This window comes from Gehongia tenuis, from assembly GCF_014384795.1.
GTDB classification, from domain to species: domain Bacteria; phylum Bacillota; class Clostridia; order Christensenellales; family NSJ-53; genus Gehongia; species Gehongia tenuis.
In genome coordinates this window covers 1-227345 of record NZ_JACRSR010000002.1, presented here as the reverse complement: position 1 = coordinate 227345, position 227345 = coordinate 1, and the positions used below count along the sequence as shown (strand labels likewise).

Genomic DNA, 227345 nt, shown 5'->3' with positions numbered 1-227345 from the left:
TGTTCGGACAATTCGGTGCCCGCATCAAAGGCCATGATAACAAACTTCATCTTGTCGTTATGCACGACATCCATGTTGACGATCTTGCCGTCCTGATAGGGGACAATTTCTGCCAGTCTGAAAACTTCACCCGCCTTGATTGCCTCGTTCATGATATCTCTCCTCCTGATCAAAACTTCTGTATAAACAGCACCTTCCGCTGTTCGTATTCCCATCGGTGTATCCGTTAGGGTTATAATGCTGTCGCTGGTATGGAGGTTCCGCCTAAAGCCGTCTGCCCCGTAAATCTCTATGACGCCTTCCGCCATAATAATCAGTTTGTGATACGGATAAATCTCTGCGCTGATATCCGTATTCCTGGACAAGGAAAAGCAAATGATGTCGTTTGCTCCGTCATGCACGGCTTTGGAGATCGTGCAGCCGGGAATCGCCGGATTGTCCATTGCGATGAAGAATACTTCTCCGACCTTCTCCTTCATCATCATGTTCTTTTGATCGTAAAGCGGGCATCGTCCCGACTGTCAAGCGCAAAAGGAGTGCCCTCCAACATGCCGCGCATCACGCAGTCTCGGAGCTCGTAGTAGATATTCGTCTCTCCGTTCCAGTACTGTGCGTGAATATCCTGCGTCATTTGCCAAGAGACTTCATCATCGGATTCAGTTACGACAGCATTCACTCTGTCACACGGCATACCGTTGACGAAGAAATCTTCAAAGATGCGGAAAACGTCCGTAGCTTTTTCTGCGTCCCTTCCGTTCCTCCGGCCATAGCGAAACGCGACTTTGCTGATTTCCTCCAATCTTTCGGGATGCGTGGTAAGGACAGTCTGGATCAAATCCGCATACCGCGTTTCCGCATCATGAATCTGATCTTGAAGCCAGCCGTGGATATTGCTTTCATCAATGACGTCTTCCAATGCGGGCAGGTCTCTGATGTAAGCAGTACGATCTGAAATCCAGCCGTTCCCGGTAGCCATGGAGGCAATCGCTTTGGTGAGTTCCTCCTGCTTGCCAATCTTGTTATACAGCCAGAAGTGGATTGGTCCTAAAAATGCACTCATGATCCGCTTACTTTCCGCTATCGGCGATTTTATCGTTGATGGCCTTTATGACGCTTTCAGGATCGACGCCATGAACGGCGCAGGCATCCTCAAGACTCTCCGCCTGGGAAGCCGGACAGCCGAGGCAGTGCATACCGATTCCGAGCAGCACCTCCGCCGTTTCCGGGTACTGGTTTACGATTTCACCGATCAAGGTTTTCCTGTTTACAACTGTGGTTTCCATAAGTTTTTCCTCCCTGTTCTTGATTTTCTGCTATGATTATACTATAATCATAGCAACGAGTATGTTGTTGCAACAACGAAAGGACGATTTTTATGAATACTTTTTTTCTGACGAACACGCCGCTGTTTCATGGCATCAGCGAGAACGAAATTTCGGAACTGCTTAGCTGCCTGGGCGCGAAAGAACGCAAATTTAAAAAAGATGAGATAGTTTTCCGAGCGGGATCCTCTATCAGCGAGATTGGGCTTGTGGAATCCGGCAGCGTGAATATCGTCGTCAATTTTTACTGGGGGAACAGCCATATTTTCGGTCATATAGGAAAAGGACAGATTTTTGCAGAAAACTATGCGGCAATTCCCGGCAAGGAGCTGCTCTGTGACGTTGTTGCCTGTGAGGAAACCGAAGTGCTCTTTTTGAGTATGCGGAACATGCTGACTACCTGCCCGAGAGGATGCGCGTTCCATACCCGCATCATCCAGAATATGCTTCGGATCTCCGCACAGAAGAACTTAAATCTCTCTTCCCGTATGATGCATACCGCGTCAAAATCGCTTCGGGAACGCCTGCTTTCTTATCTTTCGGAGCAGGCGCTGGAACACGGAAGCTCGCACTTCACCATCCCCTTTGACCGCCAGCAGCTTGCCGACTATCTAGCCGTAGACCGCAGCGCCATGTCCAATGAGCTGTCCAAGATGCAGAAGGACGGATTGATTACTTACCACAAGAACGAGTTCACGCTAAATGGATCAACATGATTATTAAGCAAAAAGTCTTCTCGCCGACTTAGACGGGAAGACTTTTGTTTTACCCGGCACTACTTGTTTTCGCCAAGAAAAAATGTTTTTGCAAATTCCATATTCTGCACAAGCTCCACCGTACCAAGATACGCTCCGGACTTGTCACGTACTGCCATGTATTTCACCAGCATCGTGCTGCCGCCCTTCTCCATCCAGACAGGCACCTCGTCACGGCGATTGTTCCTGAAATCATCGATGATCTGGCGCACCATCGGCTCGATCTTCGGCGGATGACAGGAGAACACTTCCCGGTCAATGGCCATGCCGGGGCGCTTGAAGACCTTCGGCCCTTCATTGAAGAAGCGGTTGATGTTATCCGCATCCACAAAGGTAATTTCCATTGGGATCGTATTCAAAAGCGCGGTCAGCTGTTCCACGGTCATGTGACCGCCGGGCATGACGATCTCGCCCACCGCATCGAAGACTGCGGAAACCTTTCTGCCCTCCGCAGTCTCCCAGCGTTCCTGTTCCACGCCGAAGCACAGGTCGTAATCCTTCTCGTCGTGGTAGATGCCGTACCATTCCTCCTCTGTGAAGTTCACCGCGCAAATTGGGAACAGGATGTTCTGCTCCTTGTAGATCATTTCCTCGGCCCGGGTCAGCACGGCGTCCAGCCTGGCGCTCCATTCTGCGCTGTGATCGCTTTCTTTTGCAAGCGCCCCAAGCTCATCGCGAATCTCGTCGTCCACCGTCCACATCACATCGGAGGGACCGGAGACGCCGTATCTCACCTTCAGCAGGGGATAGAGCAGATCGCCCTTTTTGGCATAATGGATCGAAAGCTCACGAATCGTCGGGATAAGAGCTTCATCTCTGCCCTCCTTAAATTTTGCGAGCAGATCGGCAAGCGCCGCGTTTTCTTTTGTCAGCGTGTACAGAGGATGTCCGGTGACCCGCTCCATCTCGGCGGCTCGTGCATTCTTATCCGTGTAGTCCTTTTTGGGGAAGGTGTCCCTTTTCGCCAGCTCCTCTTGCGCCTTTTTCCGCAGGAGGGAAGCCTCTACTTCCTTTTCCGCATTGGCGATTTTTTCCTCGGTGGTAGCGCCGTGGAACAGAGCGGAGTGGACGTCACAGAGCTTCTGCACTTCAGACAGCGGTGTTCCCTCTTTCATGAGTTCCTGCTCCGCCTGCATGATCTCCGATGCCTCGACGTCGCTAAACTCACGGACGAAGTCCGCCCGTACAGTCTCCAGTTTTTCGCCTTCGCCCAGCCTTTTCAGATAGGTCTTGAGCTGTTCGGTGCGGCTTGCGGTGGGATTGTTCACATTTATTTTCTCCACACCAGCCTGCGGCGCAGAAGACATATCCGGCATCTCACCGACAAGCTCGAAGCCTTTGCCCATCAAGGTTGTCACGACATCCATCATAGAGATATTCTTCATCTTCGCGCCTTTGGGAATCGTCATGATCTTGCCGACGGAGTGCAGCATGGGCTTTTTAATGATCTCGGTAAAACCGAGCCCTGCCATGATCTCGATCAGCTCAGGGTATTCCTGTGTCAATTCATAGACAGTTTTATTCAAATCAAGCTTCTTTGCCATAGTGATAGACCTCCTTTGTATTTTTCTGTATTTATTATAAACATACTTAGAAGGATTGTATGTTGTTCAAACAACAAAGCAACACATTTTTTCTGGCCACACTCCAAAGCAAAGCTGATTGCAAATTTGGGCGGAGAATATACTCCTACCTATATCTACTTCTGAATAAGCCGTACAATTATTTGTCAAAAGAGATAAGAGTGGCGGGGATTGCTCCCCGCCGCCCGATACCTTTACCTTATATGTAGATCAGATCATGATTAACGATCTCTGTTGCCCTGTCACGGATGTTATTCATCCGCTGTACCCACTGCATTTGATCCTGCGCTTTGAGCTGTTCGGTGACCCCCTCACGTTCGGCCATTTGCTCTGTCAGCAGGAGCATTTGTTCCGTTGCCTGTTCGTTGATGTCGGCAAGGTATGTATTCAGCCTGCCGCTGGTCAGCAGTTCCGTGTAAAGAGCTTTTCGCTCCTGCTTTATGTACCGCAGATGCCGCTGCCCCCAAATGCCAATAGGTTTTTCTTCTTCGGCTGGTACTGTCAAGCATGGAATGTAGTAATCGCCTTGCAGTTCGTACCATAAACCGTTGCTTTCGTTATAAATGGTCTTTTCCATTGTGAAATCCTCCTGTATAATAGTTCCGTTGATGTATTCGCACATATGTCACAGGCTCCCGATTGCCACACCTTGTTATATCCTGTTATGGGTTTTTCTTGCCCTTGCTTTTGCCCTTATGAGCGGCGCGGGCGTTGTAGAAACGGTGTAACATTTAATAAAGGGATTCGGTGAGCAGATTGCGAAAAATCCTTTGTTTGGGGCGGTTTCAGAGGACTTCATTAACGCCCTATAATCAGCGGCAAACGCCTATGATTTCGGGGATTTCAAATTACGATTTATCCCCTTACTTTCTCCCCCGCTGCGGTTTTGGGTTTTTCAGCAAGTCCGACTTCTGCGCAATCCTTTTCAGCCACTTTCTTTCTTCCTCCGACAGCTTCCCATAGTTCAGCTTGAGCCGTTTACAGATAAACGCCATCGCAGCCTGTTCCGGGTCGCTGCCCGGAGTGGACGCTGCTTCTGCGGCTTGCAAAAAATCTTCCAGAGGATTGTCCTCCGGGACGCTGAAAAAATCGTCCTTATGGGCTTCCCGCAGGTCAAGGGCTATGCCGTTTATGTCCTGCTGTATTACATAGCGGCAAAAGCTGTCATCGTCAATATGGGCGGCGATAAGCTGCCTTAGCTGCGGGTCGGACAAGCCGGGATTGTGCTGCTTCATAATGGTTTCGCTCATAATATCCACAATGGCATTTGCGCTCTGTACCTGCTTGACTGCCGTTCCGTTCACATAGATTTCAAGGTCAGCCATGAGCCGGGGGAAATCCGGGTGTACCGCCAGTTCACACAAGAGGGAATTATCCACCAGCCCGCTTTTCAACAGTTCAATCATATCATCACTCACACGCAGGTCTGCAAGATCGGCGTTTGGGTGATTTTTTGTTTCGGACAGCCCCAGCAGGTAATCGGCGGTCACGCTGTAAAACTTCGCCAGCTTGATAAGGGCATAGTGGCTGATGTCCTTAAAATCCTCCGCTTCATAACTGCCCAGCGCAGACTTGGAGAGGTGGGTCTGCTCCGCAAGCTGTTCTAGCGTCAGCCCACGCTCTACACGCAGGTCTTTTAGGCGCTCTTGAATGGTTAAAGCCATATTTTGTTCCTCATTATATTGCCGTTATCATATTTTCTAACTTAAATCTTTCGAGCTGCGGAATGTTCTTGGCAGAAATATTTAGGCCATATTCTGGTTTCGACTTTTTACCCTCGTATGAATGGTAAACAAAAGTATTACTACTGTCGTTATCCCATGTGGTCGCAGGAATTAAATATTCTATGGGGTATTCGCCATCATTTAGCAAAAGCAAGAACAAGTAAAGTGATTGGTCTGAAATATCAAAATATTCCTCCCGCATAAAAACATAGCCTGTTCCTTTGCGAATGGCTTTAACTTGAAACTTCAAAAATCCTCTCTTGCTTTCTGCAATAAAATCTATTCCATGGTCATCAACCTCGGAAGTATAAATGCTCACTCCATAAGAGGCTAATGACATTTTTGCGTAGTATTCACAGAACGTCCCCAGCTTTTGCCGGGTGAGGTCACTTCTTGACCAATTTAGGTTATACATTTCATTTCCACCTCCTGCTACATTTCTCTTTTTCATTCTACCACAATTCCGAGAGCGTGGAAATAGGCAGTTTTTTTGGCGGATTTCCTACCTCTTGGATATACGGGACGAACGGTCATTTAGGTGTAGACTTAGGGTAGTTCATCGATGGACAGCACCTTGAAAACCGAATGACCGTCCGAAAAGAAATACCCCGGCCGGGGAAGCACCGCAAGGAGACGGACTTCTGGACACTTTGTCCAGAGGTCACTTCGGGACAAGTGTCCAGAAGCTGCGGGGAGCGTGCCAACGCCGGAACACGCCGCAGGAATGGGGCAGGAAGCCTTTTCGGGGCGAACGGCAAAAGCGAAAAATGGAGGGAACGCATGAGAGATAACCCCTATAAAGACTTGCCACCGCTGGAACGCAGGCCGGACGGTTCCCTTTACCGCATGACCCCAGCGCAGCGGAAACAGGCAAACGCCCTGATCCGCCGGGAGTGCTGCTGTTATGAGGACGGGAACTGTATGTTCCTTGACGATGGGGACACCTGCACCTGTCCGCAGACGGTTTCTTTCTCGGTCTGCTGTAAGTGGTTCCGCTGGGCGGTTTTGCCGCTGGACAAGACGCTGGAAGCGGAGATTTTCCGGGATAAGGACTTGAAACGCTGTGCGGTCTGCGGCGGTGTGTTCGTCCCTAAATCCAACCGGGCAAAATACTGCCCCGACTGCGCCGCCAGAGTTCACAGGCGGCAGAAAACAGAAAGTGAACGGAAAAGGAGGTCTACTGTGGACAGTTAAGGGCTGAAAAGTCCTTGATTTTCAAGGCTTTGCAAGCACAGAACAGGGGCAGGCAATAGAAACTACCGTCTGCCCCCGGAAACAGGCTTCTAACCGTCCACAAAACACGATATGGCAAACACCATTTATATCCATCAGCCGGAAAAGGCGGTCAGCTTTACCCGGCTTCCCAATTTCCTTTTTGAAGCCCCCACATTCACACCCCTGTCCAACGAAGCAAAGGTTCTGTACGCCTTTATCCTGCGCCGGACAGACCTATCCCGAAAAAACGGCTGGGCAGATGAATACGGGCGGATTTACCTCAACTATCCCATTAACGAGGTAGTGGAGCTGCTCCACTGCGGGCGGCAGAAAGCGGTCAATACCCTGCGGGAGCTACAATATGCCGGACTGGTGGAAATCCAGAAGCAGGGCTGTGGAAAACCCAACCGCATTTATCCAAAATCCTATGAAGCGGTTTCAAACACCGACTTCAAGAAATCCGGTTATGGAACGCCGGAGGACTGAAAACCGCACTCATAGAGTATGATAATCAATCCTCTTGAAGTACGAAAACCGGACGGTATATAGAAATACAGAGATTAAAACGATTTTATTTATATCTATTCCATTCCAATCCTATCAGAGATAGTTTCGGCGGGATTTTCCCTGTGGAAAACCCGCTGAAAAAGAATGGAACGAGGAAAGGAGCAGAATGGCACAACACGCAATCTTGCGGTTTGAGAAACACAAGGGCAACCCGGCAAGGCCGCTGGAAGCCCATCACGAACGGCAAAAGGAACAGTACGCCAGCAATCCCGACATTGACACCAGCCGGAGCAAATACAACTTCCACATTGTTAAGCCGGAGAGCAGGTACTACCACTTTATACAGAACCGTATTGAACAAGCTGGCTGCCGCACCCGTAAGGATAGTACCCGGTTTGTGGATACGCTGATTACCGCCAGCCCGGAGTTTTTCAAGAAGAAGCCCCCAAAGGAGATACAGGAATTTTTCCAGAGGGCGGCTGATTTCTTAATCGGGCGGGTAGGGAAAGAAAATATCGTGTCGGCGGTGGTACACATGGACGAGAAAACGCCCCACCTCCACTTAACTTTTGTTCCGCTGACAAAAGACAACCGCCTGTGTGCAAAGGAGATTATAGGGAACAGAGCCAACCTCACAAAATGGCAGGACGATTTTCACGCTTATATGGTGGAGAAATATCCCGACTTGGAGCGTGGGGAAAGCGCCAGCAAGACAGGCAGGAAGCATATCCCCACCCGTCTGTTCAAGCAGGCGGTCAATCTCTCCAAACAGGCAAGAGCCATTGAAGCCACGCTGGGCGATATTACCCCGTTCAACGCCGGAAAGAAAAAAGAGGAAGCCCTCTCCATGCTGAAAAAGTGGTTCCCACAGATGGGGAATTTCTCCGGGCAACTGAAAAAATACAAGGTCACAATCAATGACCTGTTAGCGGAAAATGAAAAGCTGGAAGCAAGGGCAAAAGCCAGTGAAAAAGGCAAGATGAAAGATACGATGGAACGGGCAAAGCTGGAAAGCGAGCTGCACGACATTCAGCGGCTGGTAGACCGTATCCCGCCGGATATACTGGCGGAACTGAAACGGCAGCAGCGGCAGCATGGAAAGGAAAGGTGATTTTATAAGCAATATCAGATACAAAAAGGAAACAGAAATCGTGACTTTTCAGGGAAAGGAAATCACGCTGGAAAATCTCTCCCCGGTATTCACGCCGGAGCAGGAAGCGGCAAAACGCCGGGAGCTGGAACAGCAGCTTTATGAGGTATTCCGCAAGTATGCCGACAAACGGCAGAGTGAGGAAGCCGGAGCATAAGGTTTTCCAAAGCCATCGTTGATTTGCAGGGCTGCTGGCGGTATAATAAAGCTGTCAGCAGCTCCGTTTCTTTTTGAAGAAAAGGAGCGACAATATGAACAACAGAATAGACGCAATCTATGCAAGACAATCGGTGGACAAAAAGGACAGCATTTCCATTGAAAGCCAGATTGAGTTTTGCAAATACGAGTTGAAAGGCGGTAACTGCAAAGAATACACAGACAAGGGGTACAGCGGCAAGAACACAGACCGTCCGAAGTTTCAAGAACTGGTGCGGGACATCAAGCGGGGCTTGATTGCAAAAGTCGTGGTTTACAAACTTGACCGTATCAGCCGTTCCATTCTGGATTTTGCCAATATGATGGAACTGTTCCAGCGGTACAATGTGGAGTTTGTGTCCTCTACGGAAAAGTTTGACACCTCTACTCCGATGGGGCGGGCTATGCTGAATATCTGTATCGTGTTCGCCCAGCTTGAACGGGAAACGATACAGAAGCGGGTGACGGACGCTTACTACTCCCGCAGTCAGCGGGGCTTCAAGATGGGCGGGAAAGCCCCTTACGGCTTCCATACAGAGCCAATCAAGATGGACGGTATCAACACAAAGAAGCTGGTGGTAAACCCGGACGAAGCGGCAAATATCCGGCTGATGTTTGAAATGTACGCCCAGCCCACAACCTCCTACGGGGACATTACCCGGCACTTTGCCGAACAGGGGATTTTGTTCCATGGCAAAGAGCTGATACGCCCCACGCTGGCGCAGATGTTACGCAACCCTGTCTATGTGCAGGCAGACCTTGATGTGTACGAGTTTTTCAAAAGTCAAGGGACAGTCATTGTCAATGACGCTGCCGATTTTACCGGCATGAATGGCTGCTATCTGTATCAAGGTCGGGATGTGAAGCCCAGCAAAAAGAACGACTTGAAAGACCAAATGCTGGTGCTGGCTCCCCATGAGGGCATTGTCCCCTCCGATATCTGGCTGACCTGCCGCAAGAAGCTGATGAACAACATGAAAATCCAGTCTGCCCGGAAAGCCACCCATACATGGCTGGCGGGAAAAATCAAGTGCGGAAACTGCGGGTATGCCCTTATGAGCATTAACAATCCTGTGGGAAAGCAATATCTCCGCTGCACAAAGCGGCTGGACAATAAAAGCTGTGCCGGGTGCGGGAAAATCATCACTTCGGAGCTGGAAGCGGTTGTTTATCAGCAGATGGTGAAGAAGCTGGCAAGCTACAAAACGCTGACGGGCAGGAAGAAAGCGGCAAAGGCAAACCCGAAAATCGCCGCCCTGCAAGTGGAGCTTGCCCATGTGGACAGCGAGATTGAAAAGCTGGTGGACAGTCTGACGGGTGCAAACAATGTCCTGCTCTCCTATGTGAATGTGAAGATAGCAGAACTGGACGGGCGCAAGCAGGAACTTCTGGCGAGGATAGCGGAACTAACGGTGGAAGCCATTAGCCCGGAACAGGTCAGCCAGATTTCCGGCTACCTCGACACTTGGGAGAATGTATCTTTTGACGACAAGCGGCGTGTGGTGGATTTGATGATTACCACCGTAGCCGCCACAAGCGACAGCTTGAATATCACATGGAAAATCTGACGGGCGGAACCCCTCCCGTCAGATACCTACCCTGTGTAGTCCCTTGTAAACTGTACTTTAGGCATCGCTTAACTTTGCAGATTAAAAAAGGAGGTGAGAAAACATGATTGTGGTTTTTGGACGAGCTGTGGTGACCATCTGCGGAACGGTGGTGGGGCCGCTGATCGTGGCTCTGGTCTATGACATTCTGCAGCGTTTTTTTGGGATCACCCCTTCCGAGGCTCTGACGCCCGCCGGGAGCATTGCGATCTATATTCTCAGTGGAATCTTAACCGGAATTATATTTTATTTTTTATCCAAAAGGATCGTGAACTTCCTGGTGCAGGCAACGGAAAGCAGCGAGCGCCATTTGAGCCAGCTGCCTTTGTCTGTGATCGTCTATGGCGCAATGGGGCTTATCGTGGGTCTGGTTATCGCATTTTTGATCTCCATGCTGATCAATATGATCCCGGCAAAACTGATTTCCATGCCTTTGTCGCTGGCGGTCTACGCCATCCTTGGCTATCTGGGCGCGGCCATCGCGATCAAGCGCCGGGACGAGCTTTCCAGTCTTCGGGGAAGACGCTGGCGGGATCGGGATCGAGGCGAAGGAAGCCCGAACCGGATGTGCCCGAAGATTCTGGATACCAGCGTCATCATCGATGGGCGCATCTACGATATCTTCAAGACGGGATTCGTGGAGGGCCCGGTGGTGGTCCCAGGCTTTGTGCTCCAGGAACTGCGCCATATCGCTGATTCCGCCGATCCCCTGCGGCGGAACCGGGGGCGGCGGGGGCTGGATGTGCTCAACCGCATTCAGAAGGAGCTCATTATCGACGTGGAGGTGCCCGAGGAGGATTACGAGGACCTTGCGGAAGTGGATATGAAGCTGCTGCGTATGGCGCAAAAGCGCCGGGGCAAGGTGATCACCAACGACTACAACCTGAACAAGGTGGCGGAGGTCCAGGGAGTGGAGGTCCTGAACATCAATGAGCTGGCCAACGCCATGAAACCGGTCGCACTGCCCGGCGAGGAGATGACCGTGGAGATCGTCAAGGAGGGCAAGGAACCGGGACAGGGGGTCGCTTATCTGAACGACGGCACAATGATCGTGGTGGACGGCGGCCGAAGGCACATGGGCGAGCGGGTGGACGTGTTGGTCACCAGCGTTCTGCAGACGGCGGCGGGCCGAATGATCTTTGCAAAACTGAAAAATTTGGATTTCTAAGAAGGAGCGCTGGGCGCTCCTTTTTTTATGGATGCGGTGCATGATGGGGCTTTTTCCAGGCAATAATGGGTTTGAGAATCAATGGGAGGAATGAACATGAAAGCATTGAAATCCATCGTTGCCTTGGCGCTATGTGCGGTACTGCTGACGGCCTGTTCCAACGGAGCGTCAAAGAATACGCCGGGGTCCAGCCCTGACAAGGCGAGTCCCAGCCCTGCGGCCACCGAACCCCTTGAGACACCGGAGGTCACGGCAACTCCAAACTACGGCGATGCGGTTCCCGAACCCATTCAGCAGGAAGGGGAGAAGGAGCCGGTGCTGAAGGTGTACGACACCGCGCAGAACCAGGTGGTGGAGCAGGAGCTCGAAGACTATGTGGCCCACGTCCTGGCGGGAGAGATGAAAAGCGACTGGCCCAAGGAGGCCCTCAAGGCCCAGGCGATCCTGGCCCGGACCTTTGTGCTGTACTTTGTGACGGAAAAGGAAAGCATGTATGAAGGTGCGAATATTTCCACCGACATCAAGGAGGCTCAGGCCTACAACACTGAGGGAATCGATGAAAACATCCTGGCTGCGGTGGAGGAGACCCGGGGCGAAGTGGTGCTCTACAACGGCAAGCCCATCAACGCCTGGTTCCATGCCCACGCCGGCGGAAAGACCGCCATGTCCAAGGAAGGACTCAACTATGAGGGGGATGAGCCGCCCTACATTCAGTCGGTGGATTCCCCCGATTCGGACAAAGCGCCCGAAGAGGACGCCAGCTGGACGGCTTCCTTTACCAAGGAGGAAGTACTGGCGGCGCTTCAAAGCTCCGGTGTGTCCGTTCAAAGTGTGGATGCCATTGAGGTTGGTGAAACGGGAGCCTCCGGCAGGGCCATCACCCTGAAAATTGGGGAAGCGGCCATCAACGCGGCGGATTTCCGCATCAAGCTGGGCAGCCAGAAGCTGAAATCCACGCTGCTGGAGGATATCACTGTGGAGGCAGGCAAGGTGATCTTCACCGGCAGAGGCTACGGCCACGGGGTAGGCATGTCCCAATGGGGCGCCTATGGGATGGCGGAGGAAGGCAAAACGGGCGAAGAGATCGTGCAGTACTATTTTAAAGATGTAGCGATTCAAAAACTCTGGGAATAAAGATCTTTCTAAAAAACCCGGCTGTGCCGGGCTTTTTTTATTTGTATTTTGCGATTGACAAGGGTGTCCAAGACGTGGTATCATTCTTTATTGCATTGATAGGATGGGGATTGTGTCTGATTTTACATGATCGCATGCGAACTGGAAAAGTATAGTTTTCTTCGAAAAAGTTCATACTTTTGTAGTTTGTTTGACAAAATGTTCCATCCCTTCCGTGGACATTCAACTTGTAATAGGAGTGATCGCTGGTATGGTTCATGCGGTGCAAATGGGCAAACGTACCCGGCACAGTTTTTCTAGGATCCAGGAAGTTCTGGATATGCCCGATCTCATCGAGGTACAGAAGAACTCCTACCGAAAGTTCTTGGAAGAGGACCTTTGGGAAGTTTTGAACGATGTATCCCCCATCACCGATTATGCGGAAAATTTGGTGCTCGAATTCAAGGGCTACACCTTGGAGGACACGCCCAAGTATTCCGTGGAGGAATGCAAGGAGCGGGACACCAACTATTCCTCCCGGCTCAAGGTATCGGTGCGCCTCACCAATCGTGAGACGGGTGAGTCCATCGATCAGGAGGTCTTCATGGGCGATTTTCCGCTCATGACCGAGCAGGGCACCTTCATTATTAATGGCGCGGAGCGGGTTATCGTTTCCCAGCTCGTGCGCTCGCCCGGCGTCTATTTTGATGAGACCATCGACAAAACGGGCAACCATCTCTATTCGGCCACGGTCATCCCCAATCGGGGCGCCTGGCTGGAATACGAGACCGATTCCAATGAGATCATGTGGGTGAAGATGGACCGCACGAGAAAGCTGCCCATCACCGTCCTTCTGCGCGCTTTGGGCTACGGCACCGATGCTGAGATCATCTCCCTTCTTGGGGAGGACGACCGCATCAAGCTGACCCTGGAGCGGGACACGGCTAAGACCCGGGAAGAGGGACTTCTCGAGGTCTATAAGCGCCTGCGCCCCGGCGAGCCGCCCACGGCGGAGTCCGCCCAGTCCTTACTACATTCTTTATTCTTTGATAATAAGCGTTATGACCTTGCCCGGGTGGGCCGCTATAAATTTAATAAGAAACTGGCCCTGGCCGCCCGTATTGCGGGCCAGACCCTGGCTGAGCCGGTGGTGGACCCCAGGACCGGTGAAATCCTGGCCGAGGCCGAGGAGAAGATTTCCCGGGAAAAGGCTTGGGAGCTCCAAAATGCCGGCGTCAACGTGGCGGTGATCCACGCTGACGGCAGAAAGCTTCGGGTCGTGGGCAACCACTTTGTGGATGCTTCCGGTTACCTTCCCTTTGAACCCAGGGAGGCGGGCGTTCGGGAGAAGGTTCACTATCCCACGCTCATGGAGCTCATGGAGAAGGCGGAGGCTGAAGGCGACCTCAAGGAGATCATTCGGGCCAATTTGGACCGGTTGGAGCCCAAGACCATCTGCATCGACGATATCGTAGCGTCCATCAGCTATGCGGTGGGCCTCAATTATGGCGTGGGCAATACCGATGACATCGACCATCTGGGCAACCGCCGGGTGCGTTCGGTGGGCGAGCTGCTGCAAAATCAGATCCGCATCGGCCTGTTCCGTTTGGAGCGGGTGGTGAAGGAGCGCATGTCCATTCAGGACCTGGATACCACCACGCCTCAGGCCCTCATCAATATCCGGCCGGTGGCGGCTGCCATCAAGGAGTTCTTTGGCTCCTCGCAGCTGTCCCAGTTCATGGATCAGACCAACCCGCTGGCCGAGCTCACCCATAAGCGCCGTCTTTCCGCACTGGGACCCGGCGGCCTTAACCGCGAGCGGGCGAGCTTTGAGGTCCGGGACGTGCATCACTCCCACTATGGACGGATGTGCCCCATCGAGACTCCTGAAGGCCCGAACATCGGTCTTATCGGATCGCTGGCCACCTTTGCCAGGATCAATGAATACGGCTTTATCGAATCTCCCTACCGCAAGGTGGACAAGGAAAAGAAGATCGTGACCGACGAGATCTACTACCTGACCGCCGACGAGGAGGATCTGTACACCATTGCGCAGGCCAACGAGCAGCTGGACGAGAACGGCTGGTTCGTGGATGAGCGCGTTACTTCCCGCCGCAGGGATGAGATCGTGGAAGTGCCGAGGGAAGAGATTGACTTCATGGACGTGTCGCCCAAGCAGCTGGTCTCCGTGGCGGCAGCCATGCTTCCCTTCCTGGAGAACGACGATGCGAACCGTGCGCTCATGGGTTCGAATATGCAGCGCCAGGCGGTTCCGCTTCTGGTTCCCGAGGCGCCCATCGTGGGCACTGGTATGGAATACAAAGCTGCCCGGGATTCGGGCGTCATGTTCCTTGCGAAACACGCCGGTGTGGTGGAGCGGGTCTCCGCCAAGGAAATCGTGGTAAAAAGCGACGAAGGCGACAAGGATATCTATCGCCTCACCAAATTTTCCCGGTCCAATCAGGGCACCTGCATCAACCAGCGGCCCATTGTGAAGGTGGGCGAACGGGTGGAAAAAGGGCAGGTCATCGCCGATGGACCTTCCACCGACGAGGGCGAGATCGCTCTTGGCCGGAACATCCTGATGGGTTTCATGACCTGGGAAGGCTACAATTATGAAGACGCTATCCTGATCAGCGAGAAGCTGGTCAAGGAGGACGTGTTCACTTCCATCCATATTGAGGAATACGAATCCGAAGCCCGGGACACCAAGCTTGGGCCGGAGGAGATCACCCGGGATATCCCCAACGTGGGCGAGGACGCCCTCCGCGACCTTGACGAGCGCGGTATCATCCGCATCGGCGCCGAGGTGCGTTCCGGAGATATTCTGGTGGGCAAGGTTACCCCGAAGGGTGAGACCGAGCTGACGGCAGAGGAACGGCTGCTCCGCGCCATCTTCGGTGAGAAGGCGCGGGAGGTCCGGGACACTTCCCTCCGTGTTCCCCATGGCGAGGGCGGCATCATCGTGGACGTTAAGGTGTTCACCCGCGAAAACCGGGATGAGCTGCCGGCCGGTGTCAATGAATTGGTTACCGTGTACATTGCCCAGAAACGTAAGATTTCCGTGGGTGACAAGATGGCGGGCCGCCACGGCAACAAGGGTGTTATCTCCCGGATTCTGCCCGAAGAGGATATGCCTTTCCTGCCCGATGGCACGCCCCTTGAGATCGTGCTCAATCCCCTTGGCGTTCCTTCCCGTATGAACATCGGTCAGGTGCTGGAGGTTCATTTGGGTATGGCGGCCAAGGCCCTTGGATGGCACATTGCAACGCCCGTTTTCGACGGCGCAAACGAGGAGGAGATCATGGACTGCCTGGAGCAGGCCGGTCTTCCCCGCCACGGCAAGATGACCCTCTACGATGGCCGGAGCGGCGAACCCTTCGAGAATCCGGTCACCGTGGGTTATATGTATATCTTGAAATTGGCCCACTTGGTGGATGACAAGATCCATGCCCGGTCCACCGGTCCCTACTCGCTGGTGACGCAGCAGCCTTTGGGCGGCAAGGCCCAGTTCGGCGGCCAGCGCTTCGGTGAGATGGAGGTGTGGGCGCTGGAGGCCTATGGCGCGGCCCATACCCTCCAGGAAATCTTGACGGTGAAGTCCGACGATATCGTGGGCCGTGTGAAGACCTACGAATCCATCGTTCGGGGACAGAACATTCCCGAACCGGGTGTGCCCGAGTCCTTTAAGGTTCTCATCAAGGAACTGCAGAGCCTGGCCCTTGATGTGAAGGTGCTCACCGAGGATAATGAGGAGATCTCCATCCGTGAGTCGGTGGACGATGAAGTGGATCTTTTGGAGAATGTGGTGGAGCCCAAGGAAGAGACGGATACGCTGCTCATGTACGATTCCGTTATTCCCGAAGCCGATGAACCCATCACCGATCTGGAGCTGGATGATCTGGCCAATATCCCCGGCCTTGATGAATTGGACGACGGACTGTTGGGCGATCTGAGCCAAGAGGACGAAGACGAGGATTTCTAAGAAGGGGGCTTACCTTTTGTTTGAATTAAACAACTTTGATTCCATGCAGATCGCCTTGGCTTCTCCCGAGAAGATTCGGGAATGGTCCAGGGGCGAGGTCAAAAAGCCCGAAACGATCAACTACCGCACGCTGAAGCCGGAGAAGGACGGCCTGTTCTGCGAGCGGATCTTTGGACCCACCAAGGACTGGGAGTGCCACTGCGGCAAGTATAAGCGTATCCGCTACAAGGGGATCATCTGCGACAAGTGCGGCGTGGAGGTCACCCGTTCCAAGGTGCGCCGGGAGCGCATGGGCCACATCGAGCTTGCGGCTCCCGTGTCCCACATCTGGTACTTCAAGGGGACCCCGTCCCGGATGGGTCTGCTCCTTGATATCTCGCCCCGAATTCTGGAGAAGGTGCTGTACTTTGCCGCCTTCATTGTGCTGGATCCGGGCGATACCCCGCTGGCTTACAAGCAGCTGCTCACGGAAAAGGAGTACAGGGAGTATCAGGACAAATATCCTGGCCAGTTTGTGGCAAAGATGGGCGCTGAGGCGGTCAAAAAACTGCTGCAGGACATCGATCTTGAGGCTCAGGCCGAGCAGCTCAAAAAGGAGACCAAGGAGGCCACCGGCCAGAAGAAGATCCGCGCCATCAAGCGCCTGGAAGTGGTGGAAGCCTTTCATAAGAGCGGCAATAAGCCCGAGTGGATGATTTTGGACGTGGTGCCGGTCATCCCACCGGAAATCCGGCCTATGGTGCAGCTGGACGGCGGCCGGTTCGCCACCTCCGATCTCAACGATCTCTATCGCCGGGTGATCAACCGGAACAACCGCTTGAAGAAGCTGCTTGAGCTGGGCGCACCCGACATCATTGTACGCAACGAGAAGCGTATGCTCCAGGAGGCTGTGGACGCCCTCATCGATAATGGCCGTCGGGGCCGTCCCGTAACCGGCCCCGGAAACCGTCCCCTCAAATCGCTGTCCGATATGCTCAGGGGTAAGCAGGGCCGTTTCCGTCAGAACCTTTTGGGTAAGCGGGTGGACTACTCCGGCCGTTCGGTTATCGTCGTCGGTCCGGAGCTCAAGATGTACCAGTGCGGACTGCCGAAGGAGATGGCCATCGAGCTGTTCAAGCCCTTTGTCATGAAGCGGCTGGTCAAGGACAAGATCGCGCCCAACATCAAGAGTGCTAAGCGCCGCGTGGAGCGGGGCTCCCCCGAGGTTTGGGATATTCTGGAGGAAGTTATCAAGGAGCATCCGGTTCTGCTGAACCGTGCGCCCACGCTTCATCGCCTGGGCATCCAGGCCTTTGAGCCAGTGCTGGTGGAAGGCCGTGCCCTGAAGCTCCATCCTCTGGCCTGTACCGCGTACAACGCCGACTTTGACGGCGACCAGATGGCCGTGCACGTACCTCTTTCGGTGGAAGCTCAGGCGGAAGCCCGCTTCCTCATGCTGGCGGCCAACAATATTTTGAAGCCTCAGGATGGCAAACCCGTGGTTTCGCCCACCCAGGACATGGTTATCGGCATCTACTATCTCACCATTGAACGGGACGGCGCCAAAGGCGAAGGAAGCGTCTATGGCGATGTGAATGAGGCCATTATGGCCTATGAGACCGGCGAAGCCGAGCTTCAGGCCAAGGTGAAGGTGCGCCTCACCCGTGAACAGGACGGCCGGAAGGTCCAAAAGCTGGTGGATACCACTGTGGGCCGTGTGATCTTCAACGAGATCATTCCCCAGGACCTGGGCTTTGTGGATCGCTCCAATCCCGACAACCTGTTCGAACTGGAGATCAATTTTCTGGTGGACAAGAAAAAGTTGGGTCAGATCGTGGACCGCTGCTACAGGGTCCATGGTCCCACGAAGACCTCAGAAGTACTGGACAACATCAAGAGCCTGGGCTTCAAGGTTTCCACCCGGGCTGCGATCACGGTCAGTGTGGCCGATATCCTGATTCCTGATGAAAAGAAGGATTTGCTTCAAAAAGCTCAGGATCAGGTCATTGAGACGGAGAAGCTGTTCCGCCGCGGTCTGCTCGATGAGAATGGCCGTTTTGAACGGGTGGTGGATATCTGGACCAAGTGTTCCGATCAGGTCACCAAGGCCATGATGAACAACCTGGATCCCTTCAATCCCATTTATATGATGGCTCAGTCCGGTGCTCGTGGTTCCATCAACCAGATCCGTCAGCTGGCCGCCATGCGCGGACTGATGGCCGATCCCTCGGGTCGAATCATCGAGCTGCCCATCCGGGCAAACTTCCGTGAGGGCCTCACGGTGCTGGAGTTTTTCATCTCCTCTCATGGCGCCCGCAAAGGTTTGGCTGATACTGCCCTTCGGACGGCGGACTCCGGATATCTTACGCGACGCCTGGTGGACGTTTCCCAGGATGTTATCGTCCGGGATACCGACTGCTTTGAGACCGCCGGCGAATCCATCAAGGGTATCTGGGTGAGCGCGATCAAGAACGGCAACGAGCTCATCGAGTCTCTGGCGGACCGCATCGTGGGCCGTTACTCGGTGGACGAAGTGGTGGATCCTTCCACCGGTGAGGTGCTGGTGGGTTCCAATGAGATGATCACCGCGGATATCGCCCACAAAATTGAGGCGTCGGGCGTTGAGGTGGTGCACATTCGTTCCATCCTCTCCTGCCGCAGCCGCCACGGCGTCTGCGCCAAGTGCTACGGTTCCGATCTGTCCACGGGCCGGCCTGTCTCCATCGGTGAAGCGGTGGGTACGGTCGCTGCTCAGTCCATTGGCGAACCTGGTACTCAGCTGACCATGCGTACGTTCCATACCGGCGGTGTTGCCGGTGACGATATCACCCAGGGTCTTCCCCGCGTGGAAGAGCTCTTCGAGGCCAGAAAGCCCAAGGGTCAGGCCATTATCTCGGATATCTATGGTACTGTGGAGATCAATGAGACCAAGAAGCGCCGCGAGGTGGTGGTGACCGGCGAGGATGGAGAGACCAAGTCCTATCTGATTCCTTACGGTGCGCACCTGCGGGTGGGTAACGGGGACCGGGTGGAGGCGGGCGACGCGCTGACCGACGGTTCCATCAATCCCCATGATATTCTTAAGATTAAGGGCGTCAAAGGGGTGCACGATTATCTTCTTAAAGAAGTGTGCACGGTGTACCATATGCAGGGCGTGGATATCTCCGATAAACACATCGAGGTTATCATTCGTCAGATGCTGCGGAAGGTCAAAATTGAGGATGCTGGCGACACCGACATGCTTCCTGGAAGCCTGATGGATATCTTCAAGTTCGAGGAGGAGAATGAACGGGTGGTGCAGGCGGGCGGTCAACCTGCCATCGCCAAGCGTGTGCTGCTGGGCATTACGAAAGCGGCGCTCGCCACCGACTCCTTCCTGTCCGCGGCTTCTTTCCAGGAAACTGCCCGCGTTTTGACCGATGCCGCCATCAAGGGCAAGGTCGATCCGCTGGTGGGCCTCAAGGAGAACGTGATCATCGGCAAACTCATTCCCGCAGGCACCGGTATGAAGCGCTACAAGGATATTGAGGTCGAGGTCAAGGAGGATGCGGAGGAACCCGAGGAAATCCTGTCGTAAAGGGCTTTTTGTTGACAGACCTCGGATGCAGTGCTAAAATAGCTAGTGCTTAGGCCGGAAAAAGGAGGTTTTGAGGCTCCATGCTGGAGACTCTTCAAGAAAAACCACTGAAAGTTGGCATGAAGCAGGTGCAGCGGGCCGTGGAAAACGGCGAAACCTCGGAGGTATATCTGGCAGAGGATGCCGACGACTTCATCCTCCATAGACTGCTGGAACTGTGTAAGCAAAGGAACATTGCGGCTATCAAGGTTCCCACCATGAAGGAATTAGGCCAAGCCTGCGGCATTGACGTGGGCGCGGCGGTGGCTTGCGTTGTTCGTGAAAACTGATCGGGATTCCCTAAAGGGTTGCAGGGAATTTTGGATATATCCATCATAAAAAGGAGGTGCAAGGATGCCCACGATTAACCAATTGGTGAAACAAGGAAGAAAGAAAGTCACCTACAAGTCCAACTCCCCAATTCTGGAGAATTGCCCCCAGAAGCGCGGTGTATGCTTGAACGTTCGTACCCAGACCCCCAAGAAGCCGAATTCGGCTCTGCGGAAAATTGCCAGGGTTCGTCTGGTGAACGGACTGGAAGGTTATGCCTACATTCCCGGAATTGGTCACAACTTGCAGGAGCACTCCGTCGTGCTGATTCGCGGCGGCCGTGTGAAGGACCTGCCCGGTGTGCGTTATCACATCGTGCGCGGTGCTTTGGATGCAGCCGGTGTGGATAAGCGTCGTCAGGCGCGTAGCCGTTACGGCACCAAGCGCCCTAAATAAGTTGAGACTTGCAATATAGATGGGCTCCTTTGTCTATTTGGGTGGGGACGTACCCAAAATGCGAGAGCGACCCCTTTAGTTGCATATATCCGAAAGAACATTTGCAAAGGAGGGAATCAGATGCCACGTCGTGGAACAATCCCCAAGAGGGAGGTTTTGCCCGATCCCGTTTATGGCAAAACCGTGATCACCAAGCTCATCAATCAGGTGATGCAAGATGGCAAAAGAGGCGTAGCGCAGATCGTGTGCTACGATGCCTTTGATACGATTAAGGACAAGACCGGCCGGGATCCCATGGAGGTTTTCGAGGAGTGCATGAACAACATCATGCCTCTGCTCGAGGTGAAAGCCCGCCGTGTGGGTGGTGCCACCTACCAGGTTCCCATTGAGATTCGCCCCGAGCGCCGTCAGACACTGGCTTTGCGGTGGCTGGTGGACTTCTCCCGCAAGCGCGGTGAGAGGACCATGAAGGATCGGCTGGCTGCCGAGATCATGGACGCTGCGAACAGCGCGGGCAACACCTTCAAAAAGAAGGAGGACACCCACCGCATGGCCGAAGCCAACAGAGCTTTCGCCCATTACCGCTGGTAAAATTGCGGCGGCCGTCTTTAATGGAATGGTGAGGGCGGGTATAGCAATACCCGCCTTTTTATTGGAACGGAGAAGTATGTTTGCGGGCCTTTGGGCCTGCTTCAGGGTTTGAATCAAGAAAGGAGGTTGAACCGTGCCAAGAGAGTTCTCTTTGGAAGATACCCGAAATATCGGGATTATGGCTCATATCGACGCGGGCAAAACCACCACAACAGAAAGAATTTTGTTCTACAGCGGACGCATCCATAAAATTGGCGAGACCCATGAGGGTGCCGCCACCATGGACTGGATGGAACAGGAGCAGGAGCGTGGTATCACCATCACCTCCGCTGCCACCACTGCCAAATGGAAGCATTGCCGCATCAACATCATCGACACCCCTGGACACGTGGACTTTACCGTTGAGGTGGAGCGTTCTCTGCGTGTTTTGGATGGCTCGGTGGCGGTGTTCTGTGCCAAGGGCGGTGTGGAGCCCCAGTCCGAAACGGTGTGGCGCCAGGCCGACAAATACGGTGTGCCCCGTCTCGCCTATGTGAACAAAATGGACATCATGGGCGCCGATTTCTTCCGTGTGGTCAAGATGATGCATGACCGGCTGAACGCCAATGCTGTGCCCATCCAGCTGCCCATCGGCGTGGAGGATACCTTCCAGGGCATTGTTGATCTGGTAAAGATGGAAGCGATTATCTATACCGATGACAAAGGCACCCAGATGGAAGAGACCGCTATTCCTGATGATCTGAAGGATTTGGCGGAGGAATATCGCGAGAAGCTGCTCGAAGCGGTTGCGGAAACCGACGAGGAACTGATGGAAAAGTATCTCGAGGGCGAAGAACTCACCGAAGAAGAGATTCGCAGGGGTATTCGCAAGGCCACTATCGCCAACAAGATGGTTCCTGTAACCTGCGGAACTTCCTACCGGAACAAGGGCGTGCAGCCCCTGCTGGACGCCATCGTCGATTACATGCCCTCCCCCCTGGATGTGCCCCATATCAAGGGTACGATCCCCGGCACCGATGAAGAGGTGGAGCGGGTTGCTTCCGACGATGCGCCCTTTGCTGCGCTGGCTTTTAAGATTATGACTGATCCCTTTGTGGGTAAGCTGGCCTTCGTCCGCGTGTATTCTGGCACCCTGGAGAGCGGCTCCTATGTGTACAACTCCACCAAGGGTAAGCGGGAACGCATCGGTCGTCTGCTTATGATGCATGCGAACCACCGCGAAGAGGTGCAGAAACTCTACGCTGGTGATATTGCCGCCATTGTCGGCCTTAAGGATACCACCACCGGCAACACGCTGTGTGACGAGAAGGAGCCCGTGGTTCTGGAATCCATGGTCTTCCCTGACCCCGTGATCCGGGTGGCCATTGAGCCCAAGACCAAGGCTGGCCAGGATAAGATGACCATTACGCTGCAGAAGCTGGCGGAGGAGGATCCCACCTTCAAGGCCTACACCGATCAGGAAACGGGCCAAACCATCATTGCCGGTATGGGCGAGCTCCATTTGGAGATTATCGTGGACCGCATGATGCGTGAATTCAAGGTGGAAGCCATTGTGGGTAAGCCCCAGGTGGCTTACCGCGAGGCCTTCAAGAAGCCTGTCAAGGCGGAGGGACGTTTCGTTCGCCAGTCCGGCGGACGCGGTCAATACGGCCATTGCTGGATCGAGATCACGCCTCTGGAGCCTGGTTCGGGTTATCAGTTTGAAAATAAGATTGTGGGCGGCGTGGTGCCGAGAGAGTATGTGCCTGCCATCGATGCCGGTATCCAGGAAGCGGCCAAGTCCGGTATCCTGGGCGGCTACGAAGTGGTGGACTTCAAGGCAACTGTGTACGACGGTTCCTACCACGATGTGGACTCCTCGGAAATGGCCTTCAAAATTGCCGGTTCCATGGCCTTTAAGAATGCTATGGCCAAGGGTAGCCCGGTGTTGCTGGAGCCCATGATGAAGGTGGAAGTCAATGTGCCCGAGGAATACATGGGCGATGTGATGGGCGATCTCAATTCCCGCCGCGGCCGTATCGAGGGCATGGAGGCGGTCAACGGTGCGCAGAACATTGCCGCTGTAGTGCCGCTGTCCGAGATGTTCGGCTATGCCACGGACCTGCGTTCAAACACCCAGGGCCGGGCGAATTATACCATGCAGTTCTCCCACTATGAGGAAGTGCCCAAGAACATTGCTGAGAAGCTTCTTGGCAAATAATTGGGTTTAAGGTTTGAAGTTTCAAACACTGGATCACACTTAAGATTATGAAAACCAATGAGGAGGTTTTTGCAAAATGGCAAAAGCGAAGTACGAGCGTACGAAACCCCATGTAAACATTGGAACGATCGGCCATGTGGACCATGGCAAGACGACGTTGACTGCGGCGATCACGATGGTGCTGGCGAAGAAGGGTCAGGCGGAAGCGATGGCGTATGACGCGATCGATAAGGCGCCGGAAGAGAAGGAACGGGGCATCACGATCAACACGGCGCACGTGGAATATGAGACGGAAACGCGGCACTATGCGCACGTGGATTGCCCGGGGCATGCTGACTACGTGAAGAACATGATCACGGGTGCGGCGCAGATGGACGGCGCGATCCTGGTGGTGTCGGCCGCGGATGGTCCGATGCCGCAGACGCGTGAGCACATCCTATTGGCCCGACAGGTGGGCGTGCCCTATATCATCGTGTTCATGAACAAGACGGATATGGTGGACGACGAGGAGCTGTTGGAGCTGGTGGAGATGGAAGTGCGGGATCTGTTGAGCTCGTACGATTTCCCCGGCGATGATATTCCGATCATCAAGGGATCGGCGCTGAAGGCACTGGAAGCGGTGCAGAGCGGAGCGGACGTGGAGACGGATGAATGGTGCAAGCCGATCTTCGAGCTGATGGAAGCGGTGGACAGCTACATTCCGACGCCGGAGAGAGCGACGGATCAATCGTTCCTGATGCCCGTGGAAGATGTGTTTTCGATCACGGGCCGCGGCACGGTAGCGACGGGTCGTGTGGAGCGTGGCACGGTGAAGGTGCAGGATACGGTGGAGCTTGTGGGCATGACGACGGAGCTGCGGCAGATCGTGGTAACGGGCGTGGAGATGTTCCGGAAACTGTTGGATCAGGCGGTGGCAGGAGACAACATCGGCGTGCTTTTGCGGGGCGTGCAGAGGAACGAGATCGAGCGCGGGCAGGTATTGGCAAAGCCCGGAACGATCAAGCCGCACACGAAGTTTGCGGGGCAGGTGTACGTGCTGACGAAGGAAGAGGGCGGACGTCACACGCCGTTCTTCAATGGATACCGTCCGCAGTTCTTTTTCCGGACGACGGATGTGACGGGAGTGATCGAGCTTCCTGAGGGCGTGGAGATGGTGATGCCCGGGGACAACATCACGATGGAGATTGAGCTGATCACGCCGGTAGCGATCGAGGAAGGATTGCGTTTTGCGATTCGGGAAGGCGGCCGGACCGTGGGTGCGGGCGTTGTTTCCTCCATCGATGGCTGAGGTAGAGATTTATGGGGCGGAGCCGGACTCTTCGGGGTCCGGCCGGCCTTGTAATTTGTACTTGCATTATTGGCAAAGTTACGGTATACTTTAAAAGTTGCTAATTGGGATGAAGCGGAAGGTTACCGTGTCGGACACGGATAGTTTTCGCGGACAAGTCCGAAAAATCGGGCGACGGGCCGGTGCGCCTGTCGTGCAAAAATTATTATAGTAAACGCACGGCAAAGTGTTATTGGCCTGAACACAAGGAGGGAATTGATTCAATGCCTGCCCAAAAGATTCGTATCAAGTTGAAAGCGTACGACCACAGTCTGATCGATCAATCCGCGGAGCGCATCGTTGAGACTGCCAAGAGGTCCGGAGCCACCATTTCGGGTCCGATTCCTCTGCCCACGCGTAAGGAGATCGTGACCATCCTTCGGGCACCGCACAAGTATAAGGACAGCCGGGAACAGTTTGAGATGCGCACCCACAAGCGTCTCATCGATATCCTCTCTCCCAGCTCCAAGACGGTGGATGCGCTGATGCGCCTCGACCTGCCCGCTGGTGTGGATATCGAAATCAAGCTGTAAGGGCCCCAAGGATAATGGAGGTGTAACATGAAAAAGGCGATTCTCGGTAAGAAGCTGGGCATGACCCAGATCTTTACGGAAGACGGCCGAGTGGTGCCTGTGACAGTTGTCAAAGCAGGCCCCTGCACGGTCGTGCAGAAGAAGGTTCCCCAGACCGACGGTTATCTGGCCGTTCAGGTTGGTTTCGATGAGGTCCGGGAGAAGCTCCTCAACAAACCCCAGAAGGGGCACTTGAAGAAGGCCGGAGCCAAGCTGCTCAGAAGCCTTCGTGAACTGAAGCTGGAAGACGCCGACAAATACGAAGTCGGTCAGGAAATTAAAGCCGATGTCTTTGCCGAGGGAGATAAGGTGGATGTGTCCGGTGTCTCCAAGGGCAAAGGATTTTCCGGTGTAATGCAGCGCTGGAATCAGCACAGAGGTCCTATGACCCACGGATCCCACTATCATCGGGGCCCTGGTTCCATGGGCGCTTGCTCCAGCCCTTCCAAAGTCTTTAAGAACAAGCACCTGCCGGGCCGCTGGGGCCGTGAAAAGGTGACGGTGCAGAACCTTGAAGTGGTCCGTGTGGACGGCGAGAAGAACTTGCTGCTGGTGAAGGGTGCTGTGCCCGGCTCCAAGGGCAGCTTGCTGGTCATTCGCGAGACCGTCAAGAATTCCCGATAGGAAGGAGAAGAACAATGCCTAAAGTTGCATTACTCAATATCAACGGCGATGCGGTGGGCGAGATCGAGCTCAGCGATGAAATTTTCGCCGTAGAGGTCAATGAGCACGTACTGCACCAGGTGGTGAAGGCTCAGCTGGCTAACCGCCGGCAGGGTACTCAGTCCGCCTTGACCCGCTCGGAAGTGAGCGGCGGCGGCATCAAGCCGTGGCGGCAGAAGGGTTCCGGCCGGGCCCGTCAGGGTTCCACCCGTTCCCCCCAGTGGCGCCATGGCGGCATCGTGTTCGCCCCCAAGCCCAGAAGCTATCGGATGGAAGTGCCGAAGAAGGTGCGCCGTCTTGCCATGAAGAGCGCCCTGAGCTCCAAGGTGAATGACAGTGAGCTCGTGGTGCTGGATCAGTTGAACCTCGACGCTCCCAAGACCAAGGAAATGGTCAAGGTGCTGAACAACCTGAAGGCCGAGCGCAAGGTCCTGCTGGTTCTGCCTGAGAAGGATGAAGTGGTGGAGCGCGCCGCACGCAATCTTCCCAATGTGAAGATGCTCTATGTCAACACGCTCAATGTGTATGACATCCTCAACTATGACAAGTTCATCGCGACCAAAGCCGCGGTGGAGAAGATTCAGGAGGTGTATGCGTGATGAAGCTTGCTCATGACATTATCATCCGCCCCGTCCTGTCGGAGAACAGCTATGACATGATGGCGGGCAAGCGCTACGTCTTCATTGTCGATAAGAACGCCAACAAGATCGAGATCAAGAAGGCTGTGGAAGAGATCTTCGGCGTCAAAGTGGAAAAGGTCAATACCGCCAACTACGAAGGAAAGATCAAGCGTCAGGGAGCTCACATGGGCCGCCGCGCCAGCTTCAAGAAAGCGACCGTGCAGCTCACCGAGGATTCCAAGGCGATTGAGTTCTTCGAAGGCATGGCTCAATAAGGGAGGGACGAGAAGATGCCTACCAGAAAGTACAATCCAACTTCTCCGGCCCGGCGCTTTATGACGGTGTCCACCTTCGAGGAGATTACCACCACAACGCCGGAAAAATCGCTGCTGACGGACCTTCGCAAGTCCGGCGGCCGCAACGCCCACGGACGCATCACGGTGCGCCACCGCGGCGGCGGAGAGAAGCGTAAATACCGTATCATCGATTTCAAGCGCAACAAGGACGGCATTCCCGCCAAGGTTGCCACCATCGAATATGATCCGAACCGCAGCGCAAACATCGCCCTTCTCATTTATGCCGACGGCGAGAAGCGCTACATCCTGGCTCCCCTCGGCCTCAAGGTTGGGGATAAGATCATGAGCGGCCCCGATGCCGACATCAAGATCGGAAATGCACTGCCCATCCGCAACATACCGCTGGGCACCATGATCCACAACATTGAGCTCAGCCCTGGCAAGGGTGGACAGCTGGTCCGCTCCGCCGGCAACGCTGCGCAGCTGATGGCCAAGGAAGGGGATTACGCCCAGGTTCGGCTGCCTTCCAGTGAAACCCGTATGATCTCCATGAACTCCAAGGCCACCATCGGCCAAGTGGGCAACGTGGACCATGAGAATATCTCCATCGGTAAGGCTGGACGCAAACGGCACATGGGCATCCGCCCCACGGTCCGCGGCGTGGTTATGAACCCTGTGGATCACCCCCATGGCGGCGGCGAGGGCAAGGCGCCCATTGGTATGCCCGGTCCCGTGACTCCTTGGGGTAAACCCACCCTGGGCTACAAGACCCGCGACCACAAGAAGCCCAGCAACCGGTTTATCGTCAAACGCAGAGGCCAAAAGTAAGGAAGGAGGCACCTGGCTAAATGAGCAGATCCATAAAGAAGGGGCCTTATGTCGAAGAAAGGCTGCTTAAAAGAGTTGTTGAAATGAATGAATCCGGCCAGAAGAAGGTGCTCAAGACCTGGTCTCGGGCGTCCACCATCTTCCCGGATATGGTGGGTCACACCATCGGCGTCCATGACGGACGCAAGCATGTGCCGGTATATGTCACGGAGGATATGGTGGGCCACAAGCTGGGCGAATTTGCTCCCACCCGTACTTTCCGGGGACATGCCGGTGAAAAATCTTCAGGTCGATAGGAAGGAGGCGTGAGACATGGCTAGAAATCAAAGAGAACGCAAGGCGGCCCGCGTTGCGAACAAGGATAAGCGGCCCAAGGCCGTGGCCCGGTACATCCGCCTCTCCTCCCGTAAGGTGAAGATCGTGATCGATCTGATTCGTGGCAAGAGTGTGGAAGAAGCGCTGGCGATTTTGGCCTACACCCCCAAGGCCGCGGCGCCTGTTGTGGAAAAATTGTTGCTTTCCGCCATCGCGAATGCGGAAAACAACTTGGAGATGGACCGCAGTAACCTGTATGTGGCGGAGTGCTTCGCCGATCAGGGACCGACCTTGAAGCGGTATCGCGCCCAGTCCATGGGCCGGGCTACCCCCATCCGCAAGAGGACCAGTCACATCACCATCATTCTCGACCAGCAGGCCAAGGTTTAAGGAGGTATACGATGGGTCAGAAAGTTCATCCCCATGGACAACGGGTGGGCGTCATCAAGAATTGGGACTCCCGCTGGTTCGCTGGGAAAAAAGATTTTAGTGACAACCTGGTGGAGGATCACAAGATCCGCACCGCGCTGAAAAAGAAGCTGTATGTGGCCGGCATCTCCCGCATCGAGATCGAGCGTGCCGCCAATCGCGTGATCGTAAACATCTTTACCGCCAAGCCTGGTATCGTGATCGGCCGCGGCGGCGCTGGTGTGGAAGCGACCAAGAAGGAGCTGGAGGCCCTGACGGGCAAGACCGTTTCGGTGAACATCATGGAAGTGAGAAACCCCGATACGGACGCACAGCTCGTCGCTGAGAACATTGCAGCTCAGTTGGAGAAGCGTATTTCCTTCCGCCGTGCCATGAAGCAGGCCCTGGGCCGGGCTACCAAGGCGGGTGTGAAGGGTATTAAAACCCATGTTTCCGGCCGTTTGGGCGGTGCGGAAATTGCGCGCAGCGAGGGCTACCATGAGGGTTCCATCCCGCTGCAGACCCTGCGCGCTGATATCGATTATGGCTTCGCTGAAGCCCACACCACTTACGGCCGCATCGGCGTGAAGGTGTGGATCTACAAAGGTGAAGTGCTTTCCAAGACGCTGCCTCAGGCCGCGGCTCCCCAGCCCCGGGCTCGGCAGAATCGTCCGCCCAGAAAGGCTACCTCGGAAGGAGGCGTTCGCTAATGTTGATGCCTAAGCGCGTCAAGCGCCGTCGTGTCATGCGCGGCCGCATGAAGGGCAAGGCTACCCGCGGCAACACCGTGTCCTACGGTGATTTTGGCCTGGTGGCACTGGAGCCCTCCTGGATCACCTCGAACCAGATTGAGGCCGCTCGTATTGCCATGACCCGCTACATCCGTCGTGGCGGTCAAGTTTGGATTAAGATTTTCCCTCACAAGCCCGTGACGCAGAAGCCCGCTGAGACTCGAATGGGTTCCGGCAAGGGTTCGCCCGAATACTGGGTGGCCGTGGTCAAGCCCGGCCGCGTGATGTTCGAGATCGCCGGTGTGAGCGAGGAAATTGCGCGTGAAGCCCTTCGTCTGGCTTCCCACAAGCTGCCCATCAAGTGCAAGATTGTGGCTCGCGAACAAAATAACGAGTTGGGTGGTGAAGGAAATGAAAAGGGCTAAACAACTTGAAGAGTTCAGGGATCTTTCGGATCAGGAGCTCCAGGATAAATTGAAGGAATTGAAGGGCGAGCTGTTTAACCTTCGTTTCCAGATGGCTACCGGACAGGTTTCCAATACCATGGTCGTGCGGGAAGTTAAGAAAAACATTGCCCGAGTCCAGACCATTCTGCGGGAACGTGAACTTCGGCAAGCGCAGTAAGGCTTTGGATGAAAGGAGGAAACTTCCGTGGCCAATGAAAGAGGCAACCGCAAGACCCGTACCGGTACGGTGGTAAGCGATAAGATGGATAAGACCGTGGTGGTGGCCGTGAAGACTCGCGTGCAGCACCCGTTGTACAAGAAGATTGTCAATCGCACCAAGAAACTGAAGGTCCATGACGAGAACAACGAATGCCGTGTTGGCGATTTCGTCCGTGTGATGGAAACCCGGCCCCTGAGCCGCGACAAGCGGTGGCGGCTGATGGAAATCATCGAGAAAGCCAAATAGCTCGACAAGTAAGGAGGATAAACAATGATCCAACCACAGACACGTTTGAAGGTTGCGGATAATACCGGCGCCAAGGAGATCATGTGCATCCGGGTTATGGGTGGCTCCTTTCGCAAGAGCGGCAATATCGGTGATACCATCGTCGCTTCGGTGAAGTCGGCAGCGCCCGGCGGAGTCGTGAAAAAGGGCGACGTGGTCAAGGCCGTGATTGTGCGCTCCCACAAGGGTGTGCGCCGTCCGGATGGCACCTACATCCGTTTTGATGATAACGCTGCGGTGATTATCAACGACCAAAAACAGCCCCGGGGCACCCGTATTTTCGGGCCCGTGGCTCGGGAACTTCGGGAAAGGGATTACATGAAGATTGTTTCCCTGGCTCCCGAGGTCCTGTAAGGAGGCGGAACAATGACAAGAGCGATCAAGAAGCTCCACGTGAAAAAGGGCGACGTCGTTATGGTCGTCTCCGGTAAGGACGCCGGTACCAAGGGTAAGGTCATGACGGTTTTCCCGAAGACCGGCAAAATCATCGTGGAAGGCGTTTCGGTGGCAACCCACCACATCAAGCCCCGCGGCATGGGCCAGGCGGGAGGACGCATTGAGAAGGAGACCCCGATCTACGCGTCCAAAGTTATGTTGTATTGCGATCACTGCAAGAAACCGACCCGTATCGGCCACCGGTTCTTGGATGACGGTAAAAAGGTCCGCGTGTGCAAGAAGTGCGGCGAGACCTTGGACAATTGAGCCGAAGGGAGGTAGCTACGTGGAACAACCAAGATTGAAGGAAAAATACTTGAACGAGGTCGTCCCCGCCCTGCAGCAGAAATTCGGCTACAAGAATGTCAATGAGATTCCGAAGCTTGATAAAGTGGTGCTGAATATGGGCCTGGGCGATGTGAAAGACAACCCCAAGAGTCTGGAAGCGGCGGTGGCGGACCTGACCCAGATCGCGGGCCAAAAGCCGCTGATCACCAAGGCGAAGAAGTCCGTGGCAAACTTCAAAGTTCGTACGGGCATGAACGTTGGCGCTAAGGTAACCCTTAGATCCAGCCGGATGTATGAATTTGTGGATAAGCTATTTTCCATTGCCCTGCCCCGCGTGCGCGACTTCCGCGGCGTGTCGGCAAACTCCTTCGACGGCCGGGGCAACTACGCCATGGGTATCAAGGAACAACTTATTTTCCCCGAGATCGACTACGATAAGGTCGACAAGGTGCGCGGTTTGGATGTCATCTTTGTGACCACGGCGAAGACGGATGAGGAAGCCAGGGAGCTGTTGAGGCTTCTGGGCATGCCCTTTGCTCAGTAAGGAGGAACAACATGGCAAAGAAGAGCATGATTCTTAAACAACAGAAGGAACCCAAATTCTCCACTCGGGCCTATACCCGCTGCCGTATCTGCGGCCGCCCCCATTCGGTGCTGCGCAAGTATGGTATTTGCCGGATTTGCTTCCGGGTGATGGCCTACAAAGGCGAGATCCCCGGAGTGAAGAAGGCCAGCTGGTAATTTGGACGAGGGAAGGAGGTTAAACGATGGTTGTTACAGACCCTATCGCGGATATGTTGACGCGTATTCGTAATGCGTTGGTGTCCCGTCATGAGTTCGTCGAAGTGCCCGCTTCCAATATGAAGAAGGCCATCGCTGACATCATGGTCCGGGAAGGCTATATCAAGAGCGTGGAAACCGTCACCGATGGCTCCCATAAGACGCTCAAAGTGAAACTCAAGTATGGTCCCGACAGGGAACAGGTGATCACGGGTCTTAAGCGCATCTCCCGCCCCAGCTTGCGGGTTTATGCCCGTAAGGACCAGATCCCGAAGGTCCTCGGAGGCCTCGGAATCGCCATTATTTCCACGTCCAAAGGTATCATGACGGACAAGGAAGCAAGAGCGAACGCCGTGGGCGGCGAAGTACTGGCTTACATTTGGTAAGCGGAAATACGGAGGTGTGAAATGTCGCGAATTGGAAGACTTCCGGTAAGCATCCCGTCGGGCGTAACCGTCAATGTGGACCCCAGCAATGTGGTAAAGGTTAAAGGACCCAAGGGAGAGCTTTCCCAGCAGATCCATTCGGATATGGAAGTGACGCTGGAGGATGGCCAGATTTTGGTCAAGCGGCCCAGCGACGACAAGGAACATCGTTCCTTGCATGGACTTTCCAGAGCGCTGGTGGCCAACATGGTCCAGGGCGTAACGGAGGGTTATCAGAAGAATTTGGAGCTTGTGGGCGTGGGCTACCGCGCACAGAAGCAGGGCCAGAAATTGGTGCTGAACGTCGGATATTCCCATCCTGTGGAGATCGAGGCCCCCAAGGGCATCGAGTTTGACGTGCCCGCCCCCAACAAGATCACGGTCAAGGGCATCGATAAGCAGGCTGTGGGCGAAATCGCTGCGAAGATCCGCGGCGTGCGCGCTCCCGAACCTTATCTGGGCAAGGGCATCAAGTATGAGAACGAGTACATCCGCCGCAAGGAAGGCAAGACCGGCAAGTAAGAGGGGAGTGACAAAGGTTGATTAAGAAGCTGGATAAAAACGCGTCCCGCAGAGCAATTCACGCCCGGGTTCGCAAGAAGATCAGCGGCACCGCGGAACGTCCCCGTCTGTGTGTGTACCGGAGCCTCAGCAACATGTACGCTCAGATCATCGATGATGTGAAGGGTCACACGCTGGTTGCCGCGTCTACTTTGGATCCTGATGTCAAAAAGGAACTGGAAGGCAAGGATAAGAAGGAAGCCGCCAAGCTGGTCGGTCAGACCATCGCCAAGCGCGCTTCAGCTGCCGGCATCACCCAGGTTGTTTTTGACCGCGGAGGCTATCTGTATACCGGACGGGTTGCCGAAGTGGCGGCCGGTGCCCGGGAAGCGGGACTGGATTTTTAAGGAGGGACTAGGATGCAGCAGCAGAATTTCGACGCTACAATTCCTGAATTTAAAGAAAAGCTGGTCGCCGTCAACCGCGTAGCCAAGGTTGTTAAGGGTGGCCGGAACTTTAGGTTCAGTGCATTGGTCGTTGTGGGCAATGAAAATGGTCAGGTGGGAGTCGGCATGGGCAAGGCCACCGAAATTCCCGAGGCCATTCGCAAGGGCGTGGAAGATGCCAAGAAGCATATGATCCACGTTCCCATGGTGGGAACCACCATTCCCCACGAAATCGTGGGTCAGTTCGGCACCGGCAAGGTGCTGCTCCTGCCCGCTGGCGAAGGTACTGGCGTTATTGCCGGCGGCCCCGCCCGTGCGGTGCTGGAAATGGCCGGAGTGCGGGATATCAATACGAAATCCTACGGCTCCAACAATCCCATTAACATCGCCAAGGCGACCATCGAGGGCCTCCGGTCTTTGAAGACCGTGGAGCAGGTCGCCCGCCTGCGCGGCAAATCCGTCGCAGAGCTGATGGGTTAGGAGGAGACGGCAATGGCTAAAGTGAAAATTGAACTCGTCAAGAGCACCATTGGATGCAAGAAGGACCAGATCGCCACGGTAGAGGCGCTGGGCCTCAAAAAGCTCCACAGCCAGGTGGTTCATGAGGTCAATCCCGCGATTGAGGGGATGATTTTCAAGGTCAAGCATCTGGTGAAGGTGGAAGCCCAGGAAGATTAAGGAGGTGGGACCCATGAAACTCCATGAATTGAAACCTGCCGCGGGCGCAACCGCCGCTGAAAAGCGCGTGGGCCGTGGTACCGGTTCCGGTTTGGGCAAGACGTCCGGCAGAGGCCACAAGGGTTTGAAAGCCCGCAGCGGCGGCAGCTCCCGGCCCGGCTTTGAGGGCGGTCAGATGCCCCTCGTGCGACGTATTCCCAAGCGCGGATTCACCAACATCTTTGCTACGGAATATGCGACCATCAACGTTTCCGATCTCAATGTCTTTGAGGATGGCCAGGAAATCACCTTCGAGGTGCTGAAGGCCCAGGGCATGCTGAAGAAGAAATATGATGGCTTGAAAATTCTGGGGAACGGCGAGCTGACCAAGAAGCTCACGGTGAAGGCTGCCAAGTTCACCAAGTCGGCCCAGGAAAAGATCGAGGCGGCTGGCGGAAAAGCCGAGGTGATCTAAATGATTGAAACGCTCAAAAATGCTTGGAGAATCCCGGAGCTGCGCAAGAAGATTCTTTACACGCTGCTGATGTTGTTGGTTTTCCGGCTGGGCAGTTATGTTCCCGTCCCCGGTGTGGATACCGCGGCTTTGGGAGCCATGGTCAATCAATACGGCGTTCTGGGCATGATGGATATCATCGCTGGTGGTTCCTTCAGTAACTTCACCCTGTTTGCGATGGGCATCACGCCCTACATCAATGCGTCCATTATCATCAACCTTCTGACGGTGGCCATTCCCAAGCTGGAGCGGCTTTCCAAGGAGGGTGAGGAAGGCCGCAAGAAGATTGCTCAGTACACCCGGTATTTCACCATTGTGCTGGCCTTCATTCAGTCCATCGGTATTATCATTGGTCTGGGCAACAGCGTGCTTTTGAGCACTGCTCTTCCCACCTGGCTCAACTATGTGACCATTGCGATCACGTTGACCGCCGGTACGGCTCTCACCATGTGGATTGGTGAGCGCATCACCGAGAAGGGCATCGGCAACGGTATCTCCCTTCTGATCTTCGCCGGTATCGTGGCCAAGTTCGCCACCTGGGTTCCCAAGCTGTTCAATCAGCTGGCCGCCGGCACGGTGAACTTCTGGGTCGTTCCCGCCGTGATCGTGGGTGCTCTCGTGATCATTGTGGCCATCGTTTTCGTGGACATGGGCCAGCGCCGCATTCCCGTGCAGTATGCCAAGCGGGTTGTGGGCCGCAAGATGTATGGCGGACAGAGCACGCATATTCCCGTAAAGGTGAATTCCACAGGTGTTATGCCCCTCATCTTTGCCATGGCTTTGGTGAACTTCCCCATGATGATCGCCCAGTTCTGGCCGCAAAGCGGATTCTATCTATGGTACTCTAAATGGTTTGGCTCCGGTTCTGTGGTATACTTCCTGATTTATGCGCTGCTCATCATCTTCTTCACGTATTTCTATACGCAGATCTCCTTTAATCCGATTGAGATCTCGAAGAACATGCAGCAGCAGGGCGGTTTCATTCCAGGTATCCGTCCCGGCAAGCCTACCAGTGATTATCTCAAGCGCATCAACAATCGCGTAACCATGTTTGGCGCGCTGTTCCTGGCGGTACTGGCTGTGGTACCGACGCTCTTCACCAGTTCCACGGGTATGAGCGCTGCCTTTAGTGCAACCGGTCTTTTGATTGTTGTAAACGTGGCCCTGGAAACCTCCAAGCAGCTTGAATCCCAGATGCTCATGCGTCACTATAAGGGCTTCTTGAAATAAGATTGGGCCAAAAGCTTGACAAGCAAGGGGTTTTAAGGGTACATTTATTGAGTTAAGCCAAAAGGAGGCGTCTATGAAGGTTGTGTTTTTGGGACCGCCCGGGGCCGGCAAGGGTACGCAGGCGGTTCGGATCAGCGAACATTTCAACGTCCCCCATATCTCCACGGGAGATATTTTCCGCAAGAACATCAAGGGAAAGACGCCGCTGGGCCTGAAGGTGCAGTCCTATCTGGACCAGGGCCTTTTGGTGCCCGATGATGTGACCATCGAAATTTTGCTTTCCCGTCTGACCGAGGCTGACTGTCAGGAGCGGGGCTATCTCTTGGATGGCTTTCCGCGCACGCTGGCACAGGCTGAGGCTGTGGACGGAAAAATTGAATTGGATGCCGTGATCAATGTGGATGTGCCGGAGGAGAAGCTTCTTCCCCGTTTAACGGGCCGGCGGGTCTGCAAGGACTGCGGTGCGACCTATCATGTATCCACGCTTCAGGGCGAAGCCTGCGAAAAGTGCGGCGGGCCGCTGATTCAGCGGGACGACGACAAGGAGGCTACGGTACTCAACCGTTTGAAGGTTTACCGGGAGCTGACCCAGCCGCTGGAGGATTTCTATGCTGAGAAAGGACTGCTACACACGGTGGATGGCGCACTTGCCATCGATGAAGTGCAGCAGGCAATCGTGGATATTTTGAAAGGATTTCAATGATCACCCTGAAAACGGATCAGGAGATTGCATGGATGCGTGAGGCCGGCCGGGTCGTGGCCGGTGCCCTGGAAGCCGTACGCCAGGCGATTCGCCCCGGCGTGACCACGGCGGAGCTGGACCGTATCGGCGAGACGTATATTCTCTCGCACGGCGCCCGGCCTTCCTTCAAGGGGTATCAAGGATTTCCGGCGGCCTTATGCGTATCTGTCAATGATGAAATTGTTCATGGTATCCCCGGCGACCGCATGCTGGAGGAAGGGGATATGGTGAGCCTGGACGTGGGCGCCGAGCTGCACGGCTACCACGGCGATGCCGCCCGCACCTATGGGGTGGGCGAGGTGGATGCAGCAACGCAACAGTTGATGAGAGTCACAGAGGAATGTTTCTGGAAAGGGATTGAACAGGCCCGCGTGGGCAGCCGGCTTTCGGATGTCTCCCACGCGATTCAAGTTCATGCCGAATCTTTTGGTTATTCCGTTCCTCGTGAGATTACGGGCCATGGCATTGGCAGGAACCTCCATGAGGATCCAACCGTTCCCAACTACGGGCGGGCGGGCCACGGCGAGCGGCTTAAAGCGGGAATGACCCTGGCGGTCGAACCCATGATTGCCGCCGGCAGGAGGCATATTGAAGTGCTGGACAATGACTGGACCATCGTCACCGTCGATCAAAGCCGTTCCGCTCATTATGAGAATACGATTTTGATTACGGAGGGCGACCCCGTGATCTTGACGGCGCCATAGGAGGTAAAGGATGGCGAACAATGTTTATCCTGAAGCCGGCCGTGTGGTGCAGTCTCGGGCGGGCAGGGACCGCGGCCGGTATTTCATCGTGCTGAGGCCCTGTGACGATGAGCACGTATATGTCGTGGACGGCCAGCTCAGAAAGCTGGAGCGCCCCAAGAAGAAGAAGCTGAAACACCTGATGGTGCGGCCCGAACTGGCCGTCTCCATCCAGGAGAAGATTGGGAGCGGCAAGAAGATCTTCGATTCCGAGATCAGAGGGTATTTGGACTCTCTGGGCTATGGATTCAGGAACCCCAAAAGGGAGGAATGAGAATTTGTCCAAACAGGATGTCATCGAAGTGGAAGGTACCGTGGTGGAATCCTTTCCCAACGCAATGTTTCAGGTTGAGCTGGAGAATGGGCACCGGGTATTGGCCCATATTTCCGGGAAACTCCGAATGAATTTCATTCGGATACTGCCGGGTGATAAAGTGACCATTGAGCTTAGTCCTTATGATTTGACCCGCGGACGGATTGTCTGGCGGGGCAAGTCCTAATGATAAACGCAAACAAACGAGGAGGAGGGACCATTTCATGAAGGTTCGGCCGTCGGTAAAACCCATTTGTGAGAAGTGCAAGATCATCCGCCGTAAGGGCCGGGTGATGGTAATCTGTGAAAATCCCAAGCACAAGCAGAAGCAAGGCTGAGGATTGAATAGAATGCTGCACGGATGCGGCTGCCCGAAAAGGTTACTGCATCGGCCTGGGACGGGATTCGTGCGGTTTTATTCGATGCAGAGACGCATAACAAAAATGCTATGCTGGAGGTGTAGACAAATATGGCACGTATTGCTGGCGTTGATCTGCCCAATGAAAAGCGGGTGGAGATCGGCTTAACCTATATTCTGGGTATTGGCCGTAAGCGTGCAAACGAGATTCTTGAGGCCACCGGCGTCAATCCGGATACCCGTGTTCGCGATCTTTCCGAGAGCGATGTGGGTAAGCTTCGGGAATACATTGACAAAGAACTGAAGGTGGAAGGCGAACTTCGCCGTGAAACCGCTTTGAACATCAAACGTCTTATGGAGATCGGCTGCTATCGCGGCATCCGTCATCGCCGGGGTCTTCCTGTGCGCGGACAGAGCACCAAGCAGAACGCCCGTACCCGCAAGGGTCCCAAGAAGACGGTGGGCGGTAAGAAGAAGAAGTAATCGAGGAGGGTCGTTAATCTATGGCAAAGCCCAAGATGAAAAAAACCGTCAGAAAGCGCCGCGACCGCAAACGCGTTGAGCGTGGTGCTGCCCATATTCGTTCTTCCTTTAACAACACCATTGTGACCATCACCGACACGCAGGGCAACGCTCTTTCCTGGGCGAGTGCGGGCGGTATGGGTTTCCGTGGTTCCAGGAAGAGCACGCCCTTCGCCGCCCAGGTGGCTGCGGAGACCGCTGCGAAAGCGGCTATGGAGTATGGCCTTCGCAGCGTGGAAGTGTATGTGAAGGGACCGGGATCCGGCCGTGAAGCCGCCATTCGTTCCCTGCAGGCCGCGGGCCTAGAAGTTAACATGATCAAGGACGTGACGCCTATCCCCCACAACGGATGCCGTCCGCCCAAGCGTAGAAGAGTCTAACCGATAGGAGGGTTCCGAACATATGGCTAGATATACAGGTTCCGTTTGCCGGCTGTGCCGCAGGGAGGGGGCCAAACTCTTTTTGAAGGGCGATCGCTGCTATTCGCAGAAGTGCGCCTTTAATAAGCGTCCTGTACCGCCTGGAATGCACGCGCAGTCCAGAAGGAAACAGTCGGAATACGGTATTCAGCTGCGGGAAAAGCAGAAGACCCGCCGCATCTATGGGGTTTTAGAATCCCAATTTCGGAAATACTTTGAGATGGCTGAGCGCATGAAGGGCGTTACCGGCGAGAACATGCTCTCCTTGTTGGAGCGCCGTCTGGATAACGTGGTTTATCGCCTTGGCTTTGCCGATTCGAGGGCGCAGGCCCGTCAGTGGGTCATGCACGGCCATTTCACCATCAATGGCAAAAAGGCCGACATTCCTTCCCAGTTGGTGGAAGTGGATGATGTGATTTCGATCAAGGACGCCTCCAAGGATATGGAGAACTTCAAGGCTCTCCGCGAGAATGGCTCCACTTCCGTGCCCAAGTGGCTGGATCTGGACAATGCCAATCTTGCCGGTAAGGTTTTGAGCCTGCCGCAGCGTGAGGATATCGATATCACCATTGCAGAGCATTTGATCGTGGAGTTTTACTCCAGGTAATATGACTGCCCTCGATGGAATGAATGTGAAGGAGGGTTTGCCAGCATGATAGAAATTGAGAAGCCCAAAATCGAATGCGTGCAGATGGAAGATGATGGCAGCCACGGCGTATTTGTGGTTGAACCGCTGGAACGGGGTTTTGGCATTACGCTGGGAAATTCCCTGCGCCGGGTGCTCTTGAGTTCGTTGCCGGGCGTGGCCCCCACCAGGGTGCGTATCGAAGGCGTGTTGCATGAGTTTTCCACGGTTCCGGGAGTGACGGAAGATGTATCGGAGATCATTTTGAATCTCAAGCAGCTCTCCGCCAAGCTTTACAGCGATGAGCCCAAGACGGTCACCCTGAAGGCTGACGGACCGTGTGAAGTGACTGCGGAGAACATCACCGTGGATTCGGAGGTTGAGATCATCAACCCCTCGCTGCACATTGCAACGCTCAACGAAGAAGCCCATTTGGATATGCAGATCACCTTGGAGAAGGGCCGGGGCTATGTGGGTGTCGATAAGAACAAGTCTCCGGATAATCCCATTGGCGAGCTGCCCATGGATTCCATTTTTACGCCTATCCGCAAGGTGAACTTCAATGTTGAGAACACCCGGGTGGGACAGATTACCGATTACGACAAGCTGACTTTGGAAGTCTGGACCAATGGCTCCATCAAGGCCGATGAGGCAGTGGGCCTTGGCGCCAAGATTTTGAGCGAACATCTTTCGCTTTTCATCAATCTCACCGATCAGGTCAACAACGTGGAGATCATGGTCGAGAAGGAGGAGGACAAGAAGGAGAAGATCCTGGAGATGGCCATTGAGGAACTGGATCTGTCCGTTCGGTCCTACAACTGCCTCAAGCGGGCGGGCATCAACACCGTCGAGGAGCTGGTGCAGCGCAACGAGGAGGAAATGATGAAGGTTCGCAACCTAGGGAGAAAGTCTTTGGAGGAAGTGGAGCAAAAGCTTGCCGCTCTGGGACTGTCTCTGAAAAGCAGCAACGAGTAGGCTAGGAGGAGAATTGTATGCCAGGTTATCGTAAATTGGGCAGGCCTGCGGATCAACGTAAGGCCATGCTGCGCGGGCTTGTCACTTCCTTGGTTTGGAACGGCCGCATTGAGACGACGGAAGCGCGGGCGAAGGAAGTGCAGAGCATCGCTGAAAAACTCATCACCTTGGCCATCAAGGAGTGTGACAACTTCGAGAAGGCCGTGGTGCAGAAGAACAATGACAAGCAACAGACCGTGGACATCGAGACCCGTAAGGACCTCCCGTCCCGCTTGAATGCCCGGCGCAAGATGATGGCGTATCTCTATGATGTGCCGGAAGCCAAGCAGGCGAAGGAAACCAAGCTCGAGTACCGCGAACGCACCCGCACCATCAATCATCCCGTGGTGGAGAAGCTGATGGGCGAGATCGGCCCGAAATACAAGAAGCGTATGGAGGAAGTCGGTCAGGGAGGCGGCTACACCCGCATGATCAAGAAGGGCCCCCGGCGTGGTGACGCCGCGGAAGTGGTCATCCTTGAGCTGGTGTAGGTAGACCAAATGGAATGGGGGACTGGTGGCGAATGCAACCGGCCCCCCTTTTGTCGTTTGAAAGGAGGTTGCCCTATGGACCCCATTTTGCAGGTTCAACAGGTATCCTTCGGTTACCGTAAGGAGCAGCCGTTGCCGGTGGTGGAGGATGTCTCCTTTGAGGTGGAAGAAGGGGAGTATCTGGCAGTCATTGGACACAACGGTTCCGGAAAGTCCACCCTTGCCAAGCTGATGAACGCCCTTGTTGTGCCCACATCGGGCACGGTACTGGTGGGCGGCATGGATACAGCAAAGGAGGACAAGGTTCTCCAGATCCGTCAGATGGCAGGCATGGTTTTTCAAAATCCGGACAATCAGCTGGTTGCCGCCGTGGTGGAGGAGGACGTAGCCTTTGGCCCGGAAAACCTGGGGGTGGAGCCAGGCGAGATCCGCAGGCGGGTGGATGAGGCGCTGACCTGGGTCAATATGGAGGATTATGCGGCTTCGGCGCCGCACAATCTTTCCGGCGGCCAGAAGCAGCGCATCGCCATTGCGGGAGTGATTGCCATGCGTCCCCGGATATTGATTTTGGATGAACCCACGGCCATGCTGGATCCTTCCGGACGTCAGGAGGTCATGGACACGGTGATGCGCCTAAACCGCGAGGAGGGCATTACGGTGATTCTGATCACCCATTTCATGGAGGAGGTGGCCAGAGCGGACCGTGTTCTGGTCATGGACCAGGGCAGAGTAAAGCTCACGGGGACACCCCGGGAGATCTTTCGCCATGAGACCGAGCTTCGGGAGATGGGACTCACCCTGCCGGCAATGACCCAGGTGGCTCGGGGCCTTGCGGGAAGGGGAATGCCCCTTTCCCCCGATATTATTGATTTGGAAGAGATGGTGGATGCCCTATGCCCATCCGATTAGATCATGTCAGCCACGTCTATATGGCGGGCACGCCCATGGCCTCCATCGCCCTGGAGCAGGTGGACCTTTTGCTGGAGGAAGGCCAATTCATCGGAATTATCGGCCACACCGGTTCCGGAAAGTCCACGCTTATTCAGCATTTGAACGGCCTTCTGCGCCCCTCCTCCGGCGTGGTCCGGGTGGGGGAATACACCATCGGTCCCAAGAAGGAAGGCTCCCTGAAGGAGCTCCGGCGCAAGGTGGGCCTGGTCTTTCAATATCCGGAATACCAGCTTTTCGAGGAGACCATTGCTCTTGACATAGCCTTTGGGCCCAAAAATCTGGGCCTGTCCAGGGAGGAGACTCAGGAACGGGTTCAAGAAGCGCTGACTGCGGTGGGCATGGACTATGAAAAATACAAGGACGTGTCGCCCTTCGAACTGTCCGGCGGGCAGAAACGGCGGGTGGCCATTGCCGGCGTGCTGGCCATGCGGCCCGACGTATTGATCTTGGACGAGCCCACAGCGGGTCTGGATCCCCGGGGCCACGATGAAATACTCTCCATGGTGCAGAGCCTTCACCGCAAGGGGGAGAACACGGTGGTGATGGTTTCCCACAGCATGGAGGACGTGGCAAGACTGTCCGATACTGTGGTGGTGATGAGCGGCGCAAAGGTGGCCATGGTGGGCACGCCGGCGGAGATCTTTTCCCGGGACGAAGAATTGATCCGGCTGGGTCTTGATGTGCCCCAGACGGTGAAGTTGCTGGGCCGCCTGCGGAAGGCGGGCTGGAATCTGCCTCAGGGCATCTTTGACCTGGAGGAGACGGTGGCGGCCATCGCCCGGGAGTGGGAGGCGCGCCATGCTTAAAGACATCACCATGGGCCAATATCTGCCGGGCGATTCGGTGATTCACCGTCTGGATGCACGGGTGAAGCTGGTGCTGGCCATTGCCTTCATCGTATTTTTATTCTTCGTAAATAGTTTTGCGGGCTACGCCGTGGTGACGGTATACCTGGCTGTCGTGATTGCCTTGGGGCATATTCCGCTGCGGTTTTTGCTGAGGGGCATCAAACCGCTGATCTTCCTCATTGCTCTTACCTTTGTCATCAATGTGCTCTTTGGCGGCGAGGGGACGACCCTTTTTCGCTGGGCGTTTATTCATGTGACGGTGGAGGGGCTGCTCCAAGCGGTATTTCTGGCCCTCAGGCTGATCTACTTGATCATGGGCACCTCGGTGCTCACCCTCACCACCTCACCCATCAATCTCACCGATGGGCTGGAGCGGCTGATGTCGCCGCTGGCGAGGATCGGATTTCCTGCCCATGAGCTTGCCATGATGATGAGCATCACGCTTCGCTTCATCCCTACGTTGCTGGAGGAGACGGACAAGATCATGAAGGCGCAGATGGCCCGGGGTGCGGACTTTGAAAGCGGCAATGTGCTTCAGCGGGCGAAAGCCCTGGTGCCTTTGCTGGTGCCGCTGTTCGTGAGCGCCTTTCGCAGGGCCGACGAGCTGGCTATGGCCATGGAGGCCCGGTGCTATCATGGGGGTGAGGGACGCACCCGCATGAAGGTGTATAAGGTTGAAAAGGCGGACTGCATCGCCATGGGAGTCACCGCTTTGTTCGTGGCGGCTATCCTGTTCCTTCGGTATGGGGTGTAGTCATGCGCATATTGCTTAACCTGGAATACGACGGCACAGATTACTGCGGCTGGCAGCGCCAGAAAAACGGCTACGCCGTACAGCAGGCGGTGGAGGAGGCTTTAGAGAAGCTTCCAGGGCATTTTTCAGGGCTGACCGGTGCGGGACGGACCGACGCGGGCGTTCATGCCCTGGGACAGTGCGCCCATGTTGACTATGCAGGCCCCATTCCGCCGGAGAAACTGTTTTTGGCGCTCAATGGGACATTGCCCGGGGATGTGCGGGCAACGGCATCCAGACGGGTTTTGGACGGCTTTCACGCACGCTATGATGCCTTGGGCAAGACCTATCAGTACAGGGCCTGGAATGGGACCGTGCCTTCGGCGGTATTTCGCAGCACGGCCGGGTTTGTGCAGGGAAAGCTGGATGTGCAGTGCATGGACAGGGCCGGTCAAAAGCTGGTGGGCACCCATGATTTCTCCGCTTTTCAGTCCACGGGCCGGCCGGTGCGAAGCGCGGTGCGCACGGTCACGGAACTCAGGGTACTACGGGAGGACGGCTTCGTGGTCGTGCGGATCAGTGCGGACGGTTTTTTATACAATATGGTCCGCATCATTGCAGGTACGCTCTTTGAGATTGGAAAGGGCAGACTGAAGCCGGAGGTTCTGGAGGATGCGCTCGTGCGGGGGGACCGGGACCTTTTGGGCCCCACCGCAGCGCCGGAAGGGCTGATTTTGCTCCATGTTTGCTATTCCGAGGCTAAAATGGGACAAAACATCTTGACAGGCCGTGAGGGGTAAGATACAATAATATGGCGTTATTCCGGGATTCAGCCCCGTTTCCCGGACAATACTGGAACGAATGTAGACCAGCGTTCGTGTCCGACTGACATCATCCTTAGGAGGGAAGGCATTTGAAAACGTATATGGCTAACGCTCAGAACGTAACGCGCAAGTGGTACGTGGTGGACGCCGAGGGCAAAGTCCTGGGACGTCTGGCAAGCCAGGTTGCGGCGGTTCTGCGCGGTAAGAATAAACCTGAATATACTCCCCATGTGGATTGCGGGGATCACGTGATCATTCTCAACGCGGATAAGGTTGTGCTGACGGGCAAAAAGCTGGATCAGAAGGTTTTCCGCCGTCACAGCGGCTATCCCGGCGGTCTGAAGGAGACGGTGTACCGCCAGATGATGGAGAAGAAGGCGGACGTTGCCGTTTACGAAGCGATCCGCGGCATGCTTCCCAAGAACAGCTTGGGACGGGATATGATTAAGAAGCTTCGGGTATACAAAGGCAGTGAGCATGATCATCAGGCTCAGCAGCCCGAAGTGCTGGACATCGTGTAAGGAGGACGGCAGATGGCTCAGGTGCAGTATTACGGAACCGGTAGAAGAAAGACCTCCATTGCCCGGGTGCGTTTGGTTCCCGGCGATGGCAAGATTGTGATCAACAAACGGGATATTGACGATTATTTCAATCTGGAGACCTTGAAGATGGTCGTTCGTCAGCCTCTTGCGCTGACCCAGCTTGAAGGCCGTTTTGATGTTCTGGTGAACGTCAGCGGCGGCGGTCTCAGCGGTCAGGCTGGTGCGATCCGTCATGGTATCGCCCGCGCTTTGCTGAAGGCCGATGATAAACTGAGGACTCCCTTGAAGCGGGCGGGCTTCCTGACCCGTGATCCGCGCATGAAGGAACGTAAGAAATACGGCCTCAAGGCCGCCCGTCGTGCGCCTCAGTTCTCCAAACGTTAAAGATTCCCAAAAAAACGCGCACTCAGCGCGTTTTTTTTATGGGATGGTGGCTAGAAGCTCCGACGGTGTTGTATAATAATAGAAACCCCGTTTTCCGGGGAATACGAATGAATCGGGAGATCAGCAGCATGTATGATATTTTGATCGTGGGCGGCGGACCCGCAGGTCTTACCGCCGCTTTGTACGGCGCCCGTGCGGGATTTTCCACCGCTATTCTGGAGCAGATGTTTGCCGGGGGGCAGATCACCAACGTGGATATGATTGAGAACTATCCTGGCTTCCCGCAAGGCGTCAAGGGTATCGATTTAGCCATGGCCATGGAGGAACAGGCCCGCCGTTTTGGTGCGGAAACCATCTATGATACGGCCATCCGTCTCTCCCAGGAGGGAGAAATTCGGAAGGTGGAAGGCAATGGCGGAACCTATGAGGCAAGAACCGTGATCCTGGCCCTTGGAGCCACGCCCAAGACGCTGGGGCTGGAGCGTGAGGAGGAACTTCGGGGCAAGGGCGTTTCTTACTGCGCAACCTGCGACGGCGCCTTCTTCCGGGATAAGAAGGTGGCTGTGGTGGGCGGCGGCAACACGGCGCTCACAGATGCCGAGTATCTGGCGAGGTTTTGCAAGGAGATCTATGTGGTACACCGCCGGGATGAGTTCCGGGCCAGCGCTGTGCTGGTGGAGCGTGTGAAGAAACTTCCCAATGTAAAGTTCTGCACACCTTATACGCCCAAGGAGATTCTGGGCGGAGAGAAAGTGGAGGGCCTCCGGATTGAGCGGGTGGATGACCAGACGGCGGAGGATCTGCCGGTGGAGGGCATCTTCATCGCCGTGGGCACCAAGCCGCAGACGGCATGGCTGCAGGGTACCATTGAGCTGAGAGAGAATGGAAGCATTCCCTTCCATAAGGATTTCAGGACCAATATTCCCGGTGTTTTTGCTGCCGGGGATGCGCTGGACAGTGAGTTCCGTCAAATCGTGGTGGCGGCCGCCCAGGGGGCTCAAGCCATTCGGCAGGCCGAGGAGTATTTGCAGAACGCAGGATTCTGATCGTTAAAAAGCTGTGAGGTGGATCGTATATGGCAAGAATGTTTGGAACCGACGGGGTTCGGGGAGTGGCCAATGAAGAGCTGACCTGTGAGCTCGCCTATCGGATTGGACGGGCCGGCGCCAACGTTTTAACGGACGGGGCTCATAAGCCCACGATTTTGGTGGGACGGGATCCCCGTATTTCAGGAAATATGCTGGAAGCGGCGGTGGTGGCGGGGATCTGCTCCACAGGTGCTACGGCGGCGCTGGTAGGGGTGCTCCCGACGCCGGCAGTGGCCCATTTGACCCGCCTTTATGAGATGGACGCCGGTGTGATGATCAGCGCCTCCCATAACTCGGTCGAATACAATGGCATCAAATTTTTCGATGGCAACGGCTTCAAGCTGCCCGACGCCTTGGAGGACCGGATTGAAGCGCTGGTGAAGGCAGAGGACGATCTGCCGCGGCCGGTAGGCGTTCATGTGGGGCGGAGCATCATCATGCGCAATGCCACGGACAACTACATGGAATTTGTCAAGGCCACCACCCAGGCGGACCTGGCGGGCATGACCATCGTGGTGGATGCGGCCAATGGCGCGGCCTCCTACGTGGCCCCGCGGACGCTGGCCGATATGGGCGCCACGGTCCATGCTTTCTATAACGAGCCTGACGGCACGAATATCAATGACCTGTGCGGTTCCACCCATCCTGAACGGCTGCAGCAGCTGGTGCAGGAGCTGGGTGCTGATATTGGCCTGGCTTTTGACGGCGACGCGGACCGCCTCATAGCGGTGGATGACCGGGGCCGGCTGGTGGACGGCGACCATGTGATGGCCATCTGTGCCCTGGACCTGAAGGAACGGGGCGCTCTTAAGGGCAACACGCTGGTGGGTACGGTCATGAGCAACATGGGCCTTGAGATTGCGATGAGGGAAGCGGGCATCCAGTTTATCCGCACCCAGGTGGGCGATCGCTACGTTTTGGAGCGGATGTGTCAGGACCACTACTGTTTGGGCGGCGAGGCCTCGGGCCATGTGATTTTCCTCGATCATAACTCGACAGGCGATGGCCTTTTGACGGCGGTACAACTGATTTCCGTCATGGTCAGAAAGCAGAAACGGCTTTCCGTGCTGGCGGATCAGTGCATGGAAGAGCTGCCCCAGGTTTTGGTCAACATCAGGATCAATACGGACCGCAGAGAGTTTTTGCAGACCGATGTGGATATCCGGCGGGAGATTGATAGGCTGGAGAAGAGCTTGGAAGGCAAGGGCCGGGTGCTCATTCGCCTATCCGGCACCGAACCGCTGGTTCGGGTGATGGTGGAAGGCGAGGACCGCAGGGAAATTCAGCACAAGGCCAATGAGCTTGCTGAACTGATACAAAAAAAGATGTCCTGAACTATTGTTAAATTTTAGACAAAATCCTTGACGGGCCTTCGCCTGGGTCTTATAATCGAAGAAGAGGTTCGATAGAACCCAAGGGCAGTCTAAAAACAGTGAGGAGGATCTCTAAGATGAAAAAGTATGTGTGTCAGGTCTGTGGTTATGTGCATGTGGGCGACAGCGCTCCCGACAAGTGTCCCCAGTGTGGTGCGCCCAGGGATAAGTTTATGGAGAAGGCCGAAGGCGAGATGCAGTGGGCCGATGAGCACCGTGTGGGTGTGGCCCAGGGTGTGGATCCCGAGGTGGTTGAAGGTCTTCGGGCAAATTTCACTGGCGAGTGCACCGAGGTGGGTATGTATCTGGCTATGAGCCGTCAGGCGGACCGCGAAGGCTATCCTGAGGTGGCCGAGGCTTACAAGCGTATCGCATTTGAAGAGGCGGAACATGCGGCTAAATTTGCTGAGCTTCTGGGCGAAGTGGTTCATGCCGACACGAAGAAGAACCTGCAGCTGCGGGTGGAAGCCGAGTACGGCGCAACGCAGGGCAAGAAGGATCTGGCAACGCTGGCCAAGAAGCTGGGCTACGATGCTATCCATGACACCGTACACGAGATGTGCAAGGATGAAGCCCGCCACGGCCGTGCATTTAAGGGCCTGCTGGAGCGCTATTTCCAATAATGGATGGATGAAAAGGAGCGGAGACGCTCCTTTTTTTATTGTAAGAATGACTTGAAAACGATTTCCCTCTGGGTTACAATGAAGACGAAATGGAAAAGGAGGCTGTTGTGATGGGTCAGTGCGATATTGCTTTGATTGGACTTGGAGTCATGGGTCAGAATCTGGCTTTGAATATGGAATCAAAGGGCTTCCGGGTAGCGGTGTATAATCTTTCCGCCAAGGTGGTGGAGGCGTTTATGGAAGGGCGTGCCCAGGGCAAAAACATCGAGGGCTATGTTGAACTGATGGATCTTGTGGGCGCGCTGAAACGTCCGCGCAGGATCATGCTCATGGTGAAGGCGGGTGCGCCGGTGGATTCAGTGATCGATTCGCTGGTTTCGCTGCTGGAGCCTGGGGATTTGATCATCGATGGCGGCAACTCCCACTTCAAGGACACCATCCGGCGGGCCCAGCGGCTGCGGGAACAGGGTGTGCTGTATCTGGGCACGGGCGTATCCGGCGGAGAGGAAGGCGCCCTCAAAGGACCGAGCATCATGCCCGGCGGCTCCAAACGGGCCTACCGGCTGGCCGCCGATATCCTGGAGGGGATTGCCGCCCATGTGGATGGAGAACCCTGCTGCGGCTACATTGGGCCGGAAGGGGCGGGCCACTTTGTGAAGACCGTCCATAACGGCATCGAATACGGCGATATGCAGCTCATCTGTGAGGCCTACGATCTGATGAGGCGAGTGCTGGGCATGGATGCCAAGGCTATGTCCGAGGCATTCTCAGCCTGGAATGAAGGGGAACTCAATTCCTATCTCATCGAGATTACGGCGGATATCCTGCGCCGCAAGGACCCGGAGACGGACAAACCCATCGTGGACGTGATCTTGGATAGGGCGGGTCAGAAGGGCACTGGGAAATGGACCGCTCAGGAGGCGCTGGATCTTGGCGTTCCGGCGTCCATGCTGGCCGAGGCGGTATTTGCCCGCTGTATGTCCGCGAGGAAGGATGTGCGGCTCAAAATGGCCGGCATCTTTGGAAGACCGGACAAGGCTCAAAATGTGGAACGTGAGGAGCTGCTCGATGGACTGGGGAAGGCCATGTATGCAGCCAAGATATGCTCCTATGCTCAGGGCTTTGATGTGATGCAGGAGGCCTCGGACTTCTACGAATGGGATCTTAATTTGGGCAATATCGCGCTGCTCTGGCGGGGCGGATGTATCATCCGGGCCCAGTTTTTGGACCGCATCAAGGAGGCCTATCGGCTCAATCCTAAACTGGAGAATCTCATGATGGACCCCTACTTTGAAAATATCATGAAGCAAAATGAGGCCGCCCTGCGCCAAGTGGTTGTTCTGGCAGCGGAGGCGGGGGTCAGTGTTCCCAGCTTTTCAGCGGCGCTGACTTACTTTGACGGCATCCGCTGTGAACGCTGGCCCCACAATCTCTTGCAGGCCCAGCGGGATTATTTCGGCGCCCACACCTATGAGCGTGTGGACAGGGAAGGCCATTTCCACACCGATTGGGAGGCGTAGTATGGACCAGATTGCGGTGATCACCGGCGGCAGCGGCGTACTGTGCAGCGCTATCGCAAAAGGGATGGCACGGGAAGGCTGGAAGATTGCGATCCTGAACCGAACCCCGGAGAAAGGACAAAGGATTGCGGAAGCGATCGAGGCTTTTGGCGGTATGGCTCGGGTCTATCCCTGCGATGTCCAGCAAAAAGAAAGCATCGAGGCTGTGCGAGCAGAGGTTTTAGCCGATTTTGGCCGGGTGGATGTTTTGATCAACGGGGCGGGCGGCAACCGGCCGGGCGCCACCGCGGGTCCGAATCACTCCTTTTTTGATCTGCCCGAAGACGATTTGCGGAGCGTGATCGATCTCAACCTCATGGGGACGGTGCTGCCCAGCCAGGTTTTTGGCAGCGTCATGGAAAGCATGGGCGCTGGCAGCATTATCAATATTGCGTCCATGGCAGGGATCCGGCCTTTGACCAATGTGGTGGGCTATGGGGCGGCCAAGGCCGCTGTAGTGAATTTTACCCAGTGGCTGGCCGTGTACATGAGCCAGAATGTCCATCCCGGTATTCGGGTCAATGCCATTGCACCTGGATTTTTTATCACCGATCAAAACCGCTATCTGCTCACGGAAAAAGGCGGCGGATACACCAAACGAGGAGAAGCTGTTCTTGCCCATACGCCCATGGGGCGGTTCGGTAAACCGGAAGATTTGGTGGGCGCGGCACTTTTTCTCGCTGACAGTGAAAAATCCGGATTCATTACCGGCGTGGTACTGCCGGTGGACGGCGGCTTCGCCGTGACCAGCATATAGTGGGGGTGAAGCATTGAAGGTCTTGGCATTGGAAGCGAGCACATCCTCGGCAAAAGCGGCGGTCTATAAAGAGGGGCGGGGCATTGTAGCCCAGCGGGTGACAGCCTACCCCGGCACAGTGTGCGATGTGGTCTCTCAAAATGGCGAAGGCGTTTATGGAACCTTGGCGGAAAGCGCCCGGGCGGCTCTGGACGAAGGGGGCCGGGACATCGATGTTGTTTCCCTGTGCGGGATTTGGCCCAGCCTGGCACTGCTGGACGGCGGCGGCCGGTGCATCGCACCCATTCTGACCTGGGCGGACACCCATGCATCCTCCACGGCCCAGCGATATAAGAGGGACGAAAAAAGGGCCTGGGAAATCTATTACCGTACGGGCTGCCCGGTTCACAGCACCTTCGGGCTCTGGAAATATCTCCATTTGAAGGAGCAAGGGCCGGAGCTTTTGGACAGGGCGCAAATGGTCACCACTCAGACAGGATTTTTGTCCCAGCGGTTCACCGGCCTGCCGGTGGCGTCCCGCTGCGCTGTTTCCGCTTCCGGCATGTTAAATATCCATACGCTGGACTGGGATGAGCAGGCGCTGGCACTGATGGGCATTGGGACGAACCGTCTGCCGGAGCTCACCGAACCCCACGCCGCCTTCCCCATGGCAAAGGAGGCGGCAAAGGATCTGGGACTTCCTGCCGGTACACCGGTAGCGGTGGGCGGCGCCGACGGCGCCTTGAATCAGATTGGTCAGGGGGGTATGGCTCCGGGAGTGATGAGCTTTTCCGTGGGCACCAGCGGGGCCATCCGCTTGGCGGTGCAAAAGCCTATTCTGCCGCGCTCCGCCAACCTTTGGTGCCATGCAATGGCGGAGGATGTGCGCCTGTCAGGGGTCGCTACCTCTGGCGCAGGTAACTGTGTCCAGTGGTTCACAAAAACACTGCTGGGCGGCAGATACGATTACGCCGCACTGGAGCGGGCACTTGTCCGCGTGGACAGGGCCGAAGCGCCGGTGTTTCTGCCCTTTCTCTATGGGGAACGGGGTCCGGGCTGGCGGGACGATCAAAGAGGCGGTTTCGTGGACGTAGAGGGCCGCCATGGGGTGGCGGAACACTACTATGCTCTGCTCGAGGGCATTTTGATGAATATTTACCACTGCTACACCCTGTTAACCGAGAGCGGAAAGCCGGAGCGGATTGTGGCCAGCGGCGGAATCGAGGCTTCGCCCTTCTGGCTGCAGATGGCGGCGGATATTCTGCAGATGCCTCTGGAGCTTGGGGAAAATCCCCACAGCTCCATCATGGGTGCGGCGGCCATTGGCCTTCGTGCGGTGGAAGCGATTCCCGCTTATGCATGCTTTAAGGCCAAAACGGTGCGGACGGTGAACCCCAATCCGGAGATGAAGGATTTCTATGCACGGCGGTTTCGGCGTTATCTTGGAGCTTATCAAAAACTGTAAGGGGTGATTTAGGTGGAGAGCATCTACATGGAACGGGAAGCGGGCGCGATTCAGCTTCAGGAACTGGAGCGGGTCTTTGAAAAGAAGCTCTATCCCAAACTGAAGGGCATGCGGCGCATCCTCTTGATACCCCCGGACATCACCCGGCTGCACAGCGGGGCGGGCCGGATCGCCGCGATGATCTACAGCCGTTTGAAGGATGAAATGACGGTGGATTTCATCATCGCTCTTGGGACCCACCTTGAGATGACGCGGGCGGAGCTCCGGCAGCTGTTTGGTATGGACATTCCGTTGGAGCGGATCCATTTTCACCGCTGGCGGGTGGATGTAGCCAAGATCGGCGAGGTACCCGCCGCCTATGTGGCGGAGCTCTCCGGCGGACGGATGAATGAGACCATTCCCGTTGAAGTAAACCGTGCGGTGATCAATGGGGATTACGACTTCATCCTCTCCCTGGGTCAGGTGGTGCCCCATGAGGTTGTCGGCATGGCCAACTATTCCAAGAATATTTTTGTGGGCCTTGGCGGCCGGGCCATGATCGACGCCACCCACTATCTTGGCGCGGTGTGCGGCATTGAAAACATTTTGGGCCGCATCGACACGCCGGTTCGGAAGGTTCTGGATTATGCAGGGGAGCATTTTTTGAAGGATATGCCTCTCTATTACGCCATGACGGTGGTCGGTGAGGCCGAAGGCAAACCGGCTGTCAAGGGCTTCTATCTCGACAACCGCCGCAGCGCTTTTGAGGCCGCGGCCAGGCTCTCCCAGCGGATCAATTTTGAATTTGTGGACCGGCCCATGAAAAAGGTGGTGGCCTATATGGACCCCGGGGAATTCCGCACCACCTGGGTGGGCAACAAGGCCATCTACCGAACAAGAATGATGATGGCCGACGGCGGGGAACTCATCGTACTGGCGCCGGGCATCGAGGCCTTTGGCGAGGACCGGGAGGTGGACGATCTGCTTACCCGCTATGGATATCGGGATACGGAAGGCGCCTTGGCGCTGGTCGCCGCTGGGCCGTTGGCGCAGAACCGGGGCGTCGCGGCGCACATGATGCACTCCTCGCCCGACGGCCGCTTTAGGGTCACCTATGGTCTTGATAGGATGTCCAGGGATAAAGCGGTTAAGGGCCGTATCCGTTTTGAAGACTATGGAATGCTGGCAAAAAAGTACGATCCCGGCAGGCTGAAGCCCGGCATCAACTGGGTGGATGGGGAGGAGGTCTATTTTATCCCCAACCCGGCTCTGGGGCTTTGGGCACTGCGGGATCGGCTCGAGAACTAAAAAAAGCCATGCAGAGGCATGGCTTTTTCTTTTACGCTTTAAGGTAATGATTGAACCACTCGGTCATCTCCTGAAGGCGGCGAACCCGGTGCTGGGGCTTGCCGGAGCGGGAAAGCTCGTGGTTTTCCCCCTTGAAGAGGCATAACCGGGCGGGCACGCCGTGGAGCTTCAAGGCGGTGAACATCTGAAGCCCTTCCGCCATCCAGCAGCGGTAATCCTCGTTCGAATGAATGAAGAGAGTGGGTGTCTTGACCCGGTCGGCGTATTTGAGGGGAGAGAAATCCCACATCCGATCGGCGCCGTTCCAGGGTGTTGCCGCCATTTGGTCCATATTATGATAATAACCAATATCAGTGGTCAGCGTCTTGCTCATCCAGTTGGCGATGGAACGCTGGCTGGCCGCTGCGGCAAAACGCTCGGTGTGGCCTATGATCCAATTCACCATGAACCCGCCGTAGGAGCCGCCGGCCACGCCCAGCCGGGCGGGATCAATGGCGGGATAACGCTGCAGCGCCTGATCCGTGAATTCCAGGATGTCCCGGTAATCGATACTGCCGTATTTCCCCCGAAGATCGGCAAACGCATTGCCTCGTCCGTCACTTCCCCGGGGATTGCAGAAGAGCACAAAGTAGCCCTCCGACGCCCAGTGCTGCATCTCATGGACGAAAACCTCGCCATAGACGGTCTTGGGGCCGCCGTGAATGTCCAAAATGGCGGGATAGGTTTGGCTGGGATCGTAACCCTTGGGACGAATGACCCAGCCGTCGATGGACAGGCCGTCGCTGTTGGTAAAGGAGAGTTTCTCGGGCTCGCCCACGTACCGGCCGCGCAGGGCGTCGTTGATATCGGTAAGGCGTTTTTCCTCACCGGTCCGGGCGTCCAGTGCGTAGATTTCCTCAAGTCCCATCCCCCGCATGCCCACGAAGAGGATGCGGTCTCCCTCAACATCAAAACTGTCCACCGCGCCCTTGGACGCGGTAAGAGGAAGCAGGGCACCGCCACGAAAAACGTATAGACGAGAAGCGTTTTGCTCGGTAACGATGGTGTACAGGGCATCGCAGGAGGCCTTGGCCGAGATTCCGCCCCAAAGGCGGCTGTCCGTGCCCACGGAATTGCCAAAGCTCATGTCCGGATCCAATATGAGCGCACAGCCGCCGTTCTCGGGCTGAAGCCGGTAGAGGGCGGTGTTCTCACTGGTGCCGTATCGTTTTTGATCGGTGGCCAAAAGGGTGATGGCACCGCCAAGATAGAAGGCGCCGTCCACGTGGAGCCTGCCGGAGGGAAGAAGAACCCGGTCAGAGAGATTTTCAAGATTCAGCTCATGCACCGCCGCGGTCTGGTCGCACACCGAGTCGAATTCGCAGCCGAAATAGAGGGCCCGGGTTAAATCCTCGGCAACCGTGATTCCCTCCACATTCATAAGGGGCGGGCTGATGGCGGAAAGCTTATCCATAGTCTCATCATAGAGGTAAAGGCGGCTGCGCCGTTTGTTGGTGAACCCTTTGCCGTTGCCCCAGAAGGGAAGCTCGTCCAAAACCTCATAATCCTCTTCGGCTTCCATGGCCTTGTAAACGGCGTTTCGCTCTTCGCCTTCAAAATCCAGGGGATCGGGAAGGTTTTGCCGGAAAGGGGCGGTGATGAGATACCGCCCCTTTCCGATTCCCTGGAAGGCGGAAACCTTCACCGGCAGGCGGAAGGCCTCCGTTGCCTCACCGCCGCCGATACGCTGGCGGAAAAAGACGGTTCCGTGGGGTTCATCCTTTCGGCCGGAAGGGAACAGCAGGGTCTCCCGGTCCTCCCAAATAAAGGATTTCTCCTTGCCGGAGGCGGTAAACTGAAAGGCTCGCTCCTCCTTCAAGGAAAGCAGCCATAGATTGCTGTCATAACCATTTTGATCGTTGCTCTGCGAGACGGCAAAGGCGGCGTGGGCACCGCCGGGGGCGAGGGCGAGGGCGGAGATGAAGCGATAGTTTAAAAACTCATTGAGACGGATGGGCTCCATGATATCGGCCTCCTTTTTGATATTGGGAAGAGATTCGATCGTATGGGAACATTCTCCTGCATAACAAAAAAACCCCGGTAAAAACCGGGGCATTTTCGGTTAAAGGGCGTATGCTTTTAAAATTTCACCGAAGTAGAGGATGTGATCGTCGCCGTCAGCATAGAATCGATCCTTGATATCAGCGGGCAGAGGGGACATGTCGGTGGGCTGGCGCAGCAGCACCTTGCACTCATAGTGGAAGGAGCAGTCGGCGAGAATGGGAATATCGTTCACCTGCCCGGGCTGGGTGGCCAGATGAAGGGCTTTAAATTTATCGCCGTCCCGCCCCGAATGACTGCCGCAATAGGCGAGTTCCTTGGTCATCACGCCGTCCTGAGGCACGCTTAGATTGAAACGGCCGGTGCGGTCCACGATCTCACGGGAATACCGGGAGGGACGAATGGGTGCGATGAACACGGGCTTGCCCCAGAAGATGGTAAACCCGCCCCATCCAATGGTCATGGTGTTGGGCCTGCCGTTCTCGGCCACGGTGAAAAAAATGCCGCCATGGCGCAGCTGCTCCAGCACGGCTTCCGATTTTTGAATATCGATTAAATCCCTCATGGAAGATTCCTCCTTTTTGTTTTATTATACCATAGCGGCTATAAAAAAAGACAACAATCGTTTCTCAACGCTTGTTGTCTTGGGGAAAAAAGGTTACTGAATCCGATCGGGCTCACGGTCCTCTTCGCGCTCGTGCTTGCGAAACAGCAAAGAGATGCTCCAAAGACCGGCCGCACCGATGATGGTGTAGATGATCCGGCTGACCAGTGCCGTTTGACCGCCGAACAGGAAGGACACGAGGTCAAACTGAAAAAGCCCCACGAGGCCCCAGTTGATGGCACCGATGATAACCAAAATCAGGGATAGCGTCGTCACATTTATCAACTCCTTTTTCGTTTGCCCCTAGTATTGCCCGAAAAAGGAGAAGATATTAAGAATGCTTTTTCCTTTTTTTATCGTCCTCCAAAATCTCCAGCAGCATGTAGTCAAACTTGATGCTGTCAATAAAATCATCGGCCCGGAATCGAGTCTGCGAAAAATTTTGAAGTTCATTGAAATGTTTGTCCATGATCATGGGCTTTTCCGTATCCAGTTCGTAGCACAGCTTGGCAATCACGCTGTCCATGGTATCCTCCCGAAGGGGAAAATCCATGGGCACACAAGCTTCCGCCACTCTTTTATGATTTTTATAAAGTGTGCAAAATATACGGTTCATAATCCGCTCCTTTCGGCGGTCTAAAATATTATTCGCTTTGCATAGCCTCCCAGCGCTCCATCAATTCATTCAGCGATTCCTCCATGGCCGCATATCGCTGCGCTGCCGCCAGGGATTCCTGGGCGGAAAGGGCGCCGCTGGACAAAGTCCCGGCCAAGCCTTCCATGTCCTTTTCCAGAACGGCGATGTCGTTTTCCACCTGTTCCAGCGCTTTTTTCTGCTGACGGAGCTGTTCCCGCTCCACTCTCAGCGCCTTTTGTGCCTTCACACGGGCGGTCTTGGTGGGGCCGACGCTTTCCGACGCTTCCTCCTCCTGGAGACGCTGCTGATAGGCCGCGTAATCGTCGTAATTGCCCAGAACCTCCAGAAGCTGACCGTCCTTAATTTCAAAGATGCGGTTGGCGATCCGGTTGATAAAGTAGCGGTCGTGGGAGATGGTGATCAGCGTACCTTCGTACCCGATGAGCGCGTTTTCCAACGCTTGACAGGCATCCATGTCCAGATGGTTGGTAGGCTCGTCCAGCAGCAGCAGGTTGGCGGGCTTCAGCAGCAGCTCCACCAGCGCCACCCGGCTTTGTTCGCCGCCGCTGAGCATGGAAATGGTTTTGAAAACCTCATCTTTGACGAAGCCAAAGGCCGCCAGCGCACTTCGGATGCGGGTCTGCGTAAGAGCCGGATGGGCATCCCAAATCTGATCCATCAGCGTCTTGTTTTCATCGAGCAGGGCCAGCTGCTGATCATAGTAGGCTGGCTTTACGCCCGCGCCCCAAAAGAGTTCGCCCTGGGTGGGCCGCAGCTTTTTTGCCAGAATTTTGATCAGCGTGGATTTTCCTGAGCCGTTGGGACCGATCACACCGATGCGGTCTCCCGCCTGAATGCGGAAACCCAGCCCTTCAAAGACGGTCTTGCCGTCAAAGGCCATGGCGAGATCCTGCGCCGTGAGCACGTCCTGGCCGGAAGGGGGACAGGGAGGAAACTCAAAGGCAATCTTGAAATCCTGGGGCGGGCGTTCCACCACGGTCATGCGGGCGAGAGCCTTTTCCCGGCTTTCGGCCGCCTTGATGCTCTTCTCCCGGTTGAAGGAGCGGTACGTTTCGATGATCTCTTTTTGCCGCTCCACTTCCCGGCAGTAGAGTTCGTACTCTTTTTGCTGCTGTTCCAGCTGAGCCTGCTTTTTCACGCGGAACTGGGAATAGTTCCCCTGATAGGTGTGAATACGACCAAAATGCACGTCGGCGATGCTGTCGCAGAGGGTGTCCAGAAAATAACGGTCGTGGGAAATGATGACCAGGGCGCCCTCAAAGCGCTGCAGATAGGTCTCCAGCCATCGGGTGGTTCGGATATCGAGATGATTGGTGGGTTCGTCCATCATGAGCACGTCCGGTTTTCCCACCAGCAGCTTGGCCAGGGAGAGCCGCGCCTTCTGCCCGCCGCTCAGGGTATGGGCGGGCTGATCGTACTGGCTTTTCTGGAAACCAAGACCCGCCAGCACGCCCTGGATGCTGGAGTTGTACCCGTACCCGTCCATATCTTCAAAGCGTTTGCGCATCCGGTCGTAGGCGTCGGTGAGCTGGGCGTAGGCCTTGGGATCGCTGTCATGAAGCTGGCCCATCTCCGCCTCCATCTGGGCCAGCCGCCGTTCCATCTCAAAAACCGGCTCGTATACGGAAAGCATCTCCTCATAGACGGTGCTGGTGGATTCCATGTCGCTGTGCTGGGGCAGATAGCCGACCCGGAGGCCTTTTTGCTGATGAATCGTGCCTTTGTCCACGCCCTCAAGGCCCAGCATGATGCGCATGAGCGTGGTCTTTCCCGCGCCGTTGGCGCCCACGATTCCCAGACGCTGTTTTTCTTGGATCATCAAATCGGCACCCTGTAAAACAGGCTGCACGCCGAAGTATTTTTCTATGCCCGACAGTTGAATGATCAAAGGGAGCGCCTTCCTTTCCCGGCAAACATCGTATGGGCCCATTGTACCCAAAAAGCCGGAACGGGTCAAATTTCAGATCGTTTTTATTTTAACGATTTTTGCGTTTTCTGTTGTCCGAATCGTCTTTTCCCAGTATAATAGTATTTGTGAATAGGACTTAAGGAGGGAACCATCGTGAGATCACGGGTATCCGATGCGGTCATCCGCCGCATGCCGCGCTATTACCGCTACCTCGTGGACTTGGAGAAGAACGGGGTGGAGCGCATATCCTCCGAGAAGCTGGGAAGGTATACCGGGCTTACGGCATCCCAGATCCGTCAGGATTTTAATTGTTTTGGGGGCTTCGGTCAGCAGGGTTACGGTTACAATGTGACCGACCTTAAGAATACCATCGCCGGCATCCTGGGCCTCCATAAGCACTACCAGGTGATTATCGTGGGCGCGGGCAATGTGGGCCAGGCACTGGCCAACTACACAAACTTCAAGGATGAAGGCTTTACGGTGGCCGCTCTTTTTGATACCCAGTCCCCGCCGGTGGGGACCTTCGTCAACGGGGTTTTGGTATGGCCGGTGGAAAAGATGGAGGCTTTTGTTCGGGAGCATCAGGTGGACATCGGCATCATTACCACGCCCCAGTCGGTGGCCCGTAAGATCGCCGAGAGGATGGCGGAGGCGGGCATCAAGGGTATTTGGAACTTTGCGCCGGTGGATGTATCCCTTCCGGAACAGGACGTTTGCGTGGAGAACCTCCATCTCAGCGACAGCCTGCTTACCCTGACTTACCATCTCAATGAGGATCCCGCAAAGAAGGAATGAACAAGAGCCTTCACCTTTCAACAGGTGGAGGCTTTTTTTATGCAATTACCTGCTTCGCGCATATTGTATTTGGGTCGGGGTCTATGGTATAATACCTTGTGTTTCCTTGGTTATTTCATATTTATAATGAGAAGGTGAAGCGATGTTGAAGCCGCGTTCCTTTAAGGGCGGCGTATTTCCGTTGCATCATGAAAAGCACGGAAAGTACACGGCGGAACTGCCGATTGAGACCGTCAAAGCTCCGCCGGTTGTCTATATCCCTTTGGTCCAGCACATTGGTGCTCCTGCCAAAGCGCTGGTCAAAGCCGGCGACCATGTGCGGGTGGGCGAAAAAATAGGTGAGGCACAAGGTTTTGTGAGTGCCAATGTCCATTCGTCCGTATCGGGCAAGGTAAAAAGCGTGATGCTGTGGGATCATCCCTCCGGTCACAAGGCCGAGACGGTGATCATTGAAAATGATGGGCTGGACGAAGTTTTCCCCAGCCTTACGCCCCATTCCGACTGGGAGAGCCTTTCCAAAGAGAAGCTTGTGGAAATCGTGAAGGAAGCGGGCATCGTGGGTATGGGAGGCGCCACTTTCCCCACCCACGTGAAGCTGTCGCCGCCGCCGGACAAAAAGGTGGATGTTCTTTTGGTGAACGCGGCGGAGTGCGAACCCTATCTCACCGCGGATGACCGGGCGATGATCGAGTACAAGGACCTGATTGTCGAGGGCGTCAATATCACCATGAAGATTCTGGGCGTGGACCGGGCTATCGTGGGAATTGAGGACAACAAACCGGAGGCCATCCGCATCATTGACGAAGCGTTCAGCAAGATCGACGGCGTGGAGATTGCGCCTCTTAAAGTGAAATACCCCCAGGGCGGTGAAAAGCAGCTGGCCTATGCGCTGACCGGACGGAAGGTGCCTGCGGGAGGTCTGCCGGCGGATGTGGGCATCGTGGTGCAGAACGTTTCCACCATGTACGCTATCGCCCAGGCGGTGGTGGAGGGCAAACCTCTGACCCATCGGGTGTTGTCCGTATCCGGGGATGCGGTGAAAAAGCCAAGCAATCTATGGGTGCCCATCGGCACTCCCTTTCAGCATTTGCTGGATCTTTGCGGCGGATTGAGCCAGGAGCTCTACAAGGTGATCTCCGGCGGCCCCATGATGGGCCAGGCGCAAAGCACGCTGCAAACGCCGGTGACCAAGGGCTGCAGCGGACTGCTGTTCTTTTCGGAGAGCATGCGCAAGCTGGACGAGCGGGTGACCTGCATCCACTGCGGACGGTGTGTGGCGGTGTGCCCCATGGGGCTTATGCCCCTTTATATCGCCTCCCATTCCGATATTCAGGACTACGAGAAGGCATGGACCTATGGTGCGGCCAACTGTATCGAATGCGGATGCTGCGCGTATGCCTGCCCGGCTAAACTCAATCTGGTCCAGTCCGTCAAGATGGCCAAGGCGGCGCTGGCGAGGGAGAGACAAAAACAAAAAGAAAATGGGAGGAAGTCATGAACGAGTTGCTCGTCGTTTCCAGCTCGCCTCATATCCGTGGGTCTTTGACGGTCCGCAAGATCATGATGGACGTGACCATCGCACTCCTGCCCGCTGGAATCATGGGAGTGTATTTCTATGGCTGGCATGCACTGCTGATCATGGTGCTGTCGGTGGCTTCGGCGGTTTTGACCGAGGCCGTGATTCAAAAGCTGATGAAAAAACCCGTGACCGTGAACGATTTCAGCGCCGTGGTGACGGGACTTCTTCTTGCCTATAACGTTCCGCCTACGGCGCCCTGGTGGCTGCCGGTGGTGGGCAGCGCCTTTGCCATCGCTATTGTGAAGCAGTGCTTCGGCGGGCTTGGACATAATTTCGTGAATCCGGCTTTGGCGGGCCGGGCCTTTTTGTTGGTATCCTGGCCGGTGCTCATGACCAATTTCGTGGCGCCGGGCCTGGACGCCGTGGCCAGCGCCACACCGCTTGCCCTGATGAAAAGCGGCGCGGTGGAACAGCTGCCTTCCCTCTGGAACCTTTTTATCGGCAACATAGGCGGATGCATCGGTGAGACTTCCGCACTGGCCATCCTGATCGGTGCGGCCTATCTGGTGGCTGCGCGGCTTATCGATATCCGCATTCCACTGTCCTTTATCGGGACCACCGCCCTTCTAACCTGGATTTTCGGCGGCCAGGCCGGCATGTTCACCGGTATGCCTCTCCATCATATCCTAATGGGCGGCCTGATGCTGGGCGCGTTCTTTATGGCAACCGACTACACCACCTCTCCGGTGTCCCCCAAGGCCCGCATCGTCTTTGGCATCGGATGCGGCGTGATCACCTCGGTGATCCGGATCTGGGGCGGCTATCCCGAGGGTGTTTCCTACAGCATCCTCATCATGAACATTGCGGCGCCGCTTTTGGACCGTTTCATGAAACCCAAAGTCTTTGGGGAGGTGAAAAGCCGTGGGTGAGTCCTTTCGCATGGTGAGCCGGCTGGCCCTCATCGCTCTGGTGGCGGGCCTCTTTCTCGGCGGCACCTATTACATCACCAAGGAACCCATCGCCGAGCAGGAGCGTATGCAGGCTCAGCAGGCCCGGCAGGAGGTGCTGCCGGCGGCAGAGGATTTTGAGAAGCTGGACATGCAAAATGACGCTGGAATTGAAGAGATCTATGCCGGCAAGGCCAATGGGGGGATCGTGGGTTACACGGTCAAACTGACCAGCAAGGGCTATGGCGGCGATATCGTGATGACGGTGGGCGTAAACGAAGAAGGCGTCACCGGCGTCAAGATCAACTCCCACAGCGAGACGCCGGGCCTTGGCGCCAAGGCGGACGCGCCGATCTTCATGAACCAGTACGTGGGCAAGGCCCCCGAGGCTTTTAATGTGGCCAAGGGTGCAGCTTCTGGAGACGACGATATTCTGGCGATCTCCGGCGCCACCATCACCAGCCGGGCAGTGACCGACGGCGTGAATACGGTGCTGGAACTGTATCGCTCCGAGCTTGAGGGAGGGCAGTGACATGAAAAGACTGAAAAATGTGTTCATGAACGGCTTCCTCAAGGAAAATCCCACCTTTGTGCTGGTGCTGGGCATGTGCCCTACGCTGGCTGTGACCACATCGGCCATCAACGGTTTGGCCATGGGTCTTGCGGCCACCTTCGTGCTCATGTGCTCCAACTTGGTGGTTTCGCTCCTCAAGAACTTCATTCCCGCGAAGGTGCGAATTCCTTGCTTTGTCGTGGTCATCGCTGCCTTTGTGACGGTGGTTCAGATGGTGATGCAGGCCTTTGTGCCCAGCCTTTATCAAGCGCTTGGCATCTTCATTCCGCTCATCGTGGTGAACTGCATCATTTTGGGCAGGGCGGAAGCCTTCGCCTCCAAGAACAATCCGCTGGATTCCCTGATTGACGGCTTGGGAAGCGGCCTTGGTTTCACGGCGGCGCTCATTGCCATCGGTATCATCCGGGAGTTCCTCGGCAATGGCACGTTCTTTGGCATGACGGTTCTGGGCGAGGGATTCTCGCCGGTGCTCATGATGATCATGGCGCCCGGCGGCTTCATTACCCTGGGACTATTGATGGGTCTGTACAATAAATTGACCGGCAAGGCATCGTAGGGAGGTAAGCATGGATAAATTTGTATCGCTGCTGTTGATTCTGCTGGGCTCGGTGCTGGTCAACAACTTTGTGCTGTCCCGGTTCCTGGGCATCTGCCCCTTCCTGGGCGTGTCCAAGAAACTGGATACGGCCCTTGGCATGGGGCTTGCAGTGACGTTTGTCATGGCCATGGCCTCGGTGATCACCTATGGGGTTCAGTACCTCATTCTGGTGCCCGCCCACATGGAGTATCTGCAGACCATCGCCTTCATTCTGGTGATTGCGGCCCTGGTTCAGTTCGTGGAAATGGTGCTGCAAAAGATGAGTCCCACCCTCTATCAGGCGTTGGGCGTGTACCTGCCCCTCATCACCACCAACTGCGCGGTGCTGGGCGTGGCCATCCTCAACATCACGGAAGGCTACGATCTTTTGGAGACGCTGGTCAACGGCGTGGGCGGCGCTCTGGGATTCACACTGGCTATCGTACTGTTTGCGGGGGTCCGGGAGCGGCTGGAAACGGCCAACATTCCCAAGGCGCTCCGCGGATTCCCCATCGCCCTCATCAGCGCGGGGCTGATGTCCTTGGCATTTCTTGGATTCCAAGGCTTGATCAAATAGGAGGCTGAGACATTGTTATACGATATTTTGGTGCCAGTGGCGATTCTGGCCGGCTTGGGACTCATCTTCGGCGGTATTCTGGCCTTTGCATCCAAGAAGTTTGCGGTTAAAAAGGATGAAAAGGTGGAGGCGGTCCGGGAGCTTTTGCCCGGCGCCAACTGCGGCGGCTGTGGTTTTGCGGGCTGCGACGGTTTTGCGGAGGCGGTGGCTCAGGGAAAGGCGCCGGTGGGCGGATGCCCGGTGGGCGGCAATGAACTGGGCAAGAAGCTGGGCGCGTTGCTGGGCGTATCCTATGAAAGCGTGGGGCGAAGGGTTGCCCGTGTCCACTGCCAAGGCGGCGTGAACTGCAGGAATCGTTTTGAGCCCCAGGATGTGGATACCTGCCGGGAAGCCCATATGGTGGGCGGCGGCAAGAAGGCCTGCATCTATGGATGCCTTGGCGAGGGGGACTGCACCCGCGTGTGCAAGTTCGGCGCCATCGCCATTGGTGAAAACGGTGTGGCCCGGGTGGACGAGGCCAAGTGTACGGCCTGCGGCATGTGCGTGAAGGAATGCCCGGTGAACATCATCTGGCTGGTGGAGGCCAAGGAAAATGTGGCGGATGTTTTGTGCCATACGCAAGAAAAGGGCAAAGCTGTTCGTGAAGTATGCTCCAATGGCTGCATTGGCTGCGGGCTTTGTGTTCGGGCCTGTGAATACGATGCACTGAAAATGGATAACAATTTACCAAAGATCGATCACAGCAAGTGCACGGCCTGCGGTAAATGTGTGGAGAAGTGCCCGACGGGAACGATGCAAATTCCCTTCAAGGGCTGACAGACAGAAGCACTGAGAGGAAGTGATTAAATGAAACGGATCGGCATCATTGATCTTGGTTCCAATACCGCGAGGCTGCTTGTTGCAAACATTTATGATAACGGCGGCTATCGGGTTATCGATCAGATCAAGGAATCTGTACGTCTAAGCGAAGAGATGACCGATGATAATATATTGCGTCCCAAGCGGGTGCGACAGACGATACAGACGCTGCAGATGTTCAAGCGCCTTTGTGAATGCAATGGCGTGGAGCAGATCGTGGCGGTGGCCACGGCAGCGGTGCGCCGAGCCCGTAACCAGCGCAGTTTCATCGATGAGGTGAAGCATGCCACCGGAATCGAATTGCAGGTTCTGTCCGGCGAGGAAGAGTCCTATTACGTCTATCTTGGTGCCATCAACAGTCTGGATTTCAATGAAGGAGTCATCATGGATCTGGGCGGCGGCAGCTTTGAGATCATCTATGTGGAGAAACGGCGGCTCATGCATTCGGTAACCATTCCTTATGGCGCTGTCACGCTGACGGAAAAGTTTGCCCTGCAGGATAAAGTCACTCCGGAGCAGCTGGCCAACATTGAGAACTTTGTGCGGGAGCAGCTGGATGAGCAGGCGCCCTGGCTGAAAAAGGCGCTGGAGAAAAATCTGCCCATCATCGGCATTGGCGGTTCCATGCGCAATCTTGGCAAGATCAGCCGCAAGAAAGAGCATTATCCACTGGATATGAACCATAATTATCCCATCAAGGTGGAGACGGCAAGGTCCATCTATGAGCATGTCAAGGGGCTGGACCTCGACCGGAGGATGCGCATTCCGGGTCTGTCCAACGAACGGGCGGATATCTTCACCGGTGCACTGGCCACCATTGTGACCGTGGCCGAATACATCAATGCGCCGGAGATTGTGGTGGGTACGGCGGGCCTTCGGGAGGGCATCCTCTATGCCTATGCCATGCCCAACGTCAAGACCAAGCCCTTGGAGGACATGCTGGAGACGTCGCTGCTGAACGAGTTGTCCTACTTTAATATGAACATTCCTCATGCCAAACAGGTGTACAAGCTGGCCTTGTCCATGTTTGATCAGCTTCGTTCCCTGCATAAACTGCCCGCTTCCTATCGGAGGATTCTCAAGACAGCGGCATACATGCATGATGTGGGATCGGCCATACGTTACTACGATCATCACCGTCACGCCTATTATCTGATCATGCACACCAATATCTATGGGCTCACCCATCGGGAACAGGTGATGGCCGCCTTCATTGCTGCGGCCCACCGCAAGCAGGACAGGCCCAGGGATTGGGCGCGGTTTAAAGGCGTTTTGGAGGAGGGGGATCCCGAGATCATCGCCAAACTGGGTGTACTGGTGCGCATTGCGGAGAGCTTCGACCGCACCATGTCCGGCGCTGTGGAGGATGTTGCCTGCGATGTGCTTGGGGATTCGGTGATCATGAAAACCCAGGCCAAGGCCGATGTTTCCCTGGAGATCAAGGATGCCCTCACTTCCAGCTTCTATTTCAAGCGGGCTTACGGCAAAAATCTGGTCATTCTGTAAGAAAAGAAAGAAAGCTCCGGTGGACCCGGGAAATGGGTCTGGCCGGAGCTTTTTGGATATCATTTGCATCCTGTATCCGATTAAGTTATAATCACCTTATATATTGGATTTTTGAGGAAAAGAAATTGGAGAAAGTTGTATTGGCGTCGGCTTCGCCGAGAAGGCGGGAACTGCTGAAACGGGTGATTTCCTCCTTCGTATGCATGGCGCCTGTGGTGGACGAGACGCCGAAGGCGGGTCTCGGCCCAGAGGAGCAGGTGGTCTGTCTTGCATCCCGAAAGGGTGAATGGGCGGCTGAGAGGCAGAAAAACAGCTGGATTATCGCGGCGGATACGCTGGTGGTGCTGGGGGACAAGCTGCTTGGCAAGCCGAAAGACCCCGAGGATGCGGCAAGGATGCTTTCAGCGCTGAACGGCCGGTGGCACGAGGTGATGACCGGGCTTTGGGTGTCCGATGGGCAGAGGGTCCGGACGTTTTGCGAGATTACCCGGGTGCACATGGCCTTCGATGAGTGGGAAATGCAGGGCTACATTGCCACGGGGGAGCCTTTGGACAAGGCGGGCGGATATGGCATTCAGCAGCAGGGCGGCCTGCTGGTGGACCGCATTGACGGCGACTATTACAACGTGGTGGGACTACCTTTGTACAGGCTGAGGCATATTCTCAAGGATATGGGTATGAAAGTTTTTCCTGAGTCCGGGTTTGAAACATGTCCATAGTGGTTATCATTCTATACAATCCCGGATGCTATACGGATGGAGTGTGAATAGTGATGGTTTGGAGTCCTTTTTCGAAGGATATGGGTATTGATCTTGGAACGGCCAATGTGCTGGTCTATGTGCGCGGCAAGGGCATTGTGATTCGGGAACCCTCGGTGGTTGCAATTCAAACGGGGAATCATCGGCAGGTTCTGGCGGTGGGCGATGAGGCCCGCAGCATGATCGGCCGCACGCCGGGCAATATTGTGGCTGTGCGCCCCTTGCGGGATGGTGTAATTGCAGACTTTGACGTGACGGAGACCATGATCCGTTATCTGATCCGCAAGGTAATCGGTAGCGGAACCATGAGCTTTTTCAGCCACCCCCGGGTGGTGATCTGCGTGCCCTGCGGCGTGACCGAAGTGGAGCGCCGGGCCGTGGAGGACGCGGTGCGCTCGGCGGGCGCCCGCACGGCGATTCTGGTGGAGGAGCCCATGGCAGCGGCCATCGGCGCCGGCCTTCCCGTCAACGATCCCTCGGGCAGTATGGTGGTGGACATCGGCGGCGGCACCACGGAGGTGGCGGTCATGTCCCTTGGTGGCATCGTGACCAGTCAGTCCATCCGCATTGGCGGCAATAAGATGGACGAGTGCATCATAAACTACGCCCGCAAGGAGTTCAACCTGCTCATCGGCGAACGCACCGCTGAGGAGGTTAAAATGAGCATTGGCACCGCCTATCCGGTCAAAACGGAGACGGTGATTGATATGCGCGGCCGGGATCAGAATACCGGCCTTCCCAGGACCCAAAGCATCAGCAACAATCAGGTACGGGAGGCTCTGCTGGAACCCGTGGATGAGATCGTAGGCGCCATTCGCTCCACGCTGGAAAAGACGCCTCCGGAGCTGGCCTCGGATATTCTGAATCGCGGCATCATGCTCACCGGCGGCGGCGCCCTTTTGACGGGCCTTACCCGGGTCATCTCCCAGGAGGTGGGCATGCCGGTGCAGGTGGCCGATGCGCCGCTGGACTGTGTCGCCATCGGTACGGGCCAAATTGTGGAGGGCATGGACACCCTCAAAAAGCACTACAGTAAAGCGTAATACGAGGGGGAAGACATGAAGCCCTTGATGAGAAAATGGCCGATTTTGGCGGTCATCATATTGGTGGTCATCTTCATTTTGCTGATCGTCATCACTGCGCTGGATACCAATAATGTGACCGGCCTTGAAAGCGTATTTGGCGGTATTGCCGGCCCCATCCAGGGCTTTTTTGGCCGTGTGACCGGGTCGATCGGGGACTTCTTTGGCAGTATCGGCAGGAACCGGGATCTGCAAAAGGATTACGATGAACTGGCTCTCGAGGCGTCCACGCTGGCAACGGAGAATCAGCAGCTTCAGGATATGAAGCAGGAGAATGAACGGCTGAAGGCGTTGCTCAATTATTCGGAGGAGCATCCCGAACTTACCGTGGGCTATGCCAAGGTGACGGCAAAAAATCCGGGCACTTGGTTCAGCACTTTCGTAATCGATCAGGGCACGAATCAGGGCGTTGAAGTGGATATGGCCGTCATCAACGAGGACGGTCTGGTGGGCCGCGTGATGGAAACGGGGGGCAACTGGTCCAAGGTGGTATCCATCATCGATGGCAGAAGCTCGGTTTCCGGCCTCATTGAACGGACCCGGGACAACGGCGTTCTTCGGGGTACGCTGGATACGGGAGTCAACGAGGGCCTTTGCCACATGTATTATCTTCCCTTTGAATCCGAACTTCTGCCCGGGGATGTGGTGAGCACCTCCGGTCTTGGCGGCGTGTATCCCAAGGGCATTCCTATCGGCGAGATCACCGAGGTCAGCCGTTCCGGAGCTGACGGCCAGAAGTATGCCGTGGTGCGGCCCTATGTGGACTTCTATCATCTGGAAGGGGTGCTGGTGGTTCGTTCCAGCACGGAACAAATCGAGGTGGATTGATGCGTAAGCTTATCATGGCCGGCATTGCGGTGCTGACTTGGATATTGCATATTGCCGTGTTTTCCCATCTGACGATCCTGCGGATTTCGCCGGATCTTTTTCTCGTTGTTGCCGTATGCTTCTGCTTTTTTGCGGGGCCCGCGGCGGGTCTTGGCATGGCTTTTTTCGGTGGATTCATGCTGGATCTGTTCTTTTCGACCTATCTTGGCCCCTACACGCTGGGCTATCTTCTGGTGGTGGGTGCCGCGGCTTTTCTTGCCGCCCGGCTGTACCACGCCGCATGGCTCCCCTTTGCCATCGTATGGGTGGGCGTGATTGTGCGGGAACTGGTATTTTCTGCCTTCGTCTATTTTGCCGGCGTGCATTTTAATCTTTGGAATATGTTCATATCCCGAATACTGCCGGAAGCCGTATACACGGTTATTCTGGCACTTCCCATCTACTTCGGGCTCAAAAGACTCTTCAAGGCCCGGTGCATGCGCACCATCGTTCGCAGTGATTTTTTCTAAATATTGGTGGCGTCTTACAAGGATCGCCCATACTTGTTTGGATTCGAGCGTATTTGCGTGCCCGGATTCCTTTCTTATTTTTTAAACCAATGGTACAATAGCCTATATAGAAAGATAGATTTCCTTTTAGGTGAGGGGAACTGAATATGTTAAAAAAGCTTAGGGACCGCTATGTGATCATCGGTCTTGTGATTCTGATTGCAGCGGGCATCATGATTTATCAGCTGCAGTATTTGCAGCTGTGGGAAGGGACAGTGCTGGCGTCCCAATCGGAAAACAAGACGACCCGGACGCTGACCCTCAAGGGTTATCGGGGCACCATTTATGACTCCAGCTATATTCCGCTGGCCTATGACCAAAGAAGCTACGATGTGGTCTTTTATAAGGATGTCTCCAAGCGAAGCGAGACATACCGAAGGGATTACACCGGCGCCATCATCAACACGCTCAGCATCGTGGAGAAGAACGGCGGCAAACTGCAGCCGTCCTTTGCCATCGTGAAGAACGAGAACGGCGAATACGCCTTCAGCTGGGGTAATATCACCGAGGAACAGGCGGCGGCCAGGGAAAAGCTTTGGCGCAGCAATCTGGGCGTGTCCGCGGAAAAATATCCCACGGCCGGGGATGTGGTGGCCCGGCTGAGAACCTACTACTGCATTCCGGAGGAGGCCAGCGATGAACTTGCCATGAAGATTCTGGCGGTCTGGCAGGAGGTTCAGATGAACGCCTTCCGTTCCTATTATCCGGTCACCATCGCCAAGGATGTGGACGAACGGACCATTGCAGAGATCGAGACCCGCAGCAATGACCTCACGGGCATGAGCATTGAAGAAAGTTCCATCCGGGTCTATCCCCGGGGTACGCTGGCTTCGCACATTCTGGGTTATACAGGAAAGATGCAGTCGGAGGAGACCATCGAAAAATATGAGGCGCTGGGCTACGGCAGCGAGGATCAGATCGGTCTGACCGGCGTCGAATATTCCATGGAGGAGCACCTGACGGGCAACAGCGTGAAACGGCAGGGCAAACGGGTGGTGGAGGTGAACAGCCTCAACAAGGTCACCCGGGAACTTGAATATACCGCGCCCACAGCGGGCGATAACGTGGTTTTGACCATCGATACCAATCTGCAAAAAACGCTGGAAACGGCGCTGGAGGAGAACGTGCAGCAGGTGCGCCAAAACCAGCTGACCGAGTATTCCCTGAACCCCAGCAAGTACCAGCCCACGCTCGATCAGCGGGGCAGCGAGCTGAAGCTTGCGGAAACGGCGTCGGCGGTGGTCATGGACGTCCATACCGGCAATATTTTGGCCATGGCCAGCTATCCCGACTATGATCCTTCCCTCTTCGTGGGCGGCATCTCGCAAAGCGATTACAAGGTGCTGAGCGAGGATAAGCGATATCCTCTTTTCAATAAGGCAATCTCGTCCAAGACGGCGCCCGGCTCCGTTTTTAAAATGACGACTGGCCTTGCCGGACTGATGGAGGGTTCCATTACGCTGAACACCACCATCTCCGACCAGGGTCCTTACAATGCCCACGTGCTGGTGGGCAGCGGTCCTCAGTGCTGGGTGGCGCCCAATTTTGACGCCCATTCCAATCAGACCATCACCACCGGCCTCAAGAATTCCTGCAACTACTTTTTCTACGAGGTGGCGGACAGACTGGGCATTGACAAGCTCTATCAGTGGGCGGACAATCTCGGGCTGGTGGGCCGCACCAATATCCAGCTTCCGGGCGAGGCGGCCAGCACCATGGCCTGTCAGAATATTCTTTTTGACAAGAGCCAGCCCATTGAGAATCAGAGCACCAGCTATGGCGTTTTGGTCTACGGGAAAATTTACGATATGGTAAAGGAAACCTGTGAGAGTGCCGGCGTGGCCTTCGATGAGGAGAAGGCGGATACCATTATCCGCGACTGGCTGGCGGAAGCGGTGGACGTTGTGGAGATGGGCGGCGACATCAAGTCGGGCCTCAAGGAGCTGGGCGTGCCCTCCCGAAACATCAACACCGATCTCATCATCGGAATCAACAGCTACCTGAGCGAGATCCGCTGGAACCCCAATATGACGCTGGTGGCAGGCATTGGACAGAGCGTCACTGCCATCACCCCCATTTCTCTCGCCCGGTATATCGCCACGCTGGTCAATGGCGGCACGGTGTATGATGCCAACCTGGTAAAGGAGATCGTCTCCCATGACGGCCAGGTGGTGGAAAGTATTGAACCCAAGGTCAAACAGCAGCTGGATATTCCCAGTTCCTATATTTCAGCCATCAAGGAGGGCATGCGCGAAGTGGTCTCTGATGAGGATGGCACGGCGGGCAACTTCTTCAAAGATTTTGAGTACAAGGATATGGTGGGCGGCAAGACCGGTACCGCGGAGACCTTCGCCACCAACACAACGCTGGAGAATGACGCCTGGTTCGTGGCTTTTGCTCCCTACGATGATCCTGAAATTGCTATCGTGGTGAGCATTCCCTGCGGCTGGAAGGGCGGACAGGCCTCCTATACGGCCCGTGAGGTGATCGCCTACTATGTGGAAAACATGATGAATACCAAGGAAGCGGACAAATTGCCGGAAACGGGGGCGGTCACACCGTAACCCGTCCGTACGAAACGAGGTTTTGCATCGAAGATGGAAGCGGTGGCGTTTAAGGGCACAAAGAAAGGACTGCTGGTTCAGGTGCGGGAGAACGCGCCTTTCGAGGAGGTCAAAAATGCACTTGTCCGCAAGATGGAAGCGGGCAGAAACTTTTTTGTGGGCAGCCGCCCGGTGGTTATCATCGAAGGACGGCTGGACCGCCAGCACCGGGACGAACTCACAGCGTTGATTACGGAACGGCTGGACGTGGAACGGGTGGAATTTTCCTCGGGAAAACTGCCGCCTTCCCGGCCGGGCATGCCTTATAAAGAGGTGCAGGCTCTGGACTGGCCAGACTTTGTGCTAAAACAGGAAATAGAGATGAGAGCCAATGATCCGCAGCCCGTCAGGGAGACGGGCGAATGCCTTTTCGTGCGGCGCACGGTGAGGGACGGAGAAAAATTGAGCTCCGATGGACATATTGTGGTGATTGGGAACGTGGAAGAGGACGGAGAAGTGAATGCACGGGGCAGCATCGTGGTGCTGGGCACCCTGCGGGGCCGGGCGCATGCCGGGCTTCAGGGGGACGAGCGAGCGGTGATTGCCGCCGGCAGTCTGATGGCCAGCGAACTATCCATTGCTTCTTCGGTGGGCCGCTTTTTCGCGGACGATCTGCAGCCGGTCAGCCCCCAGTGGGTGAAGGTCCAGGATGGCCAGCTGGTTGTGGAATCGGCAATATGAACATCAAAGGAGCATCAGCATGGGAGAAGCGATCGTCGTAACATCGGGGAAGGGCGGCGTTGGCAAAACCACGACCACGGCCAACATCGCCACGGGACTGGCCCTTCGGGGCAAAAAGGTGGTCATGGTGGATGCGGATATTGGCCTTCGGAATCTGGACGTCATCATGGGCCTGGAAAACCGCATCGTCTACGATATCATTGATGTGGTGGATGGCGTGTGCCGGATCAAGCAGGCTTTGATCCGAGACAAACGATTTGAGGGACTCTACCTGCTGCCTGCGGCCCAGACCAAGGATAAGGACGCCATCACGCCCGCTCAGGTGGAAAAGCTGATGGGCGATCTCAAGGAAACCTTCGATTATGTGATCATTGACTGCCCGGCGGGAATAGAACAGGGTTTTATCAATGCGGTGAGTGCGGCGGACCAGGCGGTGGTGGTGACGGTTCCCGAGGTTTCCGCCGTTCGGGATGCTGACCGGGTGATTGGCCTATTATCCACTTTTGATTTGACCGCGCCCAAGCTTTTGGTGAACCGGATCCGTTCCGATATGGTTCGCCGGGGGGATATGATGAATATTCATGATATTCTGGAGGTACTGCGGGTGGAACTCGTCGGCGTGGTGCCCGACGATGAGAACATCGTGCCTGCCAGCAATATGGGCATTCCCATTGTGAGCAATCCGGAGCACCCTGCGGGCCGGGCCTATCAGAATGTGGCCGACAGGCTGATGGGCAGACCCGTGCCCTTCATGGACCTTGAGCCTCCGCGGCTCACGCTGATGTCAAGGTTCAGACGGCTTTTTGAATCTTCGAGGGCGGGAGGTGCGCTGCGATGAATCTGATGCGTTTTGTGCGGCGGGAGGAGGAACCGGTTTCCAAGGAGGTGGCGAAGGAGCGCCTTCAGATGGTGCTGATGCACGATCGGATCAACGTCTCGCCGAGGCTTCTGGAGCTGGTGAAAAGCGATATTGCCCGGGTCATATCCAGTTATATGGAGATTGATGCCGAGGGCTTCGAGGTCAAACTGAACCGGGGCGAGGGCGAGAACGCCGGGTCTTCGGCGCTGGAGGTCCACATTCCCATTCAAAAAATTAAGGATATTGGCAAGAACAGCTATTGATTGGAAGGCCTGCCCAGGGGGGCGGGCTTTTTTCATGGATAGGATTGGTTGAGGCGGTACGGGAGCTGTGATATAATACAACCCATGGACAAGCACTGTGAACTTGAGGCTGGGAGGCCGGAATGAAGATCAATAAAAAGGATTTAAAGCAGGTGGACTTCCTGCTCATCGGCATCGTCTTTGCCATCACCCTGTTTGGGCTGGTGGCTATAGCCAATGCCACCGCCGATGCTCTGGCCGACGATCAGCGCACTTTCTGGAACATGCTCGCGAACATGAACTGTTATTATGTGCGGCTGCAGCTCATGTGGTTTGCTTCCGGCCTGCTGCTGCTGAGCATTGCTGCGGTCTTTGATTATGGCGGCTATGCGGCCTATTCGAAGTACATCTACTGGGCCAATGTGGGACTTTTGGTGCTGCTGCTGGTGCTGGGCGAAGTGACCCGCGGCGCACAGGGATGGTTCACGTTCTTCAACGGCGAACGGGGTTTTCAGCCCTCGGAATTTTGCAAGATATCCCTCATCCTGATGCTGGCCCGGGTGTTTGCCAATAAGCCGGCGCCCATCGGACGGATTCGGGATCTGGTCTCTCCCCTCGCTTACACCCTTATCCCCTTCGCCATTGTGGTTTACCAAAACGATTTTGGTACGGCCATGGTGTACGTGATCATCTTCTTTGGTATGCAGTTTGCCGCTCAGGTGAAGGGCTGGATCATTGCTGGTGAAGTGCTGGCCTGCGGCGGCATGGTTCCGCTTATTTGGAACTTCGTGCTGCAGGACTATCAGAAGAATCGAATTCAGGATCTCATTGACCCCGCTAGGGACCCCACCGGCAGCGGGCTTCAGGTGACCTGGGCAAAAACTGCGGTGGGCTCGGGGCAGATCACGGGCAAGGGGCTTTTCCGCTCCGGCGCCTTGAGTGAACTCAACTATGTGCCCGATGCCCACACGGATTTCATCTTTTCCGTAACTGCGGAGGCGGTGGGTTTTCTGGGCTGTCTCATTTTGGTGGCACTGTTTGTATTTTTAATGTGGCGGATGATTCACATCGCACGCTACTCCAGGGACCGGGTGGGTTCCCTGATCGTGGCTGGTGTGGTATCCATGATGGGCTTTCACATCTTTGAAAACATTGGTATGAATATTGGGATCATGCCCGTGACGGGCATCCCGCTGCCCTTCTTCAGCTATGGAGGGAGCAGCATGTGGACCAACCTCATTGCGGTGGGTCTGGTGCTCAACGTGGCCTTCCGAAGACAGAAAAAGAAAGCAATGATTGGAGGTGGCGAGCAATGAACATTGCGCTCATAGCTCATGATAAAAAGAAGAGCGACATGGTCAATTTCTGCGTGGCGTACAAGGATATCCTGAAGAAACATAAGCTGTGTGCCACGGGCACCACGGGCAAGCTGGTATCCGAACGGGCCAAGCTGGATGTGCATAGATTTCTGTCCGGGCCTATGGGCGGCGATCAGCAGATCGGCGCACGGGTGGCCTTCAACCGAATCGATCTTGTGATTTTCTTCCGGGACCCTCTTTCGCCTCAGCCCCATGAACCTGATATCAACGCTCTGCTGCGCCTTTGTGACGTTCACGATATTCCGTGTGCTACCAACATGGCCACAGCGGAGGCGCTCATCAAGGCGCTGGACCGGGGAGACTTGGATTGGCGGCTGGTGATCAACCCCATGGCGGAGGGATCTCCCTTCTAAACGAATAGGGTCAAGCTTCCCGCTCATACAATACGGTGTATGGGAGGAGGGAGCCGGTATGGATTCGGGCTATTCGAAGCTGCCGCGGATGAATGTGGTCCCCGTAAGTCAGGGGCCCGCCAAGGGGGAGCTTCCAAGTTTTAAAAAGCGGACGGAGGAGAAAAAGAGCTCGGCAGAGCGGACCGGAAGGTTTCCGCGGACGAGTCGAAAGCGCTCTGGCAGAAGGATGGTGCGGGCCGTTCCGGTGCGCGCCCGAAGCGGTGCGCAGCGGGCGGGCACGGTTCAAATGATCTATCCCGGCTCCAGCATTCTGCTGAAAATGGGGATCTGTGCGGTGGTTCTGGCTTCAGTGCTCATCTTCAAGAGCATCGAAACGCCGGCCACCCAGTCCATTGTGGACGGCCTTCGTTCGGCGCTCACCTACGATGTGGCCATTGACCGCAAACTGGGTCAATTGGAGTTTGTGCAAAACTATCTGCCCGGCGTAGCGGCTGTGTTTAATGGCGGCTCGTCCTGGGTTCTGCCCGCTGAAGGCACGGCCACCAAGGTCATGGAAAACGGCGAAGCCAATGCCATGGCGATTGCCACCACGCCGGGCGCCATGGTCCGCTCCGCAGCCAAGGGAACGGTGAAGGCCATTGGCAATGGCAGGATCGTGGTGGATCATGACGGCGTGGAGCTCGCTTACGAGGGCATGGCTACGGCGGCAGTCCATGTGGGGGACAGCGTGGATCTGGGACAGCGGCTGGGCGGTTTGGGTGAAGAGCAGAGCATCCTCACTCTCCGGGCGACAAAGGACGGCGAAGCTATGGACACGCTGAGTCTGTTCCAGCAAGAGGTAACCTCGTGAAACTGGGGAATCTATTGGGTGTGGACATCTATGTCCGACCCCTTTTTTTTATCGTATTGGTGCTGCTCAGCATCCTTGGATTTTTTCATGATCTGGTGGTGGTTTTTCTCATCATTCTTGCCCATGAGGCCTGTCATGCCTTGGCGGCCCGGGCCCTGGGCCTCACGGTGCTGTCCATCGAAATCTTGCCCTTTGGCGGCGTGGCCCGCATCGAAGGGGTTTTTGAGGCGGGTCCGGTGAAGGAGATGCTGGTGGCCATAGCGGGCCCGTTGTGCAACCTGGTGCTGGCCGGCATTGCGGTGCTTATCCATCTATACTTTCCCATGAATCCTGAGACCCTGTCCAGCTGGGTGAACAAAAATCTGGTGCTGGCCGGCATCAATCTGCTGCCCGCCCTGCCTCTGGATGGAGGCCGCATCTTAAGAAGCGTGCTTTCCTTCTTCATGGGACCGCAGACGGCCACCCGGATCGCTATCGTCATGGGTTACGTCTTTGGGGGGCTGCTGCTCGCTTTATGCGGTTATCTCGCGGCGGCAGGCCAGTACAACGTCACCCTCATTCTCTTCGCCTTTTTTCTGTTCCTGGCGGCCCATGGCGAACACCGAAAGGCGCCCTATCTCCTCGCCCAGAATTTCATGGGCAAGCGGGATCTGCTCCGAAGGTCCAAGGTGCTCCCTGCCCGCCAACTGACCGCATTGGAGGATCAATCCTTGGGCGGATTGACCCGAAGCTTCCTTCCGGGACGCTACACCACCATTCAGGTGCTGGATGACAGGATGCGCATCCGGGGCAGCGTTACCGAGGGCGATGTGCTTCAGGGCATCTCTCAGTATGGCGCGGAGGCACCGGTGGGGAGGCTGCTCCATTGACCGTAGCCCAAAACCGTGATACATTTGACAATAAGATTATTTACGAAAGAGGGAGATCTTTGTTGGATCAGCGGGCCTGGATGAACCGGGTGGAAAAACCGGCGCGGTACATCGGGCGTGAATATAACAGCGTGCTAAAGGACCCGGCGGGCAAGATCCGCTATGCCTTTTGTTTCCCGGACGTTTATGAGGTGGGCATGAGCCACCTGGGCACCAAGATTTTGTACCACACGATGAACGAGCGGGAGGATACCTACTGCGAACGGGTCTTTGCACCGTGGGTGGACATGGAGAAGTATCTGCGGGAGACGAAGACGCCCCTGTGGACGCTGGAGACGGGCACGCCTCTTGCCGGAATGGATCTTATCGGCTTTACCCTTCAATATGAAATGACCTACACCAACCTCCTCAATATGCTGGAGCTGGGCGGTGTTCCTTTGCTGGCCCGGGACCGGAAGAGCGGCCCCTTTGTGATGGCCGGCGGCCCTGTGGCTATGAACGCCGAGCCCCTTTCGGACTTCGTGGATTTCTTTGTGCTGGGCGACGGCGAGGAGATGAACCATGAGGTGCTGGATGCGTACCGGGACTGGAAGGCATCCGGCGCGCCCAGAGAGGCTTTTCTTGAGGCGGTGGCAGCAATTCGGGGCGTCTATGTGCCCTCCTTCTATGATGTGGACTATGACGGGGACGGCGTGATCCGTTCCATAAAGCCGAACCATCCGGCGGCTCCGGAGCGGATCAAGAAACGGGTGGTATGGGATCTGGATTCGGCCTATTTTCCTACCAAAGTGATCGTACCCTATACCGAGCCCATCCACGATCGAATCATGCTGGAGATCTTCCGAGGCTGCAGCCGGGGCTGCAGATTCTGTCAGGCGGGTATGATCTACCGCCCGGTTCGGGAGCGTTCCTTGGACCGGCTGATGGAACTTGCCGGGGAACTGGTGAAAAACACCGGTTATGAGGAGATCTCCCTCACCTCCCTCAGCTCCGGAGACTACTCCCGGCTGCTGGATCTGGCCCGGGGACTCATGGACCGGTTCTCGGACAAGCAGGTGGCCCTGTCTTTGCCCTCTTTGCGGCTGGATTCGGTGGTGAAGGAAGCCATCAACGAGACGCAGCGGGTCAGAAAGTCCTCCCTCACCTTTGCGCCGGAGGCGGGGACCCAGCGGATGCGGGACATCATCAATAAGAACGTGACGGAAGAGGATCTGATCAAGAGCGCCACGGATGCTTTTGAGGAAGGCTACACTTCGCTGAAGCTATATTTCATGATTGGTCTGCCGGGAGAGACGATGGAGGATGTGGCGGGGATCGCCGATCTCGCCCGGAAGGTGGTTGCCGCCTACCAGCCTTATCGAAGCAGGAATGGAAAGCCGCTGCGCATTTCCATCAGCACGGCGTCCTTCGTCCCCAAACCCCACACGCCCTTTCAGTGGTTTGGACAAAATACCCGGGCGGAGCTTGTGGAAAAACAGCAGTACCTGGCTAAGCTGCTGAAGATCCGGGGTGTGGAATTCAGCTGGCACGATCCCTCCACCAGTTTTCTTGAAGCGGTTTTTGCACGGGGCGACCGGCGGCTGGGGAAGACTCTGCTTCAGGCCTTCAAAAAGGGCTGCCGTTTTGACGGCTGGATGGATCAGTTCCGCCTGGATCTCTGGGAGGAAGCTTTCAAGGAGACGGGCATTGATCCCGCTTTTTATGCCAATCGCACATTCGGCTTTGAGGAAACACTTGCCTGGGACCATCTCGATATGGGCGTGGACAAGGCGTTCTTCAAGCGGGAATGGGATAAGGCCATGCGGGGAGAGACTACGCCGGACTGCCGCGGAGGCTGTCTTGGATGTGGCTTTACCAAGTGGGAGGAGGGCTGTCCATGCGCATGATTGCGAAGTTTGAAAAGGGAAAACCCATCGCAGCCGTGGCTCATCTGGATCTCATGCGCACCTTTCAGCGTGCGTTTCGGCGGGCGGATGTGCCCATGGCCTTCTCCAAGGGGTTTCACCCCCATCCACTGCTCTCCTTTGCCCAGGCCCTGTCGGTGGGACTTGCTTCGAAGGGTGAATATCTGGATGTGGGGCTTGAAGCCCCCATGGATCCCGAAGATTTCAAAGGGAGGGTCAACGCTGTTTTGCCGCAGGACCTTCGTATCCTTTGCGCCGCGGCGGTTGAGGAGGGCTATCCTGCCCTCATGTCCCGTGTGGACCGGGCCCGCTATCGGGTGGAGGATGTACCAAAGACCTGGGCCGATGTCCTCGGGAGCTTTCTGGACCAAAAAACCATCGAAATTACGGTGGAGAAGCGGGATAAGCGTGGAGTGAAGATGAAGGACGTATCCCTCCGGGACGGCATTCATGAAATGACGATGGAGGGAAATACGCTTTATATGCTGCTCTCCTGCGGAAGCCGGAAAAATGTGGCGCCCCTGTGGGTGCTGAAGGCACTGGAAGCGCATTCGGGAGTGCCCATGGGGGATCCTTTTATCATCCGCGAGGACCTGATGGCCCTTCGGGGGGATGCTATGATATCGCTATTTGATTTGGAGGCCAAGGCATGAAAAGCCTTTTGATGGAACAAAACCCCTTTTTCTTCCGCATGGCGCTGGTGGAGAACGGGGAGCTGACGGCATACCGCCAGCGGCTGGCCAACGAGGGCATCCGCCAGGGCTCGGTGTATCGTGGCCGGGTGCGGGATGTAGTGCCCGGCCTTGCGGCGGCCTTCGTGGATATCGGATGGCCGCAGATGGTCTATCTGCCCCAGGATGAGGCCGATCCCAGCGGTAAGACGGAGGTGCCCATTCAAAAGCTGCTTCGGCCGGGCGACTATGTCACCGTGCAGATCAAGCGGGAAGGTCACGCCCAAAAGGCACCTTTGGTGAGCCGGAGACTGCGCCTTGAGGGTAAGGCGGTGGTGCTGATGCCTACCGAGGATAGGATCGGCGTATCCCGCAAGATTGAGGATCCTGCCATTCGCCGGGAACTCTACGCTTTCTTGGAGACGGTGAAGCCGGAAGGCATGGGTTTGATGGCCCGTACGGCCGCCGCCGATGCGGCAAGGACGGATATTTCCCAGGAGATTGACCGGCTCATGGAGGAATGGCTGGAACTGGACGGCCGGCTGAAGGGCGCGCCGGTGGGTGCGGTGGGCCGAAATGAACGAAACTTTGCCTGGGTGGTGGACGCCTGGGAAAAGGGGAAATATGAGAAGGTCATTCTGCAGACCAAAGAGGGTTATCAAAACTTTTTGCAGTTCCAGGACCGGTATGATTTAAAGATCCCCATGGAACTTTATGAGGGAAGGGGTTCACTGTTTGGTCAATACGCCGTGGAGGAGCAGCTGCTGAGGGCGATGAGGCCGAAAATCTGGCTGGATGCCGGCGCCTATCTGGTGGTGGACTACACCGAGGCGATGACAGTGGTGGATGTGAATACCGGCAAATTCGTGGGCAAGCGGGTACAGTCGGACACCACGCTGCAAACCAACCTTCAGGCCGCCCGAAAGATCATCCGGCTCATGTCCCTGCTCAACTGGGGCGGTATGATTCTGGTGGATTTCATCGATATGCCGGAGGAAGCCCATCGGAAAAAGGTGATGGATGTGATGGAGAATGCGGCCAGGGAGGAGAATCTGGGTCTTCATGTGCTGGGCTTCACCCAACTGGGCCTTTTGGAAATGACGAGAAAGCGACGGGGGGATCATCTGGTGCGGGCCTTGGCGGAGCCCTGTCCCCGATGCGGCAAAGGCAGAATCACAGATTGGATCTGGCAGGCGGCGGAGGCTTGGCGGCAGCTCGGAGAATATTTTAAAACAACAAGGGCAAAGAAGGCCGTACTACATCTGCCCCAGAAACTGAAGGACCTCGAACGCTTCGAACCGCTCATTAAGGCTATTGAGGCCACTTGGCCGGAATGCGGGGTCTCTATCATGGTGGACCGTGAGCCGGGTACAAGCCTTGTCCGGGTGGGCGAAAGTTGACAAGCGGCCTGCAATATGCTATCATCAATCGGTAAACGCTCGGAAAAGGTCTAAATCCGTCCATAGGGCGGTACCTTTGTTTCGGCGAATAAGACAGAAGGAGGTGCTTTTCGCGAATGTATGCCATTATTGAAGCGGGCGGAAAGCAGTATCGTGTCCAGGAAGGCGACGTGGTTTACGTCGACAAGCTTAAAGCTGCTGCCGGAGACAACATCGATTTCAAAGTTCTCATGCTGGGCAAGGATGACGGCGCCGTGGTCGGTTCGCCCTACGTTGAGGACGCCAAGGTTACCGGCAACGTGGTCGGCGATGTGAAGGGCAAGAAGATCATTGTTTTCAAGTACAAGCCCAAGAAGGATTATCGCCGCAAGAAGGGTCATCGTCAGCCCTACACGAAAGTGGAGATCAAGAGCATCGTTGGCTGATGGTCACCGTTGAAGTTTTAAAAGGCCGCAGGGGTTTTGAGGGTTATCGGGCCTATGGCCACGCCGATTATGCCGATGAAGGCATGGATATCGTGTGCGCCGGGGTGTCGGCCCTGACCCAGAGCACGGCCATGGGACTTGCAGAAATCCTTGAAATTTCCGTGGACTGTTCCATTGAGGATGGATTTCTCAGTTTAAGGCTTCCTGCGGGATTGAAGCAGGAACAGCGCCGGGATGCCCAGCTGCTCATGGAGACCATGATGCTCGGGCTTCGGCGGATGGAAGAACAGTATTCTGAATATGTGCGTGTCGTGGAAAGGACGGTGGAATAGATGATCCGTATGAATTTGCAGCTTTTTGCGCATAAGAAAGGTGTGGGTAGCTCCCGTAACGGTCGCGACAGCGCGGCGCAGCGGCTGGGCACCAAGCGCGCCGATGGCCAGTTTGTGCTGGCGGGCAACATTTTGGTGCGGCAGCGTGGCACCAAGATCTATCCCGGCAACAACGTGGGCATTGGTTCCGATGACACCTTGTTCGCTTTGAAGGACGGCGTGGTGCGTTTTGAGCGCAAGGGCCGTGACAAGAAGCAGGTCAGCATCTATCCGAAAGAAGCTGCCCAATAAGGGATTCATAAAAAAACCACGGTGTTCTGCCGTGGTTTTTTTCGTATGAGGTGAAGGATGAAAACAGTGGTGTGGGGGCCCGGCGTCAAGGTGACCGGGGTTCAACATTTTGATCTGGAAAAGACCCTGTTTTGCGGGCAGGCCTTTCGCTGGACAGCGGAGCGGACCCGCTTTTTCGGTGTGGCCCGGGGGAGAGCGCTGGAGGCCTGGCAGGAAGAGGATAGCATTTTCCTCAGTCCCTGCACTCTGAAAGAATTCGACGAAATCTGGCAGGAATACTTCGATCTCAAACGGGACTACGGGCGCCTCCAGTCGGAGGCCCGGGCCTTTGTGGGGGACGAGATCCTGCCTGATATTCATATTCTGCGCCAGCCCCTTTTTGAAACGCTGATCACCTTCATTCTGTCGGCGAACAATCATATTCCCAGGATTCGGGGGCTGGTGGAGCGGCTGGCTGAGCGGGCCGGAAAGCCGATTCCCGACTGGCCGGGGGCTTACGATTTCCCCGGACCGGAGGATCTGGCCGGCCTGTCCGAGGCGGAGCTGAGGAGTCTGGGTTGCGGATACCGGGCGCCCTTCCTGGCGGAGACGGCTCAAAGGGTGATGGAGGGCTGCCTTGAGGGCGTGGGGGAACTGCCCTATGACGAGGCCAAAAAGCGGCTGATGGCGCTGCCTGGGGTGGGAGATAAGGTGGCCGACTGCACACTGCTCTATGGCGCCGGCTGCATGGAGGCCTTTCCCGTGGATGTATGGGTCCACCGGGCTCTCAAAGAACGCTGGGGCGTGGAGGGAAGCCGGCCCAAACTGGCGCTGGAAGCGCGGAAACGCTTTGGCGTCCATGGTGGGTACCTGCAGCAGGTCCTATTCTATGAGAGCCGACAGGCGGGCGGGAAAGGAGCTTGACATGGTAGCGGTAGTGGATGGTCAGGGCGGCGGACTGGGCGCCCTTCTGGTGGAAACGATCAAAAGAAGATATCCTGAGCTGGAGGTTGTGGCGGTGGGCACCAATGCCCTGGCCACATCAAGGATGCTGAAAGCAGGCGCCGACAGCGGAGCTACGGGGGAGAACAGTGTTGTGGTGGCGGCTGGACGGGCGGACGCCATTCTGGGTCCCATGGCCATCGTGCTGGCCGATGCTATGATGGGGGAAATCACGGCAAAAATGGCGGCGGCGGTGGCCCGGGCCCGGGGAGAGAAGATTCTGGTGCCCGCCTCCCGTAGCTGCGGCGTGCTTCTTGCGGGCATGCCGGACATGCCTCTGCCGAAAGCCGCGGAAGCGGCGGTGGATGAGCTTGCCCGGGCCCTTGAACTTTAAGGAGGCGGGAAAATGGCTATGCATGTGGTCCTGGTGGAACCGGAGATTCCCCAGAATACTGGCAATATTGCAAGGAGCTGTGCTGCCACGGGGACGGTCCTTCATTTGGTCCATCCGCTCGGCTTTGAGATCAGCGATAAACAGGTGAAGCGGGCTGGGCTCGACTACTGGCATCTGGTGGAGATTCATGAACACCAAAGTTTTGCCGAGGTGTACGAGGCCAACAGCGGGCATCCTTTCTTTTTTTGCTCCACTAAAGCGTCCAAAAGCTATGCGGAGGCCACTTTTCCGGACGGGAGCTTTCTGGTCTTTGGCAAGGAGACGAAAGGTCTTCCCGAGGAGCTTTTGCGGGAACATCTTTCGGAATGTATCCGCATTCCCATGCGGGAGGGTGCAAGATCCCTTAATCTCGGTAATTCGGTGGCCATCGTTCTTTATGAGGCGCTGCGCCAGCACGACTTTGCCCATCTTATGAAAGCGGGGAAATTGGCGGCTGAATTCAAGTGACATAATATTTTTATTGAAGAAGAATGATTGACGGCTTGTCCCTTTGTTTTTTATAATCTAAAATGAGGTTGAATAGCTTAAAGGGAGGGCAGCAATGAGCATTTTTGATGTTTTTGCGCTATGCGGCGGCCTGGGACTGTTCCTATACGGCATGAAACTCATGTCGGAAGGATTGGAGCAGGTGGCGGGCGACCGTATGCGGCGTTTACTGGAGGTGCTGACCAACAATCGCCTGATGGCGGTTGGAGTGGGCGCTCTGGTGACAGCGATCATCCAATCGTCCAGTGCGACCACCGTTATGGTCGTAGGTTTTGTCAATGCCGGGCTGATGAACTTGATGCAGGCTGTGGGCGTGATCATGGGTGCCAATATTGGTACAACGATTACGGCTCAGCTCGTGGCATTCAAGCTCACCAAGATTGCCCCGGTTTTTTTATTGGCCGGCGTCCTTATCATTCTGTTTAGTAAGAAAAAGACGGCTCAGCGAGTGGGCCAGATCATTGCCGGATTCGGTATCCTGTTTGTGGGCATGGAATTTATGGGTACGTCTATGGAACCGCTACAGGACAGCGAAGCCTTCCGAAGCTTCATGGTTAACTTTCAAAATCCCTTGATGGGCATTCTGGCTGGCGCGGTTTTTACGGCGGTCATCCAAAGCTCCAGCGCTTCGGTGGGCATCCTGCAGGCCCTGGCCATGCAGGGGCTGATCGGAATTGATTCGGCTATCTTTGTAATCCTGGGCCAGAACATCGGTACCTGCATCACGGCCATCATCTCCTGCATTGGCACCAACAACACCGCTAAACGAGCGGCCATCATCCATTTGCTGTTTAACCTGGTGGGTACGATTATCTTCCTGCTCATCCTGACCTTTGTCCCCTTTACCGACTGGATAGCCTCCATGTCCCCGGGGGATACGGTGCGGCAGATTGCAAACGCCCATACCATCTTCAATATCGTGGTTACCGTGCTCCTCTTTCCCTGTGCCAATCTGCTGGTTTGGCTGTCCAAAAAGATCATTCCTGGCGAAGATCCGCAGACCGAGCAGCTTCGGCTGAAGTATTTGGACGAACGTATCCTGGAAACCCCCGCCATCGCGCTCGCCCAGGTGTATAAGGAGACCGAGCGCATGGGCCGGATCGCCAAGGAAAATGTCAACGTGGCTATGGAGGCCTTCTTCACGAAAAATGAGGCCCTCTTTGACGACGTGGAAAAGCGGGAGAAGGTACTCAACTATCTCAATCATGAGATTACGTCCTACCTGGTGAAGTTCAACACCCTCCATGCCGGTACGCCGGAAGGTGAAGTGATCGGCGCTTTGTACCATGTGGTCAGCGACATGGAAAGGGTGGGCGACCACGCGGAAAATATTGTTGAATATGCGGAAAGCCGGGCTCAGGGGGTGTCCATATCCGACGCGGCTATCGTGGAGCTGAAGGAGATGGCGGAGCTGGTGGACCGCATTTTGGAGGAAGCGCTGCTCATCTTCCACACCCGTTCCAAGGAGAGCACCAATGTGATCAACCCCATTGAGGAACGGATTGATGAGATGAAGGATTCTCTGCGGAACCGCCATATCGAGCGGCTGAACCGCGGCGAATGCACGCCACGAAGCGGTATGATTTTCCTGGATCTCGTGACCAATCTGGAACGTATCGCTGACCATGCCACCAATATTGCCTATTCGGTGCGCGAGATGTAGCAGAAAACAAAGCCGGTCCCCAGTGGACCGGCTTTTTTACGATGTAGTATAATGAATGGAAAAGGGGGAAACTGAAATGAAACAGGAAGCCTTGAAGAACCTAAAGGATGGTGCGCGGTTCACGGGGTTTGTGCTGGTGCGCCAATGGCAGAAAAAAACGGCCAAGAACGGTTCCTCCTATGTGGATATGGTTGTCGGGGACCGCACGGCCAATCTGCCCGCCAAGATTTGGGATGCCAAGCCCGCCGATGAAGTGGCGGCGGGGGAGGTGATCAAGGTGCGGGGAGCGGTGCAGGCTTACAAGGGCCAGCCGCAGATTATTGTGGAGCTTTGGCGAAAGCCCTCGGAGCAGGATCAAAAGGAATATGATCTTGAGGAGCTGGTGCCCACGGCGCCGGTGGAGGCGGGCAAGATGTTCGCGGAGATGAAAGCATATTGCGCCAGAATTGGTGATGAGGATCTTCGGGCGCTTGCCGGAGAGCTCATTGAAGAGCACAAGGACAAACTCATGTATTTCCCGGCGGCCATGAAGGGCCATCATGCCCTGCGGGGCGGTCTTTTGTATCACACCACCACCATGCTCCACGCGGCTGAGGCCATGCTTGGCATCTACAGCTTCCTCAATGCCGACCTGCTTTACGCCGGGGTTTTGGTCCATGACCTGGCCAAGATGGAGGAGATGGACGCGGATGAGACGGGCAGCGTGGGCGCCTACACCGTGCGGGGGACGCTTCTTGGACACATCAACGACATGGTCGCCCAGATTGCCCTTGCAGCGGAACGGGTGCATGCAAGGCAGGAGGCGGTTACCATGCTTCAGCACATGGTCCTCGCTCATCACTACGAACCGGAGTACGGCAGCCCCAAGCGGCCCCTCTTTCCCGAGGCGGAACTGCTCCACCATCTCGATATGATTGACGCCCGCATGTATGATATGCACAGGGCCCTTGAAGGCGCCGAACCCGGCGGTTTTTCCGAGCGGCTTTGGTCCATGCAGAACCGTCAGCTTTACCGCAGCCCGGATTTTTACCGCGAGGAAGAGGAAAATCGTTAATTTTGTGTCATTCTGTCCAAATTCCCTTGCCAGAAACCTGGAAACCCCGTTATAATAGAACTACAATCTGAAGAAGGCAGCGTCGCTGGAAGGAGAGTGTATTCAATGAACAAGAAGACCATTGATGACATCGATGTCAAAGGCAAAAAGGTACTGGTTCGCGTTGATTTTAATGTACCGCTGGATGCGGACCGCAATATCACCGATGAGACCCGCATCAAGGCGGCTCTTCCCACCATCAAGACTTTGCTGGACCGGGGCGCGGCCGTCATTCTGTGCTCCCATCTTGGCCGGCCCAAGGGCGAATTCAACATGAAGTATTCGCTGGAGCCGGTGGCAAAGCGGTTGAAGGAGCTGGGGCTTCCCATTACCTTCGCCAAGGATGTGATCGGCGAAAGCGCCAAGGCCGCTGTAGCCGCGGTGAAGCCGGGTGAGGCTGTACTGCTGGAGAACCTCCGCTTCCATAAGGAGGAGGAAAAGAACGATCCCGAATTTGCCAAGACGCTGGCGAGCTTCGCGGATGTCTTCGTCAACGACGCTTTTGGCACGGCTCACCGTGCCCATGCTTCCACCGAGGGCGTGACCCACTATCTGCCTGCCGTTGCTGGATACCTCATCGGCAAAGAGCTGGATGTGATGGGTAAGGCGCTGGAGAATCCCGCCCGTCCCTTCGTGGCCGTGCTGGGCGGCGTGAAAGTTTCCGACAAAATCGGTGTGATCAATAATCTTCTGGAGATGGTGGACACGCTTATCATTGGCGGTGCCATGTCCTACACCTTCCAGCGGGCCAAGGGCGGCAAGGTTGGCAACTCCGTTGTGGAGGAGGACAAGATCGAGCTGGCCAAGGAGCTCATGCAGAAGGCCAAGGATAAAGGCGTAAATCTGGTTCTGCCCGTGGACAACGAGGCGGCCCAGGAGTTCAAGAACGACACCATGCGCATCACCGTGCACAGCATGGATATTCCCGAGGGCTGGGAGGGCATGGATATCGGACCGGAAACCCGCAAGATCTTTGCGAGGGAGATCGCCAAGGCCAAGACGGTGGTTTGGAATGGACCCATGGGTGTGTTTGAATTCCCGAATTTCGCAGAAGGCACCCGTGCGGTGGCCCGGGCCATGGCGGAGGCCGATGCGGTTACCATCATCGGCGGCGGCGATTCGGCGGCGGCCGTAGAGCAGCTCGGGTTCGCCGATCGGATCAGTCATATCTCCACCGGCGGCGGAGCTTCCCTGGAATTCCTCGAGGGCAAGGTGCTCCCCGGTGTTGCGGCTTTGAACGACAAATAAATGAAGCACGATCGCGCCGCCCCTCGGGGCGGCGTTTCAACCGTTAAAAGGAGGTCATCATGAGAAAACCCATTATTGCTGGCAACTGGAAAATGAATAAGACCGTGGAGGAGGCCAAAGCCCTGGTGGCGGAGCTTATCCCCCTGGTCAAGGATGCAAAATGCGACGTGGTCGTCTGTCCCCCCTATGTGTGCCTGCCTGCCGTGGTGGAAGCGGTGAAGGGCACCAACATCGGCGTGGGCGCACAGAACGTTCACTTCGAGGAGAAGGGCGCCTACACCGGTGAGGTGGCTCCCGATATGCTGAAGTCCCTCGGGGTGCAGTACGTGATCATTGGTCACTCGGAGCGCCGCCAGTATTTTGCGGAAACCGATGAAACCGTCAATAAGAAGATTAAGGCTGCGCTGGCCCATGGGCTGACGCCCATCGTATGCGTGGGCGAAAGTTTGGAGCAGCGTGAAATGGGCATCACGAATGAGTTCGTAGCCTTGCAGACCAAGGCTGCGCTCTATGGCCTTGACGCCGCCGATGTGGGCAAGGTGGTCATTGCCTATGAACCCATTTGGGCCATCGGCACCGGCCGCACTGCGACTGCTGAGGATGCAAACGAGACCATCGGCGCCATCCGCCGGGCTGTGCGGGATGTATTTGGCGCCATGGTGGGTGATTCCGTTCGTATTCAGTACGGCGGCAGCATGAATCCGAAAAACGCCAAGGAACTGATGGCCCAGCCGGAGATCGACGGCGGCCTCATTGGCGGCGCCAGCCTCAAGGCCGAGGATTTTGACAAAGTCGTCAACTACGACAAATAGGAGACCAACTATGAAAAAAATGACTGCGCTTTTAATCCTGGACGGCTTTGGCATCAGCAAGAATGAGGAAGGCAATGCCATCGCCCAGGAGGGCATTCCCCATATTAAAAAATATATCGAGGAGTATCCCACCACCTCCATCCATCCCAGCGGTCTGGATGTGGGGCTGCCCCAGGGCCAGATGGGCAACTCCGAAGTGGGTCATCTCAACATCGGTGCGGGCCGCATCGTGTATCAGGAGTTCACCCGCATCAGCAAGGCTATCGACGATGGTGATTTTTTCACCAATCAGGCTTTCCTGGATGCGGTTGCCAGCGCTAAGAAAAGCGGGGGAAAGCTCCACTTGATGGGCCTGGTGTCTGACGGCGGCGTTCATAGTCACATGGATCACCTGGTGGCCCTGATCAAGTTCGCTAAGGACCAGGGCTTGGAGAATGTGTACGTTCACTGCTTCATGGACGGCCGGGATGTTCCTCCCTCCAGCGGCAAGGACTACATCGTTCAGCTGGAGGAGCGGATGCGTCAGCTGAACTTCGGCAAAATTGCCACCGTTATGGGCCGCTATTATTCGATGGACCGCGATAAACGCTGGGATCGGGTGCAGAAGGCCTACGATGCCATGGCTTTTGGCCGCGGCGTAACCGTGACCTCCGCTGTCGCCGCGATGGAGACCTCTTATGAGGCGGGGGACACCGATGAGTTTGTGCTTCCCAGCGTGGTTACCGAGGAAGGCAGGCCGGTGGCCACCATAACGGAGGGTGACTCGGTGATCTTCTTCAATTTCCGGCCGGACCGAGCCAGGGAGATCACCCGCGCCTTCATCGATCCGGATTTTGATGGATTTCCCCGGGATAAGGGCTATTTTCCCGTATTCTTTGTGTCCATGACCCAGTACGACGCCACCTTCACCAACCTGGAGGTTGCCTTTAAGCCTCAATCCCTAGCCAACACCTTTGGCGCCTATATCGCGGAGAAGGGCCTCGCTCAGCTCAGGATTGCGGAGACGGAAAAGTATGCCCATGTGACCTTCTTCTTCAACGGCGGCGTGGAGGAGCCCAATCCGGGAGAGGACCGAGTGCTCATTCCCTCGCCCAAGGTGGCGACCTACGATCTCAAGCCGGAGATGAGTGCCTATGAAGTGGCGGACGCCGCGGTGGAGCGGATTGAATCGGGTAAGTACGATGTGATGATCCTGAACTTTGCCAATCCGGATATGGTGGGCCACACCGGCGTGATGGAGGCCGCCATGAAAGCGGTGGAGACGGTGGACAACTGCACCTTCAAGGTGGTTGAAGCCATCCGGAAGATGGGCGGGACGGCGCTTATCACCGCGGATCACGGCAATTGTGAACAGATGGTCGATCCGGTGAGCGGCGGTCCCTTCACGGCCCATACCACCAATGAGGTTCCTCTCATTTTGGTGGATGACAGCCGTAAGGACGCCAAGCTCCGCAAGGACGGCCGGCTGGCCGATCTGGCGCCCACGCTGCTGGATCAGTTGGGGCTGCCAAAACCTGCCGAGATGACCGGTGAGAGCTTGATCGAGAAATAAAGGACCTATGGTGCAAAAGGGTATGTAACGCAAGTTACATACCCTTTTTTTGTGAGGAAACAGATACATGTAATTGACGAGTGCACCCCTAATAGCTATAATAAAATAGGCCTGAATTCTAGGGTATTTTTGGAATTTTAACAGTTTTATGTTGAATTTTGTTTGGAAACGGTAGGTCTAAATCGGCAGTTCAACTAGAGATAATTTAAATATAAGGAAAAAGGAGGAAGCAGAAAAATGTTTTGCCCAAACTGTGGAAAGCAACTTCCAGATGATGCCGTATTTTGTGACCAATGCGGCGAAAAGATCAGCCCCGCAGAGGGGCCACAGCCCATTCCGGCGCCTCCCCCGACGGAACCTCGAAAAGGGGAGGAGAAAAAGGTGTCTCAGTTTATAAAGAAGAAAGGGAAGATCCTTGGAATAATATGCGCCGCAGTGGTGATTGTCGCCGCGGCGGTGATATTTTTGGCAACGCGGCCGCTGACGGTGGAATTGAACGATTATATCACGGCAGAGTTTTCCGGATACGATACCATGGGGGATGCTTTTTATCAGTTTGATGAGGAAGCGTTCTGCCAGGATTATGCCGGTAAGATCAAATATCGGGCGGGCGGCGATGTATCCTCCCTCCTCGATGATGAAACCATTTGCCAGATGCTGGTTCAGGAATGCATTGCGGGTGATCTGAGCGAAGATACGGATCTTTCCAATGGGGATGAGATCAGCTACCTGTGGGAATGTGATGACGATATAGCAAAAGAGCATTTTGGCGTCCAATTGGTGTACGAGAATTTGACCTTCACGGTGGAAGGATTGGAAGCGGCCGCAGAGGTGGATCCTTTTGAGGATGTAGAGCTTGTTTTCAGCGGGATCGCACCAAACGGGGAGGTAAGCTTTGTCAACAATTCCGAGGAGTCCTTCGCATATGACCTGCAGTATGAGGTGGAACCCTCCAATGGCCTGAGCAATGGTGATACCGTTACCGTGTCGCTGCTGCAGGCGGAAAGCCAGGAGGATCGGGCGTATTACCTTCGCAGCTATGGTGTGATGTTTACGCAGACGGAAAATACATACACCGTGGAGGGCCTTGGTGCCTTTGTGAGTGAGCTGTCCGAGATAGATGAGGCCGCCCTGGAAGAAATGCAGGCGCGGGGAGAGGATGCCCTGCGGGCCGAAGCGGCTAAGGATTGGGATGAGTTTGTGTCCTTGGACAATATGAGCTATCTGGGCAGTTATCTTTTGACGGCAAAGGATGCGGATGAAGAGCCGAACAATGTGCTTTATCTGGTCTATCAGGTCCAAAGCACCATCAACGTCCCGGAGGAGGAACTGCAGGAAAGCTTTACCTATTATTACACCGTGAGTTTTGAAAACCTGGTTGCTGAAGCGGATGGAACCATGACAGTCGATCTTGGGAATTACAGAACTTCGAGTGATCAGTTCTGGAAGGAGCTGGGCACTCAAAGATACTACTACCATGGCTATGCCGACCTGGATACATTGCTTCGGGAATGCGTTTCCGTGAATGTGGACCGCTATTCCTATGAGACCAACATAATGCCAGAATAAAACAAATACAATACCGGAAAGTGAGGGATAAAGGATGGCATTTTGTAGATATTGTGGGAGGAAGCTGGAAGAGGGGGAGGCCTGTACTTGTCAGAATCAGGCCGAAGCAACGAGTTCGTCGGTGAAAGCGGAGGTCGTTTTGGGCCAAGGCAAACAGGCCGCAGGCGCTGCATGGGGGGAATTTGTCCGTTTGTTGAAGGCGCCTGTAAGCTACGGAGAATCGTATGTGCGCAAAGGAAATTGGGTCACGTCCTTGATTTTCCTGGTGCTGCAGGGAATCTGCTCAGGATTATTTGCCGTCTTCTTTGTTGGAAAGATCAACGGCCTGATCGGCCTAGGCGGATCCATGACCGGAGGGCTGAAGTTCTCGGGTGCGGGCGCCTTTTTCCTGACGCTATTGTATTCTCTCATCCTGTCCGCAGTTTTAGCCGGGCTCTATCTGGCCGGCGCGAAGCTGCTGAAGGGGCAGGTTCGCTTTCAAGAAGCGCTCAGCATTGTGTCCATGCGTTCGGTTATTTTGGTACCAGTGACCCTGGTGAGCTGCCTGGTATTCTTGATCAGCATCTCAGCGGGAATCGTATGTTACTACTGTATGGGGTCGCTTGCTGCGGTGGTCTTTTTGATGGTTGGAAGCCGGGGCATTGCTGAAGTGAACTCCGACCGCAGGATTTACCTTACGGTGGGCGTTCTGATTGCCTTTGTGGTGGTGTTTTTTCTGTTTGCCTCCTGGGTACTGCCCAGCTACGTTCCGTCTTCGGTAAGGGAGCTCTCCTCTTTAGGAGGAATCATGAACTCTTTCATGCCATAAAAAGAAGGATAAAAAACGTCGGACTGGAAACAGTCCGACGTTTTTTAGTCGCGCTTTATATCATGCGAGAGAATAGGCCTTTGCGATGAGGTCTGTCGCCTCGTACTCGTCGGTCTCGTCAATGATGACGGAGATCTTGGTTTCGGCGGTGGTGACCAGTTTGGTCTGGATATTGTGCTGAGCGAGGAGCGCAAACATATTGGCGGCCACACCGCTCTGACGCTCCATGCCCATGCCTTCCACGGTGAGCTTGACGGCGCTGCCCATGATGTCCAGCCGCATGCCCGGATTCCGGGCGTTGAAGGGCCGGAGCACTTCAAAAGCCTGGGCCAGATCCTGATCGCTCATGCTGAAGGAGAGGCTGATGGTTCCGGCCACCGGAGCCGTCTGACTGATCATATCGATGGAGATGCCCTGCTCCGCCAGAGCGCCGAAGATGTCCGCCAAGATTTTGGGATCATGGGGAAGCTTGTTCAGCGTCACAATAGCCTGATGCTGGTCGGTGTAGAGATGGGTGACCGTGCGTTCGCCGGAGATCATATCCTGCATGTCATAGAGCTTGGGAGGCCGGCCCTTAATATAGAGGGCGGCCCGGAGCGCTCCCTCGGCAAATACCCTGCGGGAGAGTGCGTTGTGACTGAGGGCTATGATTTCCGTATCACTGATGAAGGAAATTTCATGATCTCCCACGATGGACCCGCCCCGCACAGCATGAATGCCAAGTTCGCTCTTTTGCCGTTTCTCCGTTTGGCTGTGCCGGCCATAGACGTACTCTTTCTTATGGGAGAGCACATCGTTGATGGAGTCGGCCAAGGCCAAAGCGGTGCCGCTGGGCGAATCCAGCTTTTGATTGTGATGACGCTCCACAATTTCGATATCGAAAGTATCCCCCAGAAATTGAACCGCCTGCTGGGCAAGATTCTGTAAAAGATTGATGCCAAGGGACATGTTGGCCGAACGAAAAACGGGGATATCCGATGTGAAGGAGCGGATGTATTCCAGCTGTTCCGGGGTGAATCCGGTGGTCGCGATAACAGCCCCCATCTTTTTGGCTTTGGCGTAGGGCAGCACCTCGGTGATGGAGCCGGGCCGTGTGAAATCGATGATGGCATCGGCGGGCTCGGAAGCCTCCTCAAGCTTGGTATAGACCGGGAAGGGCCAATCGAGGAGATCCTTATTCAAATCCACACCGGCGGCCACCTGAAAACGCTTGCTGCGAAGAGCAAACTCTGCCACTGCCTGGCCCATGCGGCCGTTGACGCCGTTGATGATAATTCTGGTCATATCAATACCTCCTTTAAATGAGACCTGCGCGCTTTAATGCACCCTCCACCTTGGGCACGGCGCCTTGGGAAAGAGGGGTAAGAGGCAGGCGGACCGGTCCCACCTCAAAGCCCATCATGGCCATGGCGGCCTTGACGGGGATGGGATTGACTTCGCAGAAAAGGGCATCACTGAGGTCGGCGGCGGCGTACTGCAGTTCCATGGCCTTCTTCGTGTCTCCCTCAAGGAAAGCCATAACCATGTCATGGGTGAGTTTCGGCGCCACATTGGAGACCACGGAGATGACGCCCTTGCCGCCCACCGACAGGATGGGCACCACTTGGTCATCGTTGCCGCTGTAAAGATCCATATTGCGGCAGGAACGGGCCACGTTTACGATCTGGGCGATGTTGCCGCTGGCCTCCTTGATGCCGCGGATATTTTTGTGCTCCCCGAGCCGGGCCATGGTGGCGGGCGCAATGTTGAGGCCGGTGCGGGAAGGCACATTGTAGACGATCACGGGGATGTCGATGGCCTCAGCAATGGCCGTGTAGTGGGCGATGAGCCCTTCCTGAGTGGCCTTGTTGTAGTAAGGAGTCACGATGAGTACTCCATCCGCTCCCATTTTTTGCGCTTCCAGCGAATTCTCAATGGATTGGGCGGTGTTGTTGTTGCCCGTGCCGGCGATGACAGGAATTTTTCCCTTCACCCGGTCGATGGCACAGCCAAGGGTGTCCAGCTTTTCCTTTGACGTCATGGTGGAAGCTTCGCCGGTGGTGCCCGTGATGATCAGGGCGTCGGTGCATCCGTTCAGCTGGAAGTCAATTATTTTTTCCAGGGCATCAAAGTTTACACCCTTGCCGTCCGCTGTAAAGGGGGTGACCAGTGCGGTTCCGCTGCCAGTGAAGATACTCATCTACTCCAAATCCTTTCTTTTGGGTATTAAAAAAACAGTGCTGTGCACACTGTTCACGAGATTTCAACAAAATATATACTCGATCACAGATAGCACTCCATCTTAAAGATGACAGTCATACCGCTATTTACGGCATGCCCAGTTCGGAGCCCAGCGCCTGCTCTTCCCTTCGGCGGTTTTGCCTTTCCATCGGCGTCCTCCGGCGGCTGCACCGTCGGCCGTGTACTTTTCAAACCCGCGCCTCAATCTGTTGACCACATCATAGCATCCTTCATCCGCCATGTCAACCGTCCACCGGTGGCATTCCCATTAAAGTTGTGATAAGATAGAACTAAAAATTGGGAGGATTTTATTCATGGATTATTGGCTTCAGGAAGCGACTCGCATTCGCCGAGAACTCCATCAAATCCCCGAACTCGGTTTTGAAGAGCGGGAGACCCAGGCTTATATCCTGAAGGATCTGAAGGCCCTGGGCTGTTTCGAGATCTCCGTTATCGCGGATACGGGCGTAAAGGCGGTTTGGCGGCATCCCGGCGGCGGGCGGCGTACCATTGGATTTCGAAGTGACATTGACGCGCTACCGCTGACCGAGGAGACGGGGCTCCCCTTCGCATCCCGCCATCCTGGCCGGATGCATGCCTGCGGCCACGACGGCAACATGACGTCTTTGCTGCTTTTTGCCCGGTGGATCCAAAAGAATGAGGAGAAAATCAACTGCAACATTGTGCTGCTGTTTCAGCCTGCGGAGGAATCGGTGGGCGGCGCAGTACGGATGATCCGCGAGGGCGCGCTGGAAAACCCCCGGCCGGACGAGATATATGCCATGCACCTGGTACCGGTCATCGATGAGGGAAAGCTGGGCGTCAGGGCCGGCGCCACCCAGGCCTCCGTATCTGATTTTGATATCACAGTAACGGGCGTGGGCGCCCATGCGGGGATGCCCTACAAGGGCGTGGACGCCATGCTCGCCGCGGCTACGCTGGTGACCCAGCTGCCTTCGGTGATCACCAAGAGCGTGGACCCCGTGGAAGCGGCGGTCCTGGCGGTGGGCACCCTTCATGCGGGGACCAAGCGAAATGTGATTGCGGACAAGGCTGTTCTTGAATGCACCCTTCGGACCTACAGCGAGACGGTGTACAAAACCGTGCATCAGCGGATTCGCGGCCTGCTGCAGGGGCTTGAGGCGGCCTATGGCGTGAAAACCGATCTTACGGAGCACTTCTACTGCCCGGAGGTCTATAATGACCCCGGCGTGGTGGAACGGCTGCTGCCCTTGCTCGAGGAAGGCGTGCGCATCGAGCAGGAGCCCTCCATGGGCGGGGATGATATGGCGGAAATGTTCCGTGTGGTGCCCGGCGCGCTCATCCGGGTGGGCTGCCGCAGCGAGGCAAAAGGCTATACCAAGGTGCTTCACACCACGGAATTCAATTTTGATGAGGCTATGCTCCTCCCTGTGGTGAAGATCTATGCCAAGCTGGCTATGCGGGGGTAGGGGTATAGACCTCCCTTCTTTCTTCAATACTAGCCTAAGAGGAGGCTGGATGATGAAGGAAGATTTGCAGCAGAAGAGGCTGAAATATGAGATCGCTGAGGAACTGGGGCTTTTGCCCAAGCTGCTTGAAAAGGGCTGGGCCGGTCTGACCGCGAAGGAAAGCGGCATGGTGGGCGGCCTGATGAGCAAGCGAAGCGGTAAAAAATAAAGGAGCGATGGGACTTGTACGAAGGATGGGCGGCGGTATACGATGCCTGGATGGCGGACCTGGACTACGAAGGCTGGGTAAGGATGGCCCGTGCGGCCATGGAGCGTCTCTGCCCTGGGGGGAGGACCGTCGTGGATCTGGCCTGCGGCACCGGCAACGTGAGCCTGCCTTTGGCGGAGCTGGGTTACCAGGTGTGCGGGCTGGACGGTTCGGCGGACATGCTGGACCTTGCCACGAGAAAGGCCCGGCGGCGGGGCCTTGCCATTCCTTTCGTCCGGCAGGACCTGCGGACCTTTCAGCTGCACAGGCCGGTGGATTTGGCGGTGTGCGCCATCGACGGGGTCAATTATTTGACCGATCTGGAGGACGTGGAGAAATTCTTTCGCCGGGTTCACGAGAACCTCAGGCCCGGCGGAGTGTTCGTGTTCGATATTAGCTCCGCTTATAAACTGGAACATATATTGGCGAACCAGTTCTACGGCTGGGATGAAGACGAGGGCGCATGCCTTTGGTTCAATGAATATGACTGTGAAAGCCGTATTCTGACCTTGGAGTTGCTCTTCTTTATCAAGGAGGGAGAGCTTTACCGAAAGGTGCCGGAGACCCAGCGCCAGCGGGCCCATAAGGTGGAGGAGCTGGTGCCAAGGCTCCGAAAGGCGGGTTTTGCCTCCGTGGAGGTCTGCGGCGATGGTCAGAAGGCACCGGAGGCGGACGAAGAGAGAATCTATTTTATTGCGCAGAGAATGTGAGGATCAAGTATGGACAAGATTATCAGTGCATCTTTGGCCGGCGGTGACGCCGTGGTAATGCTGGCCCATGGGCCGGAACTTTGCGAAAGAGCGCGGCAGATTCATGGGCTTTCCCCGGTGGCCACGGCGGCCCTGGGTCGGACGCTCATCATGTCGGTGATGATGGCCAGAAGCCTCAAGAATGAAAGCGGCAGTCTGTCGGCGACCATCAAGGGGAACGGTCCTCTGGGCGGATTGGTGACGGTAGCCTATCCTGACGGCACGGCCAAGGGGTATGTGAACAACCCCGATGTGGAGCTGCCGCTGAACGGCCGGGGCAAGCTGGACGTGGGCGGAGCTATTGGTGAAGGTACCCTGACCGTGATCAAGGATATCGGCATGAAGAAGCCCTATGTGGGCAAGGTGGAGCTGAAAAGCGGCGAGATTGCCGAGGATTTTGCCTGGTATCTCGCCCTTTCCGAACAGAAGCCGGGGATTGTCTCCTTGGGTGTGCGGGTCGATACCGATGGCAGCGTGCTGGACGCCGGCGGCGTATGGGTGCAGCCGCTGCCGGGCTGCAAGGAGACCACCCTGGATTCCCTTGAAGCCATAGCGCCCCTTCTGAGCAACGTAAGCAACCTTTTTGAAGGGCATACGGTGGAGGAGGTGCTGGACAATGAGTTCGGATTTTTGGACGCCCAGGTGTTGGAGACCTTCGTACCGGCGTTTCGCTGTGATTGTTCCCGGGAGCGGATCGAACAGGTACTGATCAGCATGGGTGAAGCGGAGATCAGAGATATCCTCGAAAAGCAGGGCGAGGCGGAAGTGACGTGTCATTTTTGCCGGGAGGCTTACAAGTTCAGCGGCCCGGAACTGGAAGCGCTTCTCGCTTCGGCCAAGAGCTGACCATGGAATTGATCGGCGATTTCCATACACACACGGTGTATAGCCATGGCAAGAGCACCCTCGCTCAAAATGTTGCCCGGGCCAAGGAACTGGGGCTCAGGCATATCGGCGTAGCGGATCACGGCCCGGCCCATCTCATGTACGCCAGAAACCGCAAGTCCGAGCCGGAACTTCGGCGGGAAGTGGACGAGCTGAACGATCGGTACGGCGGCAACCCCCGGGTGTGGATGGGGGTGGAGGCCAATCTTATCGGCCTGGACGGCGCCATCGATATTGACGAGGCCATGATCCCCTATTACGACCTATTGCTGGTGGGTTATCATAAGGGGGCGGCCAGCCGCACCTGGCGGGATATCCGGGGACTCAACCTGCCCGCCGCCGTGGCGTCCCTGACAAAATGGCAGCGCATCAAAGCCCGTATGAGCGAGCGGATTACAGCGGGGCTTGTGGCCGCTCTGGACCGCTATCCCGTGGCCATAATTACGCATCCCGGGGAGTACATTCCCATCGATATGGCGGTGGTAGCGGTGAAGGCGGCCGAGGTGGGCACCGCCCTTGAAATCAATACGAAGCATCCCTATGTGTCGGTGGAGGCGGGGCGGATCGCCTGGCAGGCGGGAGCGGATCTCATTGTGGGCAGCGATGCCCATACCCTGGAGCGGGTGGGGGATTTGAGGGACGGCGTACTTCGGGCGGAAGCGATGGGAGTGCCAGCCGAACGATTGCTCAATGCCAGTGATGCGGGTGTTGCCCGGCTGAAGCGGGCGAGATAGGAGGATGGAAATGGAGATTTGTCTCAAGGGATCGGACGGCGCTTCCATCGCGGGCCTGCGCTGGAAGGCGGAGCAGCCCAAGGCGCGGCTGTGCGTGATCCATGGGCTTGGCGAGCACGGCGGACGGCATGGGAAGATGACGGCATTCATGAATGAGAAGGGCGTGGATGTATGGGGCATCGACAACCGCGGCCATGGCCGGAACGGAGGAAAGCGGGGCTGTATCCCTTCCTATGAGCAGCTGCTTTTGGATGTCAAAACCCTGGTCGATGCCGCAGCGGCTGCGGAGCCGGCCTGCCCAGTGTTCCTTTTTGGGCACAGCCTCGGTGGAAACATCGTTCTGAATTATATTCTGAGACAGGATATAAGCTGGCTCAGCGGCGCCATCGTGACCAGTCCCTGGCTCATCCTCAAGAACGGCCCCGGCAAAGCCAAGGTCGCCATGATGGAGAAAATGGCGGGAATCTTTCCCAATCTGACAGTGGACAACGGCCTGAAGCCCGAAAGCCTTACCCATGATGAGGAAATTGTGAAAAATTACAGCGATGATCCGCTGAACCATTCCCGCATATCCCTTCGTTTGGCCAAGGAGGCGTACGGCGCGGCGGACTATGCCTTGCGTCATGGGCAGGATCTCAAAGTGCCGCTTTTTCTTGCCCATGGAGAGGAGGACCCCATCTGCGCCTTCGAAGGCAGTCAGACCTTCTGGCGGGAGTGTTCTGGTTACTGTGAATTCCATGGTTTTCCCGGCTGCTATCACGAACTGCATAACGAGCCCATTGGCAAGGAGCTTTTTGCCGAGGAATGGGCTTTTATCGAAAAACATAGGGGCGGCAGTTGCTAAACTTTGGCGCCCTCGGTATAATAGAAAAAGCGCATGTACACATGAAATGGAGGGCTATTTGTGTCAGGTCATTCGAAGTGGGCAAATATCAAACGCAAGAAGGAAAAAACCGATTCCCAGAAGGGCAAAATTTTTACCAAGCTGGGCCGCGAGATCGCCGTTGCTGTCCGGGAGGGCGGAGGCAGCGATCCAAACAACAATTCCCGGCTGAAGGATATTATCGCCAAGGCCAAGGCGGCCAACATGCCCAACGACAACATCCAGCGCAGCATCAAGAAGGCGGCTGGCGAGATGGGCAACGTGACCTATGAGGAAGTGATCTACGAAGGCTATGCCGCAGGCGGCGTGGCCGTGATCGTGGAGGTTCTCACCGATAACCGCAACCGCTCGGCCTCGGATATTCGCCATCTATTTGACAAGTTTGGCAACGGCATGGGAGCCACTGGCTGTGTGGGTTGGATGTTCGACCGCAAGGGTGTTCTGGTGGTGGACCGCAAGGACGGCATGGACGCCGACGAGGTGCTCATGACGGCATTGGATGCCGGCGCGGAGGATATGGAGGAGATGGAAGAGGCCTTTGAGATCACCACCGATCCCGCCGATTTTGCGGCGGTCCGGGAGGCCCTCGAAAAGGCGGGATATGAGTTCAGCTCCGCGGAGCTCGCCCGCATCCCCCAAAACACCGTGGAGGTTGCCGGGGATGTGCAGGAAAAGGTGGAGCGGCTGATTGACGAACTCGAGGATAATGACGATGTTCAAGAGGTCTATCACAACGCCGATTTTGCCGATTGACAGAGGTTAAAAAGAGCGGCCGGAAGGCCGCTCTTTTTTCATGCGCTTATTTGGCGAGATACTTGAAGAAAAAGCTTTTCTCAGGCTCCATGCACACAAAATTTGCCGCATGGGCATTCTCGAGATTGGCCTGATAATCGGAGAAGGTCTTCCATTCATCGGCCACCGTGTAACCCTGAGATGTGTAGACCACCGAACGGGCAATCTCCGTAAAGGGCGTTACAGCGCCTACGAGAAGAAGGAGAACGAGCCCCGCGGCGACCCAGCGCCTTCTCCTGCGGAAGGCGGCCTGGAGGCGGACAGCGGTCAAAGAGACCAGAATGAATATAGCGGGGATGCTGGCTCGCATCATGAGATCGCTGCTTATACCCACCACAAAAAAAGGCAGAATGCAAAGCATTGCGACTATGATATAAAATTCTTTATTCCTGCGATTCTGGGGCCACAGAATAAGCGCGTAGAGGCCGAACTCCAGCAGAAGAAAGACCGCATAGTTCAGCATATATTCCCAGCGGAAATAATCCATGGAGAATAGAATGCCGCTACGGCTGCCCAGGGAATTGTTGATGGTGAAAAAGCTTCCGAATACGATGAGTATGGGCAGAGCCGCCAGCACGCTTTGAAGGGACAGGGCCTCCTTCAGATGGAGAAGCCATGTCTTCAGCGTCCTTCCGTCCTTGAACACGCACCGATAAATGATAAAGGGCAGAAGTCCCACGGCGGGGAAGGGTGCCGCTGGGATGGCCAGCGCCAGGATGAGCCCCAAGTTGCCGCGATTCTCCGTATTCAGCATGAGAGCGGTGGCCAGCCATGCGGGAACGCTTTGATTGAACACCCAAAACAGCTGGGTAGTCATGGAGGAGTATTGGAAGATCCCGCTGCCCGCCCACCATTCCATGTGAGTGGTGACGGACGGCGGTGCACCCCAGAACAGGAGGTAGCCCACAATATCAAGGCCGCTCCATAGGGCGAGCAGCACGGTAAGAAGCAGGGGATTGCATTTCGTATGGCGCACCAAAAGCAGCAGAATCGCAGCAAGGCATAGAGCGATGTAGAAGCAAAGGGCCCAGCCTGCCGCCGGGAATCCCAGCACCTTGCCCACCAGCGCCGCGGGAAGAAAGAAGGCGAAATAGTAGACCAACGCTCCATCCGCCGGTGCGCCCTGGGAGAGCATGTCGTAGCGCACGGGCCAGCTAAAGTCAATGAGATCATGCATCACCGCGTTGCGTCCATGGAAGTCCCAGTTTTGATAGGCCGTGCCCGATATGCCGGAGAGGAGGAGCCAGGCCAAAAGAATGAAGGCGGACAGCGCGATAAAGGTCCACCTGCCCTTTGGAAAAAGGCGGGCCTTGAACTCTTTGTCGGATATGAAAGAGGTTCTCTTGAGGGCAAGGATCAGGCTTGTGACGAGCGCCGCCGAAGCGGGCAGCGCGATGTACCATTTCAGCCAGCCCCAAAAGAAGAGCACCGCCGGCAGCCCCAGCAGCGTATAGGTCAAAATGTGCAGCGTCCTATCCAATCGATTCATGAAATACTCCCATTCAAACAAGATGAAACAAGGTTAAGTATAGCACAAATCGGGGGTTGTGACCCGTTCCTTGGATACTTTTGTATGAAATGACGGGGCCTTGGGAAACATGGTAAAAAAACATGGAGGCATACGAAAGATGCAAGTGATTCATTGGTTGCAGGATAATAAACGGCCCGTCATTATGGCTGTGTCCCTTGTATTGGCACTGGCTGTGGGGTTGGTCCTCGGCTTTTTCCTCAACGCCTGGGCGGCGGGGGAGGAGATGAGCGTGAGTCAAAGCAGCGTGACCCTGTCCCCCTACGCAAAAGTGGTGTACCGCTACACCTATGCCCCCTGCGGGCACATACTGAAGCAGGAGGTGCCCATCCCGCGGGAATGGGCGGGGCTTACCGAAGAAGGGCTCCGGGAGACGGCAGGCCGGGCCGCCGCCTATTTCAGTGCGGATCAGGTCATCGTGGATGAACGGCTGGATCTTTATTGTCCCGAACATTTCGTGCTGAAGGAGGAAAACGGTCAGCTCCAGATCTATCAAAATGCCGATGGCAAGGACGTTCAGATCATCCACACCCTGAACACGCCGGTGGATGCTTTGCCGGAGAACGTGCGGGCGTCCCTTCGCCAGGGTATTGCTTTCGATTCCCTGGAGGAGCTGGAAAGCTACATTGAAAGTCTGGAAAGCTAACGGTTGACAATGGAAACCTCCACAGGATAGGATAATAAAAACAGCTTTGAGGAGGTTCCCCAATGGCACTACGTGAACAGGCAATTGCGGCAAAGAGAGCTTCAGTGGAAACGGCGGCGTTATCCATCCCGGAGAAAAATCGGGTTCTGGAGGCCATGGGCCGGGCGCTGCTTGTCCGCCAAGATGAAATTCTTGAGGCCAATGCCCTGGATGTGGCGGCGGGCCGGGAGCATCTCAGCCCCGCCCTAATTGACCGGCTGACCCTCACAAAAGCGCGAATCGAGGCCATGGCTCAGGGCTTCATGGACGTGGCCGGACTGCCCGATCCCATCGGTCAGGTTATCTCCATGGAGAAGCGGCCGAATGGTCTTGTCATTGGTCAAAGACGGGTGCCCCTGGGTCTTGTGGGCGTTATTTATGAGGCGCGGCCCAATGTGACAGCCGATGTGGCGTCCCTTTGTGTCAAGACGGGAAACGCTTGTCTGCTGAAGGGGGGCAAGGAGGCCTTTCGCTCCAATCTGGCGATTGTAAAGATTCTGCAGGATGCCGGAAAGGAAACAGGATATCCCGGGGATGCGGTGCAGCTTGTGATGGACACCAGCCGGGAAACCACTCGGGAGATGATGGGTCTTACGGGCATACTGGACGTGCTCATCCCAAGAGGCGGAGCGGGACTCATCCGTGCGGTGGTGGAAAACGCCAGCGTACCGGTGATTGAGACGGGTGTGGGCATCTGTCATACCTACGTGGATGAAGGCGCCGACCTTGCCATGGCCCAGCGAATCGCCGTCAATGCCAAGGTGAGCCGGCCCGGCGTGTGCAATGCCATGGAGACCCTCTTGGTCCATCGTGCGGTGGCGAGTATCTTTTTACCAAGCTGTCTTGAGGCCTTGAAGGCGAAAGGGGTGGAAATCCGGGGCTGTGCCGAAACCCAACGGATTGTGCCCTGGGTGAAGCCGGCGGCGGAAGAGGACTGGGACACGGAGTATCTCGACCTCATCCTGTCCGTCAAGGTGGTAAACGGCATGGACGAGGCTGTCGAGCACATCAGGGATCATGGCACCGGCCACAGTGAAGCCATCATCACCGAGAATTACACCCGCGCTCAAAACTTTTTGGAGCGGGTGGATGCGGCGGCGGTGTACGTGAACGCGTCCACCCGCTTCACTGACGGCTTTGAATTTGGCTACGGCGCGGAGATCGGCATCAGTACCCAAAAGCTCCATGCCCGGGGTCCGATGGGACTTTTGGCGCTCACCTCCACCAAATACATTATCTATGGCTCGGGACAGGTGCGTGAATGAACATCGAAGCCTTTCGCGGGGCGCTTTTAACCTGGTTTGACGGAAACAAGCGGGATATGCCCTGGCGCAGGACCAAGGATCCTTACGGCATCTGGGTTTCGGAGGTGATGCTTCAGCAGACCCGGGTGGACACGGTGATCCCCTATTATGAGCGATTCATGACCCATTATCCCACAGTGGAGGCTTTGGCCGAAGCGCCGGAGGAAGCCGTGCTGAAGGACTGGGAAGGACTTGGCTACTATCGGAGAGCCAGAAATCTTCAGAGAGGTGCCCGTTACGTGCTGGAGAACCACAGCGGCAGGATGCCCAGGGATTACGAAGCCATCCGAAAGGTGCCGGGTATCGGCGACTACACTGCGGGCGCCATCCTCAGTATTGCTTATAATCTGCCCGTTCCGGCGGTGGACGGTAATGTGGTGCGGGTGATGGCGCGGCTCACTGGAACCTATTGGACAGCAGCGGATAAAGCGCCGGTCCGGACGGCGCTGGAGCCTCTCATGGACCGGCAGCGGCCCGGAAGCTTCACAGAGAGCATGATGGAGCTGGGCGCTGTAATCTGCACGCCAAAGAATCCCCGCTGTCTTGCCTGTCCCGTGCAGCGGGAATGCCAAGCTTTTCAACTGGGCATTGCGGATGAACTTCCGGTGAAGGTGCAAAAGGGAGAGATACCGGTGGAGGCCTACACGGTGCTGGTGCTGACCTGCGAGGAGCGCATTTACCTTCAAAAGCGGTCGGAAGGGCTTCTGGGAGGACTTTGGGAATACTTTGTGGTGCCGGGCTTTCTGGAGCCGAGAGGCGCTGAGGAATTGGCCGAGGGTTGGGGATGCCAGGTTTTTTCCCTGGAGGACTGGGGCAAGGCACACCATGTCTTCACCCATAAACGGTGGTCCATGCTGGGCTATCGAATGCGCCTTGACGGTCGACCGGATCTCCCCGGGGAATGGCTAACTTTGCCGGAATACGGTGAGCGGGCGATTCCTTCCGCCTATCAGCACTATACTGAAAAGTTGAAGAAGGAGATCTCGGAGCGGTGAACCCGCTCCTTTCCTATCTGTGGACAAGTCTTAAAACCTCGGCTATAATGGTTTAACGATCATTTTGGAAGGAAGGGACGTCCATGCCCGTACGGGTTGCCGACCATCTGCCGGCGGTAAAAACGCTGAACGAAGAGAATATATTTGTGATTCCAGAAAGCCGAGCTTCCCATCAGGATATTCGGCCTCTCCGCATCGCTATCTTGAACCTCATGCCGTTGAAAATTGTAACGGAGACCCAGCTGCTCCGTTTGATCGGCAATACGCCCCTTCAGGTGGAGATCACTTTACTCCATCCTGCCAGCCATGTTTCCAAGAATACGCCTATGGAGCATCTTTTGACCTTCTATCAGACCTTCGATCAGGTGAATCATGAAAAGTTTGACGGGCTCATTATCACCGGCGCGCCGGTGGAAAATCTGGCCTTTGAGGAGGTTCACTACTGGGAGGAACTGACAAGGATCATGGACTGGTCCAAGAAAAATGTCTATTCCACGCTCTATATCTGTTGGGCGGCTCAAGCCGGTCTGTACCACCATTTTGGCATCCCCAAGGCGATTCTTCCCCAGAAGCTGTCCGGCGTATTTGAGCACAGGGTCCGGGAGGAGGAGCGAAAGGCGCCGCTGGTGCGCGGCTTCGACGATGTGTTCTATGCACCCCATTCACGGCACACCACGGTGGATCCCAAAGATGTGGAAAGAACGCCGGGACTTCGCATCCTTGCCGATTCCAAGGAGGCGGGCGTATATCTGATGGCTACGGCGGACAAAAGAATGGCTTTTGTGACCGGACACTCGGAGTATGATCCGCTGACCCTGAAGGAGGAATATGAACGGGATTTGGGCAAGGGGCTGCCCGCCGAAATTCCGCTGCACTATTTTGAGGGCGACGATCCTGCAAGGCCGCCGGTGGTAACCTGGCGGGGGCATGCAAATCTGCTGTTCAGCAATTGGCTGAACTATTACGTCTACCAGGAGACCCCGTACGATTTGAGCCGAATTGGCTGAGGAGGTATTTTGCCGTGATTTGTATCTGTCCCGACTGTCAGGTGGACCGTGTTCACGTGGACAAGGGCATCTTCAGCTATTGCCAATGCCCCGTGTGTCTCTCCAGATGCGATATCTGCATGGGGCAGAACCGGATGCTGAGCCGGGAGGAGATCCGTGCCGGTCATAAGGCCGAGGAGCTCTACCATCAGCGCCTTGAAGAGGACGGCGAGGGACCGGATTTTTAAATTAAGCCAATTAATATGTTTTTTCACAAATTTTTCACGCTCCACCATCTTGACGCGGGGCCTTCCCCAAGGTAGAATGGAAATAGCTTGCTGTAAGCGGTTACAAATGACGGGGCGGGGAGGCATCCATGAACATTTACGAAGTGGCGGAAAGGGCCGGAGTTTCCATAGCAACGGTTTCGCGGGTCATCAACCGCAGTGCCAAGGTGTCTTCAGCAACCCGGGCCAAGGTGGAAAAGGTGCTGGAGGAGATGGAGTACACGCCGAGCGCCGTGGCCAGAAGCCTTGCCACCAACGCGACGCGGCTGGTGGGTATCCTATGTGCCGATAATCGGGATCCGGCTTTTGCCGAATCCATCTTTTATGCCGAACAGACCCTGGCTGCCGAAGGCTATGACTGTTTGATGGGCAACGCTACCGGCGACCTCAAGCAAAAGGATTATTACATCAAAGGGCTCCTGGAAAGGAAAGCCGACGGTGTTCTCATGTTCGGCGCATCCTTTGAGGATGAGGGGGAACAGAACCTGCTCAGACTGGCCGCCAAACGGATGCCGGTGGTCATGGTGGCCTCCTCCACCAAGGCCAAGGAGGTCTATCAGGTCACCAGCAAGGAGGATATGGCGGTCGCCTCCATCGTGAAGGGACTGGCCCTCAGCGGGCACAAACATTTTGCCTATCTTTATGATGCCACCAGCCCCAGCGCCAGGATCAAGCTGAACGGCTTTGAGCGTGGCCTCGAGGAATCGGGCCTTGGCGGCGCCAACGGCGCGGCGGTGCGGGTTGCCAAGGGGTTTCACGGCGGCTTCACCGGTGCAAGATGGCTGATCGATCATGGACTGTTTTTTACGGCGCTGCTCACCAGCGAGGATGCTTTGGCGGCGGGTGCCTTGAAGGCTTTGATTCAATCGGGCCGGCGGGTGCCGGATGATGTGTGCGTTTTTGGGCACAACAACTCGGAGCTGTGCCTTTGTACCGAGCCCTCCCTGTCCAGCGTGGACAACCGTATGGAGGAGCTGGCGCGGCTGGGCGTAAGAACCCTGCAGAGCGCCATGAATTCCTCCAAAAAACCCCTGCAGGTGGCGCAGATTCCCGCCAAGATCGTACAGCGGGACAGCAGCGTACCCTTTGATGTGGAATAACCTTGGATGGAAAGGAAGATAAGCTTATGAAACGCTGGCTGGCAGCGGGATTATCCATACTGATGCTTGCACTTTTTGGCGCCGGATGTGGCGGCAAGGATACGAAAAATCCCATCGCGACCCTGGAGCTCAAGAACGGTAAGACCATCAAGATGGAACTCTTTAAGGACGCCGCGCCGGAGACAGTGGCCAATTTTATTGAACTGGCTGAATGCGGATTCTACGACGATTTGACCTTCCACAGGGTGGTGCCTGGGTTTGTGGTTCAAGCGGGCGATCCCAAGGGGGACAGTTCCGGAGGCCCGGGATACACGATCAAAGGGGAATTCAGTGCCAATGGCGTGGACAATCCCACCGAACATGTGCGGGGCGTGGTATCCATGGCCCGCCGGGAGGACGATTACGATTCGGCGGGTTCCCAGTTCTTTATCTGCCTTGCTGATTCTCCCCAGCTCAATGGGCTTTACGCGGCCTTTGGCAGGGTGATGGATGACGAAAGCATGGCGGTGGTGGACGACATGGCCACCCTTACCGTGGACGCCAACGGTAAACCGGCTTCTCCGCCGGTGATCAAAACCATCAAGATTGAGAAATAAAAAAAGACGGACATTTGTCCGTCTTTTTTTTCGGGATTATTGTCCCATCTGGGTCTGCATCTGGGAGAACTGCTGGCGGGCCTGATCGATATCCTGAGCAGGCGCGGCCTTAACCTGGTAGTAGCCCTTCTGACGCATATGATCAAAGATCTGATACTGGTCGTTGAACAGCTGATTCAGATTGTCGTTCATCACGTTGCGCAGTTCGGGATAGGTCGTCTCGGTGATTCCGGTCTCATACAGGCCGATGATCTGCTTTTCCGAAGTGAGCAGATCGTTGAGCAGTTCCTTTTCGCTCATGGCGCCGGTGCTGCCGTTGTTCATGGGATTTTGCTGTGGAATGTTCATATCGCACGACTCCTTTACTTATTGATGGGTGTTCAGATAGGTGAACAGCTTGTTGAAATGCTCCTTGTGGTGCTGGGCCACGGTTTGAATGCAGTTCTTCACCGCAGGATCGGTGAAATACTGAGCAAACTGGGTGCATTTCTTGTAAGCAAGGGACTCATGCTCGAGCTGATCCGAAAGATAGGCCAAGCTCTTGGTCTCGATCGGCGGGCACATCTGGGGTTGATTCTGATTCATGGGAATGGTACCTCCTTTGATCGTTTTACGATCTTATTTTGGGAAGATACCCTTCTTTTTATACCAGGAAAGCTAGAGCAAACCCAGAATCTGAGATTTTTTATGACGGATTCTAATAATTTTTTTGAGGGTACGCCGGTCCCTCCAGCCCACATAGGGGAAGGCGTAGCTGGCCACCAGGGCAAATTCATTGCGCCTGAAGATGCCCTTCCGGCAGAGCCTGCGGAATTCGGCCAGCAGAGCGTCCGCTTTATGCCGCTCCTCAAGCTGCAGGCGGACGGCAGCTTCGTCCAAAGCTTCCATCTGTTTTGCTGTGTAGTTCATTTCGTGCACCTCCAAGGCATGTCCTTTCCATAGACTATGCACCTTGGCGGGAGACTAGACCATTTTACGATGGGCCGTTATAATGTAGATGGAGGTGGGAAGCGTGGGCAGAATTACGGATATCAAACCTCAGCAGCGGGATAAGAGCCGCCGTTCCATCTTCGTGGACGGGGAATACTGCTGCGGCGTGGGGGATATTGTGATCGCCCAAAAGCGTATCAAGATCGGACAGGAGATCTCGGTGGCGGAGCTGAAGGAGCTGGTTCGGGAGGAGGAGGAGCGTTCCGCCTTTGACCGGGCGCTCACCTATCTCACTTATAGACCCCGCACCCGCAAGGAGCTCACCAAGTATCTCACGGATAAGGGCTTTGAGGAGGGTGTCATCACTGTCACGCTGGATAAGCTGGAGCGCTACCGGTATGTGGATGATGCTGCCTTTGGGCGGCAATGGGTGGATGAACGGAGCCGCCAGGTGAACCGGGGCGCTCGGATGATTCGCCAGGAACTGAAGCAAAAGGGTTTGTCCGAAGAAGAAGTTGCGGCGGCCATGGACCGGGTGGACCCGGAGCTGGAGCTGGAAAAGGCGGTCAAGCTGGCTGAAAAGTATGCACGGCGATGCGAGGGGGAGCCCGTCTTTAAGCGCCGGGGCAGGATAGGCCAGGCCCTTGCCCGCAGGGGCTATGAATGGGATGTGATCGAGCAGGCGGTGAATCGGGTGCTTGCGGACGATTAAAAAACGCTTAACGCGAAAAAGCGCTAAGCGTTTTTTTATTTGATCTAGGCCAAAGCCTTATCGGCCTTACGCAGCAGTTCGATGATACTAAGATGCTGGGGGCAGGCGGCTTCACAGGCACCGCATGCCACACAGGCGCTGGCGTCCTGTCCGTCGCCCACAAGGCTTTGATAGAAGCCCCTGGGTCCCGTGTAATCCCCGAAGATGGAGCCGCGGTTGTACTGCTCGAAAATTTTCGGGATAAATACGTTATGAGGGCAGGGCAGGCAGTACTGGCAGTCGGTGCAGGGCACCTTGATGCGGGAGTTGAGATAGGTGCGCACCTTCTCCAGCGTCTGCGCCTGAAGAGCCGTTAGATTCTGAGCGGGAAGATGCTCAAAGATCCGGAGATTCTCCTCCAATTGTTCCATAGAGCTCATACCGCTTAAAATGACCTTGATTTCAGGGTGATGGGCCACCCACTTGAAAGCCCAGGCGGCGGCGGACAGATTTTCATGGGAAGCGTCCAAAATTTCCAGAGCCTTTTGGGGAAGCTTATGGGTGAGCTGACCTCCCTTCAGCGGCTCCATCACCACCACATCGGTGCCCCTCTCGGCGGCGTAGCGCATGCCCTCAAGACCGGCCTGCAGATCCTGGTCCAGATAGTTGAGCTGGATCTGGGCCATGTCGAAGGGATAGGCGTCCACGATTGTTTTAAAGGTGGCCAGCTTGTCGTGGAAGGAGAAACCGGCGAAGCGGATCCGTCCGTCCCTCTTGGCCCGCTCCAGGAAATGGAGAACATCCACCTTCATCAGGTTGTTCCACCGGCCCTGATCAAGGGCGTGGAGCAGGTAGAAGTCGATGTGGTCGGTGCCGCACCGTCTGAGCTGTTCGTTGAGATAGAAGTCCAAATCCTCCGGCTTTGTCACCAGCCAGCAGGGCAGCTTTGTGGCCAGGTAGGTCTTCTGCCGGTATCCGCCGGCCAGCGCCTTCGCCACCAGGGGCTGACTCATTTCTTCGTGATAACCCCAGGCCGTGTCCACGTAATTGATGCCCCGGTCAATGCCGTAGCGAATCATGCGGACGGCCTCCCTTTCATCGATATCGGCAGGGCCGGTAAGAGTGGGCAGCCGCATGCAGCCAAAGCCAAGCAACGAGGTCTTAACGCCCAAGCGTTTGAATTCACGATATTCCATTTTGCACCTCCTCGAATGCGATTAACTCCATTATAGCACATGGGGGAAGGCGACTTGAAAAATGTTCCGCCGGGATGTATTCTAGAAAGCATAAGGAGGTTAACATGAAGGACAAGATTTTGGAACTTTTGCTGTCCACCGACGGCTACCTGAGCGGGGAAGCGATCAGTAAACGCTTTGGTGTCACCCGGGCCGCCGTATGGAAGTGGATGGATCAGCTCAGGCGGGAAGATGGTGTGGAGCTGGAATCCCATCCCCGCCAGGGCTATAAACTGAAAGAAAGGCCAGATCTGCTGCTGCCGGCGCTGATTCGAGAGAAGGGCTCGGGCCGGTTTTTCGAGGCCATCGATCACCTTTCCATTGTGGATTCCACCAACAACTATTTGAAGCAGCTGGCCCGGGAAGGTGCCGGCGAGGTGCGGGTGGCCGTAGCCGAGGAACAAAACGGCGGCAAGGGGCGGCTGGGCCGGGGGTGGGTCTCCGTCCGGAGCAAAGGGGTTTTCGTATCCATCCTTCTAAGACCCCAGCTGCCGCCGGCACTTGCGGGGAACATTACCATGATGGCGGCCCTGGCCGGTGCGAAAGCGGTGGGGCGCCTGGGGTTTGATGCTAAAATCAAATGGCCCAATGATATCGTGGTGGAGGGCAAGAAGATCTGCGGTATCTTGACCGAAATGAGCGCCAACATGGACGCTATGGAGTGGGCGGTCCTGGGGATGGGTTTTAATGTAAACCAGATGAAGGAGGATTGGCCGGAGGATCTGCTGGACAAGGCGTCCTCCCTTCGGATGCTGGGCGGCGGAAGGAAGGTGGAGCGCACCGCCCTTCTTGCTGCGCTGCTCACGGAAATGGACGGGCTTTATACCAAGCTGGAAGCCGGCGCTTTCGGGGAGATTCTTGAGGAGTACCGGAAGCATTCGGCGACGCTGGGAAAGCGTGTGCGGGTGATCGACAGCAAGGGCGAATACACGGCGGACGCTGTGGATTTGGACGAGGAAGGAGCGCTGGTGGTGAGAACCTTGGAGGGCGAAGTTCACAAGGTGCTGGCTGCCGATGTCTCGGTTAGGGGGCTGATGGGCTATGTATGAGGGTAAACTAACGGATGTGAAAGGGCTCACGGTGGGTCATGTGGAAGATGAAAAGGCACGGACGGGCTGCACCGTGGTGCTCTGTGGGGATGGCGCCATGGGCGGTGTGGATGTGCGTGGAGCAGCGCCGGGCACCCGGGAAACGGATCTTCTGCGTCCGGGCAACACGGTGGAAACGGTCCATGCCGTTGTACTTTGCGGCGGAAGCGCTTTTGGACTGGACGCCGCCTCCGGCGTGATGCGCTTTCTGGAGGAACGGGGTATCGGCTTTGATACGGGCTACGCCAAGGTGCCCATTGTACCTGCGGCGGTGCTTTACGATTTGGGTGTGGGTCGTTTTGATGTGCGCCCGGATGGGAAGATGGGCTACGAGGCCTGTCAAAATGCGGGGGAAGACGTGCCCCAAGGCCGGGTGGGAGCCGGCTGCGGCGCCACCGTGGGTAAGATTCTTGGCATGGAGGGCGCCATGGACAGCGGTATCGGCACGGCCAGCATCCACCTGCCCGGCGGCGCCGTGGTGTCAGCGCTCATTGCCGTGAACGCCCTTGGCGATGTGGTGGACCACAATACCGGTGAGATTCTAGCCGGTGCACGGTTGGCCGGACAGTTTATAGGTACGGCTGAAGCGATGCTGACAGCGCCGCCCCAGGGCGGACAGGGCGCGAACACCACCATTGGCGTGGTGGCCACCAATGTTGCTTTGGACAAGGCCCATGCGAACCGGCTGGCCTCGGTGGCCCACGACGGCCTCGCGCTGTCCATTCGTCCGGTGCATACCCCCCATGATGGCGATACCCTCTTTGCCCTGTCCAAAGGCGAGGCTGAAGCGGACTTCACTGTTCTTTGTGCGGCGGCGGCGGAAGTGTGTGCGAGAGCCATTGAAAACGCGGTGCTGGCGGGAAGGAATCCGTCATGATCCGGGGTATCGGCATCGACGTGCTGTCGGTGGACCGCATCGCTCGATCCATGGAAAATCCAAGATTCCTCAGCAGAATGTTTACCGAGGGGGAACAGACGAAGATTATGAGGGGCGGCCCCTCCACAGCGGCGGGCATATTTGCCGCCAAAGAAGCGGTGGTTAAAGCCCTGGGCACCGGATTTGACGGTATCGCTTTTCACGATGTGGAGGTTGTCTGGAGCGTTAAGGGTCAGCCGGAAGCCAGGCTCACCGGCGGCGCTGCGGCAAGGCTTTCGGCCGTGGAAGCGGACCGGGTGCATCTTAGCATATCCCACGATGGCGGCAGGGCTGTCGCCATTGCGGTGCTGGAAGGAGAATGATCATGCGCTATGTGGTGATGCCGGAAACGATGAAGGAGCTGGACGGTCGGGCAGTGCGCGAGGCGGGCATGCCTTCCATGGTTTTGATGGAAAATGCAGCCGCCGCTGCGGAAGGGGTGCTGGAGGAGCTTCACCCGATGGGCAGGGGCTGGTTCGTGTGCGGTACGGGCAACAACGGCGGGGACGGCCTGGCGCTGGCCCGGCGGCTTCACACCCGGGGGCGGCAGGTTTTTGTGGCCGTGGCAGGCCGGGAGGAACGCATGTCCCCCGACTGCCGGCAGAATATGAATATTCTCATGCACGCGGGCATCAGTCCCGTATGGATTGGCGATATGGAGGAGTGGAAACGCTTCTTTAATCCGCAGGCCGGCGACTTTTTGGTGGACGGCCTGTTTGGGACCGGCCTGGACCGGCCCCTGGAGGGGATCTATGGGGAAATTGTATCCGCTATGAACGCCAGCGAACTTCCCATCCTTGCCCTGGATATTCCCTCCGGTGTTTTTGGCGCCAGCGGCCAAGTGGAGGGCGATGCAGTCCAGGCCGAGGCAACGGTGACCTTTGAGCACATGAAGCCCGGTCTTCTGCTCTATCCCGGCCGGGCCTATGCGGGACAGCTTTTCGTGCGGCCTATCGGCCTTTTTGTTCAGCCGGAAGAGGGCTTCGACGGCCGTATGTGGGAAGCGGAGGATGTGGCTTCCGCTATCCCGCCAAGAACGAACAATTCTCATAAAAACAGCTATGGCAGCGTGGGCGTGATTGCGGGGAGTCTCGGCATGATGGGTGCGGGACGGCTTGCCGCGCTTTCAGCGCTTCGTGCGGGCGCGGGTCTTGTGACGCTGGCGTGTCCAAGGAGCCTTCAACCGGAGGCCGCCTTTGACCGGGAGATCATGACCTGGCCCTGTGCCGAGGAGAACGGCAGCTTTGGCATGACCAGCCTTGAGGATGTGCTGGCCATGGCGGAGGGAAAGGATGCCCTGGTGATCGGCCCGGGTCTTGGGAAAAATCCGTCGATTCGGATGCTGATTAGGAATATTCTGGACAATATCCAAATACCTATCATATTGGATGCGGACGGTCTCAACCAAATGACCGGCGATCTGAAGAATCTGGGGGACCGGGGCGCTCCGGTGGTGCTTACGCCCCATCCCGGCGAGATGGCGCGGCTTCTTTCATGGAAAGCAGCTGAAGTGGTGATGGACCCGATAGCTGCGGTGGAAGCACTTCACCAGCAGACGGGTGCTACGGCGCTCATCAAGGGAAGCACCACGGTGATTAAGGGCCGGGGTATTATTAATTATCATATGGGCGGCAATCCAGGCATGGCTACGGCGGGCAGCGGCGACGTGCTTTCCGGCATTATAGGAGCGCTTTTGGCCCGGGGCCTCGACGGCGTGAAGGCGGCTTGCTGCGGTGCTTTTCTGCATGGACTTGCGGGAGACATGGCGGCCGCGGAGCTTGGCATGGACGCTATGATCGCTTCGGATATCATTGCCCATCTTGCGGGCGCGTATCAAAAATTGGCCGAAGCCTATAGTTAGGGAGGATGGACGATGGCGCAGCTGAAGAAAATTCTGGTGAGCCTTGAGGAGGACCTTCTTGAGGAAGTGGATGAGCAGGTGCGCAAAAGTTCGATGAACCGAAGCGAATTTATTCGCGAGGCCATGAAACTTTATTTGGATGAGCGGCATAAGATGGAAATTAGGGAGAAGATGAAAACCGGATATGAGCAGATGGCCGCTATCAACAAGGACTGGGCGGAACTCTGCTTGGACTCCGACAACAAGGTTTTAGACGCGTATGAAACTGTATTGGCGGAGAGTGAATAATCATGATAAGACGCGGAGATATATTTTATGCCGACCTCAATCCCACGATTGGTTCCGAGCAAAGCGGCGTTAGGCCCGTTTTGGTCGTTCAGAACGATATTGGAAACAAGTATAGTCCCACGGTCATCGTGGCGGCCATCACTTCCAGGATCAACAAGGCAAAACTGCCCACACATATTGAGGTCAGCGCCAAGGAATACGGACTGACCAAGGATTCCATCGTGTTGGCCGAGCAGGTCAGGACCATCGATAAGAAACGCTTGCAGGAGCGAATCGGCTCGCTGGGTCCGGAGACCATGGTGAAGGTCAACGAAGCCTTGAGTATCAGTCTCGGGTTTGTGGATCTCTAAAGAAAATACCTAGAAAGAGTCTGCCCATGGGTAGGCTCTTTCTTTTATGCACGAAATTGGATATACTGTCCATAGGACAAAGGAGGGATCCTATGAAAAGCGAAGCCAACCGCATGAGCCTCAAGAATATGCTTCTCATCATTGTAGGTGTTTTTATCATGTCCTTGGGCTATCATTTCTTTATCGTGCCCAACGATTTGGCACCCGGCGGAGTGACCGGCCTTGCCATCGTGCTCAACAGCCTCATATCGGCGCCTATCGGTCTTGTTACAGCCTTGGTGAACATTCCCCTGTTTCTCATAGGATACCGCATCCTGGGCCGGAATACGGCTATTAAATCGGTGATCGCGGCGCTGCTGCTGTCGGCGGCGCTTGATTATCTGCCTTTGCCCGCCATGACGGAGAATCCTATTTTAGCGGCGGTTTTCGGCGGTGTTTTTGTCGGCGCGGGACTGGGTCTGGTGGTCAAGGCCAACGCCAGCACCGGCGGCAGCGATCTAATTGCTCTCATCTTCCATAAGAAGCATCCCAGCTTCAGCGTGGGCAATTTCGTGTTTGTCTGTGATATGGTGGTGATTCTGACGGCGGGCATCGTTTTTGGCGCTGAACAGGCCCTTTACGCTTTCATTTCCCTTTTTATCACCATGAAGGTGATGGACATGGTCCAGGAAGGCTTTACGGCCAATAAAGCCTTTTTCATCATCACCCATCATGGTGAGAAGATTGCAGATCAGGTCATGCGGGAGCTGAACCGGGGTGTCACCTTCCTGGATGCCCGGGGCGGCTACAGCCAAAAGGACGTGGAGATGCTCTTTTGCGTGGTGGGCCGGATGCAGGTGGAACGGCTCAAGGGTCTGGTTAAGGAGATCGATCCCAAGGCCTTTGTGGTCACCAGCAGCGTAAATGAGGTGGCGGGCGAGGGCTTCTCCTATCCTTCGGAATCTCCAAAATTAACGTCAAATTAACAGGGCCGTAAGTTCGGCTTAACGGTGGCGCTCTATGCTCTTGTTAAAGAGAAACAAGAAGGAGTGCCACCCATGGAAAAAAAGAAACGAATCGGGGGTAAACTCGCCAAAGGCGTGCTGTTCTTCTGTGCCAGTCTGTCGGTCATTTTGGTTATCCTGATGACCGTGATGATCTTTAAAGAGGGGCTTCCCATCTTCAAAATTGCCGGCGTGAAGGACTTTTTGCTGGGCAGCGACTGGTACCCCACCGCTGCGGAACCCTCCTATGGCATCTTTCCAATGATTGTGGGTTCCCTGTATGTCACCTTTTTAGCCCTTTTAATCGGGCTTCCCATCGGGCTTTTGACAGCCATTTTTATCTCAGAAATCGCATCCCCCAAAATTTCAAGACTCCTTCAGCAGGCCGTTGAAATTCTCTCGGGCATTCCGTCCGTGGTATACGGCTTTTTTGGGCTTACCGTGATCGTGCCCTTCGTGCGGACCGTGTTCGGGGGTACGGGCCTTTCGGTGCTTTCCGCAGCCTTCATCCTGGCCGTTATGATTCTGCCCACCCTCATCAGCGTATCGGCGGTATCCATGCGGGCGGTGGATAACAGTCTTCGGGCGGGCTCGCTGGCCCTTGGTTCCACCAAATGGCAGTCCATCTACAAAGTGGTGCTGCCAGCCGCCGTCAAGGGCATTGCCGCGGGTGTGGTGCTGTCCATTGGCCGGGCTATCGGCGAGACCATGGCGGTGATTCTGGTCGCAGGCAATACGCCGGCCATCCCCGGCGGCATACTCGATCCCGTCCGAACCATGACGGTGAACATCGTGCTTGAAATGGCCTATGTGCGGCCGGGTACCGAACATTATACGGCTTTGTTTGGAACCGCATTGGTGCTGTTCCTGTTTATCATGCTGCTCAATCTTGTGGTCAATCGAATCCTGCATAAGGCGGTGAGTATTAATGGAAAATAGCGGAAGGGTATCGCTGCCGGTTGCGGGCAGAGGCGTAAAATCCCAGAGCATGGGCCCGGCCAACAAACGGGATCAGGAATTGGCAAGAGTGCGGCGCATGCGGCAGCACCAAAAGGTGGCCATGGGCTTCCTGTGGGGAGCGGCCGTTTTGACAGTGGCCATGCTGCTTTTGATCATTGGCTACATTTTGGCCAAGGGCGTGCCCCACATCACCTGGGAATTCCTGACCGGCGCGGTAAAGGGAATGGGCGATGAGGGCGGTATCTTCCCCGTTTTGGTCAACACGCTGTACTTTATTGGACTTACGATGGTGATTGCGGCGCCTCTCGGCGTGATGGCCGCCATCTATCTTGTGGAATATGCGAAGGAAACGCGGATGGTCAGGCTGATCCGTTTTTGTACGGAAAACCTTGCCGGCATGCCTTCTATCATCTTTGGACTTTTTGGGTTCATCTTCTTTGGCAAGATGTTTGGCCTCAGTTACTCCCTCCTCAATGGCGCGCTGACGGCCACCGTGCTCATTCTGCCCACCATTATCCGAACCTCGGAGGAAGCCCTGCGGGCGGTGCCCATGTCCTACCGTGAGGGGAGCCTGGCCCTCGGCGCAACCCAGCTCAGGACCATACGAAGCGTAGTACTTCCGGCGGCTTCCGGCGGCATCATTTCGGGACTGCTGCTCAGCATCGGCAGAATCGTGGGAGAGACGGCCGCCCTGTTCCTCACCCTTGGCAGCGGCACCTATATCGCGACCAGCCTCACCAAATCGGCCAGATCCCTGGCTCTGCATCTCTATACGCTGGCCCGGGAGGGAATCTCCGAGGATATGGCCTTTGCCACGGCCACGGTTCTGGTGGTTGTGGTGGTGGGCATCAACATTGGCGCCAACGCCTGGGTGCGTCATCTGGAAAAAAAGAGAACGACCTAAAGAAGGAGTGAACATTCATGCAGGATACAGCCATTACCGCAAAGGATTTAAATCTTTACTACGGGGACTTCCATGCGCTTAAATCGGTCAATATGAACATCAAATACAACGAGGTGACGGCGCTGATCGGCCCCTCGGGCTGCGGGAAATCCACCTATTTAAAAACCTTGAACCGCATGAACGATCTCATAGCCGGCGTGCGCATTGAAGGGCAGATCGCCTTTGAAGGGCAGGATATCTACCGGGAGTATGATCCCATTCTTCTTCGCAAAAGGGTGGGTATGGTCTTCCAAAACCCCAATCCCTTTCCCATGTCGGTTTTCGACAACATAGCCTATGGACCCAGGGTCCATGGCATTAAAAATAAAAAAAGGCTTTCGGAGATCGTGGAAAAAAGCCTGAGGCAGGCGGCGCTTTGGGACGAAGTCAAGGACCGCCTCCATAAATCAGCCCTTGGCCTTTCCGGGGGCCAGCAGCAGCGGCTTTGCATTGCCCGGGTGCTGGCGGTGGAGCCGGAAGTCATCCTGATGGATGAGCCGACCTCGGCGCTGGACCCCATCGCTACAAAACGTATTGAGGACCTGGTGGAGGAACTCAAAAAGGATTACACCATCGTTATTGTGACCCACAACATGCAGCAAGCGGCGCGTATATCCGACCGCACGGCCTTCTTCCTTCATGGCGAGGTGGTGGAGATGGCGGACACGAAATCCATCTTCCACAATCCGTCCGATAAGCGCACGGAGGAATACATCGCCGGTCGGTTCGGTTGAATATACACTCTACGGCACTCCTTCTTTTCATACGCGAAGGGATCTCCTTCGCGTTTTTTTCATGGAAAAACTTGGACCGCATACCTTTTTTGCCGGCGGGTAATCTAGACTTGAAATACAAAAAGAAGGTGTGATTTTATGCCCATAGGACTTTGGATCTTATTGGTCGTCGGTATCCTCATCGCCTTTGGCGTGGGGCAGCGGGTGCTGGACCGCATGCGCCTGACGGACCGGCAGGCTTTGGTTTATGTGGTGTTCATCTTTGTCGGTGGAATCATTCCCGATATACAGTTGACCACCTACTGGTCCGTCAATATCGGCGGCGCCATCATTCCCCTTATCCTGTGTATACATCTATTTATCAAGGCGGGCACCACCAAGGAGAGGGTGCGGGCCGTGGCTGCAGCCATCCTGTCCGGTGCGGCGGTGTACCTTATTGGACGGTTCTTCCCGGCGGAGCCGGAAGGTATGTACTTTGAGCCCACCTACCTCTATGGCATTGCGGCGGGTATCATCGCCTATCTGATGGGCCGCTCGAGAAGAAGCGCCTTCATTGGCGGCGTGATGGGCGTGCTCCTTGCGGATATCACCCAAGGCATCATCAACGGCGTGAGCGGCGTGCCGGCCGCCGTACGTCTGGGCGGCGCAGGGGCCTTTGACGCGGTGGTGGTTTCCGGTATTGTGGCTGTGCTGGCGGCGGAGCTCATCGGCGAGGCCCGTGAGCGGCTGCAGGGCGGCACCAGCAAAAAGGACATGGTGATTGAGGACGGGGAATTCGTTAAAAAGGAGGAAGCGAAGCATGAAAAGCACTAGATGGATTGCGGGTCTGGCCGCGGCAAGCCTCCTGTTTTTGAGCGCTCCCATCAAGGCTGATACGCTGGAAAACGGCGGCGGCCCCTACACGGTGTACAATGAGGACGGTTCCGTACTTTTCACCTACAGCGGCCAGGTGTATGCAGAGGACCAATACATCAGCGGAGATAATAAGCTCTATCAGGTGAGCGAAGTGGATGACACGGCCCGTCAGGGCAAGGCCGCTTATGTGGAGGATGTGGAACTTCCGGATATCTTTGAGGAGGTGGACAGCACCGCCTTCGCTCCGGAGGACACCAAACGGATCGCCATCTATTTCACTCACACCGATGAATCCTACATCCCAGGGGATGGAGCTGAATCGGTGGAGGGCCAGGGAGGTATCGTGGATGTGGGTGAAGAGTTTGCCGCTGCGCTGGAGGAAAAGGGCGTGGAGGTGGAGGTGGATACCACCAATCATCTGCCTCACGACGCCGGCGCCTACCGCAGATCCAAAAGCACAGTGACCAACCTTCTCGAATCCAATCCTGATGCCATCTTCGATATTCACCGGGACGGCGTATCCGCTGACGAATACGTGCAGGAGATCGACGGTGAAGCGGTGTCCAAGATTCGAATGGTGGTGGGCAAAAAGAATCAGAATCAGCAGGCCAATCTGGAGTTCGCCAAGAGCATCAAGGCGGTGGCCGACAAAGAATATCCCGGCCTGGTGAAGGATATCTACATTGGCAAGGGCAGCTACAATCAGGAGATTGGACCAAGGTGCATCCTCTTTGAGCTCGGTACCCATGAGATTGAAAAGGAACGGGTCCTTGCATCCTCAGGCCTTCTTGCCGATGTGGTGTATACCACCCTTTATGGCGGCACTGTGGAGGATAAGTCGGAAGTCTCCGGCGGCGGTGAAGAAGCGCCGCATCAAACGCCTGAAGCATCGGCCGGCGGCGCGGGCGGCGCCGGATCGGCTGGAGCCACACCCCAGGCCCAGCAGGCCAAGACCTACAACGTAAAACCGGCCAGGGAGGAAAGCAAGGGCATGGGCAGCGGTCTCATCTGGCTGCTCGTGGTGGTCGTGGGCGGCGGCGCCATTTTCCTGTTTGTCTCCACCGGCAAGAATGAGCGCAAGACCAAGCTTGTGGACAATGTTCGGGAAATGTTTCCCTTTAAAAAGCGGGACGATGACGATCCATCCTAAAACCATAGAATGAACGGCGTGCACGGATCGTGCACGCCCTTTGCTTTCCTTGACTTAAAGCGGGTTTCGCGATAATCTTAGACTATTGAAGTTTAAGGAGGAAACCCATGCACCGCATCGTGGGAGTGAAAGGGAGATTAGCCCGCCGCCTTGGTGTTGAGCCGGGGGATGAGCTCATTTCCATCGATGGTCAGGATGTGGTGGATGTGATCGACTACGAGGCTCTGTGCAGTCAAAGCCGGCTGACCCTTGGGCTTAGGCGCAAGGATCAGGATTTGGAGCTTGCCGTCGTAAAAGATGAGGACGAGCCGCTGGGGCTTATTTTCGAGGACAACCTGATGGGTGAGGTGCGCAGGTGCCAGAATCACTGCGTGTTCTGTTTTGTGGATCAACACCCCCGCTCAAAGATCCGCGACACCCTGCGCGTAAAGGATGATGACTGGCGGCTGTCTCTCATCATGGGCAACTATGTGACCCTCACCAATGTGAACAATCTGGAGTTTGAGCGGATACTCCGCCGAAAGGTTTCTCCCCTCTATATCTCCGTTCATGCCACCGATCCCGAGGTCAGGACCTTCATGCTGGGCAGAAAGAAGGAAGCGCCCATTCTGCCGCGGCTTAACCGTTTGGCGAAGGCGAATCTGCACTTCTATGCCCAGGTGGTGCTCTGTCCTGGGCTCAACGATGGCAAAGTGCTGGATCAAACCATCGAGGAACTGTCCGGCCTTCATCCGGCATCGGTATCCATGGCCGTGGTGCCGGTGGGAATGACGCGCTTCCGGGAGGGGCTTTATCCCCTTCAGGCGGTGGACGAGGCAAAGGCCTCCGAACTTTTGGATCAGATTGGCGTATGGCAGGAAAGACTTCTGAAACGTCTGGGCACACGCTTTGTATTTCCCGCGGACGAGCTCTATTGGAAGGCGGGGCGCACCCTGCCGCCGCCGGAAGCTTATGAGGATTATCCCCAGCTGGAAAATGGGGTGGGCCTGGTAGCCAAAATGCGCAGCGAAGTATTGGAAGCGTTGAAAACGGAAAGCCGCACGGTTCCCGGACGGCGCACCATCGCCACGGGTGTGGCGGCGGAAGGCTGGATTCGGGAACTGATTTCCGCCATTCCCGGCGGGGAGCGGATCAAGGTGAAAAGCATTCAAAACCGCTACTATGGGGAGAGCATCACGGTGACCGGCCTTCTGACCGGCGGCGATTTGATCGAGCAGCTGAAGGACGAGGACCTCGGCGAAGCGCTTTTTATCTCGGACAGCATGCTTCGCAGCGATGAGGATATATTTTTGGATGATGTGACGCTGGAGGACGTGGAGAACGCGCTCCAGATTCCGGTGTTTCCGGTACCCCAGCTGGGGGAAGATTTTCTTCGGGTAATAACCCGGGAGGTGAACGGATGAACAAGCCATTGGTGGCTGTGGTGGGACGGCCTAATGTGGGCAAATCCACCTTTTTTAATCGAATTGTTGGGCAGCGTCTGTCCATTGTGGAGGATACGCCGGGCGTGACCCGTGACCGCATCTATGCCGATGGGGAATGGCAGCGTTACGCCTTTACGCTGGTGGATACCGGCGGCATCGAGATCAAAAGCGATGAGGAACTCTTTCAGGACATGCGCATGCAGGCCGAAATCGCCATTGACAATGCACAAGTCATCCTCTTCTTTGTGGACGGCAGGCAGGGCGTGACATCATCGGACCACGATGTGGCGGATATGCTACGCCGGGCGGGCAAGCCGGTGATCCTGGTGGTCAACAAGATCGATGGGCCCAGCAACGACGCCATCTACGATTTTTACGATCTGGGCATGGGCGACCCCATGCCCATCTCCGCGGCCCAGGGCCTTGGGATCGGTGATCTTCTGGACGCCATGGTGGCCTATTTTCCGGATCCTGACGAGTTGGAGGAGGAGGACGAGGCCATCCATATCGCCGTGGTGGGACGGCCCAATGTGGGCAAGTCCTCCTTGGTCAACATGATTTTGAACGAGAAGCGTTCCATCGTCAGCGACATCGCGGGCACCACCCGGGATGCCATCGATACACCCTTTGAGCGAAATGGGAAAAAGTATGTGATCATCGATACCGCGGGCATTCGGCGCAAGGCCAAAATTGAGGACGCCTCCATTGAGCGCTATTCGGTGATCCGCTCTCTCATGGCCATTCGCCGCTGTGATGTGGCGCTCATTTTAATCGACGGCAGAGAATATGCTACGGAACAGGATGTGAAGATTGCCGGGCTGGTCCACGAGGAGGGCAAACCTTCCGTGGTTCTGGTCAACAAATGGGATCTGGTGGATAAGGAAACGGGCACCTTGGAGCAGCACCGCAAAAGGGTCATGAATAACCTATCTTTCATGAACTATGTACCCACCCTCTACATCTCCGCTAAGACCGGCCAGCGGGTGAACAGGGTGCTGGAGGAGGCGGACCGGGTGGTGGAAAACACCCGTCAGCGCATTCCAACCGGTGTTTTGAACGATGTGATCAACGATGCCATCAGCGTGGTGGAACCGCCCAGCGATAAGGGCCGGCGGCTGAAAATCTATTACGCCACCCAGGTGAGCACCCGGCCTCCCACCTTTGTACTTTTTGTAAACGATCCCGAATTGATGCATTTTTCCTATGAACGGTATCTGGAGAATCATTTGCGTAAGGCTTTTGATTTTTCCGGGACACCTATTCGCATTCTGAAGCGGCAACGAAATAACAAGGAGGATGGTGGCAGATGACCTATGTTGGGTATGGGCTGATCTTTATCGGCGCATATTTGCTGGGATGTTTTTCGTCAAGCTATTTCCTTGGGCGCTGGTTTTTGAAGGACGATGTACGCAATTACGGCAGCGGAAACGCCGGTGCCACCAATATGACCCGGGTGTTTGGCATCAGCTACGGCCTTTTGGCCCTGGTGATGGACGCGCTGAAGGGCGTCATAGCGGCTCTGGTGGGAACTTGGTTGCTGGGCCCGGTTGGGGGCTATGTGGGCGCCCTGGGCGCCATTGTGGGCCACAACTGGCCGGTGTTTATGAAGTTCAAGGGCGGCAAGGGCATCGCCACTTCCATTGGTGCGCTGTTGGTGCTCATGCCCATTCCCATGCTCATCATTATTGCTTCGCTGGTTATCCTGCTTTTCATTACCGGCTATGTATCCCTTTCCTCCATTCTGGGGGCGGCGTCGGTGCCCATTTACGCAGCTATTTCCGGCTACGGAGGAACGCCCTTTTTGGTGTTCGCTATTCTGGTGGCGGCTATGGCACTGTTTTCTCACCGCCAGAACATTGTGCGGCTGATCAAGGGTGAGGAGAAGCGCTTCACCTGGGAGAGTCTAAAAAAGAAGGCGGGCAAATCTAAACAAGGCTGAATTATCCGAAGGACCCCCAAATGGCGGGGGTTCTTTTTTTGTCCCCAGAAGTACGTCATGTTTTGGCATAGCCCTTCATATACTTGTACTGGTCCAATGTGGGGATGCAATGGTAAGGAGGGAGAAGATGGAAACCTATGATCTTTATAAAGACATAGCCGAGCGTACGGACGGCGACATCTACATGGGCGTGGTGGGCCCGGTGCGCACGGGCAAGTCAACATTTATCAAGCGCTTTATGGATTTGATGGTGCTGCCCAACATCGAAAATTCCTATCGCAAGGAGCGCACCATCGATGAGCTGCCCCAAAGCGGCTCCGGCAAGACAATCATGACCACTCAGCCCAAATTTGTGCCCAATGAGGCAGTGGAAATCTCCCTTTCGGATAGTGCGCACATGAAGATGCGCATGGTGGATTGTGTGGGCTATTTGGTGCCGGGAGCCATGGGACACGAAGAGGACGACGCACCCCGCATGGTGCGCACGCCCTGGTTCGATCATGATATACCTTTCGAGGAAGCGGCGGAGCTGGGCACTCGAAAGGTGATCACCGATCACTCCACCATCGGAATCGTGGTGACCTGCGACGGCAGCATTTCGGAGATCCCGAGATCCAACTATATTGAGGCTGAAGAACGGGTGGTGGGCGAACTCAAGGAGATGAATAAGCCCTTCGTGGTGGTGCTCAACTCCACCGATCCGCGGAACCCCGACATTGAAACCCTGCGGGAAGGCCTGGAAGAAAAATATGACGTTCCCGTGCTGGCGGTGAATGTTATGGAGATGGAGCAGGGGGATGTGGACGACATTCTCAGCAAGGTACTCTTTGAGTTTCCGCTGCGTCAGGTCCACCTCGAGATTCCCGAATGGATGCAGGCCCTCAAAGAGGATCACTGGCTGATTGAAGAGGTTATGGAAGCCCTCAGGGATGCGGCTGCCAACATGACCAAGATGCGGGATTACACCACATTCTCCGGCGCGTTTCAGGACATTGACAGCCTCACCGAACCCAAGGTCGATTCCCTGGAGCTGGGTGAAGGCCGAATCGAGTTCGCCATGGACGCTCAGCCCGGCCTTTTCTACAAGGTGCTGGAGGAAGAATGCGGCGTACCCATTCAAAACGACTATCAACTCATGTCCATGATGAAGGAGCTAACCCATGCCAAACGGGAATACGATCGAGTGAAGGATGCTCTGAACAGCGTCCGGGAGACCGGTTACGGATTGGTCGCGCCCACCATGGATGAGCTGGTGCTGGATGAACCGGAGCTGGTAAAGCAGGGCAATCGTTTTGGGGTCCGGCTGAAAGCCAGCGCACCCTCCCTGCATCTCATCCGCGTGGATATCGAAACGGAAGTCTCGCCCATCGTGGGTACGGAGAAGCAGAGCGAAGAGCTGGTCAAATATCTTTTGTCCGAGTTCGAGAATGATCCGGCTAAGATTTGGTCCACCGATATGTTCGGCAAGTCTCTCCACGAGCTGGTGAAGGAAGGGCTGTCCGGTAAACTGATGCGCATGCCCGACGACGCGCAGCAGAAAATTCAGGAAACCCTATCCCGCATCATCAATGACGGAAGCGGCGGATTGATCTGCATTTTGCTGTAAACCAAAGGTCCACATCCCGTGGACCTTTTCGGTTTCATGGCAAATTGTGAAAACAGCTTGCAATTACTCTGTTCTTTTGCTATAATAACAACGTTCGTTATCTGGGTGTAGCGCAGTTTGGTAGCGTGCTTGAATGGGGTTCAAGAGGCCGGAGGTTCGATTCCTCTCACCCAGACCAACAAAAAAACCCGCTTAGCTTCAGCTAAGCGGGTTTTTTGATTGTTTTATTCGTTCAGGTTCATCTTCATGATGTTTCTGTACTTGGAGCCCACGGTGCGCTCCAGCTCAAAGGGTTCGCCCTCCAGCATATTGTGTTTTGCCAGATGGTTCCGGATCATTTCCATCTCTTTCGCATCCAGATCAAAATCAAAAATGCGGGTGTTGGAATCCACATGCTTGCTGTTACGGATGCCAATGATGGCGGCACCCACGCCACTCTGGCTGAGGATGTATTTGGAGGCCACATGGGCGATGCTTGCATCGTGATGCTTGGCGATCCTCTGCAGGATCAGCAAAAGCTCCTGGTAGCCCTCCCAACCCATGGAATCCTCCAGCACTTGGAGGTATTTCACCTGGGAACGGGTTTCCGGATTGGCCGAGGCCGCACCGATCCAACGTTCGGCCAGAAGACCACCGGACAGGGTGCCATAGCACAGAAGGGGAATGTGCTTTTCCTTGCAGTAAGGCAAAAGGGCTTTTTCCGGACGGCGGTCAAAGACGGAGTACTGGGTCTGAATGGACACCACGGGAATGCCTGCATCCACCAGTTCCGCCAGATGCTTCGTATCAAAGTTGGTCACGCCGATATTGCGGATCTTGCCTTTTTCCTGCAGCCGGCACAGATGTCCCGCCGTTTCCACACAGCCGGGAACATCGTAATCCCACCAATGGAACTGCACCAGATCCAGCGTATCCCGATTGAGGCGGCGAAGGCTTCGATCAATAATCTTTTCCGTGTAATTAAAATCAACATCCTGGAGAATATCGAGGTCGGGCACATATTTGGTATGAATCTGGATATCGTCGGGTGATATGCTGCTTCCATTTTTAAGCTGCTTGACGAATTCGCCGATGAATTCCTCCGCACCGGTATAGATGTCCGCGCAGTCAAAGGTGGTGAAGCCCCGCTCAACCAGTCCATGGAAGGCGCGCATCACGTCGTCGAAATCCAGCTTGCAAGTGAGGCTGTGCCCCTCAGACAGCTGCCAGCAGCCGTTGATGATGCGGTTGATTGTGTAGCCTGGAGTAAGTTCAAATTTCTGGTTCATGATGATTCTCCTTTACCAATAGCCTCTACCGTACAGGCGGCATGGCTGAATTTACGAGTGCCGATGCGGGTGATCTTAAATCGAGCTCCGCAGTTTGGATCGGGGCAGGCGATGATGCTGTCCGAGAGCATCCAGTCGTTTTCGTGAAGCATTCGCTGCTTTGCAGGCAAAAGAGGGAGCAGCGCGCCGAGCGCATACATGGAGAAGGAATGATTCTCCGGGAAAACCAGATTCTCGCCAATGACTAGAAAGTAATCGCCCACTTTGTGGCTGCACACCATGGGCTTATCGGAAGCGATGACCTCCACCTTGAGATCATATAGGGTAAATGAATCGTCCATGTACACCCCGCCTTTCTTCATAGAAAAACAAAAAACACCTATCCTTGAATCGCTCAAGGACAGGCGTTAAACCTGCGGTACCACCTTGTTTGGCAAAGTCTACCCACTTTGCAGGGTGCCATCACACCCCTGGCCCGATAACGCCGGCCGTGCGTCTAAGCTACTCGCTGCCTTTCGCTTCGCCCTCGGAGGCCCACTTGCTGAAACGCCATCTTTCCGACTCACACCATCTCGGATTCGCTTTAGATCGTTTGACAGCCTAACTTCCTCGTCCACGGTTTTTATCAATATATCACCATTCTAAAGCGATGTCAATTGAACAAAATGATCCAAACGGTTTTTTTCCTTTGACGGGCTGATATAATAAAAGGTATCAAAGAATGGGTGATGAATTTGGAACGGATACTGATCATTGGCGGCAACGGCTGCGGGAAGACCACACTGGCCCGGGAGCTGTCTGAAAGGCTGGGGTTGCCTTTGGTTCACTTGGATGCGCTCTACTGGCGGGATAACTGGAAAAGTGTATCGGAACCTGAGTTTGATGCACTGCTCCTGGAGGAACTGAGAAAACCCCGCTGGGTCATTGACGGCAATATTATACGCACCCTTCCACTGAGGCTGGAGTATTGTGACACCGTGATCTATATGGACTTTTCCCGAGTGCAATGCGTCTGCGGCGCCGTCAAGCGGCTGATCAGGTACTATGGAAAAAGCCGCCCGGATATGGGGGGCTATTGCCCGGAACGGCTCACCAAGGAGAAGTTTGATTTCTTTAGGTCCATTTGGAGGATGGATCAAAGGAACCGGGAGCAGTTCTATGACATGCTGGCCAATCGTGGGGATACCCAAATGGTTGTGTTGAAAAATAGAGGACAGGTCAAAAACTTTTTAGAGAGCCTTTGAAAAACCATGAAGCCGCACTCGGCCTGAGCGGCTTTGTGGCCATGGAATCAATAAAAAAGGCCGCTGCCTGATCAGCGGCCTTTTTCAAGCGCCGTATCATGCTAGACCCCTCATCATACGCCGCTTTCGAGCTGGTTGGCTCAGCTCGCACCTTGGGGCAATATATATTGTAAAGGATTACAGTAATATATTACAGCGTTTTGGGAGATTGTCAACAGAATTTAAGAAAAAAGTTTCATGATTTGATTTTTTTTCTTAAGTACTTTACAATAGTCGTATGATTTAAAGGAGATATGGAATGAAAACTTACACAATTCAGGATGTTGCCCGGCGGGCGGGGGTCTCGGTGGCCACCGTTTCCAGGGTTATCAATCGTTCGGGACCTGTGAAGCAGCAGACTCGAACAAAAGTTGAACGGATTATTGAGGAGATGGAGTATCAGCCCAATATGCTGGGGCGCAATCTTCGACAGAACCGTAGCGGGCGAATTTTGGTCCTTCTTCCCATGTTTGGCGCTTTTTACAGTATGGTCAACTGGGGAATTCAGGATTTTGCCCATGAACAGGGTTATCAGGTCCTGGTCGCGCAGACCTATACGGAACAGGGCGTGGTAACGGGCTATATGGACATGCTGAGCCAACACTTTGTGGACGGACTTATCTGTTTTGATCAGCGGGTGCCTTTTGAGGAACTGGAGAAGCTGTCGGCCCGTTATCCCGTGGCTGTCAACCGGGTTACGCCGGAGGGCTCCAATGTGCCCTTTGCCAGTATTGATGAATACAATTCCGCCTGTGTTGCGGTGCGCCATCTCATCTCCATCGGCCGTAAAAAGATCGCCATCATCAACCGTTCCGTTCAGTTCCATTTCGCGCATATTCGGCTGGACGCCTATTTGGACACCCTTGAGGCGGAAGGACTGGAGATTCGCCCGGAATGGCAGCGCACCGTGGTGACGGCGGACAACGACGGCATGCCGTGCTGCCGGGAGCTGCTCAGGATTGAAAACAGGCCGGACGCCATCTTTGCCACCTCCGATAAACTGGCGGCGGATGCCATTCGTGCGGCCAGGGAACTCAACATCCGGGTACCGGAGGATTTGGCCGTGATCGGATTCGACGGCGATCCCCTGGCGCAGATCTATACGCCCTCCATCTCCACCATTGTTCAGCCGCAGTATCAGATGGGCAAGCAGGTCTGCAATATTCTCATTGACAGAATCCGGGGGGAAATCACCACGTCCCATCGGGCGATGCTGGATACGGAGCTCATCGTGCGGAATTCCACCCTTTCCACTTAAACCTAAAAAAGCCTCCGCTCAGGCGGAGGCTTTTTTTATGTCTGAATTTAGAGATCGTCCACATCCGCATGGCGGATGGGTCTTTTCTGGAAGATGTCATAGAGGGCAGGCACAATGAACAGGGTGAGGGCCGTGGCGTAGGTCAGGCCGCCGATGATCACCACCGCCATGGGCTGGAGCATATCCGAACCGGTACCCATGCCAAAGGCTAGGGTAATAAGGCCAAGGATGGTGGTCAGCGCGGTCATGAGGATGGGCCGCATACGCATACGGCCGGTAGCGATGAGCGCTTCACGCCGTTCCATGCCGCCGGCGCGGAGCTGGTTGGCACAATCCACGAACACAATACCATTGTTGACCACCACACCGGCGAGAACCAATAGGCCCAGCATGGCAATGGCGCTGACTTCAAAACCGCAGATCCATAGAAGCAGGAAACCGCCGGTGAAGGCAAGAGGAATGGTGAACAGCACGATGAAGGGGGAGAGAAAGGACTGGAACTGGGCCACCATAATGAGGTAGATCAGGACCACCGCCAGCAACACCATCTGAATGAGGTCGCTGAGGGTGCTGCTGATGGTTTCACTCTCGCCGGCAATTTCCACGCTGTAGCCCTCGGGCACGGTGTAGGAGGCCAGTTTTTTCTCGATATCCCGGCTTACCAGACCGATGTTGTGGTCTGCGTCCACGGCGGCCGTAACCGACATATACCGGGAAAAATCCTCATGGGCGATGGAGGAGAGCCCTTCGGCCTCGGTGATTTTAGCAATCTCATTGAGGGAGATCTCCATCTCTTCGCCGTCCTTGGTGACGGTGAGCTTGTATTCGCCCAGGGTATCCCGGGTGAGAGCGCCGGCGGGATCGTCGGCCACGATCACCGGATATTCATCGGCATCCAGCGTCAAGGTTGCCGCAGTGGTCTCGCTGGAGAGCGCTTTAGCTACCTCCTGATAGACCTGGGCCACGGTGAGTCCATATTCAAGAGCCTTGTTCTTATCCACGATGACGCGGGTTTCGGTGGCCGTATCCTCAAGGCCGTCGCTCACGTTTTCCGTGCCGGGGACCTCGGCCACGAGCGCCGCTATCTCCTTTGCGATGCGCTGCAGTTCATCCAGATCCGTGCCTCGAATGTCAATCTCGATGCCCGAACCGGCCAGGGCGGAAATATCCATGGCCGAGCCCGAAGCTGTGATCTCACAGGGCATATCGGCGGTGACCTCATTGATCTTCCGGGCAATCTCATTGCTGGTCATATCCCGTTTGTCGTCGAGCAGCACGTACATGCTGACCGCATTATCATTGCCGCTTTGCATAGCGCCCACCGTTTCGACCCCGGGAATCTGCCGGATGCGTTCAGCGGCCTCATCGCTGAGGGCCCAGGTATCGGCCTTGGTGGTTTCCTTGGAGGTTTCAAGACTCACAGAGATCTCCGAATTGTCGGTCTCGGGCATGAAAGCCGTTCCCATGGTGAGCGCGCCGTACACACTGGCGCCCAGCAGCAAAGCCGCAGCGATAAGGGCGATGGCCTTGTGGCGCAGGGTATGGCCCAGAAGCCTCCCGTAGAAGGCGGTAAACCGGTCAAAAAGCCCATGTCTTACGGTATCCGGCTTTTTCATCATCAATGTGGATAGGGAGGGAACGAGGGTCAGTGCAATGAAAAGGCTGGCGAGCAGGGAGTAGGCGATGGTAAGGCCCATATCGGCGAACAATTCCTTGGAAATGCCCTCGGTGAACACGATGGGCAGGAACACGCAGATGGTGGTCAGCGTGGAGGAAGCAATGGCGCCGGCCACCTGGCTGGCTCCCTTCACGGCGGCCTTGGCCACGGGAACGCCCTCCGCACGCATGCGGTAGATATTCTCGATCACCACGATACTGTTGTCCACCAGCATGCCCACGCCCAGCGCCAGACCGGCCAGGGAGATGACGTTCATGGTCACACCGGTGAAATACATGAGCACCACGGCCAGCATGAGGCTGATGGGAATGCTGAAGGCCACAATTAAGGTGGGCTTCAGATTCCGCAGGAAGAGGAACAAAATCACGATGGCCAGTGCTCCGCCCAGCATGAGATTGTTCAAAACGGAATCGATCACGATATCAATATAGATGCCTTGATCGTTAAGGGCAGTGAGGTGCATGCCGGGGTGCTCCGCCTCCAGATCGGCCATGGCGGCGCGGATGAGGTCCGAAACCTCACTGGTGGAGGCGGTGCTCTGTTTTTGCAGGGTGAGCAGGATGCCGTCATTGCCGTTGATCTTGCCGTACATCTCCCCGGTGTTGTCGGCAAAAGCCACATCGGCTACATCACTCAGCTTCACTGCGCCGATATCATCCGCATCGATATGGAACAGTTCCAGGTTTTCGATCTCTTCCACACTGCCGAAGGGATCACCCACTTTGACGGTGTACTGTTCCCCGTTCTCCTTGAGATAGCCGGCGGGCATGGAGAAATTCTCGCCGGTCAAAATGCCGCTCAGGGTGGCCTTGGTGATCATCCCATCCAGATTGGCCTGTTTATAGGCGGCATCTCGTGCGGCCTCAAATTCTGCCGTCTTCTCGTCCAACTCCTTTTCCGCCAGGGCAAGCTGCACGGAAGCGTCGGTTAACATCTGGTTCATGGTGGATTTGCCCGTCTCAAGCTGCTGCTGTTTATCACCCAGATCACTGAGGGTGCCGTTCAGGGACTCCTCCTGGCCGGGAAGGGCAGCCAAAGCTTCCTCACAGCTGGCGATCCCCTGATCAATCTGGGAAAGGGAAGCCTGCAGGGTCTCCAAAGAAGGATCTCCCTGGGACGCCAACAGCGACTCGATCTGGGACTTTTTTTCTTTGAGGGAGGTCACGGTGGTTTCGTACTGAGCCTTCTGGGCCTTGCCATCGTCCACGGCTTTTTGCAGCGTGGCAATGGTGCCGTCAAGACCCTCGATCTCACCCTGAAGCTGAGCGCGCTGGGCAGCGTTCTCCGGCGTATCCGGCAGGGCGTTTAGAGCGCTCTCCAGGCTGTCTCTCTGTGTTTTTAAGGCGGGAATCTGATTCTCAGCGTTTTTAATCTCAAGGTCAATTTGCTGGATGGCCATTTCGGCGCCCGTGATTCCTTGCTCCAGTTCGGGCAGAGCGTTTTTGGCGGTGATGGCACTTTCCACCAAGGCCCGCTGGGTTTGCAGCTCCTTTAGCTGGGCCTCCAGCTGAACCTTGGCAAGGGCGATCTGATTGAGCCCATTGTTGAGCTGATCCTTTCCGCCGGAAAGCTGCGCCTCCGCTTCGGCCAGCTTTTGGGCCTGGCTGGAACCCTCCGAGGCCAGTTTCTCCTTTTGGCTCTCCAGTTCCGCCCGAGCATCCTCCAGCTGCTGCTGGGTTTCCAGCAGGCTCTCGTCCAGCGAACCCAGAATCCGGTCGTTTAATGCGTCAATTTTATCTTGGCTGAGGGTGATCTCCACCCTTTCTTCAATAAGTCCCATACCGGTCACGGAGGCCACGCCGTTTAGCCGCTCCAAAGTGGGGATGACGTCCTCTTCCACCAACTTGGAGGTTTCAAGAACGGTCTTGCCGTCCATGTCCACACTGGCCACCATGATGGGCAATAGATCCGGATTCATCTTGACCAGGATGGGGGAACCCACCCCATCGTCAAACTGGGATTTAACCATGTCCAGCTTGTTATTCATGTCGATGATCACCGTATCCATGTTTACTCCGTAGTTGAACTGGAAGATGACCATGCTGGAGTTTTCACTGGATATGCTGCTGATTTTATCCAGCCCTCCCACCGTGGAAAGGGTGCTTTCAATGGGTTTGGTTACCGTCAGTTCCACTTTTTCCGGATTGGCGCCAGGATAGGTGGTCATGACCACCACGTAGGGAAGATCCATGCTGGGCAAAAGATCGGTGGGCATCTTGGTGAACGCCACCACCCCCAACAGAATAATGGCGAGAACCGCTACAATTATGGTAAGCGGTTTTTTAACGCTGAATTTTGAAAGCAAGGGAGGGACCTCCTCAAAAAAAGAATCTAAACATCTGTTTGAACGTGTTAATCATACATGAACCTGTAAAAGGGAGCAACTCATTTTTTATTTGTAATTCCGGGGGCAATAAAAAAATACCGTCCAAGGACGGTATTTTTTAAGGGATCAAAATGCTTAAGCACTACCTTTTTTTGCGCGTAGCCACCACCAGCCAGACGCTCAAAACCAGCGCGGCGATGAACCCAAAGATCCCCAGCGCGGGAATGCCCAAAATCTTGGGCTGCATGTTGGTGGTGCAGATGAGGCTGGAACCGATCAGAAGGGCGGCGGTGATGATGCAAACCACGATCTTATTGATCATCCTGTCGATGGCGGCAAGCGGTTCCTCCGACCCCGTCAGCTCCAAATTGAGTTTGCTCTGGCCCTTGATGGCCATCTTGAGGATATCGGAGATTTGGCCGGGAATCCCAAGCGCCTTTTTGCTAGAATAGGCAAGAATCTTTGCATTGGCTTTGAGTTCATCCATGGGATCGAAATCCTGCAAAAATTCGCTGGACATGCGGTTGGCCATGATCTCCACCATATTGATGTTGGGGTCCAGCTGGCAAAGCACGCCCTCCACGGTGATGATGCCGCGGCACAGCATGGTCACGCCTTTGGGCATGGCGATTTGATTGCTTCGGGCGAGAAGTACCAATTCCTCCATCAAAACACCCACATCCATGCTGCCCACCTCCATGGTGCCATACCGGGTGAGCATATCGTCGATATCGGTGTAAAGCTTGGCATGATTGATCTTTCCAGTGTGCACGCCAAGCGCCAAAAGAACATTTTTAAGTTCGCTCACATCCCCTTCCGCCACGGCCTTTACCGCCTTTTTGAAGAGGGCCTGGTCCCGGGCGGTGAGTCTTCCCATCATCCCAAGGTCCAGCCACACGATCTTGCCGTCCCGGATTCGAATGTTGCCCGGATGGGGGTCGGCATGGAAGAAGGCGTCATCAATGATCTGCTTGACATAGTTGTCGGCCAGCTTGACGGCGATCTCCTTGAGATCGTAGCCGAGTTCGGCAAGCCGTTCCTGTTCGTCCAGCTCAATGCCCTCCACATATTCCATCACCAACACCTTGGAGGTGGTGAACTCGTGAAGGATGCGGGGGCAGGTGATGTAGACCACATCCTTATTAAGCTCGTAAAACTCATCAGCATTTTGGGCCTCAATCATAAAGTCCATCTCCTGCTGAGCCACGAACCACATCTCATCCAGAATGGCACGGAAGTCGAGGACGTTTCCCGTGCCGCTGGCCAGCTTCAAAACGCCTGAAGCCCGTTTCAGCAAGGCAATGTCCATCGCCATGGTGTCATGGATACCCGGACGCTGGACTTTGACCACAACTTCCGTGCCATTTTTGAGCATAGCGCTATGAGCCTGCGCGATGGAGGCCGAACCGAGGGGTACGGGGTCAAAATGCTTGAATACGCTGGCGAGCGTTCGGCCGTACTGCTGCTCGATGACATCCTGAACTTCTTCGTAGCTCATGGGCGCCACATCGGCACGCAGTTTGGTCAGCTCCCTGCAGTACTCCGCAGGCAGCACATCCTGACGCATGGACATGATCTGGCCCAGCTTGACGAAGGTGGGACCCAGGTCCTCGATGATCAGCCGCAGTTTTTCCGGCGTGATGCCCTTAACAATTTCCCGTTTGCTAAGTACGGAGATGATCTCCTTGAGCCGGGTTCGGCTGTCAAAGTTATTCCGCGGCGTTTTCCGCTTCTCCATGCTGTTCCTCTGCTTTTTCCATCTCGGCCAGCTTCGCCTTGATGGCCTCGATGTCCTCCTTGCTCATTTTATCGAGGTTCTCCACCACAGCATCGGCAGTGGGCTCGGCCTTCACCACATTGACGGTGACATTGTCCTTGATCTTGTCCTTGATGTTGCGTTTCAGTTCCTCATTGAGGACCTTGCCCTGTTCCACGGTGAGCTCGCCCTTTTTGACCAGTTCATCCACCACTTCCTTGGATTTCTCCGCGGTAACCGCCACGGCACCAATGCCCATGAGCAGAAATTTCCTCAAATCTTCACCAAAACTCGTCATAATGGATCAGCTCCTTCATTTAAAATAGGGTACAAACCTATTATAGACCATTCGGAGGGCAAATCCTAGTGAAACCAAAAATTTAACAGATTCGGGGAAGACCCTCGCCATAGAGAACACCAAGAACGCGGCTGCCGCCAAGGGCCGTCTGGAGCACCACGGGCGCTTCGTTTCGCACTGTAACCCGGCCAATCTGCACCGCCCTCTCCCCATAGGGTGATGTACGAAGAAGGTCAAGCGCCTTATCGGCATCCCGGCCGTCCACGATGGCCACCATCTTTCCTTCATTGGCCATATAGAGGGGATCGAGGCCAAGCAGACCGGAGAGGCCGCAAACTTCCGGGGATACGGGCAGGGCGGCGTCCTCAATCCTCAGGGTGTGTGTGCCGGCAAGCTCATTTAGAATGGTAGCAAGCCCGCCCCGGGTAACATCCCGCAGAGCCTTGACGCGAATGCCGCCCTCCACCAGCCGCTGGACCATGACATGAAGGGGAGCGCAATCGCTTTCAATGGCATTTTGGACATTCAGCCTGGAGCTGAGAATGGCGGCATGATGATCCCCCAGGGTGCCGGACAGAAGAATGGCGTCACCTGGTGCCATTGGGCAAAAGTCGGCCAAAATTTCGCCCACGCCGGCGGTGTTGATATAAAGTCCGCCTCGGCCTTCCACCACCTTGGTGTCCCCGGCCACCACCACGACCCCCGCCTTCCGGGCGGTTTTTGCCATGGAGGCGGCCACCCGCTCCAAAGCGTCCAGCTCCAGTCCTTCCTCCAGAATGAAACCGCAGGTGAGGTATCTGGGCGCGGCCAGCCCCATAGCCAGATCGTTCACCGTGCCGCATACCGAGAGCTTTCCGATATCGCCTCCCGGGAAAAAGAGGGGAGTGACCACGAAGCTGTCGGTGGTGACGGCTAAGCGCTTGAAGCCTTGGACCCGAGCGCAGTCGCCCAGGGAGTCGAGGGCGGGGTTGGTGAACTGACGGACAAAAAGCTGATCGATGAGGGCCCGGGTGGTCTCGCCGCCGCTGCCGTGGGCCAGAGTGATTTTCATGAAGGAAGCCTCCTTAGGTGCGGTGATGGGTGAACCAGTTGAAACAACAGCCCTCGGCCGATACCATGCAGGCGCCCTCGGGATGTTCGGGGGTGCAGACTTGGCCGTAGAGAGGACAGTCGACGGGACGGAGGGTGCCTGTGAGAATCTCGGCGCATCGGCAGCCGGGGTTCTCACTGTCCTCCAGCAGCTCCGCACTTCCGACGTCGAAGGGGGCATATTCATCCCGAAGGCGCAGTGCCGAACCGGGGAGAATACCCATGCCCCGCCATGCGCCATCGCAGGGCTCAAAATAGTGCTGGAGGAGGGCCTGGGCTTTTGGGTTGCCGGTCTGCGTTACCACCGAAGGATAGAGATTCTGCACGGTGCCCCTGCCGAGGTTTTGCATAAGGCTGTAGAGGGAGGCAAGAATGGCCTCGCCGGAAAATCCGGTTACGGCAAAGGGCAGGCCATATTTATGCGCGAGAGGGCGGAAAATCTCGCTTCCCGTAATGACGCTGACATGGCCGGGCGCGATAAAGCCGTCCACACCGCCTCGCCGGCAGACCCAGTCGATAACCGGCGGCATCACTTTGAGGGATGTGAGCAGCCGGACATTGTCGATGCCCCGGTTCACACATTCCTCGAGGAGAAGTGCATAGAGAGGAGCCGTGGTTTCAAAGCCCACAGCGGCAAAAACAAACCTCATTTGGGGCTGGGCTTCAGCCTTTTCCAGTACATCGAAGGGGGAATAGACCATCTCCGCCCGGACGCCGCCGTCCCGGAGGCTGGTGACGCTCCCCTTCACCCGGAGCATGTCGCCAAAGCTGAGTACCGTATGATCCGGTTTTTTGGACAGCTCCACCAGCCGGTCCACGTAGGAGGCCACCGTTACGCATACGGGACAGCCCGGACCGGATACCAGGCGGATCTTTGGGGAGAGCAGGCTTGCGATGCCCCAGCGGGAAATCTCGTGGGTGTGGGTGCCGCACACCTCCATGAGGGCTGCGGGCGGCCCATCATAGTGCAGAAGGAACGCCTTGACGGCTTCAAGGGTCATGACAGCTCCTCCAGTTCCCGGAAGAGAGCGGTGAGCTCATCACTTTCCTTTTGGGAAATGACTTGAAGAATGCATCCGCCATGGACGAGGACCGCATCCCCTGGCTTCACATCCACAAGACCTGTCCGGGCGGTAACCACGTTTCCGGAAAAATCCACCTGGGCGGTGCCGCCGTGAAGCTCGATCACTTTGCCCGGTACTGCAACGCACATAGAATTACGCCTCCATCCCTTTAAGTAAACCAAGATACGCCTGCCCAAGAGCTATGCCGCCGTCATGGATGGGCATCTGCCGGGGCAGATAGATTTCAAAACCGTTCTCCTGGATTAGGGCACTGCACCGCTCCATCAAAATACGGTTGGCAAAGACGCCGCCGCCAAGGGCAGCCCGCCGGATCCCGTATTTTTCTCGAAGGTGGATCAGTGTTTCGACAATGGCTTTTGCCAATGCCTCGTGAAACCCCCGGGCCAGTGCACCCGGAGATACGCCCCTATCCAAAGCACAGCGGGCATCCCGGATCAAAGGCCGGGAATCCAAGATCACAGCATCCCCTTTTTTCAGAGGGATTTGCAGGGGATAACCATCCTGCGGTGCCGTTTTTGCAGCCAAGTTTTCCAGGGCAATGGCGCATTCTCCCTCGTAGCTGTTGTAGTCCCGAACCCCGAGAAGAGCGCTCATAGCGTCGAACAGCCGTCCGGCGCTGGAGGAAAGAACGGTCTTGATTCCGCCTTCCAGCGCCCGCTGGACCAATTCTTCACGGGGATTTTCAGGAGCAAGGCCGGCAGCATGCTTAAAGCTCGCAAGAGCCAATCCGGCGTTTTTGGCCGCCTCGTCGCCGCCGCATATGGGGATGGTCTGAAGATGTCCCTCCCGCTCAAAATGGGACCCCCGGCAGAGCAGAAATTCTCCGCCCCAGATGGTGCCGTCGGTGCCATAGCCTGTGCCGTCAAAAGCTACGCCCAGAACCTCGTCCAAGTCATATTCCGCCATGATGGAAGCGATGTGGGCGTGGTGGTGCTGAACCTCAAGAACCCGTCCAAACATCTGATGGGCCAGACGGCGGGTTTCATAGCCGGGATGGAGATCGCACACGGCGGTCTCCGGCCGGATCTGAAAAATGCGCTCCATTCTGGAAAGTGCCCCGCGGTAGTTCTTCAGGACATTCAGACTCTTCATGTCGCCGAGATATTGACTTGGGTAGACCCGGTTCCCGACGGCCAGGGCAAAGCCCGCCTTGAGATCGCCGCCCATGGCCAGAAGGGGGCGCGGAAAGGTTTTTTGCAGGAAGATGGGCCGGGGAACGTATCCCCGGCTGCGCCGCACCATGCGGGGCGCCCCCGCCGCCACCTGAACCACCGAGTCGTCCAGCGGCGTCAGGATGACCCGATCGTGATAGGCCACGCCGTCCAGCATGGACAGATAAACCAGCGCTTCCCCGTCCTCGGTCCAGATGGGTTCCCCGGCAGGATTGGCGCTGGTGACCACCAGAGGACCGAGCTTATCCGTTAGGATGAGATGAAGCGCCGTATAGGGCAGAAAGACGCCGAGATAGCGGCTGCCGCCAGCAACCTCAGGAGAAAAGGGGTCCTCCCTTTTCTCGAGAAGTACGATGGGGCGGGCGGGGGATTCGATGAGACGAATCTCCGCCTCGCTCATGGAACAAAGCGCCGCGACGCTGGGAAGATCGGGAAACATGACGGCAAAAGGCTTCTGCTCACGGCCCTTGATGGCCCTGAGGCGTTTTACGGCCCGCTCATTCAAGGGTGAGCATACCAGCTGAAAGCCGCCGATGCCCTTGATCGCTACAACGCCGCCGGAATGAAGAGATTTTAAGAGCGCATCCAGCGCCGCTTCCCCCTTGAGACGACCGTCCAGCGTTTCAAAGATCAGCTGGGGACCGCATTGATGGCAGGACAGCGTCTGGGCATGGCGGCGCCGCCCCCCGCCCGCATATTCCTTTTGGCATTCGGGGCACTGGGCGTAAACGCTCATGGCGGTGCGCGCCCGGTCGTAGGGAAGTTCCTCTAAAATACTGTAGCGCGGCCCGCAGGCCACGCAACTGATAAAAGGATAGCGGTAGCGGCGGTCTCCCGGATCCATAACCTCCCGCCGGCAGTCCGCGCAAAGAGCCAGGTCAGGAGGAAACAGGGGGATGCCGTCGCTGCGGCGGCTGTCTGCAATTGTGAAACTGGGCAGCGCTTTGGGCGAAGCGCACTGCACCGCCACCTCGTCGATGGCGGCTCCAAAGGGGGGATGATTCCGGAGCTCAAAGAGCAGCTTCTCCAAAGCGGGCTTTGGTCCCTCCGCAAAAATCTGGACGATGCCGCCTTCATTCCGCACCCATCCCGTAAGCTCCAGTTTTTCCGCAAGGCGCGCCACATAGGGGCGGTAACCCACCCCCTGAACGACACCCAATACCGTGATATGCCAGGCCGAATGGGTCATTCAGCCTCAATGCTTTCGATGGACATTTCCTTTCCCACCTCGCTGGGGACGCCTTCCGTGCCGCAATGAGGACATTCGAAATGGAAGGGCTTGCGCACGAACAGCTCGTGGCAGTTGGGACAGCGCAGCATGGTCTTTACCGGCCGCACATGAATCTCGGCGCCCTCGCAGATGGTTCCCTTTGCGGCGTCCTCAAAGTGCATGGCGATGCTGTCGCCGGAATAGCCGGAGCTCTCGCCGATGACCAGATTGATGCGGGTCACCTTGTTTTTGCCCTGGGCCTTGGCTTCGTCGACGGCATGTTCGATGATGTGAATGGCTTCATGATATTCGTGCATAGTTCTCTCCTATTCTTCCGGCTTATTCTGAGTGTAGGTCACCAAAAGCTTGTGAGCGCCGGGTTCAGTGTAGTTATTCTCCATTCGGAGGCATTTCTTGGGACAGGTCTCCACACAGCAGTTGCACTGGATACAGCTGAAGGGCTCGATGGACCAGCTCTTTCCGTTCCGATCCACCCGTATGGCGCCAGTAGGGCACTTTCTCGAACAAAGGCCGCAGAAGATGCATGCATCAATATCGATGGATACATGCCCTCGGGTGCGGGCCGGGTACTGGCGCTTTACATCGGGGTATCCATAGGTGGCGGGTTTGGAGAACAGATTTTTCATGACGGTTTTCGCCATGCGCATGATCGCCATAACTTGGAACCTCCCTTAACGTTCGGTGCAGCTGATGCAAGGATCGATGGTCAAAATGAGAATGGGTACGTCCGCCAGCTGACAGCCCTTCAGGGTTTCCAGCATGGCCGGGAGGTTGGCAAAGGTGGGCGTGCGCACCCGCACCCTGTCCAGGAACTTGGTGCCGTTGGCCTTGACATAGTAGATGGCCTCGCCCCTTGGCTGTTCCACCCGCATAAAATATTCGCCGTTGGGCAGTCCCTTGACAGGAACGGCGAATTCGCCGTCCGGAATCTTGCTTGCTGCCTGGCGGATGAGATCGATGGACTGGAAGATCTCATGAATCCGCACATCGGTGCGGGCGTAGCAGTCGCCCACAGTGCTGGTGATGGGCTCGAAATCCAGCTCATCATAGGCGCCGTAGCCAAGCTTACGGGTGTCAAGGGGAATGCTGCTGGCCCGGGCCATGGGGCCCACCGCGCCCAGGTCGTAAGCGTCTTTTCGGGTCAGGAAGCCAACATCCTTGAGTCGGGAGAGCACCATCCTATCCTTCAGAAAGGCGCCGGTAATCTCCCGGAGCTGGACCTCGATATCGTCCAGCATCTTGACAAAGGCGTCCAGCATGCCACGGTCCATATCCTTGCGGAGGCCGCCGATCTTGTTGACGGAAAAGATTACCCGGCCGCCCGTGGAGTACTCGAACATATCCAGCACCTTTTCCCGAATGCGCCAGGACTGCATGAACAGGCTCTCAAAACCGAAAGCGTCGGCCAAAAGGCCCAGCCACAGCATATGGCTGTGGATTCGGGACATTTCGCACCAGATGGTGCGAAGATACTTCGCCCGGGGCGGGATTTCCACATTCATAATGTTTTCCAGCGCCTCACAGTAGCCCATGCCATGCATGAAACTGCAGATGCCGCAGATGCGCTCGGCCACATAGACGTATTCCTGAAAGTCCTTCTTTTCCACCAACTTTTCGAGTCCCCGGTGTACGAAACCGATGGAGGGGATAGCCTCCACCACCGTTTCGTCCTCCAGCAGCAGATCGAGATGAATGGGTTCGGGCAGCACCGGGTGCTGGGGACCGAAGGGAACAAGACTCCGCTGAGCCATGATATGCCTCCTTTACTTGAACGGGGTCTTTTCGGCGGTGCGGTAGAGGTTCCCCTGGTAATCCAGGGAAATGAGATTGATCTTTACGCCGAAAAGATCGTGGATTTCATTTTCATAGAGAAAAGCTGGTTCGAAAATATCGCTGATGCTGATGATTTCCGTGTTTTCATCGATGACCAGCCGCAGATTGACCAGCTCATAATCCTTGGCGAAGGAATAGGTGATCTCGTAGTCCTTCGGCAAACGGGTGCAGCTGATCTGCACGAGGCGATAGCCCTCATGCTTGAACTGGAGAACCTTGGGGACCAAACTGTGGGAATCAAGCCGTAGGATCGTTTGCGTCATGTTGCACCTCGCTTTTCTTTGCGTCTTTGTAGGCCTTTCGTTTTTCGTCCAGCAAGGCCACCGCCTGGACGACACCGTCGATGATCGCCTCCGGACGTGCGGCGCAGCCGGGAACATAGATGTCCACTGGGATAACCGTATCCACGCCGCCCAGGATGTTGTAGCAGTCCTTGAAGATGCCGCCGTTGCAGGCGCAGATGCCGATGGCCACCACCACCTTGGGGCTTGGCATCTGATCGTAGATCTGCTGGACCACCGGTTTGTTCTGGGCGTTGATGCCACCGGTGATCACGAAAATGTCGGCGTGCTTAGGATTGCCCGTATTGATCACGCCAAACCGTTCCACGTCGTAGACCGGAGTGAGACATGCCAAAACCTCAATATCGCAGCCGTTGCAGCTGGACCCGTCATAATGGATCAGCCACGGGGACTTGGACATTTTCGCCATGAGACCGCCTCCTTACTTGACCAGCATGAGGATCATAAGATTGATGACCCCCACGATCAGCGTCACAATCCAGGTGGATCCCAGCATGAGCTGCCATTTGACCCGGGGGAAGGTGTTGTCAAAGAAGATTTCCAGGAAGTAGCACAAAAGACACACGGCCACGGCCACAATCCAGCTCCACCAGGCGCCGGTGAGCACGAACAGCGCCACCACACCCAGCAAAAACACCGTCTCATACCAGTGGGCCAGCTCCACCAGGCCCAGCATGTTGCCGGAAATCTCCGTGGTCAGACCCTTGACCATCTCCTGATGGGCATGATGGGATGTGCTGAGATCAAAGGGAGATTTGCGAAACTTGATGGTCAAAAGATAAATGAAGCCAATGAAGATGCCCGGCATGTAAGCGATGGGCGGAATGGGATAGCTGACGATATCTCCAACCGCAAAACTGTCGGTCACCACGTAAAAGCCGATAGCGGAAAGAAGCACCATGGGCTCGTAGGCCATCATCTGCATGAGCTCCCGCTGAGAGCCCATCTGACTGTAGGGCGAGTTGGCGGAAAAAGCCGACATCACCAGGAAGATTTCCGCCAGGGTGAGGGCGAAGAAAGACAGCAGAATATCCCCGCCGGAGAAGAACAGGCTTCCGGTAAAGACTGTGAAGATGAGGTATCCCCAGACAAGGAAGTTTTGGACCTCGTTGACCACCACCGCTTCCTTGGAAAACAGCTTTAAAATGTCATAGAAGGGCTGAAGAAGGGGCGGTCCCTTCCGGCCCTGAAGCCTGGCGGTAAGCTTGCGGTCCAGCCCGTCCAAGAACCCGCCAATGAAGGGGGCCAGCAGGATATAGCCTGCGATCCATAAAACCTTGTTCATCCGAGCACACCTCCCATCGCCACGCACATAAAGACGATCAAGGCGCCGGTGGACAAAATGATGGATGGCGTGAGCAGTTTTTGCTCGCCAAAGTAGTCGGTCATGTACCAGTTGGCCAGATAAATGGGTTTCTCCTCGCCGTAGGAGTCCACAAATTTTCGATCGTCTCCGGTGTTGACACCGGCCATGTAGGAGGGCACGATTTTATTTTTTCCAAAGGTGAGCAGCCGAATGGCAATGGGCAGGATGACGATCGCACCCAGCATGATGGTCATGATGTGCACGTTGCCCTCGCTGATGATGGTGGGCAGCGGCTGATTAAACATGTTGAACAGCAGCGGATTGATCCAGGCTTCGGAAATCAGCGGGAAGGTGAAGCACAGAATGATCATGATGATGGCAAGGGTGATCAGCGAAAACCACTCGCTGCGGTTGACGGTGTTGGGCAGGCGCTCGCTGTTATGGATCACCGAGACCAGCTTGCCCAGCCACTTCGTCCAGTAGAACAGGGTTGCCGCACTGCCGAAGACCAGAAATACGATAAGGAGAATGCTGGCCGAGTCCACGAAGGCCTTGAGAGCCGCCCATTTGGAGATGAGCATGCCAAAGGGGGCGAGAAACATGCCGGCGATACCAATGATCATGGTAAAGGCCAGCCGGGGAAGCTTGACGATAAGTCCGTGCATATCCTCGATGTTCCGGCTGCCCATATTGCTCTCCACAGCGCCCACGGACAGGAACATGAGGGATTTGGACACGGCATGGAAGATCATAAGCAGGGTGCCGGCCCACACGCCCTCGTGCATGCCGACGCCGGCACAGGCTGCCACCAGACCAAGATTGGCCACCGTGGAATAGGCCAAAACCTTTTTGCCATCGCTTTGGGAGATGGCAAGCAGGGATGCGGCAAGAAATGTGAAGCCGCCGATGGTGGCCACCATGGAACCGGCCAGATTGCCTGTCATAGCCGGGGAAAGGCGGAGCAATAGATAGACGCCGGCCTTCACCATGGTTGCGGAATGCAGTAGTGCGGAGGTGGGCGTGGGCGCCACCATGGCGCCAAGCAGCCATTTGGTGAAGGGAAACTGAGCCGATTTGGTCAGCGCCGCAAAAGCCAGCAAAACCACCGGAATGATGAGGGCCGGCGTATGCATGGCCTCATGAATGAGGGGCTGCAGGTCGGTGATACCAAAGGCCAGGGTGGTATAGATGATGGCGGCGGCAAAAGCGAGGCCGCCCAGAAGATTCATCCAAAGGGCGCGGAAAGCATTGGTGACGGCCTCCTTTGTACGGGTGTAACCGATCAAAAGGAAGGAACAGATGCTGGTGATCTCCCAGAAGAAATAGATCCAGGACAGGCTGCTGGAAAAGACCAGCCCAAACATAGCTCCCAGGAATACGAATAGTATGGAGAAGAAGTAAGGGGAGCGATCCTTGTACTCGGGGTGATGCTTATGATAATCCCGCATATAGCTCGTGGCGTACACGCACACCAGCGTGCCCACCACGCCAATGATAAGGCACATGATGGAGGTGAGATGGTCGGTGTACAGTTCGCTGGCCACATGAGCGGGATGAGCAAGATCCAGCCACACCATCGCCGCCGTCTGCACTAGGGAAAGCAGTGCCACATAGTATTTTTTATGCTTGAAGCTGAGATAGACGATCACGGCCATCAAAATGATTTCTATGGCCACCATCGCCATATTGATCGTGTGAAAATCGAAGATCGTGGGGATGTAGTTGCCAAACTTTTCATTTTCCACCACAAAGAAAATGCTGGCGGCGACAATGATTCCAGCGCAGGAAAATACGATATATTTCCGGGCGGTATCACTGCGGATGAACCGCAATAAAAGCGCCGCGGCAAAGGGGAATAGAATTAGAAATGCAATGACGTACATGGCCCACCCCGTTCATAACTGATAGCTTTATGTCAAAAACACTGGTTATACTACTTTATTATAATGTAAATGTCAATGTAAATTCAAGGTCAGCCCGTGACCTGAACCAGATAATAGTATCCAAAGGCCTTGATTTCGCAGGGGATACCATCAAAAATTGAAGAATCGTATTCATCGGACCGAAGAATGTAGGCCGCTCTCTCGGTAGGATCAATCCGTTCAGGAATACCGGTCCTATAGCGGTCAAAGGAACGGACGAATTCAAAGGGATCCCCCGGGTTATAGAACTCCACCGTGTCCAAATAAAGACGGGGATCCGTCTTGTCTTGGTAAAGTGCAAAAATATAGGGCTGCTGCACCTTGCTGGACAGATAAACCCTGTCCGTTTGTTCGGAGATCTGCGCCAACGCCTCGTCGAACCCGCCAAAAAAGAGATTTTGGGCCCGTGCATTGTAATCGGAGAAATATTGACCGCAAAACAGCGTGAAAGAGATGAGAAGACCGGCCAAAAGAAAAGAAACGCTGCCGCGGATCCGCTCCATGAAATAGATAAAACCCATTGCGGCCAATGCGATAAGGGCGGGAAAGAGGATATTGCAGCGATTGATGTTGACCACAATGGTAAGGGTATGGAGCACGGCGGCTCCTGCCCAGAGCGCGGGAATCCAGGCGGCACTGTTCCGGGAGCGAAGCGCCTTGATAAGGGGTAGGGTGCCAAGGAAAATGAAGGGCACAGCCATAAGATAGATGGCGCCGATGCCCGGAATGGCGTTGGAGATGAGGCCGTCGTCCATGGTGAAAAGAAGCCTCAGTAGCGATATCAGATTCCCCCAGAGGTTTGCAAAAAAGTTTCCGGAAAAGAGATTGACGGTGGCACCGCTTCGCATGGCGGTGAGTCTTGGTATGGACAGTCCGAGGAAGGTGAAGGGTTCAAGGCCCAGCATATTGACCGCAAGAAAAAGAATGAGGGGAAGGGCGACGACAAGGAATGCCCCGCAGCCCATGAAGATGTACCGGCGCTTCCAACCCTTTTGCAGCAGGGCCCACAGGGTGACGGCCGGTAAAAAGAGGGCCATGAAGATCATGGTGGCTGAGTAGGCATAAAGACAGAGCCCGGCCAGAGCCATGCCCAGGATAAAAAAGGCGTTCCTCCGGCGGGCCAAAGCAAAGGCGTAGGCTGCACCCACCATCAGCGGCACGGCCAGGTTGGATTCCAGCGCCCAGCGGCTCATCATGATGTGCCATGGACAGATGGCTATGAGAAAAAATCCCATGAGCGCCGTTTTTCTGCCAAAGCACTCCTTCAAAAATCCATGGAAGAGCACCAGCGTGGGAAGGGACAAAAGCAGCATGGGCAGGCGTACCGCTACGATATTGAGGCCAAAAAGGGCGATAAACGGACGTACCAGATAATTGTAGCCCATGTTTTGCCCGCTGCCCCAGGCCACCGCGTAAACCGGATTGTGATCCCCGTTTCGATCCATGCCGTAGGTCATATCCGCATAGGCATCGTAGGCCATGGAGGCCTCATCCTGATTGATGCCATAGGGAAGCTGGCCAAATTCAAAGACGCGAACAGCGACGGCCAGAAATAAAATGAGGATGAATACGAGACCATATCGGTGATTTTGAATCCAGTTTTGAAGGCCCATGAAGACTCCTTAAAATTAAACTTTGATATTCACCCATTTGCCCCGGCGGAAACGCACCAGTCCGAAAGCGAACCGAAAGAGCTGATCGAAAACGAGAGCCACCCAGGCGCCGGTAAGGCCCCAGCTCAGCACGTTCACATTGAAGGCGGCAAGACCGGGCCGGATGAGCATGATGCCGATACCGGTGATGACGGCGACGGACCGCGTATCGCCTGCGCCCCGCAAGGCCCCGGCGTAGACCATATAGGAATTTTGGAAGGGCTGCAGAGCGGCCACCATCATGAGAATAGGTACGGACATGGCGATGACCGTTTGGTCCTCGGTAAATAGCCCTGCAAGCTGGGCGCCAAAGAGGATGAAACAGGAGGCGAGCACGATGGAAAGAACCATGCAAAGCCGCTGTGTCTGACGGGCATAGGCCTTGGCAAGATCCGGACGGCCCTTGCCCAGGCTCTGGCCAACCAGCGTGGTTGCAGCGATGCCGAAGGCCTGACCGTTGGTGAAGGTAAGCTGCAGGATGTTGAGACTGATTTGGTGGGCGGCGAACACAGCCGTGCCCAGGCTGGATACGGTGCGCACAAAAGTGGTCATGCCCACGCGCATGACCAGCTGTTCGATCATGGAGGGAATGCCGATGCGCACGATGCGCCGGATCATGGGAAAATCCGGCTTCCAGGAGCCGGGATCCCGCAAAGAAACGTATTGATGGCGGCCCAGCACCATGCAAAAGGCCAGCACGCAGCCAATCACCTGTCCAATCACCGTGGCCAGAGAGGCTCCGGCGACACCCAGTGCGGGCATGCCGAAATTGCCGTAGATGAGACCATAATTGAAGAATACGTTGCAGACGTTGGCGGTCAGATTGACGAACATGGAGGCACGGGTATTGCCCGCACCGCGAAGAGCGGCCGTAATAGCGAGCGCCAGCGTGTTGCTGATCAGTCCCAAAAGCTGGATTTTCATATAGGATGTGGCGTAGGGCAGGGTGTCCGGTCCGGCGCCCACCCAGGCCAAAAAGGGTTCAATGATGAAATAACCTGCGGTGGATACAATAATGGATAGCAGAAGGGTGAGCAGCAGATTCTGCCGGAGCACCTTGTTGGCATCCTCCTTGTTATCCGCGCCCTTGAAGCGGGCGATAAGAGCGGTGGCGCCCACGTTCATCGCCACAAAGGTGGCCAGAAAAAGGAGCCTGGGCTGATTGGTGAGCCCCACTGCCGTGATGGCGTAGGTTCCAAGCCTTCCCACCATGATATTGTCCACAAGGCCCATCAGGGATATGAGCACAAGCTCGGTTACCGATGGCCAGGCCAGCTGTATAACATCTTTGCGCATCTCCTTTTTGGAGGGCATGTACGTTTCAGCGGCTGAAGAAGTGTTACCGTCCTGCGGCAAGGCTTCTTCGGCTGCTGAAACCTTGGGACTGTTCTCGTCAGGCGGTTTGTGCAGATCCATTGCGATCCCTTCTTTCAAAAATACTCACTCATTTTAAGTATAGCGGAAAATTATGCTTTTTCAAGCCAAGGTTTTGATAGCCAAATGAATAAACCATGTTTAAAATAGTGAAGGGATACAGGTAAAACATGCGTCTAAACCCATATACCGCATAAAGATAGGATAAAGGAGAGCGGCATGGAACAGGGGAAAAAACTCAGACTTTTTACGAAAAACTTCTTCTTATTATGGCAGGGCCAGTTGGTATCCAGTATCGGAGATGTGATGTACAGCCTGGCTCTCGGATTCTGGGTGCTGCAAAAAACGGGCTCCACCGCTATCATGGGACTGCTTATGGCTGTCAGCGCTCTGCCTCAGCTCATTCTTGGCCCCATTGCCGGCGTGATCGTGGACCGGGCGGACCGCAAATGGATCATTGTGACCATGGACATCGTACGGGGCGTATTCGTGGTCGCCGTAGCGGTACTGGCCATAACTGGCAATCTAGAGGTGTGGATGGTCTTTTTGACCGGCGTGGTAAAGGGAATCTGCGCATCGGTTTTCAATCCCACGGTGAGCGCGTCCCTGCCGGACATGGTGCCCAGCGCCAACCTGCAGCGGGCCAATGCGGCGCTGATGGTGAGCACCAACGGTGTGAACATTTTCTCCAACTCCATCTCCGGCGTGCTCTTTTCCATCGTGGGCGCACCGGTGCTGTTTCTCATCAACGGCATCGCCTATCTGTTCTCTTCCGTGACGGAGATGTTTCTCAAGATTCCCCGGGTACGAAGCGAAAAGGTACAGCAATCCGAGGAGAAGGGTCATTTTCTGGAGGATTTTAAGGACGGGCTCCGTTTCGTGTTTGGCATCAAGCCCCTGATGGGCCTGGCCGGTATCGTGGTGCTGCTCAACTTCTTTTTGAACATTGCGGCGGTGCTGGTCCTGCCCTACTTTGAGCGGGCACCGGACATGGGTGCGGGAAACTACGGCATTTTCATGGGCGCCATGGCCTTGGGCGGCATGCTGGGCTATGGACTCTTGTCCATCTGGAAGGTGCCGCGAAGCATCTTTTCCAAATATTTTGGATGGATCGGTGTTTTAAGCTGTCTGCCGTTTTCCCTGATGGTCTTTCTGCCCTTTGGCGCCATGCTGCCGGTAGCGGTTCTGGGCATGTTTCTCAATGCCGCCATCAACACCATGGCCAACAGCACGCTGCAGGCCGCCGTACCCAGCCATATGCGGGGCAAGTTCTTTGCACTGGCCCTGGCTATGACCTCCGGACTGACACCGGTCGCCATGGCGGTGGGCGGGGTCCTGGGCGATCTTTTTCCCATCAAATGGGTGATCTGCTGCTGCATGGGGCTTGCGGCACTCATGTTCTTTGTGGGAGGATTCATGCCCGGCATCAAAAAGCTGTTTCTGCTGGATCCCGAGACGCAGACGGTGGAAGATCTTTGAGAGAGTATGAAAAAAGGACCGCGAACTGCGCGGTCCTTTTTTTATCAGGATCAGGTGAAATAGACGAGCCCTCCGCCGAGAAGCGCGGTGCTGAACCAAAGCTTGAGGTCGAGCTCAAGCTTTTTGCAGTTGTCGAGGGCCCAAAACCGGCTGTCTTGACTGTGGGCGACAAGCGTGATCCAGTGCCAGCTGTCCAGTTCATCCACCTTGCCGTTGGACAGATTCAAAAAAGCCACGGGCGCGTCCGCGGCCAAACCCTCCAAAAGAAAATCCCGAAAGGGTTCCCATCCTTTGGGCCGGTCGCATAGGGCGGGCACATCGTAGCTGTGGGCGGTGAGCTCCACGCCGAGGTCGCGGGCGTAACGCAACACCCCATTGGAGAAATGGGGCAGTGTATTCACTCCCCGGCGGCCGGGGGTGACATAATTCCATATTTCGCACATATATTGAGCAAAGCGAATGCGCGTCAGCGGACGGGTCAGGCCGGACGCAAGGCGGGGCTCCTTTTGGGCCATGTAGCTCATGATGAGAGAAGCCGAGGTGGGCCCGCAGCCGCTTTGGCGCATCCATCTTGTGGGGAACCAATCTTGACATGCACAGGGATATATTTCGCCCGTACGGTCGTCCGTGATCTCAAAGGCCGCCGGGCTGTGAAGAGCAATTTTTTTGTCCAAACCGTTCACCTTCCAAGGATATCATAGCACAATGGAGGAAGGCCGCGCAATAAAATAATGAAGAAATGGCCTCCCGCCCTTGCTGAATGACCACGTTTTATAGTAAAATAATTAAGTATACCCATAACTTTCCGTTTTTATACGGCAGGCGGGGAAGGAGGCATAGATCATGAATCCATGGGAAGAGGGCCCTGCGGGCAGGGCGCTTGCATTTTTTTACGACATCTGCCGGATCCCCAGAGGATCGGGCAATGAGAAGGCCGTGGCGGATTATGTCCTGGCTGTGGCTGAAAGGCTGGGCCTTTGGGCGCATCGGGACGAAGCGGGCAACGTTTATGTGAAAAAGCCGGGTTCTCCCGGCAAGAAGGATCATCCCGCCATTTTGTTTCAGTCCCATCTTGATATGGTGTGCGAAAAAGATGACAATGTGGACCACGATTTTTTGAAGGATCCCATCGACTTCTATGTGGATGGTGAATGGCTGAAGGCCAGGGGAACCAGCCTGGGCGCCGATGATGGCACCGGCGTGGCGTTCATGCTGGCGATTTTGGAGAATAACGAGGTTGCCATGCCGCCGGTTGAATGCCTGTTTACGGTGGAGGAGGAGACCGGCCTCATCGGCGCGGGCAGGATTGAGACAAAGCACATCGACGCACGGCGAATGGTCAATCTGGACTGCGGCCCGGAAGGCGTCTTTCTCGCCAGCTGTGCAGGCGGCATGACAGGTACGCTGCAAAAGCCCGTGCGCATGGAGCCCGTGCAGGGCAGAACGGTTAAAATCAAGGTGGATGGGCTTATGGGAGGCCATTCCGGCTCCCGCATCCACTGGGGCCTTGGCAACGCCATCAAGATTCTCACCCGGGCGCTGAGAGCGCTGGACGCACAAATTGGGATTCGTCTTTGCGGGCTGGAAGGCGGAGGCAAGGACAACGCTATTCCGAGGATCTGCGGCGCCACGGTGGCTCTTGCGGACGATGGTTCCCGATTGGACGCCTTGCTGAAAGAGCTTTCGGATGGACTCAGAGCTGAGCTCATCCCTGAGGATCAGGCGGGCTTCACGCTGACCTATGAAGAAGCTAAAGCGGAGAGCATGTTTTCCGCCGAGGACAGCGATGCCATCCTTGATCTCCTGCAGCTTTTTCCGAACGGGGTCATGGCCCAGCAGAAGGACAATCCGGTGCCGGTGGTCACCTCCATCAATCTGGCCAATGTGAGTGTGAAGGGTGGCGCCTTTGTGGCGCAGTATTCCATCCGCAGCAACATTGAAAGCCTGAAGGAGGAAGTGGCAGCTGCGGTGCGCACTTTGGCAGGGCGGATGGATGCTGATATTGAGGAGGCCAATGGCTATCCCGGATGGAGCTTTGCGCCGCATTCGGAGATTCGGAAGCTTTGTGTGGAGGTTTACGAGAGGTTCACTGGCCTGAAGGCCGCGGTGGAGGGGGTCCATGCAGGCCTTGAATGCGGCCTCATTCAGCAGAAGATTCCCGATATGGATATCGTGGGCACCGGCTCAACGGCCACAGGAGCCCACTCCACCAAGGAGAGCATGAACCTGCCCTCCTTTGAGAGAACCTATGGCTTTTTGCTGGAACTGCTCAAAACACTTTAAGACTTACCAAGGATAAAAGGAGGAGATTTCCCCATGGAGATTAAATCGGTCAAGGAACAATACAGAATTTTTGACGAGCTTTTAAAAAAGCGTATCGATACCCTGATGCCAAAACTGATGAAGGAGACGGGCATCGATCTTTGGCTCGTTCTTGATCGGGAATATAACGAGGATCCCGTGTTCTGCACGCTGGTGCCCAAGCTGGTGAAGAACGTTTCCCGGCAGGGTCTGCTGGCTTTTTCGCTGATGCCGGACGGCACCTTTGAGGCGCTCAGTCTCTCCCGGCCCAATCCCCGGCTTTGGGACCATTATGTTCAGGCTTACAATCCCAAGGAGGAGACCCAGTGCGAGGCTCTCCGGAATCTGCTGGAGCGAAAGAATCCCAGCACCATCGGAATCAATATTTCCGGAGAATGCCCCATGTGCGACGGCCTTTCCAAAACGATGTATGATGAGCTCATGGACTGCCTGGGCGAGACCTATGCGCCCCGCACCATCAGCGCGGAGAAGCTATGCACCCGCTGGCTGGAGACCCGTATTCCTGAGGAGATTGAGTACTACAAAACGGACATCTATCCCATCGCCGTTCAGGTGATGGACGAGGCCTTTTCCTCAAAGTGCATTGTGCCGGGCAAGACCACCACGGCGGATCTTGAATGGTACATGATGCAGCGCTTCGAAGAGTTTGGCCTTGGCGCTTGGTTCGCCCCGGATGTGGATTCCCAGCGCAAGGGTGAATCGGACGAGCGTATGGTGGGCCAGGTGATCCAGCCCGGCGATCTCATCCACTGCGATATGGGCACCACCTATCTGGGTCTTCGGACGGACAGCCAGCGCATGGCCTATATCTCGGTGAACGGCGAGGACGCGCCCGAGGGAATCCGGGAGGCCTTCAAGACCTGCAACCGGTTCCAGGATATCGTTCGCGCCAGCTTTAAAACTGGCCTCACCGGCAACGAGATTTTTGAAAAAGCCATAGCGGGAGCCAAGGCGGAGGGAATCGAGGCCATGCTTTACAGTCATCCCATTGGTTTTTATGGCCACGGCGCCGGCCCCATCATTGGTTTGTACGACCATCAGGGATTTGTGGAGGGCCGCGGCGAGGCGGCGCTTCATGATGACACCTGCTATGCCCTTGAACTCAACATCCGCCAGTATGTGCCCGAGTGGGATCAGAAGGTGTGCATCATGCTGGAAGAAACGGTGGCCTACACCGGCGGCGAGGTTCAGTTCCTCGATCCTGTGGGCCGCACGAAGCTCATGGTGGTGAAATAATGGCCTTTGATCCAAGGGAACACATGAATGCCGGTTTCTGCGATTTGCAGGGAGGGCTGTTCGGTGAGGTCTCCAAAGCTGATGTGGGCGACGTGGTGGAGCGGCTTACCCGGGAAGGGGTGGCTATGCTTAGTTGGGCCGATCCCTTTAAACCCGACCGCGTCGTACCCGAACATGTGAAAAGGGCGGCAATAGCCGCCATCGAGGGGGGCGCCGAACACTACACGGCGCCCATCGGCAGCAGTGTTCTGAAGGAAAAAATCGCAGAAAAGCTGAGAGCCTACAACAAATTGGATGTGGATGCCCAGCGCAATATTCTGATCACGCCGGGCTCCGATGCGGGCCTTATCTTTGCCATGATGCCCTTTATTGAGCCGGGGGACGAGGTGCTTGTGCCCGATCCCAGCTATCCCAGCAATTTTCTCAATCCAAGACTGCTTGGCGGCAAAACCGTACCGGTGCCCCTGGGCAGCGAGGATGAACTGGACATAGGGGCCATGGAGGCACGGGTGACAGCCCGCACAAAAATGGTTGTGCTCACCCATCCCAACAACCCCACCACCGTTGTCTACAGCCGGGAGGAGCTTTCGGCACTGGCCGATTTTATCATCCGCCACGACCTTATCCTGGTGTGTGACCAGGCCTTCGAAGATATGGTCTATGACGGACGGGAATTTGTGACGCCAGCCTCCCTTCCCGGAATGTTTGAACGGACGCTGACCGTGTGTTCCATCTCCAAGGGCATGGCTTTAAGCGGCTACCGGGTGGGCTACGTGGTGGCCTCGGACAAGATTATGGATGTTCTTTATGGTTCGGCGGTCAACGTTATCGGCGCCACCAGCACCGCGTCCCAGGCCGCGGCCATTGCCGCTTTCGAAGACCCGGGCTTCATGGAAGAATACAAGGCGATCTTTGACCGGCGGCGAAAGGCGGTCTACGATATGTTTAACAGTGTGCCCGGTGTGAAGATGCGCATGCCGCAAAGCGCCTTTCTTTCCTGGGTGGACGTATCGGCGCTGGGAACTTCCGAGGAGATCGTGGATTACCTGATCAAGGATGCAAAGGTATCGGTGAACGATGGAAACGCCTACGGCTCCCGGGGCAGGGGTCACCTTCGGGTCATCCACGGCTGTTATTGGGACGATCGGACGCTGTACGCCGCTTTGGAGCGCATGCAAAAATCGTTGCAAAAACTTGCATAGACCCGTATAATGTGAAAAAACATTTATTTGTACAATCTGTGAATTTTTTGTGGATATTTGAAATGAGAATTCTATAATGCTTTTGATAAGAGCCACAAAATGTTATTTAGGGGGAGGGCAAGGCCTTGAAAGATCCTAGAGTCCAAAAATTGGCGGAAAGCATCGTCAATTATGCCTGCGCCGTGAAAAAGGGAGAAAAAGTGTTGATTGAAACCCACGGATTGGATCCCTTTTTTATCGGTGAATTTGTTAAAGCTGTCTATGACGCCGGCGGCGAACCCCATGTGAACGTGCTGGTGCCCTATTTGGAGCGGCTGTTGATTGAACGCTGCACCGAGGGACAGATGGACCTCATGTTTGGTGTGGATGCCAAAAGGATGCGGGAGATGGATGCGTTTATCGGCATCCGGTTCCCGGAAAATTCTTTCGAGTTTAACGGCATTCCCTACGATAAAATGGAGCTGTATGAGACCCATTATGCGGCCAAGCTCCATAACGATATCCGATGCACCCGCACCCGCTGGTGCACCCTCCGCTATCCCACGCCGGCCATGGCCCAGGCGGCGGGAATGAATCTGGACGAGTTTGAGGATTTCTTCTTCAACGTATGCAACCTGGACTATGCCAAGATGTCGCGAGCCATGGATCCGCTGAAGAAGCTGATGGACAGAACGGACAAGGTGCGCATCACCGGCAGGGGCACCGATCTTGAATTTTCCATCAAGAACATCGGCGCGGTCAAGTGCGACGGTCACTGCAACATTCCCGACGGCGAGGTTTATTCATCGCCGGTACGGGATTCGGTGAACGGCGTAATCACCTACAACACTCCGTCTTTGGAAGGCGGATTCTGCTTTGAAAATATCCGCTTTGAATTTGAGAACGGCAGGATTGTCAAGGCTACTGCCAATGACACGGAGCGGCTGAACAAGGTGCTGGATGTGGATGAGGGCGCACGCTACGTGGGTGAATTTGCCATTGGTATGAATCCCTACATCACCCGGGTGATGAATGAGACCCTCTTTGATGAGAAGATCATGGGATCCATCCATTTCACGCCGGGCAATGCCATCCATGACGCGGACAACGGCAATCGTTCCTCCGTGCACTGGGATCTGGTGTTCATTCAAACGCCGGAGTTCGGCGGCGGAGAGATTATTTTCGACGGCGAAGTGATTCGTAAGGACGGCATGTTTGTCCGGGAAGATCTTCTGGCGCTCAATCCGGAAAATTTAAAGTAGGTGGGGAGTAGCATGGTAAAATATTTCATCAAGCGGTTGTTCATGGCGCTGCTCACGCTGTGGGTGATCGTCACCATGACCTTCTTTTTAATGCATGCCGTGCCCGGCAATCCCTTTGAGGATAAAAAGAAGATACCAGCGGATGTTCTGGCCAACATGGAGGCCAAGTATGGTCTGGACAAGCCGGTGACGGAACAATATCTCATTTATATGAAGAATCTGCTTCAGGGAGATTTGGGCATTTCCCTCAAATATAAGAACCGTTCGGTCAACAGCATGATCGCGCAGGGCTTCCCCGTATCGGCCACGCTGGGCTTGGCGGCGGGCGTGCTGGGCATCTCGCTGGGCGTGCTGTTTGGCATTCTGGCCGGTGTGAAGCGCGGCAAGCCCATCGATTATCTGGTGATCGTGATCGCCATCCTGGGTGTATCCGTACCGGCTTTCGTGTTTGCAAGCTTATTCCAATACTTCTTTGCGGGCAAGCTGCACTGGTTCCCGGTGGCGGGCTGGGGCGGATTGAAATACATGATCCTGCCGGCTCTGGCTTTGGGCCTTCGCATGATTGCCTACATTGCCCGCATGATGCGTACCAGCATGCTGGACGTGCTGGGTCAGGATTACATCAAGACGGCGAAGGCGAAGGGCCTTTCCAATATGGAGGTCATTACCCGACACACCATAAGAAACGCCATCACGCCCATTATCACTGTGGTGGGTGTGCAGCTGGCCAGCATTCTGGTGGGCTCCTTCGTTATTGAGAACATTTTCAGTATCCCCGGCGTGGGCAAATTTCTGGTGGATGCGGTTCAGGGCAATGACTATACCGTGATTATGGGCATGACGGTCTTCTATGCCGCCATACTGGTCACGATGATGTTTATCATCGACATTGTCTATACCCTGGTGGATCCCCGGGTTAAGTTGGATTAAGGAGGGTGTGAACGTGGAAAAAATGGAATTTTCACCGGAATTATTTACACCGTCGGATAAATCCAACCTGGATATGAACAAGATTGTCCGACCGGCGACCACCTATTGGAAGGACGCCTGGCGCAGGCTCAAGGCCAACAAGATTGCCATGGCCTCCATCGTATTGCTGTTGCTCATTTTGGTGCTGGCCATCGTAGGCCCCATGATTCAGCCCTACGGCTACAGCGAACAGAATTCCGCCATGGTCAACCAGGGCCCCTCGGCGGAGCATTGGTTTGGCACGGACAGCCTGGGCCGTGATCTTTTTGTGCGCTGCTGGGTGGGCGCGAGAGTGTCCCTTCTGGTGGCCTTTGTGGCGGCCTTCTTCAACATGACCATCGGCATCATCTATGGCGGCATCTCCGGCTATCTTGGCGGGAAAGTCGACCTTGTGATGATGCGTTTCGTGGAGATCATCTACTCCGTACCGGACCTTCTGTGGGTAATTCTGCTCATGGTTATCCTGGGACCCGGTCTTAACACCATCATAATTTCCATCGCCATCACGGGCTGGGGCAACATGGCCAGGCTGGTCCGCGGCCAGATGCTGCAGCTTAAGCAAAGCGATTATGTGATGGCATCAAAGACTTTGGGCGCATCCTCCAGCCGGATCCTGGTGAAGCATCTTCTGCCCAACACCATGGGTCCCATCATCATTGATCTTACCTTCTCCATTCCCAGCGCCATCTTTACCGAGGCCATGCTGAGTTATTTGGGACTTGGCGTACCGGTGCCGCTGGCCAGCTGGGGCACCCTGGCCAACGAAGGCGCCAGAATGCTGATGCTTGAACCTTATCAGCTGTTCTTCCCGGCACTGCTCATCTCCTTGACCATGCTGGGCTTTAACTTGGTCGGCGATGGACTCAGGGACGCGCTGGATCCCAAGATGAGGAGGTAAATGATGAGCGAAATGAATCAGGCGAATACGCCGCTGCTTGAGATCAAGGATCTCAAAGTGAATTTCAATACCTATGCCGGTGTGGTCCAGGCGGTTAGGGGCGTGAGCTTCACCATGGACCGGGGTGAGATCGTGGCCATTGTGGGTGAGTCGGGCTGCGGCAAGTCAGTGACGGCCCAGACCATCTTGAAACTCAACCCCAGTCCCCCGGCGGAGATTTCGGGGGGCAGCATCCATTTTAACGGCCAGTGCATCAGCGATTACAGCGAAAAGCAGATGCGGAAGATTGCAGGCAATCAGATCAGTATGATTTTCCAGGATCCCATGACCTCCCTCAATCCCACCAAGCGGGTGGGTGCACAGGTGATGGAGGGCATCCTGAAGCATCAAAATGTTTCGAAGGACGAGGCCCGCAAGAGAGCGGTGGAAATGCTTCGGCTGGTGGGTATCTCCAACCCGGAGAACCGGATGCGTCAGTATCCGCATGAATTCTCCGGCGGCATGCGCCAGCGGGTGATGATCGCCATGGCTCTCGTGTGCGATCCCAAGATTCTCATCGCCGACGAGCCCACCACGGCGCTGGATGTGACCATTCAGGCCCAGATTCTGGACCTGATGATGGATCTTCGGGATAAGCTGGGCACCGCCATTTTAATCATCACCCACGACATGGGTGTGGTTGCCGATATTGCCGACAAGGTGGCCATCATGTATGCCGGTGTGATTGTGGAGCAGGGCTCCGTCCAGGAGATTTTCTACAATCCTCAGCACCCCTACACCTGGGGCCTGCTCAACTCCATTCCCGAGCTTTACGCCGATTCGGGACGGCTGGTTCCCATCGTGGGCACGCCGCCCGATCTGCTGGCGCCGCCGGAGGGCTGTCCCTTCTGGGATCGCTGCCAGTACTCCATGAAGGTCTGTGAGAAGCATTTTCCGCCGGCCTTTGAGGCGGGGGAGGGCCACGATGTCCACTGCTGGCTGATGAGCGAAATGGCGCCCAAGGTGGAGAAATCCTTTAAAGGAGTTCAAAAGCATGTTGCTGGAAGTAAATAACCTAAAAAAATATTTTGATCTGCCGGGACACCGGGTTTTGAAGGCCGTGGATGACGTCAGTTTCGCTATCGAGAAGGGGGAGACCCTGGGTTTGGTGGGCGAATCGGGCTGCGGTAAATCCACCCTGGGCCGTACGGTGATCGGTCTTTACGAGCCCACCGCGGGGGAGATCATGTTCGCAGGACAGCGCATCGATAATCTAAAGGGCAGGGAGCGCCGCGAATTGACCCGAAACGTACAGATGATCTTTCAGGATCCCTACGCCAGCCTGAACCCCCGCATGACGGTGCAGGAGATCATTGGCGAGGGGATCGATATTCATCAGCTCTACAAGGGAAAGCGGCGTCAGGATCGTATCATGGAGCTTTTAAGCTTGGTGGGTCTTAACGAGGAGCACGCCAACCGCTTCCCCCATGAGTTCTCCGGTGGCCAGCGCCAGCGCATCGGCATCGCCAGGGCGCTCGCCATTGAGCCCAAGCTGATCATCTGTGATGAGCCCATCTCGGCACTGGATGTGTCCATTCAAGCCCAGGTGGTCAATCTTTTGGATGACCTCCAGCAGCAGCTGGGACTTACCTATTTGTTCATCGCTCATGACATCAGCATGGTGAAGCATATTTCAAACCGCATTGCGGTGATGTACCTTGGCAGCATTGTGGAGTTGGCTACGAGTGAGGAACTCATCGGCCATCCGCTCCATCCCTACACCAAGGCGCTGCTTTCATCGGTGCCCTTTGCGGATCCCGTGGAAAGCCGCAGGCGGGGGAGGATTAAACTGGAAGGAGACGTTCCTAATCCCATCAACACGCCGCCCGGATGCAAATTTCAGGGACGCTGTCCCATCTGTCAGGATGCGTGCAGGCAGGAAGCGCCGCCCATGCGGGAGGTATCTCCCGGTCACTTTGTGAGTTGTTACTTTGTGGAGGAGGGCTAGCTATGTCAAATGAAGTATTTATCCGCCGCCGCGCCATGATTGCCGAGAAGTTGAAGGATGATTCGGTGCTTTTCATGTTCGCGGGGCAGCCGGTGCAGCGCACCGAGGATCAGGATTATCATTTTGCGCCCAACCGAAACTTCTACTATATGACCGGCCTTGAGGAGGCCACCATCGTGCTGATGATCAGCAAGGTGGGGGGCAAGGTGACCAATACCCTGTTTGTGCCCCGGCCCGACCCCTACCAGGAGAAGTATTTCGGCAAAATGAAGGATGCCGATGCCTACCAGTCTTTGGCGGGCGTTGACGAAGCCTATTATCTCGACAAGATGGACTGGACGGTGGAGCGTTTTATTTCCCGAAATCCGGTAAACGACCTCTACATGGACTTTACCAAACGCAACGTGGACTATACCGTGTCCATTGAAAATGCCTACTGCCGCCGCCTTGTGGACTCCTTTCCCTATCTTCGGGTCAGGAATATCCGCCGGGAGATTGCAAACATGCGCCGCTTCAAGGATGCAACGGAGATTGCAAACATGCGCAAAGCCATTGAGATCACGGGCAAGGGCATCGAGGCCATTCTGAAAAACCTCAAAGAGGGCGTTTGGGAGTATCAGCTTCAAGCCCATTTTGAATTTGCCCTGAAGTACTACGGCGCCATGGGCAATGCCTTTTATCCCATCATTGCCGGCGGCAAGAACAGCGTATTCCTGCACTATGAGGACAACAATCAGCAGCTCCACAATGGGGACTTGCTGCTCCTCGACCTTGGCGCGGAGTACAATTACTACGCCGCCGATATCAGCCGGACCTTCCCGGTGGGCGGCCGTTTTTCCGAACGGCAGGCCTACTATTATCAGGCGGTGCTGGATGCCCAAAACGCCGTCATCGAATTCCTGAAGCCGGGCGTGCCTGTGGATGAGACGGTGGATGTGGTCAACGAGGTGCTGGCGGATTACGCCTTGAGGGACGGCCTTATCAAGGAAAAATCGGAGATCGTAAAGTATTTCTCCCATGGCGTAAGCCATTATATCGGACTGGACACCCACGATGTGGGCGACCGGAATCTTCTCCAGCCCGGCATGGTGGTCAGCATGGAGCCGGGAATCTATATTCCCGAGGAGGGCATCGGTATCCGGATCGAGGACGATGCGCTCATCACTGAAACCGGCTGCGAGGTGCTCTCAGCGGGTCTGGTACCCAAGACCATTGAGGAGATCGAAAAATTTTTAGCGGAAGCTTAACGATGGATGACCATTGTTGAGATAAATTTAATTTAGGAGGGAACAAGGATGAAAAGGAGGATTGTGCTGCTGCTGGCATGTGTGATGCTGGTAGCGGCAGTCGTCAGCGGTTGCGGCGGCGACGGTTCCACGGGTAATGCTGGTTCCGATCAGACGCTTACCCTTACGGAAACTGCAGAACCCGCCGATTTGAACCCGCTTACGGCCCAGGATGTATGGTCCAATGAACTGATTGGCGCCACGATGGAGGGCTTGGTCCGTACGAAGGAAAATGGTGTGATTGAGCAGGGTTCCGGCCTTGCTGAGAGCTGGACGGTCAGCGATGACGGACTGGTGTACACCTTTAAACTCCGGGACGCCAAGTGGTCCGATGGCAGTGCCATCACGGCCAACGATTTCGTCTATGCCTGGAAGAGGGCCGTGGACCCCGAAACGGCTTCTCCCTACGCCTATCTGCACTATCCCATCGTAGGTGCTGAGGAATTCAACACCGGCGAGGGTACGGCCGACGATGTGGGCGTGAAGGCTGTGGACGAGAAGACCTTTGAGGTCACCTTGAAGACGCCCACCGAGTATTTCACCGATATGCTGATGCTGAGCGTGTTCTATCCGCTGAAGGAAGGCATCCTGGAAGAGATGGGCGATACCTATGCTTCCGAGCCGGACAAGATGATCTACAGCGGTCCTTTCAAGATCGTCAGCTGGGCCCATGATCAGGAAATCGTGGTGGAAAAAAACCCCGATTACTGGGACGCCGATGCTGTGAAGCTGGACAAGATCGTCTTCAAGATCACCAAGGAGACCAACACCATTGTCAACATGTATGAGAACGGCGACATCGACATGATGGAAGTCATGCCCGAGTTCTTGGATAACTACAAGGACGATGCCGGCTTCCAGACTGTGACCGAGCTTGTGACCGAGTATCTGCACTTCAACCTGCAGAACGAATTCTTTGCCAACGTCAACATCCGCAAGGCTTTTGGTATGGCGATCAACCGTGAGGAGTACGTCAATGACCTCTTGAAGAACGGCTGCACGCCCGCCTATGGTTTCATTCCCCCGGCGATGAACGGCGTGGGCGGCAAGTCCTTCCGCGAGAACAACGGCGACCTGTTCACCGACGCGGGCAAGGACGGCGGCGAAGAGGCGAAGGCGCTGTTTGAACAGGGCCTTCAGGAGCTGGGTAAGACCCGTGAGGATATGACCGGTCTCAGCCTGGTTATCGGCGAGGGCGACATCAACCTCAAGACCGCTCAGGTTTTCCAGGAGGCCTGGAAGAATGTTCTGGGTGTGGACGTGGAGGTCAAGTCCCTCAAGTTTGCTCTGCGTATGACCGAGTACGAGGCTGACTTCACGTTGGGCAAAGAGGGTTGGGGCGCTGACTTCAACGATCCCCAGTCCTTCCTCGATCTGTTCACGTCGAACAGCGAGTACAACTACGGCAAGTGGTCCAACGAGGAATACGACGCTTTGCTGAAGAAGGCTTCCAGCACCACCGGCGACGAGCGTGCGCAGGCGCTGCAGGATGCTGAAAAGATTCTCATTCAAGACGCTGTGATGTATCCAACCTTCTTCCAGAGCCGAAATTTCGTGCATAAGGACTACGTGAAGGGTCATGTTCGCAATGGCTTCGGTCTGTACAGCGAATATAAGTGGACCTACATCGAGAAGTAAAAGGACCTAAAAAACCGCCGGATTTTCCGGCGGTTTTTCTTTTGCGTTCTTATCCGATGACCTCTTTGGCGGCGCGCACAGCGGCCATGGCATCCCGCGCATAGAAGTCGGCCCCCATCTGGCGGGCAAAGGTCTCCGTGAGCACCGCGCCGCCCACAACAACCTTGCAGGGCAGATGCGCTGCTTGAAGAGCGGTGATAGTCTTTTCCATGCTGGGCGTGGTGGTGGTCATCAGGGCGCTGAGCCCCACCAAAGGCGCCTGCGAATCCCTGGCCGCCTCCACGACGCGGGCGGCGGAAACGTCCTTGCCGAGGTCGATCACTTCGTAGCCATAATTTTGCAGTACCACCTTCACGATGTTCTTGCCGATATCGTGGATATCCCCTTCCACGGTGGCCAATACGATGGGACCTTTGCCTTCGCCGCCCTGACCGCTCTCCTCCAACTTGGCCTTGATCACCGTGAAGGCCTGCTGAACTGTTTCGGCGCTGGTTAAAAGCTCCGGCAAAAATAGTTTGCCCGCCTCGTACTGACGGCCAACCTCATCCAAAGCGGGCATGATATCCTGCTGCACCACATCCAAGGGCGCCTTGACGGCGAGAAGCTCCCTTGCCAGATCAGCGGCCCGTTCCTTGCGGCCCTGAAGAACAATGTCATAGAGGGTATCCTTTGCAGCAGCGGGTTTTTCCGCAGCGGGCGCCGCAAAGCCAATGTAGCTGCGGCAGTCGGGGTCCTGGTTCGTCAGCGCCAGCGCTCCGTAGTAAGCGCCCATCATGGCGGGAGAGAGAGGATTGATGATAGCGGCTGTAAGGCCTTGCTGCAGAGCCATCGTCAAGAAGGCGGCGTTGATGCTCTCCCGATTGGGAAGGCCGAAGGAGATATTGGATACGCCAAGGACCGTGCCCACGCCCAGCTCCCTTTTGATGAGCGCAAGGCTTTCAAGGGTGGTCAGAGCCTCCTTTTGGTTGGAGCTGATGGTGAGGGTAAGAGGATCGATCAGGATATCCTTGGGTGCGATGCCGTGACGCTCCGCTCTTTCCACGATGCGCCGAGCGATGGCGAGGCGTCCTTCCGGAGTGCCCGGAATACCTGTCTCATCGAGGGTGAGCCCAATCACCGCGCCGCCATAACGCTGGATTATTGGAAAGACCGCTTCCATGCTCTCCGCCTTGCCGTTTACCGAATTGATGAGGGGCTTGCCGGAATAGATGCGGGCCGCCCTTTCCAAAACGGCGGGATCGGAGCTGTCGATCTGCAATGGAGTGCGCAGGCCATGCTGTAAAGTCTGGATGGCGGCGGCCATCATGGCTTCCTCGTCGATCTCAGGCAGGCCCACGTTGACGTCAAGAATATGGGCACCTGCCGCCTGTTCCGCCAGCCCCTCCGAAAGAAGATAGTCCAGGCTGCCCTCCCGAAGAGCCTGTTTGAAGCGTTTCTTGCCGGTGGGATTGATCCGCTCGCCGATGATCACCGGCACCGGCCCCAGAGGAACCGCCTTGATGGCGGAGGAAACAAAGGCATAAGGCTTGGGCCGGGGCGCCGCGAAGGGAATATTTTTGACGGCTCCCGTCATCTCTGAGATATATTCGGGGGTGGTGCCGCAGCATCCGCCAAGGATGGACACCCCCATGGCCGCCATCCGGGACATGGCCTTGGCGAATTCGCCGGGACCTACGTCGTAGCGGGTTTCGCCGTTCACCAGCTGGGGAAGCCCAGCGTTGGGATTGGCGATGACGGGAACAGAAGCCGCCTGAAGCATCCGCGGCATCAATTTCTCCACCTGATGGGGGCCCAGGCCGCAGTTGAAGCCGATGGCGGAGACGCCCAGCCCTTCCAGCATGGAAACGGCGGCCTCGATGCTTCCGCCGGTGAGAAGCGTACCCTGCTCATCAAAGGTCAGCGTGGTAAAGATGGGCAGCCTGGAATTTTCCTTGGCTGCCAGGACCGCGGCTTTCAGCTCCGTAAGATCGCTGAAGGTTTCAAACAAAATGAGATCGGCGGCGGCTTCGTCGGCAGCGGCCGCCATCTGGCGGTAGGTCTCATAGGCATCCTCCAAGGATAACTCGCCGAGAGGCTCCATCATTTTACCGGTGGGCCCCAGGGATACGGCGACATAACCAGAGCCATGCTTTGCAATAGCCCGGCGGGCTGCACCGACTCCGGCCAGGATGACCGCTTCCGGACGAAGGCCCGCCGGTTCCAGCTTGTAACGGTTGGCCCCGAATGTATTGGAAGTTACAATGTGAGCGCCGCTTTCAAGATAGTGGAGATGAATTCGCTCCACAAGTGCGGGCTGCTCCAGATTGAGGCTTTCCGGAATGCGCCGGCTGAGTCCCAGCCGCTGCAGCTCGGTGCCCATGGCACCGTCAAAGTAAAGACGCTCCTTTGTAAGCCGTTCTAAAACTGTCATGCCTCATCACCTTTCAAAATATGGGACAGATTCTCCGTGATCTGATGGGCCACGTTGCTGTGGTTCATGGTGTAGATGTGGATACCCCTCACGCCATTGGCGGCCAGATCCACGATCTGTTCGGTGGCATAGGCGATGCCCGCCTGCATGAGGGCCTTGGGATTGTCACCGAAGCGGTCCACGATGGCCTTAAATTTGGGCGTAAGGGCGGTTCCGGACAGGGAGCAGATGCGTTTGATCTGCTTCACATGGGTAACCGGCATCACGCCCGCTATCACCGGCACCGTAATACCCTTGCAGGATGCCTGATAGAGGAAGCGGTAGAGTACATCGTTATCAAAAAACATCTGGGTGATCAGAAAATCGCAGCCCTGATCCACCTTTTCTTTGAGAAAGTCCAGTTCGTAATCCTTGCTGGGGCTCTCCACATGGCCTTCGGGATAGCAGGCGGCACCGATGCAGAGGGAGGAACGCTCCTTGATATAAGCGATGAGCTCCTGGGCAAACTTGAATTCTTCCGGGCTCACCATCCCTTCGGGAAGATCGCCGCGGAGCGCGAGTACGTTTTTAATGTTATTTTGCTCCAGGGTTTGGATAACCTCATCGATATAGGGACGAGTTGCTGAAACGCAGGTGAGATGGGCGAGGGCGGTGAGCCCCAAATTATTTTGAATATAATCACAGATGCCCACCGTATTTTTGGCGGTGGACCCGCCCGCTCCATAGGTCACACTGATGAAATCTGGAACGTCCGCCTTGAGCCGCTCGGCAGTGGCGAGAACGGAATCGCAGCTGGCCTGCCCCTTGGGAGGAAAGATCTCATAGGATAGGGTCACCGGACGGATGGACAACAGATCTTTGATGTACATAAACTTGCACCTGCCTTTATGGGATAGCTTATTGTAACATGTTCAGGGTCTATGGACAAGAAAATCCCTTGTTTAAAGGGCTTGGGGCTGGTATTCTGATAGCAAGGAGAGATGGCAATGCGAAAAAATTTTCGGTTTCGTGTGGATTCGGGCCGTGTGGAGGCCCTGGCGGGCGAAGGCCACCGACCGCTGATCGAAGCGGAACTGGCCAAGGCGGCAAAATATATCCATCCCACAGCTGTCTATAAACGGCTGACGGCGGAAAGCTGGAGACATGGTGAGCTGCCGCAGGAGCTTGCGGAATGCCAAAGCGTGGCGCCCTACGTGCTTACCGTGGGCGAGGAATGCACCGATCAAATGGAGGAGGCCTTTGAGAAAGGGGAATATGTGCGGGCGCTTATTGTGGACCATATCGCTTCCCTCGCTTTGTCCGATGCCTATGAGGACCTCATGGATTATTTGGACGAGGCTTCCCAAGTATTGGTGCCGGGGGACAACTGCCCGCTGGAGCAGCAAAGAACGATCCTCAGTCTGCTGGGCACTGAAGAGATAGGCGTGGGCCTGACCGAGGGATTGATGCTTACTCCGGGCAAGAGCCTCTCGGGTATCCTGGGTTTTGGCGGAACGGGCGGCTGCCGGCATTCCTGCAAGGACTGTGACCGGCCGTGCGGCTACCGCAGGGTTCCGGTGGAATTGATATCGGGGGGGCGTATTGAAACCCTCACGGCACAAAAGGGTGAAAGTCTCCTCAATCTTCTCCGGCGGCATGGCGTTCGTCTGGCGGCGGACTGCGGCGGTATGGGGAGGTGCGGCAAATGCCGGGTAAAGGCCTGGGGACTGCCGCCCTCTTTGGAGGATCGGAAGTTTTTTTCGGCCGCAGAGCTGGCAGAGGGCTGGCGACTTGCCTGCACGGCGAAGGTGAACGAAACGGCGAAGGTGGTGGTGGAGCCGGATCGGGAGCCTGAAGTGCTGATGGAGGACGGGATGGATGAAGCTGATATCGATCCGCCGGTGTGCTGGAAGAAGACGCCGGGTATTTTAAATGTGGCCTTGGAGGTGGCCCGCGAGGAAGAGGGGATGTATCTCATTCGAAACGGGTGCGCAGTGGAGCGAGGTACCGGGGCATCCCACTACGGCCTGGCCGTAGATGTGGGCACCACTACCCTTGCCGTGTATCTCGTGGACCTGAAATCGGGGAAAACAATGGCCAAACGGGGCGGCTCCAATCCCCAGCGGACATATGGCGCCGACGTGATGAGCCGCATACAGCGTGCCAATGAAGGAGACCTGGAACCATTGTCCGCCGCCGTGCGTCAAGAGATTGTCCGTTTGGCTGAAGAGGTATGCTTTGAAGCGGATTTGAAGCTGAACAGGATCGTTCACACGGTGGCGGCGGGGAACACGGCCATGACCCATTTGCTTTTGGGCCTGCCTTGCCGGTCTCTTGGCCAGGCACCCTACCGTCCCCGGCTGTTGAACGGCGTTGAAATGGAAGGAAAGGCCGTGGGCCTTCCTGGAAGATATGTGACCGTGTTGCCGGGTGTGGGCGGCATGGTGGGCTCGGACATTGCGGCGGGCATGGTGGCCTGCGGCATGGACGAAGCCCAAAAGCCGTCCATGCTGGTGGACCTTGGCACCAATGGCGAAATTGTATTGGGCGACGGAACGGGCTTTGTGGCTTGCGCGGCGGCGGCAGGTCCGGCCTTTGAGGGCGCGGGGCTGTCCCAGGGGATGGCCGCCCTTCCCGGCGCCATCGTATCGGTGGGCTGGAACGGGGCACTTACGGTTGACACGGTTCAGCGGGAGGCGGCCATTGGCATCTGCGGGTCGGGTGCGCTGGACGGACTGGCTGCGCTAAAAAGAGCGGGTGCGTTGGATGAATCGGGTCGCCTGGCGGGAGAGCGTTTCGAGCTTGCAGCCGGCGTTTTCCTCACACAGAAGGATGTGCGGCAGCTGCAGCTGGCCAAAGGGGCCCTTCGTGCGGGTATTGAGATGTTGTTGGAGCGGTTGAGAATGCGGGCGGAGGACGTGGAGACACTGTGGCTTGCCGGCGGCTTTGGCAGCAGACTGAATGCCAAAAGCGCCGCTGAAATCGGCCTTATTCCAGCGGCCCTGGAGCAAAAGGTGCGCTTTGTGGGCAACGGTTCGGCGGCGGGGGCCAAAAGGTGCCTTTTATCCCGGAGTGCGATGGCACGAATCGGCACCATCCAGCAAAGAACCCGTTCGGTGGAATTGGCGGGAGAAAGCCGATTCCAGAACGTTTTTATGAAACATATGGCGTTAAAACGCTGCTGAGGCAAAAAAAGCTTTTCGTAGTTACGTTATCAATGATATAATCATAGGAACGATATGAAGGAGGTCATCCTATGGATATTGCCAAGGAAAGCCTGAAACTGCACTACGATGCCAAAGGCAAGATTGAGCTCAGCCCCAGGGTGCCTGCCGACAGCCGGGAAGCGCTGTCCTTAGCCTATACGCCGGGCGTCGCCACCCCCTGCCTTGAGATCCAAAAGGATCCCGACAAAAGCTTTGAACTGACCCGGCGCTGGAATCTGGTGGCGGTGGTCACCGACGGTTCGGCCGTTCTGGGTCTTGGCGATATCGGCCCGGAGGCGGGCATGCCGGTGATGGAGGGTAAGTGCGTGCTCTTCAAGGCCTTTGCGGACGTGGATGCCTTTCCGCTGTGCATTAAAAGCAAGGATGTGGACGAGATCGTGCGTACCGTTCAGCTCATATCGGGCAGCTTTGGGGGCGTGAATCTCGAGGACATCGCCGCACCCCGCTGCTTTGAGATCGAACAAAAATTGAAGGAAGTCTGCGATATTCCCATTTTCCACGATGACCAGCACGGCACCGCTGTGGTGGTGGGCGCGGCGATGCTCAACGCCCTTCGGCTGGTTCATAAGGATATAAAGAGTATACGCGTGGCTGTCAGCGGCGCAGGAGCCGCGGGAACGGCCATCACCAAGCTTCTACTGGCTCTCGGTGTGAAGGACGTGGTGATGAGCGATATCGGAGGTATCATCTACCGGGGCCGTCCGGACATGGGTTCCGCCCGGGAGGAGATGGCCCAAAGGACCAATCCCCGGAACATTAAGGGCACACTGGCTGACGCTATGGTGGGAGCAGACGTCTTTATCGGCGTATCCGCGCCGAACATCGTCACCCAGCAGATGGTGGAGAGCATGAATAGGGATGCCATCGTGCTGGCCATGGCCAATCCCACGCCGGAGATCATGCCGGAGTTGGCTCTGGCCGGCGGCGCAAAGATCGTGGGCACGGGCCGCAGCGATTTTCCCAATCAGATCAACAATGTTCTGGCCTTTCCCGGTATTTTCCGGGGCGCGCTCGATGTTCGGGCTTCGGATATCAATGAGGCGATGAAGATGGCGGCGGCCAAAGCCATCGCCGGCGTGTTGACGGACGATGAGCTTGCTCCTCACAACATCATGCCCGAAGCGTTCGATCCCAGAGTTGCGCCGGCGGTTGCAAAGGCGGTTGCGGAGGCAGCACGGGAAAGCGGCGTAGCCCGTATTTAGACATGTTCCGTAAGGCCTGGACATACACTGGGTTGACAGTGCCTGGCCCCATGGTTACAATGAAAAAAGCGGTTCCTATGTTGGAAAAGGTATGGAAAGGATGAAGTCTATGAAACGGATCCTTGGATGGATCGTTGCGATTGCGATCTGCTTTACGGCCTGGAGTGGTCTCGGCCTCGTGGCCGAACCGGTGCAGGCGGCTGGTGTGAGCGTTTCGGCCTATGCCGATCCGGAGGGTATTCCTGAACCGGATACGGTGGTGGTTTACGCTACGATCAGCAATAATACCGGCGACACCATCACCAATGTGACCATCAGCGGCAACGGCGCCAATGCCAGCATTGCCTCCATTTCTGCCGGCGGCAGCGCGGATACGAACTTTGCCGCGGGCTTTGAACCCGGCGAGCGTCAGACCTATACCGTAAGGTACACCATGGCCGATGGTTCACAGGGCACGGAGACCTTCTCCGTTCAGGTGAAGGATACCTTCCAGGCAGCGCCTGGGGTGACCCTCAATGTGTCCGGCCTCAGCAGCGACCAGAGCTACTCGAAGGGTCAAAAGCTCCAGGTCACCTATAAGGTCACCAATACGGGCAACATTACGCTGAATAATGTGACTGTTTCCGATCCTGCGGCGGGCGGCAATGTGGGCAGTGTGGACGCACTGGGTATTGGACGAAGCAAATCCTTCACGGCAACCATTACCGTGAACGGAGACTTCACCTCCAAACCCCAGGTGACCTATTCCTACGATGGCTCCGGCGGCAGTAAGACCTATTCCCTTGATTCCACAACCTACAAGGTGAAGAGCACCGAGTTCACGGTCAATCTCTCCGCCGACGATTCCGATGTGGATTCAGGAACCACGGTCACTTTTACCTGCAGCATCAAGAATACCGGCGGCAGCACGATCAGCGGCATCACCGTGACCGATGATAAAGGTACCGTGTGGGACCGGGGCCGTACGCTTGCGCCCGGTGAAAGTGCATCCATCGTCCATAAGGAGCTTCTTGAGGAATCGCGCTCGGTGAGTGTAACTGTGAAGGGAAGCGCCAATGGAGATTCGGTTTCCAAGAACAGCAACACCGTTAATGTGACGGTGAACGGCACTTCGCCCACTCCTTCCAATGTAAATATTCAGGTTTCGGCGAAGGCCTCGGTGGAGAATTTGGAGCAGCCGGAAAAGGTGAGCGTCCAAGTTACGGTGACCAATCTTGGCAGCGATGCCATCAGCAACGTGGAAATTTATGAAACGGGCTCTAATCGGCTGGTGGAAACCATCACCAACCTGCAGCCCGGTGATAAGACGATCTACGATACCGTGGATATCACGGAGACCACCACCTTGAGCTATGAGGCCAGGGTGAAGGACGCTACCGGCGGGGTGAAGGTTTTTGCCGGTATGCCCATCGTGGTTTCCCTGGGCGCTTTGGTTACGCCCACGCCCCTTCTTGTTACGTCGACGCCCGGAGTGGAGAAAGCCGTGGGCGGTATCGACACCCTGCTCATCATCCTGGGTGTGGTGGTGGTGCTCATCATCGCAACCGCCGTGGCACTGGTGGTGCTCTATGTGAAGGACCGCAAGGAGAAGAAGCTGGCAGCAGGCGCCGCTACCGGCCGGCGGATGACCGCTGAGACCCGTCCGGATGAGGACGAGGATTATTACGATGATGAAGACGATGACTATGAGGACGACGGGGAGGAGCAGCAGGATACCATGCCGCTGCCCGATCTTAGCGGTGCGGATATGAATGAACCGTCCGTGGACGATGAACCCGTGGTGCGGCCCACTCCGCCCGAACCCAAGCAGGTCTTCTATGCTGACGACGATGTGATTGACATCGAGCCGCCAAAACCCGAGGAGCCCCCCATTGAAGACGGCGATGACGACGATAACCCGCTGGCCTAAACTTTGCACATGAGGAGCGCAGCACTGCGCTCCTCATTTTTTGTCATTATTAGTATCTAAAAAGATACTACAGCACAACATAGTGCCTACTTTACAATAGAGACTAATGGACATAGAATGATATCGAGGGATGGGGGAATAAGCCCAGAGCCTGGAAACATCACGAATCCAAGGAGGAAATGGAAATGAAAATTGCAGTTGTATGTGCGGCGGGCAGGGAAGGGTCTCTATTGGTGAAGGAAGCTCTTCAAAGGGGTCATGAGGTCACGGCCATTGTCCGGGATGGGAGCAGGATACCCAAAGCAACCCATGCTCTCGTGAAGGATTTGTTCGATCTCACCTATGACGACCTCAAGGGAAACGATGTGGTTATTGATGCCTTTGGTGCCTGGACGGAGGATGTTCTGCCCCAGCACAGCACTTCGCTGAAGCATCTATGCGACATCCTTTCCGGAACGGATATCCGGCTTCTGGTGGTTGGCGGGGCCGGCAGCCTCTATGTGAATCCCCAGCATACCGCCTCTGTGGCCGATGGCCCGGAATTTCCCGATATCTTTAAACCTCTGGCGGCTGCCATGGCCAAAGCTTTGGGTGAGCTTCGGGCAAGAGAGGATGTCCGGTGGACCTATCTCAGCCCGGCTGCCGACTTTCAGGCGGACGGTCCCCGCACGGGCCGGTACATTTTGGGGAGCGAAGAGCTGACAGTAAATAGCAGAGGAGAGAATAGCATCAGTTATGCCGACTACGCCGTTGCCATGATCGATGAGGCGGAAAATGGACAATATATCGGGAAACGCTTCAGCGTGGTGGGTGAATAAAAGAAAAAACCTCCGGTTCTACATACCGGAGGTTTTTTTTGTGGATTTATTATGGGTTTAAGGCAACCGAGGAACAAACCTGCTGGAACAGGCTGGCATCCGATGGATCGAAATAGGTATAGGAGATGGAAAACAATCGGTTGCCCTGGTAGAACATGGCGTTCTGATAGTGGATGGCCCGGCCGTCCTCGGTGGTGGATTCAACCTTGAAGCAGAAGGCCTCAAGCTCGTTGTAAGCATACAGGCCGCTGGATTCATCGGTGACCTCGATTTTGCCTTTTTTCAGCACACCCTTTAAATCGTTCATAGTTTTGTTGCCGCTGGAGACCAGGGAGCTGGTGTTCCAATCCTTCTCAAACTCCAGAACATTGATGGACAGATTCTCGTTTCGGCCATCGGGATCGCCTTCCGTGTAAAGAAAGACCTTGGGTGCGGTGGCTTCATCATAGGTCTGCTGCTGGGAACCGAGCATCGCGGCGATCTCCTCCTCGGTGGCCCGCTTCCAATCCGGCGGCACCTTCAAAGTGATGGCATTCGCGCTGATGCTCTGCCACTCAGCGGGAACCGCGGTGGTGGCGTCGATGCTTTTGGGTGCGGAACAGCCCGCAAACAGAATACTGCAAAGCAGGGTTAAGCCAATCAGTTTACTCCATGGTTTCATCTTCATTACCTTCCTATTCTGAATCGCTTTTTTCAGTCTAGCATACTTAAATGGGATTGGCAAAGGGTGTGTGCGGGATTATAATAAACTTAAGGGAGGTTTGATCTTGTGGAACCATTTTCGGGATTTACCGACGAGATGTCAAGGTTTTTTCTGGATATCCGTTTTAACAACAGCAAAGCGTACTTTTTGGAGAACAAGGCTCGCTACGAGGAATATGTGAAAAAGCCCCTGCACCAACTGGTGGAAGCTTTGGCGCCCCACATCCTAGAGGTGGATCCGGATCTGGTGGTCCGGCCCAGCCGGGTGGTCTCCAGAATCTACCGGGACACCCGCTACAGCAAGGATAAGAGTCCCATGCGGGATCATCTGTGGCTGGCCTTTAAAAAGCCGGGCGAGCGGGTGTCAGGCAGTTTTTGCCCTTATTTTGAGGTGTGGTTTGATCATTTTCAATATGGCATGGGTTTTTATGATATTGACAGGGACCACATGGATATTTTGAGGGAGCGGATGCTGCGAAAGAGAAAGGAGTTCACCGCTGCCGTTCAGGGAGCGGAGACCGTCTTTTCGGTGGTGGGCGATGATTACAAGCGTCCGCTCAAAACCGATCTGCCAAAGGCGCTGGTCCCTTATTACAACAAGAAGGGATTCAGCTTCAATGCTGCCGGGCCCTTCGAGATGACCAAGTCGGTTGATTTGGTGGAACTTCTCGCTGAAGGGTACAGGGCTTTGACGCCCATCTATAACTTTATCAATCAGGGCTGAGAAGGAGGGTTTGGTATGGAAGTGCTGCAAGCGATGGAAACGCGCAGGAGCATTCGCAGTTTCACCTGCGAAGATGTGCCGCTGGAGGATCTGAAAAAGATTGTAAACGCGGGCCGGTTGGCGCCCACGGGCAAGAACTGTCAGGATTGGCGTTTTGTTATCATTACCGATGAGGACAAGCGGCGGGCTATCGCCGGGGGCACGGCCAATGGACCCTATGTGAAGGATGGCGGTGCCATCGTGGTGATTTTGGTGGGCAGGGGCAACGCAACCCCGCTGTTCGACACGGGAACGGCCATGGAGAACATGATGCTGATGGCCCATGAATTGGGCTACGGCAGTGTTTGGGTGAACAGCTATCGCCGGGATCATTCCTCCATGGTCCACAGCATCGTTCATGGACCGGAGGATATGGAAGTGATGGCCATGCTGGAGGTGGGCCGAGTCAAGGACTGGCCCCATGCTCCGGAGAAGAAATCCCTTGAGGACGTGGTCATTTACAATCAATTTGCATAAAAAGGAGTGTAGGCATGCAGTTATCCAGTCTCAAGAGTGGAACGGACATCCGCGGCCGTGCCTTGGGAGAGAATGTACAGCTCACCGATGAAGTGGTGAGCTGTCTTTGTGCTTCCTTTGCCCAGTGGCTGAAAAAGGAACAGGACTTGAAGGTGGCCGTAGGGAGGGATTCCCGCCTGTCCGGACCCCGTATGGCGAAGGCGGCAGTGAACGGCCTTCGGGCGGCGGGCGCCAAGGTGGACGATTTGATGCTTTCCACTACGCCCTCTTTATTTATGGCGACCCAGCTTGCGGGATATGACGGTGCGGTCATGCTCACCGCAAGCCACCATCCCGCCGACAAGAACGGGATCAAGTTCATTACGCCGGAAGGCGCTCTGTCCTCCGGCCAGCTGGACGCGGTCATCGCGGGCGCTGAGAAGCTGATGGAGGAGGACAGGACTTTTCCGGACGCCGAAGCTGCGTCCCGAAACTTTATGCCTGAATATGCGGCATTTCTGGTGAAAACGGTGCGGGATGCCGTGGGCCTGGACAAACCCCTTGCGGGCATGAGGATTGTGGTGGATGCCGGCCACGGCGCCGGCGGATTTTTCGCCGCCGATGTGCTGCAGCCGCTGGGCGCGGACACGGCGGGCAGTCAGTTTCTGGAGCCCGACGGCAGTTTCCCCGCCCATGCGCCCAACCCGGAAAACGAAGAGGCCATGGCGTCCATTGTGGACTGCGTAAAGAAAAACGATGCCGATTTTGGCATCATCTTTGACGCCGATGTGGACCGCGCCGGTGCGGTGGGAGCGGGCGGCCTGGAGCTCAATCGAAACCGGCTCATCGCACTGGTGGCGGCGGTTGCGCTGAAGGACCATCCGGGTGCGGCCATCGTCACCGACTCGGTAACCTCCGCCGGTCTCACCCGGTTCATCGAGGGGCTGGGGGGCGTGCATCATCGCTACAAGCGGGGCTATCGCAATGTGATTGAAGAGGCCCAGCGCCTGATTGCAGGCGGTCAGGATGCGCCGGTGGCCATGGAAACCTCCGGACACTGCGCTTTTTCCGACAACCGTTTCCTGGACGACGGAGCCTACCTGATTGCGCGGCTCATCATTTTGCTGGCTCAGCTGAAGAAGGAGGGCCGAAGCCTCGGGGAGCTTATTGCAGCTCTTCCGGAAGCGGCGGAGGAGGCGGAGGTGCGGCTCACCATCACGGAGCCGGATTTCCGAAGCGCGGGGGAGACCGTCATTGAAGCGGTGCAGCAAAAGGCGAAGGAGCTGAGCTGGACGCTGGTCGAACCCAATTATGAGGGCGTTCGGGTGGCCTTTGGAAAGGATGACTGGTTCCTGCTTCGTCTTTCGGTGCATGATCCCATCCTGCCGCTCAACTTTGAAAGCGGTGAGGCCGGCGGGGTTCTTCGAATGGCCCGGGCCCTTCTGCCCATTTTAAAGATGCAAAAGGGTGTGGACGTCGCGCCTCTTGAAAAACTGGCCTGTCCAAATCATTAAAAATCGTTGCCCCAAACCGCCGGGTTAGAGTACAATAAGGCTACAAAGGAAAGTTGCAAGGAGGTCAAACATGAAACCCATTGAGGAACTTACCGTGAACGCCATCCGGGTTCTGTCCGCCCAGGCCGTGCAAAAAGCAAATTCCGGCCATCCCGGTATGCCTTTGGGCGCGGCGCCCATGGCTTACGCCCTGTATGGCAAAACGATGAACTATAATCCCCGGAATCCCTACTGGCATAATCGGGACCGTTTTGTACTCTCCGCGGGACACGGTTCCATGCTGCTGTACAGCGCACTCCATCTTTTTGGATATGATCTTGATATGGAGGACATCAAGGACTTCCGCCAGTTGGGTTCCAAAACGCCCGGCCATCCGGAAATCCAGCATACTCCCGGCGTGGAGGTTTCCACCGGCCCTCTGGGTCAGGGCATCGCCAATGCGGTGGGTATGGCGCTGGCGGAGCGCCATTTGGCCGCCCGCTTCAATAAGCCGGATATGCCGCTGGTGGATCACTACACCTACGTCATTGCGGGCGATGGGTGCATGATGGAGGGTATCTCCGGTGAAGCGGCCTCCTTGGCCGGAACCTGGGGCCTTGGCAAACTCATCGTTCTGTATGATTCCAACGCCATCAGCATTGAGGGCAGCACGGAGATTGCCTTCACCGAGAGTGTCGCTGACCGCTTCCGCGCTTACAACTGGCAGGTGCTGGATGTGGCCGACGGCAACGATGTGGATGCCATCGAGAAGGCCATTGAAGCGGCGAAAGCCGACGCCGGGCATCCCACGCTGATCGAGGTGCACACCAAGATCGGATACGGTTCCTCCAAGGAAGGCAGCGCTGCTTCCCACGGCGCGCCCCTGGGTGAGGACAGCGTGAAGGGTCTGATGGAAAAGCTGAACTGGCCCTGTAAGGAATGGTTTGAAGTGCCCGGCGAGGTCTACGACTTCACCCGCCAGGCGGTGGCGGCAGGCCAAAACAAGCAGGATGCCTGGGATGAGCTGGCGGCGGCCTATCAGAAGATTTATCCCGAAGAATTCCAGCAGTATCAGGACTTCATGTCCGGCAAGGTGGATGCCTCCTGCATCGCCAAGCTGGACATGAATAAACCGATGGCCACGCGTCAGGCCAGCGGCATGGTGATTGCGGAGCTTTCCAAGGCGATCCCGAATCTTATGGGCGGAAGCGCCGATCTTGGACCTTCCAACCTGACCAGCCTGCCGGACTGCGGAGACTTCTCCAAAGCGAATCCCGCGGGACGCAACATGCATTTTGGCGTTCGCGAACACGCCATGGCGGCCATCGCCAACGGTATGGCGCTTCACGGCGGACTAAGGGTGTTCTGCGCGACCTTCTTTGTGTTCAGTGATTACATGAAGCATGCCATGCGCATGTCCGCTCTCATGAATTTGCCGGTGGTGTATGTGCTCACTCACGATTCCCTGGGTGTGGGCGAGGATGGGCCCACCCATGAGCCCATTGAGCAGCTGGCGGCCCTTCGCAGCATTCCCAATCTGACCGTGTTCCGTCCCGCCGACGGCAAGGAGACTGCCGCTGCGTGGCAGTGTGCTTTGAGTTCTCAAGGACCCACCGCTTTGGTTTTGAGCCGTCAGGGACTGCCCTGCTATGAGCGTTCCGGCGCCGATGCCGCCAAGGGCGGATACATCCTCAGCGACTGCCAAAAGGCTGTGCCCGACGTGATCCTGATGGCTACCGGTTCGGAAGTGGCGCTGGCCATGGAGGCGCAAAAGATTCTGGAGGGTCAGAATGTGGCGGCCAGAGTGGTGTCCATGCCCAGCTTCGAGCGCTTTGACGCTCAGAACGAAGCCTATCGGGAGAGCGTTCTGCCCTCCGCCTGCAGGGCCAGAGTGGCCATAGAGGTGCTGAGCTCCTTCGGATGGTACAAGTATGTGGGCCTCGACGGTGCCGTAATCGCCATGGACCGTTTTGGCGCTTCCGGTCCGGCCAACGATCTGTTCAAGTATTTCGGTTTCACCGCGGAACATGTGGTGGAGGAAACCTTCAAGGTTTTGGACCGCAACATCTAGCTTGCAGCCGAAACGCCGTATCCGACGGATGCGGCGTTTTTTGTTGGGAAAATAAGGCATGGAACCGCGGAGCTGGGCCCGTCGTCCAAAAGACAAAACCATCCAGGAGGAGGATTATGATGAAGAAAAAAGTGGCTTTATCGATAGCTGCCATGGTGATCGCCGTGCTTGCACTGGGAGGCTGCGGCGCTGAACCCGGTGAAAGCGCCAGTGCCATGGGCGGCACCTCAACCCCAGATCCGTCGCCTGTCGTGGAACCGGTGAACAATAAGGCGCTCGAAGGCAACACAACGCTCAGTGTGCGGGGAGAGTACACCATGTATGTGGACCCCGATGTGGGGTATGCGACCGTGGGTGTGGTGACCACCGGTAAGGAGGCCAAGGCTGCCCAGGAGGAGAACACCCAAAGGATGCAGGCTGTGATGGAAGCGGCCAAAGCCGCTGGTATTGCTGAGGAGGATATTCAAACGAGCAATGTGAGCATCTATCCCAATTATGGTTCCAATGGCCGGGATATCGTGGGCTACGAGGTGAGAAACACCGTGGAGCTCAAAATTCGGGACACCGGCAAGGTGGGTGAAGCGCTGGATGCCTGCCTCGGTGCCGGCGCAAATACCGTGGACAGCGTTTGGTTCGGTCTGGATGAGAAGGAGGAGCACTACAACACGGCGCTTCAAAACGCCCTCAAGAATGCCAGGACCAAGGCCGATGCGCTTACCGAGTCCACGGGTCAAACCATCTATGAAACTCTCTCTGTCGTGGAGGATGGCGCAAGCTATGTTCCCCAATACACCGACTACAGGATTGCCAAGGAGACAGCTTATGATGGGGCCGGCGCCATAACGCCCTCCCAGGTCCAGGTCGATGCGGCGGTGACGGTGACCTATACCGTCCGATGAGACTTTCTAAGACCTCCGATACGGAGGTCTTTTTTATTTGCCATTGAAATTGAGGCTCAGTTTGCGGTATACTGGTAAGGATCGAAACGTTTTTCTAAAATCGCTGAATATAGAAGGAGGCGCCTGAATGCGTGCTAGACAGCCTAGGGCTGGCATCTTTTTGGGGAGTTATTTTGCTTACTACTCCACCACCGCAATCTATATCTCCTTCATGACGCTGTATTTCAAGTCCCTTGGATACGATGGAGCCGAGATCGGCTTTTTGACATCCTTTCCCCATCTGCTTGCACTTATCACCCAGCCGATTTGGGGGGCCATAGGCGACCGGGCTAAAAGCAAAAACCGGATACTAATTGTTTTGGCGCTGGGCATCATGATATCCATTGCAATTATGCCCCTTTCCAAGAGCATCCTTTGGGTTGCGGTGATCATGGTCGTCTACATGATCGCCCGCAGCAATACCAGCACGATGCTGGACACCATCACCTTTGAAATGCTCCCCAAAACCAAGATCAACTATGGATGGGCGAGAGCCACGGGAAGCATCGGTTTTGCCATCATGTCCGTGGTCGCGGGGCAGGCTACCAAGGGCGGCATTTCCAATATGTTCCCTCTCTACGTGGGGATTATGGCCGTCTTTGTGGTTCTGGTTCTTTTTATTCCGAGAGTGGAGGGGCATCAAAGGCGGGAAAAGAAGAAGGTGAAGGTCAGCGTTCTGCTGAAAAATCCAGCGGTGCGCACCCTGTGCATCTCCGGATTTCTTTATATGGTGCCCACAGGTTTCTTCCATTCCTTCTTTTCCATCTATTTTACCGAGCTGGGCGGAACGAACAATATGCTGGGCTGGGCCATGTGTCTGGCGCCTTTGGCGGAGATACCTTTTCTGTTTTTGGCCCAGCGCATCTATAACAAAGTGGGCGCGAAGAATCTGATGGTGATGGCGGCGGGCATGATGACCCTGCGTTGGCTCCTGCTTGGTCTGGCGTGCCCGAACACCACGGCTGCCATCATCATGCAGCCCCTTCAGGGGATTGGAGACACGGCATACACCTTTGTGCTTGTCTCCTACATGAACGAAGCGGCACCCTTGGAATTGAAGGCCTCCGGGCAAGCGCTGGTGGGGCTCAGCACGGGTATCGCCACTATGTCGGGAAGCTTCCTGGGCGGCATTTTCAGTGATTTTCTGCCCCTGGCCACCATCTTCGCTATGGGCGGACTGCTCACAGCCCTTGCAGTCGTGGCGCTGGTGGTGCTTTTTCCAAAACGGGAGCCCAGGAAACAAATAGGTCTTAACATGCCGCAGAACTGAAAAGTTGTTGACGAATTGCCGTGATTCCGATATATATAAACCGTGTGCAAATTTTTGCCCATGGTTTTTTATTTTGGGTGAATGGGGCTCGGCCTCATGAAGTTTTCCATTTGCACGGATATGTTCATGCTCCGGCGCCGGATCAAAAGAGGGAGGCTTGAGATTGTTCAAACGGCTTCATTCATCCATTTTGAGCCTGTGGGGCATCAATGCTGGCTTCTATATGGGCAACGCTCTGTACTTTACCTATATGCCGGTCTATATGCGTTCCATCGGCATTGATAACGGGGTGGTCGGTCTTTTGAGCGGACTGCCGCTGTTGCTGTCCATGTTCATTCAGCCTACCTTTGGACTCATTGCCGACAGGGCCAAGTCCAAAAACAGAGTGCTTCTCTTCACCCTGCTCACCATGGCGACAGTTATGGCCGTCTTTCCCCTCAATCAAAGCATCTTCTGGGTTGCTTTGCTGGCGGTCTGCTACATGTGCCTTCAGGCTTCAGCCATGCCCCTTATCGATGCCATCGCCTTTGAAAGCGGCGCCAGATATGGCTATAACTATGGTGCCGTTCGGCTGGCCGGCACCTTTGGCGGCATGATGAGCATGCTCTTTGGTGGTATGCTCATGGATATTTCAAACAGCATCATCTTCCCGATGTATGTGGTTCTGTCCATCGTCGCCATGATTGCAACCTGCAGGGCCCCCAAGATCCAGGGCCACCAGCACGCGGGAAACAAGGTGTCCTTCATGCCCCTGCTCAAGAACAAGAAGCTGGTGGTGATGGCCGTTCCCGTATTTCTCATTTTTGTCTATTGGGGCTGTTACACCACCTTTTACGGCATCTTTTTGAAGGGCCTCGGCGTTTCCAATACCATTTTTGCGGTGGCCATGTTTCTTTCGGCTGTTCCAGAGGTGCCCGTCCTTCTTTTTACCAACCGCATCTATAGGAAAGTGGGCCCCTATTGGTTTTTGGTGGCGGGAAGCGTGTGCGCGATCATCCGCTGTCTCCTGTGTGCTTTCACCACCAACATTCCCATCTTTCTCATAGCGCAGGTGCTGTGCGGCGGAACCTTTATTCTGGTCTACACGCCGCTGTCCACTTACTACAATGAGAATGCACCCATGGAGCTCAAAGCATCCTCACTCATGCTCTTTGCCATCATCATGAACCTAGGCCGCATGGCGGGCAGCGTGGTGGGCGGTTTTCTCAGCGATGGGGGGCTTGCCCTCAGCACCATCTTTTTTATTATGGCTATCATTGTCTCGGTGGCGCTTATATGGATAGCCGTACTTATGGTTCGCTCCAGAAGAGAACTTAAAGCTGCACAAGGAGAGAGATCAATTTGAAGAAGTTCCATAAATCCATCTTCAGCATGTGGGGAATGTTGGCGGGCTTCCTGGCCGCCAACTCTCTGTTTTTCACCTATGGTCCCGTATACATGCGTTCTATCGGCATCGATAACGGCATCATTGGACTTTTGACGGGACTGCCGCTGCTGCTCACCCTGTTCATACAGCCGGTCTTTGGCCTGGTGGCGGACCGGGCATCCACCAAAAATAAGGTGTTTATCCTCACACTGCTTGTGATGATCACGACCATGGTGATCTTTCCTTTGAATCACAGCATCTGGTGGGTGGCGATTCTGACCATCGCCTTCACCTGCCTTCAGGCATCGGCCAATCCTCTCATGGATTCCATCTGCTTTGAGAGCGCCAATCTCTATGGCTACACTTACGGAACCATTCGGCTTGCGGGCTGCTGCACCATGATCAGCATGCTGATAGGCGGACCGCTGATGGACGTCTCCAACGTTTCCATCTTTTACGTCTATGCTGTTTTTGCCGGCCTTTGCCTGTTTTGTGCCCTCAAGGCGCCCAAGGTTAAGGGGCATCAGCATGGCGGTCAGAAGACGTCGCTCCTGCCCCTGCTGAAGAATAAAAAACTCATGATGATGGTGGTGCCCTCCCTGCTGATCTATGTGTCCGTGGGCTTTTACAATTCCTTTTTCGGGATTCATTTCACCGGTATGGGTGCTTCCAATTCGCTGCTTGCCATTGCGACGCTGTTTTCCATCATCATCGAAACACCGGTGCTGCTGCTCGGCGACAAGCTTTACAAGAAGTTTGGCGGTCCTTATTGGTTCATTATTGTTGCGGCGCTGTGCGCGGTGGTGAAGGGACTTATACTGGGACGCTGCACCAGCATCCCCTTTATCCTGGTCTCGCTCATCTTCCTCAGCGGCACCAACATCCTGACCTATCTGCCCATGTCCACCTATTTCAACGAGAATGCGCCGCTGGAGCTCAAGGCTTCTTCGCTCATGCTCTTTGCGGTGGCCATGAATGTGGGCAAGATGCTGGGCAGCGTGGGTGGCGGCTTCCTGAACAATCTTCTGCCCCTGGGCGACCTGTTCATCCTCACGGGCTGCATTTCTCTTTGCGCAGCGCTGTGGGTGAGCGTACCCATGATTCTGGAAAGAAGGCGGAACAGGAGGGAGCCGGAGAAGCTCGAGGCAAACTTATAACTGCATTAAACAGAAATACCGTCTTCCAATTCTATTTTGAAAATGATATGATAGTTTAGGTTGCGGTAAAAAAGAAATCAAAAGGACGCTGCCGAGCGTCCTTTTTTGATGAAGGGGGAGTGCAGGAGATGAGAAAAAGAAGCCTGCCCAAAGGCCTGGCGCCGCTGTGGGGTGTCTATGGCGGCTACTTCATGGGCAATTCTGTCTATTCCGGCTATATTGCTGTCTATCTACGCTATATTGGTATCGACAGCGACATCATCGGTCTGCTGACGGGGCTGCCCGTACTGGCCAGCATGTTTTTTCAGCCCTATATCGGCCTTTTGGCCGATCGTGCGAAGAGCAAGAATGTGGTTCTGCTCGTCATCACGCTGCTATCCACCTTGTGCATGGCCGTCTTTTCCCTCTCCAATGCGATATGGTATCTGACCATATTGATGTTTTTATTTAACATCTTTCAAAATTCCATCGTGCCCATCATGGATTCCATGACCTTTGAGCTGGCGCCCAAAAACGGATTCACCTATGGTTCGGTACGCATTGCGGGGAGCATCCTGGGGTCCCTCATGCTGCTGGTGATTGGCCGCATCATGGATTGGAAGACGACGGCCATTTTTCCGCTCTTTGTGATTCTGAACATCATCTGCATGGTGGCCACGATGGCAACGCCCAGGGTGGAGGGGCACCAGGCCAAGGGCTCAAAGATTACCATGGGCGCCCTTTTAAAGAACCGTCGTCTGACCCGGCTCATCTTTCCCATTTTTGTTTTTTTCACCATCTACGGTTTCTCCAGCAGTTTCTTTGGAATCATGTTTACCCAGGATCTGGGGAACAGCACGGGCCAGCTGGGTCTGGCCACCTTCCTCAATATCATTGCGGAAATCCCCATTCTCATCTTTTCCAAGAGGCTGTATGAGCGCTTTGGAGCCCACAAGATTTTCTTCTTTGGTCTCACGCTCACCTGCCTGCGGTGTTTGATGCTGGGTCTGGTGAGCAACAGCCTGGTTATTTTGCTGATTCAGCTGTGCACCAGCGGCAACTACATTTTGATCTACATGCCCGTTGCCACCTTCTTCAACGACGAATCCCCCATGGAACTCAAAGCTTCGGCCCAGATGCTCATGGTTCTGGTGCTCAATCTGGGCAGAACCTTTGGCTGCATTGCTGGCGGCTATCTCAACGGTCTCATGCCGCTGGCCACCATTTTCCTGATGGGTTCGGCATTGGTGTTTTCGGCGCTCCTATGGCTGCTTCGTGTGATGATGAAGGAACGGCGGGAGGGCGTGCCCGGGCCGTCTCTTCGGGCCTGAGACAAAAGATTTTTGACAGGCTTTGGTTGTCATGATAAAATAATGCCGGAAAAATAAAGAGGGCCGTAACCGGCCCTTTGATTTTATGAAGGGGAAGATCGATGGCTTTTGATTTTGAGCTCGTAGGGAAGATAGGGTCCATGGCCCTTATCCGCAAGGGGGATCAGGACATTGATTACAATATCTTCAGCCGCATCGGGGCGCAGCTGAAACCCGGTATGATCTGGGTGAGTTCCGGTTCAGTAGAGATCGGCCGCCTGGACTATATAAAGCGCAATGGGCGGGAACTTGCCGGATCGGTGGAGGAGGTTAAGACCGATTATGCCGCCCAAGGGCAGACCATTTTGATGGAAAACTACCGCCGGTTTATTGATCCGAAGTACAGTGTGCGTCAGGTCCTCGTGGAGCATCAGCATTTCAATGATCCATTGAAGCGCGCCCATATTCTGGGTCTGTTGGAACGGGCCGCCGCCCAAGGGGCTATCCCCATTGTCAACTACAACGACGCCGTCTCCACCGAGGAGACACGCAATATAGAATTGTCCGACCTTAAAAGCCATGGGGTGACGCCGGTGGAATGTATCGATAATGATGAAACAGCCAGCGTCATTGCCACCTGGGTGAGGGCGCGGATCCTACTTATCATGACCAGTGCCTTCGGCATCTATCGGGCCCCGGACGACCCGTCCACCCTGGTGGAGGAGATTTCCGGCAAGGATGAGAATGAGGTCGTGGAAAACATTCGGGAATTTCAGAAGAACTGTGTGGGCGCCAGCCGTACCGGAGCCGGCGGGGCCAAGGCCAAGCTGGAGTTCATCATTCCTTCAGTTCAGCAGGGAACCACAGTGATCATCGGCCATGGAAGCTATAGTATCTCCCAGTTGGTGGAAGGAACGGTGCCCAGAACCATTGTACGGGCTCGATAGGAGTAAACCATGGATCTCATTTTTGATGCGGAAATCGTGGGCTCCATAGCCTTTGCGGTTTCAGGGGCCATCGTCGCCATGGAACGGCGGCTGGATTTTTTCGGCATCATCATTCTGGCGGTGATCACCACCGTGGGCGGCGGAATCGTCCGCGATCTGCTGCTTGGCAACATACCGCCGGTGGCCTTTACGGATCCCGTCTATCTGTTCGTAGCGATTGGCACAGCGCTGGCGGTTGTACTTTTGCATAAGCGGACGGCGGACAAGCGTGTGGCGCGCATTTTAGCGTCCATGCGCTATTTTGATGCCATTGGACTTGGTATTTTCACGGCGGTGGGTCTGGTGACAGCTATTCAGCTTCGGCCCGGAGAGCCCTACCTGGCGGTATCGGTGGCGGTGATGACCGGTGTGGGCGGCGGCGTCCTGCGGGATATCCTGGCCAATCGGGTACCCTTGATCCTGCGGAGGGAGATCTATGCCGTAGCGTCCATTGTGGGCGCTGTGATCGGCTACTTTGCCTATCGGATCAGCCGGGACTTTGCCATTCTCACCTGTGTGGTCATTGTAGTAGCGATCCGGCTCTATGCCATCCACAAAGACATTCATTTACCCAATTTCCGGGAGAAGAGTTAAAAGCCTGAACCGCTTTTTAATTAATAAAAAAACAGGGTATGCGATCGCATACCCTGTTTTAGTTTGAGTCTTAATCCTCAGCCAGCTGCTTGTACTTGGCAACTCGGCCTGCCGCCTCTTTGGCCGCACGGTCAAAGAGCACTTCAGCCTGTTCGGGGAAGAGCTTCTGCAAGGAGGTGTAACGAACCTCGCCCTTGAGGAAGTCCTTGTAATCAATGGTAGCATCCTTGGAATCGAGGGTGAAGGGGTTCTTGCCCTCTTCCTCGAGGTCGGGATTGTACCGGTAGAGCTGCCAGTAACCAGCCTGCACAGCCTTCTTGGCCTCAGCAATGGACTTGCCCATGTTGATGCCGTGGTTGATGCAGGGCGCGTAAGCGATGATGAGGGAGGGACCGTGGTAGGCCTCAGCCTCGGTCATAGCCTTGAGCAGTTGATTCGGGTTGGCACCCATGGACACGCTGGCCACATACACATAGCCGTAAGACATGGCCATCATACCAAGATCCTTCTTGCGGATCTTCTTACCAGCAGCGGCGAACTTCGCCACAGCGCCGGTGGGAGAAGCCTTGGAAGCCTGGCCGCCGGTGTTGGAGTACACTTCGGTATCCAGAACCAGTACATTCACATCTTCGCCGGAAGCGAGGACGTGGTCCAAACCGCCATAGCCGATATCGTAGGCCCAGCCGTCGCCGCCGAAGATCCAAACGGACTTCTTGACCAGCAGGTCGGCCATCTCCTGAATCTGCTTGCAGTAGGGGCAGTCGCGGCCAGCGGTGATGCTGCGCAGCACCTCAGCGGAAGCCTTGGAGCCCTCGGCGTCATCCATACTGTTCAGCCAGTTGTTGCAGGCTTCGCGGATGTCGTCATGCTGGGTCTTCTCGGCCAGCTCGGCAACCACTTCAGCCAGCTTGGCGCGGCGCTGCTCGTAAGCAAGAGCCATACCATAACCGAACTCGGCGTTGTCTTCGAACAGGGAGTTGGCCCAAGCGGGACCGTGGCCCTTTTCGTTGACGGTGTAGGGGCAGGTGGGTGCGGAACCGCCGTAGATGGAAGAGCAACCCGTGGCGTTGGCAACCAGCATACGATCGCCGAACAGCTGGGTCACCAGCTTCACATAGGGGGTCTCGCCGCAGCCTGCGCAGGCGCCGGAGAACTCAAACAGGGGCTGCTTGAACTGGCTGCCCTTGACGGTAGCCTGGTTGATGGCCACATCGGCCTTGGGAAGCGTCCACATGTAGTTCCAGTTGACCTGCTCGCCTTCGGCAATATCGGCCATGGGGACCATGGTGAGCGCATGATTCTTCTTAGCCGGGCAGACATCGGCGCAGTTGCCGCAGCCGGTGCAGTCGTAAGGAGTGACCTGCATGCGGTACTCGTAGCCAGGGAAACCGGTGGCGGGTTTGGTGGTGAAGCCTTCCGGCTTGTTCGCCAAATCCTCAGGCTTGGCCAGCACGGGGCGGATCGCCGCGTGGGGGCAGACCATGGAGCACTGGTTGCACTGGATGCAGCCGTCCACATTCCACAAAGGAATGTTGATGGCGATGCCGCGCTTCTCGTACTGCGTGGTGCCGGTGGGCACACGGCCGGAAGGGTCGAAAGCGGACACAGGCAGCTTGTCGCCCTCCTGAGCCAGGATGGGCTGCACGAAGGTCTCAAAGTATTCGGACTTGTGGCCCATATCCAGCGGCTCGGCACCGGTATCGGCATTCGCCCAGGAAGCGGGGATGTCGATCTTCACGAGGCCGGTCACGGCACGGTCGATACCCGCGATGTTCATGTTCACGATGGCGTCGCCCTTGCGGCCATAGCTCTTCTTCACGGCTTCCTTGAGGTAGCGCTCGGCATCCTCGAAGGGAATCACGTCGGCCAGCTTGAAGAACGCGGTCTGCATGATCATGTTGATGCGGTTGCCAAGGCCAACTTCGCCGGCAATCTTCACGGCGTCGATGGTGTAGAACTGAATGTTCTTCTTGGCGAGCTGCTGCTTCATGGAAGCGGGCAGCTTCTCGTCCATTTCCTCAGCGGTCCAGGGCGAGTTCAGCACGAAGATGCCGCCCTCCTTGAGGGGGGTGAGCATGTCGTAATGGGTTACGTAGGAAGCGTTGTGGCAAGCCACGTAGTCAGCCGTATCGATGAGATAGGGCGAACGAATGGGGGACTTACCAAAGCGCAGGTGGGACACCGTCAGGCCGCCGGACTTCTTGGAATCATAAGAGAAGTAGCCCTGAGCGTACAGATCGGTGTGGTCACCGATGATCTTAATGGCGTTCTTGTTGGCACCCACGGTACCGTCCGAGCCCAAACCATAGAACAGGCAGCGGGTGGTGCCTTCGGGGGAAGCGTCAATCTTTTCCTTCACCTCAAGGGAGGTGCCGGTCACATCGTCGGTGATACCCACGGTGAAATGGTTCTTCGGCTCAGCAGCGTCCAGATTGTCATAGACAGCCTTGATCATGCTGGGATTGAACTCCTTGGAACCAAGGCCGTAACGGCCGCCCACAACCTGGATGCTGTCCATGCCGCGCTCGCGAAGAGCGGTGCACACATCCTCATAGAGAGGCTCGCCCAGGGAGCCGGGCTCCTTGGTACGATCGAGAACCGCAATCTTCTTGGCGGTCTTGGGGATGGCGCCGATGAAATGATCCACGCTGAAGGGACGATAAAGACGAACCTTCACCACGCCGACCTTCTCGCCCTTGGCCATCAGGTAGTTGATGGTTTCCTCCACGGAATCGCAGCCCGAACCCATCAAAACGATAACCTTCTCGGCATCGGGGGCACCAACGTAGTCAAACAGGTGATACTCGCGGCCAGTCAGCTCGGAGACCTGTTTCATAACCTCTTCCACGATAGCGGGCGCGGCATCGTAATACTTGTTGGCCGCCTCACGGTTCTGGAAGTAGATATCCGGGTTCTGAGCGGTACCCTGCTCGTGGGGATGCTCAGGATTCAAAGCGCGGGCACGGAACTCTTTGATATCGTTCCAGTCCACGAGCTTCGCCATATCCTCGTAATCGATGGCCTCGATCTTCTGAACCTCATGGGAGGTGCGGAAACCATCGAAGAAATGCAGGAAGGGAACCTTGGCCTTCAGGGTGGACAGATGGGCCACCAGAGCCAAATCCATGACCTCCTGAACGGACGCGGAAGCGAGCATGGCAAAGCCGGTCTGACGGGCAGCCATCACGTCGGCATGATCGCCGAAGATGGACAGCGCGTGAGCCGCGAGCGCACGAGCCGATACGTGGAACACGCAGGGCAGAAGCTCACCGGAAATCTTGTACATGTTGGGGATCATCAAAAGAAGACCCTGGGAAGCGGTGAACGTGGAGGTGAAAGCACCCGCCACCAAAGAGCCATGCACAGCACCGGCTGCACCCGCTTCGGACTGCATCTCGGACACACGCATGGTCTGCCCAAAGATGTTCTTGCGGCCATGAGCCGCCCACTCATCTCCAACTTCAGCCATGGGAGATGACGGGGTGATGGGATAGATCGCTGCTACGTCCGAAAAGGCATACGCCACATGGGCGGCAGCGGTGTTCCCATCAATGGTAAGTTTATGAGCCATGGGAAACCCTCCTTAAAATATAGAAATACATCTGCCAACAGCACCCAAAAACGCATCCTGCAAAGGCTGGACAGGCCCTGGGCACTGCTTTCATTATACGGCGAATGATAAGTTTGTGTCAAGGAATGCGCACCCCTTGAAAGGGCCAAATTGCAAGGTTTTATTTAGCAGCGCTGTTAGTTTGATCAAACATTGTCAGGGGGCCAGAAAACAGCCCGGTTCGTGATGGTTCAAGATGCCCACAGACTCCATAAAGGATTCGATGATGGTGGGGCCCACAAAGGAAAAACCCTCCTTTTTCAGCGCCTTGCTGAGAGCGCCGGGGTCGGTGAACCGCCACACAAAGGCATCAAAGGAACCGTACTTTTTTTGGATGTTCAAAAAGGCCTGAGCGTTTGTGCGGGCGGCCCAAATCTTGCGGCGGTTGCGCACGATGGCCGGGTCGGCCATGAGCGTTTCCAGCTTGTCCTCGCTGTATGCGGCGATGGCCCTTGCATCAAAGCCGTCAAAGGCCGCCCGAAAGGCCTCCCGCTTGTGCAGAATGGTGCGCCAGGAAAGTCCGGCCTGGAAGCATTCCAGCACCAGCCGCTCAAACAGTTCCCTGTCGCCATGTTCGGGTGCGCCCCATTCCTCATCGTGATAAACGCGCATGAGCTCATCATTGGTGTCAGCCCAGGCACAGCGTCTTTTTGTCATTGTTCCCCCTCCTTTTGCTACAAAAAATTGTACCATGACCGGGCAGGAATAGAAATGGGCAAAACCGAATAAAGCAAAAATAGACGGGGCACCCCGCCCCGTGGAAGAGGTGATACCATGAGCAATGCCGAACGGCTGATTGCCATCTACAACCATTTGGACCGTTTCATGCGGGATCTGGACGAAAAGGATCAATACATCCCCTTTTCAAGGCGGGTGCAGAAGCTGGCCACCCACGGCGGGCCCTTCGATAAGTACAAGACGGATCTGCTTTTGCTCAGCGACCTGCGCAATATTTTGGTCCATGAGGCCTATCTGGACAATATCAATCCAATTATGGAGCCCAATCCGAAGCTGATGGAACGCTTCGAGATGATCTATGGGCGGATCATCTCTCCGCCCAAGGCCCTGGATGTGGTGGCTCTCAAAGGCCATGAAATCTACAAGGTGGGATTTGATGCCCGGGCCACACGGGTGATGGAAAACATGATAAGACATGGCTACGCCCACGTTCCCGTGGTGGAAAACGAGGTGGTTCAGGGGGTCTTTTCCGAGCACAGCGTGGTCAACTTTCTCACACAGATGCCCGGCTCCACCATCGGGCCGGAGCTTCGGGTGGGAGAGATCATGGGCGTGGTGCAGAAGGACAGCTACCAACACCAGCGCTACCGATTTGCCCACCGGGATGTGACCGCCTTCGAGGTGGAGGACATGTTCTGGAGTCAGCAGGGACAGGACCGAAAAGGCAGGCTGGTGGCGGTGTTCCTAACCAGCACGGGCAAGAAGGGCGGCATGCTTCTTGGCATGGTGACCGCCGCCAATATCGCGGGATTCAGGGTATAAAGAAGGGCCGGCGGGCCCTTTTAAATTTCTTTCAGCAGGGCTTCCAGGATGGCCCTGGCCGAAGGAGGACAGCTGGGGACCGACCTTGCAAAACCCCGGCAGCAGTGGCCGATACCCAGTCCGCCGCCCTGCTCATTTTGGAAGTCCTGGCCGATGGAAACCTTGAGATCCCGGGGCAGGCGGCCCATCTCATCCAGGCGGTTCAGGGCGTGGATGAGGCCGCCGTAGCAGGCCGAACAGGCGGAGCGGGCGTCCACATGGGCGGCCAGGCGGGCGACCTTGCCGCTGGGCGTCATCTTTCCGCTCTCGCCCCGGTTGAGCTCACGGATCTCGGCCCCTTCAAGGTCCATGGAGCCGGCGCCGTATGCGGCCGCCCGGGGGATGTAGGCGATTTCATCGGGATCATAGCCCAGCAAAGTGGCCCCGTAAGCGTCCACCAGCACCGGATCCTCGCCGTGGATGAGCCGGTTCATGGGGACGGGATTACCTCCCTCCTCGAAGGTGAGATCGCCGCACAGGGCGTCCACCACCGTGAATACGGGATGAACGAGGGAGCCCAGACGGGCGATGGGCTCCGTCAGTCCGGCGGCGTGGTATCTTCGTTTTTCGCCGTCGGGGATGCAACCCTTGAGATTTTTGAGGGCGCAGGTGACGAGGGTCTGGCAGTGGGCTTTCAGCACGGGGAGGTTGATGAGGGCGTCGGCCTCAAGGACGGGTTTGCAGATTTGGTAGGTCTCCCCGCCGGCCTCAAAGGCCCGGACGGGGACCTTCTTGAGATCGATGAGGGGGACGCCGTAACGCTCGCTGAGCTGCTCGTAGCCCGCCGCTTTGAAGGCCCGGGCCGTTCCTTCACCGACCCAGGAGGACTCCATGATCTCAATGTTCTTGAGACCGAGGTCCTGCAGGAATTCGATTACGCCGGCCACGACCTCCGGATGGGTGGTCGCGCCGGAGGAGGCTGGCTTGGCCACCACCAGATTGGGCTTGAGGGCCACCCGCATGCCCGGGGAAAAGTGGGAGCCGGCGCCGGCCGCCTCCAGCAACCGCTTGGCCATCCGCCGGCCGTCGGTGCCATAAATCACATGAATTTGATGCATACGATCCCTCCGTTCTTCCTTCATTATAGCAAAGGAAGGGCCTTCGGGCTTTTGTTTTTGGAAGATTTGTCCTATACTAGGGAGCAGGAGGACACATTATGGATCTTTTTTCACAGCGCATGCAAAACAAGGCGCCCCTGGCTGACCGGATGCGCCCCGCCGCCCTGGAGGAATTTCTGGGGCAGGAGCATATCGTGGGGCCGGGCAGGCTTTTGAGACGGGCCATCGAGGCGGACCGGCTCACCTCCAGCATCTTTTTTGGGCCGCCGGGGACGGGCAAGACCACCCTTGCCGCCATCATCGCCGCGACCACTCAGTCGGCTTTTGCCAAGTTGAATGCGGTGACGGCGGGCGTCAAGGACGTTCGGGCCATCATCGAGGAGGCGGAGGAACGGCTGCGGCTCTACGGCCAGTCCACCTATCTGCTCCTTGACGAGTGCCATCGATGGAGCAAGGCTCAAAGCGATTCCATCCTGCCCGCCATGGAGAAGGGGATCATCCGCTTTATCGGTTCCACCACGGAAAACCCCATGGTGGCCATGACCCCGGCCATTGTCTCCCGCTGCCGGCTGTTTGAGTTCCGGGCACTGACCGCGGGGGATATCAAAACGGCCATGAAGCGGGCCATCACCGATCCCGAACGGGGTTTTGGCAAGCTGGCGGTGGCAGCGGACGAGGAGGCCTTAAACCACATCGCCGACGTGGCCTCGGGGGACGTCAGAAGCGCCCTCAATGCCATCGAACTTGCAGTTTTGACCACTCCGGCCGGGGAGGACGGGCGGATTCACATCACGCGGGAGATCGCGGCGGAGTCCATCCAGCGGCGGGTGCTCTCCATAGACGAATCCATGATGTATGATATGCTCTCCGCCTTCTGCAAGAGCCTTCGGGGCAGCGATTCCACCGCCGCACTGGCCTGGTTCGCCCGGCTCATCTCGGCGGGGATCGATCCTCGCATCCTGGCCCGGCGCATTATCGCCCATGCCTCGGAGGATGTGGGCCTTGCCAACCCCTCGGCTCTCACCCAGGCGGTGGCGGCAGCCCAGGCGCTGGAGCTCATCGGTATGCCGGAAGCCCGGCTCGCCATGACCCAGGCCATCCTTTTTATCTGCGAATCGCCCAAGTCCAACGCCGTGGTGATGGCCATCGACCGGGCCATGGCCGATGCCGGGAAGTACCCGCTGGACCCGGTACCCGTCCATCTTCGGGACACCAGCTATGCCGGGCATCAGCGCCTTGGCAGCGGCAAGGGCTACCGCTACCCCCACGAGTATCCGGGGCACTATCTAAAGCAGGAATACCGGCCGAAATCGGTGGAGCATGAGGAGTACTTCATTCCCGAGATCGGCTATGAACGGCGGTTTTTGGAGCTGCGGAAGGAACGCAGGCAGCCGCCCTTTGATGAGGAAGGAAAGGAAGAACGGGATGATTGATCGAAGCGTGGCGAGCGCCATTTTGACGAAGTGCCTGAAGGGCGGCGCAGATTTTGCGGAGCTGTTTTTCGAGGAACGGCGGGAGGGCGTGATCGGCATGCTTTCCGGGGAGATCGAGGCGGCCACCTCGGCACTGGAGCTGGGCGTGGGACTGAGGGTCATGCGGGGCCTGAAAAGTGTGTACACGTACGGGAATGATCTTGGCGGGCAGGGGCTGGAAGCGCTGGCCGTGAACGCCCTTGCCGCCCTCAAGGCTGCTCCGATGGAGACAGAAGACGTGGTGCTGAACCCGGCAAAGCGCATTCGGCCCGTGATAGAGATCCCACCGGCCGATGTGGAGCTCGTCCGCAAGACGGAGATCGTGCGCCAAGCGGACGCCGGGGCGCGGGGAAGGGAGAGCATCACCCAGGTGAATGTGACGCTGGCGGATGTGACCCAGAGGGTGCGCATCCTGAACAGCGAGGGACTGGACGTGAGCGACCAGCGCACGCGGGTGCGCCTTTCCGTGGTGGCCACGGCGGGCGGCAGCGGGGAGAATCAGACCGGCCACGAGGGACCGGGCGCAGCCAGCGGCTACGAGTTCTTCGAGAAGGTGGTGGACCCTCGGAGCGTGGGCCGGCAGGCGGCGAAGACGGCGGACACCATGCTGAAGGCCGAATCCTGTCCCAAAGGAATCTTTCCGGTGGTCATCTACGGCGGCTTTGGCGGGGTGATCTTCCACGAGGCCTGCGGCCACGCCCTTGAGTCCAGCTTTGTCAGCAAGGGCATATCGGTTTTTTCGAATAAGCTGGGCGAGGCCATCGCCTCCCCCAAGGTGACCGCCGTGGACGATGGCGTCATCCCCTGGGGCTGGGGTTCCCTTGGCGTGGACGACGAGGGATTCCGCACGCAGCGCAACCTTCTGATTGAAGAGGGTGTGCTGAAAAGCTACATGGTGGACCGCATGGGCGCACGCAGGATGGACCATCCCAGAACGGGCAACGGCAGACGCCAGTCCTACCGCTATGCGCCCACCTCCCGGATGACCAATACCTTCATCGAGGCGGGCCCGGACGATGAGGAGGAGATGATCCGCACCCTGGGCGAGGGCCTTGTCGCCAAGAAGATGGGCGGCGGCTCGGTCAACCCGGCCACCGGCGAATTCAACTTCGCCGTCAACGAGGGCTGGTGGGTGAAGGACGGCAGGATCGTGATGCCGGTCAGGGGCGCGACCCTCATCGGCAAGGGGCAGGAGATCCTCTTTTGTATCGACAGCGTGGGCAAGAAGGTGTCCCTGGGCCAGGGCATGTGCGGATCCTTCTCCGGATCCATCCCCGTCAACGTGGGGCAGCCCACCATTCGGGTGAGCCGCATCGCCGTGGGCGGAAGGTAAGGAGGAAGAGCATGATTGATCGATTGTTGGAACGGGCGAAAAAGGCCGGGTTCACCGAGGCGGAAGCCCTGCTGGAGCGGGGCGAGCAGCGCCGGGTGAAGGTCTTTGGCGGCGAGGTGGACGAGTACGCCTTCAGCCTGACGGAGGGACTGGGCTTTCGGGGCCTGTACGGGGGCAGGATGGGCTACGCCTACACCGAACGGATGGACGAGGAGGGTCTGGAATTTTTGATCTGCTCGGCCAAGGCGGGCGCCGGGCTCTTCAGCGGAGCGGACCCGGAATTTTTGTGGAGGCCGGAGGAGGATTATCCGGCGGTGCCCAGGCAAAAGGATATCGGGACCACGGCGGAGCAGTCCATCGCCGATGCGCTGGCGCTGGAGCAGGGCGTGAGCGCGGCGGGACTCAAGGCCGAATCGGCCGTAGTGGGCAGCGGCGAGGGCGGAGTGAGACTGGTGAACACCCTGGGCCTTGACGAGAGCTATCAAAGCCATGTGGGCTACGCCTACGTGGGCGCCCTGGACGATGGGGGCGGCGAGACGGTCAGCGGCGGCGAGAGCTGGGAGGGGGAGAGCTTTGACGACTTCTCCGTGGAGACGCTGGTCCGGCAGGCTGTCCAGGACACACTGGATAAGCGGGGCGCCCGGCCCTGCGCCACCGGAAGCTGGCCGGTGGGCTTTTCAAACCTGGCCATGGTGGGGCTGATGCAGACCTTCTGGGGCGTCTTCTCAGCGCAGGCGGCGCAAAAGGGCCTCTCCCTTTTGAAAGGCCGCCTGGGGGAGCGGATGGCAAGTCCTCTGGTGACGCTGGTGGACGATCCCTTCCTGCCCGGGGGCCTGGGCAACGCGCCCTTCGACGGGGAGGGCGTGCCCACGGCGAAAAAGACGGTGGTGGACCGGGGCGTTTTCACCACCTTCCTCCACAACCTGGTCACCGCCAAGAAGGACGGGGTGGTCAGCACCGGCAACGCCAGCCGCTCGGCGGGCTCGGCCAAGGTGGGCATCTCCCCCTTCAACCTGTACCTGGCGCCGGGGGAGCTCACCCGGGAAGGGATCTACGGCGGGATCCACGAAGGACTTTTCGTGACCGAGATGATGGGCCATCACGCCGGGGCGAACGCCATCTCCGGCGATTTCTCCCTTCTGGCAAAGGGCTTTTGGATTAAAAACGGCGGGATCGATCATCCGGTGAACCAGGTGACCGTGGCGGGCAACTTCTATGAGCTGATGAAGCGGGTTGCGGGCGTGGGCCGGGATCTGCGCTTTGACACGGGCGGAGCCTCCTTTGGCAGCCCCTCGCTGTGGGTGGAAAGCCTTCATGTGACCGGCGCCTAAAAACCCTTTACAAAAGGGGGGCCTTTCCCTATAATAAGGATAAACGTGATGAGCGGGACGGAATTCTGTGCGGGGCAACAGCGAACGGGGTCAGGTGTAAGCCCGGTGCACGGCCAGGATTCGGATCACCCGGGAGCGGCCGCCTCGAGGAGGGGCGGACGGCGGGACCGTTATGCCCTGTCAAGCTGCGCACGCCCTTGTGCGAATAAAGGTGGTACCGCGGAAGTTCGGCCTTCCGTCCTTTGGGGGACGGAGGGCCTTTTGATTTCTTGAAAAGGAGTTGCAATTCATGTACGACAAAGTTTCCACACAGCTCAACTTTGTGGAGCGGGAAAAGGAAGTCCTGGACTTCTGGAAGAAAAACGATGTGTTTCAAAAGAGCATTGAAAACCGGGAGGGCGGCCCTTCCTTTACCTTCTTTGACGGCCCCCCCACGGCCAACGGCAAGCCTCACGTCGGGCATATTATCACCCGGGTGATGAAGGATATCATCCCACGCTACAAAACCATGAAGGGCTACCATGTGCTGCGCAAGGCGGGCTGGGATACCCATGGCCTGCCGGTGGAGCTCGAGGTGGAAAAGATGCTGGGCCTTGACGGCAAGCCCCAGATCGAGTCCTACGGGATCGAACCCTTCATCGAAAAGTGCAAGGAAAGCGTCTGGAAATACAAGAGCGAATGGGAGCGCATGTCCGAGACATTGGGCTATTGGGCGGATATGGAGCATCCCTACATCACCTACGACAACAACTACATCGAATCGGTGTGGTGGTCCCTCAAAAAGGTCCACGAGAAGGGTCTTTTGTACCACGGGCACAAGGTGGTTCCCTACTGCCCCCGCTGCGGAACGGCCCTCTCCTCCCACGAGGTGGCCCAGGGTTACAAGGACGTCACCGATCCCTCCTGCTTTGTTCGCTTCAAGGTGAAGGGCGAGGAGAACACCTACCTGCTCGCTTGGACCACGACCCCCTGGACGCTCCCCTCCAACGTGGCGCTGTGCGTCAACAAAAAGGAGGATTATGTAACCGTATCCTACAAGGGTGAAAAGTTGATTCTGGCTGCTGCTTTGGCACCGAGCGTCCTCAAGGAAGACTATGAGATTCTGTCAACCTGCAAGGGCCAGGATATGGTGGGCATGGAATACGAACCGCTCTACAGCTTCGTGGAGCCGAGGAAGAAGGCCTACTACGTGGTGGAAGCGGATTATGTAACCCTTACCGACGGCAGCGGCATCGTGCATATCGCTCCCGCTTTCGGCGAGGACGACGCTCAGGTGGGACGGCGCTACGATCTGCCCTTCCTGCAGCTGGTGGATGCCCAAGGATGTTTTGTCAAGGAAGCCGGCGAGTTTGCCGGCATGTTCGTCAAGGAGGCCGATGCCAAGATCCTGGAGGATCTGGACGGGCGGGGCCTGCTTTTTGTCAGCGTGCCCTACGAGCACAGCTACCCCTTCTGCTGGCGGTGCGATACGCCGCTGCTGTATTACGCGAGAAGCACCTGGTTCATCCGCATGACGGAAGTGAAGGACAAGCTTTTGGCCAACAACCGGAAGATCAACTGGATCCCGGAGAACATCAAGGACGGCCGGATGGGCAACTTCCTGGAGAACGTCATCGACTGGGGCCTGTCCCGGGAACGGTATTGGGGAACCCCCCTGCCGGTGTGGGAGTGCGAATGCGGCCATGTGACGGTGATCGGAAGTCGCAAGGAGCTCTACGAGAAGGGCATCAACGTGCCCGAGAACATCGAGCTGCACAAGCCCTACATCGACGGGGTGGAGATCGTGTGCGAGAAGTGCGGCAGGCACGTGAAAAGGGTTCCGGAGGTCATCGACTGCTGGTACGATTCGGGCTCCATGCCCTTCGCCCAGTGGCACTACCCCTTTGAGAATCAGGAGATCTTCAAGGAAAACTATCCCGCCGATTACATCTCCGAGGCCATCGATCAGACCCGGGGATGGTTCTATACGCTGCTGGCCATCTCCACTCTCATCTTCGATGAGCCGGCCTTCAAAAACTGCATCGTTCTGGGACACGTGAACGACAAGGACGGCCGCAAGATGTCCAAGCACATCGGCAACGTCATCGATCCCTTCACCGTCCTGGATAAGCAGGGCGCGGATGCGGTGAGGTGGTACTTCTACACCTCCTCAGCGCCCTGGCTGCCCAGCCGCTTCTATCCCGAGGCGGTCTCCGAAGCCCAGCGTAAATTCATGGGCACCCTGTGGAACACCTACGCCTTCTATGTGCTCTACGCCAACATCGACGGTTTCAACCCCAAGGACTACCTCGACTGGACGCCGGAGAATCTTGGGGTCATGGACCGCTGGGTGCTCTCCAGACTGAGCACCCTCATCGCCAGGGTGGACGACGATCTTGAGCATTACCGCATCACCGAGCCCGCCCGGGCCATCGGCGAGTTCGTGGATGAGCTGTCCAACTGGTACGTCAGGCGGGGAAGGGAGCGTTACTGGGGCCACGGCATGACCGAGGATAAGCTGAATGCCTTCATGACGCTGCAGGAAGTTCTGGTCACCCTCTCCAAGCTGATTGCGCCCTTCGTGCCCTTCATGGCGGAGACCATCTACCAGAATCTGGTGCGGAAGATGGACCCGGAGGCTCCGGTGAGCGTGCACCTGTGCGACTTCCCCAAGGCCGATCCCGCCCTGGCGGATAGGGAGCTAGAAGAGGCCATGGACACGGTGCTGAAGGCCGTGGTGCTGGGCCGTGCGGCCCGCAGCGCCGGAAACGTGAAGAACCGTCAGCCCCTGGCGACGGCCTACATCGAGGGCGCGGCGGTGGACGAGGAGTTCACCCGGCTGATTGCCGAGGAGCTCAACGTGAAGAAGGTGGACTACATCCAAAGCGCCGCAGCCTTCACCGATTATGCCTTCAAGCCCCAGCTGCGCACGGTGGGACCGCGCTACGGCAAGCTGGTGGGAAGGATCTCCCAGAAGCTGAAGGAGCTGGACGGCGTAAAGGCCATGGTGGAGCTGGAGAAGACGGGAAGGCTTGCCCTCACCGTGGAGGACACGGCGGTGGAGCTGACGAAGGAGGACCTCCTCATCGAGAGCATGCCGAGGGCGGGCTTCATCTCCCAGCAGGATCGGGGCATGACGGTGGTGCTGGACACCAACCTCACTGACGAGCTGATGGAGGAGGGCCTGGTTCGGGAGGTCATTTCCAAGGTGCAGACCCAGCGTAAGCAGGCGGGATTTGAAGTGACCGACCGTATCGTGATGGGCTACGAGACCGACGGGGAGCTGGCCCGGGTGCTCAAGGAGCGGGAGGCCATGGTCCGAGGCGAGATCCTGTGCGAGAGCGTGGAGCCCGCCCTTCGGGAGGGCTTCGAGAAAGCGTGGGATATCAACGGACACGAGCTTACCCTTTGGATCAAGAAGGTTTAAGGAGGTCATCCTTTGGAGATTGCCCGGGATTGGCAGGATTATGAGCTGTTGGACGCCGGCGGCGGGGAGAAGCTGGAGCGGTGGGGGAAGTACGTTCTTCGCCGCCCCGATCCCCAGGCGGCCTGGCCAAAGAGCGGCGCGGCGGATTGGGACCGGGCCGCAGCGGTCTACCACCGCAGCAGCACCGGAGGCGGTTCCTGGAGCTTTCCGGGCAGGCTGCCGGAAAGCTGGCAGGTGGGCTGGCGGGAGCTTCGCTTCCGGGTGAAGCCCATGGGTTTCAAGCACACCGGACTCTTTCCGGAGCAGGCGGTCAACTGGGCCTTCATGATGGAGCGGATCGCGGGGGAGCGGGAGCCGGAGGTGCTCAACCTTTTTGCCTACACCGGGGGCGCCACCGCGGCGCTGGCGGCGGCGGGCGCACGGGTGGTCCATGTGGATGCGGCCAAGGGCATCGTGGGTGCGGCCAAGGAGAACCTGGCGCTGTCCGGACTGGCCCAGCGTCCGGTGCGCTTTTTGGTGGACGACGCCAAGAAGTTCGTGGCCCGGGAGATCCGCCGGGGCCGCAAGTATCGGGGGATCGTGATGGACCCGCCCACCTACGGCCGGGGTCCCTCCGGCGAGGTGTGGCGCATCGAGGATGAGCTGTATGGGCTTTTGGCCTCCTGCACCGAGATTTTGGAGGATCCCCTCTTCGTCGTCATCAACGGCTACACCACCGGACTGTCGCCCACGGTGCTGGTCAACCTCTTGAAGGTGACGGTGGGGGAGCGCTTCGGCGGCCGGGCTGCGGCGGACGAGATCGGCTTGCCCCTTTCCAGCCGGAACCTGGTGCTGCCCTGCGGAGTCACCGCCCGTTGGACCCATGCTTGAGGTCATCCACGAGGACAACCATCTGCTGGTTGTGGTCAAGCCCGTGAACGTGCCCGCCCAGGCGGACAGCTCCGGGGACATGGATATGCTAAGTCTTGTAAAGGCTTACATCAAGGAAAGGTACCAAAAACCCGGCGCGGTCTATGCGGGACTTGTCCATAGGCTGGACCGGCCGGCCGGGGGCCTGATGGTCTTTGCCAAGACCTCCAAGGCGGCGGCGCGGCTGTCCGTCCAGTTCCAAAGCCACGAGGCGGGCAGAAGCTACCTTGCGGCGGTGGAGGGGGACGCCGGAGCGGGTACGCTTACGGACTACCTGTGCAAGGACGGCGGGAAAAACCGGGTGACGGTGGTGCAAGCGGGGACGGCGGGCGCCAAGTGGGCCCAGCTTTGCTACGAGACGGTGGAAAGGCGGGGCGGCCTTTCCCTGGTCCGGGTGGAGCTCAGCACCGGCCGTCCCCATCAGATCCGGGTGCAGATGGCAAACGCCGGCTTTCCCCTATTCGGGGATCAGCGCTACGGCCGGGGGCGGCCGGGGCAGCAGCTGGCCCTGTGGGGCGCCGAGCTTCGCCTCACCCATCCCACCCGCAGGGAGTCCATGACCTTCAGGGCCCCGCCGCCAAAAACGGAGCCCTGGATACAATTTAAATGGAAAGGATGAAGCCACGGCTTCATCCTTTTTGTTGCAGTTTTTCGGGGGTGAGGGTCTGGGGGGAGGCGAGGGTCAGCCCATCCAGACGCTCCAGAGGGGAACCCTTGGGAAAGTGCAGCGTGAGCATGTGGCAGCAAAGCTGGGGCTTTCTGAGATGGTGGCGCTTGTTGGCGGCCCGGTTGCCGTACTTGTCATCCCCCAGAATGGGCCAGCCCATGTGGGCGAGATGGGCCCGGATCTGATGGGTGCGGCCGGTGTGAAGCTCCACCTCCAGCAGGGCGAGTTCCCCGGATAAGGCCAGGGTGCGATACCCGGTGACGATGGACTTCGAGCCCGGAGCCGGGCGGTCCAGCACCCGAAGCCTGGCGGCGCCGGCATCCTTGAGGGCGTGATGGGCGAGCATCCCCGCCGCGGGCTTCGGCCGTCCAAGGACGATGCACCGGTAGCGCTTGTCCAGAGTGCGCCGACTGAAGGCCTGGAGCAGCTCCGTCTCCGCCGGGGCGTTTTTTGCAAACAGGATCACGCCGAAGGTGTCCGTATCCAGGCGGTGCACCGCCCGGGGGAACCCGTCTTCCCCTTTAAGAAGATTCTCAAGGGAGCCCGGTCCCACCGAGGGAAGGCCCGCCGGCTTGAAGAGGGCGAGCAGTTCCTCATCCTCGTACACAATCTCCGGGCGGAAAGCGGGCAGCACCAGATAGGCCGTCACCCGGTCCCCCGGCTGCAGCAAGACGTTTTCCCCCACCCGGACGCCGTTCACCTTCACCTCCCGGCCCTTGACCGCCTGCCGCACCTTGGCCGGGGGCAGGAGGGGACAGGAGCGGGTCATAAAATTGATCAGCCGCACGGGCCGTTCTTCGTCCACAATCCATTCAAGCATAGGAAGGTCCTTTCTTGTCCATAAAATAAGGGTAACCGCAAAGGGCTTTCCGGTCAATACTTTGCTACATTGAAGAGGTTGTGTTATAATGCGGGTTAGACAAAAATTGATACAAAACGAAAGTGAGGAATGGTTATGCCCCATATTCTGGATTCACTGAAGGAACGCGGCTTCATCGCCCAGATCACCTTCGAGGAAAGGCTGTATGAACTGTTTGAAAAGGAACGGGTCACCTTCTATGTGGGCTTTGATCCCACGGCGGACAGCCTCCATGTGGGCCATTTCATTCCGATTATGGCCATGGCCCATCTGCAGCGGGCCGGGCATCGGCCCATCGCGCTGATGGGCGGCGGCACCGGCATGATCGGCGACCCCTCGGGGCGGACCGATCTGAGAAAAATGCTCACCGAGGAGATGGTCCAGCACAACGTGGACAATATCCAAAAGCAGCTCTCCCGCCTCATCGATTTTGGCGAGGACGGCGCCATCCTGGAGAACAACGCCCATTGGCTGATGGATCTCAATTACATCGCCTTCCTGCGGGAGGTGGGCGTGCATTTCAGCGTCAACCGCATGCTCACCGCCGAGTGCTACAAGCAGCGCATGGAGCAGGGGCTTACCTTCCTGGAGTTCAACTACATGCTCATGCAGGCCTACGATTTTTGGAAGCTCAACCAGCTCTACGACTGCAAGCTGGAGGTGGGCGGCGACGACCAGTGGTCGAACATTCTGGCCGGCGCCGATCTGATCCGCCGCAAGGAACAGAAGGAGGCCTTTTGTATCACCTTCCCGCTGCTCACCAACTCCCAGGGCAAGAAGATGGGCAAGACCGCGGCGGGGGCCATGTGGCTGGATGCAAACAGGATGTCCCCCTACGATTTCTACCAATACTGGCGCAACGTGGACGACGCGGACGTGGAGAAGTGCCTGAAGCTTTTGACCTTCCTGCCGCTGGAGGAGATCCACGGGCTTTGCGCCGAGGGCGGGGCCAGTCTCAACCACGCCAAGGAGGTCTTGGCCACCGAGGTGACAAAGCTCATTCACGGCGAGACCGAGGCCATGAGCGCCCACGAGGCGGCCAAGGCCCTGTTCGGCAAGGGCGGAGACGATGCCAACATCCCCACCACCGTGATCGGACGAGAGACCCTGGCGGAGAACGGCCGGGTGGTGGACCTTCTCGCGCTCACCGGCGTGGCCAAATCCAAGGGCGAGGGCCGGCGGCTCATCGCGGGCGGCGGCGTTTCCGTCAACGGTGAGAAGGTCACCGACGTGGATCAGAAGGTGACCGAGGCCGACTTTGCGGAGGGACTTATGCTGAAAAAGGGCAAGAAGGTCTATCACCGCGTGACCCTGGAAGGCTGATGAAGGAGCCGGAAAAGCGGGACGGCTACGCCACGGTGGAGGAGCGGAGCCGAAGGGAGATCGTCATTCAAAGGAGCCGGTTCATCGGCGAGTGCGCGCCGGTGCATTCCCCCGAGGAGGCGGCGAGGTTCGTGGAGAGCGTGAAGAAGGCCATGCCCGATGCCAGCCACCACTGCTACGCCTACGTGGTGGGTAAAAATCGGGGCGTACAGCGCTCCACCGACGATGGGGAGCCCTCGGGCACGGCGGGCGTGCCCATCCTGCAGGTCTTGAACATGAACGAGCTCACCGATGTGGCCCTCGTGGTCACCCGCTACTTTGGCGGCGTGCTCCTTGGCGCCAAGGGTCTGGTGCGGGCCTACAGCCGTTCGGCGGCGGAGGCGGTGAAGGCCGCTCGGCCCGTGTTCATGGAGGCGACGGATCTTTTGTCCCTCACCGTGGATTACCCCCTTTGGGGCAAGCTGGAGTACGAACTCAAGGCCCAGCCGGTGAAGGTGGCGGAGGTGATCTACGCCTCGGATGTGACGGTGAACCTCAAGGTGAGAAAACGGGACCGGGCCGCGTTTGTGGACCGCATCGTGAACCGCACGGAGGGCAGGGTTCGTCTCGCGGAAGGGGAAAGCGAGCACCTGCCTTGGGAGATCGAGATCGACTGACGCACAAAAGGCCAGCGGCAATGTTAGACAAAGCCGTTGGCCCTTTATTTAAAAAAGGGCAGGCAATGAATTCGCTCCGTTGGACCCAATTCATTGCAATTTGCTGTGAACAAACTGCCCTTTGAGAATTAGGATGGCCGGTACAAAGAAAAATATGCGAAGAATTTAAAAAGGATTTGGCAGACCCAAAAAGCCTGTTCTATAATGGGCGTGAGAAATCAAAAAATGGGAGGAAGACAATGGGAGATTTTTTTGAGATGCTGATGGTGCTTGCTTTTGGCTTTGCATGGCCGACGTCCATCATCAAAAGCTGGAAGGCCAGAACGGCCAAGGGAAAGAGCTTATCCTTTTTAATCATCATCATTGTGGGTTATATCTGCGGAATTACCTCAAAGCTGATCACAAACCGAATCAACTACGTTTTGATCTTCTATATCATCAATTTGGTGATGGTAAGCTTCGATCTCGTTCTTTATTTCCGCAATGTCAGATTGGATCGGGAACGGGAAGCGGCGGAGATTCCCCATATGGTGTGATTTGGCTGAAGGGGAAACCGCAAAATTTCCGCGAAATTCGTTGGTAGGCGGCCCTTTTTATGTTATAATACACATGGACTTTTGTGAAAAACCAAACGATGCCAAAAGTAAGGAGGAGACCCATGATTTATTCCAAAGAAGTGGAAGAAATGATCTGCGTGGCAAAGGGACCCAAGCATGGCCCCGCTCCCATCCCGGAAGAGGGAAGATGGGTGCAATCCAAGGAGATCAAAGACATTTCTGGCCTCACCCACGGGGTGGGCTGGTGTGCGCCGCAGCAGGGTGCCTGCAAGCTGACGCTGAACGTGAAGGAAGGCATCATCCAGGAAGCGCTGGTGGAAACCATCGGCTGCTCCGGTATGACCCATTCCGCTGCCATGGCCGCTGAGGTGCTCCCCGGCAAGACCGTGCTGGAAGCCCTGAACACCGACCTTGTGTGCGATGCCATCAACACCGCCATGCGCGAGCTGTTCCTGCAGATTGCCTATGGCCGTACCCAATCCGCATTTTCCGAGGATGGACTTCCCGTTGGCGCCGGCCTGGAGGATCTGGGCAAGGGCCTTCGTTCCCAGGTGGGTACCATGTATGGTACGCTTCCCAAGGGCGTTCGTTTCCTGGAGATGGCCGAGGGCTATGTCCTGGGTATCGGACTGGACGAGAACAACGAAGTTATCGGTTACAAGTTCATCAGCCTGGGCAAGATGATGGACGCCATCAAGGCAGGCAAGGATCCGAAGGAAGCTTACGAGCAGAACATCGGTACCTATGGCCGCTTTGATCAGGCCGTCAAAGTCATTGACCCCCGCCATCAATAAACGGGAAGGAGCGAGGATAACAAATGGCACAATTTGAAGGTTATGAGCGCAGAATCGGCAAGATCAACGAATGCTTGGCCGAGTATGGCTTTAAAGATTTGGATGAGGTAAAACAGTTCTGCCTGGACAAAGGTGTGGATGTGGATACCATCGTCCGTTCCATTCAGCCCATCTGCTTTGAAAATGCGGTGTGGGCGTACACCCTGGGCGCGGGCATCGCTTTTAAGAAGGGCGTTAAGACCGCTGCTGAAGCCGCCGAGGCTATCGGTATTGGTCTGCAGGCTTTCTGCATTCCCGGTTCCGTGGCTGACCAGCGCAAGGTGGGTCTTGGACACGGCAACCTGGCTGCCATGCTTCTCCGCGAGGAGACCGAGTGCTTCTGCTTCCTGGCGGGACACGAGTCCTTCGCCGCGGCGGAAGGCGCCATCGGTATTGCGAAGACCGCCAACAAGGTCCGCAAGAAGCCCCTTCGGGTCATCCTGAACGGCCTTGGCAAGGATGCGGCTTACATCATCTCCCGGATCAACGGCTTTACCAGCGTGGAGACCCAGCTCGATTACGCGACGGGCGAGCTCAAGATTCTGGAGGAGAAGGCTTTCTCCGATGGCGAGCGCGCCAAGGTGAAGTGCTACGGTGCCGACGATGTGGTGGAAGGCGTGGCCATCATGCGTCATGAGGGCGTGGATGTTTCCATCACCGGCAACTCCACCAACCCCACCCGCTTCCAGCATCCCGTGGCGGGCACCTACAAGAAGTGGGCGATCGAGAACGGAAAGCGGTACTTCTCCGTGGCTTCCGGCGGCGGCACCGGCCGTACCCTCCATCCCGACAACATGGCGGCGGGCCCGGCTTCCTATGGCATGACCGATACCATGGGCCGCATGCATTCCGATGCCCAGTTCGCGGGTTCTTCCTCCGTGCCGGCTCACGTTGAGATGATGGGCCTGATCGGTATGGGCAACAACCCCATGGTGGGCGCCTCCGTGGCTGTGGCTGTGGCTGTCTCTGAGGCTCTTTGAGAACTGCCGGCAGATATAAGAAGATAAACAGGGCTTCCGGTGCAAATGCATCGGAAGCCCTGTTTTTTCGTCCTTACAGCCACTCCTGCATGGTCCAGTACAGCTGCGCCATATCGATTGGTTTGGAGATATGAGCGTTCATTCCTGCATCCCTGCTTTTGTCGATGTCCTCGGCAAAAGCGTCAGCCGTCATTGCAAAGATGTTGTTCCCCCATCGGTACGATCCAGCCAAACACTGTCCTTTACCTCCTGGTGGGTCTTCGAGAGAATGAATGGAAAGGCTGAAACTTGCAGATCTGTTGGAAGGCTATTTGCTGACAAGGCGCTATTCTATTTCTCCACAGAGCATCTTTACCTTTATTGCGAAGGACAGTCCGCTTCAGGTGAGGAACAGGGCTGTGAACCGGAGGATTTAAGCTCATCGCCCTCCTTCAGCCTGATGGGCACGGAGGAAGGGGAATAGCAGCATTGTCTGTGTTTTTTGTTGGCTTTTACACTTTATCGTGATACAATAATAAAAAATTGGAGGTGAAGCTGTGAGACCTTTTTTGAGCGGGGCCATGCAAAGCCTTGAGCCCTATACGGCGGGGGAGCAGCCCAAGGATAAAAAATATATCAAACTCAATACCAATGAGAACCCTTATGAACCTACGCCGGCATTGCAGGATGCCCTGAAAAATGCCCGCAGCCTCCGGCTTTATCCCGACCCTCTGGCTGCGGAATTCTGTGAGGCGGCAGGGAAGGCTAACGGTCTTCCGGCGGATCATGTCTTTGCGGGCAATGGCTCCGACGAGGTATTGGCTCTTGCTTTCAAGGCTTTCTTTGACAGCCCCGTGCTCTTTGCCGATATTACCTATTCCTTCTATCCCGTATTTTGTGAGTTCTTTAAAATTGAATTCTTGCTCGTTCCGCTTAGGGACGATTTTACTCTGGACGCTGCGGGTTTCCTGAAACCTAACGGCGGCGTTGCCATTGCAAATCCCAATGCGCCCACCGGAATTACGCTGGAGCTGAAGGAGCTGCAAACGATTTTGGATTACAATTTGGCGAGAAAACGGGTGGTGCTCATTGATGAGGCCTACGTGGCCTTCGGCGCCGAGTCCGCAGCGAAGCTTATCCCTCAATATCCCAATCTCGTGGTGGTGCGCACCCTGTCCAAGAGCCATGCCCTTGCGGGGATGCGCCTTGGCTACGCGCTGGCCCAGCCCCATCTGATCGAAGGGCTGAGGATGGCTAAGGACAGCTTCAATTCCTATCCGGTGGACAGCCTGGCTCAGGCGGCGGGAACGGCGGCCCTTCGGGATGCCGCTTATTACGAGGGGGTCCTGAGTCGGGTGGTGGACACCCGCACCTGGTTTGTGAGGGCCCTGACGGAGATGGGTTTTCGCGTCCTGCCATCCAAAACAAACTTTGTCTTTGCGGGCCATGACCGCATAAAGGCTGCTGAATTGTTTAAAAGGCTCCGGGACCGCGGGGTCCTGGTCCGTTACTTTGATGCTCCGCGGGTCCGGGATTTCCTCCGCATTACCATTGGAACCGATGAGGATATGCAGAAGGTGGCCGCGATTCTTCAGGAAATTCTGAGCTAGGCTTATCCGAATATCCCGTGTCCTTCCGGCATATATATCAACCACAGGATAAACCAGGAGGTGTGGCTGTTGGATGAACGGAAGGTTACGCGGGTAAGAGCCCATTCGGTGTTCGTGGAAAACCGGGAAAAGGTGACCATCACCGGGGTGGATGACGTGGACAGCTTCAACGAGGAAGAGGTTCTTTTAATCACCGAGGCCGGCGACATCACCATCGCGGGTGAAGGCCTGCATATCGCCAAACTGAATCTGGACGATGGCCAACTGATCGTGGAAGGGTATTTATATGCTGTGGAATACAGTGATGGAGATACCTCTTCGGGCAAAGGCGGGCTGTTTTCCAGGCTGTTTAAATAAACCATGTTGTTTTCCACTTACAATCAGCCGGCGGTTTTTATGGCGGCGGTATACGCAGGATTGGTGATGGGGTTCGTATACGATCTTTTCCGTGGAATCAGCCACGTCTTTCATTTTAAAGCGTTCATGACTGGGTTGATGGATCTGCTGTTCTGGGTTCTGGCGGTTGCGGTGGCTTTTGTGGTGCTGTATGTGGGGGACCAGCGGGAGATTCGTTTCTTTGCTCTGCTGGGATTTGGACTTGGCGGACTGCTCTATGCTCTTGGTATATCCTCGGCTCTCCGCTGGATGGGCGGTCAATTGGTCAGTTTTCTCAAAAGGGCACTGCGCAAGGTGGCTCACTGGCCCTTCATACAACGAATTTTTCGTTAATGAAGGAATTCGAGAGAATGCGTCGAATTCGATAAGGACACATCTTTTATGAAGGGCCGGAGATACATGCAGCTTGTTCAAAAGATCCGAAAACACTGGAAACCCATCGTGGCGTGCCTTATTGCCGTTTATGTGACGGTAACGCTGGTACAGCAGCAAATCCAGATGGGTGAACAGAAGAAAACCATGGCTGGCATCAATGCGCAGATTGAGGAAGCCCAGATGGAAAACGAACGGATTGAACGGACCATTGATTCCACCTCCAGCGACGAATACATCGAACAGGCGGCCCGTCAGCAGCTGGGCTGGGTGAAGGATGGGGAGATTGTCTTTTTACCGAAAAATGGGCAGGATCTCCAGGGTGACAATACCGGTGAATGATTTGGAACCGCTTGACAAAGCGGGCCTTGTCTTTCTATAATAAATAAAGTTAGGAACAACTGAAGGGGTTACGAAGGGGGATATTTGTGGCCGTCGAAGAAGGAACGATTTTGGAGGGTACCGTTACGGGGATCGCCGCGTTTGGTGCGTTTGTGCGGTTGCCGGACGGAGAATCGGGCATGGTGCATATTTCGGAGGTTGCCGACGCCTATGTCCGCGATATCAACGACTTTTTGAAGGTTGGCGATACGGTCAAGGTGAAGGTGCTGCCCGGCCATAACGGCAAGATCAGCCTTTCCATCAAGAAGGCCAATCCGCCCAAGAAGCCTTCCAGTAAGCCCATGGATATTGATTGGCGGAGCAGCCGTTCCAATGCGTCGTCTGGACCCGCTTCCTTTGAGGATTTGATGAGCAAATTCATGAAGGACAGCGAGGAAAGACTGCTGGACGTGAAGCGCAGCCAGGATCATAAGCGCAGCGGATACGCGAAACGATGATTGAAAAACGTTCCTTCGGGAACGTTTTTTTGTTGGAGGCATTCATGAATAGAAGAGCTGTCATAGATGTGGGCTCCCATGGTGTAAAGCTTTTGGTTGCCGAACGAACTCGACAGGGTTGGACCACATTGCTGAAGGATGTGGTGGTCACTCGACTGGGAGATGGCGTGGATCGTGCAGGCCGGCTGGGGGAGGAGCCCATGAACCGAACCCTGGACGGCATCTCCCAGCTTCAGCAAAAAGCGTTTTCTTTAAGACCGGAAGGTATGGATATCTATGCCACATCGGCCATGCGGGATGCCGTAAATCGTGAGGAATTCTGCGGCCGCCTCCAGGCGCGCACAGGGCTCAAACTGGAGATTCTCTCAGGGGAGCAGGAAGCGGAACTGGCCTACCGGGGCGCACTGGATGATCAGGATGGCGGTGTGCTGGATCTTGGAGGCGGCAGCCTTGAGGTGATCGTTGGTCAAAAGGGGAAATTGGTGCTGCAAAAAAGCCTGCAGCTTGGCGCAGTGCGAGCTCAGGATGCGCTGGATCTCCCGGACCGTCCCGGTGATGAGGGCATAACCAAAATCCAAAGCTGGGTGCGGAATACTCTGGATCGGCAGCTCCCCAATCTTGCGGAACAAAATATTGATGTTTGGACTGCGGTCGGCGGTACAGCAGCCAGTATTGCATCGATGGATCAGGGCCTGGCGGTCTATGATTCCAAAAAGATTCAGGGCTGCCTGATATCCTTGCGGAGAATGGAAGAATGGGCGCGCCGCCTTGCAGCTATGGACCTGGAGGAACGCCGGCATGTCAGGGGACTGATGCCCCAGCGTGCCAGAGCCATTGTGCCGGGTATCGTTATCCTTGCTTCCTTTATGCGGTATAGTGAGACCAATGTTTTACGCATCAGCGACCGCGGTTCTATGGAAGGATATCTGCTGGGAAAAATTAAATGTTGAAGTTGATGATTTATTTCTTGACAAGATGCCATGCTATTGATAAAATAGATATTGCTCTCGTGAGAGGGCGATGATTGACGCGGGGTAGAGCAGTCTGGTAGCTCGTCGGGCTCATAACCCGGAGGTCGTGTGGTTCAAATCCCACCCCCGCAACCATCTCCGGTTACTCCATTGAGGTTCTCAATGGAGTAATTTTTTTTGTCGTTTTCTGGCATCAGTATTATTACTATAATTAGTATTGACTGGAATACTTGTAATATTTAGTGGCCCATAGTATTATAAGAATAGTTGATATTTCTCCCATTCACACCGTTGTCCTACCCCGTGGCTAGGGGGATCATAATAGATACTTAAGGGAGGTAAAAGAGATGGAGACCAATGTAGTTCAACCCAATCAGCAGGGCTCAACCGCACCTGTTGGACAATTGAGGACGAACAGGGGCCTGCTCAAGTACATTCTTTTGTCCATCGTGACCCTCGGCATCTATGGCATCGTAGTCATGTCATCCATTTCCAATGATATTAACGTAATCGCCAGCCGCTATGATGGAAAGCGGACCATGCATTACTGCCTGCTTATTTTTCTGGTCTCCTGGATCACTCTGGGCATTGGATACTTTGTATGGTTTCACAAAATCAGCGGTCGTATTGGCAATGAGTTGTTGCGGCGTAATATTGGCTACCCTTTCAGCGCGGGTTCCTTCTGGGGATGGAATGTGCTGGGAGCGTTCATTATCGTCGGTCCTTTCATTTATCTTCATAAGCTTTTGAAGGCCATGAATCTGCTGTCCGAAAACTACAATGTGAACGGTTGATTCCGTTTTTTGAACCGACAATCCAGAAAAAGAGTTTGGACGTTGTCCAGACTCTTTTTTATAAATCATGGGTGAAAAGGGCATACTATAGTTTGACAAATATTTAACGATGAAGTATAGTAGCGGTGGAAGCTTAAGATTGACAAAGGAGATGGAGTATTATGGGTATCTTTGATGGAAAAGTCGCGATTATCACCGGCGGTGGCAAGGCGAAATCCATCGGCTATGGAATCGCTGTGGCTTATGCCAAGGAAGGCGCCGATCTGGTCTTGACGGGGAGAAATGAGCAGAAGCTTCTGGATGCCAAGGAGGAGTTGGAGCGTTTATATGGGATCAAAGTTCTGGCTTTGCAGGCGGAGGTGACACCCAGCGATGAATCGGAAGATATCGTCAAGGAAGTGGTCCAAAAGACCATAGATACTTTTGGAAGAATTGACGTTCTGATCAACAATGCTCAGGCTTCTGCATCAGGGATTCCGCTTTCCATGCAGTCCAAGGATCATTTTGATCTGGGTATCTATTCAGGATTGTATGCGACCTTCTATTATATGCGTGAATGCTATCCCTATTTGAAGGAAACGGAGGGTTCCGTGATTAATTTTGCATCGGGCGCAGGATTGTTCGGCAATGCCGGACAAAGCTCCTATGCGGCGGCTAAGGAGGGTATCCGCGGACTTTCCCGGGTGGCGGCCACGGAGTGGGGCAAGGACAATATCAATGTCAATGTGGTTTGTCCTTTGGCCATGACTTCTCAGCTGGAGAATTTTAAGAAGGGCTATCCCGAAGCCTATGAGAAAAATCTGCGGGCCGTGCCTATGGGCCGTTTTGGTGATCCGGAAATCGATATAGGCCGCGTCTGTGTCCATCTGGGGTCCCGGGATTTCAAATATATGTCCGGCGAGACCATCACCTTGGAGGGCGGTATGGGACAGCGCCCGTAACATAGTACGGATTGCGCCATTCGGATTTATCCGGTGGCGCAATTTTTATGGGTATTTTTGCGTTTTTGATCCGGGGAGCCTATAATGAAAGGGCAGGAATAAGGAGGCGGCTATGAGATTACCGGAATTGTTGGCACCGGCAGGGAGCTGGGATGCTATGACGGCGGCGGTGCAGAGCGGTGCGGATGCGGTTTACCTGGGTGCGCAGGGTTTTAATGCCAGGGCGTCGGCATCCAACTTTGATGAGGAGGGCCTGCCAAGGGCCGTGGATTACTGCCATGCCCGCGGAACCAAGGTGTTGGTTACGGTGAACACACTGATCCTGCCCCAGGAGATGGAGCAGGCGATGGCGCTGGTGGAACAGCTCTGGAGGGCGGGCGCCGATGGTCTCATTGTGCAGGATGTAGGTCTTGCGGCCGAGATCCGGACGCGCTATCCCGACGCGCCCCTTCATGGCAGCACCCAGATGTCGGTGCATAATCTGGAGGGCGCAGCACAGCTGGAGGAATGGGGATTCAAGAGGGTGGTTCTGGGCCGGGAGGTGTCCCTGCAGGATATCCGGAAGATTGTGCAATCCACAGCCATGGAAGTGGAGGTTTTCGTCCATGGGGCCATGTGCGTTTCTCTCAGCGGGGCCTGCCTGATGAGCAGCATGATCGGCGGCAGAAGCGGCAACCGCGGCCGCTGCGCCCAGCCCTGCCGTCTGCCCTACACCTGGCTGGAGGAGGGGGAGCGGGAGATGGGTCGGGGATACCTGCTCAGTCCCAAGGATCAGTGCACTGTGCCCTTCTTAGCGGACATTGTGAGCTGCGGCGTGAAAAGCCTGAAAGTGGAGGGACGGATGAAGCGGCCGGAATATGTGGCCGTGGTGATCGAGACCTACCGCAGGGCTTTGGACGCAATTGGAGAACTGGGACATTACGAAGCCACTCCGGAGGATCTTCTGGCCCTGAAGAAAATTTTCCACCGGGGCGGTTTCTCGGAAGGATATTTCTTTGGCGTCCGGGACCGGGAGCTCATGGGCCAGGACCGGCCCAATCACGGCGGCATTCGGGTAGGCCGGGTGGTGAAGGTGAACGGGAGACAGGCTTTCGTGGAACCGGAGCCTGGAGTCCATTTGGTTGTTGGGGACGGCGTGGAATTTCGCGGCCACGGTGGTGACTGCGGCATGGAGATTCAGCGTCTGGCCTCATCGAAGGGGCTGATTCAGCTGGAGGCTCCAGGCGGGGTTCTTGCGGGAGACGAGGTTTACCGCACCACGGATGCTGCGCAGCTTCGGGCCGTGGGAGAAAAACTGGCGGAAGACCGGCGCAGGGTGCCGGTGTCGATGGAGCTGACGCTGCTGCCTGGACGGCTGCCCCGTATGACCCTGACGGCGGGGGATATTACGCTGGCCGTGGAGGGAACGGAGGAGGTGCAAAGGGCGGCTAAGCGGCCCTTGCAGGAGGAGGATGTGCTTCGGCAGATGCGCATGGGGGACAGCTTCCTGAAACCCGCCTTCTGTCATGTGGAACTGGACGATAGCTTTATGCCGGTGTCCCAGCTGAACGATCTGCGCAGACGGGCCGTTGCCGCCATGGAGCGGGAATGGCTCCACCAAAAATTGCCGCGCTGGAGCTTCTTTGAGCCCTTAAAGGGGGATCAGGACAAGCCTGAGGCGGCCAAATCGGTTCGGCCGGAGCTTTGGCTCCAAGGGGATAAAGAGATCCTGGAACGGTTGTTGGACCAGCCGCTGGCTGGAGTTTACTGGACACCCAGGGATTGGACGGCCGACCTCCGATCGGAAGGGGAAAGACTCCGGGAAAAGGCCGGGAAAAAGAAGATTTATGTTTCCGTGCCCACGCTGCTGTTGGAAAGCGACTATGAGGCGGTTTTCCGTAAATTGGAGACGCTTCGGGGAACGGCGGACGGCATTCTTGCGCCCAATTTGGGAGCAGTTCACGGTAGCCTCCGGACGGGCTGGAAGGTGGTGGGCGACAGCTGGCTCAACGTGACCCATGGCGGTTCACTGCGGGAACTTTTGAAACTGGGACTGGAACGGGTGACCTTGTCCAACGAACTGACCCTGGCCCAGCTGGAGGCGGCAGGCCGGGGTTGGGAAGACCGTTGTGAAGCCGTCGTTCATGGACACATTCCAGTGATGAATCTGGCTCACTGCCCGGCAAAAGCCTTGTCCCCTAAAAGCTGTCATAACTGCGGCCGTCCCCTTCGGTTTCTGCGGGATCGGAGGGGATATGCCTTTCCCTGGGTGAGCACGCGGATCACCCGTTGCCAGACGACCCTCTATAACAGCGTACCTCTGGCCTTAGCGGCTCGAGGAAGACTGCCCCAGGTTTCAGCTTTAAGATTGATAGCCCTCGGGGAAAGCTCGGATACGGTGCGAGGCTGGGTGGAGGATTATCTGCGCCTGCTGGCAGGGAAACCGGTTCAGCACAGCTATGTGGGTTCCACTCTGGGCCACGCCTACCGCGGGGTGGAATGAGTATGCTTAAAAGTGATTGACAAATAGGCGAAGATGTTGGATGATTACCTTAGACACCCCCACGGGGGTGGGGAGGTGAATCGATGAAGACTAAATTTGATGTGATGGGCATGACCTGCTCCGCCTGTTCGGCACATGTGGAAAAGGCGGTGCGGAAGTTCGAAGGCGTCGCCGGCGTAGAAGTCAATCTGCTCACAAACAGCATGGTGGTGGATTACGATGGCATCGACGTCAATGCCATCGTGAAGGCCGTACGGGACGGGGGCTATGATGCTTCGCCTGTTCAAAAGGCGAACAAGACCGCCGCCCCCGCCGCTGAGGGCCGTGAAATGTCCGTTAAAAAGCGGCTGATCGTTTCTTTTGCTTTCATGATTCCGCTGTTCTATCTGGCAATGGGACACATGATGGGCTGGCCGTTGCCCGCGATTTTCCTTGGCATGGAAAATGCGCTCATCTTCGCTTTTACCCAGTTTCTTCTTTGTCTGCCGGTGGTTCTGGTGAATCGGAAATATTTCATCAACGGCTTTAAATCCCTGGTGAAGAGATCCCCCAATATGGATTCTCTCATCGCCATTGGGTCGTCGGCCGCCATTATCTATGGCATCTTTTCCATCTACAAGATTGGATGGGGTCTGGGTCATGGCGATATGACAATGGTCCATCAGTATTCCATGGATCTTTACTTCGAAACCTCGGCCATGATTTTGGCACTGATCACGCTCGGAAAGTTTCTGGAGAGCCGTTCCAAGGGGAAGACCTCCGATGCCATCACCAAACTGGTGGCTCTCGCTCCCAAGACCGCATGGGTGGTCCGGGAAGGCGAGGAGCATGAAATCCCTGTAGAAGAGGTGTCCGTAGGCGATGTGGTGGCGGTGCGGCCGGGGGAGAGAATCCCCGTGGACGGTGAAATTTTGGAGGGTCAAAGCGCGGTGGACGAATCCTCGCTGACGGGGGAGAGCCTCCCCGTGGAAAAGGGAGCGGGGGATCGGGTTACCGGCGGAACCATCAACGGATCGGGCTATTTTCAATTCCGGGCAACCAAGGTGGGCGAGGACACGGCACTGGCCCAGATTGTTCGGCTGGTGGAGGAGGCGAGCGCCTCCAAAGCGCCTATCGCCAAGCTGGCGGATAAAGTGAGCGGCGTGTTTGTGCCGGTGGTAATCGCTATCGCTCTGGTTTCGGCGGCGGTCTGGCTGCTGCTGGGGCGGTCCTTTGAATTTTCCATGTCCATTGGCATTGCGGTGCTGGTAGTATCCTGCCCCTGCGCTTTGGGACTGGCCACGCCCACCGCTATCATGGTGGGTACGGGCAAGGGTGCGGAGAATGGCATCCTGATCAAATCCGCTGAAGCGCTGGAGACGCTTCAAGCGGTGGATACGGTCGTTCTTGATAAGACGGGCACCATTACTGAGGGCAAGCCCCGGGTTACCGATGTGATGCCGGCATCGAGCCACGATGAAACGGAACTGCTTGCTCTGGCAGCGGCCTTGGAAAAGCCCTCCGAGCATCCGCTGGCCAGCGCTGTGGTGGAGGCTGCGGAAAGCCGAGGCATTCCTTACGCTCCGGCCAGGGATTTTAAGAGCGTGTCCGGCATGGGCGTTGAAGGAACGGTGGAGGGCAGACAGTATTTTGCGGGCAACCTCCGCATGATGAACGAGCGCGGGGTAAGATTGGGTGAACTGGCAAAACTGGGCGAGAAGCTGGCGGAGGCAGGCAAGACCCCCCTTTATTTTGCCGGAGCGGAGGCCATAGGTATTGTGGCGGTAGCGGACACGGTGAAAACATCCAGTGCCCATGCCGTATCCGAATTGGAGCGGTTGGGCAAGACGGTGGTCATGCTTACCGGCGATAATGAGCGTACGGCGGCCGCCATCGGCCAGGAAGTTCATATCGGCCGGGTCATTTCCGGTGTGCTGCCCCAGGACAAGGAGAGAGTGGTTCGGGATCTGCAGGCGGAAGGCAGAAAAGTGGCCATGGTGGGCGACGGCGTCAACGATGCGCCGGCGCTTGCTCGGGCGGACGTGGGAATTGCCATCGGCGCGGGTACCGATGTGGCCATCGAATCGGCGGATATTGTACTGGTCAAGAGCGATCTTATGGATGTAGCCGGCGCCATGCAGCTGTCCAAGGCCGTACTCCGGAACATCAAACAGAATCTCTTCTGGGCCCTTTTATACAATTCCATTGGAATCCCTCTGGCAGCAGGCGTATTCTTCACATGGCTGAATATCAAGCTGAACCCCATGTTTGGCGCGGCGGCCATGAGTCTCAGTTCCGTATGTGTGGTGACCAATGCCCTGCGGCTTCGGTTTTTCAAACCCAGGTATCAAGAGGAGCAGACCGCTGTCTGCAAACTCGAACATAAAGGAGATGGAGATATGACAAAGACAATGATTGTGGAAGGTATGAGCTGCATGCACTGCTCTGCGCGGGTGGAGAAAGCCCTGAATGAACTGGATGGCGTGACGGCCAAGGTGGACCTGGAAGCCAAGACGGCCACTATCACGCTGGCCCAGCCGGTGGAGGATGAAAAGCTGATCCAGGCGGTGACCGACGCCGGCTACGACGTGGTGAGCCTTCGATGAAAGCCGATAAGACGGCCATGGTTCGTCTGCTGAAGACGGCGAGAGGCCAGATGGACGGAATTCTCAAGATGATGGAGGAGGACCGCTATTGCGTGGATATCTCCAATCAGATTCTGGCCACCGAATCCATCCTTCGCAAGGTTAACAAGGAGATCATTCGGGCGCACATGCAAAGCTGCGTGCGGGAAGGACTGAAGCAGGGGGACGAGGACAAGATCGAAGAGTTGCTCTCTCTGTTCGAGAAGATGAACAAAGGATGAAAAAAGACGTATGCCGATTCGGCATACGTCCTTTTTGGTATTTCTATTCCACCATAATGGAGGATTTTGCAGGGCTGTTGCGCCCCTTGATCCTCGGCATACGCCGCTCAAGGGCGGCCAGTGAGAATTCGATATCCTCCTTCGCCTCCTCGGGGGTCATGCAGCCCACCGTCACCATGTCGCATTCCCGCAAAGTGGCGTAGGAGAAGGTGAGCCCCACGAAGGGACTGACACGGCCCGCAGCCATCGGTTTGATGGTCATGACGGGCTTTTTTGCATTGTGAATCACCTTATGGATATATTCCACTTCCACCTGCATCAAAAAGCCGGCGCAGTTGTAGATCTGAATGTAGGTTTCCACGTCATAGCCCTGTTCGTCGGAGTAGACAATGAGTTCCGGCATATGGGCGGAAAGCCCGGGAATCATGCCGTTGTCCCGAATCATCTTGAGATAGTCGGGCAGGCGATCCAGGGTGTGCTTGTTCTTGTTGACCAGTTGTTCCGCAGATTCATGATGAATGAGACAGAAGGTGCTGCCCATTTTTCTGGAGGTGCGGATGATGGCCTCGGACTCCCTGCGTGCGGCGTCGTTGTCGTCCATATTGAGGATGGGAGTATCCACCAGAATCACCTTTTTGCCGGTACGGTCCTCCGCCATCTTGGCGCCCTCCACCATCATGGGATTGGCGGTCAGAGGGCCCATGAAAGCGTCCACGCCGTATTCGAGGAAGGCCTCAACGATATCGGCAATCGCCTCACGATTGCGGTTGATCTTGGTGATGTAATTGTCGGCGGCGGGGCCGGTATGGCTGTACCCCAGCATCCAATTGCTGCCGGCAATCATGCGCGGCATGGATACGCCGCCCACCATGGTTCTCGGGAATTGAACAACTGCCATGAAATCTCCTCCTATTTTGGAATGATCAGCCTGTTTCTCTAACGATCAAGCTGGGCTGGAAAAGATAACTTTGGGAATCGGCGGAGTTTTGGAGCTCATTAAAGAGCATCTCGGCGGCCTTCTGTCCCATCTCAAATTTGGGCTGACGGATGGTGGTGAGGGCCGGCGTCATGATGGAAGCCGTGGGAATATCGTCATAGCCCACGATAGCTGTCTGCTTCGGAATGGAAACGCCCCGTTCGAACAAAGCCCGCATGGCACCCAGCGCCATCATATCATTGGCAGCGAAGATGGATTTGGGCGGTTCGGATAACCGGTCCAGCAGACGATGAAGGCCCTGATAGCCTCCGTCATAGGTGGCCGTACCGCACTGCTCCACCAAAAAAGGAAGATATTCGAAACCGTGTTTCTCCAACGCCTGGCGGTAGCCCATCATTCGATCGAAATAGGGGCTGATGGTCAGGGGGCCGGTGAGCAGCGCCACATTCTCATGGTTGCGCTCAATCAGATGCTCGGTGGCAATCTGGCCGCCCAAGACATTGTCCACCAAAACGCTGGAATAGTTTCCGCTGAATTTTCGATCCACGATCACCACGGGAATGGTGGTGTTCTGCGGAATCTCGGGATTTTTACTGGTCGCTAAAAAAATAAGGCCATCAATATCCTTATTCAGCAGAACGGACAAATAATTCCGCTCCTTCTCCTGATTTTCATTGGTGTTGCAAAGAATGACGCTGTATCCCCTTTGGGATAGATAGGCTTCGATGCCTTCGATGATTTCTACAAAGAATATGTTGCCGATGTCTGGGACGATAACGCCCATGGTCTGGGTCTTTTTGGTTTTCAAACTACGTGCAACGTGATTTGGAAAATATCCCGTCTCTTCAATAACTTTTAAAATCCGTTCGCGGGTTTCCGGCTTAACGCTCTTGGAGTTATTGAGTACATAGGATACTGTGCTGACCGCCACATGAGCTTGCTTCGCCACATCCTTGATCGTTACTTTGGCCATGCAAGAACTCCTTCTATAAATTTCATTGAACTAAGTATAATGGCTGGCCTACCAAAAGTCAACGACACGGAAAAACGTTTTTATTTTCGAAAATCATGTAAATTACGTTTTTTTTACATTCGCCATATTGACTTTGCCTGTAAGGGGCAGTATAATGGGGGAAAGAAAAACGTTTCATAAAAATTTAATAAACTTTCTGTTTTATTGGGCATAATTTACATGTAAGAACTGATAAAAACGTTGGTGTAAGAAAAACCGTTTCTGTACTATAAAAGGAGGGTTTTGGAATGATCCATGTGGGTATTTTAGGATGTGGAGCTATTGCGCAAAGACGTCACGCTCCGGAATATAAGGCAAATCCGAACGTTGAAATCTTGGGATACTTTGATCCCGTTGAAGAACGCTGCCAATATATGGTGGATACCTTTGGGGGAAAGGCGTATGCCTCCTATCAGCAGATGCTGGAGGACCCCAAAATCGATGCGGTGAGCATCTGCGGCGCCAACAAAATCCATGCTTCCGCCACCATTCAGGCGCTTTGGGCCGGCAAGCATGTGCTTTGCGAGAAGCCCATGGCCAACAACCTGCAGGAATGCCAGGAAATGATCAATGTTGCCCGGCAGACGGGAAAAACGTTGATGATCGGTCACAATCAGCGCTTCTTTCCCGCCCACTTGAAGGCCAAGGAAATTTTGGCGTCCGGAGAATTGGGCGAAGTTATCAGCTTTCACAGCACCTTCAGCCATGGCGGTCCGGAATTTTGGAGTATCGATAAGAGTGGCAGCCCCTGGTTCTTTAAGAAGGACGGCAAGGCTTTAGGCGGCGTGCTGGCTGATCTTGGTGTACACAAGATTGACATCATCCGCTGGCTGGTGGGTTCCGAAGTGGAATATGTCCAGGCCTTTGCTGGTGCCCTCAACAAATGCAATTCCGACGGCAGCCGCATTGAGGTGGATGACAATGCCATGTGTATCCTGAACTTTGAAAATGGTGCGGCGGGTACGGTCACGGCCAGCTGGACCAATTATGGCGACGAGGAGAAGGACAGCGTGGTGTACTGCACGAAGGGAAAACTCATCATCGATGGCAAGGGCTGCGACCGGCTCACCCTTCAATATCGGGAGGGCGGCACGGATGTCATGACCTTTGAGGAGGGATCCAGCAACGACCACCAGGTATCCTCCGGGGTTATCGATGAATTTGTGGAGAGCATTATGCAGGGACGAAAGCCGTTGGTCAGCGGAGAGGATGGTCTGATGGCGATCCATGTGGTCACCGCCTGTCTGGAATCAGCGAGGACGGGGCAGCGCGTTCATCTTCAGAAGGATGCCCTGACCGCCGCTTATGCGTATGTATAAACCATTAGAGAATAAAAATGCAGTAATATAGCCAAGCCGCTGAATAAACTGCATAAAAAATCAAATATTTTTTGCCGCACACTGTTGACAGATGAGCCTTAGGTTCCTATAATAGATCAAAGGGTGTGGACAAAGGGCGTTTTATCCACAGGATAGAGCGTCTTTTTTATAGGTTCATATCGATGGCGAAAAGGAAGGTGGGTATATGGCAAAGAAGCAAGCGGCGTTGATGCTGGAGGACGGCACCCTGTTTCGGGGCGAATCCATGGGTCTTGAACAGGAAGTCTTTGGCGAGGTGGTCTTCAACACGGCGATGGTGGGGTATCAGGAAATTTTGACTGATCCGGCCTGTCATGGTGAGATTGTGGTGATGACCTATCCGCTCATGGGAAACACCGGTTTTTCCCCCGATCGAGACGAATCGGACGGTATGTGGGCCAAGGGATTGGTGGTCAAGGAGCTCTGTGATTATCCCAGTCATTGGAACAATTCGGTGATGGACACCGATGAGTATTTGTCAAAGCGGGGCGTATCGGGCATTCAGGGTTTGGATACGCGGGCCGTGGCATTACATATTCGTGAATATGGCAGCATGATAGGCGTCCTATCCACTGTGTTGGATAAGGACGTTTTATTTAAGCATTTGGAGCGGTATAAACGCCGGCAGGGCGACCTTGTCCGGGATGTAACGCCCAAGCCTTACCGCTTGGAGGGGCACGGCAAAAAGGTGGCAGTGGTGGATCTCGGAGCCAAACGCAGCATGATAAAAGCACTCCATGACCTTGGCTGTGACGTATATGGCTTTGGCCGGGAGGATGCAAAAAAAGGACTTGCCGATTTGAATCCCGATGGCATTCTGATTTCCAGCGGCCCCGGGGACCCGGAAAGGGTGGAAGGCGTTCGGGGGATCATCGAGACCTGGATGGGTAAAAAACCCATGCTGGGCGTGGGGCTTGGCTATCAGCTGATGGGCCTTGTGCTTGGCGGCGAGACCCGGCAGATGATCTTTGGACACCACGGGGTCAATCATCCCGTACGCTGTCTCAAAACGGGAAAACTGATCACCACCAGCCAGAATCATAACTACGTTCTGGAGTTTGAGGATGTGAAGAGCGTGGAGACGACCTATGTCAATCTTAATGATCAAACGCTGGAGGGCTTTGCCCAGCCCGAGCTTTCCATGACCGGCGTTCAGTTCTACCCCGAAACAGTGGACAATCATTCGGATACGGACGGCATCTATAAGGCCTTTGTCCGTTCTCTGGAGGACTAAAGGAGGAGCATATGCCAAAGATTCAGGATATTCATAAGGTGCTGGTCATTGGGTCCGGCCCCATCATCATCGGGCAGGCGGCGGAGTTCGATTATTCCGGAACCCAGGCCTGCAAAGCGCTGCGGGAGGAAGGCATTCGTGTGGTGCTCATCAACTCCAATCCCGCCACCATCATGACGGACCGGGAAACGGCAGATAAAGTCTACATCGAGCCCATCGATGTGGACACGGTGAAGCGTATCATTGAGACGGAAAAGCCCGACGGCTTGCTGGCTTCCCTGGGCGGACAGACGGGGCTCAACATGGCGGTGGAGCTGGCCAAGGACGATTATCTCAATAAAATGGGTGTGCGGCTACTGGGGACCTCTCTGGAATCCATCGAGAAGGCGGAGGACCGGGAGCTTTTTAAAAACACCATGCTGGAAATTGGCGAGCCCGTGCCGGAGAGCACCATCGTTACTTCCCTGGAAGAGGCGGAGGCCTTTGCGGAGAAGGTGGGCTTTCCCATCATCGTCCGTCCCGCTTATACCTTGGGCGGTACCGGGGGCGGCGCCGTACACAGTATGGAGGAGCTCCACTACACCTGCGGCAAGGGCCTCAAAATGTCCATGATCGGGCAGGTTCTTCTGGAGCAGAGCATGGCTGGCTTCAAAGAAATCGAATTTGAGGTCATGCGGGACGGTGCGGACAACTGCATCATCGTCTGCAGCATGGAGAACTTCGATCCCGTAGGCGTACACACCGGGGATTCCATCGTGGTGGCGCCCTGCCAGACCCTGACCGCAGAGGAATATCAGATGCTCCGCTCGGCATCCTTTAAGATTATAAGGGCCCTGGGGATTGAGGGGGGCTGCAACATTCAGTATGCTCTGGATACCCGGAGCCAGCAGTACTACATTATTGAAGTCAATCCCCGGGTGAGCCGTTCTTCGGCCCTGGCATCCAAGGCCACGGGCTATCCAATCGCCCGCATGGCCGCGAAGATTGCACTGGGCCTGCGCCTGGACGAAATTCAAAATTCGGTGACGCCCCACATCCGGGCATTCTTCGAGCCGACCATCGATTACGTGGTCACCAAGGTGCCCCGCTGGCCCTTTGATAAGTTCACCAAGGCGGACCGGTCCCTGGGTACGCAGATGAAGGCCACCGGCGAAGTGATGGCCATGGGACGCACTTTTGAGGAATCTCTGCTCAAGGCTGTCGATTCTCTCGATATCAAATTCAACTACCAGCTGGGCATGGATCTTTTTGAAAATGTGCCGGTGGAGGAGCTGCGTGCCTTTTTGGAGGAGCCCAACGACCAGCGGCTTTTTGCCATCTGCAAGGCCTTTCAAAAGGGCATGTCCCTGGAGGAGATCCAAAATCTTACCCGCATCGATCCCTTCTTCCTGCGCAAGCTGCAAAGGATCACGGGGATGGTGGATCGGGTGCAGGCCGCGGGGGAAGCCCTCGATGAGAAGCTGTATCTTGCCGCAAAAGCCGCAGGATTCGGCGACGGCTACATCGCCAACCTTGCGGGGCTGTCCCTGGAGAAGGTGGAGGAAATCGGCGGCCACCGCACGCCCTCCTATAAAAGCGTGGATACCTGTGCGGGTGAATATGAGGCGACCACGCCGTACTACTATTCCGCCTATGATGATCATGAGAAGATCAATGAAGAGCCGGTCTACAATCGGGTGATGGTGGTGGGCTCCGGTCCCATCAGGATCGGTCAGGGCATTGAATTCGATTACTGCAGCGTGCATTCGGTGAAGGCCCTCAGGAAGCTGGGCTATGAGACAGTCATCGTAAACAACAATCCTGAGACCATCAGTACGGACTTTGATATCTCCGACAAGCTCTATTTCGAGCCGCTTACGACGGAATGTGTGCTGGACGTATACCACCGGGAAAGCCCTGAAGGGGCTATCGTACAGTTTGGCGGTCAAACGGCCATCAATCTGGCGTCCAAGCTGGAAAAAGCCGGAGTTAAGATCCTGGGAACTCCGGTGGACAGCATTGATCTGGCGGAGGATCGGGAGCGCTTCCTGGAACTGCTGAAAAACCTGGGGATACCGCTGCCGCCGGGCGGCACGGCTTTCACCGTGGAAGGGGCGCTGGCAGTCGCCAAAAAAATCGGCTATCCAGTGCTGGTCAGGCCCTCGTACGTACTGGGCGGCCGGGGTATGGAGGTGGTCTACAGCGATGAGGAGCTCATCAGCTATGTGACCCAGGCGGTGGAGTTTTCCAGCGAGTCGCCTATCCTGATCGACCGCTATATCCTGGGCCGAGAGGTGGAAGTGGACGGAATCTGCGACGGGGATACGGTGGTGATCCCCGGTATTATGGAGCATGTGGAACGAAGCGGCATTCATTCCGGAGACTCCATTGCTATCTACCCCTCCGTTCATCTCAGCGCTGAAGCGGTGGATACCATTGTGGACTATTCGGTCCGCATGGCGAAGGCCATCGGCGTGGTGGGGCTGTTCAATGTTCAGTTCGTGCTGGACACGGAGGAGAACGTCTATGTGATCGAGGTCAATCCCAGAGCCAGCCGGACCGTTCCCATCTTGAGCAAGGTGACTGGCGTTCCCATGGTGCAGGTAGCCACCCAGGCCATCATGGGCAAGAAGCTCGCGGACCTTGGCTATTCCACGGGGCTCGTGCCCGCCGGGGAGTTCTATGCAGTGAAGGCCCCGGTGTTTTCCTTCGCCAAACTCTCCGATGTGGACACCGACCTCGGGCCGGAAATGAAATCCACGGGTGAGGTACTGGGCGTAGCGAAGGATCTCAGCAGTGCTCTTTACAAGGCGCTCAAGGCTTCGGGCCTCAAGATTCCGGAGAGCGGCAAGGTGCTTTTCTCCATCTCCGACCGGGAAAAGGCCCACAGTGAATCCCTGGCCAGCCGGCTGGTGAAACTCGGTTTTGAACTGGTGGCCACCCCGGGAACCCACGCCTACCTTGCGAAGGATGGGATAGAAGCGGAACTGATCGCTGAAGAAGATGTGCTGGATGCCGTTCAAAAGGATACCTTCCGGCTCATTATCAATACCAAAACCTTGGGCGTGCCGGGCAGCGCTGGGTTTGCACTCCGCCGTACGGCCATCGAATATAACGTACCCTGTATCACCGCCATGGATACGGCGAGGGCGCTGATCAAGGTGATGGAGGATCCCGGCGCAGAGTCGAAGAAACTATATTCCTTGGATGCGTACGAGAAATAAGCGCTGTGATGCTGAAGCCCGGCCAAAGGCCGGGCTTTTTAATGAGATTTTGTTGTATATCTTGACATCGGGTAGGCAGATGGAATATAATTGCAGATACAATATTGTCTGGAAGGTGAGCACTATGGACGGGATTTGGATGCAACTCGACTTTCTGCTGAGACTGGCGGTGGCGTCCGTCTGCGGGGCTTTCATAGGCTACGAACGCAAGAACCGTCTCAAGGAGGCGGGTATCCGCACCCATGTCATCGTAGCCCTTGCATCCTGCCTCATGATGATCATTTCCAAATATGGATTCAATGATGTGCTGCAGCTTGAAGGCGTGGGTTTGGACCCCTCCCGTGTGGCCGCCGGCATTGTGACCGGCGTGGGCTTTGTGGGCGCGGGTACGATCTTTATCCGCAAGCAGGCGGTGAGCGGTCTTACTACGGCTGCCGGCGTATGGGCGACGGTGGGTGTGGGCATGGCCATTGGCGCAGGGCTCTACTTCATCGGTATCGCCTCCATGGGCATGATCATCGTACTCCAGTTTTTGCTCCATAGAAACCTGCACTGGCTGAAGATCCCCGTTGCGGAACTCATTGCCGTCCGTATGGATGACGATGGGGAAGTGATCTCCTATGTGCAGAATGAATTTGTGAAGCATAGTATCCAGGTGATCAATGTTAAAGCGGAAAAGATCAGCGGCGGCGAGATTGACGTGGAGTTCTATGTGAAGCTGCCGGAGGCCTACAATACCGCAGATTTATTGAATATCTTAAAGGACAATAAAAGGGTCAAATCCATTGAGATATAAGGAGCCGAACAAGGGCTCCTTTTTTTTGGGTAATTTCTGGGGTGCGCTACATGAGCGGGGGAGAAGTCTAGGTGCGCTTTCTGCGTCCGGCCGTCCAGGATCGGGTGAGATCCACCACCTTGGAGGAAAGCGCCCAAAGAGCCACCACATTGGGCAGAATCATTAGGCTGTTGAAGATATCCGCAAGCAGCCAGATACGCTGCAAACTGAGTACGGAACCCAGCAGGATGCAGCCAATAAAGAGAATCCGATAGAGGGGAATGGCCCGATGTCCCAGCAGATATTCGGTGCACCGTTCCCCATAATAGGACCAACTGATAAGGGTGGATAGAGCCAGAAAGACAATGATCACCGTCACAATCGAATCGCCAAGGCCCGGTCCAAAGGCGGCGGCAAAAGCGCCGGCTGTCATGGAGGCGCCTGTAAAATCCTGCTGCCATACACCGGTAACGAGAAGGGCCAGCGCCGTCAGCGTGCACATGAGCAGAGTATCTACAAATACTTCCACGATGCCGAGAAGCCCCTGCTGTACAGGGTCCTTGACCTCCGTAGCGGCATGCGCAATGGGCGCGGAACCCATGCCGGCTTCATTGGAGGAAATACCCCGGGCAAGTCCGTAGCGCATGGCCATCAGCACCGTGTATCCTGCCGCACCGCCCAGCGCACTGGGAGGCTGAAAAGCAGAGGAAAGAATGAGCCGGAAGGCGCCGGGTATCTGGTCATGAAAGCGCAGCAGAATGAGCAATGCCCCTACAATATAAAGACCTGCCATAAAGGGCACCACTTTGGCGGTGAGCTTTCCAATGCGCCGGATGCCGCCCACGATGACAACAGCCGTAAATATGGCGATCCCGATGCCAAAAATCCAGGCAGGGATCCCAAGAGCGCTTTCCAGATTGGTGGAAGCCGCATTGACCTGGGTCATATTGCCGATGCCAAAGGAAGCCAGAATGGCGGAGAGGGCAAAAAGCTGTGCCAGCCAGCGCCACCGCTTGCCAAGGCCGTTCTCAATGGTGTACATGGGTCCGCCGCACCATTCACCCTGGCTGTTTCTCTGCCGGAACCGCACGGCCAGCACAATCTCCGCATATTTAATAATCATGCCAATGAGAGCGGAGATCCACATCCAAAAGATGGCGCCCGGCCCCCCGGCGATCATGGCCGTTGCCACACCGACCAGGTTGCCGGTTCCCAGCGTTCCTGCCAGGGCGGTGGCCAGGGCATGGGTGGGAGGGATACCTCTGGAATCTCCGGCCGTTTTTTGAAATAATACTTTCAGAGAGGCGAAAGCGCGGAACTGAAAAAATCTGGTGCGCATGGTGTAGAGAAGTCCCACCGCCAGAAGCAGAATCATCATGCCTGGTCCCCACAGCAGGCGGTGAATTTCTTGGAGTATGATATCAAACCAGTTCATACTTCTCTCCTTTAAAGGGTACTCCGTACACCCTATGGGAAAAAGGGGTGCGATATGAATTTTGGCGAAGAAAAAACCCTGGCCGAAATGGCCAGGGTTTTCAGGAAAGAGAAGTAGGGTAGAATTTTGGTGAGGTTTTAGTTCAATGACCAGGTTTCGTTCAGCTTCGGCACGTCATTCAGCAGCTGCTTCGTGTACGCATGCT

Annotated in this window: 231 protein-coding genes, 2 tRNA genes, 1 pseudogene and 1 riboswitch (1 of these 235 running past the window's edge); of the genes and pseudogenes, 185 read left to right on the top strand and 49 right to left on the bottom strand. The window is 56.0% G+C overall.

Going from position 1 to position 227345, the window contains the following annotated elements; genetic code table 11:
• The 3 genes in view from H8696_RS07195 to H8696_RS07185 are tightly spaced (at most 7 nt apart) and all read right to left on the bottom strand, a layout consistent with a single transcriptional unit that may run on beyond the window.
• Positions 1–479, bottom strand: partial view of a cupin domain-containing protein gene (locus H8696_RS07195; protein WP_249316354.1) — the 5' portion only. 178 nt of this gene lie to the left of the window's left edge; the window shows 479 of its 657 coding nt (coding positions 1–479); its start codon is at positions 477–479; its stop codon lies off the left edge, out of view.
• Between the two features lie 2 nt (positions 480–481).
• Complete coding sequence (locus H8696_RS07190) at positions 482–1060, bottom strand: hypothetical protein (RefSeq protein WP_249316248.1); 579 nt, start codon at positions 1058–1060, stop codon at positions 482–484.
• A gap of 7 nt (positions 1061–1067) precedes the next feature.
• On the bottom strand, positions 1068–1283 hold the full coding sequence (locus H8696_RS07185) for a DUF1858 domain-containing protein (protein WP_177689951.1): 216 nt from the start codon (positions 1281–1283) through the stop codon (positions 1068–1070).
• A 92-nt stretch (positions 1284–1375) separates the two neighbouring features.
• Between H8696_RS07185 and H8696_RS07180 the strand changes: the two genes are divergently transcribed.
• The gene (locus H8696_RS07180; protein WP_249316247.1) at positions 1376–2038 is read left to right on the top strand and encodes a Crp/Fnr family transcriptional regulator; all 663 of its coding nucleotides are present in this window, start codon (positions 1376–1378) and stop codon (positions 2036–2038) included.
• Positions 2039–2097: 59 nt separating this feature from the next.
• Here the strand turns inward: H8696_RS07180 and H8696_RS07175 are convergent, their stop codons facing one another.
• The 4 genes from H8696_RS07175 to H8696_RS07160 form a co-directional block, all read right to left on the bottom strand.
• Positions 2098–3621, bottom strand: a complete 1524-nt coding sequence (locus H8696_RS07175; protein ID WP_249316246.1) for a DUF438 domain-containing protein — start codon at positions 3619–3621, stop codon at positions 2098–2100.
• Positions 3622–3859: 238 nt separating this feature from the next.
• A complete protein-coding gene (locus tag H8696_RS07170) occupies positions 3860–4237 on the bottom strand; it encodes a TnpV protein (protein ID WP_044910942.1) in 378 nt (125 codons plus the stop codon).
• 286 nt (positions 4238–4523) lie between these two features.
• Positions 4524–5324: a helix-turn-helix domain-containing protein gene (locus H8696_RS07165; RefSeq protein WP_249316245.1), complete on the bottom strand. Its 801-nt coding sequence runs from the start codon at positions 5322–5324 to the stop codon at positions 4524–4526.
• Between the two features lie 13 nt (positions 5325–5337).
• Entirely contained in the window at positions 5338–5799 is a 462-nt protein-coding gene (locus H8696_RS07160) for a hypothetical protein (RefSeq protein ID WP_249316244.1), read from the bottom strand.
• 365 nt (positions 5800–6164) lie between these two features.
• Here H8696_RS07160 and H8696_RS07155 point away from each other — a divergent pair, with 365 nt between their 5' ends.
• The 59 genes from H8696_RS07155 to H8696_RS06865 all read left to right on the top strand — a co-directional run bounded on the left by H8696_RS07155 (position 6165) and on the right by H8696_RS06865 (position 53063).
• A complete protein-coding gene (locus tag H8696_RS07155) occupies positions 6165–6578 on the top strand; it encodes a cysteine-rich VLP domain-containing protein (RefSeq protein WP_009256047.1) in 414 nt (137 codons plus the stop codon).
• Positions 6579–6689: 111 nt separating this feature from the next.
• Positions 6690–7085, top strand: coding sequence for a replication initiator protein A (locus tag H8696_RS07150; RefSeq protein WP_249316243.1), 396 nt, complete (start codon positions 6690–6692; stop codon positions 7083–7085).
• A 187-nt stretch (positions 7086–7272) separates the two neighbouring features.
• On the top strand, positions 7273–8217 hold the full coding sequence (gene mobV, locus H8696_RS07145; protein ID WP_249316242.1) for a MobV family relaxase: 945 nt from the start codon (positions 7273–7275) through the stop codon (positions 8215–8217).
• A complete protein-coding gene (locus tag H8696_RS07140; protein ID WP_008727870.1) occupies positions 8201–8413 on the top strand; it encodes a hypothetical protein in 213 nt (70 codons plus the stop codon). The genes mobV and H8696_RS07140 overlap by 17 nt, the downstream gene beginning before the upstream one ends.
• Positions 8414–8507: 94 nt before the next feature.
• Positions 8508–10019 carry a recombinase family protein gene (locus H8696_RS07135; RefSeq protein ID WP_249316241.1) on the top strand — a complete coding sequence of 504 codons (1512 nt, stop codon included), beginning with the start codon at positions 8508–8510 and terminating at the stop codon, positions 10017–10019.
• Between the two features lie 103 nt (positions 10020–10122).
• A complete protein-coding gene (locus tag H8696_RS07130; protein ID WP_249316240.1) occupies positions 10123–11226 on the top strand; it encodes a PIN/TRAM domain-containing protein in 1104 nt (367 codons plus the stop codon).
• Between the two features lie 96 nt (positions 11227–11322).
• Positions 11323–12360: a SpoIID/LytB domain-containing protein gene (locus tag H8696_RS07125; protein ID WP_249316239.1), complete on the top strand. Its 1038-nt coding sequence runs from the start codon at positions 11323–11325 to the stop codon at positions 12358–12360.
• Positions 12361–12610: 250 nt separating this feature from the next.
• Positions 12611–16324: a DNA-directed RNA polymerase subunit beta gene (gene rpoB / locus H8696_RS07120; protein ID WP_249316238.1), complete on the top strand. Its 3714-nt coding sequence runs from the start codon at positions 12611–12613 to the stop codon at positions 16322–16324.
• 16 nt (positions 16325–16340) lie between these two features.
• The gene (gene rpoC, locus H8696_RS07115; RefSeq protein ID WP_249316237.1) at positions 16341–19880 is read left to right on the top strand and encodes a DNA-directed RNA polymerase subunit beta'; all 3540 of its coding nucleotides are present in this window, start codon (positions 16341–16343) and stop codon (positions 19878–19880) included.
• A gap of 80 nt (positions 19881–19960) precedes the next feature.
• Complete coding sequence (locus H8696_RS07110) at positions 19961–20209, top strand: ribosomal L7Ae/L30e/S12e/Gadd45 family protein (RefSeq protein WP_249316236.1); 249 nt, start codon at positions 19961–19963, stop codon at positions 20207–20209.
• Positions 20210–20273: 64 nt separating this feature from the next.
• Positions 20274–20645, top strand: coding sequence for a 30S ribosomal protein S12 (gene rpsL, locus H8696_RS07105; protein ID WP_249316235.1), 372 nt, complete (start codon positions 20274–20276; stop codon positions 20643–20645).
• A 120-nt stretch (positions 20646–20765) separates the two neighbouring features.
• Positions 20766–21236, top strand: coding sequence for a 30S ribosomal protein S7 (gene rpsG, locus H8696_RS07100; RefSeq protein ID WP_249316234.1), 471 nt, complete (start codon positions 20766–20768; stop codon positions 21234–21236).
• Positions 21237–21369: 133 nt separating this feature from the next.
• Complete coding sequence (gene fusA / locus H8696_RS07095) at positions 21370–23436, top strand: elongation factor G (RefSeq protein WP_249316233.1); 2067 nt, start codon at positions 21370–21372, stop codon at positions 23434–23436.
• A 76-nt stretch (positions 23437–23512) separates the two neighbouring features.
• The gene (gene tuf, locus H8696_RS07090) at positions 23513–24724 is read left to right on the top strand and encodes an elongation factor Tu (RefSeq protein WP_249316232.1); all 1212 of its coding nucleotides are present in this window, start codon (positions 23513–23515) and stop codon (positions 24722–24724) included.
• A gap of 263 nt (positions 24725–24987) precedes the next feature.
• Positions 24988–25296 carry a 30S ribosomal protein S10 gene (rpsJ, locus tag H8696_RS07085; RefSeq protein WP_249316231.1) on the top strand — a complete coding sequence of 103 codons (309 nt, stop codon included), beginning with the start codon at positions 24988–24990 and terminating at the stop codon, positions 25294–25296.
• Positions 25297–25323: 27 nt separating this feature from the next.
• Positions 25324–25959 (top strand): 50S ribosomal protein L3, encoded by a 636-nt coding sequence (gene rplC / locus H8696_RS07080; RefSeq protein WP_249316230.1) that lies wholly within the window; start codon positions 25324–25326, stop codon positions 25957–25959.
• 14 nt (positions 25960–25973) lie between these two features.
• Positions 25974–26597, top strand: a complete 624-nt coding sequence (gene rplD, locus H8696_RS07075; protein ID WP_249316229.1) for a 50S ribosomal protein L4 — start codon at positions 25974–25976, stop codon at positions 26595–26597.
• A complete protein-coding gene (gene rplW, locus H8696_RS07070) occupies positions 26597–26893 on the top strand; it encodes a 50S ribosomal protein L23 (RefSeq protein ID WP_249316228.1) in 297 nt (98 codons plus the stop codon). The genes rplD and rplW overlap by 1 nt, the downstream gene beginning before the upstream one ends.
• A gap of 15 nt (positions 26894–26908) precedes the next feature.
• Complete coding sequence (gene rplB / locus H8696_RS07065; protein ID WP_249316227.1) at positions 26909–27742, top strand: 50S ribosomal protein L2; 834 nt, start codon at positions 26909–26911, stop codon at positions 27740–27742.
• 20 nt (positions 27743–27762) lie between these two features.
• A complete protein-coding gene (rpsS, locus tag H8696_RS07060) occupies positions 27763–28038 on the top strand; it encodes a 30S ribosomal protein S19 (protein ID WP_249316226.1) in 276 nt (91 codons plus the stop codon).
• 16 nt (positions 28039–28054) lie between these two features.
• Positions 28055–28447, top strand: coding sequence for a 50S ribosomal protein L22 (gene rplV / locus H8696_RS07055; RefSeq protein ID WP_249316225.1), 393 nt, complete (start codon positions 28055–28057; stop codon positions 28445–28447).
• A gap of 11 nt (positions 28448–28458) precedes the next feature.
• Positions 28459–29175 carry a 30S ribosomal protein S3 gene (gene rpsC, locus H8696_RS07050; protein WP_249316224.1) on the top strand — a complete coding sequence of 239 codons (717 nt, stop codon included), beginning with the start codon at positions 28459–28461 and terminating at the stop codon, positions 29173–29175.
• Entirely contained in the window at positions 29175–29621 is a 447-nt protein-coding gene (gene rplP, locus H8696_RS07045) for a 50S ribosomal protein L16 (RefSeq protein WP_249316223.1), read from the top strand. The genes rpsC and rplP overlap by 1 nt, the downstream gene beginning before the upstream one ends.
• Positions 29608–29820, top strand: coding sequence for a 50S ribosomal protein L29 (gene rpmC / locus H8696_RS07040; protein WP_249316222.1), 213 nt, complete (start codon positions 29608–29610; stop codon positions 29818–29820). The genes rplP and rpmC overlap by 14 nt, the downstream gene beginning before the upstream one ends.
• Before the next feature lie 27 nt (positions 29821–29847).
• Positions 29848–30108 carry a 30S ribosomal protein S17 gene (gene rpsQ / locus H8696_RS07035; protein ID WP_330605390.1) on the top strand — a complete coding sequence of 87 codons (261 nt, stop codon included), beginning with the start codon at positions 29848–29850 and terminating at the stop codon, positions 30106–30108.
• Between the two features lie 24 nt (positions 30109–30132).
• A complete protein-coding gene (gene rplN, locus H8696_RS07030; protein ID WP_249316221.1) occupies positions 30133–30501 on the top strand; it encodes a 50S ribosomal protein L14 in 369 nt (122 codons plus the stop codon).
• Between the two features lie 12 nt (positions 30502–30513).
• Complete coding sequence (gene rplX, locus H8696_RS07025; protein ID WP_249316220.1) at positions 30514–30849, top strand: 50S ribosomal protein L24; 336 nt, start codon at positions 30514–30516, stop codon at positions 30847–30849.
• 19 nt (positions 30850–30868) lie between these two features.
• Entirely contained in the window at positions 30869–31414 is a 546-nt protein-coding gene (gene rplE / locus H8696_RS07020; RefSeq protein ID WP_249316219.1) for a 50S ribosomal protein L5, read from the top strand.
• Between the two features lie 11 nt (positions 31415–31425).
• On the top strand, positions 31426–31611 hold the full coding sequence (locus tag H8696_RS07015; protein ID WP_249316218.1) for a type Z 30S ribosomal protein S14: 186 nt from the start codon (positions 31426–31428) through the stop codon (positions 31609–31611).
• Between the two features lie 26 nt (positions 31612–31637).
• Positions 31638–32036, top strand: a complete 399-nt coding sequence (rpsH, locus tag H8696_RS07010) for a 30S ribosomal protein S8 (RefSeq protein ID WP_249316217.1) — start codon at positions 31638–31640, stop codon at positions 32034–32036.
• 21 nt (positions 32037–32057) lie between these two features.
• Positions 32058–32597, top strand: coding sequence for a 50S ribosomal protein L6 (gene rplF / locus H8696_RS07005; RefSeq protein ID WP_249316216.1), 540 nt, complete (start codon positions 32058–32060; stop codon positions 32595–32597).
• Positions 32598–32614: 17 nt separating this feature from the next.
• On the top strand, positions 32615–32983 hold the full coding sequence (gene rplR, locus H8696_RS07000; RefSeq protein ID WP_249316215.1) for a 50S ribosomal protein L18: 369 nt from the start codon (positions 32615–32617) through the stop codon (positions 32981–32983).
• Between the two features lie 12 nt (positions 32984–32995).
• Entirely contained in the window at positions 32996–33502 is a 507-nt protein-coding gene (gene rpsE / locus H8696_RS06995) for a 30S ribosomal protein S5 (protein WP_249316214.1), read from the top strand.
• 12 nt (positions 33503–33514) lie between these two features.
• Complete coding sequence (rpmD, locus tag H8696_RS06990; RefSeq protein ID WP_249316213.1) at positions 33515–33700, top strand: 50S ribosomal protein L30; 186 nt, start codon at positions 33515–33517, stop codon at positions 33698–33700.
• 13 nt (positions 33701–33713) lie between these two features.
• The gene (rplO, locus tag H8696_RS06985; protein WP_249316212.1) at positions 33714–34154 is read left to right on the top strand and encodes a 50S ribosomal protein L15; all 441 of its coding nucleotides are present in this window, start codon (positions 33714–33716) and stop codon (positions 34152–34154) included.
• A complete protein-coding gene (gene secY, locus H8696_RS06980; RefSeq protein WP_249316211.1) occupies positions 34155–35423 on the top strand; it encodes a preprotein translocase subunit SecY in 1269 nt (422 codons plus the stop codon).
• Positions 35424–35496: 73 nt separating this feature from the next.
• Positions 35497–36126, top strand: a complete 630-nt coding sequence (locus H8696_RS06975) for an adenylate kinase (protein ID WP_249316210.1) — start codon at positions 35497–35499, stop codon at positions 36124–36126.
• Entirely contained in the window at positions 36123–36869 is a 747-nt protein-coding gene (map, locus tag H8696_RS06970; RefSeq protein WP_249316209.1) for a type I methionyl aminopeptidase, read from the top strand. The genes H8696_RS06975 and map overlap by 4 nt, the downstream gene beginning before the upstream one ends.
• Before the next feature lie 10 nt (positions 36870–36879).
• Positions 36880–37182: a KOW domain-containing RNA-binding protein gene (locus tag H8696_RS06965; RefSeq protein WP_249316208.1), complete on the top strand. Its 303-nt coding sequence runs from the start codon at positions 36880–36882 to the stop codon at positions 37180–37182.
• 4 nt (positions 37183–37186) lie between these two features.
• Entirely contained in the window at positions 37187–37408 is a 222-nt protein-coding gene (infA, locus tag H8696_RS06960; protein ID WP_249316207.1) for a translation initiation factor IF-1, read from the top strand.
• Between the two features lie 37 nt (positions 37409–37445).
• On the top strand, positions 37446–37559 hold the full coding sequence (gene rpmJ / locus H8696_RS06955; RefSeq protein ID WP_003448032.1) for a 50S ribosomal protein L36: 114 nt from the start codon (positions 37446–37448) through the stop codon (positions 37557–37559).
• 131 nt (positions 37560–37690) lie between these two features.
• Positions 37691–38062 (top strand): 30S ribosomal protein S13, encoded by a 372-nt coding sequence (gene rpsM, locus H8696_RS06950; RefSeq protein WP_249316206.1) that lies wholly within the window; start codon positions 37691–37693, stop codon positions 38060–38062.
• Between the two features lie 20 nt (positions 38063–38082).
• Entirely contained in the window at positions 38083–38481 is a 399-nt protein-coding gene (gene rpsK, locus H8696_RS06945) for a 30S ribosomal protein S11 (RefSeq protein WP_249316205.1), read from the top strand.
• 22 nt (positions 38482–38503) lie between these two features.
• On the top strand, positions 38504–39127 hold the full coding sequence (gene rpsD / locus H8696_RS06940; RefSeq protein WP_249316204.1) for a 30S ribosomal protein S4: 624 nt from the start codon (positions 38504–38506) through the stop codon (positions 39125–39127).
• A gap of 45 nt (positions 39128–39172) precedes the next feature.
• The gene (locus H8696_RS06935) at positions 39173–40120 is read left to right on the top strand and encodes a DNA-directed RNA polymerase subunit alpha (RefSeq protein WP_249316203.1); all 948 of its coding nucleotides are present in this window, start codon (positions 39173–39175) and stop codon (positions 40118–40120) included.
• A 17-nt stretch (positions 40121–40137) separates the two neighbouring features.
• Positions 40138–40650: a bL17 family ribosomal protein gene (locus H8696_RS06930; RefSeq protein WP_249316202.1), complete on the top strand. Its 513-nt coding sequence runs from the start codon at positions 40138–40140 to the stop codon at positions 40648–40650.
• Between the two features lie 75 nt (positions 40651–40725).
• Complete coding sequence (locus H8696_RS06925) at positions 40726–41559, top strand: energy-coupling factor transporter ATPase (RefSeq protein WP_249316201.1); 834 nt, start codon at positions 40726–40728, stop codon at positions 41557–41559.
• Positions 41544–42407 (top strand): energy-coupling factor transporter ATPase, encoded by an 864-nt coding sequence (locus tag H8696_RS06920; RefSeq protein ID WP_249316200.1) that lies wholly within the window; start codon positions 41544–41546, stop codon positions 42405–42407. Before H8696_RS06925 ends, H8696_RS06920 begins: the two co-directional genes overlap by 16 nt.
• Complete coding sequence (locus tag H8696_RS06915) at positions 42400–43203, top strand: energy-coupling factor transporter transmembrane component T family protein (protein WP_249316199.1); 804 nt, start codon at positions 42400–42402, stop codon at positions 43201–43203. Before H8696_RS06920 ends, H8696_RS06915 begins: the two co-directional genes overlap by 8 nt.
• 2 nt (positions 43204–43205) lie before the next feature.
• Positions 43206–43982, top strand: coding sequence for a tRNA pseudouridine(38-40) synthase TruA (truA, locus tag H8696_RS06910; RefSeq protein WP_249316198.1), 777 nt, complete (start codon positions 43206–43208; stop codon positions 43980–43982).
• Positions 43983–44095: 113 nt separating this feature from the next.
• Positions 44096–44527, top strand: coding sequence for a 50S ribosomal protein L13 (gene rplM, locus H8696_RS06905; RefSeq protein ID WP_249316197.1), 432 nt, complete (start codon positions 44096–44098; stop codon positions 44525–44527).
• Positions 44528–44539: 12 nt separating this feature from the next.
• Positions 44540–44932, top strand: a complete 393-nt coding sequence (rpsI, locus tag H8696_RS06900; protein WP_249316196.1) for a 30S ribosomal protein S9 — start codon at positions 44540–44542, stop codon at positions 44930–44932.
• Between the two features lie 128 nt (positions 44933–45060).
• Positions 45061–45978: a thioredoxin-disulfide reductase gene (gene trxB, locus H8696_RS06895; RefSeq protein WP_249316195.1), complete on the top strand. Its 918-nt coding sequence runs from the start codon at positions 45061–45063 to the stop codon at positions 45976–45978.
• Between the two features lie 29 nt (positions 45979–46007).
• Positions 46008–47354 (top strand): phosphoglucosamine mutase, encoded by a 1347-nt coding sequence (gene glmM, locus H8696_RS06890; RefSeq protein WP_249316194.1) that lies wholly within the window; start codon positions 46008–46010, stop codon positions 47352–47354.
• 116 nt (positions 47355–47470) lie between these two features.
• Positions 47471–48016 (top strand): NADH peroxidase, encoded by a 546-nt coding sequence (locus tag H8696_RS06885; protein WP_249316193.1) that lies wholly within the window; start codon positions 47471–47473, stop codon positions 48014–48016.
• A 110-nt stretch (positions 48017–48126) separates the two neighbouring features.
• Positions 48127–49536, top strand: coding sequence for an NADP-dependent phosphogluconate dehydrogenase (gene gndA, locus H8696_RS06880; RefSeq protein ID WP_249316192.1), 1410 nt, complete (start codon positions 48127–48129; stop codon positions 49534–49536).
• A 1-nt stretch (position 49537) separates the two neighbouring features.
• Complete coding sequence (locus H8696_RS06875) at positions 49538–50332, top strand: SDR family oxidoreductase (protein ID WP_249316191.1); 795 nt, start codon at positions 49538–49540, stop codon at positions 50330–50332.
• 13 nt (positions 50333–50345) lie between these two features.
• On the top strand, positions 50346–51776 hold the full coding sequence (locus tag H8696_RS06870; RefSeq protein WP_249316190.1) for a gluconokinase: 1431 nt from the start codon (positions 50346–50348) through the stop codon (positions 51774–51776).
• 12 nt (positions 51777–51788) lie between these two features.
• A complete protein-coding gene (locus H8696_RS06865; protein WP_249316189.1) occupies positions 51789–53063 on the top strand; it encodes a lactate racemase domain-containing protein in 1275 nt (424 codons plus the stop codon).
• A gap of 31 nt (positions 53064–53094) precedes the next feature.
• On the opposite strand, the gene H8696_RS06860 is transcribed toward H8696_RS06865, so the two are convergent.
• The 5 genes from H8696_RS06860 to H8696_RS06840 form a co-directional block, all read right to left on the bottom strand.
• Positions 53095–55065: a S9 family peptidase gene (locus H8696_RS06860; RefSeq protein ID WP_249316188.1), complete on the bottom strand. Its 1971-nt coding sequence runs from the start codon at positions 55063–55065 to the stop codon at positions 53095–53097.
• Positions 55066–55164: 99 nt separating this feature from the next.
• A complete protein-coding gene (locus H8696_RS06855; protein ID WP_249316187.1) occupies positions 55165–55668 on the bottom strand; it encodes a flavin reductase family protein in 504 nt (167 codons plus the stop codon).
• 93 nt (positions 55669–55761) lie between these two features.
• A complete protein-coding gene (locus H8696_RS06850; protein ID WP_249316186.1) occupies positions 55762–55983 on the bottom strand; it encodes a DUF378 domain-containing protein in 222 nt (73 codons plus the stop codon).
• A 55-nt stretch (positions 55984–56038) separates the two neighbouring features.
• Positions 56039–56323 carry a hypothetical protein gene (locus H8696_RS06845; RefSeq protein WP_249316185.1) on the bottom strand — a complete coding sequence of 95 codons (285 nt, stop codon included), beginning with the start codon at positions 56321–56323 and terminating at the stop codon, positions 56039–56041.
• 28 nt (positions 56324–56351) lie between these two features.
• Positions 56352–58253 carry an ABC-F family ATP-binding cassette domain-containing protein gene (locus H8696_RS06840; RefSeq protein ID WP_249316184.1) on the bottom strand — a complete coding sequence of 634 codons (1902 nt, stop codon included), beginning with the start codon at positions 58251–58253 and terminating at the stop codon, positions 56352–56354.
• 210 nt (positions 58254–58463) lie between these two features.
• Between H8696_RS06840 and H8696_RS06835 the strand changes: the two genes are divergently transcribed.
• The 37 genes and pseudogenes from H8696_RS06835 to H8696_RS06660 all read left to right on the top strand — a co-directional run bounded on the left by H8696_RS06835 (position 58464) and on the right by H8696_RS06660 (position 92308).
• The gene (locus H8696_RS06835) at positions 58464–59069 is read left to right on the top strand and encodes a redox-sensing transcriptional repressor Rex (RefSeq protein ID WP_249316352.1); all 606 of its coding nucleotides are present in this window, start codon (positions 58464–58466) and stop codon (positions 59067–59069) included.
• Between the two features lie 142 nt (positions 59070–59211).
• Complete coding sequence (gene rsxC / locus H8696_RS06830) at positions 59212–60567, top strand: electron transport complex subunit RsxC (RefSeq protein ID WP_249316183.1); 1356 nt, start codon at positions 59212–59214, stop codon at positions 60565–60567.
• Positions 60564–61517, top strand: a complete 954-nt coding sequence (locus H8696_RS06825; protein ID WP_249316182.1) for an RnfABCDGE type electron transport complex subunit D — start codon at positions 60564–60566, stop codon at positions 61515–61517. Before rsxC ends, H8696_RS06825 begins: the two co-directional genes overlap by 4 nt.
• Complete coding sequence (locus H8696_RS06820; protein WP_249316181.1) at positions 61510–62067, top strand: RnfABCDGE type electron transport complex subunit G; 558 nt, start codon at positions 61510–61512, stop codon at positions 62065–62067. Before H8696_RS06825 ends, H8696_RS06820 begins: the two co-directional genes overlap by 8 nt.
• Before the next feature lies 1 nt (position 62068).
• On the top strand, positions 62069–62665 hold the full coding sequence (rsxE, locus tag H8696_RS06815; RefSeq protein WP_249316180.1) for an electron transport complex subunit RsxE: 597 nt from the start codon (positions 62069–62071) through the stop codon (positions 62663–62665).
• A gap of 10 nt (positions 62666–62675) precedes the next feature.
• Entirely contained in the window at positions 62676–63263 is a 588-nt protein-coding gene (rsxA, locus tag H8696_RS06810; RefSeq protein ID WP_249316179.1) for an electron transport complex subunit RsxA, read from the top strand.
• 12 nt (positions 63264–63275) lie between these two features.
• Positions 63276–64079, top strand: a complete 804-nt coding sequence (locus H8696_RS06805; RefSeq protein WP_249316178.1) for an RnfABCDGE type electron transport complex subunit B — start codon at positions 63276–63278, stop codon at positions 64077–64079.
• 30 nt (positions 64080–64109) lie between these two features.
• Positions 64110–65627 (top strand): Ppx/GppA phosphatase family protein, encoded by a 1518-nt coding sequence (locus H8696_RS06800; RefSeq protein WP_249316177.1) that lies wholly within the window; start codon positions 64110–64112, stop codon positions 65625–65627.
• Between the two features lie 125 nt (positions 65628–65752).
• Complete coding sequence (locus tag H8696_RS06795) at positions 65753–66346, top strand: Maf family protein (protein ID WP_249316176.1); 594 nt, start codon at positions 65753–65755, stop codon at positions 66344–66346.
• A gap of 53 nt (positions 66347–66399) precedes the next feature.
• Positions 66400–67428 (top strand): rod shape-determining protein, encoded by a 1029-nt coding sequence (locus H8696_RS06790; protein WP_249316351.1) that lies wholly within the window; start codon positions 66400–66402, stop codon positions 67426–67428.
• Positions 67429–67443: 15 nt separating this feature from the next.
• Positions 67444–68295, top strand: coding sequence for a rod shape-determining protein MreC (mreC, locus tag H8696_RS06785; protein ID WP_249316175.1), 852 nt, complete (start codon positions 67444–67446; stop codon positions 68293–68295).
• Complete coding sequence (gene mreD, locus H8696_RS06780) at positions 68295–68804, top strand: rod shape-determining protein MreD (RefSeq protein WP_249316174.1); 510 nt, start codon at positions 68295–68297, stop codon at positions 68802–68804. Before mreC ends, mreD begins: the two co-directional genes overlap by 1 nt.
• Before the next feature lie 146 nt (positions 68805–68950).
• Positions 68951–71407 (top strand): penicillin-binding transpeptidase domain-containing protein, encoded by a 2457-nt coding sequence (locus tag H8696_RS06775; RefSeq protein ID WP_249316173.1) that lies wholly within the window; start codon positions 68951–68953, stop codon positions 71405–71407.
• A 33-nt stretch (positions 71408–71440) separates the two neighbouring features.
• Positions 71441–72127 (top strand): septum site-determining protein MinC, encoded by a 687-nt coding sequence (gene minC, locus H8696_RS06770; RefSeq protein ID WP_249316172.1) that lies wholly within the window; start codon positions 71441–71443, stop codon positions 72125–72127.
• Between the two features lie 19 nt (positions 72128–72146).
• The gene (minD, locus tag H8696_RS06765; protein ID WP_249316171.1) at positions 72147–72965 is read left to right on the top strand and encodes a septum site-determining protein MinD; all 819 of its coding nucleotides are present in this window, start codon (positions 72147–72149) and stop codon (positions 72963–72965) included.
• A complete protein-coding gene (gene minE / locus H8696_RS06760) occupies positions 72962–73249 on the top strand; it encodes a cell division topological specificity factor MinE (RefSeq protein WP_249316170.1) in 288 nt (95 codons plus the stop codon). The genes minD and minE overlap by 4 nt, the downstream gene beginning before the upstream one ends.
• Before the next feature lie 122 nt (positions 73250–73371).
• A complete protein-coding gene (rodA, locus tag H8696_RS06755; protein WP_249316169.1) occupies positions 73372–74544 on the top strand; it encodes a rod shape-determining protein RodA in 1173 nt (390 codons plus the stop codon).
• Entirely contained in the window at positions 74541–74960 is a 420-nt protein-coding gene (locus H8696_RS06750) for a methylglyoxal synthase (protein ID WP_249316168.1), read from the top strand. Before rodA ends, H8696_RS06750 begins: the two co-directional genes overlap by 4 nt.
• Before the next feature lie 58 nt (positions 74961–75018).
• The gene (locus H8696_RS06745) at positions 75019–75810 is read left to right on the top strand and encodes a peptidoglycan DD-metalloendopeptidase family protein (RefSeq protein ID WP_249316167.1); all 792 of its coding nucleotides are present in this window, start codon (positions 75019–75021) and stop codon (positions 75808–75810) included.
• The gene (locus tag H8696_RS06740) at positions 75807–76679 is read left to right on the top strand and encodes a M50 family metallopeptidase (RefSeq protein WP_249316166.1); all 873 of its coding nucleotides are present in this window, start codon (positions 75807–75809) and stop codon (positions 76677–76679) included. Before H8696_RS06745 ends, H8696_RS06740 begins: the two co-directional genes overlap by 4 nt.
• Positions 76680–76759: 80 nt before the next feature.
• Positions 76760–78565 carry a TIGR03960 family B12-binding radical SAM protein gene (locus H8696_RS06735; RefSeq protein WP_249316350.1) on the top strand — a complete coding sequence of 602 codons (1806 nt, stop codon included), beginning with the start codon at positions 76760–76762 and terminating at the stop codon, positions 78563–78565.
• Entirely contained in the window at positions 78556–79236 is a 681-nt protein-coding gene (locus H8696_RS06730) for a TIGR03936 family radical SAM-associated protein (protein WP_249316165.1), read from the top strand. Before H8696_RS06735 ends, H8696_RS06730 begins: the two co-directional genes overlap by 10 nt.
• Positions 79233–80654: a ribonuclease E/G gene (locus tag H8696_RS06725; protein ID WP_249316164.1), complete on the top strand. Its 1422-nt coding sequence runs from the start codon at positions 79233–79235 to the stop codon at positions 80652–80654. Before H8696_RS06730 ends, H8696_RS06725 begins: the two co-directional genes overlap by 4 nt.
• A 116-nt stretch (positions 80655–80770) precedes the next feature.
• Positions 80771–81079, top strand: coding sequence for a 50S ribosomal protein L21 (rplU, locus tag H8696_RS06720; protein WP_249316163.1), 309 nt, complete (start codon positions 80771–80773; stop codon positions 81077–81079).
• Entirely contained in the window at positions 81079–81411 is a 333-nt protein-coding gene (locus H8696_RS06715; protein ID WP_249316162.1) for a ribosomal-processing cysteine protease Prp, read from the top strand. Before rplU ends, H8696_RS06715 begins: the two co-directional genes overlap by 1 nt.
• Positions 81412–81702 (top strand): 50S ribosomal protein L27, encoded by a 291-nt coding sequence (gene rpmA / locus H8696_RS06710; RefSeq protein WP_249316161.1) that lies wholly within the window; start codon positions 81412–81414, stop codon positions 81700–81702.
• A gap of 57 nt (positions 81703–81759) precedes the next feature.
• Positions 81760–82605, top strand: a complete 846-nt coding sequence (locus tag H8696_RS06705; protein WP_249316160.1) for a DNA-3-methyladenine glycosylase family protein — start codon at positions 81760–81762, stop codon at positions 82603–82605.
• Between the two features lies 1 nt (position 82606).
• On the top strand, positions 82607–83017 hold the full coding sequence (locus H8696_RS06700) for a DUF3842 family protein (RefSeq protein ID WP_249316159.1): 411 nt from the start codon (positions 82607–82609) through the stop codon (positions 83015–83017).
• Positions 83018–83035: 18 nt separating this feature from the next.
• A complete protein-coding gene (gene trmL, locus H8696_RS06695) occupies positions 83036–83524 on the top strand; it encodes a tRNA (uridine(34)/cytosine(34)/5-carboxymethylaminomethyluridine(34)-2'-O)-methyltransferase TrmL (protein ID WP_407926374.1) in 489 nt (162 codons plus the stop codon).
• A gap of 94 nt (positions 83525–83618) precedes the next feature.
• The gene (locus H8696_RS06690; protein ID WP_249316157.1) at positions 83619–85226 is read left to right on the top strand and encodes a Na/Pi cotransporter family protein; all 1608 of its coding nucleotides are present in this window, start codon (positions 83619–83621) and stop codon (positions 85224–85226) included.
• A gap of 76 nt (positions 85227–85302) precedes the next feature.
• A complete protein-coding gene (locus tag H8696_RS06685) occupies positions 85303–86280 on the top strand; it encodes a 3'-5' exoribonuclease YhaM family protein (protein WP_249316156.1) in 978 nt (325 codons plus the stop codon).
• 96 nt (positions 86281–86376) lie between these two features.
• A complete protein-coding gene (locus tag H8696_RS06680; RefSeq protein WP_407926371.1) occupies positions 86377–87567 on the top strand; it encodes a phosphoglycerate kinase in 1191 nt (396 codons plus the stop codon).
• 59 nt (positions 87568–87626) lie between these two features.
• Complete coding sequence (gene tpiA / locus H8696_RS06675) at positions 87627–88379, top strand: triose-phosphate isomerase (RefSeq protein WP_249316154.1); 753 nt, start codon at positions 87627–87629, stop codon at positions 88377–88379.
• Positions 88380–88389: 10 nt separating this feature from the next.
• Positions 88390–89931, top strand: coding sequence for a 2,3-bisphosphoglycerate-independent phosphoglycerate mutase (gene gpmI / locus H8696_RS06670; RefSeq protein ID WP_249316153.1), 1542 nt, complete (start codon positions 88390–88392; stop codon positions 89929–89931).
• A gap of 237 nt (positions 89932–90168) precedes the next feature.
• Positions 90169–90231, top strand: a pseudogene (locus H8696_RS11400) (zinc-ribbon domain-containing protein); the annotation flags it as partial.
• Between the two features lie 81 nt (positions 90232–90312).
• Positions 90313–91500, top strand: a complete 1188-nt coding sequence (locus H8696_RS06665; RefSeq protein WP_249316152.1) for a hypothetical protein — start codon at positions 90313–90315, stop codon at positions 91498–91500.
• Between the two features lie 226 nt (positions 91501–91726).
• Positions 91727–92308: a hypothetical protein gene (locus H8696_RS06660; RefSeq protein WP_249316151.1), complete on the top strand. Its 582-nt coding sequence runs from the start codon at positions 91727–91729 to the stop codon at positions 92306–92308.
• Between the two features lie 60 nt (positions 92309–92368).
• Here the strand turns inward: H8696_RS06660 and dapB are convergent, their stop codons facing one another.
• Together dapB and dapA are read right to left on the bottom strand one after the other, a co-directional pair.
• On the bottom strand, positions 92369–93592 hold the full coding sequence (gene dapB, locus H8696_RS06655) for a 4-hydroxy-tetrahydrodipicolinate reductase (RefSeq protein WP_249316150.1): 1224 nt from the start codon (positions 93590–93592) through the stop codon (positions 92369–92371).
• A 13-nt stretch (positions 93593–93605) separates the two neighbouring features.
• Positions 93606–94487 (bottom strand): 4-hydroxy-tetrahydrodipicolinate synthase, encoded by an 882-nt coding sequence (dapA, locus tag H8696_RS06650; RefSeq protein ID WP_249316149.1) that lies wholly within the window; start codon positions 94485–94487, stop codon positions 93606–93608.
• A gap of 82 nt (positions 94488–94569) precedes the next feature.
• A riboswitch (Lysine riboswitch) is annotated at positions 94570–94741 on the bottom strand.
• Positions 94742–94842: 101 nt separating this feature from the next.
• On the opposite strand from dapA, the gene H8696_RS06645 reads away from it, so the two are divergent.
• Genes H8696_RS06645 through H8696_RS06615 form a run of 7 tightly spaced genes read left to right on the top strand, consistent with a single transcriptional unit; the run spans position 94843 to position 100230 of the window.
• Complete coding sequence (locus tag H8696_RS06645) at positions 94843–95979, top strand: M20 metallopeptidase family protein (protein WP_249316148.1); 1137 nt, start codon at positions 94843–94845, stop codon at positions 95977–95979.
• Positions 95980–96031: 52 nt separating this feature from the next.
• Entirely contained in the window at positions 96032–96187 is a 156-nt protein-coding gene (locus H8696_RS06640; protein ID WP_249316147.1) for a small, acid-soluble spore protein, alpha/beta type, read from the top strand.
• A gap of 14 nt (positions 96188–96201) precedes the next feature.
• Positions 96202–96936 carry a class I SAM-dependent DNA methyltransferase gene (locus H8696_RS06635; protein WP_249316146.1) on the top strand — a complete coding sequence of 245 codons (735 nt, stop codon included), beginning with the start codon at positions 96202–96204 and terminating at the stop codon, positions 96934–96936.
• A 9-nt stretch (positions 96937–96945) separates the two neighbouring features.
• A complete protein-coding gene (gene hslO, locus H8696_RS06630; protein WP_249316145.1) occupies positions 96946–97821 on the top strand; it encodes an Hsp33 family molecular chaperone HslO in 876 nt (291 codons plus the stop codon).
• Between the two features lie 2 nt (positions 97822–97823).
• Positions 97824–98594, top strand: coding sequence for a PHP domain-containing protein (locus tag H8696_RS06625; RefSeq protein WP_249316144.1), 771 nt, complete (start codon positions 97824–97826; stop codon positions 98592–98594).
• A 10-nt stretch (positions 98595–98604) separates the two neighbouring features.
• Positions 98605–99438, top strand: coding sequence for an alpha/beta hydrolase (locus H8696_RS06620; RefSeq protein WP_249316143.1), 834 nt, complete (start codon positions 98605–98607; stop codon positions 99436–99438).
• Between the two features lie 60 nt (positions 99439–99498).
• Positions 99499–100230, top strand: a complete 732-nt coding sequence (locus H8696_RS06615) for a YebC/PmpR family DNA-binding transcriptional regulator (protein WP_249316142.1) — start codon at positions 99499–99501, stop codon at positions 100228–100230.
• 46 nt (positions 100231–100276) lie between these two features.
• On the opposite strand, the gene H8696_RS06610 is transcribed toward H8696_RS06615, so the two are convergent.
• The gene (locus H8696_RS06610; RefSeq protein WP_249316140.1) at positions 100277–101758 is read right to left on the bottom strand and encodes a hypothetical protein; all 1482 of its coding nucleotides are present in this window, start codon (positions 101756–101758) and stop codon (positions 100277–100279) included.
• A gap of 139 nt (positions 101759–101897) precedes the next feature.
• Here H8696_RS06610 and H8696_RS06605 point away from each other — a divergent pair, with 139 nt between their 5' ends.
• The 7 genes from H8696_RS06605 to H8696_RS06575 all read left to right on the top strand — a co-directional run bounded on the left by H8696_RS06605 (position 101898) and on the right by H8696_RS06575 (position 107750).
• The gene (locus H8696_RS06605; protein ID WP_249316137.1) at positions 101898–102443 is read left to right on the top strand and encodes a BofC C-terminal domain-containing protein; all 546 of its coding nucleotides are present in this window, start codon (positions 101898–101900) and stop codon (positions 102441–102443) included.
• Positions 102444–102505: 62 nt separating this feature from the next.
• Positions 102506–103747, top strand: a complete 1242-nt coding sequence (locus H8696_RS06600; protein ID WP_249316134.1) for a glutamate-5-semialdehyde dehydrogenase — start codon at positions 102506–102508, stop codon at positions 103745–103747.
• On the top strand, positions 103744–104781 hold the full coding sequence (gene mutY, locus H8696_RS06595; RefSeq protein WP_249316132.1) for an A/G-specific adenine glycosylase: 1038 nt from the start codon (positions 103744–103746) through the stop codon (positions 104779–104781). The genes H8696_RS06600 and mutY overlap by 4 nt, the downstream gene beginning before the upstream one ends.
• An 83-nt stretch (positions 104782–104864) precedes the next feature.
• Positions 104865–105788 carry a homoserine O-acetyltransferase MetA gene (gene metA / locus H8696_RS06590; protein ID WP_249316131.1) on the top strand — a complete coding sequence of 308 codons (924 nt, stop codon included), beginning with the start codon at positions 104865–104867 and terminating at the stop codon, positions 105786–105788.
• Between the two features lie 14 nt (positions 105789–105802).
• Positions 105803–106015, top strand: coding sequence for a hypothetical protein (locus H8696_RS06585; protein ID WP_249316127.1), 213 nt, complete (start codon positions 105803–105805; stop codon positions 106013–106015).
• Between the two features lie 128 nt (positions 106016–106143).
• Positions 106144–107154, top strand: coding sequence for a LacI family DNA-binding transcriptional regulator (locus H8696_RS06580; protein WP_249316126.1), 1011 nt, complete (start codon positions 106144–106146; stop codon positions 107152–107154).
• Positions 107155–107180: 26 nt separating this feature from the next.
• Positions 107181–107750: a peptidylprolyl isomerase gene (locus H8696_RS06575; RefSeq protein WP_249316124.1), complete on the top strand. Its 570-nt coding sequence runs from the start codon at positions 107181–107183 to the stop codon at positions 107748–107750.
• 36 nt (positions 107751–107786) lie between these two features.
• Here the strand turns inward: H8696_RS06575 and H8696_RS06570 are convergent, their stop codons facing one another.
• From H8696_RS06570 to H8696_RS06560, 3 genes are all read right to left on the bottom strand, one after another.
• Complete coding sequence (locus tag H8696_RS06570) at positions 107787–108098, bottom strand: spore coat protein (RefSeq protein ID WP_249316123.1); 312 nt, start codon at positions 108096–108098, stop codon at positions 107787–107789.
• An 18-nt stretch (positions 108099–108116) separates the two neighbouring features.
• Entirely contained in the window at positions 108117–108335 is a 219-nt protein-coding gene (locus tag H8696_RS06565) for a hypothetical protein (RefSeq protein WP_249316119.1), read from the bottom strand.
• A 72-nt stretch (positions 108336–108407) separates the two neighbouring features.
• Positions 108408–108659, bottom strand: a complete 252-nt coding sequence (locus tag H8696_RS06560; protein WP_249316118.1) for a hypothetical protein — start codon at positions 108657–108659, stop codon at positions 108408–108410.
• 103 nt (positions 108660–108762) lie between these two features.
• Here H8696_RS06560 and H8696_RS06555 point away from each other — a divergent pair, with 103 nt between their 5' ends.
• Positions 108763–109392, top strand: coding sequence for a regulatory protein RecX (locus tag H8696_RS06555; RefSeq protein WP_249316116.1), 630 nt, complete (start codon positions 108763–108765; stop codon positions 109390–109392).
• 44 nt (positions 109393–109436) lie between these two features.
• Here the strand turns inward: H8696_RS06555 and H8696_RS06550 are convergent, their stop codons facing one another.
• A complete protein-coding gene (locus tag H8696_RS06550) occupies positions 109437–110567 on the bottom strand; it encodes an aldo/keto reductase (RefSeq protein ID WP_249316114.1) in 1131 nt (376 codons plus the stop codon).
• Between the two features lie 104 nt (positions 110568–110671).
• Here H8696_RS06550 and H8696_RS06545 point away from each other — a divergent pair, with 104 nt between their 5' ends.
• The 17 genes from H8696_RS06545 to H8696_RS06465 all read left to right on the top strand — a co-directional run bounded on the left by H8696_RS06545 (position 110672) and on the right by H8696_RS06465 (position 125881).
• The gene (locus tag H8696_RS06545) at positions 110672–111655 is read left to right on the top strand and encodes a biotin--[acetyl-CoA-carboxylase] ligase (RefSeq protein WP_249316113.1); all 984 of its coding nucleotides are present in this window, start codon (positions 110672–110674) and stop codon (positions 111653–111655) included.
• Positions 111648–112571 (top strand): P1 family peptidase, encoded by a 924-nt coding sequence (locus H8696_RS06540; RefSeq protein ID WP_249316112.1) that lies wholly within the window; start codon positions 111648–111650, stop codon positions 112569–112571. The genes H8696_RS06545 and H8696_RS06540 overlap by 8 nt, the downstream gene beginning before the upstream one ends.
• On the top strand, positions 112568–112933 hold the full coding sequence (gene acpS / locus H8696_RS06535) for a holo-ACP synthase (RefSeq protein ID WP_249316111.1): 366 nt from the start codon (positions 112568–112570) through the stop codon (positions 112931–112933). Before H8696_RS06540 ends, acpS begins: the two co-directional genes overlap by 4 nt.
• A 2-nt stretch (positions 112934–112935) precedes the next feature.
• Positions 112936–114471 (top strand): NAD(P)H-hydrate dehydratase, encoded by a 1536-nt coding sequence (locus H8696_RS06530; protein WP_249316109.1) that lies wholly within the window; start codon positions 112936–112938, stop codon positions 114469–114471.
• 12 nt (positions 114472–114483) lie between these two features.
• Positions 114484–114759: a ribbon-helix-helix protein, CopG family gene (locus tag H8696_RS06525; protein WP_249316107.1), complete on the top strand. Its 276-nt coding sequence runs from the start codon at positions 114484–114486 to the stop codon at positions 114757–114759.
• On the top strand, positions 114759–115109 hold the full coding sequence (locus H8696_RS06520; protein WP_249316349.1) for a type II toxin-antitoxin system PemK/MazF family toxin: 351 nt from the start codon (positions 114759–114761) through the stop codon (positions 115107–115109). Before H8696_RS06525 ends, H8696_RS06520 begins: the two co-directional genes overlap by 1 nt.
• Positions 115110–115201: 92 nt before the next feature.
• Positions 115202–116074 carry a YitT family protein gene (locus H8696_RS06515; RefSeq protein ID WP_249316104.1) on the top strand — a complete coding sequence of 291 codons (873 nt, stop codon included), beginning with the start codon at positions 115202–115204 and terminating at the stop codon, positions 116072–116074.
• A gap of 72 nt (positions 116075–116146) precedes the next feature.
• Positions 116147–117031 carry a phosphate ABC transporter permease subunit PstC gene (gene pstC, locus H8696_RS06510; protein ID WP_249316103.1) on the top strand — a complete coding sequence of 295 codons (885 nt, stop codon included), beginning with the start codon at positions 116147–116149 and terminating at the stop codon, positions 117029–117031.
• 49 nt (positions 117032–117080) lie between these two features.
• On the top strand, positions 117081–117956 hold the full coding sequence (gene pstA / locus H8696_RS06505; protein ID WP_407926373.1) for a phosphate ABC transporter permease PstA: 876 nt from the start codon (positions 117081–117083) through the stop codon (positions 117954–117956).
• Positions 117957–117973: 17 nt separating this feature from the next.
• On the top strand, positions 117974–118729 hold the full coding sequence (gene pstB / locus H8696_RS06500) for a phosphate ABC transporter ATP-binding protein PstB (RefSeq protein WP_249316098.1): 756 nt from the start codon (positions 117974–117976) through the stop codon (positions 118727–118729).
• Positions 118730–118867: 138 nt separating this feature from the next.
• Complete coding sequence (locus H8696_RS06495) at positions 118868–119542, top strand: DUF1614 domain-containing protein (protein WP_249316092.1); 675 nt, start codon at positions 118868–118870, stop codon at positions 119540–119542.
• Positions 119529–120734, top strand: a complete 1206-nt coding sequence (gene spoIIP, locus H8696_RS06490; protein ID WP_249316091.1) for a stage II sporulation protein P — start codon at positions 119529–119531, stop codon at positions 120732–120734. The genes H8696_RS06495 and spoIIP overlap by 14 nt, the downstream gene beginning before the upstream one ends.
• 107 nt (positions 120735–120841) lie before the next feature.
• Complete coding sequence (locus H8696_RS06485) at positions 120842–122137, top strand: DUF512 domain-containing protein (protein WP_249316089.1); 1296 nt, start codon at positions 120842–120844, stop codon at positions 122135–122137.
• Positions 122134–123468, top strand: a complete 1335-nt coding sequence (gene der, locus H8696_RS06480) for a ribosome biogenesis GTPase Der (protein WP_249316086.1) — start codon at positions 122134–122136, stop codon at positions 123466–123468. Before H8696_RS06485 ends, der begins: the two co-directional genes overlap by 4 nt.
• Positions 123465–124097: a glycerol-3-phosphate 1-O-acyltransferase PlsY gene (gene plsY, locus H8696_RS06475; RefSeq protein ID WP_249316085.1), complete on the top strand. Its 633-nt coding sequence runs from the start codon at positions 123465–123467 to the stop codon at positions 124095–124097. Before der ends, plsY begins: the two co-directional genes overlap by 4 nt.
• A gap of 127 nt (positions 124098–124224) precedes the next feature.
• Positions 124225–125703: a stage IV sporulation protein A gene (spoIVA, locus tag H8696_RS06470; RefSeq protein WP_249316083.1), complete on the top strand. Its 1479-nt coding sequence runs from the start codon at positions 124225–124227 to the stop codon at positions 125701–125703.
• A gap of 101 nt (positions 125704–125804) precedes the next feature.
• Positions 125805–125881 (top strand) — tRNA-Pro (locus H8696_RS06465).
• Between the two features lie 46 nt (positions 125882–125927).
• On the opposite strand, the gene H8696_RS06460 is transcribed toward H8696_RS06465, so the two are convergent.
• Entirely contained in the window at positions 125928–126971 is a 1044-nt protein-coding gene (locus H8696_RS06460) for an aldo/keto reductase (RefSeq protein WP_249316077.1), read from the bottom strand.
• Entirely contained in the window at positions 126968–127312 is a 345-nt protein-coding gene (locus tag H8696_RS06455) for a TIGR04076 family protein (protein ID WP_249316076.1), read from the bottom strand. The genes H8696_RS06460 and H8696_RS06455 overlap by 4 nt, the downstream gene beginning before the upstream one ends.
• 387 nt (positions 127313–127699) lie before the next feature.
• On the opposite strand from H8696_RS06455, the gene H8696_RS06450 reads away from it, so the two are divergent.
• Entirely contained in the window at positions 127700–128215 is a 516-nt protein-coding gene (locus tag H8696_RS06450) for an AAA family ATPase (RefSeq protein WP_407926370.1), read from the top strand.
• A gap of 298 nt (positions 128216–128513) precedes the next feature.
• A complete protein-coding gene (locus H8696_RS06445; RefSeq protein ID WP_249316074.1) occupies positions 128514–129512 on the top strand; it encodes a LacI family DNA-binding transcriptional regulator in 999 nt (332 codons plus the stop codon).
• Between the two features lie 47 nt (positions 129513–129559).
• Here the strand turns inward: H8696_RS06445 and H8696_RS06440 are convergent, their stop codons facing one another.
• The 16 genes from H8696_RS06440 to H8696_RS06365 all read right to left on the bottom strand — a co-directional run bounded on the left by H8696_RS06440 (position 129560) and on the right by H8696_RS06365 (position 148578).
• On the bottom strand, positions 129560–133495 hold the full coding sequence (locus tag H8696_RS06440) for an efflux RND transporter permease subunit (RefSeq protein WP_249316073.1): 3936 nt from the start codon (positions 133493–133495) through the stop codon (positions 129560–129562).
• A 163-nt stretch (positions 133496–133658) separates the two neighbouring features.
• Positions 133659–135254 carry an ABC1 kinase family protein gene (locus H8696_RS06435; protein ID WP_249316072.1) on the bottom strand — a complete coding sequence of 532 codons (1596 nt, stop codon included), beginning with the start codon at positions 135252–135254 and terminating at the stop codon, positions 133659–133661.
• On the bottom strand, positions 135226–135570 hold the full coding sequence (locus H8696_RS06430) for a phasin family protein (protein ID WP_249316071.1): 345 nt from the start codon (positions 135568–135570) through the stop codon (positions 135226–135228). Before H8696_RS06430 ends, H8696_RS06435 begins: the two co-directional genes overlap by 29 nt.
• A gap of 82 nt (positions 135571–135652) precedes the next feature.
• Positions 135653–136621, bottom strand: a complete 969-nt coding sequence (gene hypE, locus H8696_RS06425) for a hydrogenase expression/formation protein HypE (protein ID WP_249316070.1) — start codon at positions 136619–136621, stop codon at positions 135653–135655.
• 13 nt (positions 136622–136634) lie between these two features.
• Positions 136635–137660 carry a hydrogenase formation protein HypD gene (gene hypD, locus H8696_RS06420; protein ID WP_249316068.1) on the bottom strand — a complete coding sequence of 342 codons (1026 nt, stop codon included), beginning with the start codon at positions 137658–137660 and terminating at the stop codon, positions 136635–136637.
• Positions 137657–137872 carry a HypC/HybG/HupF family hydrogenase formation chaperone gene (locus H8696_RS06415; RefSeq protein ID WP_249316067.1) on the bottom strand — a complete coding sequence of 72 codons (216 nt, stop codon included), beginning with the start codon at positions 137870–137872 and terminating at the stop codon, positions 137657–137659. The genes hypD and H8696_RS06415 overlap by 4 nt, the downstream gene beginning before the upstream one ends.
• Positions 137873–137876: 4 nt before the next feature.
• A complete protein-coding gene (gene hypF / locus H8696_RS06410; protein ID WP_249316066.1) occupies positions 137877–140105 on the bottom strand; it encodes a carbamoyltransferase HypF in 2229 nt (742 codons plus the stop codon).
• The gene (locus tag H8696_RS06405; protein WP_249316065.1) at positions 140102–140443 is read right to left on the bottom strand and encodes a hydrogenase maturation nickel metallochaperone HypA/HybF; all 342 of its coding nucleotides are present in this window, start codon (positions 140441–140443) and stop codon (positions 140102–140104) included. Before H8696_RS06405 ends, hypF begins: the two co-directional genes overlap by 4 nt.
• A gap of 9 nt (positions 140444–140452) precedes the next feature.
• Positions 140453–140803 carry a 4Fe-4S dicluster domain-containing protein gene (locus H8696_RS06400; protein ID WP_249316064.1) on the bottom strand — a complete coding sequence of 117 codons (351 nt, stop codon included), beginning with the start codon at positions 140801–140803 and terminating at the stop codon, positions 140453–140455.
• A gap of 15 nt (positions 140804–140818) precedes the next feature.
• Positions 140819–141898 carry a hydrogenase large subunit gene (locus H8696_RS06395; RefSeq protein WP_249316063.1) on the bottom strand — a complete coding sequence of 360 codons (1080 nt, stop codon included), beginning with the start codon at positions 141896–141898 and terminating at the stop codon, positions 140819–140821.
• A gap of 12 nt (positions 141899–141910) precedes the next feature.
• Entirely contained in the window at positions 141911–142243 is a 333-nt protein-coding gene (locus H8696_RS06390; protein WP_249316062.1) for an NADH-quinone oxidoreductase subunit C, read from the bottom strand.
• Complete coding sequence (locus H8696_RS06385) at positions 142218–142691, bottom strand: NADH-quinone oxidoreductase subunit B family protein (protein WP_249316061.1); 474 nt, start codon at positions 142689–142691, stop codon at positions 142218–142220. Before H8696_RS06385 ends, H8696_RS06390 begins: the two co-directional genes overlap by 26 nt.
• Positions 142692–142703: 12 nt before the next feature.
• On the bottom strand, positions 142704–143567 hold the full coding sequence (locus H8696_RS06380; protein WP_249316060.1) for a respiratory chain complex I subunit 1 family protein: 864 nt from the start codon (positions 143565–143567) through the stop codon (positions 142704–142706).
• Positions 143564–145471, bottom strand: coding sequence for an NADH-quinone oxidoreductase subunit 5 family protein (locus tag H8696_RS06375; protein WP_249316059.1), 1908 nt, complete (start codon positions 145469–145471; stop codon positions 143564–143566). Before H8696_RS06375 ends, H8696_RS06380 begins: the two co-directional genes overlap by 4 nt.
• 89 nt (positions 145472–145560) lie before the next feature.
• Entirely contained in the window at positions 145561–147123 is a 1563-nt protein-coding gene (locus H8696_RS06370) for a glycosyltransferase family 39 protein (RefSeq protein WP_249316058.1), read from the bottom strand.
• 15 nt (positions 147124–147138) lie between these two features.
• Positions 147139–148578, bottom strand: a complete 1440-nt coding sequence (locus tag H8696_RS06365) for an MATE family efflux transporter (protein ID WP_249316057.1) — start codon at positions 148576–148578, stop codon at positions 147139–147141.
• 177 nt (positions 148579–148755) lie between these two features.
• Here H8696_RS06365 and H8696_RS06360 point away from each other — a divergent pair, with 177 nt between their 5' ends.
• The gene (locus tag H8696_RS06360) at positions 148756–150015 is read left to right on the top strand and encodes an MFS transporter (protein ID WP_249316056.1); all 1260 of its coding nucleotides are present in this window, start codon (positions 148756–148758) and stop codon (positions 150013–150015) included.
• Positions 150016–150065: 50 nt separating this feature from the next.
• Here H8696_RS06360 and H8696_RS06355 read toward each other — a convergent pair whose 3' ends face one another.
• Positions 150066–150689: a hypothetical protein gene (locus H8696_RS06355; protein ID WP_249316055.1), complete on the bottom strand. Its 624-nt coding sequence runs from the start codon at positions 150687–150689 to the stop codon at positions 150066–150068.
• Positions 150690–150858: 169 nt separating this feature from the next.
• Here H8696_RS06355 and pepD point away from each other — a divergent pair, with 169 nt between their 5' ends.
• From pepD to H8696_RS06305, 10 genes are all read left to right on the top strand, one after another.
• The gene (gene pepD / locus H8696_RS06350) at positions 150859–152298 is read left to right on the top strand and encodes a beta-Ala-His dipeptidase (protein WP_249316054.1); all 1440 of its coding nucleotides are present in this window, start codon (positions 150859–150861) and stop codon (positions 152296–152298) included.
• 33 nt (positions 152299–152331) lie between these two features.
• Positions 152332–153573 (top strand): M24 family metallopeptidase, encoded by a 1242-nt coding sequence (locus H8696_RS06345; protein ID WP_249316053.1) that lies wholly within the window; start codon positions 152332–152334, stop codon positions 153571–153573.
• Positions 153574–153596: 23 nt separating this feature from the next.
• Positions 153597–154775: a pyridoxal phosphate-dependent aminotransferase gene (locus H8696_RS06340; RefSeq protein WP_407926372.1), complete on the top strand. Its 1179-nt coding sequence runs from the start codon at positions 153597–153599 to the stop codon at positions 154773–154775.
• Positions 154776–154900: 125 nt separating this feature from the next.
• Positions 154901–156016: an aminopeptidase gene (locus tag H8696_RS06335; protein WP_249316051.1), complete on the top strand. Its 1116-nt coding sequence runs from the start codon at positions 154901–154903 to the stop codon at positions 156014–156016.
• 12 nt (positions 156017–156028) lie between these two features.
• Complete coding sequence (locus H8696_RS06330) at positions 156029–156946, top strand: ABC transporter permease (protein ID WP_249316050.1); 918 nt, start codon at positions 156029–156031, stop codon at positions 156944–156946.
• 22 nt (positions 156947–156968) lie between these two features.
• Positions 156969–157883 carry an ABC transporter permease gene (locus tag H8696_RS06325; protein ID WP_249316348.1) on the top strand — a complete coding sequence of 305 codons (915 nt, stop codon included), beginning with the start codon at positions 156969–156971 and terminating at the stop codon, positions 157881–157883.
• A 3-nt stretch (positions 157884–157886) separates the two neighbouring features.
• Positions 157887–158936, top strand: coding sequence for an ABC transporter ATP-binding protein (locus tag H8696_RS06320; RefSeq protein WP_249316049.1), 1050 nt, complete (start codon positions 157887–157889; stop codon positions 158934–158936).
• Positions 158917–159870: an ABC transporter ATP-binding protein gene (locus tag H8696_RS06315; protein ID WP_249316048.1), complete on the top strand. Its 954-nt coding sequence runs from the start codon at positions 158917–158919 to the stop codon at positions 159868–159870. The genes H8696_RS06320 and H8696_RS06315 overlap by 20 nt, the downstream gene beginning before the upstream one ends.
• 2 nt (positions 159871–159872) lie before the next feature.
• The gene (locus H8696_RS06310) at positions 159873–161117 is read left to right on the top strand and encodes an aminopeptidase P family protein (protein ID WP_249316047.1); all 1245 of its coding nucleotides are present in this window, start codon (positions 159873–159875) and stop codon (positions 161115–161117) included.
• A 48-nt stretch (positions 161118–161165) separates the two neighbouring features.
• The gene (locus H8696_RS06305; RefSeq protein WP_249316046.1) at positions 161166–162794 is read left to right on the top strand and encodes a peptide ABC transporter substrate-binding protein; all 1629 of its coding nucleotides are present in this window, start codon (positions 161166–161168) and stop codon (positions 162792–162794) included.
• Positions 162795–162843: 49 nt separating this feature from the next.
• Here H8696_RS06305 and H8696_RS06300 read toward each other — a convergent pair whose 3' ends face one another.
• Positions 162844–165204 carry a homocysteine S-methyltransferase family protein gene (locus tag H8696_RS06300; protein WP_249316045.1) on the bottom strand — a complete coding sequence of 787 codons (2361 nt, stop codon included), beginning with the start codon at positions 165202–165204 and terminating at the stop codon, positions 162844–162846.
• On the bottom strand, positions 165201–166073 hold the full coding sequence (metF, locus tag H8696_RS06295) for a methylenetetrahydrofolate reductase [NAD(P)H] (RefSeq protein ID WP_249316044.1): 873 nt from the start codon (positions 166071–166073) through the stop codon (positions 165201–165203). Before metF ends, H8696_RS06300 begins: the two co-directional genes overlap by 4 nt.
• A gap of 117 nt (positions 166074–166190) precedes the next feature.
• On the opposite strand from metF, the gene H8696_RS06290 reads away from it, so the two are divergent.
• From H8696_RS06290 to H8696_RS06275, 4 genes are all read left to right on the top strand, one after another.
• A complete protein-coding gene (locus H8696_RS06290) occupies positions 166191–168368 on the top strand; it encodes an ASKHA domain-containing protein (protein WP_249316043.1) in 2178 nt (725 codons plus the stop codon).
• 71 nt (positions 168369–168439) lie between these two features.
• The gene (locus H8696_RS06285; RefSeq protein WP_249316042.1) at positions 168440–169612 is read left to right on the top strand and encodes an NAD(P)-dependent malic enzyme; all 1173 of its coding nucleotides are present in this window, start codon (positions 168440–168442) and stop codon (positions 169610–169612) included.
• Between the two features lie 109 nt (positions 169613–169721).
• The gene (locus H8696_RS06280) at positions 169722–171521 is read left to right on the top strand and encodes a DUF7507 domain-containing protein (RefSeq protein ID WP_249316041.1); all 1800 of its coding nucleotides are present in this window, start codon (positions 169722–169724) and stop codon (positions 171519–171521) included.
• Between the two features lie 185 nt (positions 171522–171706).
• Positions 171707–172339, top strand: coding sequence for an NAD(P)-dependent oxidoreductase (locus H8696_RS06275; RefSeq protein ID WP_249316040.1), 633 nt, complete (start codon positions 171707–171709; stop codon positions 172337–172339).
• 49 nt (positions 172340–172388) lie between these two features.
• Here the strand turns inward: H8696_RS06275 and H8696_RS06270 are convergent, their stop codons facing one another.
• Entirely contained in the window at positions 172389–173000 is a 612-nt protein-coding gene (locus tag H8696_RS06270) for a hypothetical protein (RefSeq protein ID WP_249316039.1), read from the bottom strand.
• A gap of 108 nt (positions 173001–173108) precedes the next feature.
• Here H8696_RS06270 and H8696_RS06265 point away from each other — a divergent pair, with 108 nt between their 5' ends.
• From H8696_RS06265 to H8696_RS06220, 11 genes are all read left to right on the top strand, one after another.
• Positions 173109–173765 (top strand): DUF2461 domain-containing protein, encoded by a 657-nt coding sequence (locus tag H8696_RS06265; RefSeq protein WP_249316038.1) that lies wholly within the window; start codon positions 173109–173111, stop codon positions 173763–173765.
• Between the two features lie 15 nt (positions 173766–173780).
• On the top strand, positions 173781–174281 hold the full coding sequence (locus H8696_RS06260; protein WP_249316037.1) for a nitroreductase family protein: 501 nt from the start codon (positions 173781–173783) through the stop codon (positions 174279–174281).
• A gap of 14 nt (positions 174282–174295) precedes the next feature.
• The gene (locus tag H8696_RS06255; RefSeq protein ID WP_249316036.1) at positions 174296–175774 is read left to right on the top strand and encodes a phosphohexomutase domain-containing protein; all 1479 of its coding nucleotides are present in this window, start codon (positions 174296–174298) and stop codon (positions 175772–175774) included.
• Positions 175775–175844: 70 nt separating this feature from the next.
• Positions 175845–177824: a transketolase gene (gene tkt, locus H8696_RS06250; RefSeq protein WP_249316035.1), complete on the top strand. Its 1980-nt coding sequence runs from the start codon at positions 175845–175847 to the stop codon at positions 177822–177824.
• Between the two features lie 116 nt (positions 177825–177940).
• Entirely contained in the window at positions 177941–178723 is a 783-nt protein-coding gene (locus tag H8696_RS06245) for an SIMPL domain-containing protein (RefSeq protein ID WP_249316034.1), read from the top strand.
• Between the two features lie 127 nt (positions 178724–178850).
• Positions 178851–180032 (top strand): MFS transporter, encoded by a 1182-nt coding sequence (locus H8696_RS06240; RefSeq protein ID WP_249316033.1) that lies wholly within the window; start codon positions 178851–178853, stop codon positions 180030–180032.
• Positions 180033–180195: 163 nt separating this feature from the next.
• The gene (locus tag H8696_RS11305) at positions 180196–181377 is read left to right on the top strand and encodes an MFS transporter (RefSeq protein WP_283244928.1); all 1182 of its coding nucleotides are present in this window, start codon (positions 180196–180198) and stop codon (positions 181375–181377) included.
• Positions 181374–182555 (top strand): MFS transporter, encoded by a 1182-nt coding sequence (locus tag H8696_RS11300; RefSeq protein ID WP_283244927.1) that lies wholly within the window; start codon positions 181374–181376, stop codon positions 182553–182555. The genes H8696_RS11305 and H8696_RS11300 overlap by 4 nt, the downstream gene beginning before the upstream one ends.
• A gap of 128 nt (positions 182556–182683) precedes the next feature.
• Positions 182684–183865: an MFS transporter gene (locus H8696_RS06230; RefSeq protein ID WP_249316032.1), complete on the top strand. Its 1182-nt coding sequence runs from the start codon at positions 182684–182686 to the stop codon at positions 183863–183865.
• Positions 183866–183966: 101 nt separating this feature from the next.
• Positions 183967–184791, top strand: a complete 825-nt coding sequence (locus H8696_RS06225) for an amino acid kinase family protein (RefSeq protein ID WP_249316031.1) — start codon at positions 183967–183969, stop codon at positions 184789–184791.
• A 9-nt stretch (positions 184792–184800) separates the two neighbouring features.
• Positions 184801–185424: a trimeric intracellular cation channel family protein gene (locus H8696_RS06220; protein WP_249316030.1), complete on the top strand. Its 624-nt coding sequence runs from the start codon at positions 184801–184803 to the stop codon at positions 185422–185424.
• A gap of 70 nt (positions 185425–185494) precedes the next feature.
• On the opposite strand, the gene nifJ is transcribed toward H8696_RS06220, so the two are convergent.
• On the bottom strand, positions 185495–188995 hold the full coding sequence (gene nifJ, locus H8696_RS06215) for a pyruvate:ferredoxin (flavodoxin) oxidoreductase (RefSeq protein ID WP_249316029.1): 3501 nt from the start codon (positions 188993–188995) through the stop codon (positions 185495–185497).
• A 195-nt stretch (positions 188996–189190) separates the two neighbouring features.
• Entirely contained in the window at positions 189191–189691 is a 501-nt protein-coding gene (locus tag H8696_RS06210; RefSeq protein WP_249316028.1) for a DNA-3-methyladenine glycosylase I, read from the bottom strand.
• 117 nt (positions 189692–189808) lie between these two features.
• Between H8696_RS06210 and H8696_RS06205 the strand changes: the two genes are divergently transcribed.
• The gene (locus tag H8696_RS06205) at positions 189809–190534 is read left to right on the top strand and encodes a CBS domain-containing protein (RefSeq protein ID WP_249316027.1); all 726 of its coding nucleotides are present in this window, start codon (positions 189809–189811) and stop codon (positions 190532–190534) included.
• Positions 190535–190554: 20 nt separating this feature from the next.
• On the opposite strand, the gene H8696_RS06200 is transcribed toward H8696_RS06205, so the two are convergent.
• Complete coding sequence (locus tag H8696_RS06200; RefSeq protein ID WP_249316026.1) at positions 190555–191631, bottom strand: DUF362 domain-containing protein; 1077 nt, start codon at positions 191629–191631, stop codon at positions 190555–190557.
• Positions 191632–191729: 98 nt separating this feature from the next.
• Here H8696_RS06200 and H8696_RS06195 point away from each other — a divergent pair, with 98 nt between their 5' ends.
• The 6 genes from H8696_RS06195 to H8696_RS06170 all read left to right on the top strand — a co-directional run bounded on the left by H8696_RS06195 (position 191730) and on the right by H8696_RS06170 (position 200701).
• A complete protein-coding gene (locus H8696_RS06195; RefSeq protein WP_249316025.1) occupies positions 191730–193064 on the top strand; it encodes a replication-associated recombination protein A in 1335 nt (444 codons plus the stop codon).
• A complete protein-coding gene (locus H8696_RS06190) occupies positions 193057–194436 on the top strand; it encodes a TldD/PmbA family protein (protein ID WP_249316024.1) in 1380 nt (459 codons plus the stop codon). The genes H8696_RS06195 and H8696_RS06190 overlap by 8 nt, the downstream gene beginning before the upstream one ends.
• Before the next feature lie 11 nt (positions 194437–194447).
• A complete protein-coding gene (locus H8696_RS06185) occupies positions 194448–195767 on the top strand; it encodes a TldD/PmbA family protein (protein ID WP_249316023.1) in 1320 nt (439 codons plus the stop codon).
• A 289-nt stretch (positions 195768–196056) separates the two neighbouring features.
• On the top strand, positions 196057–199173 hold the full coding sequence (gene ileS / locus H8696_RS06180; protein WP_249316022.1) for an isoleucine--tRNA ligase: 3117 nt from the start codon (positions 196057–196059) through the stop codon (positions 199171–199173).
• A 12-nt stretch (positions 199174–199185) separates the two neighbouring features.
• Positions 199186–200043, top strand: coding sequence for a class I SAM-dependent methyltransferase (locus H8696_RS06175; RefSeq protein WP_249316021.1), 858 nt, complete (start codon positions 199186–199188; stop codon positions 200041–200043).
• Positions 200036–200701 (top strand): RluA family pseudouridine synthase, encoded by a 666-nt coding sequence (locus H8696_RS06170; RefSeq protein WP_249316020.1) that lies wholly within the window; start codon positions 200036–200038, stop codon positions 200699–200701. Before H8696_RS06175 ends, H8696_RS06170 begins: the two co-directional genes overlap by 8 nt.
• Positions 200702–200711: 10 nt before the next feature.
• On the opposite strand, the gene H8696_RS06165 is transcribed toward H8696_RS06170, so the two are convergent.
• Entirely contained in the window at positions 200712–201569 is an 858-nt protein-coding gene (locus H8696_RS06165) for an RluA family pseudouridine synthase (RefSeq protein WP_249316019.1), read from the bottom strand.
• A 135-nt stretch (positions 201570–201704) separates the two neighbouring features.
• Between H8696_RS06165 and tyrS the strand changes: the two genes are divergently transcribed.
• From tyrS to H8696_RS06140, 5 genes are all read left to right on the top strand, one after another.
• Positions 201705–202931 carry a tyrosine--tRNA ligase gene (tyrS, locus tag H8696_RS06160; protein WP_249316018.1) on the top strand — a complete coding sequence of 409 codons (1227 nt, stop codon included), beginning with the start codon at positions 201705–201707 and terminating at the stop codon, positions 202929–202931.
• The gene (locus H8696_RS06155; protein WP_249316017.1) at positions 202931–203587 is read left to right on the top strand and encodes a YigZ family protein; all 657 of its coding nucleotides are present in this window, start codon (positions 202931–202933) and stop codon (positions 203585–203587) included. Before tyrS ends, H8696_RS06155 begins: the two co-directional genes overlap by 1 nt.
• A gap of 239 nt (positions 203588–203826) precedes the next feature.
• Positions 203827–204123 carry a hypothetical protein gene (locus tag H8696_RS06150; RefSeq protein WP_249316016.1) on the top strand — a complete coding sequence of 99 codons (297 nt, stop codon included), beginning with the start codon at positions 203827–203829 and terminating at the stop codon, positions 204121–204123.
• Between the two features lie 122 nt (positions 204124–204245).
• Positions 204246–204938 (top strand): iron-sulfur cluster assembly scaffold protein, encoded by a 693-nt coding sequence (locus H8696_RS06145; RefSeq protein WP_249316015.1) that lies wholly within the window; start codon positions 204246–204248, stop codon positions 204936–204938.
• 23 nt (positions 204939–204961) lie between these two features.
• Positions 204962–205957: a GGGtGRT protein gene (locus tag H8696_RS06140; RefSeq protein WP_249316014.1), complete on the top strand. Its 996-nt coding sequence runs from the start codon at positions 204962–204964 to the stop codon at positions 205955–205957.
• 73 nt (positions 205958–206030) lie between these two features.
• Here H8696_RS06140 and H8696_RS06135 read toward each other — a convergent pair whose 3' ends face one another.
• Positions 206031–206189, bottom strand: coding sequence for a response regulator (locus H8696_RS06135; protein WP_249316013.1), 159 nt, complete (start codon positions 206187–206189; stop codon positions 206031–206033).
• Positions 206190–206517: 328 nt separating this feature from the next.
• Here H8696_RS06135 and hisC point away from each other — a divergent pair, with 328 nt between their 5' ends.
• From hisC to H8696_RS06075, 12 genes are all read left to right on the top strand, one after another.
• The gene (hisC, locus tag H8696_RS06130; RefSeq protein ID WP_283244937.1) at positions 206518–207546 is read left to right on the top strand and encodes a histidinol-phosphate transaminase; all 1029 of its coding nucleotides are present in this window, start codon (positions 206518–206520) and stop codon (positions 207544–207546) included.
• A 69-nt stretch (positions 207547–207615) separates the two neighbouring features.
• Positions 207616–207903, top strand: a complete 288-nt coding sequence (gene yabP / locus H8696_RS06125; RefSeq protein ID WP_249316011.1) for a sporulation protein YabP — start codon at positions 207616–207618, stop codon at positions 207901–207903.
• 3 nt (positions 207904–207906) lie between these two features.
• Complete coding sequence (gene yabQ, locus H8696_RS06120) at positions 207907–208275, top strand: spore cortex biosynthesis protein YabQ (RefSeq protein WP_330605375.1); 369 nt, start codon at positions 207907–207909, stop codon at positions 208273–208275.
• Between the two features lie 48 nt (positions 208276–208323).
• Positions 208324–208656: an FtsB family cell division protein gene (locus tag H8696_RS06115; RefSeq protein ID WP_249316009.1), complete on the top strand. Its 333-nt coding sequence runs from the start codon at positions 208324–208326 to the stop codon at positions 208654–208656.
• 86 nt (positions 208657–208742) lie between these two features.
• Positions 208743–209153 (top strand): S1 RNA-binding domain-containing protein, encoded by a 411-nt coding sequence (locus H8696_RS06110; RefSeq protein WP_249316008.1) that lies wholly within the window; start codon positions 208743–208745, stop codon positions 209151–209153.
• A gap of 44 nt (positions 209154–209197) precedes the next feature.
• Positions 209198–210103 (top strand): Ppx/GppA phosphatase family protein, encoded by a 906-nt coding sequence (locus H8696_RS06105; protein WP_249316007.1) that lies wholly within the window; start codon positions 209198–209200, stop codon positions 210101–210103.
• 78 nt (positions 210104–210181) lie between these two features.
• Positions 210182–210259: transfer RNA gene (locus tag H8696_RS06100), tRNA-Met, on the top strand.
• A 212-nt stretch (positions 210260–210471) separates the two neighbouring features.
• Positions 210472–210918 carry a DUF4234 domain-containing protein gene (locus tag H8696_RS06095; protein WP_249316006.1) on the top strand — a complete coding sequence of 149 codons (447 nt, stop codon included), beginning with the start codon at positions 210472–210474 and terminating at the stop codon, positions 210916–210918.
• Positions 210919–211079: 161 nt separating this feature from the next.
• Positions 211080–211859 carry an SDR family NAD(P)-dependent oxidoreductase gene (locus H8696_RS06090; protein ID WP_249316005.1) on the top strand — a complete coding sequence of 260 codons (780 nt, stop codon included), beginning with the start codon at positions 211080–211082 and terminating at the stop codon, positions 211857–211859.
• Between the two features lie 112 nt (positions 211860–211971).
• Complete coding sequence (locus H8696_RS06085) at positions 211972–214341, top strand: U32 family peptidase (RefSeq protein ID WP_249316004.1); 2370 nt, start codon at positions 211972–211974, stop codon at positions 214339–214341.
• An 83-nt stretch (positions 214342–214424) separates the two neighbouring features.
• Positions 214425–216926 carry a heavy metal translocating P-type ATPase gene (locus tag H8696_RS06080; protein WP_249316003.1) on the top strand — a complete coding sequence of 834 codons (2502 nt, stop codon included), beginning with the start codon at positions 214425–214427 and terminating at the stop codon, positions 216924–216926.
• Positions 216923–217186 (top strand): metal-sensing transcriptional repressor, encoded by a 264-nt coding sequence (locus H8696_RS06075; RefSeq protein WP_249316002.1) that lies wholly within the window; start codon positions 216923–216925, stop codon positions 217184–217186. The genes H8696_RS06080 and H8696_RS06075 overlap by 4 nt, the downstream gene beginning before the upstream one ends.
• Before the next feature lie 43 nt (positions 217187–217229).
• Here the strand turns inward: H8696_RS06075 and H8696_RS06070 are convergent, their stop codons facing one another.
• Positions 217230–218084: a hypothetical protein gene (locus H8696_RS06070; protein WP_249316001.1), complete on the bottom strand. Its 855-nt coding sequence runs from the start codon at positions 218082–218084 to the stop codon at positions 217230–217232.
• A gap of 25 nt (positions 218085–218109) precedes the next feature.
• Positions 218110–219096, bottom strand: a complete 987-nt coding sequence (locus tag H8696_RS06065) for a LacI family DNA-binding transcriptional regulator (protein WP_249316000.1) — start codon at positions 219094–219096, stop codon at positions 218110–218112.
• Positions 219097–219383: 287 nt separating this feature from the next.
• On the opposite strand from H8696_RS06065, the gene H8696_RS06060 reads away from it, so the two are divergent.
• From H8696_RS06060 to H8696_RS06045, 4 genes are all read left to right on the top strand, one after another.
• Positions 219384–220454 (top strand): Gfo/Idh/MocA family protein, encoded by a 1071-nt coding sequence (locus H8696_RS06060; protein WP_249315999.1) that lies wholly within the window; start codon positions 219384–219386, stop codon positions 220452–220454.
• A gap of 205 nt (positions 220455–220659) precedes the next feature.
• A complete protein-coding gene (carA, locus tag H8696_RS06055) occupies positions 220660–221727 on the top strand; it encodes a glutamine-hydrolyzing carbamoyl-phosphate synthase small subunit (RefSeq protein WP_249315998.1) in 1068 nt (355 codons plus the stop codon).
• An 11-nt stretch (positions 221728–221738) separates the two neighbouring features.
• On the top strand, positions 221739–224930 hold the full coding sequence (gene carB / locus H8696_RS06050; protein WP_249315997.1) for a carbamoyl-phosphate synthase large subunit: 3192 nt from the start codon (positions 221739–221741) through the stop codon (positions 224928–224930).
• 139 nt (positions 224931–225069) lie between these two features.
• Positions 225070–225726, top strand: a complete 657-nt coding sequence (locus H8696_RS06045; protein WP_249315996.1) for an MgtC/SapB family protein — start codon at positions 225070–225072, stop codon at positions 225724–225726.
• A gap of 67 nt (positions 225727–225793) precedes the next feature.
• Here the strand turns inward: H8696_RS06045 and H8696_RS06040 are convergent, their stop codons facing one another.
• Positions 225794–227140: an alanine/glycine:cation symporter family protein gene (locus tag H8696_RS06040; RefSeq protein WP_249315995.1), complete on the bottom strand. Its 1347-nt coding sequence runs from the start codon at positions 227138–227140 to the stop codon at positions 225794–225796.
• Between the last annotated feature and the right edge of the window lie 205 nt (positions 227141–227345).

Bases quoted from the DNA above. Each gene is read 5' to 3' on its own strand.
- H8696_RS07190 (WP_249316248.1), bottom strand. From the start codon at position 1,060: ATGAGTGCATTTTTAGGACCAATCCACTTCTGGCTGTATAACAAGATT.
- H8696_RS07185 (WP_177689951.1), bottom strand. From the start codon at position 1,283: ATGGAAACCACAGTTGTAAACAGGAAAACCTTGATCGGTGAAATCGTA.
- H8696_RS07180 (WP_249316247.1), top strand. From the start codon at position 1,376: ATGAATACTTTTTTTCTGACGAACACGCCGCTGTTTCATGGCATCAGC.
- H8696_RS07175 (WP_249316246.1), bottom strand. From the start codon at position 3,621: ATGGCAAAGAAGCTTGATTTGAATAAAACTGTCTATGAATTGACACAG.
- H8696_RS07170 (WP_044910942.1), bottom strand. From the start codon at position 4,237: ATGGAAAAGACCATTTATAACGAAAGCAACGGTTTATGGTACGAACTG.
- H8696_RS07165 (WP_249316245.1), bottom strand. From the start codon at position 5,324: ATGGCTTTAACCATTCAAGAGCGCCTAAAAGACCTGCGTGTAGAGCGT.
- H8696_RS07160 (WP_249316244.1), bottom strand. From the start codon at position 5,799: ATGTATAACCTAAATTGGTCAAGAAGTGACCTCACCCGGCAAAAGCTG.
- H8696_RS07155 (WP_009256047.1), top strand. From the start codon at position 6,165: ATGAGAGATAACCCCTATAAAGACTTGCCACCGCTGGAACGCAGGCCG.
- H8696_RS07150 (WP_249316243.1), top strand. From the start codon at position 6,690: ATGGCAAACACCATTTATATCCATCAGCCGGAAAAGGCGGTCAGCTTT.
- mobV (WP_249316242.1), top strand. From the start codon at position 7,273: ATGGCACAACACGCAATCTTGCGGTTTGAGAAACACAAGGGCAACCCG.
- H8696_RS07140 (WP_008727870.1), top strand. From the start codon at position 8,201: ATGGAAAGGAAAGGTGATTTTATAAGCAATATCAGATACAAAAAGGAA.
- H8696_RS07135 (WP_249316241.1), top strand. From the start codon at position 8,508: ATGAACAACAGAATAGACGCAATCTATGCAAGACAATCGGTGGACAAA.
- H8696_RS07130 (WP_249316240.1), top strand. From the start codon at position 10,123: ATGATTGTGGTTTTTGGACGAGCTGTGGTGACCATCTGCGGAACGGTG.
- H8696_RS07125 (WP_249316239.1), top strand. From the start codon at position 11,323: ATGAAAGCATTGAAATCCATCGTTGCCTTGGCGCTATGTGCGGTACTG.
- rpoB (WP_249316238.1), top strand. From the start codon at position 12,611: ATGGTTCATGCGGTGCAAATGGGCAAACGTACCCGGCACAGTTTTTCT.
- H8696_RS07110 (WP_249316236.1), top strand. From the start codon at position 19,961: ATGCTGGAGACTCTTCAAGAAAAACCACTGAAAGTTGGCATGAAGCAG.
- rpsL (WP_249316235.1), top strand. From the start codon at position 20,274: ATGCCCACGATTAACCAATTGGTGAAACAAGGAAGAAAGAAAGTCACC.
- rpsG (WP_249316234.1), top strand. From the start codon at position 20,766: ATGCCACGTCGTGGAACAATCCCCAAGAGGGAGGTTTTGCCCGATCCC.
- tuf (WP_249316232.1), top strand. From the start codon at position 23,513: ATGGCAAAAGCGAAGTACGAGCGTACGAAACCCCATGTAAACATTGGA.
- rpsJ (WP_249316231.1), top strand. From the start codon at position 24,988: ATGCCTGCCCAAAAGATTCGTATCAAGTTGAAAGCGTACGACCACAGT.
- rplC (WP_249316230.1), top strand. From the start codon at position 25,324: ATGAAAAAGGCGATTCTCGGTAAGAAGCTGGGCATGACCCAGATCTTT.
- rplD (WP_249316229.1), top strand. From the start codon at position 25,974: ATGCCTAAAGTTGCATTACTCAATATCAACGGCGATGCGGTGGGCGAG.
- rplW (WP_249316228.1), top strand. From the start codon at position 26,597: ATGAAGCTTGCTCATGACATTATCATCCGCCCCGTCCTGTCGGAGAAC.
- rplB (WP_249316227.1), top strand. From the start codon at position 26,909: ATGCCTACCAGAAAGTACAATCCAACTTCTCCGGCCCGGCGCTTTATG.
- rpsS (WP_249316226.1), top strand. From the start codon at position 27,763: ATGAGCAGATCCATAAAGAAGGGGCCTTATGTCGAAGAAAGGCTGCTT.
- rplV (WP_249316225.1), top strand. From the start codon at position 28,055: ATGGCTAGAAATCAAAGAGAACGCAAGGCGGCCCGCGTTGCGAACAAG.
- rpsC (WP_249316224.1), top strand. From the start codon at position 28,459: ATGGGTCAGAAAGTTCATCCCCATGGACAACGGGTGGGCGTCATCAAG.
- rplP (WP_249316223.1), top strand. From the start codon at position 29,175: ATGTTGATGCCTAAGCGCGTCAAGCGCCGTCGTGTCATGCGCGGCCGC.
- rpmC (WP_249316222.1), top strand. From the start codon at position 29,608: ATGAAAAGGGCTAAACAACTTGAAGAGTTCAGGGATCTTTCGGATCAG.
- rplN (WP_249316221.1), top strand. From the start codon at position 30,133: ATGATCCAACCACAGACACGTTTGAAGGTTGCGGATAATACCGGCGCC.
- rplX (WP_249316220.1), top strand. From the start codon at position 30,514: ATGACAAGAGCGATCAAGAAGCTCCACGTGAAAAAGGGCGACGTCGTT.
- H8696_RS07015 (WP_249316218.1), top strand. From the start codon at position 31,426: ATGGCAAAGAAGAGCATGATTCTTAAACAACAGAAGGAACCCAAATTC.
- rpsH (WP_249316217.1), top strand. From the start codon at position 31,638: ATGGTTGTTACAGACCCTATCGCGGATATGTTGACGCGTATTCGTAAT.
- rplF (WP_249316216.1), top strand. From the start codon at position 32,058: ATGTCGCGAATTGGAAGACTTCCGGTAAGCATCCCGTCGGGCGTAACC.
- rpsE (WP_249316214.1), top strand. From the start codon at position 32,996: ATGCAGCAGCAGAATTTCGACGCTACAATTCCTGAATTTAAAGAAAAG.
- rpmD (WP_249316213.1), top strand. From the start codon at position 33,515: ATGGCTAAAGTGAAAATTGAACTCGTCAAGAGCACCATTGGATGCAAG.
- rplO (WP_249316212.1), top strand. From the start codon at position 33,714: ATGAAACTCCATGAATTGAAACCTGCCGCGGGCGCAACCGCCGCTGAA.
- secY (WP_249316211.1), top strand. From the start codon at position 34,155: ATGATTGAAACGCTCAAAAATGCTTGGAGAATCCCGGAGCTGCGCAAG.
- H8696_RS06975 (WP_249316210.1), top strand. From the start codon at position 35,497: ATGAAGGTTGTGTTTTTGGGACCGCCCGGGGCCGGCAAGGGTACGCAG.
- map (WP_249316209.1), top strand. From the start codon at position 36,123: ATGATCACCCTGAAAACGGATCAGGAGATTGCATGGATGCGTGAGGCC.
- H8696_RS06965 (WP_249316208.1), top strand. From the start codon at position 36,880: ATGGCGAACAATGTTTATCCTGAAGCCGGCCGTGTGGTGCAGTCTCGG.
- rpmJ (WP_003448032.1), top strand. From the start codon at position 37,446: ATGAAGGTTCGGCCGTCGGTAAAACCCATTTGTGAGAAGTGCAAGATC.
- rpsM (WP_249316206.1), top strand. From the start codon at position 37,691: ATGGCACGTATTGCTGGCGTTGATCTGCCCAATGAAAAGCGGGTGGAG.
- rpsK (WP_249316205.1), top strand. From the start codon at position 38,083: ATGGCAAAGCCCAAGATGAAAAAAACCGTCAGAAAGCGCCGCGACCGC.
- rpsD (WP_249316204.1), top strand. From the start codon at position 38,504: ATGGCTAGATATACAGGTTCCGTTTGCCGGCTGTGCCGCAGGGAGGGG.
- H8696_RS06935 (WP_249316203.1), top strand. From the start codon at position 39,173: ATGATAGAAATTGAGAAGCCCAAAATCGAATGCGTGCAGATGGAAGAT.
- H8696_RS06930 (WP_249316202.1), top strand. From the start codon at position 40,138: ATGCCAGGTTATCGTAAATTGGGCAGGCCTGCGGATCAACGTAAGGCC.
- H8696_RS06925 (WP_249316201.1), top strand. From the start codon at position 40,726: ATGGACCCCATTTTGCAGGTTCAACAGGTATCCTTCGGTTACCGTAAG.
- H8696_RS06920 (WP_249316200.1), top strand. From the start codon at position 41,544: ATGCCCATCCGATTAGATCATGTCAGCCACGTCTATATGGCGGGCACG.
- H8696_RS06915 (WP_249316199.1), top strand. From the start codon at position 42,400: ATGCTTAAAGACATCACCATGGGCCAATATCTGCCGGGCGATTCGGTG.
- truA (WP_249316198.1), top strand. From the start codon at position 43,206: ATGCGCATATTGCTTAACCTGGAATACGACGGCACAGATTACTGCGGC.
- rpsI (WP_249316196.1), top strand. From the start codon at position 44,540: ATGGCTCAGGTGCAGTATTACGGAACCGGTAGAAGAAAGACCTCCATT.
- trxB (WP_249316195.1), top strand. From the start codon at position 45,061: ATGTATGATATTTTGATCGTGGGCGGCGGACCCGCAGGTCTTACCGCC.
- glmM (WP_249316194.1), top strand. From the start codon at position 46,008: ATGGCAAGAATGTTTGGAACCGACGGGGTTCGGGGAGTGGCCAATGAA.
- H8696_RS06885 (WP_249316193.1), top strand. From the start codon at position 47,471: ATGAAAAAGTATGTGTGTCAGGTCTGTGGTTATGTGCATGTGGGCGAC.
- gndA (WP_249316192.1), top strand. From the start codon at position 48,127: ATGGGTCAGTGCGATATTGCTTTGATTGGACTTGGAGTCATGGGTCAG.
- H8696_RS06875 (WP_249316191.1), top strand. From the start codon at position 49,538: ATGGACCAGATTGCGGTGATCACCGGCGGCAGCGGCGTACTGTGCAGC.
- H8696_RS06860 (WP_249316188.1), bottom strand. From the start codon at position 55,065: ATGGAGCCCATCCGTCTCAATGAGTTTTTAAACTATCGCTTCATCTCC.
- H8696_RS06855 (WP_249316187.1), bottom strand. From the start codon at position 55,668: ATGAGGGATTTAATCGATATTCAAAAATCGGAAGCCGTGCTGGAGCAG.
- H8696_RS06845 (WP_249316185.1), bottom strand. From the start codon at position 56,323: ATGAACCGTATATTTTGCACACTTTATAAAAATCATAAAAGAGTGGCG.
- H8696_RS06835 (WP_249316352.1), top strand. From the start codon at position 58,464: ATGCCGCGCTATTACCGCTACCTCGTGGACTTGGAGAAGAACGGGGTG.
- rsxC (WP_249316183.1), top strand. From the start codon at position 59,212: ATGTTGAAGCCGCGTTCCTTTAAGGGCGGCGTATTTCCGTTGCATCAT.
- H8696_RS06825 (WP_249316182.1), top strand. From the start codon at position 60,564: ATGAACGAGTTGCTCGTCGTTTCCAGCTCGCCTCATATCCGTGGGTCT.
- rsxE (WP_249316180.1), top strand. From the start codon at position 62,069: ATGAAAAGACTGAAAAATGTGTTCATGAACGGCTTCCTCAAGGAAAAT.
- rsxA (WP_249316179.1), top strand. From the start codon at position 62,676: ATGGATAAATTTGTATCGCTGCTGTTGATTCTGCTGGGCTCGGTGCTG.
- H8696_RS06800 (WP_249316177.1), top strand. From the start codon at position 64,110: ATGAAACGGATCGGCATCATTGATCTTGGTTCCAATACCGCGAGGCTG.
- H8696_RS06790 (WP_249316351.1), top strand. From the start codon at position 66,400: ATGGTTTGGAGTCCTTTTTCGAAGGATATGGGTATTGATCTTGGAACG.
- mreC (WP_249316175.1), top strand. From the start codon at position 67,444: ATGAAGCCCTTGATGAGAAAATGGCCGATTTTGGCGGTCATCATATTG.
- mreD (WP_249316174.1), top strand. From the start codon at position 68,295: ATGCGTAAGCTTATCATGGCCGGCATTGCGGTGCTGACTTGGATATTG.
- H8696_RS06775 (WP_249316173.1), top strand. From the start codon at position 68,951: ATGTTAAAAAAGCTTAGGGACCGCTATGTGATCATCGGTCTTGTGATT.
- minC (WP_249316172.1), top strand. From the start codon at position 71,441: ATGGAAGCGGTGGCGTTTAAGGGCACAAAGAAAGGACTGCTGGTTCAG.
- minD (WP_249316171.1), top strand. From the start codon at position 72,147: ATGGGAGAAGCGATCGTCGTAACATCGGGGAAGGGCGGCGTTGGCAAA.
- minE (WP_249316170.1), top strand. From the start codon at position 72,962: ATGAATCTGATGCGTTTTGTGCGGCGGGAGGAGGAACCGGTTTCCAAG.
- rodA (WP_249316169.1), top strand. From the start codon at position 73,372: ATGAAGATCAATAAAAAGGATTTAAAGCAGGTGGACTTCCTGCTCATC.
- H8696_RS06750 (WP_249316168.1), top strand. From the start codon at position 74,541: ATGAACATTGCGCTCATAGCTCATGATAAAAAGAAGAGCGACATGGTC.
- H8696_RS06745 (WP_249316167.1), top strand. From the start codon at position 75,019: ATGGATTCGGGCTATTCGAAGCTGCCGCGGATGAATGTGGTCCCCGTA.
- H8696_RS06735 (WP_249316350.1), top strand. From the start codon at position 76,760: ATGAACCGGGTGGAAAAACCGGCGCGGTACATCGGGCGTGAATATAAC.
- H8696_RS06730 (WP_249316165.1), top strand. From the start codon at position 78,556: ATGCGCATGATTGCGAAGTTTGAAAAGGGAAAACCCATCGCAGCCGTG.
- H8696_RS06725 (WP_249316164.1), top strand. From the start codon at position 79,233: ATGAAAAGCCTTTTGATGGAACAAAACCCCTTTTTCTTCCGCATGGCG.
- rplU (WP_249316163.1), top strand. From the start codon at position 80,771: ATGTATGCCATTATTGAAGCGGGCGGAAAGCAGTATCGTGTCCAGGAA.
- H8696_RS06715 (WP_249316162.1), top strand. From the start codon at position 81,079: ATGGTCACCGTTGAAGTTTTAAAAGGCCGCAGGGGTTTTGAGGGTTAT.
- rpmA (WP_249316161.1), top strand. From the start codon at position 81,412: ATGATCCGTATGAATTTGCAGCTTTTTGCGCATAAGAAAGGTGTGGGT.
- H8696_RS06705 (WP_249316160.1), top strand. From the start codon at position 81,760: ATGAAAACAGTGGTGTGGGGGCCCGGCGTCAAGGTGACCGGGGTTCAA.
- H8696_RS06700 (WP_249316159.1), top strand. From the start codon at position 82,607: ATGGTAGCGGTAGTGGATGGTCAGGGCGGCGGACTGGGCGCCCTTCTG.
- trmL (WP_407926374.1), top strand. From the start codon at position 83,036: ATGCATGTGGTCCTGGTGGAACCGGAGATTCCCCAGAATACTGGCAAT.
- H8696_RS06690 (WP_249316157.1), top strand. From the start codon at position 83,619: ATGAGCATTTTTGATGTTTTTGCGCTATGCGGCGGCCTGGGACTGTTC.
- H8696_RS06685 (WP_249316156.1), top strand. From the start codon at position 85,303: ATGAAACAGGAAGCCTTGAAGAACCTAAAGGATGGTGCGCGGTTCACG.
- tpiA (WP_249316154.1), top strand. From the start codon at position 87,627: ATGAGAAAACCCATTATTGCTGGCAACTGGAAAATGAATAAGACCGTG.
- gpmI (WP_249316153.1), top strand. From the start codon at position 88,390: ATGAAAAAAATGACTGCGCTTTTAATCCTGGACGGCTTTGGCATCAGC.
- dapB (WP_249316150.1), bottom strand. From the start codon at position 93,592: ATGACCAGAATTATCATCAACGGCGTCAACGGCCGCATGGGCCAGGCA.
- dapA (WP_249316149.1), bottom strand. From the start codon at position 94,487: ATGAGTATCTTCACTGGCAGCGGAACCGCACTGGTCACCCCCTTTACA.
- H8696_RS06645 (WP_249316148.1), top strand. From the start codon at position 94,843: ATGGATTATTGGCTTCAGGAAGCGACTCGCATTCGCCGAGAACTCCAT.
- H8696_RS06640 (WP_249316147.1), top strand. From the start codon at position 96,032: ATGAAGGAAGATTTGCAGCAGAAGAGGCTGAAATATGAGATCGCTGAG.
- hslO (WP_249316145.1), top strand. From the start codon at position 96,946: ATGGACAAGATTATCAGTGCATCTTTGGCCGGCGGTGACGCCGTGGTA.
- H8696_RS06625 (WP_249316144.1), top strand. From the start codon at position 97,824: ATGGAATTGATCGGCGATTTCCATACACACACGGTGTATAGCCATGGC.
- H8696_RS06620 (WP_249316143.1), top strand. From the start codon at position 98,605: ATGGAGATTTGTCTCAAGGGATCGGACGGCGCTTCCATCGCGGGCCTG.
- H8696_RS06610 (WP_249316140.1), bottom strand. From the start codon at position 101,758: ATGAATCGATTGGATAGGACGCTGCACATTTTGACCTATACGCTGCTG.
- H8696_RS06605 (WP_249316137.1), top strand. From the start codon at position 101,898: ATGCAAGTGATTCATTGGTTGCAGGATAATAAACGGCCCGTCATTATG.
- H8696_RS06600 (WP_249316134.1), top strand. From the start codon at position 102,506: ATGGCACTACGTGAACAGGCAATTGCGGCAAAGAGAGCTTCAGTGGAA.
- mutY (WP_249316132.1), top strand. From the start codon at position 103,744: ATGAACATCGAAGCCTTTCGCGGGGCGCTTTTAACCTGGTTTGACGGA.
- metA (WP_249316131.1), top strand. From the start codon at position 104,865: ATGCCCGTACGGGTTGCCGACCATCTGCCGGCGGTAAAAACGCTGAAC.
- H8696_RS06580 (WP_249316126.1), top strand. From the start codon at position 106,144: ATGAACATTTACGAAGTGGCGGAAAGGGCCGGAGTTTCCATAGCAACG.
- H8696_RS06575 (WP_249316124.1), top strand. From the start codon at position 107,181: ATGAAACGCTGGCTGGCAGCGGGATTATCCATACTGATGCTTGCACTT.
- H8696_RS06570 (WP_249316123.1), bottom strand. From the start codon at position 108,098: ATGAACATTCCACAGCAAAATCCCATGAACAACGGCAGCACCGGCGCC.
- H8696_RS06565 (WP_249316119.1), bottom strand. From the start codon at position 108,335: ATGAATCAGAATCAACCCCAGATGTGCCCGCCGATCGAGACCAAGAGC.
- H8696_RS06560 (WP_249316118.1), bottom strand. From the start codon at position 108,659: ATGAACTACACAGCAAAACAGATGGAAGCTTTGGACGAAGCTGCCGTC.
- H8696_RS06550 (WP_249316114.1), bottom strand. From the start codon at position 110,567: ATGGAATATCGTGAATTCAAACGCTTGGGCGTTAAGACCTCGTTGCTT.
- H8696_RS06545 (WP_249316113.1), top strand. From the start codon at position 110,672: ATGAAGGACAAGATTTTGGAACTTTTGCTGTCCACCGACGGCTACCTG.
- H8696_RS06540 (WP_249316112.1), top strand. From the start codon at position 111,648: ATGTATGAGGGTAAACTAACGGATGTGAAAGGGCTCACGGTGGGTCAT.
- acpS (WP_249316111.1), top strand. From the start codon at position 112,568: ATGATCCGGGGTATCGGCATCGACGTGCTGTCGGTGGACCGCATCGCT.
- H8696_RS06530 (WP_249316109.1), top strand. From the start codon at position 112,936: ATGCGCTATGTGGTGATGCCGGAAACGATGAAGGAGCTGGACGGTCGG.
- H8696_RS06525 (WP_249316107.1), top strand. From the start codon at position 114,484: ATGGCGCAGCTGAAGAAAATTCTGGTGAGCCTTGAGGAGGACCTTCTT.
- H8696_RS06515 (WP_249316104.1), top strand. From the start codon at position 115,202: ATGAAAAGCGAAGCCAACCGCATGAGCCTCAAGAATATGCTTCTCATC.
- pstC (WP_249316103.1), top strand. From the start codon at position 116,147: ATGGAAAAAAAGAAACGAATCGGGGGTAAACTCGCCAAAGGCGTGCTG.
- pstA (WP_407926373.1), top strand. From the start codon at position 117,081: ATGGGCCCGGCCAACAAACGGGATCAGGAATTGGCAAGAGTGCGGCGC.
- pstB (WP_249316098.1), top strand. From the start codon at position 117,974: ATGCAGGATACAGCCATTACCGCAAAGGATTTAAATCTTTACTACGGG.
- H8696_RS06495 (WP_249316092.1), top strand. From the start codon at position 118,868: ATGCCCATAGGACTTTGGATCTTATTGGTCGTCGGTATCCTCATCGCC.
- spoIIP (WP_249316091.1), top strand. From the start codon at position 119,529: ATGAAAAGCACTAGATGGATTGCGGGTCTGGCCGCGGCAAGCCTCCTG.
- H8696_RS06485 (WP_249316089.1), top strand. From the start codon at position 120,842: ATGCACCGCATCGTGGGAGTGAAAGGGAGATTAGCCCGCCGCCTTGGT.
- der (WP_249316086.1), top strand. From the start codon at position 122,134: ATGAACAAGCCATTGGTGGCTGTGGTGGGACGGCCTAATGTGGGCAAA.
- plsY (WP_249316085.1), top strand. From the start codon at position 123,465: ATGACCTATGTTGGGTATGGGCTGATCTTTATCGGCGCATATTTGCTG.
- spoIVA (WP_249316083.1), top strand. From the start codon at position 124,225: ATGGAAACCTATGATCTTTATAAAGACATAGCCGAGCGTACGGACGGC.
- H8696_RS06460 (WP_249316077.1), bottom strand. From the start codon at position 126,971: ATGAACCAGAAATTTGAACTTACTCCAGGCTACACAATCAACCGCATC.
- H8696_RS06455 (WP_249316076.1), bottom strand. From the start codon at position 127,312: ATGGACGATTCATTTACCCTATATGATCTCAAGGTGGAGGTCATCGCT.
- H8696_RS06450 (WP_407926370.1), top strand. From the start codon at position 127,700: ATGAATTTGGAACGGATACTGATCATTGGCGGCAACGGCTGCGGGAAG.
- H8696_RS06445 (WP_249316074.1), top strand. From the start codon at position 128,514: ATGAAAACTTACACAATTCAGGATGTTGCCCGGCGGGCGGGGGTCTCG.
- H8696_RS06435 (WP_249316072.1), bottom strand. From the start codon at position 135,254: ATGGAGAAGCGGAAAACGCCGCGGAATAACTTTGACAGCCGAACCCGG.
- H8696_RS06430 (WP_249316071.1), bottom strand. From the start codon at position 135,570: ATGACGAGTTTTGGTGAAGATTTGAGGAAATTTCTGCTCATGGGCATT.
- hypE (WP_249316070.1), bottom strand. From the start codon at position 136,621: ATGAAAATCACTCTGGCCCACGGCAGCGGCGGCGAGACCACCCGGGCC.
- hypD (WP_249316068.1), bottom strand. From the start codon at position 137,660: ATGACCCTTGAAGCCGTCAAGGCGTTCCTTCTGCACTATGATGGGCCG.
- H8696_RS06415 (WP_249316067.1), bottom strand. From the start codon at position 137,872: ATGTGCGTTGCAGTACCGGGCAAAGTGATCGAGCTTCACGGCGGCACC.
- hypF (WP_249316066.1), bottom strand. From the start codon at position 140,105: ATGACCCATTCGGCCTGGCATATCACGGTATTGGGTGTCGTTCAGGGG.
- H8696_RS06405 (WP_249316065.1), bottom strand. From the start codon at position 140,443: ATGCACGAATATCATGAAGCCATTCACATCATCGAACATGCCGTCGAC.
- H8696_RS06400 (WP_249316064.1), bottom strand. From the start codon at position 140,803: ATGGCGATCATGCGCATGGCGAAAACCGTCATGAAAAATCTGTTCTCC.
- H8696_RS06395 (WP_249316063.1), bottom strand. From the start codon at position 141,898: ATGGCTCAGCGGAGTCTTGTTCCCTTCGGTCCCCAGCACCCGGTGCTG.
- H8696_RS06390 (WP_249316062.1), bottom strand. From the start codon at position 142,243: ATGACGCAAACGATCCTACGGCTTGATTCCCACAGTTTGGTCCCCAAG.
- H8696_RS06385 (WP_249316061.1), bottom strand. From the start codon at position 142,691: ATGGCGAAAATGTCCAAGTCCCCGTGGCTGATCCATTATGACGGGTCC.
- H8696_RS06380 (WP_249316060.1), bottom strand. From the start codon at position 143,567: ATGAACAAGGTTTTATGGATCGCAGGCTATATCCTGCTGGCCCCCTTC.
- H8696_RS06375 (WP_249316059.1), bottom strand. From the start codon at position 145,471: ATGTACGTCATTGCATTTCTAATTCTATTCCCCTTTGCCGCGGCGCTT.
- H8696_RS06370 (WP_249316058.1), bottom strand. From the start codon at position 147,123: ATGGGCCTTCAAAACTGGATTCAAAATCACCGATATGGTCTCGTATTC.
- H8696_RS06365 (WP_249316057.1), bottom strand. From the start codon at position 148,578: ATGGATCTGCACAAACCGCCTGACGAGAACAGTCCCAAGGTTTCAGCA.
- H8696_RS06360 (WP_249316056.1), top strand. From the start codon at position 148,756: ATGGAACAGGGGAAAAAACTCAGACTTTTTACGAAAAACTTCTTCTTA.
- pepD (WP_249316054.1), top strand. From the start codon at position 150,859: ATGAATCCATGGGAAGAGGGCCCTGCGGGCAGGGCGCTTGCATTTTTT.
- H8696_RS06345 (WP_249316053.1), top strand. From the start codon at position 152,332: ATGGAGATTAAATCGGTCAAGGAACAATACAGAATTTTTGACGAGCTT.
- H8696_RS06340 (WP_407926372.1), top strand. From the start codon at position 153,597: ATGAATGCCGGTTTCTGCGATTTGCAGGGAGGGCTGTTCGGTGAGGTC.
- H8696_RS06330 (WP_249316050.1), top strand. From the start codon at position 156,029: ATGGTAAAATATTTCATCAAGCGGTTGTTCATGGCGCTGCTCACGCTG.
- H8696_RS06325 (WP_249316348.1), top strand. From the start codon at position 156,969: ATGGAATTTTCACCGGAATTATTTACACCGTCGGATAAATCCAACCTG.
- H8696_RS06320 (WP_249316049.1), top strand. From the start codon at position 157,887: ATGAGCGAAATGAATCAGGCGAATACGCCGCTGCTTGAGATCAAGGAT.
- H8696_RS06315 (WP_249316048.1), top strand. From the start codon at position 158,917: ATGTTGCTGGAAGTAAATAACCTAAAAAAATATTTTGATCTGCCGGGA.
- H8696_RS06310 (WP_249316047.1), top strand. From the start codon at position 159,873: ATGTCAAATGAAGTATTTATCCGCCGCCGCGCCATGATTGCCGAGAAG.
- H8696_RS06305 (WP_249316046.1), top strand. From the start codon at position 161,166: ATGAAAAGGAGGATTGTGCTGCTGCTGGCATGTGTGATGCTGGTAGCG.
- H8696_RS06300 (WP_249316045.1), bottom strand. From the start codon at position 165,204: ATGACAGTTTTAGAACGGCTTACAAAGGAGCGTCTTTACTTTGACGGT.
- metF (WP_249316044.1), bottom strand. From the start codon at position 166,073: ATGTACATCAAAGATCTGTTGTCCATCCGTCCGGTGACCCTATCCTAT.
- H8696_RS06290 (WP_249316043.1), top strand. From the start codon at position 166,191: ATGCGAAAAAATTTTCGGTTTCGTGTGGATTCGGGCCGTGTGGAGGCC.
- H8696_RS06285 (WP_249316042.1), top strand. From the start codon at position 168,440: ATGGATATTGCCAAGGAAAGCCTGAAACTGCACTACGATGCCAAAGGC.
- H8696_RS06280 (WP_249316041.1), top strand. From the start codon at position 169,722: ATGAAACGGATCCTTGGATGGATCGTTGCGATTGCGATCTGCTTTACG.
- H8696_RS06275 (WP_249316040.1), top strand. From the start codon at position 171,707: ATGAAAATTGCAGTTGTATGTGCGGCGGGCAGGGAAGGGTCTCTATTG.
- H8696_RS06270 (WP_249316039.1), bottom strand. From the start codon at position 173,000: ATGAAACCATGGAGTAAACTGATTGGCTTAACCCTGCTTTGCAGTATT.
- H8696_RS06260 (WP_249316037.1), top strand. From the start codon at position 173,781: ATGGAAGTGCTGCAAGCGATGGAAACGCGCAGGAGCATTCGCAGTTTC.
- H8696_RS06255 (WP_249316036.1), top strand. From the start codon at position 174,296: ATGCAGTTATCCAGTCTCAAGAGTGGAACGGACATCCGCGGCCGTGCC.
- tkt (WP_249316035.1), top strand. From the start codon at position 175,845: ATGAAACCCATTGAGGAACTTACCGTGAACGCCATCCGGGTTCTGTCC.
- H8696_RS06245 (WP_249316034.1), top strand. From the start codon at position 177,941: ATGATGAAGAAAAAAGTGGCTTTATCGATAGCTGCCATGGTGATCGCC.
- H8696_RS06240 (WP_249316033.1), top strand. From the start codon at position 178,851: ATGCGTGCTAGACAGCCTAGGGCTGGCATCTTTTTGGGGAGTTATTTT.
- H8696_RS06230 (WP_249316032.1), top strand. From the start codon at position 182,684: ATGAGAAAAAGAAGCCTGCCCAAAGGCCTGGCGCCGCTGTGGGGTGTC.
- H8696_RS06225 (WP_249316031.1), top strand. From the start codon at position 183,967: ATGGCTTTTGATTTTGAGCTCGTAGGGAAGATAGGGTCCATGGCCCTT.
- H8696_RS06220 (WP_249316030.1), top strand. From the start codon at position 184,801: ATGGATCTCATTTTTGATGCGGAAATCGTGGGCTCCATAGCCTTTGCG.
- nifJ (WP_249316029.1), bottom strand. From the start codon at position 188,995: ATGGCTCATAAACTTACCATTGATGGGAACACCGCTGCCGCCCATGTG.
- H8696_RS06210 (WP_249316028.1), bottom strand. From the start codon at position 189,691: ATGACAAAAAGACGCTGTGCCTGGGCTGACACCAATGATGAGCTCATG.
- H8696_RS06205 (WP_249316027.1), top strand. From the start codon at position 189,809: ATGAGCAATGCCGAACGGCTGATTGCCATCTACAACCATTTGGACCGT.
- H8696_RS06200 (WP_249316026.1), bottom strand. From the start codon at position 191,631: ATGCATCAAATTCATGTGATTTATGGCACCGACGGCCGGCGGATGGCC.
- H8696_RS06195 (WP_249316025.1), top strand. From the start codon at position 191,730: ATGGATCTTTTTTCACAGCGCATGCAAAACAAGGCGCCCCTGGCTGAC.
- H8696_RS06190 (WP_249316024.1), top strand. From the start codon at position 193,057: ATGATTGATCGAAGCGTGGCGAGCGCCATTTTGACGAAGTGCCTGAAG.
- H8696_RS06185 (WP_249316023.1), top strand. From the start codon at position 194,448: ATGATTGATCGATTGTTGGAACGGGCGAAAAAGGCCGGGTTCACCGAG.
- ileS (WP_249316022.1), top strand. From the start codon at position 196,057: ATGTACGACAAAGTTTCCACACAGCTCAACTTTGTGGAGCGGGAAAAG.
- H8696_RS06170 (WP_249316020.1), top strand. From the start codon at position 200,036: ATGCTTGAGGTCATCCACGAGGACAACCATCTGCTGGTTGTGGTCAAG.
- H8696_RS06165 (WP_249316019.1), bottom strand. From the start codon at position 201,569: ATGCTTGAATGGATTGTGGACGAAGAACGGCCCGTGCGGCTGATCAAT.
- tyrS (WP_249316018.1), top strand. From the start codon at position 201,705: ATGCCCCATATTCTGGATTCACTGAAGGAACGCGGCTTCATCGCCCAG.
- H8696_RS06155 (WP_249316017.1), top strand. From the start codon at position 202,931: ATGAAGGAGCCGGAAAAGCGGGACGGCTACGCCACGGTGGAGGAGCGG.
- H8696_RS06150 (WP_249316016.1), top strand. From the start codon at position 203,827: ATGGGAGATTTTTTTGAGATGCTGATGGTGCTTGCTTTTGGCTTTGCA.
- H8696_RS06145 (WP_249316015.1), top strand. From the start codon at position 204,246: ATGATTTATTCCAAAGAAGTGGAAGAAATGATCTGCGTGGCAAAGGGA.
- H8696_RS06140 (WP_249316014.1), top strand. From the start codon at position 204,962: ATGGCACAATTTGAAGGTTATGAGCGCAGAATCGGCAAGATCAACGAA.
- hisC (WP_283244937.1), top strand. From the start codon at position 206,518: ATGCAAAGCCTTGAGCCCTATACGGCGGGGGAGCAGCCCAAGGATAAA.
- yabQ (WP_330605375.1), top strand. From the start codon at position 207,907: ATGTTGTTTTCCACTTACAATCAGCCGGCGGTTTTTATGGCGGCGGTA.
- H8696_RS06115 (WP_249316009.1), top strand. From the start codon at position 208,324: ATGAAGGGCCGGAGATACATGCAGCTTGTTCAAAAGATCCGAAAACAC.
- H8696_RS06105 (WP_249316007.1), top strand. From the start codon at position 209,198: ATGAATAGAAGAGCTGTCATAGATGTGGGCTCCCATGGTGTAAAGCTT.
- H8696_RS06095 (WP_249316006.1), top strand. From the start codon at position 210,472: ATGGAGACCAATGTAGTTCAACCCAATCAGCAGGGCTCAACCGCACCT.
- H8696_RS06090 (WP_249316005.1), top strand. From the start codon at position 211,080: ATGGGTATCTTTGATGGAAAAGTCGCGATTATCACCGGCGGTGGCAAG.
- H8696_RS06085 (WP_249316004.1), top strand. From the start codon at position 211,972: ATGAGATTACCGGAATTGTTGGCACCGGCAGGGAGCTGGGATGCTATG.
- H8696_RS06080 (WP_249316003.1), top strand. From the start codon at position 214,425: ATGAAGACTAAATTTGATGTGATGGGCATGACCTGCTCCGCCTGTTCG.
- H8696_RS06075 (WP_249316002.1), top strand. From the start codon at position 216,923: ATGAAAGCCGATAAGACGGCCATGGTTCGTCTGCTGAAGACGGCGAGA.
- H8696_RS06070 (WP_249316001.1), bottom strand. From the start codon at position 218,084: ATGGCAGTTGTTCAATTCCCGAGAACCATGGTGGGCGGCGTATCCATG.
- H8696_RS06065 (WP_249316000.1), bottom strand. From the start codon at position 219,096: ATGGCCAAAGTAACGATCAAGGATGTGGCGAAGCAAGCTCATGTGGCG.
- H8696_RS06060 (WP_249315999.1), top strand. From the start codon at position 219,384: ATGATCCATGTGGGTATTTTAGGATGTGGAGCTATTGCGCAAAGACGT.
- carA (WP_249315998.1), top strand. From the start codon at position 220,660: ATGGCAAAGAAGCAAGCGGCGTTGATGCTGGAGGACGGCACCCTGTTT.
- carB (WP_249315997.1), top strand. From the start codon at position 221,739: ATGCCAAAGATTCAGGATATTCATAAGGTGCTGGTCATTGGGTCCGGC.
- H8696_RS06045 (WP_249315996.1), top strand. From the start codon at position 225,070: ATGCAACTCGACTTTCTGCTGAGACTGGCGGTGGCGTCCGTCTGCGGG.
- H8696_RS06040 (WP_249315995.1), bottom strand. From the start codon at position 227,140: ATGAACTGGTTTGATATCATACTCCAAGAAATTCACCGCCTGCTGTGG.